The sequence below is a fragment of the Ruegeria faecimaris genome (genome assembly GCF_900182615.1).
In the GTDB taxonomy this organism is placed as follows: Bacteria; Pseudomonadota; Alphaproteobacteria; order Rhodobacterales; family Rhodobacteraceae; genus Ruegeria; species Ruegeria faecimaris.
On sequence record NZ_FXTE01000001.1, the window covers coordinates 56887 to 284334 of the forward strand.

A 227448-nucleotide genomic window follows, 5' to 3' on the forward strand; every position below is an offset into this window, starting at 1 on the left:
TCGTGCCATTCGTCCACTCCGCGTAAATAGCCATCATCGGCACGGCGTTTGGGAATGTCGAAATACGCGATTTGCGGAGGGGTATCCGCGACCTGAGCGATGATCTGCTCGCGCAGCCCTGCCAGATCGGCCTTGTTTTCGCCCTTGCGGGGGATCAGGATCAGGTCCGCCGAACGGATCGCCTGCGCCCCTTGAAATGTCACATGATCCGGGTTGCCGGTGCCAATACCGATCAGCGTCAGGTCAATCATTTTCGAACTCTGCCAGAGGTCCATACAGGATCAGGGCCGGGGCGGTACCGATCTCGGTTTCCAACTGCTGCGACAAGGCACCGATGGTCGAGCGTTGCAGCTTTTGTTCGGGGGTCGAGACGGATTCGGCCATTAATGCAGGCGTGTCCAGCGGCAGGCCGTGGGAATGCAGGGCGCCAACCAAAAGGGGAAAGGTGCGCTTGCCCATAAACACGACGGTCGTAGCCTGTGGATCAGCCAGTGCTGCCAGGTTCAGATCTTCGGGCAGTTTGCCACTGACATCGTGGCCGGTGACGAATTGCACGCGCCGCGCGGTCAGTCGCCGGGTCAGCGGAATGCCCGCCGCTGCCGCCGCCGCTACCGCCGAGGGGATGCCGGGGATGATTTCATAGTCGATCCCGGCCTCTTGCAGGGCAACCAGTTCTTCTTCAAGCCGGCCGAACATGCCGCCATCACCGGATTTCAACCGCACAACATGCTGACCGGTTTGTGCATATTCGACCAACAAGCGGCTGACGTGATCCTGCTTGGGCGAGGGGCGCCCGGCGCGTTTGCCGACACCAACCAGATCGGCATCCTCACGCGCGTGGCTCAGGATCGGGCCGCTGCTGAGGTCGTCAAACAGCACCGCATCAGCTTTCTGCATCCTGTCTACCGCCTTCAGCGTCAGCAATTCCGGGTCGCCGGGGCCTGAACCGATGAAGGACACAAAACCACTCATGCCGAGGCCTCGGCGATCAGATGAAAGAATGTTCCGGTGACATTGTCTCGCACCGATCCGGTTTGCGGGCCTTCCGCGCCTTCGGCGTCGAACACGCGCGCCAGCGGGGCGTCAGGCTGTTCGATGATCGAGGAATAGTGGAACTCATGCCCGCGTAGCGCTGTGCCTTCGGCAAATCCGGCCATTGGGGCCAGTAATTCCGCCTTGCGATAACCCAGGTTGAACTTGCGCTTTTCATAGGAGGTCACAAGGCCCAGAAGGCCCGCCATTTCGTGCCGGGCACCCTCTTTGTCGATCAACGCCTGACCCAGCGCCATGTAGCCCCCGCATTCGCCATGCACAGGTCTTGTCTCGGCATGTTTGCGCAGCCCAGTCTGGAAGGTGTTGGCGGCGGCCAATGTGCCTGCGTGCAACTCGGGATACCCACCCGGCAGCCAGACCAGATCGGCATCCGGGGCAGGGGCTTCATTCGCCAGTGGTGAAAACGGTAGGATTTCTGCACCCGCCGCGCGCCAGCCTTCCAGCAAATGCGGATAGGTGAACGAAAACGCAGCATCCCGGGCCAGTGCGATCCGCTGCGCCGGAGGGCGGGGCAGCACGGCTGACGATGGCCTATTTGGGCTTGAGGAAGCCGCCCGCTTGATCGCCTCCAGATCGACATGTTCACGCAGGAACGCAGCATAGCCGACAATAGCGCTTTCCAGATCGGGATGTTCCACTGCCTGGATCAAACCTAAGTGCCGCTCGGGAAGTGTCAGGTCTCCGCGTCGTGGCAGAACGCCCAGAACCGGCAGGCCTGCACGTTCCATACCCAACCGGGTCAGACGCTCGTGGCGCGGGCTGGCGCAGCGGTTCAAAATTACCCCGGCAAAGGGCAGGTCGGGGTTGTACATCCGAAACCCCAGCGCCGTGGCTGCAGCTGATTGCGCCTGACCGCCGACATCCAGAACCAACACCACAGGCCAGCCCATACGCTGCGCGGTTTCCGCGCTAGATCCATGGCCAATCTCACCGGGTTTGGCGACACCGTCGAACAGACCCATCGATCCTTCGGCTACGACGATATCCGCGCCGTCAGCCTGTGCCGATATTGCGTTCAGCAGAGGATCGCCCATCGCCCAGCTGTCCAGATTGAACGAGGCGCGCCCAGCCGCCGCCCGGTGAAAGGCCGGGTCGATATAGTCAGGGCCGCTTTTGAATGGTTGGACGGTCAGGCCATCCTCGGCCAGCGCACGCAGCAGGCCCAGCATCACGGTGGTCTTGCCAGTCCCCGAAGACGGTGCCGAAATCAGAATGCCCGGAGGGTTAGTCATCACCATGGCTCCAGCTTGACCAAGGGCTGTCCGCGCTTTGCGGGCGATACCGGCGGTCGTAATCCTTAGAATACAGGCAGCTTTCGTCAAACCCTTCACCAGCCAGTGCTGGACCCACCATGATCAGCGCTGTGCGTGAGATGCTCTCGTCCAGCGTGTCTTTCAGCGTCGCCAGCGTCGCACGGATGATCCGCTCATCGGGCCAGCTGGCACGGTAGACCACGGCCACCGGGCATTCGGCGCCATAGGCCGGGGTCAGATCGGCGATAACAGTGTCCAGATTGCCGATCGACAGGTGGATGGCCAGCGTCGCCCCGGTACGCGCAAAATTCGCCAACGTCTCGCCCTCGGGCATCGACGATGCGCGTCCCGGTGTCCGGGTCAGGACCACTGATTGCGCAAGTCCGGGCAGGGTCAGTTCCGTGCCCAATGATGCAGCCGCAGCGGCAAAAGACGGCACGCCGGGGGTCACGCTGACCGGGATGCCCAATTCCTTGAGGCGGCGGATTTGTTCGCCCATCGCCGACCAGACCGACAGGTCGCCGGAATGCAGTCGCGCAACATCCAGACCGGCCTGATGTGCGGTCTCGATCTCGGCCATGATTTGATCCAGATCCATCGCCGCCGTGTTCACGATCTTGGCGTCGTCGGGGCAATGGTTCAGAATTTCCTCTGGCACCAGCGAACCCGCATATAGGCAGACCGGGCAAGCGGCGATGATATCGCGCCCCCGTAAGGTCAGCAGGTCGGCGGCACCCGGTCCGGCGCCAATGAAATGAACGGTCATGTCTGTCCTCCGATGGCGATGGCGCAGGTGGCCAGCCGGTCGTCTGAAATCTGTCTGGGTGAGATCAGCCGCGCACCAGTTCCAGCGGCGGCAAGGGCGGATGCTTCGGCGACGCTGCCGGTGCCATAGGTGGCGCGGCTGCGGGTCGAGCAGGTGAGGGTGCGCTGCCCGGCCAGATCGGCGGGGGCAATGAAATGCAGCGGCAGGGCAATGGTCGAGGCAAAATCTGTCAGCGCGGCGTGACCTTCCTTGTCGGCAACTGTGGCCAGCGCGTCCACAGCGTGGCCGGCACTCGCCTGATCATAGGCGGCGCGCAGGCTGTCCAGCGTAGCGGTCGAGGAAAATCCGATGCCTGCGACGATCATAACGTGACGCTCCATTGCACCACCGGATAGGCCGATTTCCAACCGCGCCGTGGCCCCAGGGCCGAAGCCTGTGCCAATTCGATCCGCAGCAGCTCACCGCCCAGCATATCCTGCCATTGCGCCAGCAGCGCTTCGCTCTCCAGCGTCACCGCGTTGGCCACCAGCCGCGTGCCGGAGGGCAGGGTTGTATGCAGCCATTGCAACAGCTCACTGCTCAGCCCGCCGCCAATGAACACGACATCGGGTAGGGGCAGGCCGTTCAGCGCATCCGGGGCGGTGCCGTGCACCACCTGCAGCCGGTCTTGACCCAGCGCGTCGGCATTTCGGCGAATGCGCTCGGCGCGGTCTTCGCGGGGTTCGATCGTTGTGGCGCTGAGCGTTGGATCACACATCAGCCATTCGATGCTGATTGACCCGGTGCCGCCGCCAATGTCCCACAGATGCTCGTCCCGCTGCGGGGCCAGCGCCGAAAGGGTCAGCGCACGGATAGGGCGTTTGGTGATCTGGCCGTCGGTCTCAAAAATCTCATCCGGTTTGCCAGAGGCGCGCGGAAAGGCCTGCCCGCCGCCAGCAACCTCGAGCCCGACGCAGACCGGGTGATCGAACCCACCCAGCAGCGCCTCGGTCAGCGAGACACTGCGCGCCCGTTCGCGCGGGCCACCCAAGGCCTCCATCACGTGCAGATGTGTGTCGGCAAAACCAGTGTCGGTCAGATAGGTGGCCAGCTCGGTCACGGCCTTGCCATCGCGCAATAGCAGAATCGCGCGCAGGCCGGGGGCCAGATGGGGGCGCAGGCGGGTCAGCGGGGCTGCATGCAGACCAAATGTCTGCGTGCTTTCCAGCGGCCAACCCAACCGCGCAGCGGCCAGCGAAAAAGTGGATTGGCCGGGTAGGGCGGCCCATTCCCCGGCTTCGAAATTCCGCGCGATCACGGATCCGGCGCCGAACCAGAACGGATCACCCGAGGCCAGAACCACGGTTGATTGTCCGCGAAAACCGGTCAGGATCGGCAGACCATCGGCAAAGGGCACAGGCCATTCCACCTGCTGGGCTCCGAAATCGGGAACCAAGGACAGGTGTCGCGGTGGCCCCATGATGATTTCAGCGCGTTCCAGCACTTGACGGCTTGCGAGGGGCAAGCCATCCAGTCCATCTTCGCCCAAACCCAAAACGGTCAGCCACGGAGCTTCAGACATGTCCAACCTCCTGATATTGGGCGGCACGACCGAGGCCAACGCGCTGGCAAAAGCCATTGCCGACCGGGGTATTCCCGCGACCTACTCCTATGCAGGACGCGTGGACAACCCGCGCCCGCAAGCCCTGCCGGTGCGTGTTGGTGGGTTCGGTGGGGCCGAAGGGCTGGTGAAATATATCCATGACCACAGCATAAGCCACGTTATCGACGCGACCCACCCGTTTGCTGCCGGGATGAGCCGTAACGCGATTGAGGCCTGCCATGCGGCGCAGATTCCACTTGTTGCGCTGACACGGCCCGAATGGGCACCGCAGCCCGGTGACACCTGGCTGCGCGTCCCGGATATCGCCGCAGCGGTGGCCGCTTTGTCCGGTAATCCGCAGCGCGTGTTTCTTGCGGTCGGGCGCATGCATCTCGAAGATTTCGTCAGCCAGCCCCAGCACCATTACCTGTTGCGGCTGGTGGATGAACCCGATGTCCTGCCCTTGCCGAATTGCGAGGTTGTCGTGGCGCGCGGACCCTTTGCCGAGGCTGATGACCGGGCGTTGATGCAGCGCCACGGCACGCAGCTGGTGGTATCCAAGAACGCGGGCGGCGCCGGCGCGCGCGCCAAGCTGGACGCCGCGCGGGCTCTGGACATACCGGTGTTGATGATCGACCGTCCAGCCCTGCCGCAGCGGCTGGAACTGTCGAGCGTTCCGCAGGTTCTGGACTGGCTGGCTCATTCCGGGGTGAACCTCGGCGTATAGACGATCGGGTCACCGGCGCGTTCTATCACGCGGGTCAGCGATGAGCCGACGATGACAACGGTCTGCATATCGGCCATATCAGGCGTGGCCTCGACCAAGGTTGAAATCCGGATTGCCTCATCCGCCCGGCTGACAGCGCGGGCGAACAGGATCAGCCGCTCGGGTTCACATTCTTCGCGCAGGATTTCCAGCGTTTTGACAAAGCCTTCGGGGCGGGATTTCGAGCGGGGGTTGTAAAACGCCATCGCGAAATCCGCTTGCGCGGCCAGACGCAGGCGCTTCTCAATCAGAGGCCAAGGTTTGAGGTTGTCACTCAGGTTGATGGTGCAGAAATCATGCCCCAGCGGGGCACCAGCGCGGGCGGAGGCCGCAAGCATCGCAGTGATCCCGGGCAGCACCTCAACCGGTAGGTCGCGCCATTCACGGGGGCCGTTTTCCAGCGCTTCGAACACCGCTGCTGCCATGGCAAATACGCCCGGATCGCCCGAGGATACGACCACTACGCGCTTCCCTTCGGCCGCCATTTGCAACGCATGCTGAGAGCGGTCGATCTCAACCCGGTTGTCGCTGGCATGCAGAGTCAGGCCGGGGCGTTCGGCGATGCGCGCGACGTAAGGAATGTAGCCGACGACATCCGTCGCCTCAGCCAGCGCAGCGGTTACTTCGGGCGTCACCAAAGCCTCGTTTCCTGGCCCGAGTCCTGCTATCTTGACCCAACCGCTCATGGCCGCCGCCCTTGTCCGTGAACGATGATGATCGAGAAATACGGAGTGATCCCTTCGCAATTTTCCGACAATTTGCACACGCGTTGATTGGGCATCTGAGCGTATTCCACGATCCAAGCACGGTCATACAAACCGGCCGTCTTCAGGGCCCGCTTCACTTTGTCTATATTGCGCCCGATCTTCATCACTACCAGCGCGTCGGTTTGGGCCATTCGGTGGGCCAGATCGTCTTCGGGCAATGTGCCGACCAGCACGGTCAATACGTCGTCTCCCCAGGTGATGGGGTCGCCGGTTGCGGTCCACGCGCCGGACATACCGGTGATCGCAGGCACGACTTCAACTTCAGCTTCGCCGCGTAGTCGATTGTAAAGATGCATGAATGATCCGTAGAAGAACGGATCACCCTCGCACAGGACCACCACGTCTTCGCCCTGATCCGACAATGTCTTCAGATGCGCGGCACAATCTTCATAAAACGCCGAGAGCAGCTCATTGTACCGCGGATCACTCAATGGAATTTCTGTGGTCACGGGGTATTCCATCGGGAATTCCACCGCGCCTTCGGGGATCATGCCATTGACGATCTTGCGCGCCTGACCACTGCGACCCGGTTTGCGGAAAAAGGCCACGTGACGGGCAGTGCGCAGTAGGCGGTCAGCCCGGACGCTCATAAGGTCCGGATCGCCTGGGCCGAGGCCCACGCCGTATATCTTGCCCGCGTTCATTCGGCGCGGCTCGCGATGGCGTTGATGGCTGCGACTGTGATGGCACTGCCGCCGAGGCGGCCCTTGACGATGCAGGACGGCACAGGCTGCGCCTCCCACAGAGCGTCTTTAGATTCGACCGCACCGACAAAGCCCACCGGGCAGCCGATGATGGCCGCAGGGCGCGGGCAGTCGGGGTCTTCCAGCATGTTCAGCAGGTGGAACAGGGCGGTGGGCGCATTACCGATGGCCACCACGGCGCCTTGCAGATGCGGGCGCCACAACTCCAGCGCAGCGGCGGACCGGGTGTTGCTCATCTCTGCAGCCAGCAGACGCACACGTTCGTCGTGCAGGGTGCAGATCACCTCGTTATCGGCGGGCAGGCGGAACCGGGTCACACCCTCGCTGACCATGCGGGCGTCGCACAGGATCGGTGCTCCGTCTTCCAACGCGGCACGGGCCGAGGTCACAAAACCGGGTGAGAAATGCACGAACTCTTCCAGCCCCACCATACCTGCCGCGTGGATCATCCGGACGGCGACTTGTTCCTCATCGGCGTCGAACCGTGCCAGATCGGCCTCGGACCGGATGGTGGCAAAGCTTTGTTTGTAGATCGCCGCGCCGTCGGTTTCGTATTCATAGGGCATCAGGTGAAGTCCATGGTCATAAGTGTTTCGGGGCTTAACGCGCGCAGGTTTGGCTCATCTCCCGCGCGGCCTTGTTTGACAAGATCAATTCGACCATCGTGGCCGACCAGGGTGACATCAGCTGGTCCCATGCGTGCGCATCCTTTGGCACAGCCCGAGACATGCAAGTGGCCGGGAATACGCGAGGCAAGCGCGCGGGCGATATCGCGGGTCTCCACCTGCGCCTGCGGGCAGAGCGGGGCGCCGGGGCAGGCGTCAGTGGTCATCAGCGGGTCGGTGCCATCGGTGACGAACGCTGGGGCGGGTATCGCCGCCCCGCCTTCCATCAGGAACAGCCGCCAAGGGGTGACCCGCAGCGCAGAGGCACCGCAGGTCTCAATCAGCCCCGCAAGCCCGCGCGCTGGCAACTGACCGAACGCGGCTCCGTAAAACGCACCCAGTTCCACGATGCCCGGCTCAGGCAGAGCGCCAACATCACCCGGTGCGCTGCCTTGGCATTCTGACGGCAAATCCTGTGTCGCAACCACGCGGGCCATGCGCCGGGCCTCGGGCGTGTGGTGATCCGCGAACCATTCGGCCAGCGCGATCAGGTGGTCGATGGCGATTTTTTCGGTCACGCGACGCCCTGTTTCGGCCCCATCAGCGCGTAGGATCAGCCCCTCGGGGCCTGTCTCCAGCCGGATATCCGCGGAATCCCCGACCAACAGGCGATTTGGTCCGGTGTCGATGGCAAACCCAAACTTGGCTGGTAGCGACGGCAATTCGCCCAACCGGTCGATCAGTTCCTGCGTCAGTCGTGCGGTAAGATCGCCGGATTGGTAGAGCGGTGTCACCAGAATATTGCGCCGCACCTCGATACCCGGTTCCGCATCCAAAAGGTTCAGCGCAGCGAGTTCTTCCAGCAAAGGTTGGTGATCGGCCTCGGCCACACCGCGCAGTTGCAGATTGGCGCGGTTGGTCAGGTCAATGGTGCCATTGCCGAACCGGTCGGCAAGTTCGCACAGGCCTAACATCTGCGCTGCCTCAAGGCGCGCCAGCCGCGGCCGAACCCGCACGACCAACCCGTCCCCCGACATCATCGGGCGATGGGCGCCGGGGCACCAGCCCTGAACGATCGGTGCACTCATCCCAACCCCTCCAGATCGGCTCGGATCGAGTTTCGGCGCGTGTTCCACAGGCCAGCCTCGAGCAGAGCACGGAACCGGTCCTGCATGGCCTGATGCGCCTGTGGGTTCTTCTCTTGCAGAAAGGCATCAACCTCGGCGTTACCCAGTGTGGCATCGTGGTAGATGTCAAACAGATGCGGTGCAACGGTTCCCGACAGATGGGCAAAGCTTGCCATATGATCCAGCGTTGCCGCGATCTCGGCGGCGCCGCGAAATCCGTGCCGTTGCATTCCTGCGATCCAGTCAGGATTAGCCGCGCGCGCGTGGACAACGCGGCTGATTTCCTCAGAGAGGGTTCGGGCGCGGGGGGTGTCTGGGTTGGTATTGTCCAGATGGTACAGCTGCGCAGTACCGCCAGTGACTTTCTTGGCGGCGGCAAAACCGGCCTCATGCGTGGCATAGTCATTGGCCAACAGCAGATCGGTTTCGGTCAGGTCCTGAAGGTGAACAAAGCTATCGGCGTGGGCAACGCGTTGGGTAATACCATCGACATCCCGTGCAATTTGCTCGCCCTCAAGCGCAAAGGAACTGGCATCCAGCCAAGCCTGACCGGCCTGTGCGCGCGCTTCGTCCGTATAGATTTCGGATAGCTGCGTCATGTTCAGGCCATAGCTGCCGGGGGCGGGGCCATAGACACGGGCGGCCGGTGCCTGCCCGGCATATGGGTTCCAGTCTGCTGCCTCGTCCCGTTCACACAATGCTCGCACTGCCTGGCCATACAGCGCAGAAAGCGTCGGGAATACATCGCGGAACAGGCCCGAGACACGCAAGGTCACGTCTAGCCGTGGACGGCTGAGATCAGTGATTGGCAGCACCTCGATACCGGAAACCCGCTCCGACCCCTTGTCCCAAACCGGTTTCACACCCAGTAGGTGAAGCGCCATGGCGAATTCTTCACCCGCAGTGCGCATCGTGGCCGAGCCCCAGAGGTCGACAATCAGCCCCTTGGGGTAATCGCCTTCTTCCTGCAGATGCCGTCGCACTAGTTCCTCGGCCAGTTTGACACCTTGGGTATAGGCCGCGCGTGTTGGAACCGAACGCGGATCGGTGGTGTAAAGATTTCGCCCTGTCGGCAGCACGTCCGAGCGCCCGCGATAGGGTGAGCCAGACGGGCCAGCCTCGATCCGTTTCCCGGCCAGTGCGTCCAAAAGTGATTGACGTTCCGCATGCGCTGAAGGCGTGGCATCAAAATTGCCGGTCACTTCGGGGACGCGGCCAAAGACGTGCAAGCCGTCGCCGAACTGGCTTTCTTTGATGTCGCAGACAAATCGGTCGATACGGGTGATCGCTTCGGCGGTACAGGTTGCCTGATCCAGACCCAGATCGCTTTCCAGACCAATGGCCTGCGCCTCATCCCGTATGTCTTCTTGTAGTCGGTCGCGGCGTTTGGGGTCCAGCCCGTCGGCGTTCGAGAATTCGTCAAGCAGGGATTCCAGCCGCACCATACGGTCCGGCGTGTCACTTGTTCGCATCGGGGGCGGGATATGGCCCAGTGTAACCGCCCCGATCCGGCGCTTGGCCTGTGCGGCCTCGCCGGGGTCATTCACGATAAAGGGGTAGATCACCGGCAGATCTCGGACCAACGCCTCAGGCCAGCAGTTTTGGGACAGGGCGACCGATTTGCCTGGCAGCCATTCCAACGTGCCATGCGCGCCGATATGGATCAGCGCGTCCGCGCCATGCCCCTTACGCAGCCAGAGATAGAAGGCAACATAGCTGTGGCGCGGGGTGCGCGAAAGATCGTGATAGTCGTCATCGCGCAGCTCGGGCGTGCCGCGTTCCGGTTGCAGCGCGATCAGTGTCTTGCCCCGGTTCAAGGCGGTAAAGTGGAACGCACCATCGGCAAAAACCGGGTCGTCCTCAGGCTTGCCCCAAATGGATTGCAGATCCGTTTGCAATTGTTCCGGCAAGTCTGCCAGCGCGGTCTTATAGGCCGCGAGCGGCCAAGCAAGTCGCGCATCCAAAAGCGTCTCGGCTATCGGTTCGCCGGGTGCTGTGTCATAGCCTTCAGCCTGCAGATCGGACAGCATCGCCTCGGCCGAGGCCAATGCATCCAGGCCAACCGCATGGGCCATCTGCCAGTCCTTGCCGGGATAAGTCGACAGCACCAACGCTGGGACCTGATCTGGCTTGGGTTTGTCGCTTAGGCGCAGCCAGCCGTCCACCCGATCAATGATCGCCTCAACCCGTTCCGGCTCGGGGCGGTGGGCAAAACGGGAATATTCCAGATACGGGTCGCGCTTGCCCGGTTCCTTGAACGAAGCGATGCCCGCCGAAATGCGGCCATCCACCTCGGGCAGGACCACATGCATTGCGAGGTCGGCGGGGGACAGCCCGCGTTCCGCATCGACCCAAGCCTTGCGGCGTGCGGTGGACAAGGCGACCTGAAATACCGGCACATTGGCGGCGTCCAGCGGGGACGTTCCCGAGGCGCCTTTGCCCGAAAAGGAGGTGGCGTTGATGATTGCCGAGGGGGCCAGCGCTACGACCTGTTCGCGCAGCCAGTCAGCGGCGGTAGGGGCTTTGAGCGACGGCGCAAATAGGCCAACAGCCTGAAACCCACGCGCACGCAGACGGTGGATCAGGGCCGCGACCGGGGCAGTGTCTGCCGAGGTCAGATAGGCGCGATAGAAGGTCACGAGGATGCGCTTGGCATCACCGGCGAATGCGGTATCCGCCGGGATCACACCGCGATCCGGGCACCATACGCCACATTCCGGGATCGTCTTGGCCCCCATCACCGGGCCAGAATAAAGCCCCGCGGCCAGTGCCATTTGCGCCAGCGCAGCCTGCGCTGCGACCTCACCGCCTGTGTCGCAAAGATGCGCCAGCCGCCGCAGGGTTGAAACGGGCAGGGTAGAATAGTCATCCAGTCGCGTATCTTCACGTCCATCCGCAGGCAGCACAGCAACGGCCATGCCCTTGGCGTGGGCCAGTGCCAGAACCTGCTGCAACCCGTAGGACCAGTAGGGCACGCCACCGATCAGGCGGATCAGAATGCCTTTGGCGCCCTCCAGCGTCTGCTCGACATAGGTGTCGACAGAAAGCGGGTGCTTCAGCGCCGTCAGATTGGCCAGCCGCATGGTCGGCATCCGACCTTCGGGTCCACCACCACGATGCCAGCCTGCCGCGAAAGCGCCAAGGTCACTGTCGGAAAAGGACAGCACCACCAGATCCGCCGGGCTCTGGCCCAGATCGGTTGGGGTCTCCGTTTCCTCTAACCCGTGGCTTTCGCGGAAGACGACGTGCATGGCTTACTCGGCGGCCTCGGTTACACCCACGAGGATTTCGCGGATTTCAGCCTCTTTGATGTCGTCATGCTCGGCGATGACCACCAGACGCGAGCGACGCTCTTCACCTGGCTCCCACGGGCGGTCGTACTGATGACGCACACGGGCCCCGACGGCCTGCACCAAAAGGCGCATGGGTTTGCCGGTAACAGCGGCATAGCCTTTGACCCGCAGGATGTTCAGTTCATTCGCCAGACGTTCGATATTGGCGACCAGCTGGGCCGGATCGGTCTGTTCCGGCAGCTCGACAATGATGCTTTCGAAATCATCATGCTCGTGATCGTGGTGGCCATCGTGATGGCTGGGACGTGCCTCCATGTCATCTTCGGCAGCGGCCTCAAGCCCCAGCACAACACGTACATCCACAGCGCCTTCGGCCACTTCGACCACGGGCAGCGGGCGCGGAGCCTCTGCCGCGATGATTTCCTTGGCCTTGGCGACCCCCTCGGGGCCAGCAAGATCAGGCTTGGTCAGCAGAATGATGTCGGCGCAGGAGATCTGGTCCTCGAACACCTCGGATAGCGGCGTTTCGTGATCAATCGAGTCATCGGCCAGGCGCTGGGCATCCACCGCAGCGACATTCGGGGCAAAGCGACCGGCGGCCACAGCTTCGGCATCGGCCAGAGCAATTACGCCATCCACGGTGATTTTCGAGCGGATATCCGGCCAGTCGAACGCTTTCAGCAGCGGCTTGGGCAGGGCCAAGCCAGAGGTTTCGATCAGAATGTGATCGGGGCGCGGCTCTAGCGCCATCAGCGCCTCGATGGTCGGGATGAAATCATCTGCCACGGTGCAGCAGATGCATCCATTGGCCAATTCCATGATGTTTTCCGCCGGGCAATCGGGGATCGCGCAGGATTTGAGGATATCGCCATCGACGCCAACATCTCCAAACTCGTTGACCACAATGGCCAGGCGCTTGCCCTGCGGGTTCTGCATCAGATGACGCACCAGCGTGGTCTTTCCCGAGCCCAGAAAGCCGGTGATCACAGTGACGGGCAGTTTTTCGAGATTGCTCATATCTAAGCTCCAATCGGGGGAATGCGGGCCGCACAGTTTTTGCGGAAATGTTCAGGACGTTCGCGCCATTTAACGAGGCCATCTTGGGTCGCGAGATATTTGGTCGCGCCTTCAACAATGGTCTCGACATGATCGGTTTCATCGAGATGCTCATAGACAAAGGTCCAACGTTTGGGTCCGCCACGCAGCACAATCGAGCAGCCCTGATCGCAATTTGAAAGGCATTCTACTGCCTTCAAAGTGACGCCATCAGGAAGTTCTGCCTGCTCCAACGCCTTGTGCAGCAACGCCCCAGGACGATCTGCATCATTCTCGACGGGCAGGCCGCGGCGGCAGGTCGTGCACACCAGCAGTTCAACAGGTGTGGTCTCGGTCATGTCTCTCATCCCCCCAAATCCTCTTCGCGGGGGACGGGGTTTCATGCGGGCCACGTATTGCGACATGGGCCCGACACCGGATCACCCCGTCCGGTTTCAACTTCGGATGTTGGCAGGTCTCCCGGCTTGCGGATGTCAGAGGCTGGCCTCTGGCAGATGTCCCGCCTTCCCGGCCTGTCTGGCCAGTGGCTTTGGGCACCCTCTCCGGTCACGGTCGCGGGGGCGGCTGCGTTTGACGGATGACCGCTGACGCATTCCCTTTTCATCTGCATATGCAGACACCAACGGATGGGACATGCGGCACGGGCAGGGGGCTTGTCAAGCGCGGCAGACGCACGGAAATCATCGAGAAAGGAAAAGCGACCTGCCAATGCCTGTCAGCGGCATGTTTGGTCAGACACATGCAAAATGACAGCAGGCGAATTTGGGCTTTGCGCCTCGAAGATATCCAGACGAAAGGATTCGCGGGCCCGTTACTTCAAAGGGCATATCGCGTGGAATCGATAGAGCGGTCAAATTTACCGGCCGAGCCAGTGAGTTCACCGCCTTCTGATCAATCCGGTGTCAAGCTTCACTCAGCAGAGCACTGCAGTGGCGAGACGGCGTGTCGCAGGCTCGAAAAAACCGAATGCGAAGCAACTGTTTGAAAGTATTGGAGGCGAGTACCGGACCCGCTACCAGTTTTCTAAGCCATTGATTTGCCAGGGGTTATCGGGGTGAGGGTTGGCTTGTGTGTCTCACTTTGTGTCACACAAGGTGCAAGTCGGTCTGATTGTTGTCAATGGCCGACCCTAACTCCCGGCAATCCGGTAAACCTCACCACATAACGTCTATTACGCGGCCATCGCTGTGCTGACATACTCCCACGCCGCCCATAGACGTAAAGCCAGAACTGTCTGCGTAGTTCATGTCGCATCGCATAGTTGAGCCCTTGTCTCCAAACATCACTGCGACGAGGTTACCCGTGGTTGTTGACGTGAAGACGGGGACTGTTGTCCCATTGGCAAAGCCAACACCTGTACCGCTGCTTGCATTGGCGTAAACGGCCTGCCCTTTGAAGTGTTCACCATCAATGGTTGTTTCATAGTAGTCGCGATCCATGCCCTGCTCATATTGGAATTGAACACGGGTACCCTCGCCACGCACAACACCCTGCATCGTTCCCCCGCATGCTGCGAGCGTAGTGAGTGAGCAAATTCCTGCGATCTTAGATAAGTACTTCATAGTGCAGCCTGTTTTGATAGTTAATGCGTGTACTCTTACCCTTTAGGTCAAAGGTATCATAGTCGTACTTTGAATATTGCATCAATGTGTTCAAAGCAGGGCTGGCTACTCGAAACTGGTAGGTCTAAGAAGACACAGAATACCCGCCTAAAGTGTGAAGGGGTACGGGGAAAGTGCATCCGAAAACGACAATAGATAGGCTTGCGCAAAAATTTATTGGAATTTTCTAATGAACCAAAACCAACAGTTCTTAAAACACATACTGCAGGCAATTGAAGAGGCTGATATTCCCGACCAAGGCGCAGCACAGTCGTGGGCTTTCGAGCCGTATTTGAGACTTAACGATGAGCGGACACAGGTAAGGCTGGATGCCACGTTGCAGAGGCTTTGTTCCGAGTGGCAGTCCAGCTATGCGCGCAAACGCAATGCGCAAGAGCAACGCGAGTTCAGAGACTGCTCAGGCATAGTTCTCATCAATGTACTGAGAGCGCATGTGAAGCGGCGTGGTATGTCCGTTGGCATAGGAAGACAGAAGCAACGCCTTGATCGTGAGAGCAGGTATAGACCTGCATTTATGACCACTCATCGTTTCCGCATGGCACTTGATTGGTTGTTGAAGACAGACCTCATATGCATCACCGCTGGTGGGTACCAATACGGGGACAATGCGCAGCACACCCGCTTTGCAATGACACCAAAGGCGATAGCGGCACTGTACACCGAACAGTTGACCATGAAGGCCTTCGAGATAGTGGAACCAGATGAAGTGCTGATACTAAGAGATAGTGAAAAGCAGCCCATCAGATATCACGACACCGAACAGACCATCGCTATGAGAAATGCGTTGGTCTTGATTAATAATGTGAATGCGAACGCCGATGTCACCTTATCACGGCCATTGAGGTACGAAGACCTAGGCGAAGAGTATGTAGACACTGCGATTTCAGTAACTGCAAAACACCTACGTCGCATCTTTAACAACGGCACATTTGACCAAGGTGGTAGGTTCTATGGAGCATGGTGGCAGTGCGTGCGTAAGCACGTTAGGCGCATAATCAATATCAACGGCGAAGCAACAATAGAGGCCGACTACAGAGGTTTTAATCCTGCCGTATTGTTAGCAAAGGCAAAGTTCACGATACCTGCCGACCCTTATTCAGTGATCAAAGGTGTTGCCGCCAGTAGCGAACTTCGGGATCACGCCAAATCCACACTCGCTGCGTTTCTCAATGCGCAAACCAGATACATCGCAGAGCCCAGAGGGTTCGATGCAAGTAAGCACTGCATGACAGCAGCCGAATTTCGTCAAACCGTTCTTGATGCCTACCCAATGATTAACCAGATGATTGGGCAAGATGCAGGTCTTAAGCTGCAGCGAGAGGAGAGTAATTTGGCAGAGAAGATAATGCTGCACTTTGTCAGGCAAGGACACCCGATTTTGCCTGTTCATGATGCCTTTATTGTACAGGCACATCTTCGAGACGAACTGGTTTCAGTTATGAAAGATCAATTCAACGCCAAGTATGGTCAGGTTCCCGAAGTGGAAGTGAAGGATTCCTTGCCAACAACAGAATGAGTGCAGACTTCCCTTTCCATTGGTATCTCCCCATTACCGGGGCGAATAAGATGGATGAACTCCTACCTAGCATCCCCTATTTGGATACCCAGCAGTTTGTGCTCTGGCGCGTCGCCAAATAGTCTAACAATTACTGATTGTTCTGCCGTTTCTTTTTCGCTGTCGCCAAGCAATTTCAATGTCGAAGTGTAGTTTTCGGTATTGAGTGAGACAATGTACTGCTTTCCCGTACCTAGGAGAGCGTCCATAGTGAGGCTGAGCCACTTAGCTCGCTGCCTCGGGTCAATATGGTCAAAAAGACCGTTGTCATGCCACACGTGGCCCATTGTATGGTGTGACCCGTACATAAAGACTAACCAATCAAAACACATAATCCGAGCGGCATTGATGCCGTCGGAATCCTTGCCTTGCACATCTACCGAAAGGTCGTAACGGAGCTTATTTTCCTTTGTGTTGTTAAGCAAAACTATTCCAGCCGCTTCTTGTGGGTAAAGCTCCCCCACCAATGAGCGAAACTCTTCATCTGCCCACTCGATCGGGCGGGTTTTTAGATATTCTTCGGCTCTAGCGTCTTGCTCGGCCATCTCCTTGCGAACTTCGATCGTTTCATGTTGCAGTTCACTTTCACCTTGAATGAACGCTGAAAGCCGCTTCGAGTCCTGTTCCTTCGATGCCAGCTGGCGCACTACCACCTCGTAGTCTCCCAGAGCTTTCTTGCCTGAAAGATATCGCAGATTCTCATCCCTTTGGCTGGCAAGCTTTGAACGCTGAATGTCTGATACATTTTTCTTTGAAACGAGTGCTTCTCGATCACGGGTTAGGCGCTCCTGCCTTTTTTTCGCAAGCGAGTGATGGAAGGCCTCGACATCTTCAAAATGTTTCAAGGCTTCAGGTTTGAATACGTCGCTCATCCCTTCATAAAATGAAGATAACGCTGCACTGCTAATGTCGGGGCGTTGCTGTAGAGAAGCTTCGATTCCTCTAATTTGGTATTCTAGTACCGCTATTTCTGACTCTTTTTGGCGTAGTTCCAAAGTCAGGCGGTCTGCTTCTTCTTTTATTTTCTCATAATCGTCCGCAAGGTTCATTGTTTCAACGCTCGTGCGGAGACCATTTATCTCATTTTCAAGTCTCTTGAGGTGAGTCTCAGGTCGTACACCTCCCAAAAGAAGTTGCTGAAGCCTTTCGTCCCGTGACTTCAGTAGCTTTTTGACTTCCTGAATCTCGAGTTGCCGTGAACGCAATTCAACTTTTTTAGCTGACAAGCTGACATCGGTTCCGAGAAGATAGAGAGTGCGAGTTAGCGCTTGGTAGTCCTGTTCGCGAGCAAGCACGACAGGGTCGACACGATCTGCCCGATTGAGCCGCGCAAACCGTCCATACAACGATCGGAAGGATATCCCATCCGATCCATCTTCTACATCAAATGGTCCAATTTCATTAAGCCATCTGCGGACTTTCGCCAGAGAAGTTTTACTACCATTTAGTTTGATTTCACTGCCATCTCCTTGACGAGAAATAGTGTGTACTTTTCCATGCAACTCGAACTCCAAAGAGAAGACCCAGTCAGGTACACTTTTTTCTAAAACCCTATCTTTGTTAGCACCTAGGCAATGGTGCACGAGTTTCAGAGTTAGTGTTTTTCCTACACCATTGGAGCTCGCATCATCTTTTGACGCATCTCCCACGATCAGAGAAATTCCTTCTCTGTTGAAGTATAGCGGTTTGAAAGATGACCTGTCGCATGTGAGGGAAACAAGAATCATTGAGAAGCTACAATACGGTCATTTTCTGCAGGAACAGCAGCGCCGATGGCGTACAAAAGTGTGACGGCGAGAGTGATTTTCTCAAAATCCACCTGCCCGGGCCAGCCACTGTCACTACGATTCAAGAAGCTCTGCAACTCATCAATGGTTTTGGGTACTGTGATTAAGTCGCGAATTTTCCCAGCGAGTCCTACGACACTGTCGCAAAACCTCACATGATCATGCGGTGCGACTGCTAGTCTCAGGTTTGTCATAGACGTCACAAGCCTCAAAAAAGTGTGCTAGAATCACCTCTGCTGCGCCATGGAAAGCCTTAAACGAGTGCGGGTGTGCGTGAGCAGATTCGGGTATTACCTTTCCTACCATCCAGACATAGCGAAGGTCAGCAGCATCTTCTAGATCGATTATAGTGGATTTGCTTTCAGCATACAGATCGCGCAGTTCCTGAGCTATGCCTTCCGCTAACCATTGACCGCGGACGTTCAAGAAACCAGTAACATCAGCATCTTGGTAGCTGTTAGCTCGCAATCGGGCACCAACTGCATCAGACAGGCCATTGAATTCAATCTTTTCGTCGAAGTCCGGAGCCAACCCCTTGGAACTCAACCCATTCGGCGACACCTTGTTTGCCAAGTGTTCTAGGAGTTCACCGATTTTCCGCTTGTCAATGAAAGTAGGCTGATGGCCCGGTACTCCACCGACAATCTCCATCATCTCAAACTCTTTCAAATCGGTAAATCGGTCCGTTAACTGAGCGCAGGCAATCGAGTCCGCATCAACACCATACAATTTTTGAATATTCTGAAGCGATATTTCTACTGGACCGGGAACACCTTGGAAACGATCATTTAGAACAAAACTGTATCGATTCAGACCATTCCATTTATTCAATAGCTTTTGGAAGTCATCTTCCGATTTCTTCGCTGCTACGGCTGGCGACCAATTGGAACCAGCTTTTGGTCCATAAACTTGAAGATAATGCCCGGATGACCGTACGTACCCGTCATTTCCTCCATCGCCTGCACTACCCCAAGGAGCAATTGACTGAAAATCATCAGCTCCACCTTGAAACACTGCATTGACCAAGTTTTGGAAGGCCATGCTGTCTGCCTCATGAAGGCGCAGGCGAAAAAGAAGCCTGTACCAAAATAAACTGCTCATGATCTAGACGACTCCACAAAAAGAATATGGCAGCGGTAGGCGAGGCTAGGTATCACCAGAGCTGTTCTAATTTCATTGTTCACAACTTCTTAGGGTGAAGAGCCCTCGTCAAGAGGCTCTGTCGATTTGTCAGTGAATTTTCGGCCTCAAGTCCATCAGACAAGTAATATCAAACTTAAACAGATTGCGCCGTTAAATGTTAGACACGACTAAAGAGCCCTACGTTCTAAAACTCGTGAATTATGATCGAGAAAACGAGATCATTCGATTTTATGGTACACCCCATGCTTGCGGTTCTGTTGATGCTAAGTGTGAGTAGTATCACTTAAGGAATTTCAAAGAAGATAGATGTGGGAACTCCGATTGAATATCTCATAGGTCCGCACTGTGGGAAAAGGTACGTCAATGCGCTGCCACGCTGTGGCGGTCGTACACGCGGCACTTAAGGTGTTGGACATCTTCACTGTACGGAGAAGCTGTTTGTTCCAAATTTGTCTATTGCCTCTTTGAGTTGAGGTAGCGTGTAACCTTCTCTTAAATAGACTTCTTGAGTTACACCAGATCGAGCGTGACCGACAATACACTGGACAATGGGCTCAGCTACTCCGGCTTGGCTCAGTCGTGTCACGACTGTGTGCCGGAAGCTGTGGAAAACCAAGCCCGGCTCTTTAATGCGCAGCTTTTTTAAGAAACTCTCGTTGCACCAGCGTCCTAGGTTGCGGCCATAACCCCCGTTTGCGTTGTAGCTGTATTCAGGGAATAGGCGTGTCCCTGACCGTCTGCTCTCTACAAAGCTCAAGAAACCTAAGCGTATCAATTCGGCATGTACGGGTACTTTGCGTCTTCCGGCATCAGATTTAATCCGCTGGTCCTCGCCCTCATCTGTAATGTTTAGATACCATACGCCACCTTCTTGTTGAACGTCATCGACCTCCAGTTGGCATATCTCGTTCAGGCGCGCACCTGTGAACATTCCTAGTAGCATACCCCACTTGTGGCATTCCTTGCGCACCAGCTCAGACGGGTTTTCTGTTAGTTCTTTGTAAATCAAGCGGGCGTGGTCGGGCTTGAAGGGCTTGCGTTCGGTGACGCTGTTTTTGGCCTTTGCCACTTTCATGCCGTCGAAGAGGCTATGTGGTGAGTATCCGTGTCGTTCAGCCCAATCAAAAAAACCTTTGAACATTTGTATGTGGCTATTGATCGTTTTGGGGGCGATCTTCTTCTGACCCGGCAGCTTGATGACTTCCATCAAAGGCATGTTTTTTAGTGCGGGCTTGGTGTTCCGACTAGATGGTAGGGCTTGAAGAACCTTTTTGACTTCGTTGGCATCCTGCTTCGTAATCGTGCTCAGTAACCGGTCTGGCCCGAAGTATTCGATAAGTATGTTCAGGTACGCACGGTTCTGGCCGATTGTTTTTTCAGCCCACTGTCGCGAGTGTTCAGCGATGAAGTCATCAACCGCAGCTCCCAAAGCAGCGGACGTAGGCAGCGTCGGAGTTGGAGTAGTGCCAACGATGGCATGTGCGTCGTCGAAGGAATAGCGCTCAAGGCGCTCTGCGGCTTCTAAGACGCGCTGTAGTAGGTCCCTGCGGCCTTTCCTCAACTCAGTTGCGATCCTAGGCATACTGGCATCCCAGTCCGCGTCTGACACGCTCATCTTGCTCTTGAAGCGATCAATTGGAAGCCACAAAGGGAAGGCACTATTGATTTCCATGAAACTTTCATGGTCTGCCAGTTCTTCCCGGGCGTGTAGTAGAGCGTTCTGAGATAGTCCACGGCGATCCAGCCATGCAAGGTACTGATCCAGTTGTGCTTTGAAGAAAGATTGGACCTTCGTCCTTATTTCATCCTGCCTAAGTCCGGCCAATGTCCCGCTGTCCCTTATTAGCTGCCCATAAGACGCGAGATAGCGAGCCAGTGTGCCTGCTCGATCTGGGCAGCGTGTTTTGAGTGAAATCCGAATTGTTCGCCGCTTTCCCTTTGTAGAGGGAGGGATAGGCCAGCGGAAGTAATAAACGCCATGTCTTGAGAGGGTTAGATAGGATGACAATTTCATTGTAGGTGTGTCCCACTTTGTGTCACACCCGAGCACCACAGGGCTAAGTCAATGATTTAGAATAAAATGGAGGCGAGTACCGGAATCGAACCGGTGTACACGGATTTGCAATCCGCTGCGTCACCACTCCGCCAACTCGCCTTTTCAAGTAATATCAAATACTTGCCGTGGTGTGACAGGCGTTTTAGCAGCTTTAATCCGGGGCGTCCAGTGGGTTCGGTCTAAATTTGACGAACTGAAAATTGGATCACCCAATCGGATCACTCTAAAATCTTCACGACAGACGAAAGTTTCCGCTTGCGGGCCGTTGCTGGTTTGCCCGGGATGTGGCACAAGCCCAGCAACCTTGGGAAATGAATGAGCGATCCAATGACAGATTTCGCAGCCCGCCGCCGCACCATGGTCGATACGCAGGTCCGGCCTTCGGACGTTACCAAGTTCCCGATCATTGATGCCATGCTGTCCGTCAAGCGCGAGAATTTTGTGCCAGACGCGCAACGCGAAGCCGCCTATGTCGAGGGTTTGATAGAACTTGAGGCTGGACGCTGCATTCTGGAACCGAGAACACTGGCCAAGATGCTGGATGTGCTGAACATTACCAATGATGAGGTTGTTCTGGATATTGCTCCGGCGCTGGGATATTCGACGGCTGTTGCAGCCCGTATGGCGCAGTTGGTCGTAGCGGTGGAAGCGGATGAAGCGCTAGCTGCCGAAGCGCAAACGCTGCTGATGGAGGCTGACGCGGATAATGTGGTTGTTCACGTGGGGCCGCTGGATGAGGGCGCTGCCGAGCATGGGCCTTATGACGTGGTCATGATCCAGGGCGGTGTAGAAGAGGTTCCGTCTGCATTGATTGACCAGCTTAAGGATCATGGGCGTATCGCCTGCCTGTTCATGGAAGGTGATCTTGGGACCGTCCGTATAGGCCACAAATCAGGCGATCGCGTTACCTGGCGCCAGGCATTCAACGCAAGTGCACCAGTTCTGAAGGCTTTCTCGGCCGAGAGTGCATTTTCGCTATAGTCGGCGGGCAGATATATCTGCTGCCTTGATTAGTTCAACACAAAGACGCAAACTGGCCTGAGGGCTGCGTTATTTTGATTTGAGAGGATTTCGCCATGCGTTTTGCAGCAGGAGGAAAGCTGGTCAGGACTCTGGCAGTGACTGCAGGTATTGCTTTGGGCACGTTGCCTGGACGGGCGGTTTGGGCCGACAACCTGACCGACGCGTTCATCGGAGCATATAATACTAGTGGTTTGCTGGAACAGAACCGGGCGTTGCTGCGGGCTGCGGATGAGGATGTGGCGATCGCGCTATCGGCTTTGCGCCCTATTATCAACTGGACCGTCGCGGTTAGCCAAGACTATACGCGCAGCAGAAACAGTGGTGTTACGAACAGTGTTGATCCTTCGAACTTCTTCTCGGGCCTGACGCTGAGCCAGCTGTTGTATGATGGCGGAGCCTCGATTCTAGGCAAGCAATCAGCGCAGGAAACGGTGCTGTCGACCCGGCAGGCGCTGATCGATATCGAACAGCAGGTCCTGTTCCGCGCGGCGACCGCTTACCTGAGTGTTCTGCTGCAGGAAGAGACTGTATCGATTCGTCAAAACAACGTTGAACTGTCCGCAGAAGAGCTTCGCGCCTCGCAGGATCGTTTCGAAGTTGGGGAAGTTACCCGCACAGACGTCGCATTGTCTCAGGCTCAGCTTGCAAGCTCGCAGGCCGATCTGGCGAATGCGCGCGGCGATCTGAGCACTGCTCAGGCGGAATATGTGAACGCAGTTGGCAAACTGCCGGGCCGTACTGCTGGTCAGCCCAGCCTGCCAAACTTGCCCCGCTCCGAGGCCGAGGCTGTCAGCCTGGCCCAACGCAATCACCCATCCATTCTGTCCGCCCAGCATCAGGTGCGCGCCCTTGATCTGGTCGTGCAGCAGCAGCGCGCGGGCCTGGGTCCGAATGTCAGCCTGAACGCTGATGCGGGCGTCACCGAGAGCTATGATGACGACGATTATGTGAATGATGCGAGTATCTCGCTGAACTTCAGCCAGCCGATCTATGCGGGTGGTCGACTCGCGGCAAGCGTGCGCCGCGCAATGGCCTCGCGGGATGGGTCACGTGCCAATCTGCTGAATGTGCAAAAGAACATTACGCAGGGCGTGTCTGATGCCTATGTTCGGTTTCAAACTGCAAGCGCAAGCCTGAGGGCCTCTTCGGAACGTGTACGCGCCTCGGAAGTTGCGTTTGATGGTATCCGCGAAGAGGCAACTTTGGGTGCGCGGACCACTCTAGACGTGCTGGCTGCTCAGCAGGATTTGCTGGACGCGCAGCTTGCCGAAATTGCTTCCAGAACCGAGCGATCTCTGGCGGCTTATCAGTTGCTGCAGGCCCAAGGTTTGCTCACGGCCGAGCGTCTGGGCCTGGCGGTTCAGATTTACGATCCGACCCTTTACTATAATCTGGTGAAGAAAGCCCCCGCGCAGGTCAGCAAGCAGAGCAAAGATCTGGATCGGGTCCTGAAAGCACTGCGTCGGGACTAAACACCCAATACTGCCTGTTGTGAGGTCTGCATTGTTTGGCTACACTCGGACCTGAGGTTAGAGCGGTAGAAAACAATGACAGACAATGTCGTGAACTCCGGGATCGAAGACGTACTGTCATCGGTCAAGCGGCTGGTCAGCGAAGAAGGTCGAAAAGTTCCCGATCTGGTGCGTTCCAAGTCAGAGCGAAAGCCAGGGCGGCTTGTTCTGACTGATGCGCTCAGGGTTGGCGAGCAAACAGGTGTCGAGACGCAGCCTTTAAAGCTGGATGCTGAGTACAGCGCTGAAAAATCGGTGAAACCGATGCTTTTGCGCGCCTGCGATGTTGTTGCGGGTGATGAAGCGGAGTCGGCTACAGAGCATTCACCTGATCCAGTTGCAGAAGAGGGCATAGCCAAAAGTCTAAGTGCCAAAATTGAGGCGCTGGAAGCCGCGATCGCCAGGACCGAAGATCAGTGGGAGCCCGACGGTGACAGCGTAGATGCCTATTCAGGAACGCCAAATCAACCGTTGGAATGGCAACCCCAAGACGAAGCCCCAGATGCAGAGACTGAGACTGTTGAAAAGGCAGTGTTTGTACGGGACCCAGAGGTATCGGCTGCCGCGGATACAACAGGTTCAGAAGCAGATGCTGCCATGTCCCGGCTTGATGACGATGGCTTGCGCTCTTTGATTGCGCAGGTTGTTCGTGAAGAACTGCAGGGCGTACTGGGTGAACGCATTACGCGGAACGTTCGAAAAATGGTTCGCCGCGAAATCTACCGTGCGTTGGCCGAGCAAAAAGCCGAGTAAAAGTCAGCCTTTAATCGGCGTTTCAGCCAGTTCCAGCAAGCGGTCCAGATCCATATGTCGTTCCAGATGGTCGGCCAGACGATCAAGCGTATCTTCGACACCGTCCTCATAGTGCAGGGTGGAAGAGACTCCCAAAAGCTGTAGGTAGTCGGCCCGAAATTGATCGGATGAGAATATACCGTGTAGGTAGCTTCCGCGTATCCGGCCAGTCCGATCGGCTGCGCCCTCCGGGCGGCCCTCGACCTCCAGCCAAGCGCGGGTGCAATCGTTGCCTTCGGTGCGGCCCATATGGATCTCATATCCGGTTAGCGGTTGGTGCCCCGGCAGGGCGCGTGCAGTCCGCAGGGTCACCTTTTTCTCGCCGACCATAACGGTATCCACATCCAACAGCCCCAATCCATCGACTGTACCTGGCCGCCCGTCCACACCATCGGGATCAGCAATGGTGTTACCTAGCATTTGGTAGCCACCGCATAATCCCAACACGTGACCGCCACGTCGCACATGGGCATAAAGGTCGATATCCCAGCCCTGCGCACGAAAATAAGCCAAATCGCCAATGGTTGATTTGCTTCCGGGAAGCAGGACCAAATCCGCATCGCCGGGCAGCGCGCGGCCAGCGGGCACGATCTCGACCGTGATGCCGGGTTCTGCCGATAGCGGATCAAGATCATCAAAATTGGCCATCCGTTCCAACTGAGGTACTGCAACCTTGCAGGAACCGCCACTGTGGGACCGGATGTCCATCATATCTTCGGCTGGCAGTTTCCATGCATCGTCGAACCAGGGCACAACACCGATACAGGCCCAGCCTGTTCGAGCGGCGATGTCATCGCGACCTTCGTCGAATAGGGATACATCGCCCTTAAAGCGATTGATGGCAAAGCCTCGGATCATTGCCAGATCGCCAGCATCCAGCACGGCCTGAGTCCCGACGATCTGAGCAATTACCCCACCTCGGTGAATATCGCCGACAAGTACGACCGGAACACCCGCGGCGCAGGCGAAGCCCATATTGGCAATATCACTCTGACGCAGGTTGGTCTCGGCCGGGCTTCCGGCCCCTTCAACCAACACCAGATCAGCGTCGGTGCAGAGCCGGTCAAAACTCTGGCGCGCGGCTGTCATCAGCTTGGATTTATCCTTGCGGTAATCGCCAGCCTGCATCGTTCCGGCGCGTTTGCCCTGAATGATGATCTGCGCGCCTGTATCTGTTTCAGGCTTCAAAAGGATCGGGTTCATATCCGTATGTGTGGCGCGTCGTGCCGCCAACGCCTGTAGGGCTTGCGCGCGCCCGATCTCGCCACCATTTTCGGTTACTGCGGCGTTATTCGACATGTTCTGCGGTTTGAACGGGGCAACCCGTAGGCCTCGGCGCGTATAGGCGCGTGCCAATCCGGCCACTAGAACCGATTTTCCAACATTGCTGCCTGTGCCCTGAATCATGATGGCGCGAACCATGCCGAGTCTCCTGTAAGCTAACGCGCAGATGACCTGATTTAACGGTGAAGGGAAAGCCCCGGATGACGTGGCATTGTCATCATTTTTCAGTCATCGGGTGAGGGCGCAGTTTCGCACCGGAATTCATATTCGGGGTCTATGCAACAAAAAAACACGCCTCCATCAATAGGAGGCGCGTTTTTTCAAACAGACTCGTGTCTGTGATCAGGCGGCTTCGGCCTGTTGGGCGGCGTTGCGGCGCTCGCTTTCTTCGCGCGAAAGAGCGACCGAAGTACGCACACCGCGACCAACGAAATCCATCAATCCGCTGACAACCCGTTCATTTGGGTCGATACCCGCGCAAGACAGCACTTCGCGCCCATCGCGCGAGCGTGCCCAGCGGGCGATCTGTTCTGGGCCATTGCCATACTTTTTGTCGTCGGCAATAGCATCATCCAGCGCAGCCAAAACGACAGCTGCGAAAAGTTTACGAGCACGGTTGCCTTGCTCATTGTTAAAGGCGGTGCCGTCAACGAAATCTCTCATCTCGTCTTCCTTGTTGTTCTTGCTCTTGCATTTTCGGCGTGACGGTTCTTATGACCTATTAAGTGCGATTCGGATACACCTAATGTGCATAGTTGCGTTGCGTCACGCGCATAGCTTGCTGCGGCTGCAGCACAAGGTGTCGTTGTCTTGTCAGGTGCGGCCACGCCAGATATAGGGTGCGCGACTGACGCATCAACCGTTTGTGAAGGATTTATGTAATGCCCAAGATAAATGGGAACGAAATTCGCCCCGGCAATGTGCTTGAGCATAACGATGGGCTATGGGCCGCTGTCAAAGTTGATCATGTAAAGCCCGGTAAAGGCGGGGCTTTTGCACAGGTCGAGCTGCGCAATCTGCGCAATGGTTCCAAACTGAACGAACGTTTCCGCTCAGCTGACAAGGTCGAGCGTGTTCGCCTGGAACAGAAAGACCAGCAGTTTCTATACGAATCCGACGGCATGTTGGTGTTCATGGATTCCGAGACCTATGAGCAGATCGAACTGTCCGCTGATCTGTTGGGTGATCGCCGCCCGTTTCTGCAGGACGGCATGACTATCGTCGTAGAATTTTATGAAAGTGAGGCACTGAACGCCAAACTGCCACAGAAAGTGACGTGCAAGATCGTCGAGACCGAGCCTGTGGTCAAAGGTCAGACTGCTGCGAACTCGTTCAAACCGGCCGTCCTGGACAATGGTGTAAAAGTCATGGTGCCACCGTTTGTGGGCCAAGATGAAATGATCGTGGTGAATACTGAAACCATGGACTATTCGGAACGCGCCTAACTGCACTTCTGCTTCAAGACACCGAGAACCGCGACAGCCTGCGCTGCGCGGTTCTTTTGTTTTCACTCTTTGACGCGCCGGTATTTCTCGGGGTTCGGGCCAAATAGTTCGAGCATCAGTTCGAATTTGATCCGATTTGCGCTGACCTGGCGATAATAGGCGATCAGAAAGGCCGTGGGGCCTTGAATACGGCTGAGCCCACTGGTGGCGGCAACAACTGTGCCGACATCGGTTCTGCCCTGAAGGACAAGCCAGCCACCCAGCATCAGAACCCCAACCGTCCCGGCGCCGTTGATCACGCTTAGAAGAAATTTGGCCGAGAGCTTCCAGATGAACATCTTTCGGCGAGTTTCGTAGATTTTGTCGAATTCCGCTTCGATCTCGTGCGCGGCCGCGTCAATCTTTTCTGCTGTCAAACTGTCGGTGGCACGGCGCAGGATACGAACGCGTTCGGCGACAAAGACGTTCACTTTGCGTTGCGAAACCAGAACGATGATGATCTGCGGCGCGACCATCGAAAAAGCGATCAAACCCAGCCCCGGCTGTGTAGACGAGATATAGCCAATCACGCTGATCAGAGTGCCGATTTGGACCACCGGGTCGGAAAAGGCACCGCCTGCGAATTTACCCAGCTCTTCTGCTTCGGCAGAAATGGCGGTAGTCATGGTCCCCTTGCGCATGGTCTCGCCGGTTTCATCCAGATCGGCGGACCGGACCAGCAGCCTTTGCCGGATCAGGCGGATCATATCCTCGCCCAGTGTTCCCGCCCGATAGCCGAGCAGCCATTTCAGCCCCAGGCTCAGCAAGATAACCACCATCATGCCCGCACCAAGCAGGATCATCCGGTCCACAGATACATCGTCCGAGGTCAGGTGGTTGATGATATCGCGCTGAAACTCCAGCGGGACCGCTGCCAGAGCGGCAACCGCAATAGACAGGATGATAAGGATGATCTGCCGGGCGGAACTGGCACGCCAAATTGCTTTATACAGACGAAACATCAACTCACCCGGATCACTGAACCAAACCTAGTTTGGCAGCCTGTGCTGGGCGGATCAAATGGTTCCGGGGCTGGCGGGGCCATGGCCAGGCTGTATTCGAGAAATTTCATTCCGTCAGGCGCACGGTCGCGTCGCCCGCCTGCATATCGCTCTTGGCCCTGTCGAGCCTGAGATATGCGATCCCCTGGCCATCCGCTTGGGTAAACAGGCGCCCCACGGATTTCCCGTCAGCAGTTATTTCGGTTCCGACAGGCGTGGTGCCTGCGACAAGTACCGTGCGCAGCCCTTTACGCAGCTCGGTCTTGTGTTTCATGCGCGCGGTCACTTCCTGACCGACATAACACCCTTTTTTGAAATCAACGCCGTTCAGCAACTCGAACCCTGATTCCAGAATATAACTGTCTTCGGTCAGTTCGATTCCGGTTTCGGGAATGCAATGGAGCACGCGGATCGCGTTCCAATCGGTTCCGTCCTCGCTTTCGGCATCTTCGGTATATGCGCGCCAGCCCATATCTGAATGGCGCGGATCGGGCAGGGCCCCATCGGGTGCCAGGCCAGTGCCGCGTTGCAGATTCAGGCCGCTGGCTTCGATCGTCAGGTCGGCGCGCAGCTTGTACATGCTCAGACGTTTGATCAACCCGTCGGCAATAACCTCGGCGACGTCCAGCAAGATATCGTCGCCCTCGCGTTTCAGAAAGAAATCGGCCAGATACTTGCCTTGTGGGGTCAGCAGCGCCGTATAGACCAGACCCCGATCAAGCCCGGCAATGTCATTGGTCACCAGCCCCTGCAAGAAGCTGTCAACGTCGGCACCGGTTAGGCGCAGAATGCGGCGATTGGGCATGGCAGAGTCCTCGTCTTTTCCATGGTGCTCGTGATATATGAGAAGTCGCTCATAAGACCAGAGGATATCCGACGTGCCGGCACCGATCAGTATTGTAATTCCAACCCTGAACGCGGCCGAAACCTTGCCTGCGACACTTGGGGCGCTGATGGAGGGGCTGCGCGCAGGGTTGATCCACGAATTGATTGTGTCGGATGCAGGCTCTACCGACAAAACCCATGAATTCGCCGAGAATGCCGGGGCCAGGATCGTGACCGGAGAAGCCTCGCGCGGGGGGCAGCTGCGCCGTGGCTGTGCAGCCGCCAAAGCCGATTGGCTGTTGGTACTTCATGCGGATACGGTTTTGCAGGACGGGTGGAGCAATGTTGTGCGGGATCATCTGCCCTCCGGGCGACCTGCGGCGTTCAGACTGGCCTTTGTGGCCGCGGGCTTTGCGCCATCCTGGGTTGCCGGATGGGCCAATCTTCGTAGCCGGATCTTTGGGTTGCCCTATGGTGACCAGGGCTTGCTAGTCCGGCGTTCTGAATATCAAGATGCAGGCGGTTTCCCGGACCAGCCCTTGATGGAAGACGTGGCGCTTGCCAAAAAGTTGCGCCGCATCACGCTGTTGTCCGCCCGCGCCTTTACGAGCGCGGACCGGTATGAACGGGCGGGGTGGTTGCGTCGAGGTGGTCGGAATCTGTGGACTCTGACCCGCTATCTTCTGGGCGCTGATCCCGAGCGGTTGGCGCGGGCGTACCGGCAGTAAGCGTCGTTCTGAGTTCGACAATGGATTTGCCCAGCCGGAACGGGGCGGCGAAACTGACAAGGCACAGTGCAATGATCTGAAGCACCAGAATATGCCCGTTTTCTCGCAAATACTCCCATTCATCCTTAAGCTTGCCGACCTGAGTGACAAGGTCATCGTAACTTTGGGCCAAGATCAAATAGTCGCCTGCGATTGCGGGAACTTTCCTGCGCAGATTGTCGATAGCTTCCTGTGTCGGGTCATCCAGCGTTGTGAACACCAGAAACTGGTCGACGTCGAATGAGTGCACTTTCGATGTCATCGCGCGCATGTCATCGCGCTCTTCCTGGGCCTGCCGTCCAAACAGGAATTGTAGCCCCCTCAGAGGGGCGACTTCGTTTGTTACGGCAATAAACAAGGGCAGGTCAGCGTTGCTTGCGGTTGAGGCTGAAAGGAACTCAACTTTTTCGCACAGCGCTCCGATATCCTTGTCATAGGCCGGGTCGCAGAACCGCAAACGAAACCGCGCGGCGTCGCGGTCAAAGGCAAGCGTTGCGGCATAGGCAACGTCAATCTGCCGGTCCAGACGGGAACTGTCCGCTGTATAAAGCCCGGCCATCACCGCAACCAATGCGCCGACCCCGCCCAGAACCACCCAGACCAGATCAGCCAGTTTCCATGCGCGATGCCCGGCTGGTTTACGAAACAGGAATGCTGTGCCAACTGTGCCGATCAGAAAAAACAGAATCAGCAGCGGCAGCTGGTTTTCGGTAATAAATGTCATGGAAACAAAGTGACCAACCGCCGGTCAAGTGGCAACACTCCTCACGGGCAGTTGTAGTTTTGGAACAATCCGAAGCTATGAGCCCGAACTTTGGCCGAATTTCCTAAACAGCTTGGTGCGATCAAAGGCCTGTTCCAGTTCGACCGTGCGATCTTTGACCGAATCCCAAAGCCGTTCCTGAACTTCGGCTATGGCGCATTCCATCAGGGTCAGTATCGCAGCCATCGAATCCCAGGCAGAAGGCACCGAGATGCGCGCCGCGAATGTGTGTTTGGCCAGCCGGTGGATTGGCGAGCGCCACTGATCGGTCAACAGCACGATTTCGGCCCCGCGCTCGTGGCAGAGCTGACCAATCAGCAGGCTCGCATTCTCATAGCGCCGGACATCCAGCGCGATCAGCACATCCCCTTGACGCACGTCCAACAGATCATGGGTCCAGGATGCGGCGACCGGCAACAGGCGGACATCCGGTCGGATCATTTGCAGGTGCAGATACAGGTATTGCGCCAGTGTTCCGGTAATGCGGCCACCGGTGATGAAAATACGCCGGTTCTGATCGCTCAACAGGCTGCAGAAGCTATCGAATTCGTCGGGGTCGATCTCGTCGATTGTGCGCTTCTGGTTGGCCAGAGAACGCTGGGAATAGCGGTTGAGGATATGTTCTTCGGGCAGGTCATTCTGCCAGACATCACGTTTGGCTACTGGCCCCGAGATCATTTCTTTGACCTCACCACGCAGCGCGGCCTGAAATTGAGGATATCCGTCAAAACCGGTCTTTTGCAGCATCCGTGCAACCGTAGTGGTCGAGACTGAGGCGGTACTGGCCAATTCGGTGATACTGCCCAGCCCGGCCATCGGGTAATCATCCAGCAGAACGCTGACCAGTTGCCGTTCAGACGGGGTCATCTTGTCCCGATGGGCCAGAAGCCTGTCTGTCACCCGCACTGGCGTGTCCTCCTATTATGCGACCAGAACATAATGTGAATAATTTTTCAGCAAGATCAAGCTTGGAAAAATTTATACAGAAAAAATATTGACAGGATGATGTGGTCTGTGGAAATTTTTCCACAATGTCTCATTTTGGAATCGCAGGACGGTAGATTGGACTTCGGCAAAGTTGTTCATACGGATTTGGCGGGCAATGCGCCTGTGGTCGTACTGGTGTGCGAACATGCGTCTAATCGTATCCCGGCTTTTCTGGGTGATATGGGGTTAAGCGCTGAAGCACGCGAAAGTCATATTGCCTGGGATCCAGGCGCACTGGCCGTGGCGCAGGCTATGGCCAAGCGCATGTCAGCACCTTTGGTCCATGGCGGGGTGTCTCGGCTGGTCTATGACTGCAATCGCCCGCCCGAGGCGGCGGGTGCAATGCCGATCCGCAGCGAGGATTACGAAATCCCGGCGAACATCAACATGTCGCCCGAGCAGCGAGTGGCCAGAATCGAAAACGTGTATCAGCCGTTTTGCGCCGCTCTGTCGGATTTGATCGATCAGCACAGCGCTTCACTTAGGCTGATGGTGACAATCCACAGTTTCACGCCGATCTATCTGGGGCAGAAACGGCAGGTCGAACTGGGTATTCTGCACGGTGTGGACAACCAGTTTGCCACAGCGATGATGGCTGACGAAGCTATCGGCAGCCCCTTTATCATCAGGCTGAATGAGCCTTATTCTGCGGCGGATGGAGTAGCTCATACCCTGGATACCCAGGCGCTGCCTCACCGCTTGCTGAACGTGATGATCGAGATCCGCAATGACTTGATCCGCACGCCTAAGCAGCAGGCAGAGATGGCCGATTGCCTGGTGCCCTGGATTGCGCGTGTTCTGTCCGGTTTTCAAGAAGGGGCGTCAGCGTGATCAAAGCGATGAGCGCATATGTCCGTATCGTGGATGCGATCAACTATCGGATCGGGCGGGTCATGATGTGGGGCCTGTTTGTCATGATGGGCATCCTGCTGTGGTCTTCGATATCAAAGACCTTCTTCCTACCGTCGCTCTGGACACTTGAAATGGCACAGTTTGCGATGGTGACCTATTACATCATGGGTGGGCCATATTCGATCCAGCTAGGGTCGAATGTGCGCATGGACCTGTTTTATCACAACTGGAGCCCCCAACGAAAAGCGTGGTTCGATGCATTTACCGTGCTTTTGCTGATCCTCTATCTGGGTGTGCTTTTCTATGGCGGGTTGGGATCGACGGCGTATAGCCTTGGTTATTGGGGCGACGAACCCGTTTCCTACTTCACCGGACTGCTGACCGGCAGTGAAGAGATCGGTCGGCTTGAACGTTCGTCGACTGCGTGGCGACCGTATATCTGGCCGGTCAAATCCATCATGGTTTTCGGCTTCTTCCTGATGTTGCTGCAGGCAGTCTCGGAATTTTTCAAAGACATTGCGCGGATCAACGGGCAGGAAATCGGGGTACAGCGGGCATGAGCCAGGAATATATCGCCATCTTCATGTTCGCGTTGATGATGCTGATGCTGTTCACCGGTCAGCGCGTTTTTGGTGCGATCGGTGCGGTTGCGACGATCGCGGCGCTTTCATTGTGGGGAACCGGAGGGCAGGACATCACGTTTTCAGCCGCGATGAAGCTGATGAAGTGGTATCCGCTGCTGACCCTGCCAATGTTCATTTTCATGGGCTATGTGCTCAGCGAAAGCAGGCTGGCGGATGACCTGTATCGCATGTTCCATGTCTGGATGGGGCCGGTGAATGGCGGGCTTGCCATCGGGACGATTGGTTTGATGGTCTTGGTTTCTGCCATGAATGGCCTCAGCGTGGCCGGGATGGCCATTGGAGCCACGATTGCTTTGCCTGAACTGTTGAGACGCGGGTACGACAAAACCATGGTGACCGGTGTCATTCAGGCCGGGTCCAGTCTGGGTATCCTTGTACCGCCTTCGGTGGTTCTGGTGCTGTATGCGATGATCGCCCGTCAACCTGTGGGACAGTTATGGCTGGCGGGGATCGTGCCCGGCCTGATGATGGCTGGTATGTTCATCCTTTACATCTGGATCCGCTGCCGCATTCAGCCCGAGCTCGGCCCAGCGATGAAAGACGCGCATGAGGTCCCGCGGGCCGAGAAGATCCGTTTGCTCGCCGCTGGAGCGCTGCCGCTGATAATCTTTGCGTCGATGATGGTCCCATTCGTGAACGGGTGGACGTCACTGGTTGAAAGTTCGGCCATCGGAGCGCTGGCGGCATTGGTGGTTTCGGTGGCCAAACGTCGAATGACCTGGGCGATTTTTGAAACCTGTACCAAGCATACGCTGGCGATATCGTGCATGTTCATGTGGATCATCCTTGCAGCACTTGGTTTTGGCGCGGTTTTCGACGGGCTTGGTGCGGTGAAGGCAATCGACAACTTGTTCACCGACCAGTTGGGCCTGTCACCCTGGATGATCCTGATCTTGATGCAGCTCAGCTTTATTGTCATGGGCACGTTTCTGGACGACACCGCGATGCTGGTGATTGTGGCACCGCTTTATGTACCGCTGGTTGGTGCGCTGGGCTTTGACTTGATTTGGTACGGGGTTCTGTACACGATCACCACACAGATCGCCTATATGACACCGCCTTTCGGCTATAACCTATTTCTGATGCGCGCGATGGCACCGCCAGAAATCACGCTGAGGGATATCTATGGCTCGATCTTTCCGTTCGTCGCCGTGATGGTTCTGGCGCTTACGATTATCATGATCTTCCCGGAACTGGCTCTTTGGCTGCCCGGCTATGTCTATGGAAATTAACAAGAATGCCTTTCGAAGAGGCACGAAGAACTTCAACAGAGAGGAAATTGACATGACGACAAGACGTAAGTTTCTGAAAACCGCCGGGGTAGGGGTCGCAGCCGCACCTCTGGCCGCACCGGCGCTGGCTCAAAGCACGATCACGTGGCGCATGCAGACCTATGCCGGTCCTGCGCTGGCGGCGCATGTGATCGACCCGGCAATCGAGATGTTCAACAAGATTGCCGGTGACCGGATGCAGATCGAGCTGTTCTATGCTGACCAGCTTGTTCCGACAGGCGAACTGTTCCGTGCCATGCAGAAAGGTACCATTGATGCGGTACAGTCCGATGATGACTCGATGGCGTCGCCCACCGATGTCACAGTGTTCGGCGGCTATTTCCCGTTTGCCTCGCGCTATTCCCTGGATGTACCGGTTCTGTTCAATCAGTACGGTCTGAACGAAATCTGGGACGAAGAATACTCGAAAGTCGGGGTCAAGCACATCTCGGCGGGCGCCTGGGACCCGTGCCATTTCGCCACCAAGGATCCAATCAACAGCCTGGCGGACCTGCAAGGCAAACGTGTCTTCACTTTCCCTACAGCGGGTCGCTTCCTCAGCCAGTTCGGTGTGGTACCAGTTACACTGCCATGGGAAGATATCGAGGTCGCCGTACAGACCGGCGAGTTGGACGGCATCGCATGGTCGGGCATCACCGAGGATTACACTGTCGGCTGGGCGGATGTGACCAACTACTTCCTGACCAACAACATCTCAGGCGCCTGGGCCGGGTCTTTCTTTGCCAACATGGATCGCTGGAACGAGTTGCCGGAAGATCTGCAAACCCTGTTCCGTGTTTGCTGTGATCAGTCGCATTACTACCGCCAGTGGTGGTACTGGGGCGGCGAGGCCAGCTTGCGGGTCAATGGCGACAAGATGCAGCTGACCACGATCCCGGATGAGGAATGGGCACAGGTCGAAGGCGCGGCAATCGCATTCTGGGATGAGATTGCGGCAGAATCTGAGATCAAGGCGAGGGTTGTTGAGATATTCAAGCAATACAACGCCGACATGCTCAAGGCCGGACGGCCTTATCGTTACGGATAATAAGCAACTTCCCGACGCGGGTAACTCCTCTCGCGTCGGGATTGGACATCACCTGGCGACACCTCTTATGTTCATATCAATCCCAATAACAGAGATGCGAAACCGGATGCACAGTGCTGCTCACCGGTCGGACGGGGTATGAACACATGGCCATCGCTGGTTTTCTGATCGAGATTTTTGCCGCAACCATGTTGCTGCTTTTCGCCGTTCGCTTGGTTCGTACGGGGATTGAGCGGCGATTTGGCGCGCTATTTCAATCGCTTTTGACCCGACATTCAAACAGTTTTGTCGCCGGTGGCGCGGGTATGGTTCTGGCCACGATCCTGCAAAGTTCAGCCGCCGTGGCGGTTTTGCTGACAGGGTTTGCGGCGGCCGGAATGGTCAGTTTTGGCATTGCCCTGGCGGGGGTTTTGGGGGCAGATCTGGGATCGGCTCTGGTCATTCAGATACTGTCTTATGATTTGGGATGGTTGCAGCCGGTGTTGCTGGCGCTGGGCGGGTGGCTCTACCTCAAATCCGATCGGGCAAATGTTCGCCTGATGGGGCGGATTGTTCTGGGTGTGGCCTTCATTTTGGTATCACTGCAATTTTTGCGCGATGCTGTCGATCCGATCCGCGAAAGCGCCTTTTTGCCGGCCATCGCGGGCTATCTTGAAAGCGACTATTTCAGTGCCTTCATCGTTGGAGCTGTGCTTGCCTTTGTCATGCACAGCTCGGTTGCGACAATCCTGATGTGCGTGACGCTGGTACAGATCGGGGCAATCCCATTCGCGGCGGGTTTGTCGTTGGTATTGGGGGCAAATTTGGGCTCGGCCTTTATTCCGATCTGGCTGACGCGGGACCAGATCGTCTCGGCCCGCCGGATACCGATAGCTAACCTGTTGCTGCGCGGCAGCGCGGCGCTTGTGATGCTGTTTGCTGTCAACGTCACCGGGACCCATGCCGCATTGATGATCAGCGGACCGGGGCAATCGTTGATCTTTGCCCATATCGGTTTCAACCTAGTGGTGTTTCTGCTGGCAACCGGATTCGTCACCCGGATGGAAGCGCCGATGGCTTTGCTCATGCCCGAGACCGACCCTGAATCTGGTGTGGCAGATCAGTTCTCGGGTGCTCTTAATCCGCTAGGCGACCCCAGTGCCACAGGCCCTGATGTTGCGATGTCCTCGGTGCGCCACGAATTGTTGCAGATGGTCACGCAGGTCGAACGCATGTTCCGCCCGGTGCTGGATATCTATGAGCGTGACGACATTGATACCATTGCTGCCCTGTCGCAGCAGGATGAAATGGTAAACGCCCAGTTGACGGAAATCCGACGCTTTGTCGCGCGGTTGCCGCGGCAGAATATGAGCAAGTCTCAGATCAAAGCCGCCCGTGGTCTGGTGGAATACGCTATTCGGCTTGAGGCCGCTGGAGATGTCGTGTCGAACAGAATGACGCGTTCAGCAAAGATTAAACACATGGAAAGGGCCGAGTTTTCCGCCCAGGGGTGGAAAGAACTCAAGGATTTACACGCCACCATTCAGGAAAGTTTTTCGCTGGCGCGACACGTTTTGTTGGTGGATGACGTCGACTGTGCCCGCCGTCTTGTTCTGGACAAGGCCGAGATCAAAAGGATGTCCCGCGACAGCCGCAAGGCGCATCTAAAGCGGCTGGAGCGTGGTCAAACGGAAAGTTTCCAGTCCAGCGATCTGCATCTGGAGGCACTGCGCGCTATGCGCGATCTGCACGGCCATATCGCGGCCATCGCCTATCCGATCCTCTACAAAAGCGGACAGGTTCTGGAAACGCGGTTGGTTATGGAAATGGAGAAAGAAGCGGCCGAAGACTAACGGCCGTCGATGGGAACAGGGGCGCGGTGGGCCCGATTGTGATGAAGGATGAACATGATGGGTCATGAAGTTGTGTTGGCGGACCTCAAAACCAAGGTTGAAGCAGGTGAAGTAGACACCGTTCTTGTTTGCATGGTGGACATGCAGGGGCGGCTGATGGGCAAACGGTTTCATGCCGGTCACTTTGTGGCAGGCGCTTGGCAAGAGACCCATTGCTGCAATTATCTGTTGGCGACAGATCTGGAAATGGGCACGCCTGACGGATATGCCTCGACCAGCTGGGAGCGGGGCTATGGCGATTACGTCATGAAACCTGATCTCAGCACTTTGCGCCCGGTGCCGTGGCTTGAGGGCACGGTGATGGTGATGTGCGATGTTTTGGATCACCACACGCATGAAGAGGTCCCGCACGCGCCCCGGTCGATCCTGAAGAAACAGGTCAAACGCCTGAAAGCCATGGGTTACGACGCGATGTGCGCCACCGAGTTGGAGTTCTTTTTGTTTGAGAAGAGCTTTGACCAAATCCGCAAGGAAGGGTTTCGCGATCTGGCGCCGATCTCGGGCTATAATGAGGACTATCATATCCTGCAGACCACCAAGGAAGAGCATGTGATGCGTCCCATCCGCAATCACTTGTGGAACGCGGGCATCCCGGTCGAGAATACGAAGGGCGAGGCCGAGACTGGTCAAGAAGAGTTGAACATCAAATACGCCGCCGCCATGGAAACGGCCGAGTATCACTCGATCGCCAAGAATGCGGTGAAGGAAATCGCCTGGCAGCGCGGGCATGCGGCCACGTTCCTGCCGAAATGGCATCATGACAAGGTTGGTAGTTCATCCCATGTGCATCAGTCGCTGTGGTCTGAGGGAAGGCCAATCTTTTTCGACGAAAAAGATCCGCTCGGCATGTCGGCCGTAATGAAAAGCTATATGGCCGGGTTGTTGAAATACGCTGCCGATTATACGTGTTTCATGGCCCCCTACATCAACAGCTACAAGCGTTTCCAAAAAGGAAGTTTTGCGCCGACGCGGATCATCTGGTCGGTCGACAACCGCACCGCCGGTTTCCGACTGTGTGGTGATGGAACCAAATCGGTTCGCGTGGAATGCCGTATTCCGGGCTCGGATATGAACCCGTATCTGGCGATTGCTGGTATGTTGGCGGCGGGTATCGCGGGCATCAAGGAGGGGTTGGAGCTTGAGCCACCAACCAAAGGCGATGCGTATCAGAGCGAGTCCGGCATGATCCCCGGGAACCTGCCCGCTGCGCGGGATGCCCTGCTTGGCTCAACCATGTTGCGGGCCGCTATGGGGGACGAAGTTGTTGATCACTATGCGCGCGCCGCCGAGGTGGAAATCGAGGAATTCGAAAGCGTGGTTACTGATTGGGAAATTGCCCGCGGGTTCGAAAGGGCCTGAGGGTGGACGAAGCTGGGGGCCCTGCCTGCCGCTATTGGTGCTTGAGCCAATGGCGCATCAATGACGGCCCCCGAGGTTTGTGTTGGCCAGATAAAGCAGGAGATTCTGCTTTTTAGAGGATGGAGTGGAGATGGGGCAGATGTTGAAATGCATCTCGCCGATCGATGGATCGGTTTATGCTGAGCGCGAAACCTTATCGCGCGAAGCAGCGTTTGAGGTGGCCGCGCGGGCCAGGGAAGCGCAAACAGCCTGGGCAGCACGCCCATTACAAGAGCGAATTGATCTTGTGATGGCGGGTGTCGCCGCTGTTGGTGCGATGAATGACGAAATCGTGCCCGAGTTGGCCCATATGATGGGGCGCCCAGTGCGCTACGGCGGAGAGTTCGGCGGGTTCAACGAGCGCGCCGGCCATATGGCCGAGATCGCGCAGGGTGCACTGGCCGATATTTCGGTGGGCGAGGATGAGATCTTCAGGCGCTATATCAAACGCATTCCGCATGGGGTTGTCTTTGTCGTGGCGCCCTGGAACTACCCGTACATGACTGCGATCAATACGGTGGCCCCGGCGTTGATTGCGGGCAATACCGTGGTGCTGAAACACGCGACCCAGACATTGTTGGTGGGTGAGCGGATGGCGCAGGCTTTCCATTCGGCAGGTGTTCCTGAGGATGTGTTCCAGAATGAGTTCCTGAGTCATGATGTGACTAACGATTTGATCGCTGGAAATGCGTTTGATTTCGTGAACTTCACTGGCTCGGTCGGTGGTGGTCAGGCGATGGAACGTGCGGCGGCGGGCACATTCACCGGGGTCGGTACCGAGTTGGGCGGCAAGGATCCAGGCTATGTCATGGACGACGCCGATCTGGACGCAGCTGTTGATACGCTGATCGACGGTGCGATGTTCAACGCGGGCCAGTGCTGCTGCGGGATTGAGCGGATTTATGTGCACGAAAGCATGTATGATGCGTTCGTTGCCAAAGCGGTTGAGATTGTTCAGGGCTATAAGCTGGGCAATCCGCTGGATGCAGAGACGACGATTGGACCGATGGCCAATAAACGCTTTGCCGATGAGGTCCGCGCGCAGATTGCCGAGGCAGTTGCGGATGGCGCAGTTACCCATATCGACACTTTCCCCGAGGATGATGGGGGGGCATATCTGACCCCGCAAATCCTGACCAATGTCACACACGACATGCGGGTGATGCGGGATGAGAGTTTCGGCCCCGTAGTTGGTATCATGAAAGTGTCGTCGGATGACGAAGCCATCGCGCTGATGAATGACAGCGAATTTGGCCTGACCGCCAGCCTCTGGACCCGCGACGTGGACCGGGCCGCGCAGGTCGGTGACCAGATTGAAACTGGCACCGTCTTCATGAACCGCGCCGATTATCTGGATCCGGGCCTGTGTTGGACCGGTTGCAAGAATACCGGGCGTGGCGGTGGTCTTTCTGTCATCGGCTATCACAACCTTACCCGCCCCAAATCCTACCATCTGAAGAAGGTGACATCATGAGCCTGTCTGGAAACTGGTCCTATCCGACCGCGATCAAATTCGGCGCTGGCCGCATCAAGGAACTGCCCGAAGCCTGCGCTGCCGCCGGAATGAAACGCCCTCTGCTGGTCACGGACAAAGGGTTGGCTGATCTGCCGATCACCTCGGCGACGCTGGATATTCTTGAGGCTGCGGGTCTGGAGCGTGGCCTGTTTAGCGAAGTGGATCCGAACCCCAATGAGAAGAACCTTGAGGCCGGCGTTGCGGCGTATCGGGCAGGCGACCATGACGGGGTAATCGCATTTGGCGGTGGCTCGGGGCTGGATCTGGGTAAGATGGTGGCTTTCATGGCCGGGCAGACGCGCCCGGTCTGGGATTTCGAAGATATTGGCGACTGGTGGACCCGCGCTGATGCCGATGCCATTGCTCCGATCATTGCGGTTCCGACCACCGCTGGCACCGGGTCCGAGGTCGGGCGCGCCAGCGTCATCACCAATTCGGAAACCCACGCGAAAAAGATCATCTTTCACCCTAAGGTACTGCCAACTGTGGTGATCTGTGACCCGGAACTGACCGTGGGAATGCCGAAATTTATCACCGCCGGCACCGGTCTGGACGCATTTGCCCATTGTGTCGAGGCGTTCTCCAGCCCGCATTACCACCCTATGTCACACGGCATCGCGCTGGAGGGGATGCGGCTGGTCAAGGACTACCTGCCGCGCGCCTATGCCGACGGCACCGATATCGAAGCGCGGGCGCAAATGATGAGCGCGGCAGCGATGGGCGCGACCGCCTTCCAGAAGGGCCTCGGTGCGATCCACGCGATGAGCCACCCGATTGGCGCGGTATTCAACACCCATCACGGGACGACCAACGCGGTCTGTATGCCCGCGGTGCTAGAGTTCAACGCCCCCGCCATCGCCGACCGGTTCCAGCAGGCCGCGGCCTATCTGGGCATCGATGGAGGCTTTGACGGGTTCCGCGCCTTTGTGCAGGAGTTTAATGACTCGCTGGGTATCCCCCGCAAACTCTCGGATATGAAAGTGACCGATGCGGCAATCCCCGAACTGGTCAAGGGGGCGATCATCGATCCCTCTTGCGGCGGCAACCCGGTTGAACTGACCGAGGACAACCTGACGGCGCTGTTCAAAGCGGCGCTGTAAGCCTCTTGCCGATCCGCTCCCTCATCTCTCATAGTGATGGCAGGTGAGGGGGCGTTTCCATGACCAAAGAGATTGTTCTGATCCACGGAGCCTTTGCCGGACCGTGGTGTATGGCCGATTACGCGGGGTTCTTCCGCGACCGGGGCTGGACCGTGCACACGCCCGCTCTGCGGTACCATGACGGCGACCCCAAGGCCGAACCCGATCCGGGGCTGACCGACACCAGCGTCACCGACTATGCCAACGACATTGCAGAGTTCGTGCAGGGGCTGGACGGCAAGCCGGTGCTGCTGGGCCATGCCATCGCGGGGGTTGTGGCGCAGCAGGTGGCGGCGCGCGGGTTGGCCAGCGCCATTGTTCTGATCAACCCGAACGCGCCATGGGGCACGTTGCCCGAAACCGACGACGAACGCGCCGTGCCGCGCGCGCTGATGGAGGGCGGGGCGTTCTGGAAACAGCCCATGCGGGTTGAGTTCGATCTGATGGCCCCCTTTGCATTGAACAAGATGCCCGAGGCGCAGCAGCACGCGGTGTTCGACCAGCTGGGTGCCGAAAGCGGGCGGGTGATGTTCGAGATGTTCTTTTGGATGTTCGACGATCACCACGCGATGAAGGTGGATATCGACAAGGTCGACTGTCCGGTTCTGATCGTGTCCGGCACCGAGGACCGGGCCGTGAACCCCAACACCTGCCGTGCGTTGGCGAAGCTCTACGGAGACCGCGCGACGTTTCTGCCGGTCGAGAACCACGCGCATTTTCTGTTCATGGAGCCGGGGTGGGAGGGGCCAGCGGGGCAGATTGCGGAGTGGTTGGAGGGGAATTCTGGGTAGGATAGGTGTCTACACCCACCAGGCAGCCCAATAGAAGCGGGCGAGCATCTGCTCAATGCTCGCTAAACCCAGTTGATCTTTTTGGCGTGAAGAAAGCCGATGCCGCGCTTGAGCTCTTCTAAATCGGATTCATCGTTCTGTTTGTGGATCACGCGATGACAAGTCGGACAAAGTACTAAGAAATCGTCCGGAATTTTGTACCTACGGCTTTCACCTTCCGAGAGCTCCCTGATTGGCTTTGCGTGGTGAACATCGAGTGGAATGCTTTTTATCGGGCCTTCGTATCGATAGTGTTCGATCGGTGATAGACCGCATCCTTCGCATTTTAGTCCACGTCGCTCCAAAACACGTACCCGCACATTTTTTGCACGCTCGATTCTTCGTGAAAGCACATATTTCCTTGTTTCAATGATGTCAGTCGACTCTGCTTCCTCCATCATAGTGTCGACCGGAGTTCTGCCACCGCGATCGACAAGTGCTTTATAGGCTCCGAGCATCATTTCCAGATCTTCATTAAATAGGTCTGGGTCAAGCGAACCTGCGTGATAGACTCTACCGAAAGAGTGTCCCGCCACATACCCCGCTGGAAGTTTTTCGTTCGACCCGAGATCGATTGAACTCCTGTCAAATCTTTCGGAAAATTCGGGAACCCTTTCCGCTATGTCCACGGCTCGCCGAGCTAGGATTTCTCGCCCTTTTTCAGTCTCTCCGAACTCACGATAGACTTCGGTAGTACCCTGATTCATAGACAGAACGATTTCTTCTGTCTGGGCGTTAATTAAGTAGACTACATAGTACCCACGGGTGGCTGTATCTGTGACTAGTGGGTCGAAGAATGCTAACCATGGAACCGCTGCCCAACGAGATTGACCAACGCTCGCTTTGACTTCGAGTTCGTATGGTAGAAATACCAGGCGCTTTTTGGCTTCTAGTGCAACGTCGTGCCGAACAAAGTTACCGAAATTGCTTCCCGAGAAGTTTTTAGCTCGTTCATAGACGTAGTCGCGCGCAAGTCGTGACAAATACTCATGAAGCATCTCGATTACTCAAACATCCAACTCCTCCACAAACCGCGCGTTTTCCTGAATGTATTGGAACCGCAGTTCGGGTTTTTTGCCCATCAGGCGCTCGACAAGGTCGCCGGTTTCGCCGGGTTCGTCCTCATCAATCGTGACGCGGATCAGTTTGCGCGAGGCCGGGTCCATCGTGGTTTCTTTCAGGTCTTTGGCGTCCATTTCGCCCAGACCCTTAAAGCGGGACACGTCGATCTTGCCCTTGCCGCCCAGACCTTTCTCCATCCACTCGTCGCGCTCGGCCTCGTCCAGACAATAGACGCGTTTGGCGCCTTGCGTCAGGCGATACAGCGGCGGGCAGGCGAGGTAGAGGTGGCCCGCGTCGATCATGGGCCGCATCTGGGTAAAGAAGAACGTCATTAGCAGCGCTGCGATATGCGCGCCGTCGACATCCGCGTCGGTCATGATGATGATCTTGTCATAGCGCAGGTCGTCGACATTGAAACGGGTGCCAAGCCCGACACCCAGCGCCTGGGTCAGATCGTTGATCTCGGCATTGGTGCCCAGCTTGGAACTGGCCGCGCCCAACACGTTCAGGATTTTACCGCGCAGGGGCAGCAGCGCCTGTGTTTTGCGGTTGCGACCCATCTTGGCTGAGCCGCCCGCCGAGTCGCCCTCGACGATGAACAATTCGGTGCCGTCCCGTGTTGAACTGGAACAGTCCACCAGCTTGCCGGGAAGACGAAGTTTCTTAGTGGCGGACTTGCGCTGTGTTTCCTTCTCGGCTCGCCGGCGCAGGCGTTCCTCGGACCTTAGAATGAGGAAGTCGAGGATCGCTCCGGCGGATTTGTTATCCGCGGCCAGCCAGTTGTCGAAATGGTCACGGACCGAGTTTTCGACTAGCCGCTGTGCTTCGACCGTGGCGAGGCGGTCTTTGGTTTGGCCAACGAATTCAGGCTCGCTGATAAAGCAGGACACCAGGGCGCAGCCGCCGGTGACCAGGTCGTCGCGGGTGATCTGCGCGGCCTTTTTGTTGTTGATCAGCTCGCCGTAAGCTTTGATGCCCTTGAGGACAGCGGCCCAGAAGCCTGCCACATGGGTGCCGCCTTCGGGCGTGGGGACGGTGTTACAGTAGGATTGGATGAACCCGTCGCGCGAGGGCGTCCAGTTGATCGCCCATTCGACCTTGCCCGGCGCGTTGAACTTTTCGCGAAAGTCCACGGTTCCGGCAAAGGGCTGATCGGCATAGGTGGACGAGCCGTTCATCGTTTCCTTCAGGTAATCCGACAACCCGCCGGGAAAGTGGAACGTCGCCTCGGTCGGGGTTTCGCCGTCGTCGATGGCGGTTTTCCAGCGGATTTCGACGCCCGAGAACAGATAGGCCTTGGAGCGGATGGATTTGAACAGCCGCGCGGGTTTGAATTTGTGGTGGCCAAAGATGTCGGGATCGGCGTGGAAGGTCACCGTGGTGCCGCGCCGGTTGGGCGCTGCGCCAACCTTTTCAACTGGTCCCTGAGGTACTCCGCGCGAGAAGCGTTGTTCGAACAGCTGTTTGTCGCGGGCCACCTGAACAACCATGGAATCCGACAAAGCATTGACCACAGATGCACCAACCCCATGCAGACCGCCCGAGGTCTGATACGCCTTACCCGAGAACTTGCCGCCCGCGTGCAATGTGCACAGGATGACCTCAAGCGCGGATTTGTCGGGGAATTTCGGGTGCGGATCGATCGGAATGCCGCGCCCATTGTCGCGCACGGTCAGGGCGTAATCTGCGTGCAGTTCGACCTCGATCCGGTTGGCATGGCCTGCCACCGCTTCGTCCATCGAGTTGTCGAGGATTTCAGCGACCATATGGTGCAGTGCACGCTCATCCGTGCCGCCGATATACATGCCGGGGCGTTTGCGAACTGGTTCAAGACCTTCGAGCACCTCAATGGATGAGGCGTCATAGGTATTGGTCGCTTCGGGCGTCAACAGATCGTCGGGCATATGGGCTGCTCTTGTTTTTGAGTTTCCCCCATTATGGCAGGTGATGTGGTCCGGGGGAAGAGGGACGCGAGGTGTTGTGGATGGTTTGGGTCTTGGAAGCGCGAGGAGTAGGAGCGATGCTTTGGAATTGGACGTTCTGTGGTGTCTGTCTTTAGCTAAGTACAGACATACAAGCGAATACGTCAGGCAAAGCTACCCGCAAATTGGTGAGGTATCAAAGGGACAACCAAAGCATTCCGTCCTTGTAACCGCCGCGTATTGGTTTTCTGTCGTTTAGAACATCTTGGTAGTCATCAGCCCAATCGCGGAATCGGTCATTCGTAACGATGCTGGCTTGATAATCCCTGGCGGCTTGCAAGACTAATGGGTCTGCTGGTGTTCCTTTTGGAGCGACCATAACGCGATCTCTCGGTAGCCTAAGCTTGGACGCCAGATATTTGTCACTCATGTATCGATCAGAAATTTTGTATCCCACATTCGCATCAAAGACCACTCCGGGCGTTAGCCCTGCTTTGGTCAGTGCGATCGTGACCTCGCGAACGGTCTCGATACTTGGAACATCGTCCTTCCAGTGCATGACGTTTGATCCGTCAACGACGGCCCACTTTCTTGCTTTTTGAAAGCGCTTCAGCCAGTTTTTGAGTAGCAATACCACACTTGCCAATGAGCAGGGCCCAGCCAGCAATACCCAATCGGTGAGCCCGGGTTGCGTCAATGCGACGACGGTGCCTATCCCGGAGAGCACGAAGACAGTACAGAGTATGCGCAATTCCAAAATCTCTTTCGCAAAATTGATAGTCTATGTAACTGAAGCGAATAAAACACCGAAATGAAAATTGTGATATAGTGGGGCCCGGGGCGACGTGGTGTTGGGTTTGGCGCTATGTGCACCCCAAAACGTTGTATAATAATCCCGAACCTTGTGTATCTATCTGGTTCGATGCCCCGAGGTACTAAAAGCTCTGCTTTTTACCTCGCAACGCTCAGTTTTCGCTTCTAGTCTTTTCGCGAAGCTGAACAACAGTAACAAGGCATGCTAAATGAGCTGGATCAAAACCATTCCTTTCGAACAAGCTACGGGCAAGCTGCGCAAGCTGTATGAGCGGGTTACCGGCCCCGACAACAATGTCGACAACATCATGATGGCGCATTCCTTGCGGCCGCATTCGATGGAAGGACATATGGCGTTGTACAAGAATGTGCTGCACCATTCGGCCAATCAGATTCCCAAGTGGTTTCTCGAAACTCTGGGTGTCTGGGTCAGTTCCCTGAACCACTGCGGGTACTGTGTCGAGCATCATTTCAACGGGCTGCAAAGGCTGTTAGGCGACGAAGTGCGCGGTAATGCAATCCGTGCCGCGATCGAATCTGGGACACCTGAAAGCGCACCATTGGAGGCTGCTCAGGTTGCGGCCATGCTGTATGCGCGCAAGCTGACGCAGGCCCCTGCAGAATTGGTGGAAGGTGACATCGCCGCCCTACGCAAGGCGGGGTGGGATGATGGAGAAATCCTCGAGATCAATCAGGTCTGCGCCTATTTCGCCTATGCTAACCGCACCGTTCTGGGGCTGGGATGTTCTACCGATGGTGACATTCTGGGGCTGTCCCCCAATAACTCGGCTGATCCTGCCGATTGGGGGCATAAATAGGCCTCAGCCGTCTGTCCACTCAATGATTGCCTGTGCCATTGCTTCGGGCTTCTGGTGGTGTAACCAGTGATCCGTGCCCGGAATATCGACTCGTGTGAGGTCGGGCGCGAAATCTTCCAGACCGTCTGTCGCCTCGGGCAGCAGCGCTTTGTCATCGGAGCCCCATAGCAAAAGATGTGGGCAACGAACCATCAGCCGCTCGACCGGAAGCCGGGGCAGGTCTGTGCAGGGCTCGCCCGGTTTCGCCACAACCAGCGGAGAGGCCCGATACCAGTTCAGCATGGCATTCAGACGACCGGGACGGGCCCATTCAGTTCGATAGTCCTCCATTCGGGCATCGGACAGCCAGTCCAAGCCCATCCCGTGGCGAAAGAAACTTTCCAAGCGGGTAAAATTGTTCGCGGCAAAGTGTGTTGCGGCATCAGGGGCCCGTAGCGCGTTAATATATTGAGAGGCCGCGGATTGTGGGCCGCCCGATGCCATAGCCCGTTGGAAGGGCACCGGGTGAACGCCGTTTGCGATAATCAGACGACCGACGAGATCTGGGCGGAACATGGCCAGGCCATAGGCGACCGCGGCGCCCCAGTCATGGCCCAGAACGCTGATTGGCGTATCCAGACCTTCGACAAGTGCGATCATATCCGAGACTAGCTCGGACGTAGCATATTGGCCGACACCTTCTGGTGCCCAGCTTTGGCCGTAACCGCGTTGATCAGGGGCAATGCAATGGAAATGAGATGCCAGATGTGGCGCCAGATCGGCCCATGCCCCACCATATTCCGGAAAGCCGTGCAGCATCAGCAAGGGTGGCAGGTCGGATGACCCCCAACGGCGAATATGAAACCTCTGGCCATTCAGGATCTGAAATCGGGTTTCCATGTTTCTTGGCCTTTTCGCCGTATAAGTGAATTTGGTTTGACCCCAATCAAAGCGCGAAAGCTTCGGTTCTGCTAGCCGTTTTTTCGAACAGTGAAAAAAAGGAGAATATGTATGGATGCAGCTGCGCAACCCGAGCAAAATCTACCACGCGTGAATGACGAAACACCTGTTGCAGGTGCTGTTTCCGAGCCAAGCCCGGAAAAGATCCGCAAGGCATTCGAAAGCGGAAGATATCCCTATCATCGCAAGATGCCCCGGCGGGTCTATGAGGCCGAGAAGGCCAAACTGCAGGCTGAGTTGCTTAAGGTTCAGCTGTGGGCGCAGGAAACCGGTCAACGGTTCGTATTGCTGTTTGAAGGGCGCGATGCGGCTGGTAAAGGCGGTACAATCAAACGGTTTATGGAACACCTGAACCCCCGTCAGGCGCGCGTGGTCGCCCTTAACAAACCCACCTGGGAAGAAAAGGGCCAATGGTACTATCAGCGCTATGTGCACGAGCTTCCCACCGTTGGTGAAATGGTGTTCTACGACCGCTCTTGGTACAACCGCGCCGGGGTCGAGAGGGTGATGGGGTTTTGTTCTCCGAACGAGTACCTAGAGTTTATGCGCCAGACGCCAGAGCTTGAACGGATGTTGGTGAGGTCGGGAATTCAGCTTTACAAATACTGGTTTTCGGTCACGCAACCCGAACAACAGCGGCGGTTTCAAAGCCGTGAGACCGATCCGTTGAAGCAATGGAAACTATCTCCGATCGACAAGGCAAGCCTTGGCAAATGGGATGACTATACCGAGGCGAAAGAGGCGATGTTCTTTTATACAGACACCGCTGATGCACCCTGGACCATCGTGAAATCGAATGACAAAAAACGCGCTCGTCTGAACTGTATGCGCCACTTTCTGTCGACACTTGATTACCCGGACAAGGATCACGGCATTGTTGGCGAGCCCGATCCTTTGATCGTGGGTCAGGCGCATCATGTGATCCACCGATCCGAGCATATTCTGGGCAACGCGCTGCATCCTGACGCCCGCTGCTAGGCCTAAGGTTCGGGGCAGGGCACCTGTCCCGGATCCATGTCTCACTCTGAAATTTCTCTGTTCCGGTCTTGTCCCGGCCTTTCGCCGGGCCTATGGCTGGTGGAATGAATAAGGTGATGACATATCAAGGCCATTTCCGTGCCATTGCCGTCTTGGGCCTGCCATTGGTTGGCGGGCATCTGGCGCAGTTCGCAATCGGTCTGACGGACACGATCATGCTTGGCTGGTACGGGGTCGAAGCTCTGGCGGCGGTCACGTTGGCCAGCAGCTTTTACTTTGTCCTGTTCCTGTTCGGGGGCGGGTTCGGTCTGGCCGTTATGCCAATGGTGGCAACAGCCGCTGCCGAAGACGATGAAACCAGCATTCGCCGTTCGACCCGCATGGGGCTCTGGTTGTCGTTGCTATATGCAACAGTGGTCATGCCATTGCTGTGGTGGTCATACCCGATCTTGATCGCCACAGATCAGGATCCACAGGTGGCGGAAACTGCATCGGAATACCTGCGGGTTGCAGGCTGGGGTCTGTTCCCCGCTCTGGTGGTAATGGTCTTGAAGTCCTACCTTGCGGCGTTGGAGCGAACCCAGGTTGTTTTGTGGATCACTGTTGCTGCTGCGGTGGTGAACGGTCTGACCAACTATGCTTTGATCTTTGGCAACTGGGGTGCGCCTGAACTGGGCGTGATGGGCGCCGCTATCGCTTCGGTCGTGACGCAGACCGTGTCGTTGATTGCGGTTATCATCTATGCTGTAAAAGTTCTGCCCGAGCATAGCCTGTTCCAAAGGTTTTGGCGGCCCGACTGGGAGATGCTGCTGAGCGTTCTGAAGCTAGGCATACCCATCGGGCTGACCCTGCTGGCCGAAGTGTCTCTGTTCGCGATGTCGGCCTTTATGATGGGCTGGATCGGTCAGGTGCCGCTGGCGGCGCATGGGATCGCTCTGAACCTCGCCTCGGCGACATTCATGGTGCATCTGGGCCTGTCCAACGCTGCCACGATCCGGGCGGGCAATGCGCTTGGCCGCAAGGACCGCGCGCATCTGGAAAAAGGTGCCGTCGCCGTGACAGGGATGTCCCTTGTGGTGTCTATCCTGACAATCATCCTGTTCCTGACCTGCGCCGAGCCTCTGATTTCCGTATTTGTGGAACCGCAGGATCCGAAACGCCCCGAGATTCTGGCCATAGGTACCGGGTTGCTGGCCATGGCTGCGTTGTTCCAGCTGGTGGACGGTGCACAGGTGATCGCGCTGGGCCTATTGCGCGGATTGCAGGATGCCAAGGTGCCAATGGTCATGGCGGGGCTAAGCTATTGGGTCGTCGGAATTCCGGCGTCCTACTATTTTGGGTTCATCCGCGGCATGGAGGGCGTCGGTGTCTGGTTGGGCCTTGTGCTGGGTCTTGCCTGTGCCGCCGTACTGTTGATGGCGCGCTTCTGGTTGCGATCAGTGCGTATAATCGCTGAACCGGCAGCGTGAAGGCAAATTAGCCATTGTTCAGCCGGTCGGCTTTCTTCCGAACCAATACGCTGCGCAGATCATGCATCGCCAGTAGTAGCCGGTCCGTAACGTCCTCGAGCTGTTGGTCAGTCGCTTTGGACTGGGCCCACTGTGTGGTTAGGTTCAGATAGTCCACCGCGCGGTGAATATCGTCGATATCGCGCTGCGCCAGAAGATCTCTACGTTCTGCCATCCAGCGCTCGATTTCGGCCTGATCCGCCACAGTCAGAGCGCGCTGACCCTGCGGCTTCACCTCTCCATTGCGGATGTTGATGACCGCGATCTGGTTCATTTCAATCCGACGTTGGCGGTTTTCCGTGTCGATCCGGAAAACCGCGGCACCGTTTTCGCGTATGCGGAAATAGTACTCAGGCAATTCGGCAGTCATAAGGTCTCCGATCAGGTCAGCGAAGCACAAAACCTCTGAATGCGCGTGCAGGCTTCGGTCAGCGCTTCATCTGACGTAGCATAGCTGACGCGGAAGTTGGGGGACAACCCAAACGCAGCGCCGAAGACGACTGCAACGTCAGCCTCTTCCAAAAGCTCGGTTGCGAAGGCTTCGTCTGTGTCGATCAAAGTGCCTGCAGGCGTGGTCTTTCCGATTAACCCGGAAATGGAAGGGTAGACATAAAACGCACCTTCCGGAGTTGGGCAGGTCACTCCTTCGATCTGGTTCAGCATGCTGATGACCAGATCACGGCGGCGTTTGAACGTTTCATTGTTCGGGGCCAGAAAGGACTGTGTACCGTTCAGCGCCTCTACCGCCGCCCATTGGCTGATCGAGCAGGGGTTCGAGGTCGATTGCGACTGAACCTTGCGCATTGCCGCAATCAATTCGGCAGGCCCTGCTGCATAGCCAATCCGCCAGCCAGTCATCGCATAAGCTTTGGATACACCATTGCAGGTCAGGGTGCGGTCATAAAGCCTGGGCTCGACTTCGGCCGGTGTGCAGAATTCAAACCCGTCATAGGCCAGATGCTCGTACATATCATCTGTCATTACCCAAACATGCGGGTGCCTGATCAGGACATCGGTCAAAGCTCTCAATTCCGCCCGGCTATACCCTGCACCGGTTGGGTTGGACGGAGAGTTGAAGATGAACCATTTGGTCTTTGGGGTAATAGCTGCCTCAAGCTGTTCAGCGGTTAGTTTGAAACTGTTCTCCAAGGTCGTTTCAACTGTCACAGGCGTTCCCCCTGCCAGAAGAACCATATCGGGATAGCTGACCCAATAGGGCGCAGGTATGACCACCTCATCGCCCGTGTTCATGGTGGCCATCAGCGCGTTATACAACGTCTGCTTGCCACCGGTTCCGACCGAGATCTGAGCAGGCGAATAGTCCAGTCCATGATCACGTTTCATCTTGGCGCAAACCGCCTGCTTCAACTCTGGTATGCCATCGGGCGCGGTGTATTTGGTCTTTCCAGCGGCGATGGCCGCCACCGCAGCATCCTTGATGTTCTGGGGCGTGTCGAAATCTGGCTCCCCGGCGCTTAGGCCAATTACGTCTCGTCCGGCTGCCTTTAATTCGGCCGCCTTGGCTGTCATCGCGATTGTTGGAGATGGTTTTACGCGTGACAGTGTCGCAGACAGGAAACTCATGGTCGGCCTCAGTTTGTATGTTTAGCCTGACTGTCATAGGGTGCGCCCGAACGACGATCAAGCGATATAAAACAAGAGATTTGGAGACCCCGATGAACGACGAAAATGACTGGTACGGACCCGACGCGGCGACATTCGGAGACCGGCTGGCAGGGGCGCGTGAAGCAGCGGGGATGACGCAGGCACATCTGGCCCGCAGGCTGGGTGTCAAGAAGTCTACGATTGCCGCCTGGGAAAATGATCTGTCTGAGCCCCGGGCCAACCGACTGTCGATGATGGCAGGCATGATCAACGTTTCGATCATGTGGCTTCTCACCGGCGAGGGCGACGGGATGGACGCCCCTGTCGAGGCTGGAGAAAACGCACCTGACCTGGCCGGAATCGTATCCGAGCTTCGTTCAATCCGAGGCGAGATGCGCGCCAGCGCCGAGCGGGCTGCAAGGCTGGAGAAACGTGTGCGTATGATGCTGGAGGCGGAATAATGGCCGAACCGCGCAATGTCAGGATCAAACGGATGAAAATGCGGTCCATGCGACGCGGCATCAAAGAGATGGATCTGATTCTGGCTGCCTATGCAGACCGCAATCTGGACTCCATGGATGCAACAGGGCTGGATGTTTACGACGCCCTGTTGCACGAGAATGATCAGGACCTGTATCAATGGGTCACCGGTCAGGTCCTGCCACCTACCCAATTCTCGGATCTTGTTTCCGAAATCGCACAAACCTTTCAAAAATAAAGATTATCCGGCTTAACTGATTTTTCGGCTTTTCGCTTCATTCTGCCTGAAACTGCGCGAATGAATCGGAGGATCGTATGAGTTTGGAAATGCAGGTCTCCGCGCCGGGGGTCAAAGGCTTCATGACCAGCTATCTTGAGGCACTTGCTCTAGTTGAGCGGCTTCATCGTTTGTTGTTGGACGTTATCAAAGATGAGTTTGAACGGGTCGGTGTTCTTGAGATCAACGCGGTTCAAGCGTTGCTTTTGTTCAATATCGGAGATCATGAGGTTACCGCTGGTGAATTGAAAAGCCGCGGTTACTATCAAGGCAGCAATGTCAGCTACAACCTCAAAAAAATGGTCGAGATGGGGTATATGCACCACCAGCGTTGCGAAATAGACCGCCGTTCGGTGCGTGTCCGGTTGACGCCACAGGGCCGGGAAATCCGCGATATCGTCTCCGAGCTGTTTTCGAGACATGCCGAAGGTCTACAATCGCGCGGCGTGCTTGGACAGGAAGGGATCGAAGACATTACCGGAGCATTGCGGCGGGTAGAACGGTATTGGACGGACCAGATCCGCTATATCTATTGATGCTTGGTCGGCCTCTGTCCCGCATCCGATAGGGTCAGGCCTTCAAGTTCGCGGATCAGTTTACGGGTCATTGCTTCTTCGTAATCGTCAAAGCCCAGGGCAACCTCAACAAAGGCGCCGGGGCCAAGGATGACCCATGCTTTGAAATAGGCCAGCAGCTCTCCGACCTGAACATAGCGGGTGCTACCGATGTCAGGGTCGTCGGCACCGATGACCAGTCCATTGATCGTGATACCGTCGTCAGAGAGCGTCTGTTTCGCATTTCTTGGGTGCAGGCCGATATTGTGCTTTCCGTCCCCCGACAGATCCAATGTCCGCTTCCAGCAATCGGGTTTCTGGCCCAAAAGTTCGGCACCGAACAGCATGGCGGACCCGACGGCGGTTCCTTGCGGAGCGCCGCTGCGTTTCACATGGTCGAGCAGGGTGGCTATGCGCTCCAGATCGAGGTCCGATTGTACTGCGGTCCAGCCCAATAACAGGCGTTGGTGGCCGGGTTCGCTCCATTCATAAATCGCGATTTGTACCGGGTTTGCTGTGTTTGAAAGAAAGAGTTGCTTAATCTCGGGCCTGCGGAAAGCACCTGCCAAGCCGCCAAGCTGCAACCGGTATTCCGAGCTGTCGACTGATCCCGACACATCCAGGCCCAAAGCCAAAGCATGGCGGCATTCTGATGCCGCAGAGGTGGCCAATATGCTGACTATCGTTGCAAGCGCACGTATCATCGCTGGCCGGGGTCCGACAATGCGCCGATCTGCATACCTTTTAGTTCGCGTTCAAGTTTGCGCCGCATGGCGCGTTCGAAATCCTGGAACCCGTCGGCGATTTCCAGGAACGCGCCGGGGCCGTACAGGACATTGTTTTCAAAAAAGGGAATCAGATACAGCTCGCCTTCGAAGTCGGCGGCATTAATGACCAGGCCATTCACAATCGTATTCTCAAAGGGAAAATGCCGATAGGCGGAATCCGGGCCATATCCATCGTTGTTCGAACCGTCACCTGACAGATCAATGGTTTGAAAAAGACATGTCGGGGCCTGCTGCATCAGCGTCGCCCCAAAGGCCAGCGCATACCCCATCGCCGTGGCCGAGTCGCTGTCTGATCGGACCGATTGCTGTATCGTGGTCGCTGCCACCAGCAAATCGGTCTGCGTGTTGATCATCGTCCAGCCCAGTATGATATGCTGAACGTCCCGGCCGCTCCATTCATAAACAGCCAGCGCGACCGGCATCGGCGAGGAAAAGAAGGCCTCGGTCACCTCGGGGGCAACCAACGCTGCGGCAAGGCCCTGCCTTTGCAGCGCGTCCTCTTCTGCGCTTACCGATGTTGAAATGTCCATTGCCAGCGCAAGCGCAAGGCGACAGGGCTCGGCCCGCAGAGGGCTGGCTAAAAAGGCTAGGCCCAGTGTGATCAACCAGCGGATCACCAGTGCCCGGTGCTTTCCATGCTGGCCCAGGGTTCGGCCGGTTCCAGCGCATCACCGTTTTGTAGCAACTCTACCGAGATATTGTCGGGTGACCTGACAAACGCCATTCGGCCGTCGCGCGGTGGCCGGTTGATCACGACTCCATTGTCCTGCAGGTGCTGGCAGGTTTCATAAATATTGTCGACTCCATAGGCGAGATGGCCGAAATGGCGGCTGTCGTTGGGCAGATCGTCATCCCCATCCCAGTTATAGGTCAACTCGATTGGTCGATCCTCTTGCCCAGCAGGAGCCATGAAGATCAGGGAAAACCGCCCCTGTTCGCTGTCATAGCGGCGAGTTTCCTTAAGGCCCAGCAACTTGTAAAACGCCATGGATTTGTCCAGGTCCTTCACGCGAACCATGGTGTGGAGGTAAGTGAGCCCCATTGCGGGTTCCTTTCTGTTCCGGTGATGCCCTGCACCTTAGCGCGCGTACATCACGTGTCGAGAGGCCGCACGGACACAATTCTGAAAATGCAAATGTGGGCGCACATATCGCGGTTCCTGTCTTTTGATTGGCGATATATAGTGGCAGGCGACTCATTGCTGGAAAGGAAATTTCATGCCGCTGTCCTCTGACCAACTGGGCGAGATCGAAGCGCAACGGGCGCAATCGCATCCAACACGCCGTGTTGTAGCTGCGGGGATGGAGGAACACCTGTACACGGCGCATCAGGTTCTGGACCACGGTTTTGTGCGCGTGATCGACTATATGGGTGATGACGCTGCGATTTGTCAGGCCGCACGCGTGTCCTATGGCAAGGGCACCAAATCAGTGCAAAATGACGAAGGGTTGATCCGCTATCTGATGCGGCACTGGCACTCGACCCCGTTTGAGATGTGCGAGATAAAGTTGCACGTCAAGTTACCGGTTTTTGTCGCGCGACAGTGGATTCGGCACCGGACAGCGAATGTGAATGAATATTCGGCGCGCTATTCGATTTTGGACCGTGAATTCTATATCCCGGCACCCGAGCACGTGTCCGCGCAGTCCGAGATCAACAATCAGGGTCGCGGCGATACGTTGCAGGGCGAAGAAGCCGCGCGCGTCCTTGAGATTTTGAAAGCTGACAGCGCGCGTTGTTATGACAATTACGAGGCGATGATGGGTCAGGACGGGCAGCAAGGGCTTGCGCGTGAACTGGCGCGGATGAACCTTCCGGCGAATATCTACACGCAATGGTACTGGAAGGTTGACCTGCACAACCTGTTCCACTTCCTGCGTTTGCGCGCGGATCCTCATGCCCAATACGAAATTCGTGTTTACGCCGATGCCATGTGCAAGATCGTCGCTGATTGGGTGCCGGCCGCCTATAAGGCGTTTGAAGATTACCGCCTGGGTGCGGTCAATCTTTCCGCGCAGATGGTCGACAGCCTGCGTCGGATGTTGGCCGGAGAGACGGTCACTCAGGAAAACTCGGGCATGACCGGGCGGGAATGGCGTGAGTTCGAGGCGATCATCAAGGAAAGTTGAGTGCGCTTGCGGTCTGTCTATACGGGGCGTCATGAAATGGTTGCGATCGTTTCATGACACTTTCAGTTTTGATCAAAACCGGTTGTCTGACCCTGTTCCTGCCTCGCGTGGCACAGGCCGAGTCCCCCCATCGTCGATGGTGATTTGCGAACCCACGGCTACATGCACCAAAAACTTGCGCTCCAGTTCACCTCTGAGCGGGCAAGAGCCGGGATGTGCGATCCTGAACAACTGATGGAAGTGTGGACTAGATAATCCCGCAACTGGACGATGGTGGTCACCTGTGCGACCAGTACGTCCTGAATCGTGCCATGTGGAAAAATTGAACCACGCGCCCCGAAAGCAGCAGGGAGCAAGAATAGGCACATCACTTTCGATGGCCAACGGCCTGAAATTGGCCGTTGTCCTGATTTTCGTACCCGCAGTAACGGGATTTTACAGTGGCTTCAAATCTGAAGCCATTTGTCGGCCGTCACGTCCGTCTTCCAGTTCGTAAGCGACCTTCTGATTGTCAGCGAGTCCGGTAAGACCAGATCTTTCAACGGCCGAGATGTGAACAAATACGTCCTTGCCGCCTTCATCAGGGGCAATAAACCCATAGCCTTTGGTGGTATTGAACCATTTCACGGTGCCAGTTGGCATTTCCCGTGTCTCCTTCTACTTGCACGTTGTCCCACAAAATTGGTGGGGGTAGCGATTGACGTAACCGCAACACATCACCGTCTCGTCCACACGACACGGCCCGAATTACGTGTTTCGTCTTTTTCAACATTGCACGGTGAAGTAAAAAATCAAGAAATACCGGAATACACTGGCGAATTTGCCCATTATCAAGATCGAAACAGGAGCAGCCCGAAAATGCGCGTATATGGATTGAAGACTTGCGATACTTGCCGTAAGGCTCTGAAATCGCTTGAGGGTTCGGATTTTATCGATGTTCGCGCGCAAGGTGTGCCGGATGCGGTACTGGCGCAGGCCCTAAAACGTTTCGGCGAGGCTTTGCTCAATACCAGGTCGACAACGTGGCGCGGGTTGGATGCAGAGCAGCGCAAAAAAGAGCCGCTGGAACTCTTGCAGGAACACCCAACCTTAATGAAGCGACCGCTTGTTGAGAAAGACGGTGCACTTTATCTGGGCTGGACGGCTGAAACGCAGGCAGCCCTTGGCGTTGGCTGAGTGGGTACTTATGTGGTTGGTCGCAAGCTAGAGGGTTCTAAATGCGTAACGCAGCGATGATTTTAGGGGTAGTTGCCGGTCTGATCGGCATGTTGGTCGGGTTTGTTGGCTATGGATATGTCGAGTTGATCGACAGGTTTGGCGAAATCGACGGGATTGCCGAGCAGGTGGACAATGCGCAGTTGATCCGAACCGCGGCGATCCTTGCGCCTTTATTGGCTATTGCGGGCGGGGCGATGGCACATGCCCGCGCTCTGATTGGTGGCGTGTTGCTGCTGATTTCTGCGGCTGGGATGTATTATGCGTTCGGGTTCAATGTGTTCACCATGTTCCCGGTCGCCTTTGCCGCCGTGGCGGGTCTCCTTGGGCTGGCCGCGGGTAAACCGGACGAGCCCAAGGCACATTTCTGAGTTACTTCAGGCGCAGGATGCGATCGATCGAGATCGGGCCTGCGCCGTTTATCGCGATGATCAGAAACAGGAAAGTCCACATCACGCGCTGATCCATCAAAGTAAGTGCGTTGTCGAACAGGCCTCCCAATTTGACGCCATGACCGGTCACGTCGACAATGGTCTGTATCCAAACAAACCCAATCATCCCAAGGGCTGCCACCCGGGTCAGCAAGCCGACCAGCAACAAGGCTGGCAGGACAAATTCGGCGACTGTTCCCAGAAAGATTACGACGCGTTGGAAAAAAGTCATCTGGGTTACGTCATAAAGTACGGCCTCTGCCGCTTTGGGGAAAATCTGCCCAAACGCCCCCGCTGACGGAGAGAAAATCGACCCGTCGATTTTCAGGGTGGCTGAATTCCAGTAGTAGACAAGCAACACGGCAACAAAGACAAGACGCGCCAGGGTTGGTGTCAGCCAGTTGGCCGATCTGTCGATCCGTCCCAGGACGTTGTTATGAAGAGAGATCAGGGCAGTCATGTTGCCAGCCTTTCAATAGTCACAGAAGTGATGGCGCCGCCCTGTAACAGCAGCGCCAGAGTGGCCCCAAGATCAAAATCCGGGGTGGTTTCGGTAGTGTTTTCAAATGCCTGTCCGATTGTGTTTCCGGCCTTCATCGCGGCGATCCAACCCGCCCCGCCTTGCGGCAGGGCCTGAGGAACAGGATCATATTCGCGGCGCGTGATCAGGGTATCTTCAGCACCAGCTTGGGGTTTCGGTGCGCCGTCTTCGGTATTGAACCGCCATATCGAAAAGATGGGCCAGTCCGAGCGCAAGATTTGCATCGAAGGTGCGAATTCCAATCGGGCCCGGAACAGATCTTCGGGTGGCACGGCTAACGCGTCGTCCGACGCTGGCACGCTGTCCGCCGCGTGGTAAGATCGGCGAAGGGCCAGCTCCAGTTGCGCCACATCGGGCAGGTATCCGATATGCGACAGCTGATCCATCCCGGCCAGGAAATCCGGAAACGCTTCGCCATAGAACATCATCAACGGCGAGGTTGGTGGGTGGCTGCGCAGAAAAAGCCCGGCCAACCCGTCCATGTTTTGCGAACCCAGCAACTTGGCGATAACCGGGAAGGCTTGATGCATGGCTTCGGTCAGCGAAACGGCAACATTGTTGCGATAGACACTGAAACGCCGTCCCGCCGGCTGATCCGACGCGTCTACAAGGCCCTCAGGCACCGACATGGCTGGATCCAGCAAAGCCAGGTGAAACTCTTCTTGCGACACGCTCATGCTGGGATGCGGTCCAGTGCCGCTTGGGCGCGATCGGCTTCGGCACGCAAGACAGGCCAATCAGGGACGTCGGTATCCCATTCCACCAGAACAGGTTTTGGTCCCGATTGTTCAAGCACATAGTTCAGAAGCGCCCAAACCGGATCAACCACTTCTCGCCCGTGGCTATCGATCAACAAGGGAAGCCCGTGGTCGTCTTCATCCTCATCATGCCCGCCAAGGTGGATCTCCCCGACCTTGTCCAGCGGATAGGCGTCGATATAGCTCTGCGGTGAGAAGTCGAGATTTGTCGCCGATACGAAAACGTTGTTCACATCCAGCAAGAGCCCGCATCCGGTGCGGCCCGAAATTTCGCGCAGGAAGTCTGGTTCGGACCACGTACTTTCATCAAATGCTAGATAGCTTGACGGGTTTTCAAGCAGCATCTGTCGCCCAACGACATTCTGAACTTGGTCGATGTGATCGCAAATCCGTGCAAGGGCTGCGTCGGTATAGGGCAGGGGCAACAGATCATTCAGGAAGTGGCTGTCATGTGTCGACCAGGCCAGATGTTCGGAAAAGCTGGCGGGGTTGAGCCAGCCGACGAGGTGTTTCAAGCGGGCCAAGTGGTCTGTATCCAGCGGGCCTTCTCCGCCGATGGACAGGCCAACGCCGTGGACGGAAATCGGGAAGTGTTCCGACAAGTGCCGCAGCTGTGCCAGCGGTCGGCCACCATCGCCCATGTAGTTCTCGGCGTGGATTTCCAGCCATGCGACCGGTTGCGGGTGATCCAGAATCTGCTGGAAATGCTGAGGCTTATAGCCGACGCCTGGTGCCGCAGGCAGCCTGTTCGATCGGATTGTGCTGTCCAGCATCTGGTAACCTCGCGGTCTTGAAAAAAGAGGCGGGCGATTCTTGCCCGCCCCTCAGATTTGGCAAAAACTCAGGCTTATGCCGGCAGGTCACGCTCCAGCGGCTCGAGCGATCCCTTGCGGGCAGCGCCGTCAGCTGACTGAGGCAGGTCGATATCGGCGCAGGTGCCGGCATCTACCAGCGTCCAGGCATTGCCCTGATAATCAACAGTCGAGGTGCCCGCGCACGTGGTGCCGGGACCGGCGGCACAATCGTTCTGACCGGCCAGAGAAACGCCATAGCACTTTTCTTTGGCTTGTGCGGATGCGGTTGTGGCCATGCCTGAAACGGCTGCGGCTACGGCGCTTGCGATGACAAGGGATTTAGCGGTGTTCGACATCTCGGTTATCCTTTTGATGACTGCGTATGTCTGTGTTCGACAATGACAAAGGTAATGGGTTGCAGGTCACAGTTGAATTCACGAGCCTGTGTCTCACGAGCCCGTCAATGACTGTCATGACATCTTGCAAACTAATAGTTTGTTTTAGAAGAGATAAAACGCAAATGTTTCAATCCGGCCCCTCAGGGGGGGCCGGATTTTGTGCAATTTGCCGCTGATTGTTACAGCAGGTCGGGCGGCGTAGCGGCCCGCGACAGTTCATTTGTTACAGCCTCAAGCGGCTGCACTTGTGTCTGTTTCTCACCAAGACGACGGACACTGACCGTGCGGTCCTCAACCTCACGGTGACCGACGGCCAGAATGACCGGAACTTTGCCGACCGAGTGTTCTCGAACCTTATAGTTGATCTTTTCGTTGCGGATATCCGCCTCGGCTCGGACACCTGCGGCCTTGAGTGTCTCAACCACTTCCTGCACGTAACCGTCAGCCTCGGAGGTGATCGAAGCGACCACGACCTGACGCGGGGCCAGCCAGAAGGGCAATTTGCCCGCGTGTTCTTCGATCAGGATGCCGATGAACCGTTCGAACGAACCCAGCGTTGCACGATGCAGCATGAAGGGGCGGTGCTTCGATCCGTCCGCGCCAATGAAATTGGCGTCCAGCCGCTCGGGCAGGTTGGGGTCCACCTGAAGGGTGCCGCATTGCCAGGTACGGCCGATCGCGTCGGTCAGGGTGAATTCAAGCTTGGGTCCGTAGAAGGCGCCTTCGCCTTCGAGAAGCTCATAGTCGTATCCTGCGGCCTTGCAGGCGTCACCCAGGGCTTTTTCGACCAGATCCCAGCTTTCATCCGACCCGATGCGTTTTTCCGGGCGCGTCGAGAGCTTGATGGTCCAATCATGGAAACCGAGATCGGCATAGACCTTCGACAGAAACGCGATGAATTTTGCGGTTTCAGATTCGATCTGATCTTCGGCGCAGAAAATATGCCCATCGTCCTGGGTAAAGCCGCGCACCCGCATGATACCATGCAGCGCGCCAGAGGGTTCGTACCGCGCGCAAGACCCGAACTCGGCCATGCGCAGAGGCAGATCGCGATAGGATTTCAGACCCTGATTGAACACCTGCACGTGGCAGGGACAATTCATCGGCTTCAGGGCGTTCACGGCCTTTTCACGGGCATGTTCCTCGTCGACTTCGACGATGAACATGTTTTCCTGATACTTGTCCCAGTGGCCCGAGGCTTCCCACAATTTGCGGTCAACAACCTGCGGTGTGTTGACTTCGACATAGCCGTCACGTTCCTGCATGCGGCGCATATAGTCCTGCAGGGTGGTATAGATCTTCCAGCCATTCGGATGCCAGAAGATCTGGCCCGGAGCCTCTTCCTGCATGTGGAACAGGTTCATTTCGCGGCCCAGCTTGCGGTGGTCACGCTTGGCAGCCTCTTCCAGCATGTGCAGGTGCGCTTTCAGCTTTTCCTTGCCGGTAAAAGCCACGCCATAGATGCGTTGCAGCATCGCACGGTCGCTGTCACCGCGCCAATAGGCGCCGGCGATGGACATCAGCTTGAACGCATCGCCCGGAACCTGGCCGGTATGCTGAAGATGCGGGCCACGGCACAGGTCCTGCCAGTCGCCATGCCAGTACATGCGCAATGGCTCGTCGCCCGGTATGGCGTCGATCAGTTCGACCTTATAGGGCTCGTTGTTTTCGGTGTAGAAATCAATCGCGCGCTGACGGTCCCAGACCTCGGTGGTCACGGTGTCGCGTTTGTTGATGATTTCCTTCATCTTTTTCTCAATCGCGCCGAGGTCTTCGGGCGTAAATGGCTCGGCCCGGTCGAAATCGTAGTACCAGCCGTTTTCGATGACGGGGCCGATGGTGACTTTGGTATCGGGCCAGATCTCCTGCACGGCGCGGGCCATGATATGAGCCAGGTCGTGGCGGATCAGTTCGTTTGCCTGATCTTCATCTTTCATGGTGTGCAGGGCGATTTCGGCATCAGATTCAATGGGCCATTGCAGATCCCAATGCTGGCCATTCACCGTGGCTGAGATGGCCTTTTTGGCCAGTGAGGTCGAGATGTCGGCGGCCACCTGCGCAGGGGTTACACCCACGTCATAGGATCGTGCATTGCCGTCAGGAAAAGTGAGAGAGATTGACTGTGCGTCCAAGGCCATGGCTGGCTCTCCTCGTCGGTTTGGCGCCCACTGAACGCCCGGTTGCGGGTTATGTTGTGTTCGCTTCATTTGTCAGGTGGTGGTGGACCTGTCAAGGGCCGGCGCGAGGGGCCAGCCCCTCGCGCTCCCCGAGGTATTTCTGGCCAGATGAAGGGGGATCTGGGAATTGCACTTGGGGGTGGGGCGTGCATGATATCGGAAAAAGAAAAGAGGGTGTCATGGCAGCGACGAATTTTCTGGAAACGGCGCAGGGACGGCGGCTGGCCTATCATAAAAGCGAGGGCACCGGGCCGACCATCGTGTTTCTGGGCGGGCTCAAATCCGATATGGAGGGCACCAAGGCGGTGCATTTGGAGGCCTGGGCGAAGGGGCGTGGCCATTCATTTCTGCGGTTCGACTATTCAGGTCACGGTGAAAGCGGGGGCACGTTCGAAGAAGGATGCATTGGTGACTGGCATGAGGATACGCTGGCCGCGATCACGGAATTGACGGATGGACCGCTGATTGTTGTTGGCTCGTCCATGGGGGGGTGGCAGGCGCTGCTGTTGGCCAAAGCGCTGCCAGATCGGATTCAGGGAATGGTGACCATCGCTGCTGCGCCGGATTTTACCGAGGACGGGTATTGGGCTTCATTCTCGGAAAACCAGAAACAGGCACTGGAATCTGTTGGCCATGTAGAGCTGCCTTCGGACTATATGGAGCCTTACATCGTGACCAAACGGATGATCGAAGATGGTCGCCAACATTTGGTCCTGCGCAAGCCTCTGCATCTGCCTTTTCCTGTGCGGTTTTTGCAAGGTACCGAAGACACAGCGGTTTCAACCGGAACAGCAGTGCGCCTGATTGAACATGCGTTCGGGCCCGATATGCGCCTGTCATTGATCAAGCACGCCGATCATCGCTTTTCGGATGGCCCATGCCTGGGGTTGATCGAACAAGCCGTTCTCGATGTGATGGCAGCCCAATAATGCGGATATTGGGTCGCGTTTTTCTGACATTGATCGTTGCGTTTGGCCTGATCTATTGGTTTGGCCCGCGTGAGAAGGTTGATCTGGCCCCAACATTTGACGCGCGCAAATTCGGTGAAGGGGTGCAGGTCTATTTCGAAAGTGTGGAATCTGCATTCGCCGACATCATTCCGGGGGTCGAAAAGCGAGTTATTTGGCAAGAGGGCTATAAAGAGCAGCGAACACCTGTTTCGATTCTGTATCTGCACGGGTTTTCTGCATCATCCGAAGAGATCCGACCGGTTCCCGATCTGCTCGCCGAAACGTTGGGCGCCAATCTGGTCTACACGCGGTTGCAGGGTCATGGTCGCGGGGGGGATGCAATGGGTGAGGCGACGGCCTCGGGTTGGATGCAGGATCTTGCCGAAGGGCTGGCTGCCGCACGGGCGGTTGGGGATAAGGTCGTGGTGATTTCGACATCAACCGGCGGCACGTTGGCAGCTGCGGCCGCACTGAATGAAGAACTGAGCCAAAACGTTGCAGGGATCGTATTTGTTTCTCCGAATTTCGGCGTTAAAGCGGCCGGAGCATGGATACCCGGATTGCCTTGGGCGCGCATTTGGTTGCCCCTGATTATGGGTGAAACCCGGGGCGTCGCAGGGGTGAACCCGGAAATGAACAAATTCTGGTCGGCGGTCTACCCTTGGCAGGCTGTGGTGCCGATGACAGTGCTGGTGGATGTGGTCTATGCGCTGGATTTTTCAGACGCAAAGGTTCCCGCGTTGTTCTGGTTCTCGAATGAAGATCAGGTCGTGCGTGCCGACCTGACCCACGAGATTGCCAAGGTATGGGGCGCCCCTGCGTCGGTTGAGCTGGTAACAATGGGGCCCGGGGACGATCCTAATTCCCATGTGATCGCCGGGCGGTTGATGTCTCCGGGGCAGACCGACGATGTGGTGGCTGGTATTCTGAGATGGCTGAATACCTTGGGGATCGAGTGAGGAAGAAACAATGCGCAGACCAGGCAGTATGTGGAGCCTTGAAACCCTCGGTCGTGTGCGTCTGTCCCGCCATTTTTTCATGCGCGATTTTCTGTATTCGGAAATAGGAAATTTTCACGAAAAGCAGAATTTTCCTGACGATCCCGACCTTGCCATCGAAACCGGAAAGGCGCTTTGCGAAACCCTGCTGGACCCGCTTGAGGAGACCTTTGGCCGGATTGCCGTACGATCCGGCTATCGCTCGGCATCATTGAACCGTTTCGGCAATGAAAACCGGCTGAATTGCGCGCGAAATGATAACCCGCTGGAATGTCACATCTGGGATCGCGCGGTGGGTGATGATCGGATTGCCGGTGCATCGATCGTGATCCCATGGTTTGCGGATCAATATGAGGCGGGGCGGGATTGGCGGGATTTGGCGTGGTGGATGCACGACCATCTGGAATATTCCGAAATCTGGTTCTTTCCAAAACTCTGTGCTTTCAATCTGGTCTGGAGGCCTGTGCCTCATAAGCGCATCGACAGCTATATTGCGCCGCGGGGCTGCCTTCTGCACCCAGGAGGCGCGCCTGGCGAGGGTGACCTTGAGCGGCAAAGACGATATGCGGACTTCCCCGCTTTTCGCGGTATCCGCTACCCCTGAACTTTAACTTGCCGAACCATACAAAACCTCTCATCCTGAAACTAATGACGACGATTTGAGTGACTTTTCCAAAGGAGGCGTTGTTTGATCGAGCCGTTGGTTCTTTTACCCGGTTTGATGTGTGATGCGCGGGTATTTGAGCATCAGATGCGCGCCCTGTCACGTGATCGCGCCGTGACGGTCGCTTCGGTTTCGACTGCTGAACGGATTGAAGAGATCGCGCGGGGCCTATTGGTTCAGTTGCCACAACGCTTTGCATTGGCGGGCCTAAGCCTGGGCGCCGTAGTCGCTTTGGAAATTGTCCGATATGCACCCGAGAGGGTGTCGCGCTTGTGTCTGATGGCTTCGGATGCGCATTCGGAATCGCCCCAGACCGCAGCCGCGCGGGAGGAGCTGTTGGTCGCCGCCAAGATGGGTCGGTTAGAGGAAGTGATGCGTCGGCTGATTGGATCGGATTCGCTGGCCCCGGGGCCTCGACGTATTCCCATTCTTGCTGATGTCATCTCGATGGCGTTAGATTTGGGCCCGCAGGTGTTCGAGCGTCAGATTCGCGCGCTGCAGCGTCGCCCGGATCAGCAGGGCAACCTGCGCCGGATCACGGCCCCGACTTTGGTGCTATGTGGGGCGCATGACACGGTTGTTCCGGTGCGAAGGCATGCGTTCATGGCGGACCTGATCCCAAATGCAGAACTGCACGTCATCAAGGATGCAGGACATTTGCCTACGTTGGAATCGCCTGAAAATGTCACCGAGGCGCTGAAGACCTGGCTCAGCGTGAAGCCGGCGCTGGATTACGCGTAGAGCGCTTTACGCTGTTCTTTGCTTAGAATGACCGGGGTTGATATCGTCTGGCCCGTATGCTGATCAAAGAACGGGGTGTCCCTCCAGCTGCCAGAAAGCCGGGATTTTAGTACCCGCGTGACAATCCCGGCGACAGCGTAACCCAGTCGCTTGTGTTTGTGTTTTCCATCGGCCTGCGGAATGAACCCTTGGGTCGTAACCGGCCCTAAACAGTCCGGATCGGAAACTCGTTTCACATCAAAGCCCGCAAACGGAAATTTTGGAGTATTTGATGTCGTCGCCAGCGGCGCATTGCAGCAGCTGGCATACCAGCGCAGCATCCCCTTGGGGCCAAGGCGCATCGCGGCCAGGTGTTCTATGCCGCCGTCGATCCTTATTTCTTCAGGGGCCATTTGGAAAATGTCCACCGGTTCCGGCGCAGGGTTCGGTTGCCCGAAATATATCTGCGCGGCCCGGCAATCACGGCAAAAGCAGACTACATGCGTTCCGTACTGAACGCCTCTGGCTGTAATGCTGCCAAAGAGTTTTCCACAGTTGCAGGCGAAAGCCGTCTGTTTGGCGACTTTCTTTCCCATCGGCGTTAGGCCACTTTGTTGCGGTTGGCCGCTTTGCGCGAGGGTTTGCGGGCGTTGGCGTTCATAAATTCGATCACCAATGGGCGGATATTGTCGCGCCAGCTGCGGCCGGCGAAGATGCCATAATGACCTGCGCCAGGTTCGACATGGCTGGCTTTTTTCGAATCCGGCAGCCCTGTACACAGCTCGAGCGCAGCAATGCACTGGCCAGGGGCCGAGATGTCGTCATTCGCACCTTCGACTGTTTTGACAGCAACGTTTGTAATTTTGCCGATATCCACCTTGTGCCCTGCAACAACGAACTCGTTGCGCGCGATTTCGCGGTTTTTGAAGACGCGTTCGACGGTCGAAAGGTAGAACTCGGCGGTCATGTCCATGACGGCGAGGTATTCATCGTAGAATCTGTTATGGGCATCGTGATCCGAAGCCTCGTCCCGCATAACCCTCTGGATCTGCTCGGAAAACGCCTGAGAATGCCGGTCCGAATTCATCGACATGAACGAGGCCAACTGCAGCAGGCCGGGATACACCATGCGCCCGACGCCCTTATACTTGAAGCCGACGCGCTGAATCATGGTTTCTTCCAGCTGCCCCATTGTCACGCGGCGGCCAAAATCAGTCACGTCGGTAGGTGTGGCATCCGGGTCAACAGGTCCGCCGATCAATGTCAGCGTGCTGGGTTGGGCTTTGGGTTCGACCTCGGCCAGATAGGCTGTGGCGGCCAGAGTCAGCGGCGCCGGTTGGCAGACGGCTACAACGTGGGTGTCCGGTCCCAATTCTTTCATGAAATCGACAAGGTAAAGTGTATAATCCTCTACATCAAACTTACCTTCGGACACGGGGATATCGCGCGCATTATGCCAGTCTGTGATATAAACTTCGCAATTCACCAAGAGGCTTTTTACGGTGGACCGAAGCAAAGTGGCGTAATGTCCAGACATCGGGGCGACCAACAGCACCTTGCGGGGCTGTTCGGCGCGGCCATTGACACGTATATGTATCAAATCACCAAAAGGGCGTTCGATCACCGGGACAATATCGACCAGATGATCCTTGCCGTCTGCGCAAGTGAATGTACGGATTCCCCAGTCGGGTTTTACAACCATGCGCTGGAACGTCCGCTCAGTCACCTCGCCCCAGGCGGCCATCATGCTGAACGCAGGGTTGGGCACCATCGAAAACAGCGGATAAGAAGCCATGGCACTTGCCGTAGCACCCATCCACTGATTGGTGTTGCGCAGCGTTTCCATAAGATCGTAGGTCATCATGTAGCGCATGAAATGGGCCTCCTGAGTGTCAGCCTGATAATTCGGACCATTCGTCGCTTTGCCCCCCGACGCCCACGACGTTATTCTGCATAGCAGCGAGGTTAGGGTGGAATTGTTAAAATGACAACAAGTGAAGATAACGCGCCAGAGCTGTCCGAGGAACACCTTGAACGGATTAGAGAAAATATGACGAAAGTCGAAGAATTGTCGAAAAGGCTGATCGATGTGATGGCTGGCAAAGAGGCGCACACTCCCGCTTTGGACGGTCCGAATCAAGATCTTTTCGCAAGAGCAGCAACTTCGTATTTCGCTGAAGCGTGGCAGAATCCCGCCAAGCTTCTGGAACATCAGGTCGCCTTCTGGGGACAATCCGTTATGAACTTTGCTGAGGCTCAGCAGGCGCTGGCCGCCGGCGGGGTCGAGGACAGCGAACCCGGACCCAAGGATAAACGGTTCTCAAACCCTCTTTGGGACACCAATCCCTATTTCCGGTTTATTCGCCAGCAGTATCAGACAAACGCCGATGCAATCGCGCAGGCGGTTGCTTCGGTCGACGATCTGGACGGCAAGGACAAGCAGAGGCTGCATTTCTTTTCGCAACAGATCATTGACTTGATGTCTCCGACGAATTTTCTGGCCTCCAATCCCGACGCGCTGGAAAAGGCGGTCGAGACGGAAGGGCAATCGCTGATCAAAGGGCTAGAGAATCTAGTTGCGGACCTAGAAGCCAATAATGGTGAAATGGTTGTCAGACTGGCGGATGAATCCGCGTTCAAGCTTGGCGAGAATATCGCGACAACTCCGGGCGACGTGGTCTATCGCAACAGGCTTATGGAGTTGATCCAGTACAAACCCACGACCGAGACCGTACACGAGACCCCGATCGTTCTGTTTCCGCCCTGGATCAACAAATACTATATTCTGGACCTTAAGGCGCAGAACAGCCTCATCAAATGGGTGACCGAGCAAGGCTATACCCTGTTTGTTGTAAGTTGGGTTAATGCGGATGCTTCTCATGCCGAGGTCGGTATGGGCGACTATGTCGAAGAGGGATTTCTGACCGCCATCGAGACCGTCAAGTCGATCTGTAAGGTCAAGCAGGTCAATGCGGTGGGATATTGCATTGCCGGCACCACGTTGAGCTTGACGCTGTCCCTGATGAAACAGCGTGGCGACAAATCCATCAAATCGGCGACCTTCTTCACAACCTTGACCGATTTCGGTGAACAGGGAGAATTCACGCCGTTCCTACAGAATGACTTTGTCGATGGCATTCAAGAACAAGTGACAAAAGACGGTATCCTAAAAGCATGGGTCATAGGTCGTACCATGTCGTTCCTGCGATCGAATGACCTGATCTACGGCCCTGCCATTCGAAGCTATATGATGGGCGAGACCCCTCCGGCGTTTGATTTGCTCTACTGGAACGGGGATGGCGCAAATCTTCCGGGCAAAATGGCAATCGAGTATTTGCGGGGGCTTTGCCAGAGAAATCAATTTGTGACCGACGGTTTCGATTTGCTTGGGCACAAACTGCATATCCGCGACGTTGATGTTCCTTTGATGGCCATCAGCTGTGAAACCGACCATATCGCCGCCTGGAAAGATTGTTATCGGGGTGTGCAGCAGATGGGGTCACGTTCGAAGACGTTTGTCGTTTCGGAATCCGGTCACATAGCAGGCATCGTGAACCCGCCGAGCAAGAAGAAATACGGCCACTACACAAACCCTGATCTCAATGCGGATGCCGATGCGTGGATGAAAGAGGCCGATTTTCATAAAGGGTCCTGGTGGCCGCAGTGGGAAGCTTGGCTGAAGAAGAGATCCGGCAAGCAGATCCCCGCGCGCCAAGTGGGCGATTCGGGATACGCTTCCCTGGCCGAGGCACCAGGAACCTATGTTTTGGTGAAGGCAACAGATTGATTTTTAACAGTTTAGAAAAATATTGCTGCAGTGCAGCAAGAAAAAACTTGCAATGCTGCGATGCAGCAACGATATTGTCCTCAAGCTGATGAAGCCCGGGGTTGGCCCGGATCGGCAAGCAAAGGATTTGGACAATGGCAAAGACTCAAGACTTTACCGCGACCCTGAAAGACATGATGGGTGCATTCCCTGTTGACACCACCGCTCTGGAAGGTGCGTTCAACACCACCGCGACCCTGAACGAAAAGCTGTCGGGCGTTGCTCTGGAAGCGGCTGAGAAATCCGCTGAGATTTCGAACAAATGGACCAAGGAAACCCTGGCCAAACTGTCCGATATGTCGAAAGCGAAATCTGACCCTGCAGATTACGCAAAAGCTGCAACCGACTACGCAAGCGCGTCGGCTGAAGTTGCTGCTGAAAACCTGGCTGCTTTCGCTGAAATCGCGAAAAAAGTTCAGTCGGAAACCGTTGAGCTGCTGATGGCTGCTGGCAAAAACGCTGCAGAAGACGCAACTGCCGTTGTCAAAAAAGCAACCAACGACGTGTCCACTGCTGCGAAAAAAGCAGCTGGCGCCAAGTAAGGTAAGATAGCGAGGCGCACCCACTCCTCCCATTTGGTGCAATCGCGTTGGGCAGGTCGAAAGACCTGCCCTTTCTTTTTGTTCTGCACTCGCATAATCTCTGCTGCAATGCATCATTCCTTGGGGAGGGTAGACGGTGTCAGAACAAGAAAAACCGTTGCTAATCAAACGATATGCCAGCCGTCGGCTGTATAACACTGAAACCAGTGACTATGTCACGCTCGAAGATATTGCGGCATTCATACGTGACGGTCGCGAAGTTCAGATCATAGACCTGAAGACTGGGGATGATCTGACACGGCAATATCTGCTGCAAATCATTGCCGAGCATGAAAGCCGCGGTGAGAATGTCCTGCCGGTGAACGTGCTGAACGATCTTGTGCGTAGCTATATGTTGCCGGGCGGAGGAGTGATGCCGCAATTCCTGCAAAGCTCGTTCGAAATGCTGCGCGAAAGCCAAAGCAAAATGATGGAAAACATGTCTGCGATGAATCCGATGACCCAGATTCCGGGTTTCGAAGCACTGCAAGCGCAGCAAAAGGCATTTCTGAAGGCGATGACCAGCGGCATTTCCGGCAGTTGGTCCGGTCCGGAAACGGATAGCGAGGCCAAACCCCAGTCGAGTGAGGATCTGGACGACATCAAGAAGCAGTTGGCGGAGTTGCAGCAAAAGCTGTCTAAACTGAACTGAATTTGTCCACACAATGAAATAGGCCCGCCGCTGGCGGGCCTTTTCGTTTGAATTCAGCTTGTTCAGGTTCCAAATGCGATTTTCGGGGCGGTAATTTCCCCTACTGAAGCCAACAGAATATCAGCGATCACATCCAGTTCCGCGCCTGTCAGGCGTACAGGCAGGCGCACGTCGCAAGCTTTCATCAGCATGTTTCGCGTTTGTGGCAGCTCGGTCTGTTCCGGCAGGAATTGCCAGTTCCAAAAGGCACGGGCGTTGTCTTCACTCAGGCCGAATACCTGAACTTTCACCCCGCGTGCTTCGGATGCTGCGGCAAAGGCGCGGATATCATCATCGCTTAGGTCAACCAGATTGAACTGGATCGAGTCCGGCGCCCGGCGCTCTGGCACCAGCGGGGCAGGCACGTTGATATAGGGCGATGAGTTCAGGCGCTCTGCCACATAGTCGTGGTTTTGCAACCCATCGTGGACACGGCGTGCCAATTCAGGCATCTGGGGACGGATTACTGCAGCGCTCAGGTTGCTCATCCGCAGGTTATACAGCGGCAACTGGTTCTGCCAGCGGCCAAAGGCCTCTTTGAGTTCCGATGAGTTGTCGCCACGCGGACCTTTGTGTTTCTTCCAGTTATGTTCGTAGGCGCCGGACATGATCACGGCACGCGCCACCAGATCAGCGTCGTCGGTTATCAGAATGCCACCTTCGCCCGCATTGATCATCTTGTAGGACTGAAACGAGAAACAGCCGATCTTCCCAATCGTCCCAATATTGCGGCCATGCCAAGTTGTCCCCAGCGAATGGGCTGCGTCCTCGATCACCGGAATGTCGCGCGCGCTGCACAGAGTCATGATCGCGTCCATATCCGAAGTATGTCCGCGCATATGGCTAATGATCACGGCCTGCACGTTATCCAGTTTGGCGGCAAAGTCATCCATGTCGATGCGATAATTGTCACCCACCTCACACAATACGGGGATGCAATCCGCATGTATGACCGATGAGGGCACCGCCGCAAAGGTAAAGCCCGGTATCAGCACCCGCGCGTCCCGCGGCAAACCCAGCGCCTTGAGCGATAGGAACAGTGCCGCCGAGCAGGACGATACAGCCAGCGCGTATTTCGTGCCCAGCAGTTCCGCGAATTCCGACTCGAGCAGCGCAACCGGAGCGTCCTGCGGCGCAGTGTAGCGGAACAGGTCGCCTGACTGCATCAGGGCATCAATGGCGTCGCGGGCGGCCGCGGGGATGGGTTCGGCGTCATGGACGTTCGGAGGCAGCGTCATATTTGGCATTCCTGAATTCTATCTTTGGGAAAGATAAAGCTAATGAAGTGTCAATCCAAGCCCTTAATCTTCAGGGTGGCGAAATTTCACTATTCTGTCGTAGTCAGAGAGACACTGGTTGGCTTACCCCGCGTAGCGGGAAATTCTTTTGAACTTGCAACTTTGGGGGAAGTAAGGTGGCAATGGATCTTCTTTGACGTTGTTCTCGTATGATGGGTTGGATCACTGCATTGACTATCATTCGTTTGGCCCTTTGGGGCGCGCTTTCAACTTTCGCTTCGGCGGTTCACGCAGATTATCTTCTGTCGGATGGCACTGAAGTTGCGCCGCTTCAGATGTTTCAGGAATGCGATGTTTGCCCTGAGATGATTGCCTTGCCTATGGGTGAGTTCATGATGGGTGGACCACCGGGAGAATCGAAACGAAACTTTCATTGGGATGAAAAAGGGCGCCGACCCGCGACAGCGGAAGAGCCGTATATCGCGCATCGTGAAGGTCCGGTTCATAGCGTCAGAATAGATCTGTCCTTTGCCATGGGACGTAACGAGGTTACCCGTGATGAGTGGATGGCCTGCGTTGAAGATGGGGGATGTAGCAAATATGTGCCGGAAGATTTTGTAATCGGCGATAGTTTTGAGCGCATAGATCTTACGGGCAATCATCCAGTGAATGATGTGTCTTATTTGGATGCTTTGGCTTACACGGATTGGCTGAACAAAAAACTCGGGATAGATGCCTACCGCTTACCAACGGAAGCCGAATGGGAATATGCCGCCCGTGCCGGAACGCAGACTCCTTTTGCGCAAGGAGAGGAAGTTACGACGGATCAGGCCAATTTCCATGCCAAACCGACAGAAGAGATGATTGGTGAAAAGCGGCCGGATTTAGTGTGGCGCGGTTACCCAGTTCGCGTTGATGAACTTGATGCCTCCAATGCTTGGGGTCTTCAGCATATGTCGGGGAATGTCGGGGAAAGAACGATGTCCTGCTGGACAGCGACGCACCCGGGTTGGTCGACTTCCAGCCAGCACTTAGAGATGGCGAGATCAGTCGATTGTCACAGGCGGGTTGTAAAAGGCGGTTCTTATCCATTTGCTATGGATTTTTCGCGCGCTGCAAGTCGCGGTGGGGCGGGCATTGATTGGCGGTCAAAATTGACGGGCTTTCGTATCCTGAGAGAGTTTAAGTGAGTTTCTCTGACAATCTCGAAATCAGAATCCCAGCCGGTCCCGCAGGGAGAACCATGTCATCGCCAGCACCAGCAACGGGCTGCGTAGGGCTGCGCCGCCCGGAAAGGGCAGGGCGGGTACGCGGGACATGGTGTCGAACCCTTCGGCTTGGCCCTGAATGGCCATCGCCATCAACTGCCCGGCATGGGTCGCCGTGCCGACCCCATGGCCAGAATAGCCCGAGGCCGACAGGATATTGGGCGCAACCCGTGTCAGGTAGGGCATTCGCCGCATGGTGATGCCCAGAGTACCGCCCCAGGCATAGTCGATCTTTACATCGCGCAGATGCGGGAAAATCTCGGTCATCGGCTTGCGCACCTTGGAGGCGATATCTGTGGGGAAGCGGTAGCCATAGCTTTCCCCGCCGCCGAATAGCAGGCGGTTGTCGGCGCTGAGGCGAAAATAGTTCACCACAAACTTGGTATCAGCGACGGCGACATCCCGGGTCAGGACACGGGCGGCATCGGTGCCCAAAGGCTCGGTCGCGGCGATGAAATTGTTGATCGGCATGACGCGCGACGCCACTTTGCCGTTCAGATCGCCGAGATAGCCGTTGCAGGCCAGAATGACGTGGTTGGCCGTCACCTTTCCCTGCGGGGTTTGCACGATGGCCGGATCGACTTCGTCGATCCCGGTGACCTCGGTGCTTTCAAATATGCGCACGCCGGCCTTGGCTGCGGCATCAGCCAGCCCCAAGGCAAAGTTCAGCGGGTGCAGATGCGCCGCCCCCATGTCCAGATAACCTCCGCGATAGGTTGGGGATGGGCACAAGCCATGCGCCGCGCCTTCGTCCAGCAGCTCCATATGGTCATACCCATATCGCGCGGACAGATGCGCCGCGTGGTCGTGGAGGTCTTGCTGATCCCCGGTGCTGAGGCCCAGAACCGCCACGCCCGGTTTCAGATCACAGTCGATTTTGTGCTTTTCGATCAGCGATTTGACCAGATCCTTGGCATCTTCGGCCAGATCCCACAGCTTAGCGGCATCGTCATCGCCGACCAGGCGTTCAAGGTCTTCCTGATCCATCCGCTGGGCGCTGCCCAGCTGCCCGCCATTGCGGCCTGACGCTCCGAAACCAACGCGATGCGCCTCAAGCAGCACGACGTCGAACCCGGCCTCGGCCAGATGCAGCGCGGCGGACAGGCCAGTATAGCCGCCACCGACCACACAGACATCCGCTTTGGTATCCCCAGCAAGCGCGGGAAAACGGTCGAGTGTGTTGGCCGTCGCGGCATACCAGCTGGCCGGATACTCGGCCTTGCGGTCGTTGGAATAGAGGAGATTCATCGCGGCTTAAACGTTCATGAGCAGGTGCTCACGCTCCCACGGAGAGATGACCTGTAGAAATTCTTCATACTCGGCACGTTTGACAATGCCATAGACGCGGGCAAATTCCGGACCCAGCACCTCGTGCAGGGCGGTGGCCTGATCAAACAGGTCCAGCGCATTGCCCATGACCTGCGGGATATCACCGTCACCTTCGTAGGCGTCGCCATAAAACTGACGGCGCGGACGTTCTTGCTGGGTCAGGCCGAGATAGCCGCAGGCGAGCGACAAGGCGATGCCCAGATAAGGGTTGCAGTCCATGCCTGCGATACGATTTTCAACGCGCCGCGCCTCGGGGCCGGACAGGGGAACACGGATGCCGGTCGTGCGGTTGTCACGAGCCCATTCCAGATTGATCGGCGCGGCATGGTCTTTCACATAGCGGCGGTACGAGTTCACATAAGGTGCCATGACTGCCAGGCCTGCAGGCAAGTGGTTTTGCAGCCCTGCAATGAAGTTATAGAATGCATCCGTTTCGCCGCCCTGAGGTCCGGAAAAGATATTCTGTCCGGTTTCGATCTCGGTGATCGAGTGGTGGATGTGCATGGCCGATCCGGGCTCATCCGCAATCGGTTTCGCCATGAAGGTCGCAAAGCAGTTGTGTCGCAACGCGGCTTCGCGGATCAGGCGTTTGAAATAGAACACTTCATCTGCCAACTTGACCGGATCACCATGGCGCAGGTTGATTTCAAGCTGTCCGGCGCCGCCTTCCTGGGTGATGCCGTCAATCTCGAATCCCTGATGTTCGGCAAAGTCATAGATGTCGTCGATCACCGGGCCGAATTCATCCACCGCTGTCATCGAATAGGCCTGCCGCGCGGCCGCCGGACGACCCGAACGGCCCATCATCGGTTTGATCCCCTGCGCGGGGTCGACATTGGGGGCGACCAGAAAGAACTCCATCTCTGGCGCGACAATCGGTTTCCAGCCTTTGTCGTGATACATTTTTACGACGCGCTTCAACACGTTGCGTGGGCTGAACGGGATCGGCTCTCCGTCCCGGTCATAGGCGTCGTGGATCACCTGCAGTGTCCAGTCACCCGTCCAAGGAGCAGCGGAAGCAGTCGAAAAGTCAGGCTTAAGGATCATGTCCCGTTCAATGAAGCCGTCCTCTCCGGCGGCTTCGCCCCAGTCCCCGGTGATAGTCTGGTAAAAGATACTATCGGGTAGATGGAAGTAGGACTGGCGTGCAAATTTGGTGGCCGGAACCGCTTTCCCGCGCGCGATGCCGGGCAGGTCAGAGATGATGCACTCGACCTCATCCAATCGGTGACCTTCAAAATAGGTACGGGCTGCCTGTGGCAGTTGTTCTGTCCAATCGGCCATCAGGCCCTCTCTTTCTTCAAAAACTCTGCCATGAACTGTCCGATCTTCGGACTGTCGTCGCGGGTGGGCAGGCGGTCGGCGGCGGCCTGCATCAGATTGTCTGGAACGACACCTTTGCCGCGTGTGTCCATCAGCCCTTCGATGAAGCTGTCGCCATACTCCGGGTGGGCCTGAACGGTCCAGATCGTGTCGCCATAGGCCAGCATGGCATTCTGGCAAAAGGCGTTCGAACCGGTTACTTGTGCACCGGCGGGCAGCTCTACCACCTGGTCCTGATGCCAGGCATTCAAAGTGACGGTCTGTCCGTCCAAATCGTAGTCCGTCCGCCCCACGGCCCAGCCCTGTTTGAACTTTTCAACTTTCCCGCCAAGGGCTTGCGCAATGACTTGATGACCAAAGCATATGCCGATCAGGGGTTTGCCGCTTTGATGGATGTCGCGGATCAGCGCTTCGAGCTTGCGAATCCAGGCATGGTCCTCATAGGCGCCATAGCGCGAGCCGGTGATGATCCATCCATCAGCATCGTCAAAACTTTGCGGAAAGTGATCGTCGACAACCGCATAGGTCACAAACTCAAAGCCGTTGCCATCCAGCAGCGCGCGAAACATGCCGTCATATTCACCGAACTGATCGTGCAATTCGTCAGGGGGGTGGCCGGTTACAAGGATACCGATTTTCATGGGTCACCAAATTTGATCAAATTTATTCTAGCTGAGCAGAACGAAGCGGGCAAGGGGGCTCAAACCGCCTCGAGATAACTTAGCCAATGCTCCTCGGGTGGGCGTTCGTCAAAGCGCAGGATCTCTTGTCGCTTTGTCATGGCAAGATTGCTGATCAGCGGGGCGGGAAAGATGCGCGCAACTTGCGGATCGGTTTCAAGGGCGGTGATGGCTGAAGCCCAGTCGCCAGCGAGTTGCGGCAGGCCGTCGATCTCATAGGCGTTGCCCGTGATCGGAGCTGGCGGTTCAGTTCCGTCCTCGATGCCGTTCAGCGCCGCACCGAGTACGGCGCTCAGCATGAGGTAGGGATTGATGTCACCACCAGCAACACGATGTTCGATCCTGCGGGCAGAGGGCGCGCCGCCGGGAACGCGCAGCGCGGCAGTGCGATTTTCATAAGCCCAGCATGCCTCAGTTGGGGCATGGGCGCCGGGGACAAGCCGGGTGTAGGAGTTCCCGTGCGGTGCAAAAATCAGAGTTGAACCAGGCATTGCGGACAGACATCCGGCTATGGCCGAGCGCAAAAGATCAGTGCCTTCAGGCCCGCCATTGTCAAAGATATTTTGCCCATCCTGGTCGACGACCGAAAAATGGACATGCATCCCATTGCCCGCATCCTGGGCATAGGGTTTGGCCATGAAAGTTGCGGTAAACCCATGTTTGCGCGCAAGGCCACGAGTCAACACCTTGAAAAGCAACGTATCATCTGCGCAGCGCATGGCGTCCTGATGGTTCAGGTTGATTTCAAACTGGCCAATCCCGCTTTCGGAAATGGCGGTTTGAGCCGGGATGCTCATTGCCTCGCATCCGTCATAGAGGTCTGTGAAAAAGGCGTCGAACGCATCCATTTCCGCCATGGACAGGACTGCCTCGTCGACCAACCGTCGCCCCGTCAAAGGATTGATCGGAGGCACCGGCCGTGCACCTGATGAGTCCAATAGCGTGAATTCCAGCTCGGTCGCCGCAACAACAGACCAGCCACGCTCGGCATAGCGTTGCAGCACCGAGGTCAGAGCATGGCGAGGGTCGCCGGCAAAGGGCTTGCCCTGATCGTCATACAGGGACATCAACACCAGCGCTGTTTCGGTTTCAAGCCAGGGAACTGGGACGGGGCCACGCTCGGTTGGCAGTAATATGCCGTCCGCGTCGCCTGATTCAAACACAAGCGGGCTATCCTCGATATCCGCGCCCCACAGATCAACGTTCAATGCCGAAAAGGGCATCCGCACCACACCTTTACTCAGCTTGTCAGCATAAGAAGGAGGCACGCGTTTGCCGCGCAGCTGACCGTTAAGGTCGCAGGCCGCTACGCGAAAACTGTGTAGGGCGTTCAGGTCCATCGGCGTCTCCATCACTCTGGTACCCCGAGGTTTAATCGACACAAAGCGCCTTGTCACGAAATTTGATCAAATTATCCCCGCGCCGTTTTTTCGGCGCGGGGTCGGGACCTTATGCAAAGCTTATGCCGTTCTCGGCCATCGGCAGATCGGCAATCAAGGTCCCCGACATTGCCTTGATTGCGTTCGCGAGCGCGGGGGCCGAGGGCGGCGTGCCGGGTTCGCCCACGCCTGTGGGGGCCTCGGCCGAGGGCAGGATGTGGACGTCGATTGTAGCTATATCGCCGATCCGAAGGGGCTCGTAATCCGGGAAGTTGTATTGATCCACGGAACCGCCGGTCAGTGTGATCTGATCGCGCATCACATGCCCGATGCCATAGCCAATCCCACCTTCCATCTGGGCACGCACCACGTCGGGGTTCACCGCGATACCGCAATCGACAGCACAGGTGACCTTTTCGATCTTGATACCGTCATCCGGATCGCCCGAGATTTCGACCACCTCAGCCACATAAGAACCAAAGGATTTGTGCACCGCAATACCTTGCGCTCGACCGGCAGGGACGTTGCCCCAATCTGCTTTCTCGGCCGCAAGTTTCAGAACTGAGGCCTTGCGCTGTTGGTCTGCATTACCCGCATCTGCCAGATGTGCGAGACGGAACTCAACCGGGTCACGGCCCGCGGCGGTGGCGGCCAAATCCATCATTGTTTCCATCGTATAGGCAGTGTGGGTATGTCCTACCGACCGCCACCATAGGACCGATGTGGCCTTGGGTGTGTCGGTCAGTCCAAGCGCTATCCCCGGAATATCATAGGGGCTGTCTGCGATGCCTTCGATCGAGCTGTGGTCGACGCCGTCATGCACTGCAACCGCTTCGAACGGGGTGCCCTTCATGATCGATTGCCCAGCGACCTGATGCTGCCATCCGACGATATTCCCCTCCGCATTCAACCCGACACGAACTTTGTGGCCGAATGCCGGGCGGTAATACCCGCTGCGAATGTCGTCTTCCCGCGTCCAGACCAGTTTGACCGGGCGCGAGCGGTCAGTGACAACAAAGGCCAACGCGGCCTCAACCTGATAGTCCGCATCCGGTGTTGCGCGACGCCCGAAAGACCCGCCGGCCAGCATCGTTCTGATGTGGATTTTCTCGGGTGGCAGCTGAAAGATTTGCTGATACGCCATGTGCGGGCCGGTTGGCATCTGAGCGCCATCATGCAGAACGATGTCACCCTCTGCTGTCTGTTCGATTGTGCAGTTCAGTGGCTCCATCGGAGCATGGGCGAGAAGCGGGTAGTAAAAAGTTTTTTCTACGACCGTATCCGCCGCGTCGATCGCCGCCGAAACCGTGGCAACATCTGCCTTGTTCACGTTATAGGCGGGCTCGGCATTTAGCGCGTCCATGATCTCGGCCTTGATCTGATCCGAGTGGCGGGTTTCAGCGCCGGACATGTCCCATTCGACCTCAAGCGCGTCACGCGCCTGAATCGCGGCCCAGGTATCTTCGGCATAGACCGCAACGCCCGCCTGATTGGGCAATGCAGCGGCGCTGATATAGCCTTTGACCTCTTTCGATGCGTTGTCGTCAAAGCTGATGACAACGCCACCGCGCGACTCCGGCCGCTTGATCATCGCAACCATCTGATTGGGCAGGTGGACATCCATGGCGTACATCGCCTGTCCGTTGCCCTTGATTGCCGAGTCCTTGCGGCGCACCGTTTCGTTTCCGATCAGCCGGAATTCTGACGGGTCTTTCAGGCGCGGCTCGGTCGGAGCTTCCAACAGCGACGCGGCTGCCACGAAATCGGCAATCGGTGCAGATTTCTCGCCTGCTTTGACGATGCCTTCCTCAATGGTGATGCCTGATGCATCTACACCCCATCTTTGGGCGGCGGCGTTGATCAGCATCTCACGGGCAGCAGCGCCCGCCTGGCGATATTGCTGCCAGGAGTTCGCCATTGCGGTTGACCCGCCGGTGCCTTGGAAGGGGCCAAACAGCAGATTGTTATAGACTTGGGGGTTAGAGGGCGCGAATTCGTATTCGATCTGGTCCATGGATAAACCGATCTCCTCGGCGATCAGCGTCGGCAGGCCGGTCGCAGGGCCCTGACCCTTTTCGAAATGCTTGACGATGGCGGTCACGGTGCCGTCGGCGTCAATCTTAACAAATGGGTTGAGCTGCGTCGTCTCGGACGAGGCCGCAGCCAGAACGCCATCGGGGCGGGCGCCAACCAGCAAGACGGCACCGGTTGCAGCAGCGCCTTTCAGAAAACCACGGCGAGAGGTGTTGATGGTCATGGATCAGGCCTCCAGAATTTCGGATGCGCGCTGGATACCGGCGCGGATGCGTTGATAGGTGGCACAGCGACAGGCGTTGCCAGACATGTAGTCATCGATTTCTTCAACGCTGGGCTTTGGGTTTTCGGACAGCAATCCGACCGCCGACATCACCTGACCCGACTGGCAATAGCCGCATTGAACCACGTCCAGCTCGACCCAAGCCTGCTGGACAGCAGCGCCGATATCATTTTCGCCCACCGCTTCGATCGTGGTGATTTCGGCACCTTCGACATCCTCGATATATGTCTGGCACGAGCGCACCGGCTCTCCGTCCAGATGCACGGTGCAGGCCCCACAGGACGCGACACCGCAGCCGAACTTGGTTCCTGTCATCTTCAGTTCGTCCCGGATTACCCACAGCAGGGGCGTGCCGGGCTCGGCCTCGACCGTGTGGGTCTGGCCGTTCAGTTTCAATGTTAAAGCCATTGGGGGATCTCCTGTTGGGCTGGCTACCTGAATCGGTAAACTGGCGGGTTTACCTTAGGCAGGGGGGCAGGGCGTTGTAAACCCGAGAGTTTACCTAGCGTTTGACCGGTTCATGTCAAAGGGTCTATAGCTTTGGAGCATGAATGACCTCAGCGCACCGAAAGCATCAAAGCATGCCCAGATCATCGAGGCTGCCGTAGCTGAATTCCAGGAAAAGGGGTTCTCGGCAGCCAGCATGGATCGGATCTCGGCAAGGGCCGAGGTCTCCAAGCGCACGTTGTACAAGTATTTCGAAAGTAAGGAAAACCTGTTCCGCTCGATCGTGGTTGAGCTGTCGAACCGCTTCTCTGAGGTGTTGGATATCAGATACGAAAAGGGCCGGGAAATCCAAGAGCAACTGACCGATCTGGCCTGGGCCGAAGGGCGCATACTGATGTCACCCGAGGTGATGGCGATGTCGCGTATGGTGATCAGCGAAACCTTGCGCAATCCCGACCTTGCGGTCGCCGCGCAGGGCAAATTGGACAAAACTGCCATCTTCTCGGCCATGCTTAAAGATGCGGCAGAGGATGGTCAGCTACGCATCGATAACCCCGACATCGCGGGTCGTGAATTCATCGGTTTAATCAAAAGCCGCGCATTCTGGCCCATGGTATTTTGCGGGTCTGTACTTAGTCAGGACGAAATGTCTGATACCATTCAGCGTAGCGTCGAAATGATGATTTGCCGGTACGGTGTCGACAATCGGTAACGCGGTTGGCAGACACAAGGACGGCCCCTTTCGAATATGCTAAACCCCGGGCTGCCCGATTCGATGGGCAGGAATTTGCGGTTTCGATCCGTCTGATTGGATACCGGGTGCGACGAGGACTCAGCATTGAATGACAAGGTAAGACAAGCCGCACGCCTGAGCGTCGCCCCTATGATGGATTGGACGGACAGGCATTGTCGTTATCTGCATCGGTTGCTGAGCACCGAGTCGCTGCTGTACACTGAAATGGTAACAGCGCCTGCGTTAGTTCGGGGTGGTGCGCTGCATTTGCTGGACCACAACCCGCAGGAGCATCCCGTGGCCCTGCAACTGGGCGGGTCGAACCCTCAGGAATTGGCACAAGCGGCCCGGTTGGGGGCGGATGCTGGTTATGATGAGATCAATCTGAATTGTGGCTGCCCGTCTGATCGAGTGCAATCTGGCACTTTTGGTGCGGTGCTGATGAAATCCCCTGACCGCGTTGCGGATTGTGTTGCCGCAATGCGCGAAGCCGTGGACGTAGATGTCACGGTCAAATGCCGCATTGGAGTCGACGACCAACAGCCCGAAGACATTTTGCCTGAGTTTCTGAGCCAGATCAGGCAAGCGGGATGCTCTCGGGTCACAATTCACGCGCGCAAAGCCTGGCTGCAAGGGCTCAGCCCCAAGGAAAACCGGGATATACCGCCTTTGGATTATGATCTCGTGCATCGGATGAAGGCGGAATTCCCGGATATGCACATCTCTATAAATGGTGGCATTGCTGATCTGGAACAGGCGCGCGGGCATCTGGATGCAGGGCTGGATGGTGTGATGATCGGGCGGGCTGCGTATCATCAGCCGTCAGATGTTCTGTCCACAGCGGATCCTGTGATTTTTGGGGTCGGTCAGGCCGCCGACCCGTTTGCTGTTGTCCGGAAAATGGTGCCTTATATCGAATGCCATCTTGCTGGCGGAGGGCGCTTGCACCAGATTACGCGACATATGCTTGGCCTGTTCGCAGGACGGCCGGGTGCGCGGGCTTGGCGACGGACCCTGTCTGAAGGTGCAGTGCATGACGGGGCGGGCCCCGAGGTTATGTTGCAGGCACTGGATCATGTCGCGCCTCTGACCGAGGCCTGAATGGTGGCAATACGGCAAAAGGTCGGTTGGGGGGAATGATGCCCGAAGTAATGTTGCTTGCTCAGATGCTGGTTCTTCTGCTGGTGATCGGAGCGCTGGCAGGCGTTTTGGCGGGTCTGTTGGGTGTCGGCGGAGGCATCGTGCTGGTCCCTGCTTTTTTCTATGCGTTTCAGACCCTTGGGTATGGCGGCCCGCAGTTGATGCAGCTGTGCCTCGCCACCTCACTGGCAACGATTATCGTAACCTCACTACGGTCGGTTCTGGCACATAACAAAAAGGGTGCCGTTGATTGGGATATCCTGAGCAGTTGGGGTCCGGGCATCGCCATCGGTGCGGTGTTGGGCGTGATGGTGGCATCCGCTCTTCGGACCGAGGCATTGCAGGCCCTGTTCGGTGTATTGGGTATGGTGATTGGTGCCTATCTTGGTCTGGGTAAATCCGAATGGCGGCTTGGAGACGCCATGCCCAAGGGCCTGAAACGCGCTCTCCTGTCGCCCTCGGTCGGCTTCCTATCCGTTCTGATGGGTATCGGCGGCGGCAGCTTTGGCGTGCCGTTAATGAGCTTGTTCAACACGCCAATTCACCGGGCTGTCGCCACGGCGGCCGGGTTTGGCGTGATCATCGCTGTGCCCTCGGTCATGGGGTTCCTGTTTCTCGAAATTGCCCCTGAACACCGCCCGCCCTTTACCATCGGCGCCGTCAATCTGATTGCCTTTGGGATTGTGGTCGCCATGACCATGATCACTGCGCCCTGGGGCGTAAAGTTGGCCCATGCGATGGATCCAAAGCCGCTCAAGCGGATATTCGCGGTCTTCCTGACTCTGGTCGCCCTGAATATGTTGCGCAAGGCGTTGGGTTTTTGAGTTCTTTCGAGGAAAAGGGTTGGGTGAAATTTCCCCACGACCGGGCTATTCTGGACTGGGTATCTTATGCGCTGCCTGCAGCACGCGCTGCTGCGACGGATCCGGAATTCGCGCATTGGATGGACTGTGAAGGGACCTGGTTCATTGGGGTCGACGCGCTGAACAACGACACCGAGGGCAGGGTCCAGGGGTCCCCGGTTCTGACCGGGGCCGTCATGGATTTCATAGTGTCGCGTTATGGGTCGTTGCCGTTGCACAAAGCCCAGGTCTCGGTCATTTACCCCGGCTACCCGTTGCCCCGACGCGGAGAGGGCGAGGCTGCTGCCCAGTATCGAGCAAAGCGGGATGCGGCCCATGTGGATGGTTTACGCCCGTCCGGCCCGGACAGGCGCCGCAGGGTCGAGGAACCGCATGCGTGGATTCTGGGCATTCCATTGACCGATGCCAGCGCGAATGCGTCCCCGATGGTTCTTTGGGAAGGTAGCCACAAGATCATGCAGGCTGCATTTGCGGATGCACTTGAAGACAAGCGCCCGGACACTCTGGATCAGGTGGACATAACAGATGTTTATCAGGCTGCCCGTCGTGAGGTCTTTGATACTTGCCGTCGCATCGTACTGCCCGCACGTCCGGGCGAGGCCTATCTGCTGCACCGCCACTGCCTGCACGGGGTAGCGCCATGGGGCAGCGGGGCTGAGGCTGGGTCGGATGGCCGGATGATCGCCTATTTTCGGCCTGAATGCGCTGGCGGTGTGGCCGAATGGATCAAATCCTCCTAACGTTCTGTCATTATACAGATTTGGAGGATTTTTTGATGATTGCTGTCCACAAAAACTCTGACGGAGCATTGATTGAAATCGAGCTTTCCGGCGAAGTGACAGGTACCGACTATTCCACAACATTGATCCCGGCGATTGAGGCCGCACTGGCCGAACACGATACAGTGCGGTTGTTGGCGATCGTGCAGCCAGAGTTCAAAGGGTACGATCTGAATGCGGTTTGGTCGGATACAAAATTGGGCCTCAGCCACTGGCGCGGCTTTGACCGAATTGGAGTGGTGGCGGATCAGGGTTGGGTTCAGACCAGTATCCGGCTTGCGGCTCCGCTTTTCCCTTGCCCTGTGCAGGTATTCGATCACGCGAATATTGAAGAAGCGCGCCGATGGTTGCGCGAATCTCTGGGCTCTATTCACGTTATGGATCTGGGCGGCCCCTGCGTGCAGGTCAGCCTGATGGGAAAACTCGACCCTGACGAATTCAAAAAGGCCGAAACCGATCTGGACTACATTTTGCAGGAGAAACAGGGGTTTCGCCTGCTGATTGATCTGTCCAAGTTTGACGGATGGCAAGGCCTTACGGCGCTTGCCTCGCATTTTCGGCTGGCCCGGGGGCATATTGGTAATCTGGATCGGGCAGCGGTTGTTGGCGACAAAGCCTGGCAACATCTGGCCCAACGGGTGGCCAGCCACATCCTTGGCACACGCACTCAGTTCTTTCCCGCCGAGGAAATTCAGAACGCCAAAACATGGCTTGCGTCTGGGTAGAAACGCAGCGGCTTGAGCCTGCTGTGACATTTACGTCAGGGCACAGAAATATCAGCGAGGATTTTTCTTGATCGATTGGTCAAAAAAGACGTACACAGATCGAACTCCTCTGCCGAGCCACTGCAGAGGATCGATTGTTGAAACGCGCCGCTGTGGGTTGCCACTCACTCACCAGCTGTCAACGAACTTGACCCCCTCGTAGTTCAGACCAGCCCGCAGCGGTGCAGATTCAGCAATCACATCCTTTTGTGGAAATCTCAGGCCTTGTTGAGCCGCCCCGCCCGGCCGCCGCGCCGTTTGGCAAGCAGCGGTTTGCGAGACGGTAGGTCTGCCATGATATCGGCGCGCTCAGAGCTGTCCATTTTCGACCAGCGAGAGATTTCGTCGATCGTGCGGTAGCAACCGGTACAAATACGTTCGGTCGGGTGCACAACGCAGATCTGGATGCACGGGCTTTCGACCTCGTTCCTTTTCCAAACCATGTTCGACATCAGCGTTTTCCGATCCTTAAAGAAAGCGCATTCTGTCCAGCGCGCCTTGCAGAATATAGCCTGCCGCGACGTGGTCGATAACCTGTCCGCGACGCTTTCGTGTCGTATCCGCCTCAAGCAGTGCCTTTTCTGCCGCAACCGTGCTGAGCCGTTCGTCCCAGAACCCGATCGGAACTTCGGTCAAACGGGACAGGTTTCGGGCAAAGGCACGGGTGGACTGGCAGCGCGGCCCTTCGCTGCCATCCATGTTTTTCGGCAGACCCAGTAGGATGCCCCCGATCTCACGGTCGGCGATGATTTCCAGCAGACGGGCAGAATCCAGAGTGAATTTCTTGCGCCTTACGGTCTCCAGCGGGCTTGCAACACCGCGCATCCGGTCCGAGACTGCAACCCCGATAGTCTTTTCTCCCAGATCGAGACCGATCAACGCGCTCATAGGCGCAAGCGCGCCTGCAAATTCCTCAAAAATGTCATGGATCATTGGGTCACCCCAGCCTGAGCTGCTGCCGCACCAAGGATAGCCAGTGCGTTGTCATTGTCCGAGAATACGGATTGGGCTTCGGCGTAGATCGCGGTGGCCCGGTCGATGTCGCCAACCACCCCAAGGGCACCGATCAGTCGGGCCCATTCTTCGGGGGAGCCGCCTTCGGTTGCAAGCCTGTCTGACAGTTGCTCGACCATGCCAAGGATCATCTCTTGTCGCTCTTGTGCGGTCAGAGATGCAGCGGCCTCGATGTCATCCTCACCGGGGCCTGGGTTCCCTGCTGGTATAGGGGCGGCATTGAACACACCCGCACGAAAGGCCAGATCGTCCATCTGTGCGCGAATGGCCGTTGCCCAGGGGGCATTTGTCGGCGCGCTTCCAAGTGCATCCACCCAGATCCTGTAACCGATATCAGGTCGTCCGACCTGTACCATCATCTGTCCCAGGTAATACAAGGCCGGACCATGGCGTGGATCACGCTGCAATGACTGTTTCAATGCGTCTTCAGCTTCGGGCGAGATATATCCGTTGGTAGCAAGGATCATCATCTCGGCAAGATGCGAATAGGCATCTGCGGGTGCAGTATTCCCGGACAGTTCGATTACACGTTGCTGCGCTTTGTAGGCGGCATGGAAGTTACCTGCGTTCGCCTCGTGCTGGGCAAGAAGGATATGTCCTTGTAGGTCATCAGGACGACCGGAAACGGTTTCGCGTAGTTGCCCGAGAAGAGAGGCATAGCTTTCGTCAAGCTGTGGCAGTGGTGCGGGTGGCGTGGCGGCCTCTGCCTCGGCCTGACTGGGGCGCTCTGTGCGCAGGGCATCAGCCATTTCTAGCCGCAATGACAGGGGCTGATCGGGGAGCCCGGCTGCACCAAGCTTCAGATACATCCAGGATCCTCCGCCTACCAGGATGGCCGCGACAAATATGGATGCCGCAACCGAGATCCATTTGGACGGCCCTTGCGGTTCAGACAAAGATTGCATCTGCGCATCAGCCGCAAGAATGCGGCGTGAAATTTCCGTGCGAACTCGCTCGGCATCTGCGTCAGCGATGACACCACGGGCCAAGTCTCGATCTACGCTGGCCAACTGTTCACGATAGACCTGCAAGTCATACGCAGTGGATGGTTCGCGCGTATCTCGCCTACGCAGTATCGAAATCCCAAGAAAAACCGCTATCAGGACGGCGGTGGCTATGATGAGGGCCCAGAAGGTCATGATAACTCCAAGATGGCTGTCCTGACTTAGACCTGTGGCGGGGCGGAAAAAAGGGACAAATGGCCGCGAGGGGGCTTCATGTCGCAATAATAAGGGCGATGTCGCAATAGTGCGATATTATGGCGTTGCACGGCAGGGGCCAAAGGCGGTTACACGGCATACCTGCGCCAATCACCGAACCGGATGGATTCGCTTATGAAACACTATTCAGCCTTTGCTGTGGCGCGCGAAGCGCTGCGCTATCATACCGGATGGGAACGCGCCTGGCGTTCGCCCGAGCCCAAGAAACGCTATGACGCCGTCATTGTGGGGGCGGGTGGCCATGGTCTGGCAACCGCCTATTACCTGGGTAAGAACTATGGCATCCAGAATGTCGCTGTGATCGAAAAAGGCTGGTTGGGCGGTGGTAATACCGGTCGGAACACCACCATCATCCGCTCGAACTATCTGCAGGATCCGTCTGCCGCGATCTATGAAAAGGCGCGCAGCCTTTATGAGGATCTGAGCCAGGACCTGAACTATAACGTCATGTTCAGCCCGCGCGGCGTGATGATGCTGGCGCAGACCCAGCATGAAATCCGCGGCTATCAGCGCACGGCTCATGCGAATGCGCTGCAGGGTGTAAAGACTGAATGGATCACACCTGAACGGGTCAAAGAACTGGTGCCAATCATCAATCTCGAAGGCCCGCGCTATCCGGTTCTGGGTGCGCTGTGGCAGGAACGCGGTGGCACCGCCCGTCACGATGCGGTGGCTTGGGGCTATGCGCGCGCTTGTTCCGCCATGGGCATGGATATAATCCAGCAATGCGAAGTGACCGGGGTTCGGTCACAGGATGGTCGTGTTGTCGGTGTCGACACCACCAAAGGTGCGATCGACTGTGACAAGCTGGGCATCGTGGTTGCGGGCCATTCGGGTCAACTGGCCGAAATGGCGGGCTTCCGTCTGCCGCTTGAGGCGATTGCTCTGCAGGCGCTGGTGTCTGAGCCGATCAAACCCTGCATGGACGTGGTCGTGATGGCCAACACGGTGCATGGCTACATGTCGCAATCCGACAAGGGAGAGATGGTGATCGGTGGCGGCACCGACGGGTTCAACAACTACACCCAACGCGGCAGCTTCCACCATATCGAAGAAACTGTGCGCGCGCTGGTCGAGACCTTCCCGATGATCTCACGCCTAAAAATGCTGCGGCAATGGGGCGGGATCGTGGACATGACCGGTGACCGGTCTCCGATCCTGTCGAAAACACCGCTTGGGAACTGTTTCATCAACGGTGGCTGGGGCACCGGTGGCTTCAAGGCCATTCCGGGGTCCGGCTGGGGCATGGCACAGCTGATGGCCACGGGCCATTCACCGCTGACCGAGGCGTTCTCGTTGGATCGTTTCAAAGAAGGCCGCTTCATCGACGAAAGCGTCGCGGCCGGGGTGGCGCACTGATGCAGATTTTCCGGCGAAAAATCTCGCGCGCCCGTTACTCAGATTTCGCATGCAGCATGGTCTCGCCTGCTGCCGAGAGGATGAACATATGCTGATCCTGAATTGCCCCTATTGCGGCGTCGATGCCGAAGAAACCGAATTGGCCGCCGGTGGCGAGGCGCATCTGAAGCGTTTCGGTCCGGGCTCATCAGATGGTGATTTCCACGATTACCTGTTCATGCGTGAAAACCCTAAAGGCGTTCATTTCGAACGCTGGCGCCATGCGAATGGATGCGGCAAGTGGTTCCACGCGGCGCGCTGCACGCAAACGCTCGAAGTTTTCGGCACCTACTCTGCCCAGGTGTTTGAGCCGCCCAAAGAAATTCGCGAGGCGATCACCGCCAAGCGCCCTGGCTGGACGTGGAGAGAATACAAATGATCCGCGCCACCACCCGTAATTCCGCCTGCGAAAGGTCCGCATCATGAGCACCCGTCTCGCAAATCAAGGCCGGCTGATTGACCGGTCGAAACAGGTCACATTCTCCTTCAACGGCACTTCGATGCAGGGCTACGAAGGCGACACGCTTGCCTCGGCCTTGCTGGCTAATGATCAGATGATGATGGGCCGGTCGTTCAAGTATCACCGCCCGCGTGGTGTTGTCGCCAGTGGTGCGGAAGAACCCAACGCTCTGGTCGGTCTGGGGCAGGGCAATCGGTTCGAGCCGAACCAGCGCGCCACCACGACCGAGCTGTTCAACGGTCTGACCTCGATTTCTCAGAACCACTGGCCGAACCTGGAATTTGATATCGGTGCGATCAATACGCACCTGTCGCGGTTCCTGCCGGCTGGCTTCTATTACAAGATGTTCATTCATCCCAAGCCGTTCTGGAAACATGTCTACGAGCCGTTCATCCGCCAATCTGCCGGTCTGGGCAAAGCCCCCGACAAGGACAGCCGTGATGCGGATACCTATGAGCATTTCTACAACTTCGTCGATGTGTTGGTGATCGGTGGCGGCGTGGCCGGTTTGCAGGCTGCCAAAGTGGCCGCTCAGTCCGGTGCAAAGGTGATGTTGATTGAGCAGACCGCGCATTGGGGTGGCCGTGCCCCAGTTGATGGCGGCACAATCAATGATGAGCCTGTGGATAAGTTTGTGGAACAAATTGTTTCCGAACTTGAAACAATGGGCAACGTCATCTTGCGCAACCGCTGCATGGGTGCAGGGGTCTATGACCATGGCTATGTGCTGGGCTATGAACGCCTGACAGACCACAAGCCTGGTGCACAGGGCCCGCGCCATCGTCTCTGGCGTATTCGGGCGAAACAGGTCGTGACTGCTACCGGTGCGATTGAGCGTCCGTTGTCTTTTGCGGGTAATGATGTGCCGGGTGTCATGCTGGCCTCGGCCATGCGGGATTATGTCGTGAACTGGGGTGTGACACCCGGTGAAAAGGTGATTGTGGCCACCAATAATGACGACGCCTACCGGACTGCGATCACCTTGAAACAGGCCGGTGTCGATATCTTGCGTGTGGTTGACGCAAGGGCTACCTCCGGCCCTCTGGCTGAAGAGGCGCGCCAACTGGGTATCCGCGTCGATGTGGGCAAGGCCATTGCCAAAGTCAAAGGCGGCAAACGCGTCAAGAAAGTTGCCATCTGCAATCAGGACGGCATCGGTGGCGCCCGTGAAGAGGTGGAATGCGATGCGGTTGCGATGTCGGGCGGTTGGTCTCCGGTCGTGCATATGTGGTCGCACTGCGGCGGCAAGCTGATCTGGGACGATGCCAATGCGCATTTCCGGCCGGATCCTGCGCGACCCCCGCTTGGGGCCGATGGCGAAGGGTTCGTCGTAGCCGCCGGGGCATCGAATGGCCCGATGGCGCTGGGCGATGTGTTGGCCGATGCCGATGCAGCCGGTAAGGCCGCAGCCAAAGCGGCTGGATTCAAAACCAAACGCACCAAAGCGCCTGTCGGGGAAGCTACGTCCGAGGCACCTATGGCTGCGGTCTGGTTGATGCCTGCGAACGCGGATATTCAACTGCGGATGAAGTCCTGGCTGGACTTCCAAAACGACGTCAAAGTTTCGGACGTGCAACTTGCCGCGCGTGAGGGGTATGAGAGCGTTGAACATACCAAGCGTTACACCACTCTGGGCATGGCAACCGATCAGGGTAAACTGAGTAACATCAACGGATTGGCGATCCTAGCTGATGCGTTGAACTCCGAAATCCCGAAGGTTGGAACAACAACGTTCCGCCCGCCTTACACCCCAATTTCAATGGCATCTATCGGCGGTGAGGCACGTGGTGAGGTGTTCCAGCCAATCCGTCAAACCCCGATGCACAACTGGCACGACAAGAACGGCGCCGATTGGGAGCCGGTCGGCCACTGGCGCCGGACTTATGCCTATGTTCGTCCGGGTGAATCCGTGCATGACGCCGTGAACCGTGAGGTGAAAAATACCCGCGAGAACCTCGGCCTGCTCGATGCCTCGACCTTGGGCAAGCTGATCGTCAAAGGGCCGGACGCAGGGAAGTTCCTGGACATGATGTACACCAACATGATGTCTACTCTGAAGGTCGGCAAATGCCGCTATGGCCTGATGTGTTCCGAGAATGGCTTTCTGATCGACGACGGTGTTGTTGCCAGGATCGACGAAGACACATGGTTGTGCCACACCACCACCGGCGGGGCTGAACGTATCCACGGTCACATGGAAGAATGGCTGCAAACCGAATGGTGGGACTGGAAAGTCTATGTTGCCAACGTGACCGAGCAATATGCGCAGGTCGCCGTTGTTGGCCCCAACGCCCGCAAGGTGCTTGAAAAGCTCGGCGGCATGGATGTGTCGAAAGAGGCGCTGCCCTTCATGGAGTGGCGCGATGGCAAGATCGGCGACTTTGATTGCCGGGCTTATCGCATCTCGTTCTCGGGTGAGCTGTCGTACGAGATCGCCGTTCCTGCATCCCAAGGGCAGGCTTTCTGGGATGCGCTGACAGAGGCAGGCAAGGAATTCGGCGTGATGCCCTATGGCACTGAATGTCTGCACATCCTTCGGGCCGAGAAAGGCTTTATCATGATCGGCGACGAGACCGACGGCACCGTGATCCCGCAGGATCTGGGGCTGCATTGGGCGCTGTCGAAAAAGAAAGAGGATTACCTCGGCAAGCGCGCTCATTCCCGCAGCCATATGGCCGATCCCGAGCGTTGGAAACTGGTGGGTCTTGAGACTGTGGATGGTTCTGTCATCCCGGATGGGGCTTACGCAGTGGGCGAGGGTGTCAACGCCAACGGTCAGCGCAACATGATCGGTCGTGTGACCTCAACCTATTATTCGGCCAATCTGGGCAAAGGCATCGCCATGGGCTTGATCAAGCATGGTCCTGACCGCATGGGCGAGATTGTCGAGTTCCCCGGCACCGATGGCAAATCCTACAAAGCAAAGATCGTGGATCCGATCTTCTTCGACAAGGACGGGGAGAAGCAGAATGTCTGAACCCATCAGCGCACTGAACCACGCCAGCTATGAGGGCATCGCCAAGGTTGAAGAATGCGGCCTGCAGGGCATGATCACCCTGCGCGGCGACCTTTCCGACAAGGTTCTGGCCAAGGCCGTCAAAGACGCCACCGGCCAAAAAGTACCCGGCCAGCGCGAGGCATTTGTCGACGGAGACAGCGGTGTTTGCTGGATGTCCACCGACGAATTGCTTGTGCTTGTCCCATATGCCGAGATCGAGGCCAAACTGGCCGCGATGACCAACGCGCTGAGCGGTGTGCATGCCCTGGCGGTCAACGTCTCGGATGCCCGCGCGGTGTTCAGCATCTCGGGCGCGAACGCTCGCGAAGTTCTGGGCAAACTGGCCCCGGTAGATCTGTCGGCTGACGCCTTCCAACCCGGCCAAATCCGCCGCTCGCGCTTGGCACAGGTTGCAGGAGCGTTCTGGATGGATGACGCCGAAACTCTCCGCGTCGTCTGCTTCCGGTCAACCGCAGACTACGTGTTCAAACTGTTGAAGGTCGCAGCGCAGCCGGGCAGTGAGGTCGGGGTTTATTAGGTTTCGAAGCTAGGAAAAAAAGCCCCGGATTTTCCGGGGCTTTTGCGGTTTAACCGAAGCTTAACCATCGATCACTTTGCATTTGCCTTGCCCTGAAGGCTTGTTGACAAAGTTGGCATTCACCCAGTTGCCTCTCAGTTTCACGGTATTGTCAGAAGGGTCAATGCGGGCCGTGTAATTTACCCGGACTTTTTGGCCGCCAAACTCTGTCAACTCAACGCGCCAATCCAGCTTGTAACGCTTCTTTCTATCAATTTTCAGCTTAGCGGACTGCATTTCGTTGTGCCCGCTGGCTGTTTGCGCACTAACGCCGTCCTTATCAATAACAAAGATATAGCGGGGCGCGACCCACCCGGTTCCGTCGCGGTCGCGAACGGCACAATCGTAAGTAATTGTTTCAGCCGCCGCTGCCTGTGCAAAAACGGTAAAAATGGATGCTAAGAAAAGGTATTTCATGGTTCCTCGTTTACTCGGTCTATCCAGAAGGGAAGACACCAAACAACGCGAGAGTTTCAAGCGCATATGCAACTAATGCACGAAAAAAATTCTGCACATTCTATTCATGCAACACAACGGCGCGATACCGCTTCAACTCTTGAGGTTGCAGCAATTCTTCGACCTTTAGTGGGTGCCCGTTTTCGTCTTGAATTTCGGTGTAGAATGAAAGGCTTTCTAGGAGTTGAGATGTCCGCGTAAGCCTGTCTTCCTCGGCAAGAAGGGGCGAGTGGAGCGAAAGATACAGGGCCGGGCGATGCTTTTTCAGGAAGGGCAGAAGGCTCGGCAGAACCGCGAATTCTGCCCCCTCAATATCCATTTTGACCAGAGATACACCCGATAGGTCATTTACGGCCTCGAACTGATCCCACTCGATGGTCAATGCATCTGTCCCATGCACCCCGTCATGCAACAGTGAACTGGTGGAATCCCCGGGTTCACCGCGAACGGATGCCATACGGGCCACGCCGAATTGATCCGACAATGCGACGCCAAATGCCGAAACATTGCGAATGTCGTTCAGGTCCAGATTCCACGCCAGATGCCGAAACGCGGTAGGGTCCGGTTCGAAACACCATACGTGGCGGGCTTTGCGGGCACCGTACAGCACCGTTGGGCCGATCCATGCCCCGATGTCCAGAAAGTCGCTGTCCGGCGTTAGATATCTATCCAGCACGGCAAAAGTCTCGGGCTCCCACGCGCCGGCCGAGGCCTTGCGCCAGAACTTCGAGTGGTAGGGATCCAGCCGGAAAGGCTCGCCATTCAGGCTGCCCGCATAGTATCCGCGGGCGCGGTAAAACATCTTGCGCGCCTGAGTTAGCATCGCGGACCTCCGGGTTTTATGATCTCTGCCCTTGACCTGCGGCACTTGCCAAAGCATTTAACCTTTGGAAACCGCAACATTCATTTTCAACAGGGGGCCGAGATGGCTTTTGAACTTCCTGATCTTCCTTATGCACACGACGCGCTGGCAGCCAAGGGCATGTCCGCCGAAACATTGGAATTTCACCACGACCTGCACCACAAGGCCTATGTCGACAACGGCAACAAGCTGATCGCCGGTACCGAGTGGGACGGCAAGTCGCTGGAAGAGATCATCACCGGCACCTACGACGCAAATGCCGTCGCGCAAAACGGCATCTTCAACAACATCAGTCAGCTTTGGAACCACAACCAGTTCTGGGAGATGATGGGCCCCGGCGACAACGCCATGCCTGGCGAGCTGGAAAAGGCGCTGGTCGAATGCTTTGGCTCGGTTGACGAGTTCAAGTCGCAGTTCAGCGCAGCTGGTGCCGGTCAGTTCGGCTCGGGCTGGGCGTGGCTGGTCAAGAATGCGGACGGTTCGCTGGCCGTGACCAAGACCGAAAACGGCGTGAACCCGCTGTGCTTTGGTCAGACTGCTCTGTTGGGTTGCGACGTGTGGGAGCATTCCTATTACATCGACTTCCGCAACAAGCGTCCGGTGTACCTGTCGAACTTCCTCGACAATCTGGTGAACTGGGAAAACGTCGCTTCGCGGATGTGATCCAGTGACCCGTAGAGGGTTCATAAAGGGCCTGCTGGCAGTGATGCTGGCAGGCCTTTTTGCTGCCACGTATGGTTTCTTCATCGAACCCGCGCTGCGCCTGCGTGTTCGTAAGTGGCGGATCCGGCGCGCGGACTGGACCGCACCGCCGCTGCGGATCGCGGTGCTGGCTGATCTGCATGTTGGTGAGCCCTATGTGGGGTTGAAAAGAGTCCAGCAGATCGTTCGGCGCACAAACGCTCTGTCACCTGACCTTATCCTGCTGTTGGGTGACTATGCCGCCGGGCACAGGATAAATTTACAACCGGTTAAAATTGCCGATCTGGCGCCGGTGTTGTCCGGGTTGCAGGCAAAGCATGGTGTCTATGCGGTTCTGGGAAATCACGATTGGTGGGATGACCGGTCAGCCCAAAAGCGCAGGGGCGGGCCGAATCTGTACGGCGATGCGCTGAGACGGAATGGTATCCGGGTGCTTTCAAACGAGGCCTTCAAACTGGATGGTGCCGGGATTTGGCTTGCAGGCCTCGAAGATCAGTTGGCGATTTATACGGGCAATGGTCGATACCAAGGGCTGGATGATCTGCCTGCGACGCTTGGGCAGATCACGGATGATGCCCCGGTGGTGATGATGGCGCATGAACCGGATATCTTCCCCAAAGTTCCTGATCGCGTGGCCCTGACCCTGTCAGGTCATACTCATGGAGGGCAGGTACGGCTGTTTGGCTGGTCGCCGGTGGTGCCCTCGAAATTCGGCAATCGCTATGCCTATGGTCACGTGCGCGAAGGCAATCGTGATCTGGTCGTGTCCGGGGGTATCGGATGTTCGATCCTGCCCGTGCGTTTTGGTGTAACGCCCGAAATTACGGTCATCGAACTGTTCTCCTGACCGGTGAAAACCCGCCTATAGCGGCAGTTTCGGTGCCCGGCCGGATTGTAAGATGGCGCGCAGTGCCTACCTTAAAGGGAGCGGAGGAGAGAGCCGCAAATCACTTGCAAAAAACACAGGCGGCGCGGCGAAAAACAAAGCTGCGCAAATGGTTAGCCGTGCCTGAAAGATGAGGGATGGTCTCAGAAAAACCAAATCAGGAGATCACAATGGTCGCATTAACGCAGGGAACATGGATTGTCATCGCCGACGGGGAGAAGGCGCTGTTCATGGAGAATATCACGGATGCCGAAGACCCCAATCTGGTGGTTGTCTCGGTCGAAGAAAGCGATGTCCCAAACGCTAGGCCCTCTGATCGGGCGGGGCGGCGCTCGGACAATGGCCCAAATCAGAAATCAGCGGTCGAAGAACCCAAGTGGAAATCGCAGGCCAAGTCTTTGTTCGTGCAGGATGTGGCTAATCTGTTGAATCGCAAAGGTCTGAAGGGGGCATATAAACGCCTGGTTTTGGTCGCCAGCCCCCATGTTTTGGGCCTTCTGCGTCGCCGCCTGCACAGCGAAGTCTTAAGGAAAGTGGTGGCCGAGGTTGATAAGACCCTGACCAACCACCCGCTGAACAAAGTGGAACAGGTTCTGATCAGCCGTCTAAAACCAGCCAGTTGAGTATCCGGCGATCTGCGGACGGACCATACTGCCCGACTAGCCCTTATGCGGGACCAGCATCGCCCTCAGGGTCGACATCGCCGTTTCCGGGCTGTCGACCCACGTTATGAAATCGGCCAGAGATGTGTCCGCAAATCCCTGGCCGATGACCTGCTGCACAAGATCATGCAGGGCATCCCAATATCCATCAACATTCATGACCAGAATGGGCTTGTCGTGCAGACCCAACTGCCGCCATGTCAGGGCTTCGAACAATTCGTCCAGTGAACCCGGACCACCCGGCAGGACGACCACGGCATCGGCGTTCATGATCATGACCTTTTTCCGCTCGTGCATCGTTTCGGTAATCACGAAACGGGTCAAGTCGGTCTTGCCGACCTCGCGCTTTAACAGGTGAACGGGAATTACGCCGAACGTGTCCCCTCCGGCGGCTTGGGCCGCACGCGCGACCTCGCCCATCAGACCCACATCGCCCGCGCCATAGACCAGTCGCCAGCCCTCCTGCGCCAGAAGCTGACCAAAGGAGCGGGCTGCGTCGGAATAGCTGGTTTGGGCGCCATTGCGTGACCCGCAATACACACAGACGGATTTCTGAGACATCGAGAGGCTTCTCCGGGGTTGTATCTGGGGTTTTGACCCGTGATAGCGGTATTGATAGATTGGCTCAACCGTCAGGCAGAATGCGTTGTAGATAAGGCATTTGCGCTGCGGAGTGAAAGGAAGAGTATGGATTCCAATTCGGGAAGCGAGAGCCCCAGATCTTTCACCTGGGGGGTGATCGCCGGTTTGCTGGTTCTGTTGGGCGTCGGCGGTGCATATTTTTCCGGCGCGTTTAACGGCACGCCTCTCGACCCAACAGCGCAGGAAGATGTGGCTGAGGAGGCCTCCGAGAGCACCTCTGTTGCCTCTGACACCGAGGAAACCGCGCAGGCCGATGCTGCGACTGATACGGATACGGCAGCAGCCGAGGCGCCGACCGAAGAGGCTGACGAGACCGCTGAACCGGCTGAAAATGTTGCCGAAGTTACGCCTCCGGTCCTGGATCAGATCTTTGTTGAGCCTGACGGGAATGCTGTTCTGTCCGGAAATGCAGAACCCGGCGCCAAGGTGCGGGTATTGCTGGGCGGTGAGGCAGTTCACAGCTTTACCGTTGATGACAGCGGCCAGTTTGCAGAATTCGTGTCCATTCCGTTTTCCACCGCCGCACGCGGTCTGACGCTGGAAACCGATGGAGTCGATCAACCTGTACGCTCTGATGACTATCTGATTGCTGCATTGCCCGAACCTGAACCAGAGGTCGCATCGGTCGATACTGCAGAAACCACCGCAGCCGACGAATCCGCAGGCGGCAATGAAACCGAGGCGGGGCAGGTCGCTCAAACCGACGACACATCTTCCGAAGAAACGACAGATTCCACGCAAGGACAACAGGTTGCGATCCTGCGATCGGGGGAAGACGGGGTCGAGCTTGTCCAACCTGCGACGCCTCAGAGCACCGAACCTGATCAGGTTGCGTTGGATACGATCGGGTATTCAGACACGGGTGAGGTCGAGCTGACCGGCCGCGTGGCTGATGGTTCCGCGGTACGCGTGTACCTGGACAACCAACTGGTCGCCGATATGCAGCCCACGGATGATGGAAAATGGCGCAGCGAGATCGAAGGCATTGATCCCGGTGTGTATACGCTGCGTGTGGATGAGGTTGCCTCGGACGGCACGGTTAAAAGCCGTCTGGAAACCCCGTTCAAGCGTGAGCCTCTAGAAGTTCTGAGCGTGGCCGAAGTGGACGATGGGCCTGCACCCTCTCAGGAAACACCGGCCATCCGTTCGGTTACAGTACAAAAGGGTGATACGCTTTGGGCTATCTCTCGGGAACGATTTGGCGATGGTGTCTTGTATGTCAAACTGTTCGAGGCCAACCGAGGCGCGATCCGCGACCCGGATCTGATCTATCCGGGGCAGGTATTCACCATTCCGGAATAATCCTGTACCTCTGACCTTCCGGGGTCAGGGGCACTCTCTGACCGCAGTTCCGGTACGTGAAGAGACGAGTAGCCCCGATGAATTCCGACAATATCCCAAAATTGGACGCGCGCAGCTCTGGCTGGCGTACAATCCGGAAAGTTGCGCCTTATCTCTGGCCCGAGGATGAGCCCTGGGTTAAGCGCCGCGTTCTGATTGCTATGGGCATGTTGGTTCTGGCCAAGTTGATCGCGGTCTACACCCCGATTTTGTACAAAGGCGCGGTTGATAGCCTGGCGGGCGAGGGCGTTCCCCCCGTAGCGCTGGGTGCTGTTGGGTTGACGGTGGCATATGGTGTCGCGCGCATGATGACTGTTGGTTTGCAGCAGTTGCGGGATGCGGCCTTTGCTCCTGTCGGGCAGCGGGCATTGCGCGCACTGGCATTGGAAACTTTCCAGCATATCCACCAGTTGTCGATGCGCTATCACGTGACGCGGCGCACGGGCGGTCTGAGCCGTATTATCGAGCGCGGCGTAAAAGGGGTCGAGTTCCTCTTGCGTTTCCTGCTGTTTTCCATCGGGCCTTTGATCCTTGAACTGCTGCTTGTTGCGATCATTCTGATGTGGCTGTTTGATGTCTGGTATCTGGTGGTCGTCGCGGCAACGATCGCGCTGTATATCTGGTTCACATTTGCGGTGACCGAGTGGCGCGTGAAACTGCGCCGCGAGATGAATGATCAGGATACCGAGGCGAACCAGCGCGCCATCGACAGCCTGCTGAATTTTGAAACCGTCAAGTATTTCAATGCCGAAACGCGTGAAGCTGAACGGTATGATGTGTCAATGAAAGCCTATGCGGGGGCGGCTCTCAAGACGGCGTATTCTCTGGCGTTTCTAAATTTCGGGCAGTCCTTTCTGATCACCTGCGGATTGATCGGTGTAATGGTCTTGGCAGCCATTGGGGTGCAGGCCGGGACGCTGACCGTGGGCGATTTCGTTATGGTCAACGCCTATATGATCCAGATTACCGTACCGCTGAATTTTTTGGGTACGGTGTATCGGGAAATCCGCCAATCTCTGGTCGATATGGGCCAGATGTTTGACCTGTTGGAACAACCCGCCGAAGTGGTCGACAAGACCGATGCACCGGATCTGGATGTAACAGGGGGTGAGGTTACCTTGCATGATGTACAATTCGGATATGATGCTGAGCGGGAAATTCTCAAAGGTGTTTCCCTAACCATTCCTGCGGGCCAAACCGTAGCGATTGTGGGTGCGACGGGGTCGGGTAAATCCACCATCGGTCGGTTGCTGTTCCGGTTCTACGATGTCACCGGGGGTGCGCTGAAAATTGATGGGCAGGATGTGCGCGACGTCACGCAGACCAGCCTGCACGCGGCAATCGGAGTGGTGCCGCAGGATACCGTGCTGTTTAACGATACCATTCGCTATAACATTGCCTATGGACGCGACGGGGCCACGCAGGAAGATGTCGAAGCCGCCGCCCGGGCTGCCCAGATCCACGATTTCATAGTCACGTTGCCCGAAGGCTATGACACCACAGTCGGTGAGCGCGGGCTAAAGCTGTCGGGTGGGGAAAAGCAGCGGGTCGGTATTGCCAGAACGCTGCTGAAAAACCCGCCGATCCTTTTGCTGGACGAGGCAACATCGGCGCTGGACACAGATACCGAACAAGACATCAAGGATGCTTTGGCCCATGCGGGCGAGGGGCGTACGGTTCTGACGATTGCCCATCGCCTGAGCACAATCGCCGAGGCAGACAGTATTGTAGTGCTAGAGCGTGGCAAAATCCTGGAGCAAGGCACGCATGATGAATTGCTGAAACGTGAGGGGCGTTATGCCCAGCTTTGGAATCGCCAGCAATCGGATATGCAGGCGGCCTGATAGGCGGCCCAAACTATGTTACACTACAGATCACGCATCTGAGGTATTGTTATGCATAAATATTTCCGCAAGTTCATTGTGCCAGCCATAGCGGCAATTGCCACACTTACACCGGTCTATGCGCTTGGAGACCCCATCATCGGAATTTGGAAGACCGAGCCGGACCGGAAGAACCTCGTCTCTGACATCAAAATTACAGCCTGCGGTGACAAGTTCTGTGGTCAGATTTTATCTGCATATGACGCCAGCGGAAAAGCAGTACAGACGCCGAATATCGGAAAGAAACTGTTCTGGGATGTCGGCAGCCAAGGCGGTGGCAAATATGGCGGGGGTGAATTCTGGGTACCGTTAGTGGATGTTGATGCAGTTCCGCAAATGACGCTGAAGGGTGACACTCTGATGGTCAAAGGGTGTGAACATCACATTTGTGCGCATCAAACCTGGACGCGCGAGTAAAACAGGGCTGGATTGCCCAACCCTGTTGCTCTTTATTCGGCTGCTTTCAGCGGTGAACCGGTCGGTTCTTTCCCAGAACTGTCAGCGCTCGGATCGTCGGTACGCAGCTCATCATCCCAGACCATTTCGGTTGCCTGAGCATTCATCGCGGCTTTACCGATGGCCATATCCAGCGCCACCTGGCTGGATTTTCCCGCTGTAGCACGAGCCAAAATCTTACCCAACCAGATGGCATAGGTTGTCACCCAGACCCGCATAGCCAAAAGCGAAGGCGTCACGATCAGCGTCAGTACCGTCGCGATACCAAGGCCAAAGACAACTGCGGTTGCCAGCTGTTTCCACCACAGCGCTGTGGGGCTGTTGATCGAATACCCGCCGTTGATAAAGTCCAGCGACAGCCCGAACATCATCGGGGTAAGGCCAGCCATCGTGGTGAGTGTGGTCAACAGAACCGGACGAATGCGTGCCTCGGCGGTGCGTATGATCGCCTCGATCCTTGGCATGTACTGGCTATATTCCTGATAGGTGTCGATCAGAACAATGTTGTTGTTCACCACGATCCCTGCCAGAGCCACAATACCCGTTCCTGTCATGATGATCGAGAAGGGCTGTTGCATCACCATCATACCGATCAGAACACCTGTTGTGGACAGTACCACGGCCAGCAGAACTAGGATCGAATTGTAGAACGAGTTGAACTGCGCGAGCAGAATAACGAACATCAGCCCCAACGCGCCCATAAAGGCATTCACAAGAAACGCCCCGGATTCGGCCTGATCCTCCTGATCACCTGTCCATGTCCAGCTGACGGAACTGCCAAAAGGATCGGTTTCCAGCCATTCAGTCAACACAACAATCCGTTCGTTCGGGTTAATCAGACTGGTGCGCGCGTCACCGGATTCGATCAGCGTGCGCAAATCATCGGTGCTTTCTGCCTCGGTCAGCATGATCAGTTCGAACTGAGTCCCATCGGGAAATGCCAATGCGGTAGCTGTTGGGATTTCATCCTCTGCGAGTTCACGCACCACTGCCAATCTTTGATCGGCGCCATCCGGTCCTGTGACCACAACATTGCTCAGGCCGGGCTCAACATCCGCCTTCACGTCAAAATAACGTTCCTGATCGACACGGTTGATTTCGGCCAGTTTGGCGACTGGTTTGCGCGAGACAAAGTTGGACAGTGGCACCAATCCATCGACCGTGCGGACCTTGAGCGTGTCAAGCGTTGACAAGACACGATCCTGATCAGGCAGGCGAACACGGATTTCGATTTCATCATCCACGTTGTCCGGGCGCATTTCGCCCAGCAAAAGGCCACGCGTAACAAGCTGTACCATCGCACCGACGGTGGCTACGTCTGCGCCAAACCGGCCTGCTTTGGCGACATCAACGTCAATCTGCCAATCGATACCGGGCAGGGGCAGCGTGTCCTCGATCTTAATAAGGCCCGGGGTGGCGTCGAATGCCTCACGTGCGGCCAAAGTGGCTGATGTCAGCTCTTGCCAGCCATCGGCCTTGATACGCAGATGGACAGGTTTGGAAGAGCCTGGCCCTTGCTCAAGCGGCAAGGTCTCAACGATGATCCCCGGTAGCTGCGCAAGCTCCCTGTTCAACTCTTCCAGAACATAGTCGCCGTCATAGTCTGGCGCCACTGTGTGCCGGTCCAACAATCCTCCGAAAATCGGTTCCGAGACGTTCGGTCTGTCTTCCCAAGGGATGATTTCGAACTGAACCTGACCAACGGTATCCGCCGGGGATTGGCCACCAGGTCCACCGGTGTCCAAACCACCTTCACCAGCGAATGCAAAGACGTTGATAACAGCCGGGTGCGCACTGATAATCTCTTCTGCGGCGAGTACCATCTGGTCCTTTTCGGCCAAAGAGATATTGCCGCGCGCACGGACATAGGCCGTGGCCTGCTCTGGTTCGCTTTCAACGAAGAATTCAACACCGCGGTTGTTTTTCCCAAATGCGGTCATGACTGAAGCTACAGCAAGGCCAATCACCACAATTGATACAATCGGCATGATCGGGTTGCCCACAAGGAATTTCACCACATGCCCAAAGCGTGTGTGTTCGCGGCTGGTCTGCACATGCTCAACCGGGGCGCGTTCGATTTTTGCCGCGCTCAGGGTGACCGACCCGGCAAACGCACCAAGCATGAACAGGATCATACCAAGAACCGAATTACCTGAATCGACCAAGTAGTCCGGGTTCAGTGTCTGCATCGCCCCCAGGAAGATCAGGTATAACGACGGGGGAACCATCGCTGCCCGAATCCACCAGGCTGTTCGCGCCCTCAGCCAGTTCGACGACCGGTCAAACACGCGGCTCAGGCGGCCGGAAACGCCGCCCATCACGGGCAGGTAGATCAGTGCAACGATTAACGACGCCGACAGAACAAATATCAGCGTAACTGGTAGCATCCCCATGAATTCGCCCGGAACGCCGGGCCAAAAGAGCATAGGCAAGAAGGCGCATAATGTCGTAGCTGTCGAGGATACGATCGGCCAGAACATCCGTTGTGCGGCTTCGACATAGGCATGCATGGGACCCACGCCCTCGTTGATCCGCTTGTCGGCATATTCAACCACCACGATGGCCCCGTCGACCAGCATTCCGACCGCAAGAATCAAACCGAACATGACGATGTTCGAAATGCTGACCCCCATCACCGCAAGGAATGCAAAGCACAGCAGGAATGAGGTTGGAATCGCAAAACCCACCAGCAGGGCGGCACGGGTCCCAAGCGAGGCCAGAATGACAATCATAACCAGCGCAATAGCGGTAAGAACCGAACCCTCAAGCTGGCTGACCATCGACCCTACGATCCGGCTCTGGTCATTCGAGGTGCCCAGTTTGATCGCCGCCTGCATCTCGGCTGGCCATTTGGATTGGGCCGCTGCGATAGAGGCTTTGACCTCGTCGACCGTGTCGATCAGGTTATAGCCTTTGCGTTTGACGACCTGCAGTGCCACGGTGGCCTCGCCGTTGAAGCGGGCGGTGCCTTCGCGATCTTCGAAAGTATAGTTGATTTGCGCCAGCTCGCCCATGGTCACGACGCGGTCGCCATTGACCTTGACGGGTAGGTCATACACGTCCTGGGCGGTCTTGAAAGACGAAGGGATCTTGACCGAGAAGGTGCCTTGATCGGTTTCCACCTCACCAGCGGCGATCAGCTGGTTGTTGTTCTGAACAACATTGATCAGCTCGGCGGCGGTAACGTTATACGCTTCCAGCCGCAGCGGGTCGATGATCACCTCTAGCAATTCGTCTCGATTGCCGGCTATCCCTGCCTCAAGCACGGAATCCAATGCTTCCAGATCATCCTGCAAATCTTTGGCGACACGGGCCATTGTTCTTTCAGGAACAGCCCCGGTCAGATTGACAATCACAATCGGGAATTCAGAAAAGTTGATCTCGGTCAGGGTATATTGCTCAGCCCCTTCAGGAAAATCGGCCTGGGCGCTGTTCATGGCGTCGCGGACATCGGCCATGATCGCCGTCTTGTCCCATCCAAAATCGAATTCCAGCGCGACGCCGGCATAGCCTTCGGCAGCCGTCGACGTCATTTCTTTGAGACCGTCCAGATCAGCCAGCTCGGTTTCCATCGGCTTGACCAGCAGGTTTTCCGAGTCTTCAGCGGAAATGCCGGGGAACTGAACCGAGACGAAAAGCGCAGGGATTTCGATATCCGGCTCACCTTCTTTCGGCAGGCCAACATAGGCGTATCCACCTACGATCAAGGAAATCGCGATAAATGCCAGAACCATTCGGGCTCGGCCAGCGGCCCAGCTTACTATTCCGGTCATTGCGCTGCATCCCGATAAGTTGGCTCAACCATCACGCCGCGAGTCACGAATTCTTGCCCGACAATGATGATGTCCGCCGTTTCCGGCAACCCGTCGACCCAGACACCTTCGGAGGTGTCGCGCAACAAAGTGACCGGCAGGAAATCCACAATGTTCCCATTTCCAACGGTCCGTACACCAACTTTGCCATCGTTATTCAGCGTCAGTGCGGACTGAGGCAACAGATGTGCCTTGGTCCCTTCAGCCGAGATTCGGATGTCCGCAGTCTGACCGTCCCGAATTGTCAGGTCGGGGTTAGGAACGGTAATCTCGACCTCAAAGGTCCGGGTGGTCTCATCGGCCGACCGGCTAAGGAAGGTGACCCGCCCAGAGACCTGAAGCCCCGAGATCAGCTGGGCCGAAGCCTCGGACCCTACGATGATCCGGTTCACATCTGCCTCGGGAACAAACCCGACCAACTTGATTGGGTCCAACTGGATCACAGTTGCACACAGCGACCCTGGTTGCATAAGGCTTCCAAGCTCAGCTGTGTCACTTTCTAACAGACCCTTGAATGGAGCTTCGATCGTCTGGCGTTCGATTTCACGTTCGGCGGCCTCGACTTCGGCTGATGCCGCTTCGATACCGGCGCGTGTTGCTTCCAGCCCGGCTTCGGCGCTTTTGATACCAGCCTGGGCTGTACTCATTTCTGCCTCGCTGGAAATCCTGCGGGTTTCCGACCCAAAACCGGTCTCTGATAGCTTTCGTGCGGCTTTCAAGTTGATTTCGGCTTCGGCTACGCGCGCATGTGCCTCCAGCAGACGCGCTTCGGCTTCGGGCACCCGGCTTTTGGCTTCAAGCTTGGCGGCTGCTGCTTCGGCCAGGCTTGCCGGACGGGTGCCTGGATCCAGCTCACATAACAAATCACCGGCTTCGACAAAACTGCCCTTGCGCTTGGGTTCTGATACGACAGTTGACGTCGTTTCGGCCAGAACTTCGACCTCGCGGTTTGCTCTGGTTTGTCCACGCAGAGTCACTGCACTGTCTACTTCGCGGGCGACAGAGCGCTGTGCAACTACACGGATTACGTGCCGATCCTCTGCGGGAATTTCAGAAGATTCTGCCTCGGACGTAGTGCCCGGGTTTGAATCTTCGCGGCCGGCGAATGCTAATAATGCATCCCTTTCGAATACCAAATAGAATAAGGCAACAATCACCAAAAAGGCGTTTACGAATGAAATCAAACGCATACAGGGTCTCTCCCAGAATTCTTTGCCGACTGTCCCTCGGCGCGCATGCTTAGAAATGGGGGCGGGGCCTCATCTTTTCCACACTAAACTGAATAGTTCGGTTCACTTTTTTCTGCAAGGGTATCCGCAGGTGGGGGAATTGTATGAAATCGGACCCTTGGCTTGGCAATGGCAGCGGGGTATGACATTGCCCAATATCACAGAACACAAGCCCGGGGAGCAGGGATGAGCGACGTCGACAGTTTCATTGATGAGGTGACCGAAGAGGTGCGCCGCGACCGTCTGTTCTTGCTTTTGCGCCGTTGGGGTTGGGTTGGCGTAGTGGCGGTTGTTCTGATCGTTGGTGGTGCCGCGTTCAACGAACTACGCAAGGCGCGCGCAACCAGTCAGGCACAGGATCTGGGAGATGCGATTCTGGCCGCTATGGCACAGAATGAGTCCGCCGATCGTGCCGATGATCTTGCCTTGGTACCTGCACCAACACCCGGTGGAGATGCGATTGTAAAGATGCTGCTTTCTGCCTCGCAGACCGAAATCGAGTCCGGGCAGGGCGCTGTTGAGAGTCTGAACGCCATTGCGGTTCAGGGTGATCTGCCTGAAATTTACCGGGCCATCGCGACCTTCAAGGCTTTGCTGCTGCAAAGCGAGACAATGCCGGTAGCAGACCGGCGTCAGCAATTCGAAGCGCTGGCCGTGCCGGGAGCCCCATTGCGGTTGCTGGCAGAGGAGCAACTGGCACTGATCGAAGTGTCCGAAGGTCAAGTCGATGCCGCCATTTCCCGTTTGCAGGCAATGCGGCAGGACGCTGAAATCGGCGTAGATCTGCAGCAACGCGCAACACAGTTGATTGTTGCGTTGGGTGGTGAACCGGAACCGCTGGTCGCACGGCAAAGCTGAACCGGTAGAAAATAAATGACAGGCAAGTTCGGAGTATCATGGTGATTAGTCTCTTCCCCCGTATTGGGTTGCCGGTCGCGGTTGTTTCCCTGACATTGCTGGCGGCTTGTCAGGAACCCGAGGTCATCCTGCCCGGAGCTCGTGAGGACATCCGACCCACATCCGACAATGAAACGGTTGAGACTCAGGGGGCCAAGCCGATCAGCCTTCCTGCCCAGACGGCCAATGCCAACTGGTCACAAAGCCCGGGAACCGCGGCGTATCGGACGACAAATGCCTCTTTGCGTAATACTCCACAGAAACTGTGGTCAACGTCGATCGGTGATGGAGATTCGCGCAAGCAGCGCATCACGGCCGAGCCGGTCGTTGCAGGTGGTTTGGTCTACACGCTGGATTCCGGAGCGACCGTTTCAGCGGTCTCACCGCAGGGGCAGGTTGCCTGGAGTACAGATCTAATCCCTGGCACCGACGGGGATTCAGATGCAACTGGCGGTGGATTGGCCTATGCCAATGGCGTTCTTTATGTGTCTTCTGGTTTTGGTCGCCTGACCGCTCTGGATGGCAAAACCGGTGCCATTCGTTGGCAAAAGCGCCTGAATGCTACGGGCAGCGGCTCACCTCTGATCAATGATGGCCTGCTGTATCTTGTCGCCGGAGATGAAATCGGATGGACGATTGATACAAAAGATGGGCGCATCCTCTGGCAGGTTCAGGGTACCCCAAGCGTTGGCAATGTTTTGGGCGCGCCTGCGCCGGTGATTGCCTCGGATTTCTCGGTGTTTGCATTTGGCTCGGGCGATATAGCTGCAACCTTCCGCAGAGGTGGTATTCGCCGCTGGAACGCGTCGGTTGCTGGTGGGCGTCGCGGGCGCGCCGCAGCGCAGATCGTTGACGTAACAGGCGGCCCGATGGTGGTCGGCGATACCATCTATATCGGCAACCATTCGGGCCGCACCGTGGCATTCGATTCCACTTCGGGTGAGCGGAGATGGACCGCGGATGAAGGTGCCGTTGATACGGTTTGGCCGGCTGGAAACAGCATCTTCCTGATTAGTGATCGCAGTCAGTTGGTGCGTTTGGATGCCTCGGATGGCTCGATTGTGTGGGCGCAGGACTTGCCTGGTTTCGTCAAGGACAAGCCCGGTCGGCGTGGCGCAATCTATGCGCATTACGGGCCGATCATGGCTGGTGGGCGTATCGTTGTTGCATCGAACGATGGGTATCTAAGGTTCTATAACCCGCTCGACGGCACGCTGGTTCACCGCGTCGAGGTTCCCGGTGGTGCCACTACGGCGCCAGTTGTTGCCGGGCAAACCTTGTACGTCGTTTCGACCAAAGGTGAACTGCACGCTTTCCGTTGACGACAAGATGCGCTAAAGGGCGCGTCTGAGTCTTGAAAGTTGAGTAACATGTCCCTGACCCTCGCTATCGTGGGGCGCCCCAATGTGGGCAAATCCACTTTGTTCAACCGCCTCGTCGGCAAACGACTGGCATTGGTCGACGACCAGCCAGGTGTTACGCGCGATTTGCGCGAAGGCGAAGCGCGTCTGGGCGATCTGCGCTTTACCGTTATTGATACGGCGGGTCTTGAGGATGCGACAGACGACAGCCTTGAAGGCCGGATGCGACGCCTGACCGAGCGCGCCGTGGACATGGCTGATGTGTGCCTGTTCATGATCGACGCGCGTGTTGGGTTGACGCCCACAGATGAGATGTTTGCCGAGATTCTGCGCAAACGATCGAAACACGTGATCCTTGCGGCCAACAAAGCCGAAGGTTCGGCGGCTGATGCCGGTGTGCTCGAAGCTTATAATCTGGGTCTGGGCGAGCCGGTCCGCCTGTCGGGTGAACATGGCGAGGGGATGACCGATCTTTACGCACATCTGATGCCTCTGGCTGATGCTGCTGCGGAAAAAGCGATCGAAGAAGCGCCCGTAACTGATATCGAGCTTGATGAAGACGGCGAAGCCGTAACCCCGTTGATCACCGACGCCAAGCCGTTGCAAGTTGCAGTTGTTGGTCGCCCGAATGCCGGAAAATCCACCCTGATCAACAAGATCGTTGGCGAAGATCGCTTGTTGACCGGACCCGAGGCCGGGATCACACGCGATGCAATCAGCCTGCGGATCGACTGGGCCGACCCCGAGGGTGAAAGCACGCCGATGCGGATCTTCGATACGGCGGGGATGCGCAAAAAAGCCAAGGTACAGGAAAAACTTGAGAAGCTTTCTGTATCGGATGGTTTGCGTGCAGTAAAATTTGCCGAGGTTGTGGTGGTGTTACTGGATGCGGCGATTCCGTTTGAACAGCAGGATCTGCGCATCGCGGATCTGGCCGAACGCGAGGGCCGAGCCGTCGTTGTCGCCATTAACAAATGGGATATCGAAGAGGACAAGCAGGAAAAACTGCGCGATCTGAAAGAATCGTTCGAACGTCTTCTGCCGCAGTTGCGCGGCGCTCCACTGGTCACGGTTTCCGCCAAAACAGGGCGGGGGCTTGAGCGCCTGCGTGCTGCTATCCTACGCGCCCATGATATCTGGAACCGGCGTGTGCCGACTGCTGCTTTGAACCGTTGGTTGATCGCAATGCTGGAACAGCACCCGCCGCCAGCGCCGCAGGGTCGCCGGATCAAGCTGCGGTATATGACACAGGCCAAAACCCGCCCCCCTGGATTCGTGGTTATGTGTTCGCACCCCGACAAGATGCCTGAAAGCTATAACCGTTATCTGGTCAACGGCCTGCGTGAGAGTTTCGATATGCCCGGGACCCCCATCCGACTGACCTTGCGCGGACAGGGAGACAAGAACCCTTACAAGGGACGGCGTAAGAAAAACGCAGGTGCCTTGGCCAAACATTTGAAGGGACGCGCGTAACTGCGCCAATCTGTTGCATTTTTCATCTCGGGGCGTGACAGCCCTTTGATGGCGCGCTAGCATTCGCTGGCGCGCTTTTGTTTCCAAGCGTGTCGCTTGTTTGCGGGAAGACCGCACTCGTTTTTAGAATCACATTGCAACGGGCCATTGTGGGGAGCCGACGGAATGGATTTGAGAGAATACACACGTCAATACGCGGTTCAGGACAATGGATTGGCCGCGATCAGCTACTTTGGGACTTTCGCGGTTTATTTCTCATCGTTGGCATTAGCCATCATCTATGTGGACCGCTGGTATGTTATGATGCCTGCCGGGGTGGTTTTCGCGTTTTCCGCTGTTCGCCTTTACGTGCTGCAGCACGATTGCGGCCATCATTCGCTATTTGAAACGCGTGCACAGAATGAATGGGCAGGGCATGGGCTGTCCCCGTTCACTTTCGCTCCATTCGAAGTGATGAAGCAAAATCACAACCTGCATCACTCCGGCATCGGCAATCTGGAACATCGTGAGACCGGCGAAATTCATACCATGACCGTGAGGGAATGGAATGCGGCGAACTGGTGGTCGCGGCTGTATTATCGCCTATACCGCAACCCGTTTGTCCTAGTACCGGTCGGAGCACTGTTTACTTATTTCATTCGCTACCGCTGGCCCAAGAATACGGTGCGGTTCGGCGTCAAAGGCGTGCTGCTGCACAACCTGTCGATCCTGATTTTCCTGGGCCTGCTGTATCTGATCGCCGGTGCGACCGGTATATTGGTTTGGGTGGCCTTTTCCTTCCTTGGCGGGATGCTGGGAGTTTTCCTAGTCTATCTTCAGCATAATTTCGAAGACACATACTGGGACCGTCGCCCAGATCTGGATCCGAAATTGGCTGCGCTGCAGGGGTCGTCGGCGCTGGATTTCGGCTGGTGGTTTGATAATGCGGTGGCCTGCATCACATTGCACGATATACACCACTTCAACGCGCGCATCCCCTCTTACCGGCTGCGGGAATGCCACTATAACCTCCCGTCCGAGTATACGCCGCGCCGGATCAAATTCCCCGAGGCGGTAGCGGCTTTGAATCTGAAACTTTGGGATGAGGACACCAAACGGCTTGTACCTTTCCCTCCTAAGGATCAATCCCGGGTGCTGGCCCGTAGCAGCTAGCCGGTATTCCGGCCCGATGTGAGAAGGAAAGGAACTCTGATGACCGCAGTGACCGATGTAAAGGGTGTAGGCGAGGCGCTTGGGCAAGCGTTGATTGCCAATGGCTTCAAGACCGCAGAAGACCTTGCGAGCGCGAAACCCGCAGAGCTCGTCAAAGTTCCCCGCATTGGTGTGGCACGGGCACCGGTTCTTATTGCGGCGGCGAAAGCAGCCGTTTCAGCCAAAACCACGACTGCGCGCGCAGCAACCAAGCGCCCAGCTGCTCGGAAGGGCGTTACTGCTGCCTCCCGGAAGCGGGCTGAGGAAACCGCCCAGAAGGCTGCTGAAGAGAAAGCCGCTGCTGAAGCCAAAGCGCGAAAAAAGGCCAAGGCAAAAGCCAAGGCTGAGAAAGCTGCCAAAAAGCTGCTGGAAATGGAGGCCGCATTCTCAAAGGCAAAGGACAAGGTGAAAGCCAAAGCCAAAAAGGATAAAAAGTCCAAAAAGGACGACAAGAAAAAAGATCAAAAAAAACAGGACGCCAAAGAGATAGTGGGCAAGAAGAAGAGTAAGAAAAAAGATAAGAAAAAGACGAAGAAGTAGACCTCCTCCGCCTTTTGATTTTCTCAGGACCGGCGCAGTTGGTTAGCGCCGGTTTTCTTATGCCAGCGTGCCGTCCCGCTGTAAGGTCAGTTTACCGCCAAGATAGGGGGCCAGAACCTTGGGCAAGGTCACGGTACCATCGGCGTTCTGACCATTTTCCAGCACGGCGATCAAGCAACGACCGACAGCCAGGCCGGAGCCGTTCAGTGTATGGACGTATTCCGGTTTGCCACCCGCTTCGGGGCGGAACCGCGCGTTCATGCGGCGGGCCTGAAAATCACCACAAGTCGAGACCGAGCTGATCTCGCGATAGGTATCCTGTCCGGGCAACCATGCCTCGATGTCATAGGTACGGCGCGCGCCAAAGCCCATGTCGCCCGTACACAGGATCACGGTGCGATAGGGTATGCCCAATTTTTCTAGAATACCTTCGGCGCAGCGTAACATGCGCTTTTGTTCCTTATCCGATTTATCCGGATGGGTGATTGAGACCATCTCGACCTTTTCGAACTGGTGCTGGCGCAGCATCCCACGGGTGTCTCTGCCAGCGCTGCCAGCCTCGGACCGGAAGCACAGGGAATGCGCGGTATAGCGGCGAGGCAGATAGCTTTCGTCGATCAGCGTTTCATTGACGATATTGGTCAGCGACACTTCGGAGGTCGGGATCAGCCACCAGCCTTCACGGGTCTGATAGCTGTCCTCGCCAAACTTCGGCAGTTGCCCGGTGCCCTGCATCATTTCGGACAGAACCAGAACCGGGCCGTTGACCTCGGTTAGTTCGTTTTCGTTGATATGTGTGTCCAGCATGAACTGCGCCAATGCGCGGTGAATGCGGGCTACGCCACCGGACAGCAGCACAAAACGCGAGCCGGACAGTTTCGCGGCAGTCTCAAAATCCATACCGGTCTGGACGGCTTCGATCTCAAAATGCTCTTTGGGCGCAAAATCCAGCGTGGGCGGAGCGCCCCAGCGGTTGACTTCGACATTGTCGTTTTCATCCGCGCCTTCGGGCACATCTTCGGCGGGCAGGTTGGCGATGCGGATCAGTTGATCGGTCAGAAGGGCGTCCAGATCCTTGGCCTCGGTCTGCATCTGGGCGATCTCGGCCTTTTTCTCGGCGACCAGCGCGCGCAGGCGCTCGAACTCGACCTCATCGCCACGACCCTTGGCCGCACCAACCTCTTTGGAAGCCTTGTTTTGCTCCGCCTGAGCGGTTTCTGCGGCCAATATCTTGGCGCGGCGGCTTTCGTCCAGGCGCAACAGGTCCGACGACACCGGCGCGTCCCCACGGCGCGCAAGGGCGGCGTCGAAAGCGGCTGGGTTTTCGCGTATGGCGCGGATGTCGTGCATGGTTCAGGTCCTTAAATGCGTGAATCACTGAACCTGCTTATGCACCATATGAAAGGCAGGGTGTAGCACCGGTTACGACTTATCCGTTCCCTCGTGTGCTTCATGTGCCAGATGGCCATCCCAGCCTTCAGTGGGGATTTTCGGCTCGGGTGGATCGGCGATGTAAGACGGGGTCATAATCTGCACATTGTTCTCATTGAACACAGCCACAATATTGCGATGCAGGTCTGACCGAATTTTCGGGATGATGCTGCCCCGCGTAGTATAGCCGTTGATCTGATAATTGATCGCATAGTCGGCCAGAGCGGTCCACAAAACGAATGGTTCTGGCTTTGCCTTGATTGCCTTTGTTCGGCGCGCGGCTTCGATCAGCATCGCTTCGACCTTCTCCGTAGGCTCCTCATAGCCGATACCAACAGTCGTATGCAGCAACAGCCCGCTACCATCTGTTTTCTTTGAAAAGTTGATCACATCCGAATTCATCAACTGCGCATTTGGGATCGAGATCAACTCGTTCTTGATCGACTTCAGGTGGGTCTCCATCAGCTTGATCCGTACAACGTCGCCGATGTGGTCGCCGATCTGGATGCGATCGCCGATCGAGGTTGAGCGGCGGTAGATCACAAACAGCCCAGCCAGCATGTTGGAGACCACCGAATTCGCGCCAAGCGATAGCATCGCACCCACCAGAATAGTCAGCCCCTGAAACGCTGCGGAATCCGAGCCTGGGATATAGGGTACTGCAAACACCAATGCGATCAGGATGACCAAAACGCGGGCAATGTTGAATGTCGGGTTTACCCAATGGCTTTCAAAATCGCCCAGTTCGAATGTGCCGGCCTCGACCGCGTCAAAGAACACGCGCATCCCTTTGATGATATACATCGCCAACCAGGCGATCAGCGCCAGCATGATAAGGTTGGGGATATAGCTGACCACTCCTTTGAAGATCAGCAGAACCGGTTCGGTCAGATAGGTCAGCAACAGCTGAGCGAAATACCGGGTTTCGGCAAAGGAAAGCAGAACAAAAGACAGGTAGTAGTAAAAGCCCAGAAAGAAGACGACCAGCAATATGAAGTTCAGACCGTAACTGACGAGGGCTGCAATGGCTTCGGCTTGAACGCTTTTGGCTGTTGCCGTTTCCACGTCCTTCAGATGGCGCGATACGAATTTCAGGGTACGACGTCTGATGCGCCGGTGCAGCCACAGAATAATGGCGATGAATACGGCAAACCCCAGCGTCCAGCCCAAAGCCTCAAGCGCGCCGGATACACGCGCCTGTTCGGTTCGGTTTGCGCGGTAAGCGACAATCGCATCATGGATGGCCGAGCCATGGAGATAGGTGATGACGTCCAGCTCCATCTGGTCCATTTCGGCATCGGCGACGGTGACCGTCGATACCGGCACGCCATCAACCAGAATACGCGTGCCCAGTTCCGTATCCTCATAAGTGACAGTAACTTCGGGATTTTCCGAGGACAGGGCCACTTGGATAATGTTGTTCTGAACGGTCTCGGCCCGTTCGGGCGCGGGCAGGGCGCTGGATCCGCGCAGGAAAAACAGGCTTTCGCCGTCGATGATGACCGGCGCTTTGAAATTCTCTGATTGTTCAGAGGTTTCAGGCGTTTCGATTGGCGCATCCTGTGCTAGCGCCATCGCTGTGCTGAACATAATCCAGACAAGCGTGAACCAGATGCGCGAAAGCGTGCCAAGCGTTTGGATTAATTGAATCATCGGTCCTCCTGCCGGCCAACTATATCCCAGCCGAGCCCGGATCAAAGGACCGATCTGCGACCCCGGTGTATTTCTTTGATCATTATGAGACAATCATTGTAAAAACCTGTGCTGCCATTCCTTGCAAACAGGTGGTTCAGAGAATAGGTTCTCGCAAAATTTGCGGAGCATTTTCGCAGTACCAAACCAAAAGGAATATCCCATGGAAGGTGGCGCAATCGCCCAGTTTCTCCCGCTGATCCTGATTTTTGCGATCATGTATTTCCTGCTGATCCGTCCACAGCAGAAGAAAATGAAGGAACATCAAGCCATGGTCGAGGCCGTGCGCCGGGGCGATCAGGTCGTTACCCAGGGTGGGCTGATTGGTAAAGTGGCCAAGGTCAAAGAAGGCGACAACGAGATCGAAGTCGAAATCGCCGAGGGAGTCAAAGTCCGCGTGGTTAAATCGACCATTTCGCAGGTTCTGAACAAGACTGAGCCGGCGAAGTAACTTCGCGATATAATCCCTTGAAAAGGCAGGGTAATGCTGCAAATTGATACCTGGAAGCGGGTTCTGATCTGGCTGGTCTGCGTGACTGGCTTGCTGATGGCCCTGCCGAATGCGTTTTATACGCGCGTTGAACAATCCAATGACGCCAAGGCGGCGATTGAGCTTGGCGTCGACACTCCTGAAATGCAGGCCGAGGCGGCGCAATGGCCGAACTGGCTGCCGTCGTCGCTGGTCAATCTAGGGCTGGATCTGCGTGGTGGCGCGCATCTTTTGGCCGAAGTTCGGGTGGGTGACGTCTACGAATCCCGCATGGACGCCATGTGGCCCGAAATTCGGGATGCGCTGCGGGACGAACGTGCCACCGTGGGCACCATCCGTCGCCAGGACTCGGCGCCTGCTGAGATTCGCCTTCGCATCAGTCAGCCCGAGGGCATGTCCCGCGCGCTGGAGGTTGTCCGCGGTCTGGCCCGTCAGGTGCAGACCCTCAGCGGTGTAGGGGCCACGGATATCGAGGCTCGCGCCGAAGGTGATACGATCATTGTGCAACTTTCTGAGGCCGAGAAGCTGGCCTCAGACGACCGCACCGTGCGTCAATCGCTGGAAATCATTCGCCGCCGGATTGACGAGGTGGGCACCCGCGAGCCGACCATCCAAAGGCAAGGCACCGACCGTATCCTGATCCAGGTGCCAGGTATCGGCAGCGCAGGAGAGTTGAAAGAGATCATCGGCACGACCGCGCAACTGACCTTTAACCCCGTCGTTGGGCGCGGAACCGACCCCGATGCGGTAGCGGGCGTTGGCGAAGAGGTGGTGCCGTCGATTGACGAAAATGGCGTCTATTACACGTTGGATGCCGCGCCTGTTGTAACGGGCGAGGAACTGGTCGATGCGCAGCCCGCGTTTGACCAGAATGGCCGCCCGGCGGTGAGTTTCCGCTTTAACACCTCAGGCGCGCGCAAATTTGGTGATTACACGCTGGAAAACATCGGGGCACCCTTTGCCATCGTACTGGATGACGAAGTGATCTCAGCCCCGGTGATCCAAAGTCATATCCCCGGTGGGTCTGGTATCATCACCGGTAATTTCACCGTTGAGGAAAGTACAAATCTGGCTGTCCTGTTGCGCGCAGGGGCACTGCCCGCCGGGCTGGAGTTTCTGGAAGAAAGAACCATCGGTCCCGAGCTGGGCCAGGACAGTATCGACGCGGGTAAGGTGGCAACCATCGTGGCCTTTGTCGCGGTGCTGACATTCATGGCGCTCAGCTATGGCCTGTTTGGTATCTTCGCCAATATTGCGCTGATCATCAACGTTGGCCTGTTGTTCGGTCTGCTTTCCCTGATTGGGGCGACGTTGACCCTGCCTGGGATCGCGGGGATTGTTCTGACGGTAGGTATGGCGGTGGATGCCAACGTACTGATCTTCGAGCGTATCCGAGAGGAACTGAAATCTGCCAAAGGTCCTGCCCGCGCGATTGAGCTGGGTTATGAAAAAGCGCTGTCGGCCATTCTGGACGCCAACGTGACCACCTTCATTACCGCTGTAATCCTGTTTGCTATGGGCAGCGGGCCAGTGCGCGGGTTCGCAATCACTTTGGGTCTGGGTATTCTGACCTCGGTCTTCACCGCGATCTTCGTGACGCGCCTGATGATCGTGATTTGGTTCGAACGCCGCCGTCCGAAAACGATCGAGGTTTGACATGAGACTGAAACTCGTACCCCAGAATACCTCGTTCGATTTCTTCAGTCGCTGGAAGATTTGGCTGGGTATCTCGGCCTTGATGATGATTGTCGCGTTTACGTCATTCATGCTGCAGGGCCTGAATTTCGGCATTGATTTCCGTGGAGGGACCACCATTCGGACCCAAAGCGCGCAGGAAATCGATGTCGGCACATATCGTGACGCTATTGCGCCGCTTGGACTTGGCGACGTGACGATCACCGAGATTTTCGATCCGAGCTTCGGGCCAGATCAACATGTCGCGATGATCCGCATTCAGGCGCAGGATGATGCTGAGGCTGTCAATGCGGCCACGATTGAACAAATTGGCGAAGCTCTTGCCGCAGCGGACCCCGGGTTGAAACTGCCCTTCGAAAGCGTCGAATCTGTAGGACCCAAAGTCTCGGGAGAGCTTATCCAGACCGCCGTAATCGCGGTGGTGCTCGCCATTGGGGCGGTGCTTGTCTACATCTGGCTGCGGTTTGAATGGCAGTTTGCGCTGGGGGCTGTCGCTGCGCTGGTGCATGACGTCATCCTGACTATCGGCATCTTTTCCGAACTGCAGATCCGCTTTGATCTGGCGATCATCGCTGCGCTGCTGACCATCGTGGGCTATTCGTTGAATGATACGGTGGTCGTGTTCGACCGGGTGCGCGAGAACTTGCGGAAATACAAGAAAAAGGACCTAAAGGAGGTTCTGAACATTTCGATCAACGAAACGCTCAGCCGGACAGTCATGACCTCTGTCACCACCTTGCTGGCGTTGATTTCGCTCTATGTTCTGGGCGGGGATGTGATCCGCGGGTTTGTCTTTGCTATGATTTGGGGTGTGATCGTAGGTACCTATTCGTCCGTCTTTGTGGCCTCAACCATCCTGTTGTGGCTGGGCGTCAAGCGCGACTGGTCCAAGCCATCAAACACTTCTGGCAACCAGTTTGCCAACATCGATGCCTGAGTATTTTGGCCAGTCCCCCACAGGGCTGGCCATCATAGTTTTTGCTGCCTTTCTTGGCGGTGTAGTGCGCGGCTTTTCCGGATTTGGGACCGCCCTGATATTCCTGCCAATCGCAACCCCATTCCTTGATCCTTTCAAGGCGCTGACCTGCCTGACAATCATGGATATACTGGGCCCGCTGCCCAACCTTCGCCGGGCCTGGCGCGAGGTCGACAGGGGTGATCTGGTCCGTCTGGTGGGAGGGTGCGCACTCGCTCTGCCATTGGGGCTGTGGTTGCTGACCGCGGTCGATCCACATGTATTTCGCTATACCGTTAGCCTGTTGGCGTTTCTTATGCTGGCTATTCTGGTGTTCGGTCTGCGCTATCACGGTCATGTCAGTCGCAAAATGGTTTTGGGAATAGGAGGCGCTGGTGGGTTTTTGGGCGGTGTCGCGGGCCTGCCCGGACCGGCCGTTATCTTGTTCTATATGTCTCGACCTCTGCCCGTGGCCGTGATCCGTGCGACGATCCTGTTATACCTGTTCGCCTTTGATTTTCTGCTGCTCGGGTACCTGACTGGCATGGACCGTATCACGCTGCCTGCTGTGATATTGGGTCTGGTTCTGGCGGTCCCCAACCTGGCTGGTAATTGGCTGGGTGGTTGGATGTTCCGGCCCGAGCGGGAAAAGCTGTATCGTGCCGCTGCGTATCTGGCGATAGCGCTTGCAGCCTTGTCGGGCTTACCGCTTTGGGGCTAGATGCCTCCTATGCGTATGAATGAAATCTCTTATGACAATGCGGCCCCTGTTGACGGATATGGTCCTGGGTTTTTCCGCATCGGTGGTCAGGTCTATGACGGGTCGGTACTGACCGGCCCGGCAGGATCAGCGAAATGGGGCGGGTACGACGACAGGGATGGTCTGTTGAAATTGGCGGGTCAGGTCGATGTGCTGTTTATTGGAACCGGCGCTGAGCTGGCCCATATTCCTTCTGATCTGCGCGCCGCCTTGGAAGATTCGGGGATCGGGGTTGAGATCATGAACTCTCCGTCCGCGTGCCGCACATACAATATCCTGTTATCCGAAGGGCGCCGTATTGCGCTGGCGCTGCTACCGGTCTGATCGGATTCTTTTCCTCTGTCCTTGCGCTTAGATGCCACCCAAATACGTTGCTGTCGGTATGCTGCGGCAAATCCCGCCTTTTGCCTCTGACGGCAATAGGATAAGCGGGATTCATGACATTGACCGTGACCGACCTGTCGATCGCCCGAGGGGGCGTTCCTGTGCTGGAAAATCTCAGCTTTTCGCTGGAGCCCGGAAAGGCGCTTATCCTACGCGGGCCGAACGGGATCGGTAAAACAACGCTGCTGCGAACGCTGGCAGGCCTGCAGCCTCCGCTTGAGGGGCAGATCGACGGGGCTGAGGACCGGATCGCCTATGCCTCACATTCCGACGGACTCAAGCCGACTCTGACCGTGGTGGAAAACCTGTCGTTCTGGGCGCAGGTCTTCGGCAGTCACAGCATTCAACCGGCCTTGGACGCGTTTGCTTTGACTGAGCTGTCGGATCGCCATGCCGGCAATCTGTCGGCAGGCCAGAAACGTCGATTGGGGTTGGCGCGGATGTTGGTCACCGAACGACCCATCTGGATGTTGGATGAGCCCACTGTGTCGCTGGATAAGAATGCAGTGCAGATGTTTGCTGACGCGGTGCGCGCGCATCTGGGGCAGGGTGGGTCTGCCTTGATTGCCACCCATATCGACCTTGGTCTGGACGGAGAGGTCCTGGATGTGGGGCCCTACAAGGCTAAACCGAAACCTGTCGATGATCTCGACGGAGGTTTCCTGTGATCGCCCTGCTTTTACGTGATTTGAAACTGGCCTTCCGTGCGGGCGGAGGGTTTGGCCTTGGCCTGGCGTTTTTTCTTATCGTCACCGTGCTGGTGCCTTTTTCAGTTGGCCCGCAATCCGCGTTGTTGTCCACGATTGCACCTGGCGTGCTATGGCTGGGGGCACTTTTGGCCTGCCTTCTGTCACTTGACCGGCTGCTTGCGCTGGATTGGGAGGACGGCTCGCTCGACCTATTGGCGACCGCGCCCCTGCCGTTAGAAGCGGTCATAACGATCAAGTCTTTGGCGCATTGGCTGACCACGGGCTTGCCACTGGTTCTGGCTGCGCCCTTCCTGGGCGTTCTGCTTAATTTGCCTTTGCCCGGCTTTTTCTGGCTTGTCGTCTCACTTTTGATTGGCACGCCCGCGATGAGCGTCATCGGAACCTTTGGTGCCGCTCTTACGGTCGGCTTGAAACGCGGCGGATTGCTGCTGTCGCTTCTTGTGCTGCCTCTTTATGTACCGACATTGATCTTCGGGGCCGAAGTCGCGCGCCGCGGCGCAACCGGAATGGAAACGCAGACACCCTTGTTGATGCTGGCTGGGATCACTGCGGCGACGATTGCCCTGTTACCTTTTGCCAGCGCCGCCGTGTTGCGCATTAACCTACGGTGACACAGTGTAACTTTGACGGATGTCAATTGAGAATGAACCCGACTCGGACTAGATAAGGCCCATGTCTATCGCAGCCAAAGCCAATACCCTCTGGGAATATGCCAATCCGCGCAAGTTTCTTGCCACCAGTGAACGGGTGATGCCGTTCTTCTGGGGCGCGGCTTTGGTTTGCATCGTCATTGGTCTGGTGTGGGGATTTTTCTTCACACCCGATGATTACAAGCAGGGATCGACCGTCAAGATCATTTACCTGCATGTGCCCGCCGCACTGATGGCGATTAACTGCTGGCTTATGATGCTGGCGACCTCTCTGGTTTGGCTGGTTCGCCGTCATCATGTCAGTGCGCTGGCTGCGCGCGCGGCCGCACCTGTGGGCATCGTGATGACATTGATTGCGTTGGCAACCGGGGCGATTTGGGGGCAGCCCATGTGGGGCACCTGGTGGGCCTGGGATCCACGTCTGACCTCATTCCTGATCCTGTTCCTCTTCTATTTGGGCTATGTCGCCTTGTGGGAGGCGATCGAAGACCCTGATACGGCTGCCGATCTGACCTCGATCCTGTGTCTGGTGGGGTCGGTCTTTGCTATCCTCAGCCGTTATGCGGTGAATTTCTGGAATCAGGGGCTGCATCAGGGCGCTTCTGTCCTGCGGGCTGGTGCCGTGACTGGAGCGGATACCGAAGAGAAGGTCAGCAATATCTATTTCTATCCTCTGCTGCTGTGCATTGTCGGGTTCGTGTTGTTGTTCATCGCCTTGGTACTTTACCGCACGGGTACTGAAATTCGCACGCGTCGGACCAAGACTCTGCTGGCGCGGGAAAGGGCAAACGGATGATCCCTGATCTTGGAAAATATGCCGATACGGTGCTCTGGTCCTATGTGGTTTCCATCGGGCTTTTGCTGGCGCTGGTTCTGGTCAGCGTGATGAGGGGCCGCAAGAGCCAGGCTGAACTGGAAAAAGTTGAACAGAGGATAAAGCGCAATGGCTAAGATCTCGCCCCTGATGATTGCGCCTCCGTTGATATTTGGTGCCTTTGCTGTACTTGCTGGTATTGGCATGTTCCGTGATGACCCAAACGCTTTGCCCTCGGCCCGTGAGGGCCAAACCGCGCCACCGGTTGTATTAACAGATTTTGCAGGCAAGCCACAATTTGACGACGCAACGTTGCGCGATGGACAGATCAAGCTTGTGAATTATTGGGCCAGTTGGTGCGCGCCCTGCCGGGTGGAACACCCAAACCTGCAGGCCCTGTCGGATGAAGGCATTCCTGTCTACGGTATCAATTATAAGGACAAGCTGGAAAATGCCGAGGCATTCCTGAACGAACTTGGTGATCCCTATACGGGTATCGGCCGGGATGAACAGGGACGCATGGCGCTGGACTGGGGCGTTTACGGCGTACCGGAAACCTATGTGGTCGATGGCGACGGAACCATTATCCTGCGCTTTGCTGGGCCGATTACCCAGCGCGTCATCGAAGGAACTATTCGGCCCGCTTTGGAAAAGGCTAAGGCCGATTAACGCGGCAGGGTGAGGGAAGAAACACCAGTCTTCTGAATGATCTGGTCACAATCATCCATCTTGGTGCTGTCACCGTCGCCCCTCTGGTTGGGCAGAACCAAGTGGGAGGTCGGTGAAAAAGCCAGGCACAGTATCCTGGCGCAAATGGAACGTAAAAAGGGCGCCCGACCGGGCGCCCTTTTTAGATTGCTCAGAGATCTTAGTCGGTCTTGGCCAGGTTCCGCAGCACGTAATGCAGCACGCCACCGTTTTCGATATATTCGATTTCGGGCGCGGTATCGATGCGGCACTTAAGGGTTATGGTTTTCTCAGAACCGTCACCGTAGGTGATGGTGCAGGGCACCTCTTGCAGCGGCTGGATCGTATCCAGACCGTGGATCGAGACGGTTTCATCACCCTTCAAGCCCAGCGTCTTGCGCGAGTCGCCACCGGTGAATTCGAACGGTACAACGCCCATGCCAACCAGGTTCGAGCGGTGGATACGCTCAAAACTTTCGGCGATTACCGCTTTGACACCCAGCAGAGCCGTGCCTTTGGCCGCCCAGTCGCGCGACGATCCGGCGCCGTATTGCTCGCCACCGAATACAACCAGCGGCGTGCCCTGTTCCTGATAGGCCATCGACGCGTCATAGATTGAAGTCTGCTCTCCATCGGGGCCTTTTGTATAGCCGCCTTCAACCGCGTCCAGCATCTCGTTCTTGATGCGGATATTGGCAAAGGTGCCGCGCATCATGACCTCGTGGTTGCCACGGCGCGACCCGTAAGAGTTGAACTCGCGCGGTTGCACCTGACGGTCGGTCAGATACTTGCCAGCCGGTGTTGTCGTGGCAAACGAGCCTGCAGGCGAGATGTGGTCAGTGGTGACCATATCGCCCAGAATGGCCAGAACCTTGGCGTCTTCGATGTTCGAAATTGTGCCCGGCTCGGTCCCCATGCCCTGGAAGTAGGGCGGGTTCTGGATATAGGTCGAGGTCGGTGGCCAGTCATAGGTTTCGGCATCGGTGGTATCGACCGCTTGCCATTTCTCGTCGCCTTTGAAGACGTCTGCATATTTCGACAGGAACGCCTCACGGGTGACCGTCTGTTCGACCAATTCCGCCACTTCTTGCTGGGTTGGCCAGATGTCTTTCATGAAGACATCATTGCCGTCCTTGTCCTGACCGATCGGTTCTGAGGTCAGGTCGATATCCATCGTACCGGCCAGCGCATAGACCACGACCAGCGGCGGTGAGGCCAGGTAGTTGGCGCGAACATCCGGACTGATACGGCCTTCGAAGTTGCGGTTACCCGACAAGACCGACGTGGCTACCAAATCGCCCTCGGCAATCGCCTCAGAGAGCTCTTTCTGGATTGGACCCGAGTTGCCGATACAGGTGGTGCAGCCGTAGCCGACAAGGTTGAAGCCGATCTTGTCCAGATCTTCCTGCAGGCCAGCGGCCTCAAGATAAGCAGAAACAACCTGCGATCCCGGTGCGAGCGAAGTTTTGACCCAAGGCTGACGGTTCAGACCCAAGGCTGCGGCTTTGCGGGCCACAAGACCAGCGCCGATCATGACATACGGGTTCGAGGTGTTGGTGCAGGAGGTGATCGAGGCGATCACAACCTTGCCCGATTCCAGGGTATAGTCTTCGCCTTTGACGGCGACTTCCTTACCCATGGGTCGCTTGAACGTCTCGGCCATTTCCCTGGTGAACGCCGCCTTGGCACCGGTCAGAGCAACATAATCCTGGGGGCGCTTTGGGCCCGAGATCGCGGGAACGATGGTGCGCATGTCCAGCGACAGGGTGTCGGTGTAGATCGGTGCGTAATCTGCGTCGCGCCAGAAGCCGTTTTCCTTGGCATAGGCTTCGACCAGCGCGATGCGGTCTTCGTCACGGCCGGTATTGCGCAGATAGCGCAGCGTCTCGCCGTCAATCGGGAAGAAACCACATGTCGCGCCATATTCCGGGGCCATGTTGGCGATGGTTGCCCGGTCGGCCAGCGGCAGACGGTCCAGACCTTCGCCGAAAAATTCGACGAATTTGCCCACAACACCCTTTGCGCGCAGCATTTCGACGACCTTCAGAACCAGATCGGTTCCGGTCGTACCTTCAACCAGATCTCCGGTCAGCTCAAAGCCGACAACCTCGGGGATCAGCATCGAGATCGGCTGACCCAGCATAGCGGCTTCGGCCTCGATCCCGCCGACGCCCCAGCCCAGAACGGCCATGCCGTTGACCATGGTGGTGTGGCTGTCGGTGCCGACCAGCGTGTCGGGATAGGCAACCTCGTTGCCATCCTGATCCGTGTCGGTCCAAACGGTCTGCGCCAGATATTCCAGGTTCACCTGGTGACAGATCCCGGTTCCGGGGGGCACAACGCGGAAGTTGTTGAAGGCGCCCTGACCCCATTTCAGGAACTGATACCGTTCCATGTTGCGTTCGTATTCGCGGTCAACGTTCATCTGGAACGCGCGCGGGTTGCCGAATTCGTCAATCATGACCGAGTGGTCGATGACCAGATCAACGGGGTTCAACGGGTTGATCTTCTGCGCGTCACCGCCCAGAGCCTTGATACCATCGCGCATGGCGGCCAGATCGACCACCGCCGGAACGCCGGTGAAATCCTGCATCAACACGCGGGCAGGGCGATAGGCGATCTCGCGGGGGTTCTTGCCACCTTTGGCGCCCCATTCGGCAAACGCCTTGATGTCGTCGACCGAGACGGAAAATCCGTCATCTTCGAACCGCAACATGTTTTCCAACACCACCTTCAGGGCGGCGGGCAGTTTCGAGAAATCACCCAGGCCGGCCTCTTGCGCGGCGGGGATCGAGTAATACGAGATGGACTTGCCATTCACGCTCAGGCTGCGGCGTGTCTTGGCGGTATCCTGTCCGACTTTGATGGGCATCTGTGGCCTCCCTCTCAAATGACGTGGAATATGGGATTCGCTGAGGGCTATCTGCATCACCCAAGCGCGCGGTTCAAGGTCCAACAGACCAGGTGCGGCAATTTTTGTATACCATTGCACACATTTTTGCGAAAACCTTGTGTCACCGGTCTCAAGAAACCTTGATTGGTGCTTGATCAGCGTTCCGTCTAAACCAGTAATGCACCCCATGAAACCCGAGAGCAAACATGTTCAAATCTGCAACCGCAACCGCGTTGGCGTCCCTGTTTCTGGCTACTTCGGCCATTGCAGAAAGCGGACCCGTAGTGGTGGAGCTGTTCACCTCGCAGGGATGTTCGTCCTGCCCCCCGGCTGACCGGATCATGCACGATCTGGCCAATCGGGATGACGTCATCGGGTTGGCGCTGCATGTGGATTATTGGGACTATATCGGATGGGAGGATGAATATGCCGACCCCACCCATACTGAGCGTCAGCGCAGCTATGCCGGAAATTCCGGGCGTACGGTGATCTATACGCCTCAGATGGTAGTGAATGGTCAGCAGGATATTGTAGGGGCAGATACGGCAAAGCTGGATTACCTGATCGGCGACCATTCCAAGGCCGCTCCGCTGGCGTCGGTTTCGGCCTCACGTACAGGAGATAACGTAACTGTCGACGTTTCCTCGATCAGTTTGCCACCGGATCAGGTCTATGACATCCGGGTGGTGCAATACACGCCAATGCGCCATGCTTCGATCCGGCGCGGAGAGTTGGCCGGACAAGAACTGGATTATGCCAATGTGGTCGAGGCCTGGACAGTAGCCGGGCAATGGGACGGGACAGCGCCTAAGACCTATAAGGTATCTTTGACGTCAGATTTGCCGGCCGTTGTGTTGGTGCAAGGGGTTGGCCATGGGCCGATTATTGCGGCAGCACGCGTTCGCTGATCAGGGCATGTCTTTGGCTTGGACGCCTAGCCCGTTCCAGGTTTTCCAGCGACGATGAATCCAGAACCACTGACCCATATGCTGTCGGACAACCGCCTCGAGGTCATCATTGGTGAACTGGGTCATCGTCTTTGGATCCGTATGTGGGACCGGTTCGTGCAGGATGATTTCGAAATCAACCCCATTGGGCTGACGCACCGCATAGCACGGAATCAGGACGGCTTTGTATTTCATTGCCAGTTCAGCATTCAAAACCGACGTCACGGCCGGTTTGCCGAAAAAAGTCAGCTCTTCCCCGCCATGTGCGTGCAGGTCTGACACAATAGCGATGATCCCGCCTTTTTTGAGTGTCCGCACCATTTCGACCATCCCGCGACGGCCTTGTTCGAACATCGGGGCGCCGGTTTTGTAGAACGCATCGACATACATGTCGTTGAAGTAGGGGTTCGCCATTCGACGGTAGAGGCAGCCAATAGGCTGACCGCTGCGTTCTTGAAGGGCGATACGCGCGGCCAGGTAATGGCCGAAATGCGCAGTGATCATCATCACAGGTCGCCCCTCCGCCAAGGCGGAATCAAAGGCGGCAAGACCCGTACCCGTGACTTTGGCAAAGCGTTGGCGTTCTGTGAAATCCTCGGGCGAGAAGTGCTCCATGATCGCGCGCCCGGCGTTGTCAGGAACGGCCTTGCAGATGCGTTTCACTTCGGATTCAGTCAGGTCCGGGCAGGTGAGTTTCAGATTGCTGCGTACTCTTTTCGAGAACCCGACCAACGGTGCAAGGTTTCTCGCTATGGCGCCCATTGTGGCAATGCGTGTCTCATAGGGCAGCAACCGTAACGCTTTGATAACGCCTTTCAGGAACATGCCGGATACATAGTATTTGCCAAGCTCGGACCTGCTTAGTTCAGACTTTTCAACGGGCATCAGAAGGTCTCGGCGTCTGTTGTGAATTGCCGGGTCAGACATACAAGCCGATCGCGGTAACCACAAGCTTTCTGCTCGGCCAGAGATTTAGGCGCGCTTACTCTCTTTATTCGTCACCGTCATCATCCCGGAGCGTGATGGTTCCCTCATCGACAAGTGTCCGGATGGCGCCAATGATCTGGGTCATCGCCTCCTCGGCATCGGGTTGTTTGATTTTTCCGACCTCATCCATTTCTTCGCGCAGGTTTTCGGCCATACGCGACGACATGTTGGACAACAGGTAGTCAACCGATGCCCTGTCTCCTTCCGTTTCTGCACCGGCGAGCGCTGTAACCAGGACGGGTTGTTCCACACCGCGTAGAATGGTCGGTACATCGCGGGGCAGAATGCGAGACGGAATATGGGCGAAGGTAAAAATGGATTGGCGAACTATGGTGGCAAAATCGGCGTCTTCTTCTTCTAATGCGCTCAGCAGGCCGTCCCGGGTCGAGGCAGCGGACTGATTCAGTATCGCGCCAACGCGGGCACCCGGTCCGTCGGCAAACGCTGTGGCAGGGCGCTGATCCATCTGAGCCGCCAGCGACCATCCGATCCGCTCGACGGCCTCTGGGCTGACATTTGCTGTTTTCGAAACCGCATAGGTAATACGCCGAGCAACTGGGCCGGGAAGGTGCCCTAGCAGTTGCGCAGCTTTGGCGGTTTCAAGTTTCGATAGCATCACGGCCGCAATCTCAGTGCTTTCGGCCTGCGCCATTTCGGCCAGATCTTCTGTAGGGATCTCTCGCAATCGCTGCCAAGGATCGCCGATCTGGCGTATGCCGGCCACTTTACGCAAACGCGCCGCAGTTGCCGGGGCGATTTTGCCGTTCACCACATCCAAAGCGCCCGCCAGACCATGTGGAAAGGACAGGCCAACACTGTCCAGCGCATCTGCAAATTCACCGGCAACTGCGTCCAAGGTAACCCGGTCGACAAGGCCCATTTTGCCCAGTTGGTGGGTTAGCTTTTCCTGTAAATCGTCGGGAAGCTCTTCCAGCGGAATGTCCGCCCCATCATTCAGCAAGAGACGCACAACTACCGCCGCCTTTTGTCGGCTGCTGAGGTTGCGGGCCACCAAGCGAAGGTCGTCATCGTTTTCTTTGGCCAGCTGGGCAGAAGCCCCCGGGGCCACCTGTACCAATGTGTTTGTGTTCTGCATCTGCCTGCGGTGCCAAAGTTCCTGTTCCACAGGCAGATTACAGAGAGTCGGGTAAAGAAAGGCTGAAGCTTAGTAGTTGTAGGTCAGTCCGGTGCGGATCGCCTCGCGCAGGGAAACCTCTGCCCAGGTTCCTTCGCCGCCGCGCGCCTTGATTTCACGCCACTGAGCAATCGCCAGATCGGTTTTGCCCTCGGCAACAAAGCCTTGCGCCATATAGGAACGTGCCAGGATATTGTCGGGATTTGCGTTAATTGCACCTTCATAGAACAGGTTCGCCAGTTCCAGCTTGCCCATCTTCCGATAGGTAAAGCCCCAATAGGTCATGACGCGATCGTCATTTTGGTCCATCACGCGCAGCACGCCTTGGGCGTTTTTGAACTGCCCGTCATAGGCCAGTTCACGCACGGCGTGGTACAGCTGATCCTGAGTGAAATTGGTGTTGCTGGGCTTTACGCATTTGCCCGCGGCCTCATCATAGACCCGTCCGAACAGACATTTCTTGGTGGTGTTTGTTGTTTTTGGCGGCGTCGATCCCCCGCCGCCACCTGCGGCATGAACCATGGGGGCAAATGTAAGGGCCTGAATTGCAATAACCGAAGCTAGGATGAGGCGCATATTTGGTCTCCGTTCGTAGGGCTGCTCAGAATAAGCATAGCGCGTTCTATACAAAAGCTAACAACTGATCGCGCGAATTTATTCACAAGTTTGAAAGCTCGACCAATCTTGACGTAACCAGACAAAGAAAAACCCGCACAAGATCATTGTGCGGGTCTGTATTGCGTGAGCTTGACGAAAATTTACTCGCCAAACACTCGGGCAAAGATCGTATCGACATGTTTGGTGTGATAGCCGAGATCGAATTTCTCTTCGATCTCCTCCTTGCTCAACGCGGCGGTCACGTCAGTATCCGCCAGAAGTTCTTCTTTGAAGTCTGTGCGGTGTTCCCAGACCTTCAACGCGTTGCGTTGAACCATAGCATAAGCCTCTTCCCGGCTGACCCCTGCCTGCGTCAGCGCCAGCAGAACCCGCTGGCTCATCACTAGACCGGGGAACTTGTTCATGTTCTCCATCATGTTCTCGGGGAAGATCAGCATTTTGTCGATCACGCCCGTCAGTCGAGCCAGAGCAAAATCCAGTGTGATCGTGGCGTCCGGCCCAATCATGCGTTCCACCGAGGAGTGTGAGATGTCGCGTTCGTGCCAGAGCGCCACATTCTCCATCGCCGGGATCACCGCCGCGCGCACCATGCGCGCCAGCCCGGTCAGGTTCTCGGTCAGTACAGGGTTCTTCTTGTGCGGCATCGCCGACGACCCTTTCTGCCCCATCGAGAAGAACTCGGCCCCCTCAAGAACCTCGGTCCGCTGCATGTGACGGATTTCAATGGCAACGTTTTCGATGCTGCTGGCGATCACGCCCAACGTGGCAAAGAACGCGGCATGGCGGTCGCGGGGGATGACCTGCGTGCTGATCGGTTCGGGCACCAGTCCCAGCTTGTCGCAGACATGCTCTTCGACCTGAGGGTCGATATTGGCAAAGGTGCCGACCGCGCCGCTGATCGCACCTGTTGCAATCTCGGCCCGTGCGTCGCGCATGCGGGATAGGTTGCGATCCATCTCGGCATAAAAGCGCGCGAATGTCAGGCCCATTGTGGTGGGCTCGGCGTGGATGCCGTGGCTGCGGCCGATGCGGACAGTGTCCTTATGTTCGATCGCGCGGCGTTTCAGAGCGGCCAGCAAACCTTCGAGGTCGGCGATCAGGATGTCGGCAGCGCGGGTCAGCTGTACGTTGAAACAAGTGTCCAGCACGTCCGAGCTGGTCATGCCCTGATGCACAAACCGCGCCTCATCGCTGCCGACATGCTCTGCAAGGTGGGTAAGAAAGGCGATGACGTCGTGTTTGGTGACAGCCTCGATCTCATCGATACGAGCGACATCGAATTCCACATCCTTTGCCTTCCACACGGCATCGGCGTTTTCACGCGGGATCACGCCCAGATCGGCCATGGCGTCACAGGCATGGGCCTCGATCTCGTACCAGATGCGGAACTTCGTCTCAGGCGACCAGATGGCGACCATGTCGGGGCGGGAATAACGTGGAATCATTGGCAGCGGCACCTTTTTATGATTTGGCAGAGGTCGTTGCGGCGCGGTTTAAACCCAGCCGCCCTACGGAACAAGGCGCGAGTGCGGTGATGAGACGGTTTGCCCTGATTTTATCCCTTTGGCCTGGTGTTGCGGCAGCGACAGAGTTCTGGCCGCTGACGGGTGATGAAATTGCCGAAGCCTTTTCGGGCAAAAAACTAACTTATGGCGACGGCATCTGGCAAACATTCGACCAAAGCGGGGTGACCCATTATTTTTCGGGTCGTCCCAGCACCGGAAAGTGGGCCGTGCAGGGCGATCAGTATTGCTCGGTTTGGCCGCCTTCGGATATCTGGGCGTGTTATGATGTTCTGCAAAGCGGTGTCATCATTCGATTTATTGACGACGCAGGCGAGATCACAGACGGGTATTATCCCGAATGACCTTTCCAAACGAACTGACCGACTTCGAAGGAGGCTGGAGCCTGTCACGCACCATTCGGGATGCGCGGGCCGGGCAGGTGGTTTTGGCCGATGGCTCTGCGCGATTCACAAGGTCCAAAGACAGTCTGATCTATGACGAGACGGTAACTCTGCGCATTCCGGGCCAGCCCGAGATGATGGGAACGCGCCGATACCTGTGGCACGACAAGGGCGAAAGCGTTGCGGTGCATTTTGATGACGGGCGTTATTTCCACGCTCTCAAGCTGGGCCAGGCGCAGGCTGCGGATCACCATAATTGCCCGCCGGACAGCTATGACGCAGTCTATGATTTCTCGGGCTGGCCCTGCTGGAGGGTCCGTTGGACCGTGTCCGGCCCCCGGAAATCATACGAAATGAATACGGAATACATGCTGCGGTAGCGTAATCATCTTGCAGATGCGGCGCTGACAGGGCATTCCTGTTGCAGAATCTCGGTCCGTTTAGGGAGAAACAACATGAATGCGAACGTATTGGCCAATGCATTTGGCCCTCGTGAAGGGACGGCGCTGCGCGTCAAACAGGTGGTTTTGGTTGCTTTGGGCATCGTTGCTTTGGCAGTCGCCGCCAAGATTAAAGTGCCGATGTGGCCAGTTCCAATCACCATGGGTACATTTGCGGTTCTGACCATCGGCACCGCCTATGGCGCAAGGCTGGGTCTGGTAACTATGATGGGCTATCTGCTGATCGGCGCGCTGGGCTTTGACGTATTCGCGGGCTCTTCGGCTGAAAAATTCGGCCTGACTTACATGATGGGTGGCACTGGCGGCTATCTGGTCGGATATGTGCTGGCTACCCTGATGCTGGGTACGCTGGCCGCGCGCGGCTGGGACCGTTCGGTCGTGAAAATGGCGCTGGCGCTGGTACTGGCCAACGTTCTGATCTACGTCCCCGGCCTGCTGTGGCTGGGCCAGCTCTATGGCTGGGACCAGCCGATCCTGGCATGGGGCCTGACACCATTCTTGGTGGGTGATGCGATCAAGCTCGCGCTGGCCGCGCTGCTGATCCCTGGCCTGTGGAAGCTGGTGGGCGACGCCCGCACCTAAACCACAGTCAACCTGGTTGACATGAACCGCGCCCGGAGCGATCCCGGCGCGGTTTTTTGTTGCGCCAACAAGAGGCTGGACAAAACCGGCCGACACAGTTCAAGCTGTAGCAATAGAAACAACAGGTTATTCTGATATGCCTAATCTATTGAGGGCTGTAACCCTTTCCTGCGCGGTTGTTTGCGCCGGGGCAGGGAGTGCAAAAGCCGAAACACCGATCACCTATACTGATGAAGGGCGCGCCTTGTTCAGCTTTGCGGTACCAGATTTTTGGTCGGTTCGTACTGGCGGCCCGCGTGAGGTCGATGACACCGAGCTGAACGATCCCCGCGCGGTTGCCCGGGTCATGGGGATCAAACCGGTAACGGATGACAACGTATGGATTGGATTTGTCTCGCCATCTGGTGTGTCATCCATCGACGGTGGCCTGCGATACCTTCAGGATATCGACAAGTTTCTGGTCAAAGATCCGATCGTTTCGGAAACAGTCGCAACCCGGATCGGAGGTCTGCCAGCGCGGGTTATCCGCGGTACCGGCACCCGTGATCGGCGGGGGATAAATTTCACGGCCACAGTGATTGACTTGCCGCGTGATCGCGTGGCTGTCGCAGTGGCCGTATTAAGAGACGGCGCCGATCCTGGCTATGTGGACGACCTGAATGCCGTATTCGCGTCATTCCGGTCGCTTCAGTGAGGAGGTTTGGATGACTCGTAAGCTGATGAAACGGTCGATCGCCGCGCTGGTATTCTGTTTGACCAGTATCACCTTGTCTGCCTGCGACGGCGTGACGGTTGGTGTGGGATACGGATATGATCCGTTCTATGACTCGATGCTTTGGAACGACTATTATCACGACGTTGATGTGGACATTGATGTAAATCGTCCACCGCAGGGTAAGCCTCCGGTCAAACCCAAACCTCCGGTCGCCAAGCCCCCGGCGCGCCCACGCCCCCCGGTCGCCAAGCCCCCCGCACGTCCACCGGTTGCCCGGCCACCAGTTGCCCGGCCGCCTATTCACCGCCCGTCACCGCGGCGGCGCTGATGCGGATCAGGACAGCAATTCCGTCGTGATTTTCGCTGTTCCTTCAAGTGTCCTGTGAACAGGGCACTTGTCGGCGATTTCAAGCAGACGTGCGCGCTGATCCTGATCCAAGGGGCCCTCGAGCCGGATTTTGCGGCGGAACAGATCGACCTTGTTGTCAGTGATCAGACCCGCATCCTGTGCGTGGACCTTGTTATGGCAAACATCGACAGTGATGCCTGTTAGTGGCCAGCCCTTGCGCCGCGCATACATCCGGATTGTCATCGAAGTACAGGCTCCCAGACCCGATGACACAAAGCCATAGGGCGACATACCGCGGTCGGTGCCTCCATATGAGGCCGGTTCGTCCGCAACAGCATGATGCTTGGGGCCGGACTGAATGTCTTGCTGGAATCCGTTGGGATCGGCCTCAGTCACCCGCACTACGCCTTCGGGCGCACCCGGTGGTGGGGCAGGCGGGCGCAGCACCACATAGCGCGTAACCCAAGCCGCTATTACATCTGCAGCATATTCCGCATCCGCCGCGCGTGTAATCAGGTGATCAGCGTCGTCCAGCGTCACGAAGCTTTTGGGATGTTTGGCTGCCAGAAAGATCGCGCTTGCATTGTCGATACTAACCGTTTCGTCGCGTGGCGCATGAAGTATCAGCAGCGCGGCCTTCAAATCCGCAATCGCAGGGGTTAGCGCGGATTGGGCGATATCTTCGACGAACGCTTTGCCAATACGGAACGGGCGACCACCCAAAGTTACCTCGGCCGATCCCTCTTGTTGGATTTCCGACAGTGCGGCGTCGAAATGGTGCGAGACATGCCCTGGATCGGCAGGCGCGCCCAGCGTCACAACGGCCTTAACACTCGAAATACCAGCTCGGGCGCGCAGAACCGCTGCCCCTCCGAGAGAATGCCCGATCAGCAGAGACGGGGACATGTTCCGTCCAGCCAGATACCGTGAGGCGGCGATCAGATCCTCAACATTCGAGGTGAAGGTGGTGTTTGCAAATTCGCCGTCTGAATGACCCAAGCCTGTGAAATCAAACCGTAACACCGCGATACCCATCGCTGCCAGACGGGCTGCGATCCTGCGCGCGGCCGGGATATCTTTTGAACAGGTAAAGCAATGGGCAAACAATGCCGTAGCAAGGACAGGCCCGTCTGGCAGGTCGAGGCGCGCAGCCAGTTGGTGGCCGTCGTGACCGGCAAAGGTGATGCGTTCGGTGGGCATGGCAGTTCCTTACGTCATGAGGTGCCTCAATATTGTGGCCGCCAGCGAGGGGTCTCAACCCCTATGTAAGAAGCGTCACGGGAAGGTGAGACTGGGTCAGGGGCCGGCGGAGTTCTGGTGCGATAGATTGCATCAATTTTTGTGATGCATTCCCAATCAAACATTCACTTTAATAAAGCGAACGCCACCCTCATCTTGAGCCTGTCGAACACAACCAGCCACGGAGGCAACAATGGTACATCTCACTTCTCAGCCACATGGCACAAATCTTCGCGTAGATTTACTGATCGCTATCGCCGTAACTGCGGTCATCAGTTTTGCCGCGGGTCAGAACTGGACACAGCCGACATCTTTTGCCAGCACCGAAATCGAGGACTGGCATGGGAACGTCAAACGATCAAACTGGCCGAACTGACGGATCAGGCGAAACCCATAAGCCGTGGATCAAAGGGATAGGTGGACAGGTTTTCATACCCATCCTCAGTGATCAGAACCTGATCTTCGAGTTTGATTGAGAAATCTCCACCTACCTCGCCAACCGCAGCTTCGACGCATAGAACCATGCCCGGTTCCAGCGGATAATCATAAGCGCCGGCGACGGCCTTGTCCGGATAGGCGACCAGAGGCCACTCGTCACACAGGCCAACGCCGTGCATCAGGCAGCCGTATTTCTGGTCCTGAAACTTGCTATCCAACCTATGGCTGTTGGCGGTCAGTTCAGGGATCATAACGCCGGGTTTCAGCATCTCCATATTTGTCATGATATGCTCATGCGCGTGCTGCATGGCATAGACCATATCCGGGCGGGGTTTCTCGTCCCCGATCCACCAAGTGCGCGAGATATCGATGCAGATGCCGTAAGACCCGATCAAATCGGTATCGAAGGCGATGATTTCATTCTTTTGCGTGATCCGGGGACCACATTCCTGAAACCACGGGTTGGTGCGTTGGCCCGAGGCCAGCAGGCGGGTTTCGATCCATTCCCCGCCGCGCCGGATGTTTTCGGCATGCAGAATGGCCCAGATGTCGTCTTCCGAGGTTCTTCCGTTTCCCACATTGGCGCGGGCAAATGCCTCCATCTCGGCCACCGCGGTCTCGCAGGCGTGGTTGGCACATCGCATCGCCAGAATTTCGTCCGGGCCTTTCACGGCGCGGGACTTTTCAGTGACTTCCTCGCCTTCCATGATCTCGAACCCCTGGGCCTCAAGGGCGCGCAAACCGTGCAGCATGATCTTGTCCACAGCCAGCCGCTTGTTACCGCCGCCATGCGCATCAATCAGCGCCCGCACTTCGTTCGAGAGTACATCCGCGGCAACATCGACCTTGTCGCCGCGATCGAAATAGAACAGGTCGGCGCCCGACCGCTGTTCCTTCACTAATGGGTTGAATTGGCTTAGAAAAGGTGAGTTTTTATAGTCCCAGATCACCATATACCCGTCGGCACATAACAGCACTGCGCGGAAGGGGTTATGCGTGTTCCAGAGCTGCATGTTGGTGCTGTCTGTGGCGTATCGAATGTTCAGAGGATCAAACATCAACAAGCCACCATAGCCACGATCAACGATGGCCTTGGTCAGACGTTTCCACCTATACTCACGCATCCTCTCAAGGTTCGGCAAGGTCAGGCCGGCGGCTTCCCATTCGGCGAAGGCCAGCTGTGTGGGGCCGATCTCGATCCGGTCCAAATCATTGGGAGTGCCGTCCCCAAGCGCTGTGCCTTTGGTGGGGTCGATCTTGCGGATATCTCTATGGTGACGGTTCATAGTAGCCCTCCCTGCCTGTCTATCGAGCGTGAAGAAGCATTCTTTCAGCGTCTTGATAATTTGCGACCGCCATCCGTCGCTTTTTGACCGACAAGTCGAAGTGCCGATGTTAGGTCGGGCTCATGACGACCATTTTGCAGACCTCTACTCCCTATGATCCTTTGAAACCCCGCCCGCTGCCGGGTATTCAGCCCGCCAGTATGGAAACTTGGTTGCATCAGGACGAAGCGTTCGCGGCCCAGATGCAATATCGGGAAGCGTTGCTGAAAGAGCGTCACGCTGATGTTCTTGCGCTGGCGCCCGAAGCCGAACCAGCCGCACAAGAAGTCTTGGACCTGGTGTTGCAATATGCGTACCCCGGATGCTCAGACCTCGTCACGAGAGCCGATGGGCAGAAGGTCCAGATTGATCGGCAGGCCCCAATGGAAACCCTTTGCAGACTGGTGCAGGAGGATATCTGTATCTTGCAAAAGCAAGGGGACGAACATGTTTTGACCGGCGCAATTCTGTGTTTCCCCGCCAGTTGGCGACTGTCAGAAAAATTCATGCGTCCCCTGATCGACATCCATGTACCGGTCAACAGCTACGACGAAAGCATCGCGCGCCGTGTCCAGCGGTTGTTTGATGGAATTCAGCCCGATAAGCCGCTCTGGCGGTTTAATGCGCTGTGGTATGAGGATGCCGATCTGCATCAGCCTCGAAGCGCTACAGAACCGCGCGAGGTCAGTTCACCCGGAGCCGCGTGCTATTTGCGCAGCGAGCGGCAAACATTGTTGCGGCTGCCAAAAACGCGGGCTGTGGTTTTTTCGATCCACACCTATGTTCTTGAGGCTGGAAGCCTTCGCCAAAAAGAAAACCCCACCTGACGGCGGGGCTTCTTAGGAGGGTCTTATTGGAATTAGTCTACATGCCTAAAGCAGTTGCCACACCGGCAAAGGCACCGCTGGTGCTGAGCGCTGATATTGCAACCGAATAGGCAAGTACCTGAGTATTCAGGCGGAAATCTTCACCTCGGATCAGGTTGACGGCAGCCATCGAGGCCGCGATCGGGACCGACACGCTGGCCACGGCACCCGTAAGTCCCCAACTGGTAAGTCGCAGGATATCATTGGGTTTCTCGTGGTCGAGGGGGGGAGTGTCGGTCCGATCATCCGGTTTCTGCTCGATCGGTTCTGTCCGAAAAGCAATGCTAAGCAACTGCTCGTCTGACAGCTGGATTGGCCGCGCATGTGAGGTCTGCGTTTTGTTTCTTGGCTCATCCAGATCTTCTGTCTCCGTTAATTCAAGACCTGCAAACGGCCCGGAAACGGATTCGAAAATTTGTTTTCTGTCCCGCTGTTTAACGGGCGCCAGAGTGTCAAAAGCACTCATGAATTGTTCCATGGTCAGGACTGTATTCGGAGACAGCCATTCCACGCGCTGAGTCGCACAGATATCAACCATGCGATACAGGATCACAACAAGCATAAGCTCCGAGATCTCGCTGTCGTCCAGCAAGGCGGATACAGGGGTAATTGTGACCGTCAACCGGTTTTCGGGCAGGGTCACCCGGGGTTTCGAGACGGTTCTCAGACCGGCCGCACGGTCCCGCCGTTCAAACCGGTCTTCTGTTTCAGCCAGTTGGGTATCCAGCGTAAGGCGCACGAGGTACTGACTTGAGACGATGCTCGCCTCGGTCGTGTTCAGGATCGTTTTGCGCTCAACAAGATGGCCGTAATCTTCCAGGGTCGCCGCCACAATGGCACCAAACCGCTCGATCGCGCCATTGGTCTTGCCTGTGAACTGCAGGCCGCCGTGATAGCTGTGCTTCGGAGTCACTGCGCATTCCTTTGTGCATTCCGTCAGATGACTCAAATTATCAACAGATAAGGGAAAGAATTGGGCGGAAATGGAAAAAAATGAGAAATCGGCAAGATTGATTACGCATTGGAAACCTAGGCATTTTAAGGGCTATTTAGCGTCTGTGGCGACAATGTGTCTGAATTGCGGTCGCCCTACATGACAGACCGACACAATCATCCGTCGATTCGAGCAGCCATGATTGCGATGGATTCTTGGTACACCGTCGCGGCATTCCACTGTTGAATGACCGCAAAATTCGGTTGGCCCGGTTGATATCCGCGTCCGGGCTTCCAGCCCTTTTTACGCAGGAAATTAGCGGTCGAGGCCAGCGCATCGGTCATGTTGTAGAAATCGACCTGACCGTCACCGGTGGCATCAACACCGTATTCCAAGGCATTGCCCGGCAGAAACTGTGTATGTCCCAGTTCACCGTGTTTGGCACCAACGGTGTTGGTCGTAATGCTGCCTTGATCAACCAGTTTCAGTGCTCCAATGGCGTGAGGGACAAAGAACTCGGATCGGCGACAATCGTAAGCCAAAGTGGTTATTGCTGACACAACCTGGCTGTCACCCATGAAATTTCCAAATCCTGTTTCCATTCCGTGAATAGCGATCAGAACGCCCGCTGGCACCCCATACTGGCGCTCGAGCGTCGCATAGAACTGAGGGTTCCTGGCTTTGCGCTTACGGCCCTGCGCTACGATGGTATCCGCGCCGCGGATCTGCATGAATTTGTCCAGCGAGTATTTAAAACTCTTTTGGTTTCGGTCCGCGGCAATTGTTCGGGTGGCGTATTGGCTTTGGCTCAGCGCCTGCAATCCCTTCTTTTTTACTCCCGCGCGCTGGGCCTGCTTCGCGAAATCCCGCTTCCAGGTCTCAAATCCATTTCCGGTGTTGCCACAGGGGGCCGCTGCCGCAAAGCCAGGTAGAGAAATTGCCAAAATAAGAGCAAGCCGAAGCATCTTGTAATCCGATCCAATGAAATGACAGGGGCAGCCTAGGCAGGGAAGCCGCACACGAAAAGGGGTTAATAAAGGTCGAGTTCCCCGGTGCCCTTCAGGCTATCAAACCATTCATCCGGCGTTTTGTCGATTTTGGCGTGCTTGACCATCATGACGTTCATATTGGGAAGCCCTGATGAATCTGGCCAGTTTTCAGGTTGCCACAGATCCGACCGGATGACGCATTTAGGGCAATGTGCAAAAGCGGTCTCGATATGAATCATAAGGGCTAGCTTAGGCGCGCGATTATTCACTGCCATACTGTTCAGCAAGTCCGGGTCAATACATATGCGCGCGGTTCCTCGGATGCGCAAAGTCTCCAGCTTGCCAGGCACTAGGAAGATCACACTGACACGCGGGTCCTGTATTATATTGTGAAACGTGTCAGTCCGCTTGTTGCCTGGGCGGTCGGGAATGGCGATCAGAGTGTCTGAGATCACCCGAACAAACCCTTCGGGATCCCCACGAGGAGAGATATCCAGATAACCACCCGGATTGGCCGAAGCTATCAGGCAGAAGGTCGACTTGGCGATAAAGTCGCGGCACATGCCGTCCAGCGCGGCTTGTTCCTTGGCGATGATCTGGGGAAGGGGCGCGCCGGTGATGCGCTCCTGTCCCTCTTTCGAAGTGACGAAATCCGAGAACGGGGCGAATGCGGTTTCGGCTGACATGCGATCTCTCCTAACCGGGGTAATGGCAAGTGTGAAAGATCGGGCCAAACGAAACAAGGGGCGCCCGATGGACGCCCCTATAGAGTTATCGTCGAAAATGCTGGATTAGCAGCTGTAATACATGCCGTATTCAACCGGATGCGGCGTGTGTTCGTAGGTTTCGACTTCGTCCATCTTCAGTGCGATGTAGCCGTCGATCTGGTCTTTAGTGAACACGTCGCCCTGCAGCAGGAAGTCGTGATCCGATGCCAGGGCTTCCAGAGCTTCACGCAGTGAACCGCAAACCGTCGGGATGTCGGCCAGCTCTTCGGCCGGCAGATCGTACAGGTTCTTGTCCATGGCTTCGCCCGGATCGATCTTGTTCTTGATGCCGTCCAGACCAGCCATCAGCAGCGCGGCAAACGCCAGGTAGGGGTTTGCGGCCGGATCAGGGAAGCGGGCTTCGACGCGCTTGGCTTTCGGGCTTTCGGTCCATGGAATACGGACACAACCCGAACGGTTACGAGCCGAGTAAGCACGCAGGACGGGGGCTTCAAATCCGGGGATCAGACGCTTGTAGCTGTTGGTCGCCGGGTTGGTGAAGGCATTCAGTGTCTTGGCGTGCTTCAGGATACCACCGATGAAGAACAGTGCCTCGTCCGACAGATCAGCATACTTGTCGCCAGCAAACAGAGGCTTGCCGTCCTTCCAGATCGACATGTTCACATGCATGCCGGTACCGTTGTCGCCTGCGATTGGCTTCGGCATGAAGGTCGCCGATTTGCCGTATGCATGCGCCACGTTGTGGATGATGTATTTGAACTTCTGCAGCTCATCTGCCTGTTTGGTCAGGCTGTCAAAGATCAGGCCAAGCTCGTGCTGGCACGACGCAACCTCGTGGTGATGCTTGTCGACCTTCATGCCCAGACGCTTCATGGTCGACAGCATTTCCGAACGCAGATCCTGGGCTTCGTCGATCGGGTTGACCGGGAAGTAACCGCCCTTAACCCCCGGGCGGTGGCCCATGTTGCCCATTTCGTATTCGGTGTCGGTGTTCCAGGATGCATCAGTTGCATCAACTTCGTAAGATACTTTGTTGATGCTGTTCGAAAAACGCACATCGTCGAACAGGAAGAATTCTGCTTCGGGCCCCATATAGGCCACGTCGCCGATACCGGTTGCTTTCAAGTAGGCTTCGGCTTTCTGGGCGGTGCCGCGCGGGTCACGCTCATAAGCTTCACCGGTGTCGGGCTCGACAACTGAGCAATGCACGCAGATGGTTTTCTCTGCGTAGAACGGATCGACATAGGCGCTGTTGGTATCGACCATCAGTTTCATGTCCGAGGCTTCGATGGACTTCCAGCCAGCGATGGAAGAGCCATCGAACATGAAGCCTTCTTCGAGGAAGTCTTCATCTACCTGATCGGCCACCAGGGTGACGTGCTGCAGTTTGCCGCGCGGGTCAGTGAAGCGGACGTCGACATATTCGGCGCCTTCGTCCTTGATTAGCTGAAGAACTGCGTCCTTGCTCATTCTCTTGATTCCTCTGAATTGAAGATTTGGTCTTGTTACAGTGCGTCCGAACCGGTTTCGCCGGTACGGATGCGAATTGCTTGTTCGACGGGTGAGACAAAGATCTTGCCGTCGCCGATCTTGTCGGTTTTGGCGGCGGAAACGATGGCTTCGATGGCGGCATCGACCAGATCGTCGTCCAGCACAACCTCGACCTTCACCTTGGGCAGAAAGTCGACCACATATTCCGCGCCGCGGTAAAGTTCAGTGTGACCTTTCTGACGGCCAAACCCCTTGACCTCGATCACGCTGAGGCCCTGGACTCCGACGTCCTGCAGCGCCTCTTTCACTTCGTCCAGTTTGAACGGCTTGATGATCGCTTCGATCTTCTTCATACCGGGCTCCCTTTAACTCTTGTCAGGATGGCACTGACCACGTCTAAGATCGGGCGGCAATGTGAATGAGAAAATGGCGATGCCGGGTTGCATGGAAATTGGATGGCCGGTGAAATTTTGAACAGTTTGCACAAAAAATAGTCGAAATTGAATCGCGCGAGGGTTCAGCATGACAGACTTACTGACTGCAGCACAGATGCGGGCGATCGAACAAGCGGCCATTGAGTCCGGTGATGTGACCGGTCTTGAGCTGATGGAACGGGCTGGGCAGGGTGTTGTCGAGGCGATTTTCGAGGAGTGGCCAGAGTTGGACAAGCGAGGGGCCAGCCCCTCGCGTTCCCTGACGTATCCGCGGCCAGATGAAGAGGATCCGTTGCGGGCAGTTGTCTTGTGTGGGCCAGGAAACAACGGTGGGGACGGGTTCGTCGTGGCCAGGCTTTTGCGGGAGCAAGGGTGGGAGGTCGCGGTGTTTCTGTATGGCGACCTAGAGAAGCTGCCGCCGGATGCGCGGGTGAATTATGAGCGGTGGCTGGAGCTGGGTGAAGTTTCTAAGCTTACCCTGCCGACACCGACCAAACGTGAAGTTTCCAAGTTGGAGAAACACGCAGCCCGGCCGTCAAGTTCGCAAGGCCCTGATTTGATATTGGATGCTTTGTTTGGAACAGGGCTAATACGTCCGATTGGTGGATTGAAACCTGCTCTTGCCAAGCTTCAGATAGGTTCAGAGGCGGATGCCGATCCGTGGTGGCCGCGCGTCGTTTCGGTCGACATTCCGTCTGGTCTTTGCGCTGATAGCGGTAGGATTCTGGGGGACGAAGGTGTAATTGTTGGCGCCCACCTAACAGTGACGTTTCATAGCAAAAAGCGTGGACATCTTCTGGACGTAGGGGCCCAGTTCTGTGGAAAGACCGTCATAGTTGACATTGGGTTGTCTTCGCCAAGCGATCTCGGTTCGATCTCGCGCAAGTCTTTGGCTGATCTGCATAGCGAGCGACGTTTGAGGAGAGTGCTGTCTCAATTGGTAGATGAAAGTGGATTGCCACAGAATCTCAGCAAGGCTTCGTTTGGGCACAAATACTCGCACGGCCACGCCTTGATCATGACCGGAGGCCCCGGCAAAACCGGTGCTGCGCGGCTGGCAGCGCGGGGGGCGCTGCGGATTGGGGCGGGGCTGGTGACTCTGGGCGTGCCTCCTGCGGCTCAGATGGAGGTTTCGGTGCAAGTGACGGCGGTCATGTTGCAGCGGGTCGAGAGCGCGGATGGTCTGTCGAAAATCCTAGAGGATGAGCGGCTGAATGCTCTGTGTCTCGGCCCCGGTCTAGGGCTGGACCGTGCGCGCGATCTGGTGCCGGTTGCGTTGGCTGCGGAGCGCGCAACGGTTCTGGATGCTGACGCACTGACGGCTTTCGCGGATGATCCTGCAGCCCTGTTTGGGATGCTGCATGAAAACTGTGTTCTCACCCCGCATGGCGGCGAGTTTGCGCTGTTGTTCCCGGACATTGCGGAAAAACTGAAGGCGGTTCCCATCAAGGGTCCGGCCTATTCCAAAGTGGACGCCACCCGAGAGGCTGCCGGGCGGGCAGGGTGCGTGGTTCTGTTCAAGGGACCCGATACCGTGATTGCGGATCCGAACGGCCGATGCTCAGTGAATTCGGCCGTTTATGAACGTGCGGCGCCCTGGTTGGCGACAGCCGGGGCCGGGGACGTGTTGGCGGGGTTTATCACCGGGTTGCTGGCGCGGCGGTTCTCGCCCTTGCAGGCCGCGGAAACTGCGGCATGGCTGCATGTGGAATGTGCGCGATCTTTCGGGCCGGGGTTGATCGCTGAAGATTTGCCCGAACAGTTGCCACGGGTTTTGCGGGAAGTGGGTTCTTAATCGTCTCGGCGAAAATCCGCCGCTGCAGTATTCGATGTCCCAAAATGAGCGTATGATGAAATTCAGGTCAGGCGTCAGTATTGCGGCAAGCGGTCTGGGTGACTTGGATGACATATATTCTATCGTTTTGAAGTAGATCAAATTAACACCCTTCAGCTGCGGTTATATTCGCACAAGATGCGCGAGCTGAATGGGCCCGAGACAGGGGATCATAGAGAAATCGCGCACAAGCGAGCAGTGCCCGTAAATGGATCCATTATGGTGAATGACTATGACCCAGAAAGTATCAATAAGCACGATTGCGACCTGCCTGACCGCTGCATCGGCCATCCCAGCAGCGGCAGAGCTTAGATATAACAATAACAGCGGCGGTTATGTTGAGCTATATGGCCAGTTTAACCCCGTCATTGTCTCGGTTGACGACGGCGATGAAACGGAAACCCGTTTGCTGGACAATGATCTGTCAAACAGCCGGGTCGGGCTGTTCTTGATGCAACCCTATGGCAGCAATGAGTTTACCTTCCGGTTCGAATCCGGTCTGGGCCTGCCCAGCACGGGGAGCGCCAATCAGGATGGGACAAACACCGATGGCTGGAACCGCGAAGATATTCGGCATGTCGATTTTGCGCTGAAGGGGGGCTTTGGTAAGTTCTCTGCCGGGCAGGGCAGCATGGCCTCGGACGGGGCGGCAGAATCCGATCTGTCCTATGTTGGTACCGCGCTCTATTCCTTTACCAACGATGAGAACGGTGCATTTTTCTACCGTGAGGCTGATGGTATGCTCAGCGGCATTACCGTTGGTGACACCTCTGATAACTTCGATGGATCACGGCGCGGGCGCATTCGCTATGACACGCCGGATTTCAATGGGTTTTCAGCAGCCATAGCCTATGGTCAAAACATCCTGTCCAGCAGCGATGACGATGATTACTACGATGTGTCGGTGTCCTATGGAAATACCTTATCCAACGGGGTGGAGATTGCTGCATCCCTCGCCTACGCCGTGCGCGATTACGATAGCAGATCCGGGGAGAGAAAAGACACAATCGGGTCCGCCTCGGTTCTGCTGCCCAGTGGTTTCAGCGTAACCGCAGCTTTGGGTACAAGAGATGACACTTCCAGCGGTGCCAGTGACCCGAATTATTGGTATGCGAAGCTTGCGTATGAAGACGATTGGGTGTCATGGGGTAAGACTGGTATCGGCATCGACTATTTCGACGGATCTGATTTCTCGATCGACGGCTCGAGTACTAAGGCCTGGGGTATCGCTGTGGTACAGCGCATCGACAGTATCAATACCGATGCCTATTTGAAATACCGTAACCATGATTTCGATGACACCACGAGTTTCGATGACAACGAGGCCTGGGTGCTGGGTGCGCGCTGGAAGTTCTGATCCCGCGAACAATTCCTCAAGAACGCTCCGGCCAGGTCCGGGGCGTTTTTTTGGTCAAATCGGCGGCAAAACAAGGCTGATCCGGGCTTTGCCCCTTGCACGCGGGCGGCTGGGCAAATAGAAGGCCTCAAATTTGCCCGGCGCGCCGTTTTGCGCGCCCCGAATCCTATGGGGACTACCATAATGCAGGTTACCGAGACGCTGAACGAAGGTCTGAAACGCGGCTATAACATTGTCGTATCCGCAGCTGAGCTGGACGACAAAGTTAACGAGAAACTGGTCGAAGCACAGCCTGAAGTCGAGATGAAAGGCTTCCGCAAAGGCAAGGTACCGATGGCACTGTTGAAAAAGCAGTTTGGTCAGCGTCTGCTTGGCGAGGCGATGCAAGAAAGCATCGACGGTGCAATGAACCAGCATTTCGAAGACAGCGGTGAGCGTCCGGCACTTCAGCCTCAGGTGAAGATGACCAATGAGGATTGGAAAGAAGGCGACGACGTACATGTCGAGATGTCTTATGAGGCCCTGCCTGCAATCCCTGAGGTCGACCTGAAATCGGTTGAATTGGAAAAGCTGGTTGTCAAAGCCGATGACGCGGCCGTTGAAGAAGCGTTGGGCAACCTGGCTGAAACCGCGCAGGATTTCAAATCCCGCCGCAAAGGCTCGAAAGCCAAGGACGGCGACCAGATTGTGTTCGATTTTGTTGGCAAGGTTGATGGCGAAGAGTTCGAGGGCGGATCCGCTGAAGACTATCCGTTGGTTCTGGGTTCCAACAGCTTCATCCCCGGTTTCGAAGAGCAGCTGGTTGGCGTAAAGGCCGAGGAAGAAAAAGACGTAAACGTCACCTTCCCCGAAGAGTACGGTGCCGAGCATCTGGCCGGCAAAGACGCTGTGTTTACCTGCACCGTCAAGGATGTGAAAGAACCCGTCGCCGCCGAGATCAACGACGAGCTGGCCACCAAATTTGGTGCAGAAGACTTGGAAGCGCTGAAAGGCCAGATTTCAGAACGTCTGGAAGCGGAATATAGCGGTGCTTCGCGGGCGGTGATGAAGCGTGCTCTGCTGGACGCATTGGACGTGAAGGTTTCGTTTGATCTGCCACCGTCGCTGGTAGATGCCGAGGCCAAGCAGATCGCACACCAGCTGTGGCACGAAGAAAACCCGGAAGTGGAAGGCCACGACCACGAAGAGATCGAACCGACTGACGAGCACAACAAGCTGGCCGAACGCCGCGTGCGTCTTGGCCTGTTGCTGGCCGAGCTGGGCCAGAAGGCCGAAGTTGAAGTCACCGATGCCGAGATGACCCAAGCGATCATGAACCAGGCGCGCCAATACCCTGGTCAGGAACGCCAGTTCTTTGAGTTCGTGCAGCAGAACGCTCAGATGCAGCAGCAACTGCGCGCGCCGATCTTCGAAGACAAAGTCATCGACTATATCGTCGAGCTGGCCCAGGTTGCGGATAAAGAAGTCAGCAAAGACGACCTGCAGAAAGCCGTAGAGGCATTGGAAGAGGAGTAATCCTCTTCTGCCCATAGAATTCTTATGGGCACAAAAAACGGAGCCGTCTGAAAAAGACGGCTCCGTGTGGGTGGCTTTATGCTATGAGGTGAGGGGGTCAGGCCTCATGAGCAAAAGCACGGGGGGTCCTTAGCAGAGCAGTTTTCTGCTCTGGGGTGAACCGATCCGAAACTGCTTCGATCAGGTTCAATACAGCTTCGGCTTCGGCTTTTGTGGTTGCCGAATTCATCTGTTCGACAAAGTATTTTTCCATCTGGCTTAGTGGCTGGTGGTCGTAATTCGCCACACCTGTATCTGCCGGTGTTTTGTTTCTGGCATACAGATCTATTGCCTGCTCGTCCGTCAGGAATACATCGTGAGCGATGTTCGCATATTCCCGAATTCCGGAAATTCTCTCATCTGAGCAGTCCATCAAAGCGGCCATGGCTACGACTTTACCCATGGGCTTAGCACTGCCGAGGTAGTCATAAGGCGCGTTACCGGACCTTTGCAGAACGCGGTTCATAACTGGATCAATCACCGCGATCGAGTCAAGAACGCCAGCCGCTTTGGCATATTCGAAAGAGCCAATCATAACTTCGCTGGTCACATAGGATACAGAATTTTCACCGCGCCCTCGGCCCAGTTTTTTAGTATCGACACAGAACCGGGTGGCTTCCCAGACTTGCGCGCTCCGAATTGGAGGTTCTCCATCCAGGATCGAATGGAAAACATCGGACAGCATATGCGGTCCTTTGGTTTGCAGTAGTCTCATGCACCCGACAACGTCCCCCTCGTCGTCGATGCTGACTACATGTGCTGGATGCAGATCATCGAAGTGGTCGCGCTCGCGCCCATCCTCAATATTGACCTCCCAACCAAGGCGATCGCCGAAAACACGAGCGCGCAGTTTGAACATGTCATCCAAGACATCTTTGAACTTATGTTGATTAATACCATCAATAACGATGATCATTTCCATCCCCCTACAGTCTGGTTACCGTAGGGATTAGGTTAACCAAGAAATAAGCGCAGACTATTAGGGATTTCCCGTAGAAGTGCTTTTTTTTTGATTAACCAGGGGCAATTAGGCCCAGGCCGATCGCACGACCAATAGCCTGTGAGGTGGTCAGTGCGCCCAACTTTTCACGCCCGGACCGCATATGAACTTCGACGGTACGGTGTGAAATAGACAAAATATCACCGATATCTTGTTGCGACTTTCCGTCAGCTACCCATTGGAGGATTTCCTGTTCGCGTGTGGACAGCGTGGGCAGGTAAAGAGCTTTGGCCAGCAAGCCGGATTGCATAACAGTATCGTGGGCTTGAACGGCAGCAAGTTGCAGATCACCCATGACATGTTTCTTTAGCTTATCCCATTCGGAATCCGAACAGTCCCGGGTAACGTTTAACAGTCCGCATTCACCATAAGGTCCACGAACAGGAACTGTTAACCCTCTGGAACTAATGCCAAAATCATGGGCGTCACGGAACACCGCGTTGAACTTCTCGTCCTGATCAAAGCGTCCCCAATCAACGGGTGCAATGCTTAGGACAGATTGATAAAGCGTCGGATCGAAGTGATGAAAGCCCTGGCTGCCATAGTGGATTTTCCACTCATCAGGATAGTTTGCATAGCCCTGCACATCACCTTTCACAGGGTTAAAGGTGGCATAAGACGCATAGTCGAAGCCAAGCTCTTCGCAGACGGCGTTTATAACGTCAGCGGCCGACTTCTCTGTGTGGTCGACCGCGGCCAAATCTATAAGTTTCACCTGTCCAACCCTTGTGGCGGCATATCTCTCCCCCAAGACATGCCAGACTTGTCCTTAGGGGTATACGTTGCGTCAACCACAGGGCATTGTGCAAGCAAATTGTTCGCCTTGTGTAGTCATATTGCGATGTAATGGCAACAGAATGGTCCGAAACAGCATGTCTCAGATGATTCGTTTCGGGGTAAATCCGGTTATTCCGGACGTAGCCCTGTTTCGACCAGCATCCCACGTGCCTTGGCTTCGGGATAGAACCCTTTTGCGTAAAGGAATATGGCGCGTTGCTGGTCGCCGTCGGACAATAGCCAAGCGCCCCGCAGATATTTCCCGGCAAATTCGAGATTTGTGTCTGCATCCAAAAGGCCTTTGGCGTTTCCAGTATGTCCCATTGAACGAGCTGTGGCTGGCAGGATTTGCAGCAAGCCATAATAGGGCCGATTCACAGCCCAAGGTCGGTGGGTGCTTTCGCGAATTGCTAGCTTGTGCACCAGTTCGCGCGGCACTTCGTAGTGGTCGGCCCATTTGTTTATGGAGGCCCGCAGTTCCGGTGTTTCGTTGGGATAGAGCGGAGGATCAAACGTGTTCTGGGTTGGGGTATCGGGCCCTCCGCACGCCGCAAAGGGTGCAATTAACAATAATGCCAATACACTGCGGCGCAGAAGAAATGTCATTGATCGTCTCCGAATAGTTATTATGCGATGATAAGAAACCTATTGATGACCGCAAGCAAAGGCCGGGGCCCAAGCTGGATTTCGCCGGGCGGAGGCATAAAAAAGGCCGCACAGATCGTGCGGCCTTTCTTGTTCAATTCGAAACCCGAGGATCAGGCTTTGGCTTCGTCTTCTTCGGCCGAAGCATCCTGAGCAACCAGATCGTCGTCGTCGGAAGCGGCGGAACCGATATCGTCGAACAGCTCGGCGATTTCGAATTCTGCGGCGGCTTCTTCTTCGGCGGCCAGTTCCTGAATCGATTTGCCAGATGCCTGTAGTTCGGCTTCTTCTTGCGAACGAGCAACGTTCATTTCGATTTTCACTTCAACCTCGGGGTGCAGTTTAACTGCGACTGTGTGCAGACCCAGATCCTTGATCGGTGCAATCAAGGCAATCTGCTTCTTGTCGACAGTGAAACCTGCTTCGGTAGCGGCGTCTGCGGCGTCACGCGGGGTGACCGATCCGTACAGTGCGCCGGCATCCGAGGCCGATCGAATCACGATGAATTGCTGTCCGTCCAGCTTTTCAGCCAGCGCTTCAGATTCTTTCTTGGATTCCAGGTTGCGGGCTTCAAGCTGCGCTTTCTGGGCTTCGAACGACGCGATGTTGGCGTCCGATGCGCTCAGCGCTTTGCCCTGAGGCAACAGGAAGTTGCGGGCATAACCGGACTTGACGTCAACGACGTCGCCCATCTGACCCAGTTTCGCAACGCGTTCCAGCAGGATAACTTGCATGTCAGTATCTCCTTACTTAACGGCGTAGGGCAGCAGGGCGAGGAAGCGGGCGCGCTTGATAGCACGGGCCAGTTCACGCTGCTTTTTCGCCGAAACGGCGGTGATGCGCGAAGGTACAATCTTGCCACGCTCAGAGATGTAACGCTGCAGCAGACGAGTGTCTTTATAGTCGATCTTCGGCGCGTTCTCACCCGAGAACGGGCAGACCTTGCGGCGGCGGAAAAATGGTTTTGCGGCCATGGTTTAGTGTCCTTTCTTCAGGCGTTAATCAACGGCGCTCGCGGCGGCCTTCGCGCTCGTCGCGCTTCTGCATCTGGACCGAAGGGCCCTCGTTGTGCTCGTCGACCTTGATGGTCAGAACGCGCATAACGTCGTCATGCAGGCGCATCAGGCGTTCCATTTCCTGAACGGCGCCAGCGGGAGCGTCGGTCTTGAGGAAGGAATAGTGACCCTTGCGGTTCTTGTTGATCTTGTAGGCCATCGTCTTGACGCCCCAGTACTCGCTGTCGATGACGTTGCCGCCATTGTCAGCCAGAACGGTGCCGAAATGTTCGACGAGGCTTTCTGCCTGCGCGTTGGACAAATCCTGACGCGCGATCATTACATGCTCATATAGTGGCATGTGCACTCCTGTTTCTATCAAGGCGCATTTCATAGGCGGGGCCGTTTCGTCCTTCGCGACCCTGCCACGAGAGGCTGCGCGATTCATATCGTTTGCGAAGGATGGCCCGATATACACGTTTGTACGCTGGGGGCAAGGCCTGCCACAGATGCCTTTGTGAAGTCGCGCTATTTCCTCTGCGCTGCCCAATTCCTGACGCTTTTCGGCTCAAAGTTGTTTTGTATACCGGAAATTAACCGGACTGACAAAAGTTGGAACGGCAACCTGAGAAACAGGGTACTGAAAATGACCGCGATTAACACAAATACCTTCGAGAAATCCGCCACAGGCGTAAGTTTTGAAAAGTCAGTGCCGGTGCTCATTAGCTTTGCACCAAATTGGAAAGCTCGGATGGTTCTGGCCCGTGTGGCTGGTGCGCTACTGATAGTTTCTGCCTTTTCCATGTGGTTGATGCCCAGCACGGCAATGGCCGCTGAAGTCTGGCCGATCAAATTGGCGGCTTCTCTGATGTTCCTTCTGGTAGGTGTCAGCCTTCTGACGATCGAAGTTCTGGACGCGCGTCCTGATGCGTATTTTGACCCGATCCGCCGCGAGGTCCGGGTATTGCAAAAAAATGAAAATGGCCGCCCGCAGACAGTTTTGCGCCGGAGCTATGACAGCCTGGGTGGTGCCCGTTTCATTGAAGACCAGATCGAGTTGTTCGATGTGGACGGCAGCCTGTTGATGAAATTGCCGCTTGAATCGGCGGATGTCAGCCGAGCGCTTAAAGGTCAACTTAGCGGAAGTGTAACAATTTTCGCCTGAGTTTTATTCTGTTCAATTAAGAACAGATATTGTGAAATAATATTACTTGTGTGCTGCCCTAGGGCAGCACATTTTCGTTGTCGAGCAACCCAAGAGGTTTGCATCTACAAAATTGCGGAGATTATCATGAAATCCACCCTTCTTGCAGCAGCGCTCGCGGTTTCGGCCACAACGGCATTTGCCGGCGCCGAAAAATACGTTCTGGACTCAAGCCACAGCCAGGTTCTTTTCAGCTATAACCACCTTGGCTTCTCGACCACCCATGGCATGTTCTCGGGGTTTGAAGGCGAGATCATGTTCGATCAGGAAAACCCGGCTGCATCCAGTGTTACAGTTTCCATGCCAGTGGTTGAGATGATTACCGGTTGGAAGCCACGTCAAGACCACTTTATGTCCGAAGATTTCTTTGGTGTGACCGAAGGAGAAATGGTGACCTTTACTTCTACTGGTATCGAAGTCACGGGCGAAAACACTGCCAACATCACTGGCGATCTGACTATGAACGGTGTGACCAAATCGGTTGTTCTGGATGCCAAGCTGAACCAGGTGGGTGAACATCCTATGGCAGGAAAGCCCTGGGCCGGTTTCGACGCAACCACCACCTTGGTGCGTAGTGAGTTCGACCTTGGTCAGTTTGCGCCATTCGTAAGCGACGAAGTTGAACTTCAGATTTCAGTCGAAGCCCAGAAGGCCGACTAATACGATTACAACGAGTTGAAACGAGGCCGCCGGAGTAACCCTTCGGCGGCCCATTTTCTTAGTTGCCACGTTTTGCTGTAAGATCAACTGATACTGTAACAGCAAAACCCAGCGAATCCTCGGTCGACTGCGAAGTGCCGATGTCGAAATCCAGCCGGTTCAGTTCAAGCTGTCCTGAAATAGCTGCGCTGTCACCCTGAAGGTCGAGGGTAAATGGCAACACTACGTCCACACTCTTGTCGCGAATGGTCAACGCGCCGCGCGCTTCGTACCCGTCCTCAGTTTTGAAGAGATCAGCTTTGAATTGAGCGGTTGGAAATTGCGCACTGTCGAAGAAATCAGCACCCATTGCCTGATCTGTGACGGTCCCGAGTTTGAGCGACGTTATCGCGATTGTGACATCTGCTGATCCGGCTAAGCCCGGCGTGGGCGGAACTTCGAAAACGATTGCAGCGGTCCAATCGGAAAAGCTGCCGGTTACCGGGCTGCCCAACTGGGTGATGGTAATGCTTAGATTGCCTTCCTGGACGTTCCAGTCGGACTGTACCTGGGTCAGTTCTGCGACCTCTGTGCTAGCTGTAGATTGGTGGTCAAACGCGCCGATTGACCATCCTCCGACCAGAACGGCACCCCAAATGGCCAAAGAGGCCAATGCGGGGGTCATTGAATGGATTTGCTCTGGCGGTTCCGGTGCATCCGAGGCGCCCGGCATCATTCGGCGCAGCGTGCTGTCTTTATCGATAATGTGGTGTTTTAGCGCCCCGGCGACGTGCAGCGCGACTGAACCGGCCAGTGTCCAGACGAACAGCCAATGCAGGCTTCCGGTCAGCTCTGCCAGATACTCGGATTTTGGTACAAGGGGTAGGCCCTGTCCGAAGGGCCACAAAATCGGAGCGAAACCTTCGGCGGCAGCGTGATGGGTCCACCCGGTTAGTGGGGCCAGAACCAAAGATGCGTAAAGCAGCCAATGCACGGTTTCAGCTGCAAAGGCCTCGGGCTTGTTCTCGGCGTTCAATAGACCGGGTTTGGTCTGCGCTATCGCCCACATGATACGCGCGAGCGCGACAAAGAAAACAGTGACCCCGACGGTTTTATGGAGAGAAAAAAGGCTGGCGGCGCGTGCAATGTCATCTTCGGTTGTGGCTATGGCCGGATCATAAATCGCATGGGCCAATCCGTTGGCGACCCACCCCAGAGGGAATGCGGTGAAGATAAGTAACGCTGTCAGCCAGTGAAAAGTCTTGGTTACGCTTCCATAGCTTGAGAAGGTGTTTGACGAAGGCATCTGAGGCTCCGGAAGGTGGATCGTATGCAACAACCTACCGCTACAAGCCTAGGACACAATAGCAAGGGATGCACAGAGCCGGTGCCAAAGTGCAGAGATCAGGCAAAGCTTGTGCCGCGCGGTCTGTCGGTTTACACCCCGCGGCAACCTAACGTCATCCAAGAGGTTGCAATGACACGCGCATTTGTTTTCCCGGGGCAAGGTGCCCAGACTATCGGTATGGGCAAGGCTCTGGCCGAGGCCTATCCGGCTGCACAGGCTGTATTCGACGAGGTGGACGAGGCGCTTGGGGAAAAGCTAAGCGATCTGATCTGGGAAGGTGATATTGCGGACCTGACCCTGACACAGAACGCGCAGCCAGCGCTAATGGCGACCTCGATGGCTGCGATGCGGGCCCTGGAGGCCAATGGGATTTCGATTGCGGATGCTTGTTTTGTCGCTGGGCATTCGCTGGGGGAATACTCCGCGCTCGCTGCGGCAGGGGCATTGTCGGTCGCTGATACGGCGCGCCTTTTGCGCACCCGCGGGCAAGCGATGCAGAGTGCGGTTCCCGTTGGAGAGGGCGCAATGGCCGCTATTCTTGGATTGGATCTTGATGCTGTGCGCGCTGTTGCAGACCAAGCTGCGCAGGGTCAAGTTTGTCAGGCTGCCAATGACAATGATCCCACACAAGTCGTGGTATCAGGCGCAAAGGCTGCCGTGGAACGCGCCGCCGAAATCGCCAAAGAAAAAGGCGCCAAGCGCGCGGTCATGTTGCCCGTCAGCGCACCTTTTCACTGTGCATTGATGCAACCTGCCGCTGATGTCATGGCCGAAGCCCTGGCAAATGTCGAAATCAAAGCTCCTGCCGTGCCATTGATTGCCAATGTGCGGGCCGAGGCTGTCACAGATCCCGATCTGATCCGTGGGTTGCTGATCGAGCAGGTCACAGGTTCGGTTCGCTGGCGCGAAAGCGTATTGTACATGGTTGCGCAAGGCGTGAGTGAAACTTGGGAAATCGGGGCGGGCAAAGCTCTGTCCGGTATGATTCGCAAAATTGACCGTGCGATTGTTGGTAAAGCTGTCGGTACGCCTGATGACGTGCAGAATGTGACACAGGCCGAATCGTAAGACACCGAGCATCAAGAGGAAAACCGAATGTTTGATTTGACAGGTAAGAATGCACTGATCACCGGTGCATCGGGTGGGATCGGTGGAGAAATTGCGCGAAGTTTGCATGCAGCTGGTGCAACTGTGGCTTTGTCTGGTACGCGAGTTGAGCCGCTACAGGCTCTGGCCGACGAATTGGGTGAACGCGCCCATGTTCTGCCCTGCAACCTGAGTGATGCCGAGGCGGTGACAGCCCTTCCGAAGCAGGCTGCTGAGGCAATGGGATCGGTTGATATCCTGGTGAATAATGCCGGGATCACGCGAGACAATCTGTTCATGCGCATGTCCGATGAGGAATGGCAGAGCGTGATTGACGTCAACCTGACATCTACTGCTCGGCTGTGCAAAGGCGTTTTGAGGGGCATGATGAAAGCGCGCTGGGGCCGGATCATTAATATCTCATCGGTGGTGGGTGCGACTGGGAACCCGGGACAGGCCAACTATGCTGCATCCAAAGCAGGCATGGTGGGCATGACCAAATCGTTGGCCTATGAGGTTGCCAGCCGTGGAATCACCGCCAATGCGGTGGCACCTGGTTTCATTACGACTGCGATGACCGACAAACTGACCGAGGATCAGAAATCTGGGATTTTGACGCAGGTTCCTGCCGGTCGTATGGGTGACCCCTCGGAAATTGCTGCGGCTGTGCTGTATCTTGCAAGTGCCGAAGCCGGATATGTTACCGGAACCACCTTGCATGTGAACGGCGGTATGGCCATGTTGTGAGCGCGGATCGAGGTGGGCGCGAAAGCGTTTGCCTCGGGCGTTGTCTGTGTTATAGGCGGCGCACATATGCAGGGGCTGGCCGGATGGTCAACCTTCTACTTACCCGGTAATCGGGGACCTAAACCGCCCAGAACGGGCACATCAAGGCCAGCCTGAGCGGGCAAGGGCAGAACCGGGCACTATGCCCTGAAATGAAATGAGGAATAGACATGAGCGACGTCGCAGATCGCGTTAAAAAGATCGTTGTTGAGCACTTGGGTGTTGAAGAAGATAAAGTGACCGAAAACGCGTCCTTCATCGACGATCTGGGTGCAGACAGCCTGGACACTGTTGAGCTGGTTATGGCCTTCGAAGAAGAGTTCGGCATCGAGATTCCTGATGACGCAGCCGAAACCATCCAAACGTTTGGCGACGCCGTCAAATTCATCTCTGAAGCGTCTTAAGACCTTCTTTATCCGCTAAAACGGCGCTTCCGGGCAACGGAGGCGCCGTTTTTTTTGCCCAGCCGGAATTCGCGCTTGCCAGATAGCTATTGACCCGCAACCATTTACGCGAGGCAGGAAATTCTGAGCGGGCAGGGCATGCTACGATCCACCCCGATGATAAATACGGCACGTCTGATGCTTTGCGCCATGCGTCCCGACGACTTTAGTCGTTACGCTGAGATTTGGCGGAACCCTTGTGTTGTGCGCCATCTTGGCCGGGAACCGCTATCGCGGGGCGAAGCGTGGGAATCCTTTCTGAGGAATGCCGGCCACTGGCAGATGGCCGGTTTTGGCCAATGGGCCGTCTTTCGACAGTCGAATCGTCAGATGATAGGTCAAGCAGGCTTTTTCTATCGTAACCGAGGGTTAGGCGACGACTTCGACAGCTTTCCCGAGGCCGGATGGCTATTGGCACCAGAAGCCCAGGGGCAGGGATTTGGTCTTGAAGCGGCTCAGGCCGCACATGACTGGTTTGACAGAATAATGCCTGGGCCACTGGTTTCCCTGATTGATGCTGAAAACCACGCGTCGCAAAATCTGGCGGCAAAGCTTGGTTATGAGCTCATGGCCGAGCGCGACTATATGGGAAGTCAGGTGAACCTGCTGAAAAGAAACGGGCCGCCCAAACTGGCTTAACCTTTCTCTTTGATCGTGCCGCAAATTGCCTTTGGTTTGCCGAAACTGGAAATTCTCGCCGATAGGGTTGAGGGTATGGTATCCTCTATTGACGTTGCGATTGAGCGGAGGAGCAAGCTCATGAGGATTTACCCTACGATGGAACTGCAGAACGGCCGCTGTGTCACACTGGACAAGGGTCGTCTGGATGAGGCCATGATTTGGCACGTGAATCCCGCAGAAACGGCACGCAGTTGGGCCGATGCTGGAGCCGAGTGGATGCACTTGACCGATTTTGACGCGATTGAAGGGCGCGATAGCAATTCGGAGTTGGTTGAAGAGATCATCCGTTCTGCCGAAATCCCTGTGCAGTTGGCAGGTGGTATGAGATCGCGCGAGCAAGTCGAGCATTGGATCGACAAGGGCGCAGGCCGGATTGTTATCGGCACTATGGCTGCGTGGGATCCAAATCTGGTGAAAGAACTGGCCAAACTCTACCCGGACCAAATCGTTCTGGCCGTGGACGTATGGCAAGGCTCAGTGATGACCGACGGTTGGCGTAGTCAAAGTGCGTTTACACCAGAGGCCTTTATCGAAGCGTTTTCAGAAACGCCGTTTGCGGCAATTCTGGTCACTGATATCGATAGCGACATGGAAGACGTTGAGGCACAGCTGGGCCTGATCTCGGGGCTGGCAGAGACATCTCGCACACCGATCATCGCAAGCGGTGTGGTCCGCACGACAGATGATATCTCGCGGTTGGCTTATATCCCGAATATTTCGGGCGCCTTGGTTGGCCGCGCGCTGTTCAGAAAGACGCTCGAGCTTTCAGATGCGCTGAATGTTGCCAGCACAGCGCACGAACCGGTTGCGGCGTTTCAATAAGATTTCTTCCAAAACAACAGGTTCCGCCCTTTCATGTCCAGTGAAAGGGCGGGCTTTCATCTGGCCAGGAGCCGCATTGCAAGAGTGTATACTGTAGATGTTCCGCTCAATCTGCTTGTATGATGATTGCGCCTTGCTCTTGCCCCCGCACCCCGGCCCGGGGTATGAGCGTTTCTCAAACAGGAAGCAGGCAAGAGGCATTTTATGCGCAGAGTCGTTGTAACCGGTCTTGGGTTGGTCACTCCATTGGCCAGCGGGGTCGAGGAAACATGGTCGCGGTTGCTGGATGGGGAATCCGGTGCAGGCCCGATCACGCAATTTGATGCTGAGGCAAGTGGGGTCACCACAACGTATGCCTGCGAAGTTCCGCGAGGCGACGGCACCGACGGGACATTCAATCCTGACGACTGGATGCCGCCGAAAGAGCAGCGCAAGATCGAAGACTTCATTCTGTACTCGATTGCAGCTGCTGAAATGGCCTGCAAGGATTCCGACTGGCTGCCCGAGGATGAAGAGGCGCGTTTGCGCACTGGTGTTCTTATCGGTTCAGGTATCGGTGGGCTGGGCTCCATTGCAGCAACGGCTAACCTGATCCGTGACAAGGGCCCTCGACGGGTGTCGCCTTTCTTTATTCCAGGCGCGCTGATTAACCTGGCCTCGGGTCAGGTGTCGATCCGCCATGGATTCAAAGGCCCGAACCATTCGGTTGTGACTGCATGTTCGACCGGTGCTCACGCTATTGGTGACGCAAGCCGCATTATCCGTGCCGGTGACGCTGACGTAATGGTTGCCGGTGGTGGCGAAGGGTGCATTTGCGAAATCGGTATCGCTGGATTCAACGCTTGCAAGGCGCTGTCGACCAAATACGCGGATAACCCCAAAGCAGCCAGCCGCCCCTATGACGTCGACCGAGACGGTTTTGTCATGGGTGAAGGTTCGGGCATCGTTGTTCTGGAAGAGTACGAACACGCAAAAGCGCGTGGCGCGAAAATCTATGCCGAAGTTCTGGGCTATGGCATGTCCGGTGATGCCTATCATATCACCGCACCCAGTGAGGACGGCGATGGCGCAGAGCGTTCTATGAACGCAGCGCTACGCAGCGCGGGGCTGGAGCCGAAGGACCTAGACTATATTAACGCGCATGGCACATCGACCATGGCCGATACCATTGAATTGGGTGCGGTCGAGCGTCTCCTGGGCGAGCATTCGGCGAATGTAACCATGAGTTCGACCAAATCGGCCACGGGCCATCTGTTGGGCGCTGCAGGCGCGATCGAAGCCATTTTCTCGATCCTCGCAATCCGCGATCAGGTTGCGCCACCGACGATCAATTTGGACAACCCAGCGGTCGAGACACCGATTGATTTGGCTCCGAATGCCAAGCGTGAGCGCAAGATTGATGTGGCGTTGTCAAACTCGTTTGGATTTGGCGGCACCAATGCAAGTGTGATCTTCGGAAAGGTCAGCTAAATGTGGCGCGCGATGGCCTCCAACATGCTGACCATCCTGGTGGTCGGCCTGTTTCTTGCCGGTGGACTGATTTTATGGGGGCAGGCGCGATACAAGAATGCGGGCCCTCTGGAAACTGCGATGTGTTTGCAGGTCGAACGTGGCTCGAACATGACGCAGGTCAGCCGACAGCTGGAGGATCAGGGCGCGATCAGCAGCGCTACTATATTCCGTATGGCGGCGGATTATACCGACAAGGCACCTCAGCTGAAGGCAGGCAGCTTTCTGGTCCGCGAGGGTGCTTCGATGGAGCAGATCATTGATGAGATTACGCGCAGCGGTGCCAGCACCTGCGGATCCGAGATTGAGTACCGGATCGGTGTAACCCGCATACAAACCCGTGTACGCGAATTGAACCCCGCAACATTGGACTTCGATGAAATCGCATCGTTCGATGTGACGGAAGAAGAAGTGCCCGCGGCTTATACCCAAAAGCGCGAAGACTCAGACACACGGTACCGGGTCTCGATTGCTGAAGGTGTTACATCCTGGCAAGTGGTCGAGGGTCTTAAGCAGATCGACGCGTTGACGGGAGATATCCCTGAAATACCGGCCGAAGGGGCGCTGGCACCGGACAGCTATGACATTGTGCGAGGTGCCGATCGGGCGGCAATCCTGCAGTCGATGCAGGATAAGCAGCAACTGCGCATTAACGCCGCCTGGGAAGGGCGGCAGGATGATTTGCCAATCAAATCCCCCGAAGAGATGCTGATTTTGGCGTCAATCATCGAAAAGGAAACTGGTGTTCCGCATGAGCGTGGACAGGTTGCCAGCGTATTTGTAAACCGGCTTGAGCGAGGCATGAAGCTGCAGACGGACCCGACTGTAATCTATGGTGTCACCAAGGGGCAGGGCGCGTTGGGCCGAGGCCTGCGCCGCAGCGAACTGCGCCGTGCAACGCCTTGGAACACTTATGTGATTGATGGGCTCCCGCCAACACCTATCGCAAATCCTGGTCTTGCAAGTCTTGAAGCCGCAGTTTCGCCCGAAGCGACTGATTTTGTTTTCTTTGTTGCAGATGGCACCGGCGGACATGCCTTTGCCGAGACACTGGATGAGCATAATCGAAACGTCGCCAAATGGCGTGAGATTGAGGCCGAGCGCCAAAGCACCGGAAACTAAAAAAGGCGCCGCTAATAGCGGCGCCTTTTAGATTTAGGCGGCGGAGGATCGACGCGGTCGCCGACGTTTTGGGCCTCCGGGATTGCCCGACTTGTTAGCTGCTTGCGGCTTTGGACCACGGCGACGGAACCCTCCGCCTTTCCGCGATTTTGCGGGTTCGGCGAACTCGGGCATTGTGCCGCTGGCGACCGGAACCTCAATTTTCATCAGTTTCTGAATCTGCTTCAGTTGATCCAGTTCATCCGGTGCACAGAAAGCGATCGCCTCGCCTTCGCGACCGGCACGGGCGGTTCGGCCAATGCGGTGGACGTAGTTATCCGGCACTTCGGGTAGGTCGTAGTTGATGACATAGGCAACGCCCGGGATGTCGATGCCGCGAGCGGCCACGTCTGTTGCCACCAAGACATTTATTTCGCCTGCGCGGAAAGCTTTGATCGCCCTGTCACGCTGTCCCTGACTTTTGTTGCCATGGATCGAGGCGGCGTTGAAGCCGTCGGCCACGAGACCCTTCATCAGCTTCTCGGCGCCATGTTTTGTACGCGAAAACACCAGCGTCAGAGCTTCTTTGTCCGCAGATAAAATCTCCCGCAGTTTGCTCGGTTTTTCCGCGCGGCTCAGGAAATGAACCGATTGGGTGATCTTGTCGGCGGCTTTACCCGGAGGGGACACTTGAATGCGTTGCGGGTTTGTCAGGTAGGCCTGGCTGAGTTCTTCCATCTGCTTGGGCATAGTGGCAGAGAACAGCATCGTTTGGCGGGGCGTGCCCAACTGCGGTGCAATCCGGCGCAGAGCATGAATAAAGCCCATGTCCAGCATCTGATCGGCTTCGTCCAGTACCAGATGACGTACCGAGCCGAGGTCGACTGCTCTGCGTTCCATCAGGTCGATCAAACGACCAGGGGTGGCAACCAGAATGTCTGTGCCGCGTGCCAGAAACGAAATCTGCCTGCTGATGGACTGACCGCCAACAACTGTCGCCACGCGCAGCTTCGTATTCGTGGTCAAATTGCGCAGGCTATCTGCGATTTGGTTGACCAGTTCACGGGTCGGAGCAAGGATCAGAGCCTTGGCGGTTTTCGGCGCAGGCTTGCCGGTCTGAGCCAGCAGGTGATCGATCAGAGGTAGGCCAAAAGCCAGTGTCTTGCCGGTGCCGGTCTGGGCAAGGCCCAGAATATCGTGCCCCTGCAATGCCATGGGGATTGCCTGGTTCTGAATCGGAGTGGGTTGTGAAAAATTGGCGCGTTTCAATGCGTCATTCAGGGCCGGGGCCAGGCCCAGCATATCAAAGTCGAACAAATATCATTCCTTTTTTGCCCCTGGCGACTGGATCACCACGGGCGACATAAATCAGCAGCGCAATATGCGATGCCAACAGGGTTACGCTAAGACTCTGGATGCACAGGCGTTTCCTGCGGCATCCGGCCGTCGCATTCAGAACCCTGCGTGAAGGGGAACTATGGGGTGAATCGAGCGCTGTGGAGCAGGTCGGACCTGCCAATGCTCACGCGTCAGCGCTTTGTTAAGGCGCTCATGCAGGTTGCGGGGCGGAATGTCAAGCTGTGCGTTATAGATCACATCCGGCGAAAAGGATCGTTGTGGGCTGTCTGCAACCTTTAAGCAGTGAGATTGACCGCTTGGTTGATCGCAAAACCTGTTCTTACAGCTCGATATGTAGGGAAGGGCATCCGCGCGGCAGTTTCAATGTCCCGTCGGATCCAGTCGAGCGCCTCTAGCTGTTGAAGGGACGACGACAGCGCCCGATCCGTGATCGATACCAAATCCGATTTGATGGCGGAAAAGCGGTGCGGAGTGCCGGTGAGTGCCAGGATCGGGACGGTCCAGGATTTACGGACGAGCTTGAACTTGGTGTCATCCGGAACGGCGTTTACGATTGCGCTGGCCATACTGGCGGCTTCGATCCCCGGCAGGGTTAATCGGAATTCAGGGCGCAATGGGTGCCCGTGGCCCGGATTCCTTTCGATCAGGTCAAGGCGTATGAGATGGTCCAGGCTTGCCGCGAAGGCAGTTCTTCCTGCGCTGGTGGCAGCAAGCAGAGCGGCCTGCCTGCCAGGAGTGCCGGAATGCATGAGTGCCAGAATATTCAGCGACCAAGCTCGGGAGGTCAGCTTGACAAGCAAATTAATGTCCATAAAGTATAGTTAATATAATTTAGCTCAAAAGGAAAGATTGATGCCCCTTGTTTCTTTGAAAAACACGATCACCCTTGCGATTTCGGTTCGGGACCGCCATGCAAGCGCCGAATGGTTCAGCGACAAATTGGGGTTTGAACTTTCCCATCACATAGATGAGGCGGGTTGGAGTGAGATGCGCACCAATGTGGATGGCGTCACATTGGGTTTAGGAGAGCAGGCCGAGCCCTCACCGGGCAATTGTGTTCCAGTGTTTGAGGTCGCCGATATCACCACCGCGCGCAGTGCGTTAGAGGATGCAGGGGTGGCATTCGACGGTGCGACGGAAACGATCGAAGGAATGGTCAGCACGGCCACGTTTTATGATCCGGATATGAATGCGCTGATGCTGGCACAGGATTTGACTGGCAGCAGCTAAAGACGCGCGCGGGGAAGAAATTGTTAACCTGCACCGAACGTTCCCTGTTGCGTGGGTGTTGCGCAATTCATTGACTTTTCGAACTTAATTTGGTACGAACTGTGTCATGCTAGAAGAAGTGAGCAACGGCCTCGGGGTAACATCCGGCGGCCGTTTTTCGTTTCTCTCGTGCGGAGAAAACTCACGCATGAGGTCAATACGCAAACATGACATTGATTACCCCGGAAGAGCGGATTTCCCAAACGGCTGACTTGTTGCAGTCACTTGAGACATCCATTCGCGGTCTGCGCAAAGCAGCGGAAGAACTGTGCAGGCAGATCGGTGCCGGGGAGGATGCAGATATTGCTGGTGCAGGTAAGCAACTGGGACAGCTTGAGGGGCTGATCCGAAGTTGCCAAAAAGTGGAGACAAGCTTTGTCGAACAACATCACAGACAAGCCGGAATTGCCCAAGGGGGCTATGCGCTCGACCTTGATAGGGCACGATCTGAGATCGGGTGCAGGCTGGCTCGCCTCCGAGCCTGCTGTGGTGCAGGACAGATTTCTGAGTGAGATCGGGGAGGGGGGGCTGTGCGCCCTCCCTTTCCTGTTTGAGTTCTGGGCGCTGCCGCATCAATTGCCGCCAGAAGGTGACTGGCGGTCCTGGGTGATCATGGGCGGGCGCGGAGCCGGTAAGACCCGGGCCGGGGCTGAATGGGTGCGGTCTATGGTCGAGGGGTCTTTGCCGTTGGACACGGGTAAGGCGCGCCGGGTGGCTCTGCTTGGCGAGACGTTTGATCAGGTGCGCGACGTGATGATCTTTGGCGATAGTGGGATATTGCAATGCTCACCACCGGATCGTCGACCTATTTGGAAGGCGTCAGAGCGAAAACTAGTCTGGCCCAACGGGGCCGAGGCGCAGGCGTTCTCGGCCCATGATCCTGAGAGATTGCGCGGGCCGCAATTCGATGCGGCCTGGGTGGATGAGCTGGCTAAGTGGAAAAAGGCGGGCGAGACATGGGATATGCTGCAGTTTGCTTTGCGGTTGGGGGATCAGCCCCGGGTCTGTGTGACAACCACGCCGCGCAATGTGAAAGTTTTGAAGGATCTGCTGGCGTCGCCGTCCACGGTGCAGACCCATGCGCCGACCGAGGCGAACCGGGCCAATTTGGCGGGGTCGTTTCTAGCCGAGGTGCGCGCGCGCTATGCCGGTACACGGCTGGGGCGGCAGGAGCTGGATGGGGTGCTATTGTCGGATGTCGAGGGGGCGCTGTGGACAGGTTCGATGCTGGAGGCGGCGCGGGTTAGCCAAGTGCCAGAGTTGGACCGCATCGTGGTGGCGTTGGACCCGGCGGTGACGGCGGGGGCGGCTGCGGATGCTTGCGGGATCGTCGTCGTTGGAGCGTGTTTGCAAGGGCCGCCCGAGGAGTGGCGCGCCTATGTGCTGGCCGACCGGACGGTGCAGGGGGTTGGCCCGGCGGGCTGGGCGCACGCGGCGATTGACGCGATGGATGAGTTCGGGGCCGAGCGGCTGGTGGCCGAGGTCAATCAGGGCGGTCAACTGGTGGAAGAGGTCGTGCGGCAGGTGGATCCTCTGGTCCCGTTTCGGGCTGTGCGGGCCTCACGTGGCAAGGTGGCACGGGCCGAGCCTGTGGCAGCGTTGTATGAGCAGGGGCGGGTGTCGCATGTGGCCGGGCTGGACGCGCTGGAGGAGCAGATGTGTCAGATGACCGCGCGGGGGTATCAAGGGCAGGGCTCGCCCGACCGGGTCGACGCGCTGGTCTGGGCGCTGCATGAGTTGGTTGTAGGGCCTGCGGGGGCGTATCGGCGGCCTAGGGTGCGGAGTTTGTGAGGATAAAAAAAGGCGGAGAGCGGCGGTTGAAGGACTGATCGCGGTCCGAAGTGACGTAGCCAGCGATTTATGCTAGGAATACACCCTTTGCGACCACAGGGTCGGGGAGGGATTTCGTAGTGTCTACAAGTGACAAAAACTTCACCGGCTCAATTCCAGACATTTATGATGAATTTCTGGTTCCATTGATTTTCGAATCTTATGCTGCAGACTTGGCAAAGAGAGTCGCTGATACCAAACCCAAAGCTGTTTTGGAGACCGCCGCGGGTAGCGGAGTAGTAACACGTGCGTTGGCCCCGCTGCTGAGCGACGAAATTCGTTATGTGGTTACTGATTTAAATCAACCGATGTTGGACAGAGCGTCAACGCAGCAACCGAAAGCCAATCGAATAGAATGGAAGCAGGCGGATGCGTTGGCGTTGCCCTTTGAGACAAATACATTTGACGTTGTCTGTTGCCAGTTTGGGGTGATGTTTTTTCCTGACAAAGTAGCTGGTTACAAGGAAGCCCTTCGTGTTTTGAAGGATGGCGGGTGTTTTATCTTCAATGTTTGGGACAGTATCGAAGAGAACGAGTTTGCGCATTGCGTGACGAAGACGGCATCTCGGTTTTTCCCGGAAGATCCCCCAGTGTTTTTAGCAAGAACACCCCATGGGCACGGCAATATTGATTCAATTGTCGATGATCTTAAGGAAGCTGGTTTTTCGGATATCGAAACACTGACCATTTCCGAGCAAAGCCGAGCGAGCAATCCGCAAGCTCCGGCAGTGGCTTACTGCCAGGGGACACCGCTTAGAAATGAGTTGGAAGAACGTGCTGCGGGCTCATTGACTGAAATTACAGACGCCGCCGCCGCCGACATCGAAAAGCTGTTTGGTAAAGGGCCGGTGTCCGGCAAAATTCAGGGGCATGTTTTTCTTGCGAGACCGTAAACGCCAAATTGATTTTTCTACCCACTCTATTCGCTTCTGCGTTGTGAATTAGTAAGAATTCCAACCCGTTGCCCTACCCCCGTACGTTCTATTCCCGAGGCATAAACTTCTCTGCGTCATAACTCCTTTCAACAAGCCGGACACAGCGGCGACAGAAAGGAGCATCTGGACATGGTATTCGATTTCTTGCGTCGTGGAGCGGCAGAGGAAGCGCCCGAAGCAAAGGCAAGTGCAGCCGGACCCGTGGTTGCATGGCAAACCGGTGGGCGCGTGGCGTGGAGCCCTCGGGACACGGTATCGCTGACGCGGACGGGGTTTTCGGGGAACCCGGTGGGGTTTCGCTCGGTCAAGCTGATTGCCGAGGCGGCGGCGGCGTTACCTTTGGTGCTGCAGGATCAGGCGCAGCGGTATGAGACGCATCCGATCCTGTCCCTGATGCGGCGTCCTAATGCGGCGCAGGGACGGGCAGAGTTGATGGAGGCCTTGTTCGGGCAGTTGCTGCTGTCGGGCAATGCCTATGTTGAGGCTGTGCAGGCCGAGGAAGGACTGCCGGTTGAGCTGCATGTGCTGCGATCCGATCGGATGAGCGTGGTGCCGGGAGCGGATGGCTGGCCCAAGGCGTATGATTACGCTGTGGGCGGCAAGAAACACCGGTTTGCGGCGGAAAATATCTGTCATATCAAGTCGTTCCACCCGCAAGATGATCATTACGGGTTCTCGCCGATGCAGGCGGCGGCGATGGCGATTGATGTGCATAACAGCGCGTCGCGTTGGTCAAAATCGCTGCTGGACAATGCGGCGCGGCCTTCGGGGGCGCTGGTCTGGAAGGGCGGTGATGGCCATGGAGTTATGGCCGAGGACCAGTTCCGGCGTCTGTCCGATGAGATTGAGCAGAACTATCGCGGGGCGCGGAATGCTGGTCGTCCGATGGTTCTGGAAGGGGGGTTGGATTGGAAGCCGATGGGCTTTTCGCCCTCGGACATGGAGTTTCAGAAGACCAAGGAAGCCGCCGCCCGCGAGATCGCGCTGGCCTTTGGGGTCCCGCCGATGCTGCTGGGGATACAAGGCGACGCGACCTATTCGAACTATCAGGAGGCCAACCGGGCGTTCTATCGCCTGACCGTGCTGCCCCTGGTGACGCGGGTGGCGGCGGCGGTGTCGGAGTGGCTGGCGGGTTTTTCCGGTGAGGAATTGGTGCTGAAGCCCGATCTGGATCAGGTGCCTGCGCTGTCGGCGGAACGGGACGCGCAATGGGCGCGGGTCAATGGGGCCGAATTCCTGAGCGATGCCGAAAAGCGCGCCTTGCTGGGGCTGCCGGAGCGTGCGGATGGCTGAAGGATATCCGCCATTCGATTGCGCGCCAGGCTTGCGGCTGGCCGCGCATGAGCGGGTGGCCGAGATCCAGCATGAACATCTGTGCAGGCGGCTGGATCAGATCGAAGAGATGATGGAGCGGCTGGAGAGGCGGTTGTGGCTGACGGTGTATGGCGTGGCAGCGGTGATCCTGGCGCAGGCGTTTCAGTCATTCCTTTCAGTAACACCATGAATTCAGCAGGTTACATGGAGAAGATTATGGATTTGGAGCATAAGTTCGCACGGTTCGGAGAGGGCCTTTCGGTGACCGAGGACGCGGTGATCGAAGGTTATGCCAGCCTGTTTGGACAGGTGGATCAGGGCAGTGACGTGGTGCAGAAAGGTGCGTATCGCGGTTCCCTTGAGGGGCTGGCTACAGCGGGCCAAAGGGTCAAGATGCTGTGGCAGCACGATCCGGCGCAACCCATCGGGGTTTGGGACGAGGTGCGCGAGGACGACCGGGGCCTGTGGGTCAAGGGCCGTCTGCTGAAAAGCACGCAAAAGGGCCGCGAGGCGGCCGAGTTGATCCGGGCGGGCGCAATGGATGGCCTGTCGATTGGCTATCGTACCAAGCGCGCCGTGAAGAATGACAAGGGCCAGCGGGTCCTGACCGAACTGGAGCTGTGGGAGGTGTCGCTGGTGACGTTCCCGATGCTGCCCAGTGCGCGGGTGGCGGCAAAGGGGGTGGACCCCGAGGCCGAGAACACCTGGCGCAGTATTGCCGAGGTGTTTGATCACGCCCGGCAGGAACTGGCGCGAACCTAGCGCGCCGAAACCTCACCCCCAAAAAGGAAGTGCTGATGAGCAAGACCGAAACCCCGGCCTTGACCGGAGAGGGTGTGCCCCTGGTTCAGGAGGTGAAGCAGGCGATGACTGGCTTCGTGAACGAATTCAAGGGCCTCAAGGCTGAAGTTAAGACAAAATTGCAACAGACAGAAGAGCGACTGACCATGCTGGATCGTAAATCAACCATCGCGGCACGCCCGCATCTTGCGGCCTCAATCGAGGACGGCGCACCGCATCAGAAGGCCTTTGATGCCTATGTGCGTTCGGGTGAGGATGACGGCCTGCGTGGTCTTGAGATGGAGGTGAAATCCCTCTCGAGCGCTGTGAACAGTGACGGTGGGTACCTGATTGACCCGCAAACCGCCGAGATCATCAAATCGGTGCTGAAATCTACGGCCTCTATCCGCTCGATTGCTTCGATCGTAAATGTCGAGGCGAACTCGTTCGATGTTTTGATCGACCACACGGATGTCGGTGCGGGCTGGGCAGATGAAAATGCTGCGGCGAGCGAAACCAGCACCCCGTCGATTGACCGAATCTCGATCCCGCTGCACGAGTTGAGCGCACTGCCCAAAGCCTCGCAGCGACTGCTGGATGACAGCGCGTTCGATGTCGAGGGTTGGCTGGCCGGCCGTATCGCGGACAAGTTTGCACGCGCCGAGGCCTCGGCCTTTATCAACGGCGACGGTGCGGACAAACCCAAGGGTATTCTGAACCACGCCAAGGTCGACAACGATGTCTGGGATTGGGGTAACATTGGTTATATCCCCACCGGCATCGATGGCGGTGTCGAGGCGGATGCCATTGTGGACGTGGTTTATGCGCTGGGTGCGCAGTACCGGGTCAACGGGACCTTCGTGATGAACTCGAAAACTGCTGGTCTGATCCGCAAGCTGAAAGACAGCGATGGCCGCTTCTTGTGGTCGGACGGTCTGGCTGCGGGTGAGCCGGCACGTCTGATGGGGTATCCGGTGCTGATCGCCGAAGATATGCCGGATGCGGGAACCGACAGCTTTTCGATTGCTTTCGGTGACTTCCAGGCGGGCTATACCATCGCCGAGCGTCCGGACCTGCGCGTATTGCGCGATCCCTTCAGCGCCAAACCGCATGTTCTGTTCTATGCGACCAAGCGCGTCGGCGGCGATGTCAGCGACTTTGCTGCGATCAAACTCGTGAAATTCGGCACCGCCTAAAGCGGGCTGAATCCCGGGGGGCCTTCGCCCCTCGGGGCGGCGGGCACGGGTCGGGGTGAGACCCCTGCGTTGTCTAGCTGCTCCCCTCCGTCCGAGCAACGTGGGGCGGCGCGTGCCCGTCAATTCCTGAAGTTACGGCCCCGGAGGGGTCCGAGATTGCGGAGTGAATGGATGATGTTGATCGAAGAAACCGCCATCGCGGATGCGGCGCTGCCGGTGGATCAGTTCAAGGCGCATTTGAGGCTGGGAACAGGCTTTACTGGTGCCGGCGTGCAGGATGAAGTGCTCAAGGGCTTCTTAAGGGCGGCGATTGCTGCGATTGAGGCGCTTACCGGGAAGGTACTTATCACGCGTGAGTTTTCCTGGAGCCTTAACAGTTGGCGTGACCCTGCGGGCGAAGTGCTGCCTGTGGCGCCGGTCTCGACCATCAATACGGTCAGTTTGACGGATGCAGCGGGTACTGAAACCGCCGTTTCGTCTGACAGATACAGATTGGATCTCGATAGCCAGCGCCCGCGGATACGCCCTGCCGGGGCTGTCTTGCCCGCTATTTCGACCGGCGGATCCGTGAAGATCGCGTTTATCGCCGGTATTGTCGGGGAATGGTCAAGCTTGCCGGCAGATCTTGGGCAGGCGGTTCTGCTGTTGGCCGCGCATTACTATGAATACCGGGATGAGACCACGTTGGGTGCCGGCTGTATGCCCTTTGGCGTGACCAGCCTGATCCAACGCTATCGTGTGGTTCGTTTTGGTGCAGGGGTGGCCCAATGAAGGCGCCCCGGCTGAATAGAAAACTGTTGCTTGAATCCTCCGTGCGCACCGCTGATGGCGCCGGTGGGTATCTGGAAACATGGGTCGCCTTGGGCTCGGTTTGGGCCGAAGTCACTGCGCGCAGCGGGTCAGAGCGAAATGTTGCAGGGTTGCCGGTTTCGCGTGTCGGCTACCGGATTGTGGTTCGTGGCGCACCCGAAGGATCGACCATGCGCCCCTCGCCGGATCAGCGGTTTGCGGAAGGCACACGCCGTTTCGTTATCCGCGCCGTCGCCGAGCGGGACCTGCGCGGCCAGTACTTGATCTGCTTTGCGGATGAGGAGGTGGCGGTATGAGCTATGGTGTTTCAGCCGCGTTGCAGGCGGCAATTTACCAGAAATTGTCGGAAGACACACAGATCAGCACTCTTTCAGGTGGAGCGATCTATGACGCCGTTCCAGCGGGTTCAGTTCCGCAAACCTATGTGACGCTGGGCCCGGAAGAGGTGCGCGATGCCTCGGACCGGTCGGGGACCGGTGCGGTGCATCGGTTCACGGTGTCCGTCGTGTCCGAAGCTGCCGGGTTCGGTGCAGCAAAAACGTTGGCGGGGGCGGTTTGTGACGCCCTGGACAGTGCGGGGCTGACCCTGGATCGAGGCCGATTGGTCGGGCTGTGGTTCGAACGTGCCTCGGCCCGTCGGACCGGAACGGGCGGCGCGATCCGCCAGATCGACCTGAAATTCCGCGCCCGCGTGGAAGACGATTAAGCAATCAACGGAGAGAGCAAATGGCTGCCCAGAACGGAAAAGACCTGTTGGTCAAAGTGGATATGAACGGCTCAGGCCTGTTCGAGACCATTGCGGGGCTGCGTGCCACGCGGGTCAGTTTCAACGCGGAAAGTGTCGATGTGACCAGCCTGGAAAGCCAGGGTGGCTGGCGCGAGCTTTTGTCTGGCGCGGGGGTCAAGTCGGCCTCGATTTCGGGCTCGGGCGTATTCAAGGACGCGGGAACGGATGAACGCGCGCGACAGCTGTTCTTTGACGGTGAGACACCGGGTTTCCAGATCATCATCCCGGATTTCGGGATTGTTGAGGGTGCGTTCCAGGTGACCGGCATCGAATATGCGGGCTCTCACAATGGCGAAGCGACCTATGAAATGAGCATGGCAAGCGCCGGTGCTCTGACCTTTACGGCGCTGTAACGATGGCCAATCCGTGGACAGGAGAGGTGGCACTGACCATCGATGGAGAGCAACGGGTTCTGAAGCTGACCTTGGGCGCTTTGGCGGAACTGGAACGGGAATTGGGCACAGGGACACTGGTTGAACTGGTGCAAAGGTTCGAAGGCGGCGCCTATTCCAGCGGTGATGTTCTGGCGCTTATCGTCGCCGGGCTGCGGGGGGGCGGGGCCAATGTCACCCGCGCCGATCTGCTGAGTGCCGAGATTGAGGGCGGGCCAATGCACGGCGCGTGTGCTGCGGCCGAGTTGTTGGCAAGGGCCTTCATGGTGCCGGGGCAGGCATGAGCGGGTTCGACTGGCCCGCATTGATGCGGGCCGGATACCTCAGCCTACGCCTGACACCGGATCAATTCTGGAGCCTTACCCCGGCCGAGTTGCGGCTGATGCTGGGGCATGGCGCGGGCATGCCTTCGATGAACAGAATGGGTTTGGATGCGTTGCTGACGGCCTATCCGGACAAGACAATAGGAGAGCGTGATGACGGATCGTAACGGGTTGGAAGACCTGCAGGAGCGGGGCGAGGCGCTTGGCGACTCGTTGGGTGATGCGGCGTCGATGGCCGCGGCATTTGATGGGCAGATGAAGCGCATCAAAGCAGCCTTTGAGGAAACGGGCAAGGATGTTGCAACGCTGGAGCGTGGCATGTCCGGTGGCCTGCGACGGGCGTTCGATGGAGTCGTGATGGACGGAATGAACCTGTCCGATGCGCTGGACGTTTTGAAGAACTCGATGATCCGCACCGCTTATTCTGCTGCGATCAAACCGGTCACGGATCATTTCGGCGGCCTTCTAGCCAATGGGATCGGAGGTTTTGTGAAGGGCATTCTTCCTTTTGCTGACGGCGGCAGCTTCAGCCAAGGACGGGTGATGCCCTTTGCCAACGGTGGAGTGATCAGCGGTCCAACCACGTTTCCAATGCGTGGCGGCACCGGGCTGATGGGCGAGGCTGGCCCCGAGGCCATCATGCCGCTGGCCCGCGGTACCGATGGGAAGTTGGGCGTGCGCATGTCTGGCGGCGGCTCTGCGGTGAACGTGGTGATGAACATCACGACCCCGGACGTGCAAGGTTTCCGTCGAAGCCAAAGCCAGATCGCGGCCCAGATGAGCCGCGCGCTGGGCCGTGGCAATCGCAATAAGTAGATCAGGGAGCAGACCATGAATTTCCACGAGGTGAGATTTCCGGCCAGCCTGAGTTTTGGTTCGGTCGGTGGGCCCGAGAGGCGCACGGATATTGTGACGCTGGCGAACGGGTTCGAAGAGCGCAATACCCCCTGGGCGCATTCGCGGCGTCGCTATGATGCCGGTCTGGGTATGCGATCCTTGGATGACATCGAAACGTTGATCTCGTTCTTCGAGGCGAGGCAGGGACAGATGTTTGGATTTCGCTGGAAAGACTGGTCCGATTTTAAATCTGGTGCGGCTACGGGCGAAGTTGCCCAAGGCGACCAGATCATTGCGCAAGGTGATGGCGTAGCGACAGAATTCCAGTTGGTAAAGACCTATTCCTCGGGTGGATTCAGTTATGTAAGGCCGGTCGTCAAACCCGTATTGGGAACCGTCCGCGTGGGCGTCGAGCAGGATGAGATGCGTGAAGGTGTCGACTTCGAGGTGGATCTGAACTCGGGGTTGGTCACGTTCTATTCGCCTCCGCCTGAACGGGTTGATATCACCGCCGGCTTTGAATTCGATGTGCCAGTGAGGTTTGACACCGACAAGATCCAGACAAGTGTCGCGAGTTTTCAGGCAGGGGACGTTCCGAACGTGCCAGTGGTCGAGGTGCGTGTCTGATGGCTGGTGACAAACAGGCACTGCAGGCCCATCTGCAGAGCGGTCTGACAACGACCTGTCGGTGTTGGGCGATTACGCGCACAGACGGTGTTCAGTTTGGCTTTACCGACCATGACCTGAAGCTGAGCTTTGAAGGCCTGGACTTCAATGCAAGTTCGGGTCTGACGGCGGCCGCGATCGAGCAGGCAACGGGGCTGTCCATTGATAACTCGGAAGCAATGGGTGCGTTATCGGATGTCGCAGTAACCGAAGAGGATATCGAATCCGGTCGCTTCGACGGGGCCGAGGTGCGGGCATGGCTTGTGAACTGGGCCGATCCATCGCAGCGAATGTTGCAGTTCCGCGGATCAATCGGTGAATTGCGACGGGCAGGTGGGGCTTTTCATGCCGAACTGCGGGGCCTGACAGATAAGTTGAACCGACCTTTGGGCCGGATTTACCAAAAGCCCTGCACAGCCGTGTTGGGCGACAAGGCGTGCGGGTTCAACACCGATGCCCCGGGATACTCGGCCGAAGCTGAGATCGTCGGTTTGACGGGTGGCAGTATTTTGCAGCTGCGAGGGGCGGAAACTCACCTTGAGGCATGGTTCGAACGTGGGCGGCTCGATGTGCTGACAGGCCGCGCGGCTGGGCTGTGGGGGGCGGTCAAGAAGGACCAAAAGACTGACGATGGCCGTTCGATCGTTCTGTGGTCTGCAATCAGCGGAGGATTGGCCGAGGGCGACAAGGTAAGGCTGACCGCGGGTTGTGACAAGCGCATGACGACCTGTCGTGTGAAGTTCAATAATATCAATAATTTCCAAGGCTTTCCTGACCTGCCTTCCGAAGATTGGGTGATGGCCGTTCCCAAGAACAACGGGGCGAACCGCGGAGGCAGCAGACGATGACCCCGATAAAGCAAAGCATTGTTGATGAGGCCCGAAGCTGGCTTGGTACCCCCTATGTTCATCAAGCTTCTGTCAAAGGGGTCGGAACAGACTGTCTGGGCCTGCTGCGCGGCGTATGGCGGGCGGTGCTTGGGCACGAACCTGAGGCCGTCCCGATCTATAGCATGGATTGGTCTGAACCACAGGGCGAAGAGCGTATGTGGGCCGCAGCACGCCGCCATCTTATCGAGAAAGACCCGGCATGGTTTTCTGTCGGAGACGTGTTGCTGTTTCGTATGCGGGAAAGTGGCGTTGCCAAGCATTTGGGGATTGTCAGCACCTGTCGAGACATCCCTCGGTTCATTCACGCTTATTCCGGACATGGCGTTGTTGAAAGCGCCCTGAGCGACCCGTGGCGACGGCGGGTTGTTTCTTGTTTTGAGTTCCCCACGGAGGATATCTAGATGGCGACGATATTACTGTCTGCGGCGGGTGCCGCTGTTGGCGGGGCCATTGGCGGGACGGTTGCGGGGCTGTCCACGGCAGTTATCGGCCGTGCCATTGGTGCCACTCTTGGGCGTGTCATCGACCAGCGTTTGATGAGCCAGTCGGTCATGGGCAGCGGCAGCGAAGTTGTAGAAACGGGCCGATTGGACCGTTTTCGCCTTACTCAGACGGGCGAGGGCGCCGCTGTCGCCAACATCTTTGGTCGGATGCGTGTCGGGGGGCAGGTTATCTGGGCTTCGGATTTTCTGGAAGCCCGCAGCACCAGCTCTACCACGCAATCGGTTGGGGGTGGCAAGGGATCCCCCAAGCAGCCCGAGGTTACAACGACCACCAACAGCTACAGCTATTCAGTTTCATTAGCGGTCGCGTTGGGCGCGGGGCAAATATCTGACGTGCCGCGTGTCTGGGCAGATGGCGAAGAGATTGAGCGCAGCAGTTTGAATATGCGCGTCTATCCTGGCACCGACGATCAGCTGCCCGATCCGTTGATCGAAGCAATCGAAGGTAGTGGAAATGTCCCGGCCTATCGTGGCACCGCCTATATTGTGATCGAAGATTTGAAGCTGGGCGCTTTTGGAAACCGCGTCCCGCAGTTCTCGTTCGAGGTCGTGCGGCAAGAGCAGCCTGGTTTGCCTGATACCGAAAATTCCTTGTCACGTATTGTACGAGGCGTGGCGCTAATGCCTGGGACCGGTGAATATGCACTGGCGTCCCAGCAGGTGAATTACACAAAAGGCCGCGGCCGCAGTTGGGCGGCCAATGTGAATTCAACCTCTGGTTTGCCTGATCTCGTGACGTCCACACAAGCCTTGAAAAGTGAACTTCCGGGCTGTGAAGCCGCCTCTTTGGTTGTGTCCTGGTTCGGAAGTGATCTGCGATGCGGTCAATGCAAGATACAACCAAAGGTTCTGCAAAATGGTATCGAAGGCAAAAATATGTCCTGGGGTGTCGCGGGGCTGACAAGGGCAACCGCCCAGATCGTTCGTCAGGAAAATAACGAGCCCGTCTATGGCGCGACACCAGCGGACGCATCGGTCATTCAAGCGATCCAACACCTTAAGCAAGAGGGGAAGCGGGTCATGTTCTACCCGTTTATCCTGATGGATCAGATCGGTGGAAACGGATTGCCCGATCCGTGGTCAGACGCCAGCGATCAGCCCCACCTTCCCTGGCGCGGTCGCATCACCCTGAGCGTTGCGCCTGGGCGGGACGGGTCTCCGGACCAGATGGCTGAGGCCGATGTTCAGGTGTCCGATTTCTTTGGTCAGGCGCGAGCGGATGATTTTGTTATCGGAAACGGCACGGTTTCCTATTCTGGCCCGCAGGAATGGGGGTTGTGCCGATTTATTCTTCACTACGCTGCCTTGTGTAAGGCGGCAGGTGGGGTGGACTCCTTCTGTATCAGTTCGGAAATGCGTGGTCTTACCCAGATTCGTGGCCTAAACGGATTTCCGGCCGTTGAGCAGCTGCGCGTTTTGGCAGGGCAAGTGCGTAGTATTCTGGGGCCAGACACAAAGATCGGTTATGCGGCGGACTGGAGCGAGTATTTCGGCTACCAGCCAAATGATGGCAGTGGGGATCGCTACTTCCACCTCGATCCGCTTTGGGCGGATGACAACATAGATTTCGTCGGTATCGACAACTACATGCCTCTGTCCGACTGGCGGGACGGTGAAGATCACGTGGATGCGGATGCCGGCGCAAAATCCATCTACGATCTTTCCTATCTGCTTGGGAACATCGAAGGTGGCGAAGGCTATGACTGGTATTATGCCTCGCCCGAAGAAGAGGCGGCACAAATCCGCACACCGATCGAAGACGGCACCCATAACGAGCCGTGGATCTGGCGTTATAAGGACGTTCGCAACTGGTGGTCACAACCGCATCACGAGCGAATCAATGGTGTGCGCAGCGATAACCCGACTCTTTGGTTGCCAGAGTCCAAGCCAATCTGGTTCACTGAGCTCGGTTGTGCGGCAGTAGACAAAGGCACCAATCAGCCCAACAAGTTTCTGGATCCTAAATCTTCAGAATCCGGGTTGCCGAAATATTCAAACGGGTTTCGGGACGACTTTCTGCAGGCGCAATACCTCAGGGCGGTCCTTGGCTATTGGTCGGACGCAGATATCAATCCAGTTTCATCCAGCTATGGTGGCCCGATGGTGGACGTGTCCAATGCCTATGTCTGGGCGTGGGATGCGCGGCCCTATCCGACCTTTCCAAACCTGCGCAGCCAATGGAGCGATGGGGCAAACTATGCCCGCGGCCATTGGCTTAATGGGCGTTCCGGCTCACGAACGCTGGCCTCTGTTGTGACCGAACTTTGCCATGCAGCCGGCGTTACCGAGATTGATGTCTCGGGTCTTTACGGTACCGTTCAGGGCTATGCGGTTGAACAGGTTTCGGATGCCCGTTCGGCATTGCAACCGCTCATGCTGCGGTATGGTTTCGATGCGCTTGAACGCGAAGGAAAGCTGATCTTTCAGATGCGGGATGGCGCACGTGCCCTGACCCTGAATGAAGAGCAGTTGGCCATCACTTCGGACATTGACGGACACGTGGAATATCGTCGCGAGGCTGAGGCGGAAATATCTGGCCGTGTCAGGCTGCGCTTTGTTCAGTCTGATGCTGACCATGAAATATCCTCGGAAGAGGCTGTGTTGCCTGATGATGAAACCCATTCGGTATCGGTAAATGAGATGCCGTTGTCCATGACGCGGGCCGAGGGGCGTCAAACGGTGGAACGCTGGCTGAGTGAGGCGCGTGTCTCGCGTGAAACGGCCAGGTTTGCATTACCGCCTTCGCATTTGAATGTCGGGGCAGGGGATGTTGTGCGGCTGGTCAGTGGTGGGCAGGACGCGCGCTATCGCATTGACAGGCTTGAACAGGCCGAAATGCAACTGGCCGAGGCTGTCAGGATCGAACCCGGCGTTTACACACCGCCAGATGCCCCCGCTGATGAAGTTACAGCGAAGCCATTTGTCGCTCCGGTGCCGGTGCTGCCGGTATTCTTGGACCTGCCTCAGATCCCCGGTTCCGAAGTGCCGCATGCGCCATATCTTGCGGTTGCAGCAGACCCTTGGCCAGGAAGCGTTGCGGTGTATGCCGCATCAAGCGATGAGGATTACGCGTTGCATCAGGTGATTACAGGGCAGGCCATAATAGGCTTCACCGAAAGCCCGATGCGAAGGGCCAGTGCCGGACTTTGGGACGAGGGCGATGCCTTGCAGGTCAATCTGGTAGATGGCGTCCTGGAGTCCCGTCCACGGTCTGCCTTGTTAAACGGCGCAAATCTTGCAGCGATTGGCGACGGAACGCCCGGCAATTGGGAGGTGTTCCAGTTCGCGGATGCTGCTCTGCAAGAGGAAGGTGTCTATACCCTATCCGGGCGGCTGCGCGGTCAGCTGGGGACAGATGCAATCATGCCCGATCTCTGGCCCGAAGGATCAATGTTCGTGTTGTTGGACGAACGTGTCTTCCAGACAGGGTTGTTGCGGTCGGAACGTGGCCTGACCAAACATTATCGCATTGGCCCTGCAACCAGAGGGTATGAAGATCCCTCTTACGAGCATCTGGTCGAGGCCTTTGAAGGCAATGGTTTGCGGCCCTATGCCCCCTCTCATCTTCGCGTGCAGCAATCCAGCTCGAGGGACGTGTTCTCATGGGTGCGGCGGACACGTCTGGATGGCGATGACTGGTCCGGGCTGGATGTGCCGTTGAATGAAGAAACCGAAGCCTACCTTGTTCAGGTCCGGCAGAATGGTAGCCTGATCCGCGAAGAGGTCGTTGCCCAGCCGGATTGGCACTATACGTCATCCATGAAGGCCACGGATACTGTTACAGGGTCTTATGAGGTGTCGGTTTCGCAGATATCTGCGGCTTACGGACCCGGATTGCCTGTCAGGCTGCAGGTCGGATAGGCGCGGTGCGGCCCGTATTGCACGGAGATGTCAGCGCGGCGGCGCGTGTTTTGTTGAACGCGCCGCCCGATCAGCGTGACCGTTTATGCCGACGTATGATTGCCGAAGCTGAAACGGCTGACGGCCATGTAAGTAAAACAGGGCGGCTACACCCGTTGTTCGGCAACGGTTCGTTAATGGCTGCGGCGCGAAACCGGCGCCTTGCCGCCGAACCCTCATTCGATGATCTGCAGTATTGCCGGTGTTTTGAGACGGTGCTGCGTCATTTGATCCGGTTCCGCATTAACCAGAAGCACAGCTGACACATCTGGTTGCGGCGAGGTCCAATTCAAGTCGGCCATTTGGAATCGGCTCGCCGCAATCTTCGCAGAAACCGTATTCTTGACTTTCAATCCGCTTCAGCGCGGCCAAAAGGCGTCGGTATTTCAGGTCCCGATTGACTTGGTGCGCCTTGGCCATGGCCTGGTTCTGTAGCGCATCCATCCGGCTCAGACGACCGATAGATTGTTGATCCAGTTCAACAACAGATTGCGCATCTTTCCCGGCCTGCGACTGGCGCTCCAATTCGTCCATCCTGGCACGGATTTTCTCGTTGATTTGCTTCAGGTCAGCCTCATTCATTTTCGTTGCTTTGCCGATCACGGGTTTGCGTTTGGCCTTTTAGCCACTAAATGGCATTCTAGGCGCAGCAAAGGATCAAAAGCCATGTTGGAAAAGCGCAGTCATGTCACACCTGTAGATCCCGTTTGGGATCGCATCACGACCGAGGCTCAGGCAGCGGTCGAGAATGAACCACTGATGGGTGGATTGGTGCACGCCTGTATTCTGCATCATCGCAGCCTGACCAGAGCATTGTCCTATCGCGTTTCCGCTAAACTATGCTCGAACGAAATGTCGATGATGGTTCTGCGCGAGATCGTGGACGAAGCTTATGCTGACGATCCCCATTTGATTGAGGCCGCCCGCGCAGACCTGATGGCGGTCTACGAGAGGGACCCGGCCTGCCACCGTCTTCTGCAACCGATTCTGTATTTCAAGGGTTATCAAGCGATGCAGGCCTACCGCGTCGCCCATTGGCTATGGCTCAAGGGGCGATATGATCTGGCCTATTTCTTCCAGATGCGGTCCTCCGAAATCTTCGGCATCGACATTCACCCGGCTGCCAAAATCGGTAAGGGGATCATGATCGACCATGCTCATTCCATCGTGATCGGTGAAACGGCCATCGTTGGCGACAATGTTTCGATGTTGCATTCGGTCACGCTGGGCGGGACCGGAAAAGAAGAGGAGCAACGTCACCCCAAGATTGGTGATGGCGTTTTGATCGGCGCCGGCGCCAAAGTCTTGGGCAATATCAAAGTGGGCCATTGTAGCCGGATTGCCGCCGGTTCGGTGGTGCTGCAAGAGGTGCCACCATGCAAAACTGTTGCCGGTATTCCGGCCAAGATCGTCGGTGAAGCAGGATGTGACCAGCCCTCGATCTCGATGGATCATATGCTGGGCAAAGATCACTAGATCTGAAGGTTCTTAAAGAAAAAGGCCGCCCAGTAGAGGGCGGCCTTTTTTTAGCCAGATATCAGGCTAGCATGACCATCGGGTTTTCCAGATTGTCGACGATCGCCTGCAGCAGCTGCGCACCGAGGGCACCGTCGATGACCCGGTGATCGACCGACATCGTAACCGACATGACTGTTGCAACCGTCAGTTCGCCATCGTCACCAACAACTGGTTTCTTTGCGCCAGTGCCGACGGCCAGAATGCCCGCATGCGGTGGGTTCACGATAGCGTCGAAATTGTCGATGCCGAACATGCCCAGGTTCGAGACCGCAAATGTGCCGCCCTGATACTCATGCGGGGCCAGCTTGCGTTCGCGGGCACGGGCAGCCAGGTCCTTCATCTCGGTTGAAAGCGCTGACAGCGACTTGGTGTCGGCGTTTTGCAGGACCGGCGTGAACAGGCCACCTTCGATCGCGACGGCAACGGCCACGTCCGAGGGTTTCAGCTGCAGAACCCGATCTCCCGCCCAGACGGCGTTGCATTCGGGCACCTGTTGCAGCGCATTGGCCAGGGCCTTGATGATGAAGTCATTGACGCTGAGTTTGACGCCGCGGGCCTCAAGTTGCTTATTCAACTGACCGCGGAATTTCAGCAGTGCATCCAGCTTGATATCCCGGCGTAGATAGAAATGCGGGATTGTTTGTTTGGCCTCGGTCAAGCGCGCGGCGATGGTTTTGCGCATCCCGTCCAGCTTAACCTCTTCGTAATCGCGGGATTCGTACATCCGCATGACCATATCCGTCGAGGGGCCGGTTGGCGCGGCTGTGGAGGCTGGTGCTAATGCGGCCTGTACAGGGGCAGCCGCCACAGCAGGGGCTGCGGTTGCGCTTTCGACATCCGCCTTGACGATACGCCCATGTGGGCCGGATCCACTGATTTGCGCTAGGTCGAGACCTTTTTGCGCAGCGATGCGACGAGCCAGGGGCGAGGCGAAGATACGACCGCCATCTGCCTTGACCGGCGCTGCCGGGGCGGGGACGGGCGCTTCGGACGCCGCTGGAGCGGAGGCCTCGTTGCCCGTGGCGGCTGGCGCCGCCGCCGGAGCCGCTGCAGGCGTTGCACTGATATCATCAGCGCTTTCGCCTTCTTCCAGCAAAACCGCGATGGCGGTGTTGACCTTGACCCCTTCGGTTCCTTCAGGGATCAGGATTTTGCCGATTGTGCCTTCGTCAACGGCCTCGAACTCCATCGTGGCCTTGTCGGTTTCGATTTCGGCGAGCAGATCTCCGGAGGAGACTGTGTCGCCCTCTTTGACCAGCCATTTGGCAAGCGTGCCTTCCTCCATGGTCGGCGACAGGGCGGGCATCAGAATTTCGGTGGGCATCTGTCTGTTGCTCCCTTACCGGTAGGTCACTTGTTTGACGGCTGCGATCACCTCGTCGGTGGTCACCAGCGCCAGTTTTTCGAGGTTCGCTGCGTAGGGCATCGGAACATCCTTGCCGGTGCAGTTGATGACAGGCGCGTCGAGGTAATCAAACGCTTCCTGCATCACCACCGATGAAATGTAGCTGCCGACCGAGCCTTGCGGCCAGCCTTCTTCGACGGTCACAAGACGGTTGGTTTTCATCACCGAATTGATGATTGCGCCTGTGTCCATCGGGCGGATGGTGCGCAGGTCGATCACTTCGGCGCTGATGCCGTCCTCGGCCAGTTTATCGGCGGCTTCCAGTGCGAACTGCATGCCGATCCCAAAGCTGACGATGGTCACGTCTGTGCCCTCGCGCCAGATGCGGGCCTTGCCCAACGGAATGCTCAGGTCATCCACCTGCGGTACTTCGAATGAACGACCATAGAGGATTTCGTTTTCAAGGAAGATCACCGGGTTCGGGTCACGGATCGCGGATTTCAGCAAGCCTTTGGCGTCGGCCGCTGAATAGGGCATGACGACCTTGAGGCCGGGGATCTGCATATACCAGGCTGCATAGTCCTGGCTGTGCTGGGCTGCCACGCGGGCGGCGGCACCGTTCGGACCCCGGAACACGATGGGACAGCCCATCTGACCGCCGGACATATAGAGCGTTTTCGCGGCCGAGTTGATGATCTGGTCAATCGCCTGCATGGCGAAGTTGAAGGTCATGAACTCGACAATCGGTTTCAACCCGCCAAAGGCCGAACCAACTGCGATCCCGGCAAAACCATGTTCGGTGATCGGGGTGTCGATTACGCGCTTGGCGCCAAACTCATCCAGCAAACCTTGCGAGATTTTATAAGCGCCCTGATATTCGGCGACTTCTTCACCCATCAGGTAGACGTCACCGTCATTGCGCATTTCTTCGGCCATGGCGTCGCGCAGGGCTTCACGCACGGTTTCAGATTTCATCTCGGCATCAGCTGGCCAATCTGGGGACAGATCTACCTTAGGTGCGGCTGGGGCAGAGACAGGAGCAGGGGCCTCAACCGCAGCAGGGGCGGCTTCGGTCGTCGCTGCGGCTGTGGGTGCAGCCGCAGGCAGGGCGGAGGCGTCTTCGCCTTCTTCGACGAGGATGGCGATAGGGGTATTTACTTTGACCCCTTCGGTGCCTTCAGCGATCAGGATCTTGCCCATGATCCCTTCATCAACGGCTTCAAACTCCATCGTGGCCTTATCTGTTTCGATTTCGGCCATGATATCGCCGCTTGATACGGTGTCGCCTTCCTTGACCAGCCATTTGGCCAGGGTGCCCTCTTCCATCGTGGGGGAAAGGGCGGGCATGAGAATTTCGGTTGCCATGTCTTAATCGTCCTCTCAGGCGTAGATATCTGTCCAAAGCTCGTCCAGCGACGGCTCGGGGCTTTCTTTCGAGAATTCAGCGGCTTGATTGACGATCTCCTTGATCTCTTTGTCGATCGCCTTCAGGTCATCCTCGGTCGCGTGTTTGCCGGAAAGCAGCAGCTCGCGGACATGTTCGATCGGGTCGCTTTGTTCGCGCACCTTCTGAACCTCTTCGCGGGTGCGGTACTTGGCCGGGTCGGACATCGAGTGTCCGCGATAGCGATAGGTTTTGATTTCCAGAATGTACGGACCTTTGCCTGCGCGGCAATGGGCGACGGCCTTTTCGCTGGCCTCTTTGACCGCTAGCACATCCATGCCGTTGACGATCTCGCCGGGGATGCCGAACGCCTCGCCTCGATGGTAGATGTCTTTGGTCGAGGTCGAACGTGCCTGGGACGTCCCCATGGCGTATTGGTTGTTCTCGATCACAAAGATCACCGGCAGCTCCCAGATCGCGGCCATATTGAAGGTCTCATAGACCTGCCCCTGGTTTGCGGCGCCGTCCCCGAAATAGGTGAAGGTGACGCGGCCGTTTTCCTGATACTTGTCGGCAAAGGCCAGACCGGCACCCAGAGGAACCTGCGCCCCGACGATGCCGTGACCGCCATAGAAATGCTTCTCTTTCGAGAACATATGCATCGAACCGCCTTTGCCCTTGGACAATCCGCCCTCGCGCCCGGTCAGTTCTGCCATTACGCCGCCCGGATCCATGCCGCAGGCCAGCATATGCCCATGATCGCGATAAGAGGTGATCCGCTTGTCACCTTCTTCGGCGGCTGCTTCCAGTCCCACAACAACTGCCTCTTGACCGATATACAGGTGGCAGAAACCACCGATCAGACCCATGCCGTATAGCTGGCCAGCCTTTTCTTCGAATCGGCGGATCAGCAACATTTCACGGTAATAGGTCTTGAGTTCTTCCGCAGAAACGTTTGGTTTCTTTGTGGTTTTTCGCGCAGCCATTGTGGCGATCTCCCCCTCTCGGCAAGATAGTTTAGCGTTAAACTATCTAATAGAACATTTGAGGCTTTCTGGCGAGTGGAAATATTGCGCTGTGGCTTGACACGCGGAAAACCGTTCAGGTAGGGACGTATACGTTACCACAGCAGGGATTTCCGACGAAGAATTTTGGTCCCGCTCAGCGGATGACAATCTCATCCGAGCGGATCATACCAAGGATCGAGCGCGCCTGCTGATCCAGTAAATCGAGGTCAAGATAGGTGTCTGAAAGCCTGCGGGTCAGATTTTCCATTTCGGCGATTTCGGTGCTCAACGCTGCAAGGTCGCGCGACAGAGCATCCCGTTCCGCTGCAATCTCGACCCGTCGAAACAGGCCATAGTCACCTTGGACGGCAGCAAAGGTGAAATACACACCCAGCATGAAAGCCACCGAGAAAAAAGCAACTGAGCCCAAACCGGGCCGATGGGAACGGGACACTCTGTTTACCGCCGTATGAAGTCTGCCTCAATGTCGTGCCATTATGCTTGGCATCTGACTGCACTATGTCACAGGTGATTCGGCTTGTGAATCCCCCGATTCGCAAAATTACCCGTGCAGCTGAATTTATTGTTCCAGCGCGGCGACGCCGGGCAGGGTTTTTCCTTCCATCCATTCCAGGAATGCGCCGCCTGCTGTCGAGATATAGGTGAAATCCCGCGCCGCGCCGGACGCGTTCAGAGCGGCTACGGTATCACCACCGCCCGCGACCGAGACCAACTGGCCCGAACGGCTGAGCGCGGCAGCCTTCAGTGCGGCCGCATTCGTTGCAGCATCGAACGGTTCCAGTTCAAAGGCGCCCAAAGGGCCGTTCCAGATCAGGGTTCGGCTTTGGCTGATGACTTCAGTGATAGCGGCGACACTCTCGGGGCCTGCATCCAGGATCATGCCGTCTTCGGGGCATTGGTCTGCGGGCAAAACTTGATGCGGCGCATTGGCCTGGAAGGCTTTTGCAACGACCACGTCACACGGCAGAACGATCTGACAACCAGAGTTTTCCGCCTTGGCAAGAATCTCTGCGGCAGTGTCTTTCATCGCGGTTTCGGCCAGCGATTTGCCGACACTGATACCTTGTGCCACCAGAAAGGTGTTGGCCATGCCACCGCCGATGATCAGGTGATCCACCTTGTCGATCAGGTTGCCCAGCAGCTCTAGCTTGGTTGACACTTTTGCCCCACCGACCACCGCTGTCACCGGACGCTCGGGCGCGCCAAGGGCGCTTTCAAGTGCTTGCAGCTCGGCCTGCATCAGCCGACCAGCGCAGGCAGGCAGCAGGCGAGCGATAGCTTCGGTTGAGCTGTGGGCGCGGTGCGCAGCGGAAAAGGCGTCGTTGCAATAGACCTCGCCCAGTTTGGCCATGCCAGCAGCCAGATCAGGATCATTCTTGGTTTCAGCAGCATGAAAACGGGTGTTTTCCAACAGCAATACTTGTCCGGCTTGCAGAGTGTCTGCGACAAGCTCGGCCTCGATTCCGACGCAATCGGCTGCGAACAGAACCTGCGCGCCAAAGGCGCTTTCCAGTGTGGGAATAAGTTGTTTCAGCGACAGGCTTTCGCGCCGCTCTCCGCCCGGGCGTCCGAAATGGGCCAAAAGGATAGGCTTGCCGCCTGAGGCGAGAATATCGCGTACTGTGGGAACGATGCGCTGAATCCGGGTAGCGTCGGTCACGACCCCATCCACCACGGGCACATTGATATCCACGCGCACCAGCACGCGTTTACCGTTCAGGTCCATATCGTCCAGTGTTTTCCAGCCCATCGCGCGATCCTCGTGTTTGGCAACCGATCTAGGCGGTTCTTTTCCTGCATTTTGCCCTCAGGTCAATGCGTCACTTGGCTTTCGCGTGTGTGGCGCATAGGTATTTGCGCAAGATAAACGACAGGAGGGCCACATGGCCGAGATCAAGGATCCCGAAAACACAATCATCATCGAGCTGAAGGGCGGCAATGTCGTCATCGAGCTGCTGCCAGATTTGGCCCCGCAGCATAGCGCTCGGATGAAGGAACTGGCGCGCAGCGGTGAATATGACAACGTGGCATTTCACCGTGTGATCGACGGTTTCATGGCGCAAACCGGTGACGTGCAGCACGGCGATATGGAAGACGGATTCAATCTGCGCAGTGCAGGCACAGGCGGGTCATCGCTGCCGAATGTTCCGGCAGAGTTTTCGAAACTGCCGCATGATCGCGGTACGTTGGGCGCGGCTCGGTCGCAGAATCCGGACTCGGCCAATTCGCAGTTTTTCATCAACTTTAGCGACAACCATTTCCTGAACGGCCAATACACGGTCTATGGCCGTGTCATCGACGGGATGGAGCATGTGGACGCCATCGTTCGGGGCGAGCCACCCGCAAGCCCGGATCGTATGATCAGCGTCAAGGTGGCTGCCGATGTATAAGCTGGCCGCCGCATTTGTCCTGCTGGCCGGTCCTGCACTGGCCACGGGCCTTGAGATCGAGATTGAGGGAGAGGGGGCCAATGGCACCGTAACCGTTGATCTGTTTGACGATATTGCCCCCAAGCATGTTGAACAAATTAGCGCCCTTGCCGCTGCTGGTCAGTATGATGGCGTGGTGTTTCACCGCGTGATCGACGGCTTCATGGCTCAGACCGGTGACGTTGAACACGGTCGGGTCGGTGGCGATATGCGTCGTGCCGGTACTGGTGGTTCGGATCGGCCGGATCTGCCAGCTGAGTTCTCGGACTATAACTTTGATCGTGGTGTTATTGGCATGGCGCGGGCGCAGGATCCCGACAGTGCCAACTCGCAATTCTTCATAATGTTTGAACCTGGGCCGTTCCTGAACGGTCAGTATACGGTTGTCGGTCAGGTCACTGACGGTATGGACGTTGTTGATGCGATCAAGCGGGGCGAAGGCCCGAACGGAGCCGTAATCGGCCAGCCGGATGCGATGAAAAAGGTCACCGTGACCGAATAGATAAAAGGACCCCGGTGCCTGGTCAGGTGCCGGGGTCTTTTTGTAAGCGTGCGCTTGGATCAGTCGTCAGACATGGCCTTCCAGATCAGCGCACCAATCGCGCCACCAATCAGCGGGGCAACCCAGAACAACCATAGCTGAGCCAGCGCCGGCCCATCGGCAAACAGGGCAACACCGGTTGACCGTGCCGGGTTGACAGATGTGTTGGTCACCGGGATCGAGATCAGGTGGATCAGCGTCAGCGCCAGACCGATGGCAATCGGCGCGAACCCTGCCGGAGCACCGCTTGAGGTCGCGCCCAGAATGATCAGGATGAAAAACGCCGTCAGCACGATCTCGATCGCCAAGGCGGACATCATCGAATAGCCCATGGGTGAAGCCTCGCCATAGCCATTGGACGCAAAGCCTCCGACCCCGGCGAAATCTGGTGCGCCGCTGACGATCAGATACAGAACAGCCGCTGCTGCAATGGCTCCGATAACCTGAGCAATCCAATAGGGCAGCAGATCCTTAGCCGGGAACCGTCCGCCGATCATTAAACCCAGACTGACTGCCGGATTGAAATGCCCGCCTGAAATGTGGCCAACGGCAAATGCCATAGTCAGCACTGTTAGGCCAAAGGCGAAAGATACGCCCAACCAGCCGATACCGACATCCGCGACGCCAGCCGCTAAAACAGCGCTGCCGCAACCGCCAAGCACCAACCAGAATGTACCGAAAAATTCAGCCATGAGTTTTGTTGACATGAAAAGTCCTCCGAAAACCAACGGGCTGTAGTGTAATCCAAAACACAGAAATATCGAAGCTACTCATCACACATAGAAATTCGGCGGAGAATGAAGGGGTATTTGAGCGCGCTTGCCACGTCAAAAGTGGGCAGATAGACCTATGGGTGTGGCATGGAAATATGGGTTCAGCCTACGATGACGTCAAAGACGAATAAGCCGGTTAAGGCCAAGTTATTGCCGGATGATCCGTTCTTCCCGCTCATTCAGGATGCTTATCGCGTTTTTAAACGTCCAAAGCCAAGCAATATCGAGGTCTGCGAAGGGTGCTGCATGGAACCGGATATCGAGGCTGATTTCTTTCACCCGCCCATTCAGGAACTGCCGTTGCACTATCTTCAGGACTGGTTTTTTGCAGCGAGTGATCCGGGAGGGATTGCCAAGAATACCTGGGCCTATCTTTTGCCGCGTGTGCTAGAGGTCTTGGCCTGTGGCGAAGAGGTAAGCTCTGTCGGGATCGAAGTCAGCCTGAGCCGGTATCCGACGGGACAGGCCCGGAACTGGTCGTCGGAGGAGTGGCGTGTCCTGGACGATTTCCAGAAACGTTTTCTTCTGAAGGCGATCGAAGGGGGCTCAGAAGAATGTCTGGACGATACGCTATGCATGTTTCGCCTCGGGGGTTGGCCAATGGATGGCCTTTTGGCGCAAGTAGCCGCAGTTAAAACGGCGACTTTGGCAGAACGGTTCTGGCAGGACTGGTGTTACGGGTATGCACCCTCGGTTTGGATCACGGCCTTCTGGGAAAGCCCGGACGGCACGGCTGCATTTGATTTTTACACGTCTGAAGTCATGTATCGAAGAATGCAGCAGCTTGCCTTTGATGATGGCACGCCACCAGAATTGTCCGAAAAGGCGCTGATGGTCGCAGAAGTGATCGAGGCCAATGCGACCTGGAACCAACCTGATCAGTGAAAGCCTTTCGGTCAGAATTGCAAAAGAAAACGCCGCAGGCTGTCCCGCGGCGTTTGTTTCCTGTCAGTCTGTCAGGATTACTGTTTGACGTCAGCAGCCGGGTTAGCGCCCGGTTTTCCGCTGCGGCCAGGGTTCAGAGGATCGTCCTGACGCTGAACGGAGCCTTCGAAATGCGCGCCGCTTTCGATGGCGATTGTCTTGTGAATGATGTCGCCTTCGACCCGTGCGGTCGAGGTCAGGCGCACTTTCAGGCCACGCACGCGGCCAACGATACGGCCGTTGATGACAACGTCATCTGCAGTGACTTCGCCCTTGATGGTCGCCGTTTCACCGATGGTCAGCAGATGCGCACGAATGTCACCTTCCACCGTACCTTCGACCTGAATGTCACCCGAGGTTTTCAGGTTTCCGGTGATGTGCAGATCCGAAGACAGGACCGATGCGGGTGGCTTGGGTTTGGGCGCGGTGCTGGCCTTGGCTTCCGTCGGTGCAGGGGTTGCCGGAGTGGCCGGAGCGGCAGGCTTGGCGGCCTCTGGGGCATTGGTTCCGGGCTCGTTGATTTTGCTCTTAGAAAACATTTCTTGCAGCCTTGATGTAAGTCATTGGGTTAACAGGTTTTCCGTTTACGCGGACCTCATAGTGCAGGTGCGTTCCGGTCGACCGTCCGGTGTTACCCATATCAGCAATATGATCCCCGCGCGAGACCCTTTGGCCAACCTTAACCCGTAACTTGGTGTTATGAGCGTAAAGTGTCTCAATTCCAAAGGCGTGCCGGATTTTGACCAGACGCCCGAAACCCGATTGCCAGCCCGCATGGGTGACAACGCCGTCGGCGGTCGCAAAGATATCAGTTCCATGTGCACCTGCAAAATCGGAACCGTTATGCATGCGACGACCGCCCGTTTTAGGGTCACGGCGCGTGCCGAAGCCACTGGTAAAGCGGACAGCCGCTTTCACCGGGCTGGCAAACGGGGCCTTTTCTGCTGCGATACGATAGAGGTTCAGCTGGTCCATCTGTTGCAACAGAGTGTTCGCGCGGATCTCGTCGGGGGTCAGGTCCTCACCGCGCGTGCTGAAGGAAATTGGGGTGAGGGGGCCACCCATGCCGCTATAGCCACGCCGTACTTCTTCAATGATACGGTCAGTTGGCATACCTGCCTGTCGGAACATCTTGTCGAGCGGTTCAACCGAGATGATCATTGCTTCTTCTAGCTGACGGAAAATCTCGTCGCTGCGTTCCTGCATCAGCCGGATCTCAAGCTCGAGATCGTCCCGCTGATCCAGTGCGTTCCGGGCGTCGGCTGCGATCTGATCACGCTCCTGCGCGGTGCGGGTCAGAGCAACGGCCATAAATTCCATCTGTTCGGGGCTGGCAGTGTTTGCCAACGTGAGCCCATCATCGGAATCTGATTGTTGCAGCGCCGCAAGCTCCTGACGGGCAGATTCCCGTTGTTTCATGGTGGTGCGCAGGGTGGACTGGATTACCTCGATCCCCGTTTCCAACTCACGGCGGCTGTTTTCGGACGCCAGCAGCTCGGATTGCATCGCAGAGATCTGTTCAAGCGCGGCGTTGAACCGGTCCTGAGCCATCAGAGCCTCATGAGCGCGCACGTCACGCTCTGCTGACAGAATATTCAGCCGCTCCTGATATGTCGCCTGATCGCGCTTGGCCTGTTCTCGGAAGTTGCCTGATCCGATGCTGTCCATCAACAGGATTGCCGTAGTGACCGCAGTCCAGCCAACAAACAGGGCAACACCAGCAACTGCAAAGATCTGTGTCTCTGAGCTGAGCCGGATGAACCGTGTGTCATTGTCAGATTTCAGAAAGACCCGGCGTTCCGGGAAGTGCTGCTCAAGCAGCGAATGTAGTTTGATTGCCAGACGTGCTCGCACGCGCCTTACCTCTCGATCCCCAAATTCGGGATCGGTTGTGAGTGGTCTCCGTCCCTTGGGGCAACTGAATAGAGGGGACGTCCGATTTGGGCAAGTTTGTTAACTAGTTCACACAACAAACAGGGTTAATCCCGCCAATTCTCGGCGAGAAATTGCCGATTACATCAACTGGAGGATGATTCAAAGACCGCTATGAACGTGCATGCCGACCTAGCGGGCAGAGCCGGGCGGCGGCAGGCCTTCGGACAGCGGCCAATAGAAATCCGGCGGTAACCCGGCTTCGGCCCGCTTTTCTTCGTTGAAGGGCGGTTTAAGAACGCCATGAAAATAGCGCCGGACCAGATCGTGAAAGATACCCTTTGGGTCAGCGTTCTCGCGTCCGCAAAGGAAATGGAACCACTTGGACCCGTAAGCAACATGCCCGACTTCTTCGGCGTAGATCACCTCGAGCGCGGCAATGGCCTGTTCAGCCTTGGCCTTGCGGAAGATGTCAATCATGCCGGGGGTCACATCCAGACCCCGCGCCTCAAGCACCATCGGCACTACGGCCAAACGGCCCATCAAATCTTCTGCTGTATCTTCGGCAGCGCGCCACATACCCGCATGGGCGGGCAGGGCGCCGTAATGACTGCCCATCTGTTCCAGGCAATCACAGACCATTTCGAAGTGGCGCGATTCCTCTTCGGCGCATTTGACCCAGTCGTCGTAGAAACCGATAGGCATAGGGACATGGCCAAATCGGGCGATTAAATCCCAATGCAGATCAACCGCGTTCAGTTCGATATGGGCGACCGCGTGTAGCAGGGCGATGCGCCCAGCCTCGGAGCCGGGGCGGCGCTTCGGCACATCCCGGGGGGACAGCAAATCTGGTTTGTCCGGTCGGGCCGGATTTAACGGCGGTGTTGCGGTGCCCACTTCAATCGCAGGAGCTTCTCCCGACCGCGCAGCAAACCAGGCGGCGGCGTGGCGCCTGGACAGGGCGGTCTTTTCGCGCCCGTCTGCTGTGGTCAGAACTTCGGTCGCCATTTGGGTCAGTGTTTTCGACACCGGGATAACTCCGCTTTCAAGATTTGTTCGGGTCATAATCCGGATGACGACCGCGGTGAAGAGGACTACATCGCGCGCACGGCTTCCAGTACCTCTTCCACATGGCCAGGCACTTTGACCTTTCGCCAGATGCGAGCGATCTTACCGTCGGCGTCAATCAGAAAGGTCGAACGCTCGATCCCCATCGACTTGCGTCCGTACATGTTCTTCTCGACCCACACACCGTAATCCTCGCAAACGGTCGAGCCTTCGTCGGACAAAAGTGGCGTCGTAAGACCGTGTTTGGCGACGAATTTGTCATGCTTAGCCACCGTGTCGCGCGAGATGCCGAAAACCTGGGCGCCGGCATCAGCAAAGGCTTGAAGTTGTTCCGAGAAACCGATGGATTCCTTGGTGCAGCCCGGCGTATCATCACGGGGATAGAAAAACAAAACGACGGCGCTGCCTTGCAGGTCTGACAGCGTAACCTCACCACCGCCGTCGCGGGGCAAAGTGAAACCGGGGGCGATGTCTGTAACGTCGGGCATTGGAAACTCCGCTAAAGGTTTTTAAGTGCTGCCTGACATCATGGTGCGGTGCAAGCAGGTAATAGGGCGTGGGTCGGAATTTGGCGCGGCAAGAAGATACACAAGAAGGCCCGGACGGGAAACCCCGCCTCCGTCGGTCACGCCGCCGCATCGCTGCGTGGGGGATCGTCGGAACCTTCCTGTTGCTTTGCCTGCTGGCCTTTGGCGGCTGGTTCTTTCTGATTGGCAAACAACTGCACGCGCCCGACTGGATGCGGGCGCAGGCCGAAAAACGGCTGGATGAAAGCCTTGGAGGGATCAAGATCCGCTTTGGCGACGCCAGCTTTATCGTCAACGAAAACTGGCTGCCACGTTTGCGGCTGACGGATGTGACGATCAGCGACGCGGCGGGACAACAGATCGCGCAAGTGGCGGATATGCGCACACGGTTGTCGATGCGGTGGCTGCTACGGGGGAAAATCCGGCCGCGCACGATTACCCTGCGCGATGCCCAAATCGCATTGACCCGCGGATTTGACGGGGCGCTTTCGTTGACAGTCGGTTCTGGCAGTGCACCGGTTCAGCGGGCGCGGACATTGATCGAGTTGATCGAGGAATCTGACGATGTCTTTTTGTCACCGCTGCTGTCGGGGCTGAGGTCGGTCGAGCTTGAGTCGTTGACGCTGGACTATCAGGATTTGCGCCTGTCGCGCGCCTGGGTTTTCGACGGCGGACATATTTCGATCATCCGTACCGGTGACGAAATGCGCATGTCCACCGGGTTCTCTGTTCTGACAGGGCGCGATTATGCCAGTTCGATTGAGGTAAACTATACCAGCGTACTTGGAACGCCCCAGGCAAGCTTTGGCTTTGCGATAACCGACCTGCCTGCCGAGGATATTGCAAGTCAAAGCCTAGCCTTGTCATGGTTGCAGGTCCTTGACGCTCCGATCTCGGGCGCGGTGCGCGGCAGTGTTGATGGCAACGCGGCGCTGGGGCCGTTATTTGCGACCCTGAACCTTGCGGCAGGCGCGGTGCAAGCCAACCAAGAGACAAAACCGATTCCGTTTGAATCCGCCAGGGCTTATTTCAGCTATGACCCAAGTCGGCAGGAGCTGGATTTCGACGAGGTTTCTGTAGTCTCCGCCTGGGGGTCCGTTCAGGCCGAGGGAAGGGCCTTTTTGAGAGGTATCGAGAATGGACTGCTGGAAAGCCTGACCTCTCAACTCCGTCTCAGCAGCATCGACATCAACCCGGCTGGTCTGTTTCCGGAACCCCTCAAGTTGGCGCGTGCCGACCTTGATCTGAAGATGAAGCTGGCCCCGTTCGAGTTGCGCCTCGGACAGATGACGGTTGAAGACGAAAACCTAACGCTGCGTGCTAGGGGTAATCTGAATGGTGAAGCCGAAGGTTGGTCAGGTTACCTCGAGGCTCATCTGGACGAGTTGGAGTCAGGCCAGTTGCTGAGATACTGGCCCCAATTACTTGCCGAAAAGCCGCGTAAATGGGTGTCCGAAAATTTATTTGAAGGCCGGCTCTCGGATGTCGATTTTGCATTACGGTTGAAGCCGGACACCAAGCCGGACATTTACTTGGACTTCGGGTTCGACGACGCCAAAGTCCGCTTTGCCAAAACTTTACCTCCGGTCCAGGACGCTCAGGGGCAGGCCAGCCTGATCAACCAACGGTTTACCGTGACAGCCGAGAAAGCGGTTGTCATTGCCGATCAGGGCGGCCCGATAGACGGGTCAGGAACATCCTTCATTATTCCGGATACGTCGATCAAAAAGCTTTCGCCGGCGATTGTGCGCGTCAAGGCCAAGGGCTCGGCAACGGCCGCCTTGTCTTTGATGGATCGTCCCCCTCTGCAGCTGATGACAAAGGCAAATTTGCCCGTGGATGTGGCCTCTGGCGATGTGGAACTGTCAGGCACCTTATCTCTGCCGATGAAGAAGGGGCTGAAGTTCGATGAAACCCAGTTTCACTTTACTGGTAAGATTGGTGATGTGCACAGTGCTCGCTTGGTCAAAGGTTTTGTCGTCAGCGCGCCTCAGTTGACTATTTCAGGTGACCAATCCGCTGTCGAAGTCGGCGGCGACGGATATTTCGGCGACGTGCCCCTGCAGGCAACCTGGCGCCAGCCTATTGGGGGTCGAGAACCGAAACCCAGTGAACTGAAAGGGCAGATCGAGATTTCGCCCCGGTTGGTGACCGAGCTGCGTGCCGGGTTACCAAAGGGTATGCTGACCGGAAAAGGCGTGGCCGACATAACCTTGGGCATCGGTGCTGGCCGCCCCCCGAAACTGACGGCGACATCGAATCTGGAAGGCGTTGTGCTGTCCATCCCCGAGCTCGGGTGGCGCAAAGGCGCTGGTACCAAGGGGTCGATGGATGTCGAGGCAACGCTGGGCGATCAGATGCGCGTGGATACACTTCGGCTGGATGCGGGGGGGTTGCGAAGCCTGGCCTCCATTAATTTCAAAAATGGTGCTTTCGATCGTGTTGAGTTCAGCTCATTCGAACTGGGGAACTGGCTTGCGGTTCCGGCGGAGCTGATATCACGGGGGTCAGCCTTGCCCGATATCAGGGTTCTGGGGGGCGTGATGAATCTGGGGGGCGCGACCTTTGGATCCTCCGAAGGTGGTGGCGGTGGTTCCGGGCAGGGGCCCGAGCTGGATGTAGTGTTGGATCGCCTCCAGATTACAGAGACGATCGCCCTGACCGGGTTCAAAGGAAAATTTGCGACAACTAGCGGTGTCAGCGGCGCGTTCACGGCGAATGTAAACGGCGGTGCTGCTGTGCGCGGACAGGTGACCCCGCGCGGAGGGCGCAGTGCAGTCAATCTAATCTCTGGTGATGCAGGCGACGTTCTGAGATCGGCCAAAATGATAACCCAGGCGCGCGGTGGCAAACTGGACCTGCAACTGGAACCGGTCGGCGGGGCCGGGAACTTCGATGTCATCATGAAGATCGTGAACACCCGAATTCATGACGCCCCGGCCATGGCTGCCTTGCTGAACGCAATCAGCCTTGTTGGACTTGTGGATGAAATGGCTGGGCAAGGCATCTTTTTCTCGAGCATCGAAAGCCGAATGCGGATTACTCCGACCGAAATCAAGGTTCTCAGCGGCAGCGCCGTCGGTCCTTCGATGGGATTGTCCTTCGACGGGACAATCGACACGGTTAGCGAAATGCTGAACTTGCGTGGCGCGATTTCCCCAATCTATCTGGTGAATGCGATTGGAAGTGTCTTCACCAAAAAAGGTGAGGGTGTGATCGCGTTCAATTATACTCTGACCGGCCCTTTGAAATCACCCTCTGTCTCGGTCAACCCTCTGTCAGGGCTTGCGCCATTGTTCTTGCGCAACCTTCTAAGGGAGCCCGCGCCGAAGGTTCAGGATGGGCCAAATGCACAGAAAGCCAAGCCGGATGAGCCCAAGCGCACCTTTGGATCGCCGCCAAAAGACAACTGAACAGGGATATAGCCGAATCTGATACGACCCTGTAAGGCGCGCCCATGAAACTCAGCGATTTCGATTTCCACTTGCCCGAAAATTTGATTGCCACTCGGCCTGCCAACCCGCGGTCCTCGGCGCGTTTGCTTGTGGCCGAGGGCGATGCAATCTCGGATGCGCACGTCTTTGACCTGCCAGACTGGCTGCGACCCGGTGACCGGCTGGTGTTGAATGATACGCGGGTCATCCCAGCACGCCTCACCGGGCGGCGTCATCGCGACAGTGCGCAAGGGCCGGTTTCTGCGTCGATCGAAGCGACGTTGCTTGATCCGCAGGCAGACGGCACCTGGGCCGCGTTGATCAAACCGCTCAAGAAGGTCAAGACAGGTGAGGTTATCCGGTTTTCGGATCAACTGAGCGCTGAGTTGGATAGGGTGGCGGACGGGCAGGCCTTTCTGCGGTTTAACCTTACGGGGCAGGATTTCGATGCTGCGCTGGAACAGGCCGGCGCCATGCCGCTGCCGCCCTATATTGCCGCCAAGCGCCCTGCCGATGCGCAGGACAAGACGGATTACCAGACGATCTGGGCGCGCAACTCCGGGGCCGTGGCCGCGCCCACCGCGTCGCTGCATTTTGACGAAGCGCTGATGCAGGCGCTTACCGCGAGCGGCGTTTCTGTTTCCTACGTTACGCTTCATGTCGGTGCCGGAACGTTTCTGCCAGTCAAGGTCGAGGATGTGACGACCCATAAGATGCATGCAGAATGGGGCAGGGTCAGTGCGGAAGCCGTCAGTGAAATTCGTGAAACCAAAGCCATAGGTGGCCGTGTCATTCCGGTGGGCACAACCGCGCTGCGATTGATCGAAAGCGCCGCCCGCAGTGGGCAGATCGTACCCTGGGAGGGCGATACCGACATCTTCATCTATCCGGGCTTTCAGTTTTACGTCACGGATGCGCTGATCACCAATTTCCATCTGCCGAAATCCACGCTGCTGATGTTGGTTTCAGCTTTGATGGGGCAGGATCGGATGCAAGAGGTTTATGAGCACGCGATTGCGCAGAACTATCGGTTCTTTTCATATGGGGATGGGTCGCTTTTGATCCCTTGAGCGGCGTGTTGTCGGGATCGTTGCGTTTCGATGTCGTAGACAAGCTGGTTCAAAGCCGTTTTTGATATAAAAACGAATCTCTAGTTCAGGTTAGCAATCTCGGAGGCCTCTATGCTTCAGGTCATTACCAGCGCGTGGTCACTTCTTCTTGGCATGGGCCTGCTTATGATTGGCAATGGCCTACAGGGCACAATCCTGGGCGTTCGAGGCGAGATCGAAGGGTTTTCGACCCTTCAGATGTCTGTTGTGATGTCAGCTTATTTCGTAGGTTTCCTCGGAGGTTCTCGCCTTGCACCGGAGATGATCCGGCGGGTGGGGCATGTGCGGGTCTTTGCTGCGCTCGCTTCTTTTATTTCGGCCGTGATGATCATGTATCCGATGTTGACCGAGCCAGTCGCGTGGGCTTTGGGGCGTGTCGTGATCGGGTTTTGTTTCTCGGGAGTGTATGTCACCGCCGAAAGCTGGCTGAACAACGCGGCCAATAACGAGAACCGGGGCCAGGCGCTTTCGCTTTATATGATCGTACAGATGACTGGGATCATCACCGCTCAGGGGCTTATGCTGGTTGGCGATCCTGCTGGTTACGAAACCTTTGTGATCGCATCCATTCTGGTTTCGGTTTCCTTTGCTCCGATTCTGCTGTCGATTTCACCGACACCGGCATTTGACACGACCAAGCCCATGACATTGCGTGAACTGATGGGGAAGTCGCCGTTGGGCTGCGTGGGCATGTTCCTGCTGGGCGGAGTGTTCTCGGCCCAGTTTGGTATGTCGGCGGTCTATGGCGCGCGCGCTGGGCTGACACTGGTTGAGATTTCGACCTTCGTGGCGGCTTTCTATGTCGGGGCAATACTGCTGCAATATCCGCTGGGTTGGTTCTCGGACCGGATGGATCGCCGGTTCCTGATCATGCTGGCGGGCATCATTGGTGCTTGCGGGGCGGCCACTGCGATGATGTTCGGGTCGACTTCATTTCCGTTCCTTCTGGCCTCGGCCTTTGTGATTGGCGGCATGTCTAACCCGCTGTATTCGCTGCTGATTGCGCATACGAATGACTTTCTGGAGCATGAAGATATGGCGGCGGCCTCTGGCGGTCTGGTCTTCATCAATGGACTGGGCGCCATTGCTGGCCCGCTGATTACCGGTTGGTTGATGGGCGATGACGTGTTCGGACCGTCGGGCTTTTTCCTGATCATCTTGGCACTGCTTGCAGCCACTGCTGTCTATGCGATGTATCGCATGACACAGCGTGCGGCGATTCCTGTGGACGAGACGGGCAAGATGTCTCCGCTTTACCCAACGGCCTCGCCGGTGGCGTTCGAATTGGCGCAAGAGGTGGCCATCGAAGCCGCCGAAGCCGATCAGGAAACGCAAGATGTAGCCTAGGACACGAAATTATGTCGCAAGTGTTGCAAATTTTTACTGTCACAAATCTGTAAATCAGCCTTAAATGACGTTACGTCCCTGGGGAGGGCAAAACGACGGAGCAAGGCAATGGTAGGGCCTGAAGAAGTATTGAGTTTTTGGCTGGATCAAGTGGGTCCAGATGGTTGGTATATTGAGGATGAAGCGCTAGACGCAGAGATCCGCGAAAAATTTCTTTCCACATGGGAAATTGCTAATGAGGGAAAGTTCTCTCTCTGGCTGACATACCCCAGCGGGGCACTGGCCTATATCATTCTGATGGACCAGTTTCCTAGAAATATGTTCCGCGGCAGTGGTAAGGCGTTCGCCACTGATAAGGCGGCCTTGTCGGCAGCGAAATGCGCCATCGACAAGGGCTGGGATCTGAAGATTGACGAACCCGCGCGGCAGTTCTTTTATCTTCCACTGATGCACTCGGAAAATCTGTGTGACCAAGAGCGTTGTGTACGCCTGATGTGCCAGAATATCGACGAATCCAAGTCAACCAACCTGCTGCATGCAAGGGCGCATAGGGAGGTGATCCGAAAGTTCGGCCGTTTCCCCTATCGTAACGAAGCATTGTCGCGCCCCATGACCGAACATGAGGCCGCCTATGTAAACATGGGCGGGTACGGATCCACCGTCCGAGAGCTTCAGGCCGCAGGTTAGCCTTCGACCGAACAACCTTTGATTGTGATAATACGGTCGGCCACAGTGTCGGCCGTTTTTTCTATTGCGGTGCTGATAAAGGCGTCAGGCGTTTCGGCAACCGCAACGATACGAGACTGCGCCGCCTGCAGCGTATCTTCGATTTGGCTCAGGCGGTCGAGCGTTTGCGAGACCCGTTGGGCGGTGGCGGTGTCGGCAAGCCCGCCATTGACTTGTATAGTTGCGAGTTCAGTGCGAAGTGCTGCCAATTCACTGCGCACGCCTTGAACCTCTTCGCGCAAAGGGGCGACGATCTGAACCTTCTGTGAAAAATCAGACATCAGGGACTGCGCTGTTGTGGTCAGCTTCCAGCCCAAAAACAAACACAAGGCCACCAGGATAAGCGTGGCGTTGATTAGGGCGAGGACCAGATCTTTCAGCGTTTTAGCCATGTTATGCCTTTCGCGTAAATGGATTTAGAATGGAGCAACTGGGATACTTAGCTATCTTCTAGCGTTTTGAACGGGTGCGGTATAGGCTCGAACCTCTGCAATCCGTATGGGTTTACCCTGCGTAGCTTTTGTCGCGGGGACTAAGTGTTGAAGGGTGGCTGATATTAGTTTAATGGTAAACTAATTTGGAAATGACCTGCTCCGAGAGGGAAACATGGCAGCACAATCTTTTGATCTGATCGTAATCGGCGCTGGTCCTGGCGGGTATGTCGCAGCCATTCGCGCAGCACAGCTTGGTTTGAAAACCGCCGTGGTCGAGCGCGAACATCTCGGGGGGATATGTCTTAACTGGGGCTGCATCCCAACAAAGGCGCTGCTGCGGTCTTCAGAAGTGTTTCACCTGATGGAGCGCGCAAAGGATTTTGGGCTGAAGGCCGAGAAGATCGGATATGATCTGGATGCTGTGGTCAAGCGATCGCGCGGTGTCGCCGGGCAACTTTCGGGCGGTATCGGTCACCTGCTGAAAAAGAACAAAGTGACGGTTGTCATGGGCGAGGCGACGATCCCGGCCAAGGGCAAGGTCTCCGTCAAGACCGACAAGGGCAGCGAAGAGTTGACAGCCAAGAACATCGTTCTGGCAACCGGCGCGCGCGCCCGCGAGCTTCCCGGGCTGGAAGCGGATGGTGATCTGGTTTGGACTTACAAACACGCCCTGCAGCCGCCGCGGATGCCAAAGAAATTGCTGGTCATCGGGTCGGGTGCAATCGGGATCGAGTTCGCTAGCTTCTACAATACGCTCGGTGCAGATACGACGGTGGTTGAAGTCATGGACCGGGTTCTGCCCGTCGAGGATGCCGAGATCAGCGCCTTCGCCAAGAAAGCCTTTATCAAACAGGGCATGAAGATCATGGAAAAGGCGATGGTCAAGCAGTTGGACCGCGCTAAGGGTAAAGTCACCGCGCATATCGAGGTGAAGGGAAAGGTTGAAAAGCACGACTTTGACACTGTGATTTCTGCCGTGGGCATCGTCGGCAATATCGAAAATCTGGGGCTTGAGGCTTTGGGTGTCAAAATCGACCGGACCCATGTTGTGACTGACGAATTCTGTCGCACCGGTGTCGATGGCCTATACGCCATCGGTGACATTGCCGGAGCGCCATGGCTGGCGCATAAAGCAAGCCATGAGGGTGTCATGGTGGCCGATCTGATCGCCGGGAAACATGCCCATCCGGTCAAACCCGAAAGCATCGCGGGCTGCACCTATTGCCATCCGCAAGTTGCGTCTGTCGGCTATTCCGAGGCAAAGGCGAAGGAGCTGGGCTATGACGTCAAAGTCGGCCGCTTTCCATTTATCGGCAACGGCAAGGCAATCGCACTAGGAGAGCCCGAAGGTCTGGTTAAAACCGTCTTTGATGCCAAAACCGGAGAGCTGTTGGGCGCCCATATGATCGGTGCGGAAGTCACTGAATTGATTCAGGGATATGTGGTCGGGCGTCAGCTTGAAACCACCGAAGAGGATCTGATGAACACCGTGTTCCCGCATCCGACTTTGTCCGAGATGATGCATGAAAGCGTTTTGGACGCTTACGGGCGCGTGATCCATATGTAACTCAGGGCAGGGGGCTCTGCCCCCGCCGCCCTTCGGGCGACTCCCCCGAGGTATTTTTGGCCAGATGAAGCAGGGGATCCAATCTTCATCTGGCTCTAAATACCTCGGAGCGCGAGGCAGAGCCTCGCCAAATGTTACTGGGTCAGCGCTTCGAGAATGCGCGCCCAGGACCGGATGCCTTTGTGAAAGCTTTTGACATCATATTTCTCATTCGGTGAGTGAATTGCGTCATCATCATTGGCAAAGCCCACAAGCATGGAATCCATGCCAAGTTCCGTGTCGAAGTAGCCAACGACAGGGATTGACCCGCCCATTCCGGTAAAGACAGCCTCGCGCCCCCATTCATCGGACAATGCGCCTCGGGCGGCTTCGAATTCGGGGCGGTTGATATTCATGACGGATGCGGGCGAGCCTTCAAGATCGTTGTCCCACTGTACTTTCGCGTCGGGTGACAGGCTGTCTTCTACATGCTTGCGAATCTGGTCGCGCAAGGCGTCAGGGTTCATGTCACCCACCAGACGGCAGGTGATCTTGCAATGCGCCTGTGAGGGAATGACCGTCTTCGAACCGGCGCCGTTATAACCGCCCCAAAGCCCGTTTACCTCAAGCGTCGGGCGCGCCCATTGTTGTTGCAATGTCGAATACCCTTTTTCGCCATGTGGCTGAGAATACCCCACCGAGTTCAGATAATCCGCCTCATCGAACCCGCAGTTTTCCCATTGGCGCAACTGTTCGGGCGGGACCTCATGAACCCCGTCATAAAAGCCTTCGACAGCGACGCGACCAGTTTCGTCGTCATAGAACGAGGCAACGATCTTGGACAGCTCTCGCAGCGGGTTTAGCCCCGGTCCGCCGTAATGGCCCGAGTGCAGGTCGATCCGCGGACCGATGATGGTGAATTCGTCCTTGAGCATCCCGCGCAGCTGGGACGCGATTGATGGCACCCCACGCGACACCATCGAAGTGTCGCATACCAATGCCAGATCCGCTTTCAACTCGGCCACGTTTTCACGCAGGAACGGGACCAACGACGGCGAACCGGATTCTTCTTCGCCTTCGAAGAAGAAGGTGATGCGGCAGGGCAGGGTGCCATGGACGGCCTTCCATGCGCGGCACGCTTCGACGAAGGTCATCAACTGTCCCTTATCGTCCGAAGAGCCCCGACCCCGGATAACTGGCCCATTTTCGGTTTCTTCAATGGCCGGATCGAACGGATCCCGGTTCCACTGGTTCAGCGGGTCAACGGGTTGAACGTCATAATGGCCGTAGAACAGAACATGGGGCGCGCTGTTGTCCTCGCCTATGTGGCCCACCACCATGGGGTGTCCGGTGGTCTCACGTTTTTCAGCCTGAATTCCTATGCTCTGCAGATCAGATACCAGCCAGTCAGCTGCCTGGTTGACCTGTTGGTCAAAGGCCGGATCGGTTGAAATTGACGGAATGCGGAGCAGTTCCATCAGGCGGTCGATTGAGGTTGGCAGATCGGCGTCGATGCGGTTCAGAACAGCGTCCAGCGACATGAGAGGGCTCCTGCTTGATTTGGATTTTCCGGAACCCTATCAGCGCCACTTTTGCCGTCTAGCCCGCAAGGACAAGAATCTGGTATAATATCGGAAACCCGGATGAGATAATGTGCTGTGCCTGCGTCGTTTCCTCGCGTCCAGGGGGCGTAACTTTACTTGTCGGTCAGGGTCAGAGCGGATATTTGATGCAAATCAAATAAGCTTTCACTGTGCTTGCGGTATCAAGCAGGCAGTGGGAAATGCTCTGGTGCAGATTCGTATCCTGCGCAGAAGAAGACGTTCGGTCGCCGTAATATCGGTCGGGCAACTAAGGAGAAACCGGTGGATTATACTGCTCAGCTTGATTCAGCGATCGCAAGGCTGCATGACGAAGGACGGTACCGGACCTTCATTGATATCGAACGTCGCAATGGTCATTTCCCGCATGCGGTGCGCACGCGCCTCGATGGATCGCAGCAAGATATCACCGTCTGGTGCGGCAACGACTATCTTGGCATGGGGCAACACCCTGTGGTGCTGGAGGCGATGCACGAGGCCGTGGATGCCGCAGGCGCCGGATCAGGTGGAACCCGCAACATTTCGGGCACCACGGTTTACCACAAACGGCTTGAGGCCGAGCTGGCCGATCTGCACGGCAAAGAAGCTGCGTTGCTGTTCACCAGCGCCTATATCGCAAATGACGCGACACTCAGCACTTTGCCGAAACTGTTTCCTGGTCTGATCATTTATTCTGACGCATTGAACCATGCTTCGATGATCGAAGGGGTGCGCCGCAACGGCGGGTCCAAGCGCATCTTCCGCCACAATGACGTCGCCCATCTGCGCGAACTGCTTGAAGCGGATGATCCCGCAACGCCCAAACTGATCGCTTTTGAGTCGGTGTATTCGATGGACGGCGATTTTGGCCCGATTGAAGAGATATGTGATCTGGCCGATGAATTTGGTGCGCTGACCTATATTGATGAGGTCCACGCCGTTGGCATGTACGGACCGCGCGGCGGTGGCGTGACCGAGCGTGATCGTCTTGCCCATCGGATCGACATCATCAACGGCACATTGGCCAAAGCCTATGGCGTCATGGGGGGCTATATCGCGGCCAGCACTAAAATGTGTGACGCTGTGCGGTCTTATGCTCCGGGCTTCATCTTTACGACGTCCCTGCCACCTGCCGTTGCTGCGGGTGCCGCAGCTTCGGTTGCCTACCTCAAAACTGCGTCCGAATTGCGAGAGCAGCATCAGACGCAAGCAAAGATCCTCAAGCTTCGGCTCAAGGGGATGGGCCTGCCACTGATTGATCACGGCAGCCACATTGTGCCCGTGATTGTCGGCAACCCCGTGCACACGAAGAAACTCAGCGATATGCTGCTGGATGACTATGGAATCTACGTCCAGCCCATCAATTTCCCCACTGTTCCGCGTGGAACAGAACGCCTGCGTTTCACACCGTCCCCGGTTCATGGACCTGACGAAATGAACCGTTTGATCCAGGCGATGGACGAACTTTGGTCACATTGTGCGCTAAATCGCGCCGAACTTGCCGGTTAACCTAACGCTAAAGTGTGCAATTCGTATGCCGCGTGCTAAAATTACGCTAACAAAACTACGGCGCGAATCATTCTTTTAATGATTCGACCACGGCGTGAAACACGCACAGGCAGAATGGGGCAGCAGGGATGATTGGGCGCAGATCACAGCGCGGATCCGAAGGCGACACTGACGTCAGGCCCAAGGGCTTTGACGACTACGAGGTGCGGCTGGGCGACATGATGCGTGGTGAACGCGCAACAATGGGCAAATCCTTACTGGATGTGCAGCGCGAACTGCGGATCAAAGCCAACTACATTGCAGCCATAGAAGATGCCGACCCGGACGCCTTCGATACGCCCGGATTTATCGCTGGGTATGTGCGCTCTTACGCCCGCTATCTGGGGATGAACCCTGACGAAACTTTCTTTGCGTTTTGTAAGGAAAGTGGGTTTGAGGTCGCGCATGGCATGTCGGCCGAGGCGTCGGTGGTTCGAAAGACCTCGGGCAGCTTGCCGGCTCGCGGTCCGATGGGGCGCGATCCGTTTATCTCGCCAAACACTCCCTATATTCCCGGACGGGAATCGTTGGTCAGCCAGATAGAGCCGCGTGCCATCGGGTCGTCTCTGGTTCTGTTGGCTGTGATCGGCGGTATTGGATATGGCGGATGGTCCGTCCTGAACCGGATTCAGCAAGTGCAGGTAAGCCCGGTTGAACAGGCTCCGGTTGTCTTGTCTGATTTGGACCCGCTTGAGGCGGCGCGTGGCACCACCGAAGATCAAGTCGCGCTGATCGACACCCCCTCGGCTGAGGCTCTGGATAGGCTGTATCGCCCACAGGCCCTGGATTTGCCGGTGCTCGTTGCCCGTGATGCACCAATTTCTACACTGGACCCGCGTACCGTTGGCACCTTCCAGCCGCCTGAGCCGCCCAAGGTTGAGGTTGCCGAAGTCCATACGGTTCTTCGCCCGGCATTGCCGCAGGTGGTTGAACAGATTGATACGACCCTGAAAATCGTCGCCGTTGATCCGGCGTGGATGCGGGTCACCGCTGCGGATGGAAGTATCATCTTCGAGGGTACGCTTGGAACCGTCGAACAGGGCAGTACATTCGAGGTACCGCTGACAGAAGAACCGCCTAACCTACGTGCAGGTGCCGCCGGATCTGTCTATTTCTCGATGAATGGTGACCATTTCGGCCCGGTCGGAGCACCAGGAACTGTCGCCAAAGGTGTCGTTCTGTCCAAGGATGCGGTTTCCGAACGCTATACGGTAGCTGATCTTGAGGCCGAGCAAAACGTCGCCCTCAAGCAACTGGTGGCGGAACTTCAGGCGCAAAGCTCTGCCGCACCGACAGAATGATCTGACCATTGCAGTGGCCAGTTAGGCTGACTATTTAAAGATCAACTCAGACAGTCTTGGACCCGTCCACATGTCCCTTAATCACGTGCGCCCATGGCGCAATATCTACCGCCGCAAATCTCGTCAGATCATGGTTGGAAACGTCCCCGTCGGAGGTGACGCTCCGATTGCGGTGCAGACTATGACCAATACGCTGACGACGGATGTTGCGGCGACTGTGGCTCAGGTACAGGCCGCCGCAGAGGCGGGTGCGGATATCGTGCGCGTTTCGGTCCCGGATGAGGCCTCGTCCAAGGCGCTGAAAGAGATCGTGCGCGAAAGTCCGGTACCTATCGTGGCGGATATCCACTTTCACTATCGCCGTGGGATCGAGGCCGCCGAGGCAGGCGCAGCATGCTTGCGGATCAACCCTGGCAACATTGGCAATGAAAGTCGGGTGAAAGAGGTCATTCAGGCTGCGCGTGACCATAATTGCTCGATCCGGATCGGGGTGAATGCGGGAAGCTTGGAAAAGCATCTGCTCGAGAAATACGGCGAGCCTTGCCCCGAAGCGATGGTTGAAAGCGGGCTAGAGCATATCCGTATTCTTCAGGACAACGATTTCCACGAATTCAAGATCAGCGTGAAAGCCAGCGATGTCTTCCTGTCGGCAGCTGCCTATCAGGGCATCGCCGAGGCCACGGACGCCCCCATCCATCTGGGTATTACCGAGGCCGGAGGACTGGTTTCGGGCACCATTAAATCGGCGATTGGTCTGGGCAATCTGCTGTGGATGGGCATTGGCGACACGATCCGCGTCAGCCTGTCCGCGGATCCTGTCGAAGAGGTCAAGGTAGGGTTCGAGATCCTGAAATCTCTGGGCCTGCGCCATCGCGGGGTTAATATCATCTCATGCCCCTCTTGTGCGCGGCAGGGGTTCGATGTGATCAAAACGGTCGAGGCGTTGGAACAGCGTCTTGAACATATCAAAACACCAATGAGCCTTTCGATCATCGGCTGTGTCGTGAACGGCCCGGGCGAAGCGCTGATGACCGATGTCGGCTTTACCGGCGGCGGTGCCGGATCGGGTATGGTGTATCTGGCGGGCAAGGCCAGCCACAAGATGTCCAACGATCAGATGGTCGACCACATTGTTGAAGAGGTCGAGAAGAAGGCCGCTGAATTGGACGCTGCGCAAGAAGCCGCTGAGTAATTTTCCAGCTTGATTGGCCGTTGAATGACCAGATCGGCGGGCATGCAGGGTCAATTCATAGGGCCTGCATGTTATTGGCCGCGTGTATCTGGTGGACCCCAATCCCAGACACCTCATTGAAAACGCGACGATGTTGGTCCACATTATTGTGAGGAATGAGATTTTCATTCCCGCTTAGATTTGTTGTTTTTGTTTCATGGGTTTCTTAGTCGTATGCCAGTAAGCGATCGTTTGAAGATTAGATTGTCTCCTGCCTCTTCGGCCCTCGGTCTTTGCGGTCCGGACTCTAACAGGGGGCTTATGCAATGCGCCGTAACTTGAAAGCCTTCGGCCTGGGTGCAGTGATCGCCGGGTGTTCGGGTTTCATGGTGGCAGATAGCGTAGTGGCCGATCAGCCCGCATTTCCCGGTGCGGTGGGATATGGGCAGAACGCTACGGGTTGGCGTGGCGGCGAAGTGTTTCATATCACAACCCTGGACGATACCGGCCCGGGCAGCCTGCGTGAGTGCGTCGAAAATGACGGCTCCGGACGGGTTTGCGTTTTCGATATTTCAGGGACGATAACTGTAGACACCCAGATGAAAGTGGCTTCGAACACCTATATCTCCGGACAGACCGCGCCGGGACAGGGGGTGCAGATCAAACTTGGCAAGGTTCTGGATTCACCCCTGATGATTTTTGAGGCGCAGGACGTTTTGCTGCGGAACCTCAAGTTTCGGCCCGGACCCAGTTACAAGCCCTCGTCGAACGTGGACGGGCTTTCCATAGAGAGCAGTTCGAATATCTACGTTGACCGTGTCTCGATCCAATTTGCCACGGATGAGAATCTGGGCGTTGGAACGGAAAACCTGCCAAGCGAAGATATCACGATTGCCCGCAGCATCTCAGCCCTGGCTCTGGATAAGTCCACCCATACAAAGGGAAAGCATTCAAAAGGAGCTCTGCTGTGTTCCGATGATGGAACGGCAAGGCAATGTGGGCGGGTCACCCTGTATCAAAACCTGTTTGCCCATAACCGCGACAGAAATCCAGACATCCAGTCGTCACCATCTGGGCAAGTCGACATTATTAACAACGTGTTCTACGACGCGACCTCGCAATTCGGTGAGTTCTGGAACCATTACGGCGACACATGGATCGCCTATGTGGGAAACGTGGTCCTGCCGGGCCCCAGTACACGGAACAGGCCGCCCCCCGCCGCATTTGAGGTGTTCCCTTATGGCGCGGACAAAGGGTTCAGCATCTCGGTTTTCGAACAAGATAACCTGCATCTGGACAGCCGTATTGAGCTGCTATGCGACAGATCAGTGAAGGGCAAGATTGCGGATGATGCGGCGGTCGAATTCCTTGTGGCTGAACCTCACCAGCCGCTGTCGGTTGAACCTGCCGAGGTGAGCACGACATACGAAACCGTTCTTGGAACCGTGGGGGCCCGGCACGGGGATGACCAAGCTTTGGACAGTCTGGATGCGATGGTGATCGAAAACGTCCGCGGCTGTGATGGACATCGGATAAACGATCCGGGCGAGGTGGGCGGTTGGCCGGATTTGCCCATTGTTCACGCGGCAGTTGATACTGACCGGGACGGAATGTCTGATACTTGGGAAACAGGGCGGACTGGCCTGGACCCGAATGATCCCTCTGATGTCTGGGCGGACCGGGACGGCGATGGCTGGTCTAATCTAGAGGAATATCTAAGCCACCTTGCTGGCGACCCGATGCCCTGACGGAAAGGCCGGCTCCTGTTGTGGAACCGGCCTGCCAAATCAGCCTTGCTCGGCGCGAACGGCGTTCGCAATTTGCTGCATCTGATCTGCTTTCAGGTACCCGCGCAGCATTTCGCTGCCCAGCACAAACGAAGGCGTGCCCGAAATCTGCATCCGCTGCGCCAATTCACGGGTCTTTTGGATTTCCTCGGTGACCTGTTCGCTGTCCATTGCCGCCAGAATCGCGTCACTGTCCAAGCCCAGCCCGTCCGAGATACGGCGCAAAGTAACCGGCGATGGTTCCCCGGTGAATTCGAGCAGGGCATCGTGAACCTGCTTATAGGCATCGTCCCCGGCAACATGTTTGGCGGCAACGGCAAAGCGGGATGAGATCATCGACGCGTCTCCGAGGATCGGAAACTCTTTGATCACAAGCCGAATATTGCCATCCTCGGCCAGCAGGCTGGCCACTTCGGGAACCGCACGGCGGCAATATCCGCAGCGATAGTCCATAAACTCAACCAACGTGATATCCCCGTCCGGATTGCCGCCCACCCAGCTGTACCCGTCGTTGAAAAGCTCATCAGCATTGCTGGCGACAAGCTCTTTATCCGCCTGCGCTTCTTCAACGGCGTTGCGTTGTTCCAGAATATTGATCGCTTCGATGATGACTTCGGGGTTTTCCAGAAGGTATTCGCGTACCTGCTCTCCGAATTGTTGTTTTTCGGCGTCGGTCAGCTGGCTCAGGTCCAAGGCCTGCGCCGATCCTGCGATCAGGGAAAGCCCCAGAAGGGCTGGTGCAGCGTGTCTGAGGATCATTTCCGTTTCCTTTTCGAATTACTCTTGTTTGCTTGTTCAAACGCAATCAACACATCTTGGGCCCGTTGCCAACCCGGTGATCCGACCGGCAACTGCGCAACCGCGCGTTTCGCGTGAATACCGGCGTCATCCAAACGGCCCTGCAGGGCATATCTTTCGGCTGTAACCGCCGATGCCATGCCAGTATTGCCTGTTTTGGCATAAGCTGCACCCAGGTCTTGCATCAATCTTGCGTTACGAAAATCTCTGGCCCGCGCTTTTTCAAGAATGGCCAAGGCTTCCACTGTCTTACCTTGAACCAACAGGGACCGCCCGTATCCGGCCAGGATAAGTGGGTTATTCGGCGCCAATTCAACGGCTTTGCCATATGCTGCTACCGCATCGGCCACTTGACGGTTTTCAAGCATGATCTGGCCTTTGAGGTCATAGTAATAGGGGTCATTGGGCCGGATTGCCAATGCACCATCAATCGCAGCGCGCGCTTTGGTCAGATCACGGTTTTGATGGTGGGCTGCTGCCTTGCGCATCAGTCGTATGTCCTGGGCGGTTTCTTCTTTGGCGCGCCGCATCGTCCATGTGGGCGAGCGGATGAAGGCCGATAGTTTACCTTTCGCCCTTGCGAACCAGTAATCGGCATTCTGGCTGGGTTTGGCTTTATCGCCGAACTCTTCCAGAAACGCCTCGGCGGCACGCAACCTCTCGCGGCTGGTGGGGTGTGATCGCATGTATGGGTCCTGGTTGACCGTGTTTAACAGCTCTTGCCCCGCGAATTTACGGTGCAGAGACACCATGCCACTGGGCGAGATACCGGCCCAACGTAAATAGCTTGCTGCGCTGCGATCCGCCGAGGACTCTTCAGCGCGGGTGTGGCCAAGAAAGCTGCGCAGAGCTGCCGAATTAGTACCGGCCGCAATTCCGAATGCAGCCTCGCCGCCGCCAGCAGCTGCAGCAATCAGAGCCAAAGCCGTCCCAAGCCCGGCTTTTTGCCGTGCTGCATTCAGGTTTTCGTAACGGCGCGATAGATGCCCGTTGGCGATATGGGCCGCCTCATGTGCGATAACCGCCTGCAACATCTCGGGGCTTTCGACTGAAAGGATTAACCCATAGTTCAGATAGATCGCATTGTAATCCAGAACGAAGGCGTTGAACGTGCTGTCATTGACCACCAGTATCTGGACCCGGTTGGTATTTAGACCGGCGGCGCGCAGAACGGGAAAGGCCAGCTCTCGCAGACCGTGTTCAACATCTGGATCACGGATCAGGCTTTGGGCCTGAACAGCGCCTACGAGCCAAGTCACTGCAAACAGCAACAGGGCCGGGATTGACGCCAGCCTGGATACGCGTTCAAAAGCCATGATTGCAACATGGGAGATGGCCATGCGAAACTCAACCCGGTCCGGGGTCGATCCGTTCATCGTGATGGACGTGATGGAGGCTGCCCGCAAAGCCGAAGAAGCTGGCCGCCACATCATCCACATGGAGGTCGGCCAGCCTGGAACCGGCGCACCCAAAGGGGCGACCGAGGCATTGGCTAAGGCAATGGAGCAAGGCCCGCTGGGATATACCGTTGCATTGGGTCTGCCAGCACTGCGCCGCCGGATCGCGCAGATGTATGGCGAGTGGTATAATGTCGATCTCAATCCCGAACGGGTGGTGATAACCCCCGGTTCGTCAGGCGGATTTCTGTTGGCGTTCACCGCGCTGTTCGACAGCGGGGATCGCGTGGGTATTGGGGCCCCCGGCTATCCGTCATATCGTCAGATATTGCGGGCCCTGGGGCTGGTCGCGGTTGATCTGCCCACCGCTCCGGAACACCGCTTGCAGCCGGTGCCAGCCGATTTCGCCGGGCTAAATTTGCAGGGGCTGATGGTGGCCTCGCCCGCCAACCCGACAGGAACCATGCTGAACCATGCCGCGATGGGTGCGCTGATCGACGCCGCACACAGCCAGGGCGCGTCTTTCATCAGTGACGAGATTTATCATGGTCTGGAATACGAAGCCAAAGCCGTCACCGCGCTGGAGCTGACAGATGAGTGCTATGTGATCAACTCATTCTCCAAGTATTTCTCTATGACAGGTTGGCGCGTTGGCTGGATGGTCGTGCCTGAGGATCAGGTGCGCGTCGTCGAGCGAATTGCGCAGAACATGTTTATCTGCGCGCCCCATGCCAGCCAGGTGGCGGCGTTGGCTGCGATGGATTGTGATGAAGAATTGCAGGCCAATCTTAATGTCTATCGGCGGAACCGGGCGCTGATGCTGGACGGTCTGCCCAAAGCCGGTTTCACCAATATCGCGCCACCTGATGGGGCATTCTATGTCTACGCCGATGTGTCTGACCTGACCGACGACAGCCGTGCCTTTGCGGCTGAGATTTTGGATAAGGTCGGCGTGGCGGTCACTCCGGGGCTGGATTTCGATCCTCAGCGCGGGCACGGCACCATCCGTTTTTCCTATGCACGTTCGACTGGGGATATCGAAGAGGGGCTGCGGCGGCTTCAGCGTTTCATGGCTGATCGGGGCTTGATTTCTGCCCAAGCCTAAAGCGTTCACATCCAAGTGCGGGTCGGGTAGGCTGCGCTTCAATCGATCTCGGGAAAACTTGAGGCCATGAGCAGAATTATCTACGCCATCGCGCTGATCTGGGCGCTAGGCAGTACCGCCGTTGCGCAGGATTTCAGCGCACTCGCCCGTGTTTTGCCAGACCAAAGTTCGATTGTTGATGACGGGCGGTCCGGTGTAAGCATCCAGCTTGGGCTTAGCCAGGGGGTGCCTTATCGCGTTTTTACCCTGCGCGACCCGTATCGGATGATCCTGGATTTCCAGGAGGTAGACTGGACCGGTCTTGATCGTGACCGCTTTCTACAGACTGGTCGTATCAGTGGTGTGCAGTTCGGCTCTTACGTACCGGGCTGGTCCCGCATGGTGCTAGAGTTGGGCGCGCCTCTGATGGTCGAGACGGCGGATATGCGAGTGGACTCTGCGACTGGGGCCGCGCATTTGACGCTTGGGCTGCAAGGGACAGATTTCGACAGTTTCGCAGCCAGCGCTGGCACGCCCCGGCAAACCGGCTGGGATTTGCCGGAACCGGCGGTAACATCTGTCACGCCAAGGGGGCAGGGCAACGGAACTTTGCGTGTCATGTTGGATCCCGGGCATGGAGGAATTGATCCCGGCGCCGAAGTTGACGGTGATGATGAGAAAACGCTGATGCTGACCTTTGCCCGAGAGCTGCGCGAGATGCTATTGCGCACGGGCGGATACGAGGTTGAGATGACGCGGACCGATGATCAGTTCGTTTCTCTTGAACGTCGTATTGCATTGGCACACCGTGCAGGTGCAGATGTGTTCATCTCTATACATGCCGACATTCTGACAGAAGGGCGGGCTCATGGCGCGGCCGTTTATACGCTGTCTCAAGATGCCTCGGATGTGGCAAGCCACAAACTGGCCGAGCGGCACGACCGCAGTGATTTGATTTCGGGCGTCGATCTGAGCGGTGCGGATGATCAGGTTGCAGATGTTCTGCTGGACCTTGCGCGTCAGGAAACCAGGCCGCGTACGGATGCGTTGGCACAAATGCTGGCGAATGGAATGACGCAACAGGGTGGTCCGATGAACAACAAGCCAATTCGCACAGCCTCATTTTCGGTTCTGAAGGCAGCGGATATTCCTTCCGTTCTGATTGAGCTTGGCTTCCTTTCCAGCCCTAGAGATTTGAAAAACATACGAAATCAGGAATGGCGCATGGGAATGGCGCGCGGTATTCGGGATGGGCTAGAGAAATGGCGCCAGGACGATATGGTAAAACGATCCCTGATTGGACAGTGACCCCGTGGCGCAAACCGGCTATTATTGGCCATGGTGTTTTGACCCTGCACAGGTGCGACACTATATAGGCGGCACCGCGAGCAAAAGGCAGTAACGTGATCCGTTTCATTCTTTCGATTTTCGGGGCGATATTCAGCCTCGTGACCCTGGGTATTTTTATGGCTGCGCTGGTTATCGGCGCGGTGTTCTGGATGTATGGGCGCGACCTGCCCAGTCACGAATCCCTGGCGCAGTACAAACCGCCCACGATCAGCCGGATTTATTCTGGCGAGGGTCAGCTGATCGACGAATTTGCGCAGGAACGCCGTCTGTTCACCCCGTCAGAAGAAATCCCCGAACTGGTTAAGCAGGCCTTTATTTCGGCCGAAGACAAGAATTTCTATAACCATAAGGGCTATGATCCGCGCGGGATTATTGCCGCTGGTGTCGAGGCAGTGAAATCCAAAGGCGAGAATGTACGGGGTGCATCGACGATCACACAGCAGGTAATGAAGAACTTCCTGTTGTCGGGGGACCGTCGGGCCGAGCGCAAGATCAAAGAGATCATCCTGGCCACACGGCTTGAGAATACGCTGGATAAGGAACAGATCCTAGAACTGTACATGAACGAGATTTTTCTGGGCCAGAACTCGTATGGTGTAACCGCAGCAGCGCAAACCTATTTCAACAAGACCCTTCAGGAATTGGCTCCGCATGAGGCCGCCACTTTGGCGGCTATGCCCAAGGCGCCGTCGGATTATCACCCGGTTCGGCAGAAAGAACGCCTTGTGAACCGGCGCAATTACGTGCTGCGCGAGATGAACCAAAACGGTTATATCAATACGGCGACCTATGAGGCCGAGGTCGAGATGCCTTTGCGGTCTGTCCAGAATGGTGATTTCGAAAGTTTCCGCACCGCCTTGCCGCCGCGGGATTACTTCACCGACGAAATCCGCCGCCAGCTGAGCGAAGATTTCGGCGAGGGCGAGTTCTTCACAGGTGGTTTTACTGTCCGCGCCTCTGTGGACGAGGAAATGCAAGTCAAAGCCGCGCACGCCCTGCGCGAGGCGCTGCAGAAATACGACCGGTCTCGTGGAAAATGGCACGGGACCGACGAAGTGATCGCCGAAGAAATACTGGCGGATGAGGTGCAGTGGCGTGAGGCCTTGGCGATTTTGGAAATCCCCCGTGATGTGGTTCTGCCTACGCAGTGGTATCCCGCCGTAGTACTGGATGTCGGTGAGCAGGCCCTGACCGTCGGCATTGAAAATGGTCCGGCTGACGGCATCATCCCGCGCTCGGACATCAAGTGGATGCAGGGCAGCTTCTTCGACAACTTCAAACGCGGTGACGTCATTCTGGTGATGGCCGGGGAAGAAGGCCAATGGTCGGCCCGTCAGGTCCCCGAGGTTCAGGGCGGCTTTGTTGCGATGGACGTGAACTCGGGCCGGGTTTTGGCGATGCAGGGCGGATTCTCGTATCAGGATTCTGTGTTCAACCGTGCCACGCAGGCGCAGCGTCAACCCGGGTCAAGCTTTAAGCCTTTCGTCTATGCCGCTGCGTTGGACAGCGGGTATAGCCCTGCGACCATTGTGGTCGACGCTCCGATCGAAGTGAACACACCGCAGGGCCTGTGGCGACCCAAGAATTCGACCAACAAATTCTACGGGCCGACGCCATTGCGTACCGGGATTGAACAATCGCGGAACCTGATGACCATCCGTCTGGCGCAAGAAGTCACGATGCCCGTGGTTGCCGGATACGCGGAACGCTTTGGCGTTTATGACCGGATGGGTGCTTTCCTGGCCAACTCGCTGGGGTCCGAAGAGACGACGCTATACAAGATGGTTGCGGCCTATGCGATGTTCGCAAATGGCGGCGAGCGGGTTGAACCCACTCTGGTTGACCGTATTCAGGATCGGTTCGGCAAGACAATCTATCGCCACGATGACCGCCAGTGCCTGGATTGTAATTCGGCCTGGCTGGAACCTGATGAATCCCCCACGATCGAGACAAACCGCAGTCAGGTCATGGATGCGATTACCGCCTATCAGCTGACGTCGATGATGAAAGGTGTCGTAGATCGCGGCACGGCATCCAGCGTTATCAATCTGCCTGTGCCCACCGCTGGGAAGACCGGAACAACCAATGAATCCAAAGACGCCTGGTTCATCGGCTTTACCTCGAACATTGTTGCAGGCTGCTATATCGGCTATGACCGCCCCCGCCCGATGGGCCGGGGCGCGTATGGCGGCACTTTGTGTGGACCTGTGTTCCAAAGCTTCATGGAAACCGCAGTCGAGAAATACGGTGGAGGCCCGTTCGAGGTGCCCCCAGGTGGTCACTTTATCAAAATCGACCGGTTCAGCGGCGCGCGCTTGCCATCTGATGCGTCCGGAGACTTTGTCGTGGCCGAGTATTTCCGCGATGGCGCCGACGGCTTTATCGACCGCATCTATGACGGTGGTTTTGCGATGGGTTCCGACCTGCCGCTGTTTGAAGAGGTCAACAGCTCGGGTCGTCAGGTGACCACGTCGACCGGCGACACCATCACCGTTGGCCCAAATGCCAGCCAGGGCGATTTGCAGGGCGGCGGGCTTTACTGATCCGCCGCGCGCAACAATAGGTTCAAGAGCGTTGCCTCGGGCGCAGCTGAAACTGTCCCGTGGCCGCGCCACATGATGGATAGCGCACCTTTTGCAGCGGCCCATTGGGCAAGACGTTTCCGCGACACACCTAACGCTCCGGAGTAAAGCTGGAGGCAGCGTTCGATCTGGTCGCGGCTGCGAACCAGATCGGGCATACCGTTGGGATGCCGCAATGCGTTTGCAAGTTCAAAAGCAGGATCGCCCAGATACCCCTTTGCATCAATTACCCGTGCCCCTGAAGGCGTTTGAATTACGTTATCGGTGTGAAGGTCACCATGCAGCGGCACCACCTGCGGTTGGCTCGTCAGAAGGTTTGATGCCAGTTCCGTTGCGCGGATCACATCGCGTTGTAGTGCATCAGGGCAATCGCGGGCAAACGTGCAATCAAACAGTGGATTGAATACCTCGTGCAATGGTCGCAGCTCGTCGAACGCAACCGTGGGCTTTTGGTGAAGGCGGTGGGCCATCTCCGAGAAAACCTGCAGCGCGCTTTCAGCGTTTCCGTCACGCGCGATGTCACCCAGTGTCGGACCCTCCAACCACTCCATCAATACGGCTTTGCCCGCTTCGGCATAAATGGCAACCGCGCCACGATCCTGCCAAAGCGACAAAAGCCTGGTCGAAGCAGCTTCGTTCCCGCGATCTGCGCGGTGGTATAACTTTAGCGCGGCCGACCCATAATCCCGCGCGTGAACTTTCCAGACTAACGCATGCTGGGCTTCGGCGATCAGAGTGGCACGGCATAATCCCCAGCAATCCATGATATCACCCGGAACAATATGCATTCAGGTCTCCGCTGTCTTGTGGTGGCCCCACGCTCTTGCTATCACGCAGGCCTGATTGAGCAAGTTGGGACGTAACCATGCGCGCCGAAACCCAGAATACCGTGGCGGAAATTGAAAAGTCGCTAGAGCTGCTGGCGCAGCGCATGGACTATGAAACCGCACCCCATCGCCTTGAGGAATTCAATGCCCGGGTAGAGGATCCCAACCTGTGGGACAACCCCGAGAATGCGCAGAAACTGATGCGCGAGCGGCAGATGCTGGTCGATGCTATTGAAATCTATGAATCCATCAAAACCGACCTCAGCGACAATATGGAATTGATCGAACTGGGCGAGATGGAAGAGGACGAAGAGGTCGTCACCGACGCTGAAGAGGCGATCAGAAAGCTAAAAGCCAAAGCCGCCAAGAAAGAGCTTGAGGCGCTGCTGGACGGAGAGGCCGACGGCAACGACACTTTCCTTGAGATCAATTCGGGCGCAGGCGGCACCGAAAGCTGCGACTGGGCTTCGATGCTGGCGCGGATGTATGTCCGCTGGGCCGAGAAAAAGGGCTATACGGTCGAGTTGCAATCCGAGACCTCGGGCGAAGAGGCGGGCATTAAATCCGCAGCGTACAAAATTTCTGGCCACAACGCCTATGGCTGGCTGAAATCGGAAAGCGGTGTGCATCGGCTGGTGCGAATTTCACCTTATGACTCGGCGGCCAAACGGCATACCTCGTTCAGTTCGGTCTGGGTTTACCCGGTGGTGGACGACAATATCGAGATCGAGGTCAACCCGTCCGAGATTCGCATCGACACCTACCGGTCCTCGGGGGCAGGAGGCCAGCACGTGAACACCACGGACTCGGCAGTGCGGATCACGCATATCCCGACCGGGATCGTTGTTACATCATCCGTGAAATCCCAGCACCAGAACCGTGATATTGCGATGAAAGCACTGAAATCCCGCCTGTACCAGCAAGAGCTGGACCGCCGCAATGCTGACATCAACGCAGCCCACGAGGCCAAGGGCGATGCGGGTTGGGGCAACCAGATCCGGTCGTATGTTCTGCAGCCCTACCAGATGGTCAAGGACCTGAGGACCAACCATGAAACCTCGGATACCAAGGGGGTTTTGGATGGGGATCTTGACGGGTTCATGGCCGCCACACTGGCCTTGAACGTGGCCGGAAAAAGCCGCTCCGAAGCACAGGGCGAGGGCTGATAGCAGCGCGTTCGATGCCCATGATGAAGCTGATCAAAGGACATTGGCAACTGATTGCGCTTGTCGCTTTGGTGTTTGTGTTCTGGTCTACGCCGGTTGTGGTGCCTCTGAAGATACTCATCGTTTTCCTGCACGAGCTGTCGCACGCGATAACCGTCGTCCTAACCGGTGGTTCGGTCGAGAGCTTCTCGATCTCACCGCAGCAGGGTGGTCTTGTCACAGCGCGTGGTGGGCAAAGGTTCTTCAGCCTGTCCGCCGGTTATCTCGGGTCGCTGGCGCTAGGGATGGGGTTGTTGCTGATTGCATTGCGCACGCATTGGGACCGGGCGGTGCTGGGTGGATTTGGCGGAGTGATGCTGTTGGTAACAGCGCTTTATGTCCGCGATCCCTTTGCCATGGCGTTTTGTGCAGGTGTTGGGGCGGTAATGATCGGCATGGCGTTCTATCTAAGTCGGCCGATCTGTGATCTGGCTTTACGCATGATCGGGCTGACCAGCGTGATCTATGTGCCTTATGATATCTTTGATGACACGATCCGGCGCTCGGGTGTCCGCTCGGATGCCTACATGCTGGCCCAAGAATTCGGCGGCACAACCATGATGTGGGGCGGGATCTGGCTTGTGTTAAGCGTCCTTTCCATCCTATTGTGCGTAAAACACTTTCTTGGGCACGACAGCAATTTGCATTTTGAGTCTCGATCCAAGTGACCTCGGGTAGTCTTTGCTAAAAAGATGCATTCAAACTGAGGGTTTAAATGAGGATACGCTCCGGCTAGGCTGACCAAAAAGGTGGAGCCCAGGGATGGATCTAGGCCAAATAACAGCAGCCGAATTGTTGAGTGCATTGTCCTCTGGGCGTTTATCGGCGGCTGAGCTGATGCAACTGACGCTAGAGCGGATCGGCGCAGTGAACGAGCGCCTGAATGCAATCGTGGCGATGCGTGATCCTGATGATTTGATGGCCGAGGCCCGTGCTGTTGATTCCGGACCAAACCGTGGTCCGCTGCATGGTCTGCCGATTGCCGTCAAAGACTTGGTGAATGTTGCGGGCGTCGTTTCGTCCCAAGGATCACCAATCCTGAATGGGTTTATTCCGGAAACAGACGATCTGTTAGCCCAGCGGATGAAAGAGGCCGGGGCAATCCTGATCGGTAAAACCAATACCCCGGAATTCGGGTTGGGCTCACATACGTTCAACCCTGTATATGGCGTCACATGCAACCCATATGACCCCGAGCGTACCTGCGGCGGTTCATCCGGTGGGGCAGCAGTTGCGCTGGCGTCTGGCATGGTGGCGCTGGCCGATGGGTCTGACATGATGGGCAGCCTGCGCAACCCTGCGGCATGGAACAACGTCTATGGCTTCAGGCCCAGTTGGGGGCGGGTGCCAAACGAACCCGACGGTGACGGGTACTTGCACCAGCTTTCTACATTGGGCCCGATGGCGCGGAGCCCCGAAGATATTGGTCTATTGCTTGATGTGATCAGCGGCACTCATCCGTCTCAACCTTTGGGTCATCCGGGGGAAACCGTGTCTCCGGTCCAACCCGCAGATCTGACCGGAATGCGTATCGGGTGGTTGGATGACTGGGGCGGAGCCTTTCCATTCGAACCTGGTATCCGCGAGATTTGCCGTGACGCGCTCGAGGTGTTCACTCAACTCGGGGCCAAGGTCGAACCCCTCACACCGCCCTTTGACGCAGACCAGATGTGGAATAGCTGGATTACATTGCGTTCGTGGAGCGTGGCCGCCGGTCTTGCGTCTCTGACAGAACACCGCGCGTCACTGAAGGATACTGCGCAATGGGAACTGGACCGTGGTCTGGCGCTGACAGCGATGCAGGTCCATCGTGCCAGTGTTGTGCGAACCGAGTGGTTCCGACGTGCGACCGAAGTTTTCCAGGACTATGATGCGCTTATCCTGCCGTCGGCCCAGGTCTGGCCCTTCGACTTGCAGCTTGCATTTCCCACCGAAATCAACGGCACCCGGATGGATACCTATCACCGTTGGATGCAGGTCGTGGTGCCGGTCAGCCTGATCGGACTGCCTTGCCTCTCGGTTCCTGTTGGATTTGGATCCGAAGGCTTGCCGATGGGAATGCAGATCTTTGGTCCGCGCGGAGCGGATTCTCGCATTTTGTCCATCGGATCTGCATATCATTCTGCCACCAGTTGGCCGCAAAAACGACCCGCCTGAAAATCGACCGGATACGAAGGATAAAAGCCATGGACAAACAGTTTGGTGTTCCGAACATGGGGCGGGTAGATGTCGAAATGCTGCACGAGGCCCTAAGGCGAGGCTGGAGCGATTTTCGCCGCGCTCCGCTCTTTGGGCTGCTCTTTTCCGGGTTCTATGTTTTGATGGGTTGGCTGATGGTTTGGGTCACTCTCACGACCGGAACGACCTATTGGCTGATTTTGGCCGCAATCGGTTTCCCGATGCTGGGCCCCTTTGCCATGGTGGGGCTGTATGAGGTATCGCGGCGCATTCAAGAGGGTGAAGGTTTGGATTCTCGGGCCATATTTGGCGTAATCCTGGGTCAAAGCCGCCGTCAGTTACCTTCGATCTGCGCCATCATCGTTGTGATGTTTCTGTTCTGGTTCTTTCTTGGCCACATGATCTTTGCCCTTTTTATGGGGCTATCGACCATGACCAATGTGTCTTCGTCCCTTGAGGTGTTCCTTACATCAAACGGGTTGACGATGTTGGCGGTTGGAACAGCTGTTGGCGCGATTTTTGTGACCATCCTCTACATGATCACGGTGCTTTCAATTCCGATGCTTTTGGACCGAGAGCTGGATTTTGTGACCGCAATGATTGCCAGCTATAGCTATGTGGCCGCAAACCTCAGATTGATGCTGGGGTGGGGCGCGCTGATTGCGGTTCTGACGTTTGCCGCAATGATTCCCTGGTTTTTCGGCTTGTTGATCGTACTGCCGCTATTGGGGCACGCCAGTTGGCACCTATACTGGCTGATCTCTCAGGGCGGGGAAATCGCGCGTTAACACGCCAGGATCGTTGTCAAGCGCGGGCCATGACTTCTGGTCGGCGTGCAATGCGCGCGGCGGCCAGGACTGTCGAGGTGTCGTCCCCTAAATGTCTGAGCAATATCCGCCGTGTCGTCGTTGCGGTAGCTGTAGTTTTTGACAGGCAAATTGCGACACCGCGCCAACAGTTTGTTTGATTTTCAATTCCACGTGTCACCAGATAGATCCTGCTTTTCTGAGACGCACGACAGGACATGAGCATATAAATCTGCCGCCCGGCACAGGCCACGATACCTTGTACTTCGCGCTCAGCGACTGATGCTCCGGGTGTCTCGGAAATTGGTTCAAACCCTCTGACCAAAGTACATTGCGGTAACCTTCTGGCGTGAAAAAGCCTGTGTCTCAGGGGTTTTGTGCCATCAAGTTCTGTCTCGGTCGCATAATAGAACCCGCCGGGAAACAGAATTTCAGTCAGGGTGGCTGGGGTGGATCCTAGAAACTCAGTCAGGGCGACGGCAGCCGGGTGCTTGGACGGTTGGTCAATCTGATCCAAGGGATGGAGCAAAATCCGAGCATCAACATCAAAAAAGCGGCATATTCGGTCAAGGACATCGGGTCGGGGAAAGCTTTCGCCGCCAAGATAGCGATTGAACTGAGTTCGGTTCACTCCAAGCTGGCGGCACAGCTCGGAAACTGAATTATATTGTCCAGCAAGAGTTCTCAGATTGGCGCCGAACATCCTGCGTAGGTCGTCGGGGCTGCGGCTGTCGTTCGTCATTTTCGTCCCGGTACTTGTGTGTATTCCGAATAACCGCGACACAACTGGCCAACAAACCAGGCGCTGTCTGAAATCGTACAGATGACCCAGCGGACGCATCCCAACGCCGCGCTACCCTTGAAGGCTAACGCGATGATGCACAGACGCAATAGGTTAATTCTGATTTAGCTTAAACTTTTTAGGCAAATGTGACGTTGATGTTCACGTTTGGCGTATTGTGATCTTGCAAATTGGGTATTGCCGATACCCCGCCGCCAACTGGATGCGCCGGCGGGGCAGTTTTGGTCAATCGCCGCGCAACAGGGCTGCAACGCCGGTCCGGGCGATTTCGATCAGACCCAGCGGGCGCATCAGATCGGCAAAGGCGTCGATCTTGTCAGGTGCGCCGGTGATCTCAAAAATGAACGAATTCAACGTGCTGTCCACGACATTGGCACGGAAAATATCGGCCAGACGCAGCGCCTCGACCCGCTTGTCGCCGTCGCCGACCACCTTGATGATGGCCAATTCCCGCTCGACCGACGCGCCTTCGACCGTCAGGTCATGCACGTCGCGTACCGATACGATCCGGCCCAGCTGCGCCTTGATCTGTTCGATCACCTGCGGGGTGCCGGTGGTGACGATGGTGATGCGGCTGAGGTGGCCGGTATGGTCCACCTCGGCGACGGTCAGGCTTTCGATGTTATAACCACGGCCCGAGAACAGGCCGATGACGCGGGCTAGAACCCCCGGTTCATTCTCGACCAGAACTGCGATGGTATGGCGTTCCTGTACGTCGGAAAACGTGGGTCGTAGGTTATAGGCCGAATGGCGGGTGGAGCCTTTTTTGATATGTAGGGCAGACATGCTGAGCTAGTCCTCTTCGTAGCGAAGGTTCGATACACCTTCGGCATTCTCCAGAATTTTCCAAATTGCGCCACGCAATGCATCCACCTTGGGGGCTGCGTGGTATTTCTTGAACATCTTTCTCACATGCTCGGTCTTTGGTGAGAACTGAACCAGATGGCCATCACCATAGTTTGAGCAGCCGAAAACCAGGGCAAACGGCTCGTCGTGATCAATTTCGTGATACCATCCCCAGTCCTCGGCACAGGCGAAGGAAACCTCAAACCCGGATGCGGCAAGCTCTTCACTCAGAAAGATGCTGAGTTCCTTGCCAAACACATCCGGATTGATGAAATCATCAGCTTCTTCGTTCAACTCGTCCGGCGTAGGCTGGAAGCGCGTTGCGTCAAAACTGATCATCTGCGCTGTCATACCAGAACCGAACCTTTGCTATCGATCACGCCCTGCGTCTCGGCCTCGCCCAGCAGCATCTCGTTATGGGCCTTGCCCGACGGGATCATGGGGAAGCAGTTCTCGTGCTTTTCGACCAGACAGTCGAAGATCACGGGGCCGTCATAGTTGATCATCTCCATGATCGCATCGTCCAGATCGGCGGGGTCAGAACACAAGATACCCTTGGCGCCAAACGCCTCGGCGAGCTTGACGAAATCAGGCAGCGCTTCGGACCAGGAATGCGAATACCGTTCGCCATGCAGCAGTTCCTGCCACTGGCGCACCATGCCCAAGCGTTCGTTGTTCAGGATGAACTGTTTCACCGGCAGGCGATACTGCGTAGCAGTGCCCATTTCCTGCATGTTCATCAGCCACGAGGCCTCACCAGCCACGTTGATCACCAGCGCGTCGGGATGTGCCATCTGAACACCGATCGAGGCCGGGAATCCGTAACCCATCGTGCCCAGACCACCTGAGGTCATCCAGCGGTTGGGATCTTCGAAGCCAAGGTATTGAGCGGCCCACATCTGGTGTTGGCCAACCTCGGTCGTGATGTAACGGTCATGTTTTTTGGTCAGTTCTTCAAGGCGTTGCAGCGCGTATTGCGGTTTGATGGTCTTTTCGCTGTTGGTATAGGCAAGGCAGTTCACCTTGCGCCATTCGCCGATCTGTTCCTGCCATTTCGCAATAGCTGCGGTGTTGGACTTGCGACCGCGCGATTTCCAGACCTTGAGGATGTCCTCAAGCACGTGGGCCACATCGCCAACAATCGGGATATCAACGCGGATCACCTTGTTGATAGAAGACGGGTCGATGTCGATATGCGCTTTTTTGGAATCGGGCGAGAACGCGTCGATCCGTCCAGTGATGCGGTCATCAAAACGAGCGCCGATATTGATCATCAGATCGCAATCATGCATCGCCAGATTGGCCTCATACAACCCGTGCATGCCCAGCATACCAAGCCAGTTTTTGCCCGACGCCGGATAGGCGCCCAGACCCATCAGGGTCGAAGTGATCGGGAAATCTGTTGCGTCTACCAGTTCCCGCAGCAACTGGCTGGCTGCCGGGCCCGAATTGATGACGCCGCCGCCGGTGTAAAAGACGGGTTTCTTGGCGGTCTCAATCGCAGCAACCAACTCGGTGATCTCTTCCAGATCGCCCTTCACTATCGGTTGGTAGTGCGAGGTCGAGGGCTTTGGGGCGCTATAGTCACCGGTTGCGAACTGAACGTCTTTGGGGATATCGACCAGAACCGGACCAGGGCGGCCCGAGGTGGCGACATGGAACGCCTCGTGCAGGGTATCGGACAGCGAATTCGTGTCCTTTACCAGCCAGTTATGTTTGGTGCAGGGGCGGGTGATGCCAATAGTATCAGCCTCCTGAAAGGCGTCCGAGCCGATCATGAAGGTTGGAACCTGTCCGGTCAGAACAACAATCGGGATCGAGTCCAGAAGCGCATCTGTCAGCCCGGTCACCGCATTGGTAGCGCCGGGGCCCGAGGTCACAAGTGCAACGCCGGGCTTGCCGGTCGAGCGGGCATAGCCTTCGGCGGCGTGAACCGCACCCTGTTCGTGACGCACCAGAATGTGGCGAATGTCGTTTTGCAGAAAGATCTCATCATAGATCGGTAGCACGGCGCCACCGGGGTATCCGAATACCGTGTCCACGCCCTGATCCTTGAGGGCCTGAACTACCATCTTTGCGCCGGTCATCTCACGTGTCATCTGCTTTGCTCCGTTCGCGACATGTGTCTTGCGTTTCGCATAAAAAAAGCCCCCGAGATTTTCGGAGGCGCATGGGTTCGATTATGGTTTACCGTTACCGGCCCATGCGCGTGGTTCCTACGATTACGACTAGCGTTCTCATCGCCAGAGGCTCCTTTTTGCGTGGGTTGGACATTATGGGCGGTGGAAAGGGGCGTCAACAGGCAATTGCACCAATTTTCTAACTTCTGGGTGGTATTTTGCGACATTTTATTGCGCATTTTGACGCATGTTCGGAACTTTCGGGATTTTCGCCCCTTTGCAATGCTTGGCGAGTGGCACGGAAGTGTCGAAATGCGTCATGCCGATGTCCGAAACGGGCATGATCGTGATTTTAGGCTGAGTCACGCTGGACTTAATTGCAGTGGCGAGGGAGGCCGAACATGTTGCAGGATCTGGTTGATCTCGGGCGATACCCGATAGACCGCCCCGGTTCATGGGCATATGAGCAGCTGATAGGTGATCTGAGGCGCGAGCTGGATCGGGACGGCTGTGCTGTTCTTCCAGGTTTCGTACACGAGGATGGCGTGGCGCGTTTGCTGAAAGAAGCCGATAAGACTGCCGTTGGTGCACATAGGTCATTTAGCCGAACGAATCCGTATTTCACCAAAGACGACCCGGCATTGGCGCCAAGCCATCCGGTGCGTCGATTTTATGATCGGTCGAATGCCTTTGTGCCAGCGGACAGTTTTTCCAAATCCGGACCGCTGCGACGTATTTATGAGTTCGCTGGTTTTTTACCTTTCATTCGAACGGCATTGAACGAGTCCGAAGACCGGTTCTTTCGCTACGATGATCCTTTGGCTGATGTCATCATCAACGTGGTCGAAGAAGGGCAGGGGTTTCCCTGGCATTTTGACACCAACAACTACACCGTGACGCTGGCCATTCAGAATGGAGAATTCGGTGGTGAATTCGAATATGCCCCCAACCTGCGAAGCGCCGAGGATGAGAATTTCGCGGCTGTTTCTGCGGTTCTGGGCGGTGATCGGACACGGGTGCACCAGTTGGTGTTGAACCCAGGGGATCTGCAGATTTTCAAAGGGCGCTATTCCTTGCACCGGGTCGCTCCCGTGAAAGGAGAGCGCAGACGATATGTCGGGATCTTTTCTTTTGTCGAAACCGAAGGCATGTGCGGTGGGGTGGAACGGACCCGTCAGTTATATGGGCGTGTTCTTCAGCATCACCATGACAAGGAAGGAGTCCGGCGCGACGCCCTTCTGGATTGACGGTAACTAAGAGTGCTCTCGCCCGTTGCCCGCCTGCCTGCGGCGGCTAGGCCGAGCAGCGCGTGCCGCGCTACGGGATCAGAACCCTGGGCTGGTGCCCTGTAGAACGCCGTGCTCCAGCGCATAGCGGGTCAGGCCGGCAGTTGAGGATATGCCCAATTTTCGTTTGATGTTCTTGCGATGGGTTTCGACCGTTCGCACTGAGATATCAAGTGTTTGGGCGACTTCCTTGTTCGATTTCCCTTGTGCCAGCTCCAGCAAGATCGTCTGCTCGCGCCCGGTCAAAGCCTCGCGCGTTGTGTCGCCTTTGGGTTTGAGGGAACCGCTTGCGCCCGTGCACAAGTATTGTTCACCCCGCATGACGGCATCGATGGCCTTTTTGATTTCATCCGTTGGGACGTCCTTGAGCACGTACCCTTTTGCACCATGGCTGAGAGCAGTCGAAATATATTCGGGGCTGTCATGCATGGACAGGATCAGAATGCAGGTGTCCGGTATGCGTTCAAGGATGATCTCGGTTGCGCTCAGACCGCTTAGCCCGGGCATGTTCAGGTCCATCAGGATGACGTCAGGCTTCAGATCCGCAACCTGATCAACCGCTTTCTTTCCGCTGCTGAGTGTCCCGACCACGGTGATGTCGTCATAGCTTTCGAGGATCGACTGGATCCCCTCGGCCACCATTGGATGATCGTCGACAATCAGGACCCGGATCGTCTGGTCGCTCATGTACCGGCCTTTCGGTTCGGAGTTGCGTCTTCCTGCGGCGGCAACAGGTGGCTGAGTGGCAGGCTGACCTCGATCACTGTGCCGCTGCGGTGGCCGCGTGATGACAGAATACGCAGCGATCCGTCAAGTTGCTCGATCCGTTCCTGCATGTTGCGCAACCCAATCCCGGTACTGCCCCGACCCGGAGAGTTGCGCAAACCGCGGCCATTGTCGGTTATTCGCATGGTTGCGCCTTTCTTGTGCCCGCGCAGATCGATGGTGACATGGGTGGCTCCGGAATGGCGTTCGATATTGGTCAGGGCCTCTTGGGCAATGCGATAGAGGGCGATCTTGCTATCCTGATCCAGCCGGTTGCGGAAAACAACGGTCGAGAAATCGGTCTCGATCCCGGTTCTCTCGCGGAAATCATCTGTCAGAGCCTCAAGCGCGGGGCCGAGGCCCAAATCGTCCAGCACGCCGGGGCGCAAGTCGCGACTGATGCGGCGGACCTCGCTGATGGCGGTTCCCAGATGCTCGATCCCCTTGTCCAGTGGATCATGCGCGCCCACATCATCGCCGCGCGACAGGCGACGGCGGGCGTTGTCCAACGCAAAGCGCACGCCCACAAGGATCTGACTGATCCCGTCATGAAGCTCGCGTGCCACACGGCCGCGCTCTTCCTCTTGTGCGTCGAACACCCGTTGGGTCAGCTGTTTCAGCTTGGCATCGGCCAGACGTCTTTCGCGGATGTTGAGCAACATGCCTGAGGCAAAGACAATCAGAACAGCGGCCAGAACAATGGCACCGATATACATGAAGGTACGCTGCACGCGCGCTTCAACCTCGGCCCGTGCGCTGGCAACTGCGGCAACAATGTCATCGATGAATACCCCGGTGCCCACGACCCAGCGCCAATCCTGAAGGCCGACGACATAGGCGATCATCTGCGCTTCTTCCCCGGTCGAGGGCTTTTGCCACATAAAGCTGTGCCAACCCGCACCCTGACGAGCAAGGCGAATGAACTCATTCACCACCGGCGTGCCGTCGCTGTCGGTCAGACCCTCCCAATTTCGGTTGATGAACTCAGTCTGACGGGGGCTGACCAGATTGGTGCCGTCATAGTCATAGACGAAAAAGAACCCGTCCTGCCCATAGATCATGGCCGACAGGATTTGCGCGACCTGAGTTTTGGCGGCGGTGTCATCCGGAGCCGCGCGCCCGTAGATATAGGCAAACCCATTGCGCGCCTGAGTCACATAGTTGCGCAGCTCTTCCTTCTTGGCCTGAATCAAAGAGCGTTCCAGTGCTTCAATTTCGCGCTCGGCAGTGGCGCGCGCCTCATAGGCAACCATCACCGCAATCGCGGCCACCGCCACGACCAGCGGGATCGCCGCCACCAGCGACAGCTTTTGAGCATAGGTCAACGAGACCAGTTGTCGAAGTCTTTGCATGGACGAATCGATACGCAAGCCACAGCAAAATTGCAAAAAGATTGGGCGTCTGGCGGGAAAACGGCACCAAAAATCCCTGTTTTGCTATGATTGGACCGTTATTGCCTGTGCAATTCGCGCAGAAAGCCGCGTTTCTACGCAGTAGTAGGTATTCCCTTTCACTTCCTTGTGACTAGTCTTGCCGCTGTTGAATACGACAGGCCCGGACAATCCGGGTCATGATTATGAAGGGGAGGATCACTCATATGGACCGTCGTTCATTTCTGAAAACATCCGCACTGGGCGGCTCGGCTGCTGCAGCGACCACGCTGGCGGCACCGGCCTATGCACAGGGCAAGCGCACGCTGACCATGGTCACATCCTGGGGCCGTGGCCTTGCAGGTGTGTTCGACAGCGCGCAGCGTTGCGCCGACAGCATCACCACCATGTCGGACGGCAACCTGAACGTTGAGATCAAAGCAGCCGGTGAGCTGGTTGGCGCGTTCGAAGTGTTTGACGCGGTATCATCCGGTCAGGCCGACATGTACCACGCGGCAGACTACTATTTTGTGGGTCAGCATCCGGGCTATGCATTCTTTACCGCTGTTCCGTTTGGTATGACCGCCCAGGAACTGGTGAACTGGTACTACCATGCCGGTGGTATGGAACTGCATGACGAGCTGGGCGAAATCTTTGGCCTTAAATCCTTCCTGGCTGGTAACACCGGTGCGCAGGCGGGTGGCTGGTACTCGAAAGAGATCAACAGCCCCGAAGATTTCAACGGCCTGAAGTTCCGCATGCCGGGGCTGGGCGGTAAAGCTCTGGGTAAACTGGGCGCATCCGTACAGAACATTCCGGGCTCCGAAGTGTATCAGGCGCTGTCATCCGGCGCGATCGACGGAACCGAGTGGATCGGTCCGTGGGCTGACGAAAAAGCCGGTTTCCAGGAAATCACCAAGACATACTACACCGCGGGCTTCCATGAGCCGGGTGCGGGTCTTTCGCTGGCAACCAACCGCGAGGTCTATGACAGCCTGTCTGCCTCGCAGCAGAAGATCATCGAGATCGCCGCAGGTGAATGCCATCAGTGGAACCTGGCGCAATTCCTGGCCAACAACGGCGCGGCGCTGCAGCGTCTGCAGGCTGGTGGCGTCAAGGTCATGGAGTTCCCGGACAGCGTTTGGGACGCGTTTGGTGCCGCAAGCCAGGAAGTCCTGGACGAGAACATGGGCGACGAGCTGTTCAAGCGCATCCACGACAGCGCGATGGAATCCATGGCCGCGTCTTCGGCCTGGAACAATCTGTCGTCGGGTGTCTACACCTCGCAGCGCGACCGCGTTCGCGGCTAAGTCACTTCGATCTTTGAAATCGGTTCCCCCGGATGTCGGGGGAGCCTTTCCCGTTGCGCATCTGACGGTCAGACAAACTGTAACTCTCAAATGTGCAACTGACGCGACCTGGGGACAACATGCAGGACGAAAACGGTATCTCGTTCTTCGGCGCCCTGTGGAATGGACTGATATGGTTCATTCAGAGCATTGCCGAAGCCTTCATTAATTTCGGATACGCCATCACGCATCCGCAACTCTGGCTGGACTGGTCGGACAAAGAAGCAGTCATGCGCTTTGTCTATTACGGCGGGTCGGTCGAGTTCTTCTTTGTGGTTTTCACGCTGTTTCTGGTGTTGACGGCCATTGGTCTTTACTACCGCAATTTCATGTGGGCGATGGTGCGCGGGCTTGAAGGCTTTGCCAACACGACGGGGCGTTTCTTCGCCTGGGCAGGCCTTTTGATGGTGGTTCAGCAGATCATCATCGTGTTCATGCAGCGGGTCTTTACGCGCCCGGATATGTCCTTTGGGCTGGGTATCCCGTTTCAGATGGATATCAGCTGGTTCGCGGAAGAGCTGAAACTGTATAACGCCATGGTCGTGTGCCTGTGCTGCACCTACACCTTTGTACAGGGCGGCCATGTCCGCGTTGACCTGATCTATGCCGGCATCAGCCACCGCGCCAAACGTGTGGTCGACATGTGTGGTGCCATACTGTTCATGATGCCGATGGCGGTGCTGACCTGGATGTATGGCTGGTACTTCATGTGGCGGCATCTGATCGTGCCGAAGCCCTCGGCCAGTGATACTTTGGACCGGCTGGTGGCCAAGTCCCGCGCGCTGCGCTGGAACGTGGAAACCATCGGGTTCAGCCCCAACGGATTCAACGGCTATTTCCTGTTCAAGATCCTACTGATCGCCTTCGCAGCGATGGTGTTCCTGCATGCGATTGCATTCCTGTACCGCTCGTATCTGGAATATGTGGAAGGCCCGGAAAGTGTTGGAAAATACCTCGACAAGGACAGCCTTGGCGAGGGTGAAGAAGCCTACGAAGGCGCGCATTAGGGACGGAGAACCAGACAATGCTATTCGGACTTGATGGCGTCGAGATAGGCCTCATTATCGTATTTTTCTGCCTCTTCGGAGGTATTCTATCCGGTTTTCCGGTGGCCTTCGCCATCGGCGGGGCAGGAGTGATCTCATTCGGCATCATCGCCGCATTGGACAGCGCAGGTTTGCTGATTCACCAGGCGATCGACACCGGCTCTGCGGCGTATCGGGATCTGGTCAGCACCGGGGTTAAACCCGATACCATATCAGTGTTCCGCTTCCCGGACTTACCAAGGATTGCCGAGCCTGTTTTTGTCTCGGGC

226 protein-coding genes, 1 tRNA gene and 1 riboswitch (2 of these 228 cut by a window edge) are annotated in these 227448 nt (G+C 56.7%); of the genes, 126 read left to right on the top strand and 101 right to left on the bottom strand.

Annotated elements, in window-relative coordinates:
* The 6 genes in view from cobF to cbiE are tightly spaced (each overlapping or abutting the next) and all read right to left on the bottom strand, a layout consistent with a single transcriptional unit that may run on beyond the window.
* On the bottom strand, positions 1-251 hold the 5' end (the start) of the coding sequence (gene cobF / locus FN806_RS00275) for a precorrin-6A synthase (deacetylating) (RefSeq protein WP_142632878.1). The gene continues 493 nt to the left of window position 1, outside the view; the window shows 251 of its 744 coding nt (coding positions 1-251); its start codon is at positions 249-251; its stop codon lies off the left edge, out of view.
* Positions 244-972, bottom strand: coding sequence for a uroporphyrinogen-III C-methyltransferase (cobA, locus tag FN806_RS00280; protein ID WP_142632880.1), 729 nt, complete (start codon positions 970-972; stop codon positions 244-246). Before cobA ends, cobF begins: the two co-directional genes overlap by 8 nt.
* Positions 969-2291, bottom strand: a complete 1323-nt coding sequence (locus FN806_RS00285) for a cobyrinic acid a,c-diamide synthase CobB (RefSeq protein ID WP_142632882.1) — start codon at positions 2289-2291, stop codon at positions 969-971. The genes cobA and FN806_RS00285 overlap by 4 nt, the downstream gene beginning before the upstream one ends.
* Complete coding sequence (gene cobM, locus FN806_RS00290) at positions 2278-3072, bottom strand: precorrin-4 C(11)-methyltransferase (protein WP_142632884.1); 795 nt, start codon at positions 3070-3072, stop codon at positions 2278-2280. Before cobM ends, FN806_RS00285 begins: the two co-directional genes overlap by 14 nt.
* Complete coding sequence (locus FN806_RS00295) at positions 3069-3437, bottom strand: cobalamin biosynthesis protein (protein WP_142635069.1); 369 nt, start codon at positions 3435-3437, stop codon at positions 3069-3071. Before FN806_RS00295 ends, cobM begins: the two co-directional genes overlap by 4 nt.
* Positions 3434-4633: a precorrin-6y C5,15-methyltransferase (decarboxylating) subunit CbiE gene (cbiE, locus tag FN806_RS00300; protein WP_142632886.1), complete on the bottom strand. Its 1200-nt coding sequence runs from the start codon at positions 4631-4633 to the stop codon at positions 3434-3436. Before cbiE ends, FN806_RS00295 begins: the two co-directional genes overlap by 4 nt.
* Here cbiE and FN806_RS00305 point away from each other — a divergent pair.
* Positions 4632-5381 (top strand): cobalt-precorrin-6A reductase, encoded by a 750-nt coding sequence (locus FN806_RS00305; protein ID WP_142632888.1) that lies wholly within the window; start codon positions 4632-4634, stop codon positions 5379-5381. The genes cbiE and FN806_RS00305 overlap by 2 nt on opposite strands.
* Here FN806_RS00305 and cobJ read toward each other — a convergent pair.
* The 8 genes from cobJ to FN806_RS00345 all read right to left on the bottom strand — a co-directional run bounded on the left by cobJ (position 5354) and on the right by FN806_RS00345 (position 14468).
* Positions 5354-6106 carry a precorrin-3B C(17)-methyltransferase gene (cobJ, locus tag FN806_RS00310; RefSeq protein ID WP_142632890.1) on the bottom strand — a complete coding sequence of 251 codons (753 nt, stop codon included), beginning with the start codon at positions 6104-6106 and terminating at the stop codon, positions 5354-5356. The two genes, FN806_RS00305 and cobJ, sit on opposite strands and share 28 nt — an antisense overlap.
* Positions 6103-6831 carry a precorrin-2 C(20)-methyltransferase gene (locus tag FN806_RS00315; RefSeq protein ID WP_142632892.1) on the bottom strand — a complete coding sequence of 243 codons (729 nt, stop codon included), beginning with the start codon at positions 6829-6831 and terminating at the stop codon, positions 6103-6105. Before FN806_RS00315 ends, cobJ begins: the two co-directional genes overlap by 4 nt.
* Positions 6828-7457: a precorrin-8X methylmutase gene (locus FN806_RS00320; protein WP_142632894.1), complete on the bottom strand. Its 630-nt coding sequence runs from the start codon at positions 7455-7457 to the stop codon at positions 6828-6830. Before FN806_RS00320 ends, FN806_RS00315 begins: the two co-directional genes overlap by 4 nt.
* Positions 7457-8584 (bottom strand): precorrin-3B synthase, encoded by a 1128-nt coding sequence (cobG, locus tag FN806_RS00325; protein ID WP_142632896.1) that lies wholly within the window; start codon positions 8582-8584, stop codon positions 7457-7459. Before cobG ends, FN806_RS00320 begins: the two co-directional genes overlap by 1 nt.
* Complete coding sequence (cobN, locus tag FN806_RS00330; protein ID WP_142632898.1) at positions 8581-11874, bottom strand: cobaltochelatase subunit CobN; 3294 nt, start codon at positions 11872-11874, stop codon at positions 8581-8583. Before cobN ends, cobG begins: the two co-directional genes overlap by 4 nt.
* Positions 11875-11877: 3 nt before the next feature.
* Positions 11878-12933, bottom strand: a complete 1056-nt coding sequence (gene cobW, locus FN806_RS00335; RefSeq protein ID WP_142632900.1) for a cobalamin biosynthesis protein CobW — start codon at positions 12931-12933, stop codon at positions 11878-11880.
* A gap of 2 nt (positions 12934-12935) precedes the next feature.
* A complete protein-coding gene (locus tag FN806_RS00340; protein WP_142632902.1) occupies positions 12936-13310 on the bottom strand; it encodes a DUF1636 family protein in 375 nt (124 codons plus the stop codon).
* 94 nt (positions 13311-13404) lie between these two features.
* Positions 13405-13611, bottom strand: a riboswitch (cobalamin riboswitch).
* Positions 13612-14126: 515 nt separating this feature from the next.
* The gene (locus FN806_RS00345; protein WP_142632904.1) at positions 14127-14468 is read right to left on the bottom strand and encodes a hypothetical protein; all 342 of its coding nucleotides are present in this window, start codon (positions 14466-14468) and stop codon (positions 14127-14129) included.
* Positions 14469-14763: 295 nt separating this feature from the next.
* Here FN806_RS00345 and FN806_RS00350 point away from each other — a divergent pair, with 295 nt between their 5' ends.
* The gene (locus FN806_RS00350; protein ID WP_142632906.1) at positions 14764-16110 is read left to right on the top strand and encodes a hypothetical protein; all 1347 of its coding nucleotides are present in this window, start codon (positions 14764-14766) and stop codon (positions 16108-16110) included.
* A gap of 62 nt (positions 16111-16172) precedes the next feature.
* On the opposite strand, the gene FN806_RS00355 is transcribed toward FN806_RS00350, so the two are convergent.
* The 5 genes from FN806_RS00355 to FN806_RS00375 form a co-directional block, all read right to left on the bottom strand.
* Positions 16173-17876, bottom strand: coding sequence for a DUF2326 domain-containing protein (locus FN806_RS00355; RefSeq protein WP_142632908.1), 1704 nt, complete (start codon positions 17874-17876; stop codon positions 16173-16175).
* Positions 17873-18130, bottom strand: coding sequence for an ABC-three component system middle component 6 (locus FN806_RS20820; protein WP_142632910.1), 258 nt, complete (start codon positions 18128-18130; stop codon positions 17873-17875). The genes FN806_RS00355 and FN806_RS20820 overlap by 4 nt, the downstream gene beginning before the upstream one ends.
* Positions 18096-19037: an ABC-three component system protein gene (locus FN806_RS00365; RefSeq protein WP_142632912.1), complete on the bottom strand. Its 942-nt coding sequence runs from the start codon at positions 19035-19037 to the stop codon at positions 18096-18098. The genes FN806_RS20820 and FN806_RS00365 overlap by 35 nt, the downstream gene beginning before the upstream one ends.
* 460 nt (positions 19038-19497) lie before the next feature.
* The gene (locus FN806_RS00370) at positions 19498-21093 is read right to left on the bottom strand and encodes a site-specific integrase (RefSeq protein ID WP_142632914.1); all 1596 of its coding nucleotides are present in this window, start codon (positions 21091-21093) and stop codon (positions 19498-19500) included.
* A 67-nt stretch (positions 21094-21160) separates the two neighbouring features.
* Positions 21161-21234: transfer RNA gene (locus FN806_RS00375), tRNA-Cys, on the bottom strand.
* A gap of 228 nt (positions 21235-21462) precedes the next feature.
* Between FN806_RS00375 and FN806_RS00380 the strand changes: the two genes are divergently transcribed.
* From FN806_RS00380 to FN806_RS00390, 3 genes are all read left to right on the top strand, one after another.
* Positions 21463-22116: a protein-L-isoaspartate O-methyltransferase family protein gene (locus FN806_RS00380; protein WP_142635071.1), complete on the top strand. Its 654-nt coding sequence runs from the start codon at positions 21463-21465 to the stop codon at positions 22114-22116.
* Between the two features lie 95 nt (positions 22117-22211).
* Complete coding sequence (locus FN806_RS00385; RefSeq protein WP_142632916.1) at positions 22212-23630, top strand: TolC family outer membrane protein; 1419 nt, start codon at positions 22212-22214, stop codon at positions 23628-23630.
* 75 nt (positions 23631-23705) lie between these two features.
* Positions 23706-24422 carry a hypothetical protein gene (locus FN806_RS00390; RefSeq protein WP_142632918.1) on the top strand — a complete coding sequence of 239 codons (717 nt, stop codon included), beginning with the start codon at positions 23706-23708 and terminating at the stop codon, positions 24420-24422.
* 3 nt (positions 24423-24425) lie between these two features.
* Here FN806_RS00390 and FN806_RS00395 read toward each other — a convergent pair whose 3' ends face one another.
* Entirely contained in the window at positions 24426-25883 is a 1458-nt protein-coding gene (locus FN806_RS00395; protein WP_142632920.1) for a cobyric acid synthase, read from the bottom strand.
* 204 nt (positions 25884-26087) lie between these two features.
* Positions 26088-26408: a DUF6280 family protein gene (locus tag FN806_RS00400; RefSeq protein WP_108785849.1), complete on the bottom strand. Its 321-nt coding sequence runs from the start codon at positions 26406-26408 to the stop codon at positions 26088-26090.
* Positions 26409-26626: 218 nt separating this feature from the next.
* Between FN806_RS00400 and efp the strand changes: the two genes are divergently transcribed.
* Positions 26627-27190, top strand: coding sequence for an elongation factor P (gene efp / locus FN806_RS00405; protein ID WP_142632922.1), 564 nt, complete (start codon positions 26627-26629; stop codon positions 27188-27190).
* 62 nt (positions 27191-27252) lie between these two features.
* On the opposite strand, the gene FN806_RS00410 is transcribed toward efp, so the two are convergent.
* Together FN806_RS00410 and ygfZ are read right to left on the bottom strand one after the other, a co-directional pair.
* On the bottom strand, positions 27253-28191 hold the full coding sequence (locus tag FN806_RS00410; RefSeq protein ID WP_142632924.1) for an ABC transporter transmembrane domain-containing protein: 939 nt from the start codon (positions 28189-28191) through the stop codon (positions 27253-27255).
* A gap of 106 nt (positions 28192-28297) precedes the next feature.
* Positions 28298-29035 carry a CAF17-like 4Fe-4S cluster assembly/insertion protein YgfZ gene (gene ygfZ / locus FN806_RS00415; protein WP_142632926.1) on the bottom strand — a complete coding sequence of 246 codons (738 nt, stop codon included), beginning with the start codon at positions 29033-29035 and terminating at the stop codon, positions 28298-28300.
* A 73-nt stretch (positions 29036-29108) separates the two neighbouring features.
* On the opposite strand from ygfZ, the gene FN806_RS00420 reads away from it, so the two are divergent.
* Positions 29109-29783, top strand: a complete 675-nt coding sequence (locus FN806_RS00420; protein WP_142632928.1) for a TIGR04283 family arsenosugar biosynthesis glycosyltransferase — start codon at positions 29109-29111, stop codon at positions 29781-29783.
* Positions 29784-30621: 838 nt separating this feature from the next.
* On the opposite strand, the gene FN806_RS00430 is transcribed toward FN806_RS00420, so the two are convergent.
* Positions 30622-31485 carry a MurR/RpiR family transcriptional regulator gene (locus tag FN806_RS00430; RefSeq protein ID WP_246097116.1) on the bottom strand — a complete coding sequence of 288 codons (864 nt, stop codon included), beginning with the start codon at positions 31483-31485 and terminating at the stop codon, positions 30622-30624.
* Positions 31486-31647: 162 nt separating this feature from the next.
* Here FN806_RS00430 and FN806_RS00435 point away from each other — a divergent pair, with 162 nt between their 5' ends.
* From FN806_RS00435 to FN806_RS00475, 9 genes are all read left to right on the top strand, one after another.
* Positions 31648-32403 (top strand): N-formylglutamate amidohydrolase, encoded by a 756-nt coding sequence (locus FN806_RS00435; protein WP_246097117.1) that lies wholly within the window; start codon positions 31648-31650, stop codon positions 32401-32403.
* 8 nt (positions 32404-32411) lie between these two features.
* Positions 32412-32984, top strand: coding sequence for a TRAP transporter small permease subunit (locus FN806_RS00440; RefSeq protein ID WP_185956598.1), 573 nt, complete (start codon positions 32412-32414; stop codon positions 32982-32984).
* Entirely contained in the window at positions 32981-34300 is a 1320-nt protein-coding gene (locus FN806_RS00445; RefSeq protein ID WP_142632936.1) for a TRAP transporter large permease, read from the top strand. The genes FN806_RS00440 and FN806_RS00445 overlap by 4 nt, the downstream gene beginning before the upstream one ends.
* 52 nt (positions 34301-34352) lie before the next feature.
* A complete protein-coding gene (locus tag FN806_RS00450) occupies positions 34353-35387 on the top strand; it encodes a TRAP transporter substrate-binding protein (RefSeq protein ID WP_142632938.1) in 1035 nt (344 codons plus the stop codon).
* Positions 35388-35533: 146 nt separating this feature from the next.
* Positions 35534-37219, top strand: a complete 1686-nt coding sequence (locus FN806_RS00455) for a Na/Pi cotransporter family protein (protein ID WP_142632940.1) — start codon at positions 35534-35536, stop codon at positions 37217-37219.
* Between the two features lie 57 nt (positions 37220-37276).
* On the top strand, positions 37277-38638 hold the full coding sequence (locus tag FN806_RS00460) for a glutamine synthetase family protein (protein ID WP_142632942.1): 1362 nt from the start codon (positions 37277-37279) through the stop codon (positions 38636-38638).
* A gap of 130 nt (positions 38639-38768) precedes the next feature.
* Entirely contained in the window at positions 38769-40151 is a 1383-nt protein-coding gene (locus FN806_RS00465; protein ID WP_142632944.1) for an aldehyde dehydrogenase family protein, read from the top strand.
* Complete coding sequence (locus tag FN806_RS00470) at positions 40148-41293, top strand: iron-containing alcohol dehydrogenase (RefSeq protein ID WP_142632946.1); 1146 nt, start codon at positions 40148-40150, stop codon at positions 41291-41293. The genes FN806_RS00465 and FN806_RS00470 overlap by 4 nt, the downstream gene beginning before the upstream one ends.
* Before the next feature lie 59 nt (positions 41294-41352).
* Entirely contained in the window at positions 41353-42123 is a 771-nt protein-coding gene (locus FN806_RS00475) for an alpha/beta hydrolase (RefSeq protein WP_142632948.1), read from the top strand.
* 62 nt (positions 42124-42185) lie between these two features.
* Here FN806_RS00475 and FN806_RS00480 read toward each other — a convergent pair whose 3' ends face one another.
* The 3 genes from FN806_RS00480 to FN806_RS00490 all read right to left on the bottom strand — a co-directional run bounded on the left by FN806_RS00480 (position 42186) and on the right by FN806_RS00490 (position 45903).
* Complete coding sequence (locus tag FN806_RS00480; RefSeq protein WP_142632950.1) at positions 42186-43160, bottom strand: MrcB family domain-containing protein; 975 nt, start codon at positions 43158-43160, stop codon at positions 42186-42188.
* 9 nt (positions 43161-43169) lie between these two features.
* Complete coding sequence (parE, locus tag FN806_RS00485) at positions 43170-45128, bottom strand: DNA topoisomerase IV subunit B (RefSeq protein ID WP_142632952.1); 1959 nt, start codon at positions 45126-45128, stop codon at positions 43170-43172.
* A gap of 214 nt (positions 45129-45342) precedes the next feature.
* Entirely contained in the window at positions 45343-45903 is a 561-nt protein-coding gene (locus FN806_RS00490) for an NYN domain-containing protein (RefSeq protein ID WP_246097118.1), read from the bottom strand.
* Between the two features lie 265 nt (positions 45904-46168).
* Here FN806_RS00490 and FN806_RS00495 point away from each other — a divergent pair, with 265 nt between their 5' ends.
* The gene (locus FN806_RS00495; RefSeq protein WP_142632955.1) at positions 46169-46777 is read left to right on the top strand and encodes a carboxymuconolactone decarboxylase family protein; all 609 of its coding nucleotides are present in this window, start codon (positions 46169-46171) and stop codon (positions 46775-46777) included.
* 3 nt (positions 46778-46780) lie between these two features.
* On the opposite strand, the gene FN806_RS00500 is transcribed toward FN806_RS00495, so the two are convergent.
* Entirely contained in the window at positions 46781-47656 is an 876-nt protein-coding gene (locus FN806_RS00500; RefSeq protein WP_142632957.1) for an alpha/beta fold hydrolase, read from the bottom strand.
* 111 nt (positions 47657-47767) lie between these two features.
* Here FN806_RS00500 and ppk2 point away from each other — a divergent pair, with 111 nt between their 5' ends.
* Positions 47768-48694, top strand: coding sequence for a polyphosphate kinase 2 (gene ppk2, locus FN806_RS00505; protein ID WP_142632960.1), 927 nt, complete (start codon positions 47768-47770; stop codon positions 48692-48694).
* A 104-nt stretch (positions 48695-48798) separates the two neighbouring features.
* A complete protein-coding gene (locus FN806_RS00510) occupies positions 48799-50163 on the top strand; it encodes an MATE family efflux transporter (RefSeq protein WP_142632962.1) in 1365 nt (454 codons plus the stop codon).
* A gap of 7 nt (positions 50164-50170) precedes the next feature.
* On the opposite strand, the gene FN806_RS00515 is transcribed toward FN806_RS00510, so the two are convergent.
* Together FN806_RS00515 and FN806_RS00520 are read right to left on the bottom strand one after the other, a co-directional pair.
* Entirely contained in the window at positions 50171-50572 is a 402-nt protein-coding gene (locus FN806_RS00515) for a hypothetical protein (protein ID WP_142632964.1), read from the bottom strand.
* Positions 50573-50583: 11 nt separating this feature from the next.
* Positions 50584-51786: a pyridoxal phosphate-dependent aminotransferase gene (locus tag FN806_RS00520; RefSeq protein ID WP_142632966.1), complete on the bottom strand. Its 1203-nt coding sequence runs from the start codon at positions 51784-51786 to the stop codon at positions 50584-50586.
* Positions 51787-51878: 92 nt separating this feature from the next.
* Between FN806_RS00520 and FN806_RS00525 the strand changes: the two genes are divergently transcribed.
* From FN806_RS00525 to FN806_RS00535, 3 genes are all read left to right on the top strand, one after another.
* On the top strand, positions 51879-52268 hold the full coding sequence (locus FN806_RS00525; RefSeq protein WP_142632968.1) for a helix-turn-helix domain-containing protein: 390 nt from the start codon (positions 51879-51881) through the stop codon (positions 52266-52268).
* Positions 52268-52525, top strand: a complete 258-nt coding sequence (locus FN806_RS00530; protein ID WP_142632970.1) for a succinate dehydrogenase assembly factor 2 — start codon at positions 52268-52270, stop codon at positions 52523-52525. The genes FN806_RS00525 and FN806_RS00530 overlap by 1 nt, the downstream gene beginning before the upstream one ends.
* A 77-nt stretch (positions 52526-52602) precedes the next feature.
* Complete coding sequence (locus FN806_RS00535; protein ID WP_142632971.1) at positions 52603-53100, top strand: MarR family winged helix-turn-helix transcriptional regulator; 498 nt, start codon at positions 52603-52605, stop codon at positions 53098-53100.
* Here FN806_RS00535 and FN806_RS00540 read toward each other — a convergent pair.
* Genes FN806_RS00540 through FN806_RS00550 form a run of 3 tightly spaced genes read right to left on the bottom strand, consistent with a single transcriptional unit; the run spans position 53094 to position 54948 of the window.
* The gene (locus FN806_RS00540) at positions 53094-53822 is read right to left on the bottom strand and encodes a DUF1194 domain-containing protein (RefSeq protein WP_142632973.1); all 729 of its coding nucleotides are present in this window, start codon (positions 53820-53822) and stop codon (positions 53094-53096) included. The two genes, FN806_RS00535 and FN806_RS00540, sit on opposite strands and share 7 nt — an antisense overlap.
* Positions 53819-54523, bottom strand: coding sequence for a DUF1194 domain-containing protein (locus FN806_RS00545; protein ID WP_142632974.1), 705 nt, complete (start codon positions 54521-54523; stop codon positions 53819-53821). Before FN806_RS00545 ends, FN806_RS00540 begins: the two co-directional genes overlap by 4 nt.
* Positions 54520-54948, bottom strand: coding sequence for a VOC family protein (locus FN806_RS00550; protein WP_142632976.1), 429 nt, complete (start codon positions 54946-54948; stop codon positions 54520-54522). Before FN806_RS00550 ends, FN806_RS00545 begins: the two co-directional genes overlap by 4 nt.
* A gap of 175 nt (positions 54949-55123) precedes the next feature.
* Between FN806_RS00550 and thyX the strand changes: the two genes are divergently transcribed.
* A complete protein-coding gene (gene thyX, locus FN806_RS00555) occupies positions 55124-56035 on the top strand; it encodes an FAD-dependent thymidylate synthase (RefSeq protein WP_142632978.1) in 912 nt (303 codons plus the stop codon).
* 435 nt (positions 56036-56470) lie between these two features.
* Here thyX and FN806_RS00560 read toward each other — a convergent pair whose 3' ends face one another.
* Entirely contained in the window at positions 56471-56677 is a 207-nt protein-coding gene (locus FN806_RS00560) for a cold-shock protein (RefSeq protein WP_142632979.1), read from the bottom strand.
* Between the two features lie 216 nt (positions 56678-56893).
* Here FN806_RS00560 and FN806_RS00565 point away from each other — a divergent pair, with 216 nt between their 5' ends.
* Complete coding sequence (locus tag FN806_RS00565) at positions 56894-57211, top strand: ArsC/Spx/MgsR family protein (protein WP_142635075.1); 318 nt, start codon at positions 56894-56896, stop codon at positions 57209-57211.
* Between the two features lie 41 nt (positions 57212-57252).
* Positions 57253-57621: a hypothetical protein gene (locus FN806_RS00570; protein ID WP_142632981.1), complete on the top strand. Its 369-nt coding sequence runs from the start codon at positions 57253-57255 to the stop codon at positions 57619-57621.
* A gap of 1 nt (position 57622) precedes the next feature.
* On the opposite strand, the gene FN806_RS00575 is transcribed toward FN806_RS00570, so the two are convergent.
* The 5 genes from FN806_RS00575 to thrS form a co-directional block, all read right to left on the bottom strand.
* Positions 57623-58141 (bottom strand): DoxX family membrane protein, encoded by a 519-nt coding sequence (locus FN806_RS00575; RefSeq protein ID WP_142632982.1) that lies wholly within the window; start codon positions 58139-58141, stop codon positions 57623-57625.
* A complete protein-coding gene (locus FN806_RS00580) occupies positions 58138-58899 on the bottom strand; it encodes an HvfC/BufC N-terminal domain-containing protein (RefSeq protein WP_142632984.1) in 762 nt (253 codons plus the stop codon). Before FN806_RS00580 ends, FN806_RS00575 begins: the two co-directional genes overlap by 4 nt.
* A complete protein-coding gene (gene bufB / locus FN806_RS00585) occupies positions 58896-59753 on the bottom strand; it encodes an MNIO family bufferin maturase (protein ID WP_142632986.1) in 858 nt (285 codons plus the stop codon). The genes FN806_RS00580 and bufB overlap by 4 nt, the downstream gene beginning before the upstream one ends.
* 74 nt (positions 59754-59827) lie before the next feature.
* On the bottom strand, positions 59828-60130 hold the full coding sequence (locus FN806_RS00590; RefSeq protein ID WP_142632987.1) for a BufA1 family periplasmic bufferin-type metallophore: 303 nt from the start codon (positions 60128-60130) through the stop codon (positions 59828-59830).
* A 221-nt stretch (positions 60131-60351) separates the two neighbouring features.
* A complete protein-coding gene (thrS, locus tag FN806_RS00595; RefSeq protein WP_142632989.1) occupies positions 60352-62310 on the bottom strand; it encodes a threonine--tRNA ligase in 1959 nt (652 codons plus the stop codon).
* Positions 62311-62528: 218 nt separating this feature from the next.
* Here thrS and FN806_RS00600 point away from each other — a divergent pair, with 218 nt between their 5' ends.
* The 4 genes from FN806_RS00600 to FN806_RS00615 all read left to right on the top strand — a co-directional run bounded on the left by FN806_RS00600 (position 62529) and on the right by FN806_RS00615 (position 65702).
* Positions 62529-63278: an alpha/beta fold hydrolase gene (locus FN806_RS00600; RefSeq protein WP_142632991.1), complete on the top strand. Its 750-nt coding sequence runs from the start codon at positions 62529-62531 to the stop codon at positions 63276-63278.
* Complete coding sequence (locus tag FN806_RS00605; protein WP_142632992.1) at positions 63278-64258, top strand: alpha/beta hydrolase; 981 nt, start codon at positions 63278-63280, stop codon at positions 64256-64258. The genes FN806_RS00600 and FN806_RS00605 overlap by 1 nt, the downstream gene beginning before the upstream one ends.
* A gap of 28 nt (positions 64259-64286) precedes the next feature.
* Positions 64287-64901, top strand: coding sequence for a hypothetical protein (locus FN806_RS00610; RefSeq protein WP_142635076.1), 615 nt, complete (start codon positions 64287-64289; stop codon positions 64899-64901).
* Between the two features lie 84 nt (positions 64902-64985).
* Positions 64986-65702, top strand: a complete 717-nt coding sequence (locus FN806_RS00615) for an alpha/beta fold hydrolase (RefSeq protein WP_142632994.1) — start codon at positions 64986-64988, stop codon at positions 65700-65702.
* Here the strand turns inward: FN806_RS00615 and FN806_RS00620 are convergent.
* A complete protein-coding gene (locus tag FN806_RS00620; protein ID WP_142632996.1) occupies positions 65693-66277 on the bottom strand; it encodes a DUF6151 family protein in 585 nt (194 codons plus the stop codon). The genes FN806_RS00615 and FN806_RS00620 overlap by 10 nt on opposite strands.
* Positions 66278-66282: 5 nt before the next feature.
* Positions 66283-67554, bottom strand: coding sequence for a polyhydroxyalkanoate depolymerase (phaZ, locus tag FN806_RS00625; RefSeq protein ID WP_142632998.1), 1272 nt, complete (start codon positions 67552-67554; stop codon positions 66283-66285).
* 111 nt (positions 67555-67665) lie between these two features.
* Here phaZ and FN806_RS00630 point away from each other — a divergent pair, with 111 nt between their 5' ends.
* The 3 genes from FN806_RS00630 to phaR all read left to right on the top strand — a co-directional run bounded on the left by FN806_RS00630 (position 67666) and on the right by phaR (position 70740).
* Positions 67666-69468, top strand: a complete 1803-nt coding sequence (locus FN806_RS00630) for a PHA/PHB synthase family protein (protein ID WP_142633000.1) — start codon at positions 67666-67668, stop codon at positions 69466-69468.
* 134 nt (positions 69469-69602) lie between these two features.
* On the top strand, positions 69603-70049 hold the full coding sequence (locus FN806_RS00635; protein ID WP_142633002.1) for a phasin family protein: 447 nt from the start codon (positions 69603-69605) through the stop codon (positions 70047-70049).
* Between the two features lie 136 nt (positions 70050-70185).
* Positions 70186-70740 (top strand): polyhydroxyalkanoate synthesis repressor PhaR, encoded by a 555-nt coding sequence (gene phaR, locus FN806_RS00640; protein WP_142633004.1) that lies wholly within the window; start codon positions 70186-70188, stop codon positions 70738-70740.
* A 62-nt stretch (positions 70741-70802) separates the two neighbouring features.
* On the opposite strand, the gene FN806_RS00645 is transcribed toward phaR, so the two are convergent.
* Entirely contained in the window at positions 70803-72017 is a 1215-nt protein-coding gene (locus tag FN806_RS00645; protein WP_142633006.1) for a DegT/DnrJ/EryC1/StrS family aminotransferase, read from the bottom strand.
* A 209-nt stretch (positions 72018-72226) separates the two neighbouring features.
* Here FN806_RS00645 and FN806_RS00650 point away from each other — a divergent pair, with 209 nt between their 5' ends.
* Positions 72227-73207 (top strand): formylglycine-generating enzyme family protein, encoded by a 981-nt coding sequence (locus FN806_RS00650; RefSeq protein WP_142633008.1) that lies wholly within the window; start codon positions 72227-72229, stop codon positions 73205-73207.
* Between the two features lie 21 nt (positions 73208-73228).
* On the opposite strand, the gene FN806_RS00655 is transcribed toward FN806_RS00650, so the two are convergent.
* The 6 genes from FN806_RS00655 to FN806_RS00680 all read right to left on the bottom strand — a co-directional run bounded on the left by FN806_RS00655 (position 73229) and on the right by FN806_RS00680 (position 80721).
* Entirely contained in the window at positions 73229-74533 is a 1305-nt protein-coding gene (locus FN806_RS00655) for an NAD(P)/FAD-dependent oxidoreductase (protein WP_142633010.1), read from the bottom strand.
* Between the two features lie 6 nt (positions 74534-74539).
* Positions 74540-75898, bottom strand: coding sequence for a glutamine synthetase family protein (locus FN806_RS00660; protein WP_142633012.1), 1359 nt, complete (start codon positions 75896-75898; stop codon positions 74540-74542).
* Complete coding sequence (locus tag FN806_RS00665) at positions 75898-76578, bottom strand: type 1 glutamine amidotransferase (RefSeq protein ID WP_142633014.1); 681 nt, start codon at positions 76576-76578, stop codon at positions 75898-75900. The genes FN806_RS00660 and FN806_RS00665 overlap by 1 nt, the downstream gene beginning before the upstream one ends.
* A 59-nt stretch (positions 76579-76637) precedes the next feature.
* On the bottom strand, positions 76638-77957 hold the full coding sequence (locus tag FN806_RS00670; protein ID WP_142633016.1) for a glutamine synthetase family protein: 1320 nt from the start codon (positions 77955-77957) through the stop codon (positions 76638-76640).
* Between the two features lie 109 nt (positions 77958-78066).
* Positions 78067-80253, bottom strand: a complete 2187-nt coding sequence (locus tag FN806_RS00675; protein WP_142633018.1) for a xanthine dehydrogenase family protein molybdopterin-binding subunit — start codon at positions 80251-80253, stop codon at positions 78067-78069.
* Positions 80254-80256: 3 nt separating this feature from the next.
* The gene (locus FN806_RS00680) at positions 80257-80721 is read right to left on the bottom strand and encodes a (2Fe-2S)-binding protein (protein WP_142633020.1); all 465 of its coding nucleotides are present in this window, start codon (positions 80719-80721) and stop codon (positions 80257-80259) included.
* A 139-nt stretch (positions 80722-80860) separates the two neighbouring features.
* Here FN806_RS00680 and FN806_RS00685 point away from each other — a divergent pair, with 139 nt between their 5' ends.
* The 5 genes from FN806_RS00685 to FN806_RS00705 all read left to right on the top strand — a co-directional run bounded on the left by FN806_RS00685 (position 80861) and on the right by FN806_RS00705 (position 85000).
* Positions 80861-81472, top strand: coding sequence for a TetR/AcrR family transcriptional regulator (locus FN806_RS00685; RefSeq protein WP_142633022.1), 612 nt, complete (start codon positions 80861-80863; stop codon positions 81470-81472).
* A 126-nt stretch (positions 81473-81598) separates the two neighbouring features.
* Positions 81599-82594 (top strand): tRNA dihydrouridine(20/20a) synthase DusA, encoded by a 996-nt coding sequence (dusA, locus tag FN806_RS00690; protein ID WP_281286214.1) that lies wholly within the window; start codon positions 81599-81601, stop codon positions 82592-82594.
* Positions 82595-82632: 38 nt separating this feature from the next.
* A complete protein-coding gene (locus tag FN806_RS00695) occupies positions 82633-83457 on the top strand; it encodes a sulfite exporter TauE/SafE family protein (protein ID WP_142633025.1) in 825 nt (274 codons plus the stop codon).
* Positions 83458-83480: 23 nt separating this feature from the next.
* Positions 83481-84236 carry a phytanoyl-CoA dioxygenase family protein gene (locus tag FN806_RS00700; RefSeq protein WP_246097119.1) on the top strand — a complete coding sequence of 252 codons (756 nt, stop codon included), beginning with the start codon at positions 83481-83483 and terminating at the stop codon, positions 84234-84236.
* Positions 84237-84271: 35 nt separating this feature from the next.
* Positions 84272-85000 carry a SpoIIAA family protein gene (locus FN806_RS00705; protein WP_142633029.1) on the top strand — a complete coding sequence of 243 codons (729 nt, stop codon included), beginning with the start codon at positions 84272-84274 and terminating at the stop codon, positions 84998-85000.
* 257 nt (positions 85001-85257) lie between these two features.
* Here FN806_RS00705 and FN806_RS00710 read toward each other — a convergent pair whose 3' ends face one another.
* From FN806_RS00710 to ccmI, 3 genes are read right to left on the bottom strand one after another with little or no spacing between them, the layout of a single operon-like run.
* Positions 85258-85491, bottom strand: coding sequence for a DUF1289 domain-containing protein (locus tag FN806_RS00710; RefSeq protein WP_142633031.1), 234 nt, complete (start codon positions 85489-85491; stop codon positions 85258-85260).
* A 16-nt stretch (positions 85492-85507) separates the two neighbouring features.
* The gene (gene ruvX, locus FN806_RS00715) at positions 85508-85972 is read right to left on the bottom strand and encodes a Holliday junction resolvase RuvX (protein WP_142633033.1); all 465 of its coding nucleotides are present in this window, start codon (positions 85970-85972) and stop codon (positions 85508-85510) included.
* On the bottom strand, positions 85969-87192 hold the full coding sequence (ccmI, locus tag FN806_RS00720) for a c-type cytochrome biogenesis protein CcmI (protein ID WP_142633035.1): 1224 nt from the start codon (positions 87190-87192) through the stop codon (positions 85969-85971). The genes ruvX and ccmI overlap by 4 nt, the downstream gene beginning before the upstream one ends.
* Before the next feature lie 195 nt (positions 87193-87387).
* On the opposite strand from ccmI, the gene FN806_RS00725 reads away from it, so the two are divergent.
* The 4 genes from FN806_RS00725 to FN806_RS00740 all read left to right on the top strand — a co-directional run bounded on the left by FN806_RS00725 (position 87388) and on the right by FN806_RS00740 (position 92667).
* Positions 87388-88632 (top strand): sarcosine oxidase subunit beta family protein, encoded by a 1245-nt coding sequence (locus FN806_RS00725; protein WP_142633037.1) that lies wholly within the window; start codon positions 87388-87390, stop codon positions 88630-88632.
* An 88-nt stretch (positions 88633-88720) separates the two neighbouring features.
* Positions 88721-89050, top strand: coding sequence for a sarcosine oxidase subunit delta (locus FN806_RS00730; protein WP_142633040.1), 330 nt, complete (start codon positions 88721-88723; stop codon positions 89048-89050).
* Between the two features lie 43 nt (positions 89051-89093).
* Positions 89094-92108, top strand: a complete 3015-nt coding sequence (locus tag FN806_RS00735) for a sarcosine oxidase subunit alpha family protein (RefSeq protein WP_142633042.1) — start codon at positions 89094-89096, stop codon at positions 92106-92108.
* Positions 92101-92667, top strand: coding sequence for a sarcosine oxidase subunit gamma (locus tag FN806_RS00740; RefSeq protein WP_142633044.1), 567 nt, complete (start codon positions 92101-92103; stop codon positions 92665-92667). Before FN806_RS00735 ends, FN806_RS00740 begins: the two co-directional genes overlap by 8 nt.
* Before the next feature lie 60 nt (positions 92668-92727).
* Here the strand turns inward: FN806_RS00740 and FN806_RS00745 are convergent, their stop codons facing one another.
* Both FN806_RS00745 and FN806_RS00750 read right to left on the bottom strand, forming a co-directional pair.
* A complete protein-coding gene (locus FN806_RS00745; protein ID WP_142633046.1) occupies positions 92728-93123 on the bottom strand; it encodes a hypothetical protein in 396 nt (131 codons plus the stop codon).
* A 100-nt stretch (positions 93124-93223) separates the two neighbouring features.
* Entirely contained in the window at positions 93224-93985 is a 762-nt protein-coding gene (locus FN806_RS00750; protein ID WP_142633048.1) for an FkbM family methyltransferase, read from the bottom strand.
* 102 nt (positions 93986-94087) lie between these two features.
* Between FN806_RS00750 and FN806_RS00755 the strand changes: the two genes are divergently transcribed.
* From FN806_RS00755 to FN806_RS00765, 3 genes are all read left to right on the top strand, one after another.
* Positions 94088-94687, top strand: a complete 600-nt coding sequence (locus tag FN806_RS00755) for a superoxide dismutase (RefSeq protein WP_142633050.1) — start codon at positions 94088-94090, stop codon at positions 94685-94687.
* A gap of 4 nt (positions 94688-94691) precedes the next feature.
* Entirely contained in the window at positions 94692-95573 is an 882-nt protein-coding gene (locus tag FN806_RS00760) for a metallophosphoesterase (protein ID WP_246097120.1), read from the top strand.
* A 209-nt stretch (positions 95574-95782) separates the two neighbouring features.
* The gene (locus FN806_RS00765) at positions 95783-96235 is read left to right on the top strand and encodes a host attachment family protein (protein ID WP_142633052.1); all 453 of its coding nucleotides are present in this window, start codon (positions 95783-95785) and stop codon (positions 96233-96235) included.
* A gap of 36 nt (positions 96236-96271) precedes the next feature.
* Here the strand turns inward: FN806_RS00765 and FN806_RS00770 are convergent, their stop codons facing one another.
* Complete coding sequence (locus FN806_RS00770; protein ID WP_142633054.1) at positions 96272-96835, bottom strand: LOG family protein; 564 nt, start codon at positions 96833-96835, stop codon at positions 96272-96274.
* A 126-nt stretch (positions 96836-96961) separates the two neighbouring features.
* Here FN806_RS00770 and FN806_RS00775 point away from each other — a divergent pair, with 126 nt between their 5' ends.
* The 3 genes from FN806_RS00775 (at position 96962) to FN806_RS00785 (ending at position 100557) form a co-directional block, all read left to right on the top strand.
* Positions 96962-98218 carry a LysM peptidoglycan-binding domain-containing protein gene (locus tag FN806_RS00775; RefSeq protein WP_142633056.1) on the top strand — a complete coding sequence of 419 codons (1257 nt, stop codon included), beginning with the start codon at positions 96962-96964 and terminating at the stop codon, positions 98216-98218.
* A gap of 77 nt (positions 98219-98295) precedes the next feature.
* The gene (locus tag FN806_RS00780) at positions 98296-100101 is read left to right on the top strand and encodes an ABCB family ABC transporter ATP-binding protein/permease (RefSeq protein WP_142633058.1); all 1806 of its coding nucleotides are present in this window, start codon (positions 98296-98298) and stop codon (positions 100099-100101) included.
* A 51-nt stretch (positions 100102-100152) separates the two neighbouring features.
* Positions 100153-100557 (top strand): DUF2147 domain-containing protein, encoded by a 405-nt coding sequence (locus FN806_RS00785; protein ID WP_142633060.1) that lies wholly within the window; start codon positions 100153-100155, stop codon positions 100555-100557.
* 32 nt (positions 100558-100589) lie between these two features.
* Here the strand turns inward: FN806_RS00785 and FN806_RS00790 are convergent, their stop codons facing one another.
* Both FN806_RS00790 and FN806_RS00795 read right to left on the bottom strand, forming a co-directional pair.
* On the bottom strand, positions 100590-104369 hold the full coding sequence (locus FN806_RS00790; RefSeq protein ID WP_142633062.1) for an efflux RND transporter permease subunit: 3780 nt from the start codon (positions 104367-104369) through the stop codon (positions 100590-100592).
* Entirely contained in the window at positions 104366-105598 is a 1233-nt protein-coding gene (locus tag FN806_RS00795) for an efflux RND transporter periplasmic adaptor subunit (RefSeq protein WP_142633064.1), read from the bottom strand. The genes FN806_RS00790 and FN806_RS00795 overlap by 4 nt, the downstream gene beginning before the upstream one ends.
* Before the next feature lie 225 nt (positions 105599-105823).
* On the opposite strand from FN806_RS00795, the gene FN806_RS00800 reads away from it, so the two are divergent.
* The 5 genes from FN806_RS00800 (at position 105824) to FN806_RS00820 (ending at position 111099) form a co-directional block, all read left to right on the top strand.
* Positions 105824-106495 carry a hypothetical protein gene (locus FN806_RS00800; RefSeq protein WP_142633066.1) on the top strand — a complete coding sequence of 224 codons (672 nt, stop codon included), beginning with the start codon at positions 105824-105826 and terminating at the stop codon, positions 106493-106495.
* A gap of 38 nt (positions 106496-106533) precedes the next feature.
* The gene (locus FN806_RS00805; protein ID WP_142633068.1) at positions 106534-107856 is read left to right on the top strand and encodes a PQQ-like beta-propeller repeat protein; all 1323 of its coding nucleotides are present in this window, start codon (positions 106534-106536) and stop codon (positions 107854-107856) included.
* Between the two features lie 48 nt (positions 107857-107904).
* Positions 107905-109368: a ribosome biogenesis GTPase Der gene (gene der / locus FN806_RS00810; protein ID WP_142633070.1), complete on the top strand. Its 1464-nt coding sequence runs from the start codon at positions 107905-107907 to the stop codon at positions 109366-109368.
* 165 nt (positions 109369-109533) lie between these two features.
* Positions 109534-110520: a fatty acid desaturase gene (locus tag FN806_RS00815; protein ID WP_142633072.1), complete on the top strand. Its 987-nt coding sequence runs from the start codon at positions 109534-109536 to the stop codon at positions 110518-110520.
* Positions 110521-110559: 39 nt separating this feature from the next.
* On the top strand, positions 110560-111099 hold the full coding sequence (locus FN806_RS00820; protein ID WP_142633074.1) for a helix-hairpin-helix domain-containing protein: 540 nt from the start codon (positions 110560-110562) through the stop codon (positions 111097-111099).
* Positions 111100-111156: 57 nt separating this feature from the next.
* Here FN806_RS00820 and serS read toward each other — a convergent pair whose 3' ends face one another.
* Together serS and FN806_RS00830 are read right to left on the bottom strand one after the other, a co-directional pair.
* Positions 111157-112449: a serine--tRNA ligase gene (serS, locus tag FN806_RS00825; RefSeq protein WP_142633076.1), complete on the bottom strand. Its 1293-nt coding sequence runs from the start codon at positions 112447-112449 to the stop codon at positions 111157-111159.
* Between the two features lie 72 nt (positions 112450-112521).
* Positions 112522-114183 carry a mechanosensitive ion channel family protein gene (locus FN806_RS00830; RefSeq protein WP_142633078.1) on the bottom strand — a complete coding sequence of 554 codons (1662 nt, stop codon included), beginning with the start codon at positions 114181-114183 and terminating at the stop codon, positions 112522-112524.
* Positions 114184-114385: 202 nt separating this feature from the next.
* Between FN806_RS00830 and yajC the strand changes: the two genes are divergently transcribed.
* From yajC to FN806_RS00880, 10 genes are all read left to right on the top strand, one after another.
* A complete protein-coding gene (gene yajC, locus FN806_RS00835) occupies positions 114386-114673 on the top strand; it encodes a preprotein translocase subunit YajC (protein WP_142633080.1) in 288 nt (95 codons plus the stop codon).
* A 33-nt stretch (positions 114674-114706) separates the two neighbouring features.
* On the top strand, positions 114707-116368 hold the full coding sequence (gene secD, locus FN806_RS00840; protein WP_142633082.1) for a protein translocase subunit SecD: 1662 nt from the start codon (positions 114707-114709) through the stop codon (positions 116366-116368).
* A gap of 1 nt (position 116369) precedes the next feature.
* The gene (gene secF / locus FN806_RS00845; protein WP_142633084.1) at positions 116370-117344 is read left to right on the top strand and encodes a protein translocase subunit SecF; all 975 of its coding nucleotides are present in this window, start codon (positions 116370-116372) and stop codon (positions 117342-117344) included.
* Entirely contained in the window at positions 117337-118083 is a 747-nt protein-coding gene (locus tag FN806_RS00850) for a sulfite exporter TauE/SafE family protein (protein ID WP_142633086.1), read from the top strand. Before secF ends, FN806_RS00850 begins: the two co-directional genes overlap by 8 nt.
* A gap of 9 nt (positions 118084-118092) precedes the next feature.
* Entirely contained in the window at positions 118093-118446 is a 354-nt protein-coding gene (locus tag FN806_RS00855) for an Mth938-like domain-containing protein (protein ID WP_142635082.1), read from the top strand.
* A 113-nt stretch (positions 118447-118559) separates the two neighbouring features.
* The gene (gene ccmA, locus FN806_RS00860) at positions 118560-119174 is read left to right on the top strand and encodes a heme ABC exporter ATP-binding protein CcmA (protein WP_142633088.1); all 615 of its coding nucleotides are present in this window, start codon (positions 118560-118562) and stop codon (positions 119172-119174) included.
* Positions 119171-119827, top strand: coding sequence for a heme exporter protein CcmB (gene ccmB / locus FN806_RS00865; protein ID WP_142633090.1), 657 nt, complete (start codon positions 119171-119173; stop codon positions 119825-119827). Before ccmA ends, ccmB begins: the two co-directional genes overlap by 4 nt.
* Positions 119828-119888: 61 nt before the next feature.
* Positions 119889-120662 (top strand): heme ABC transporter permease, encoded by a 774-nt coding sequence (locus tag FN806_RS00870; protein WP_142633092.1) that lies wholly within the window; start codon positions 119889-119891, stop codon positions 120660-120662.
* The gene (gene ccmD / locus FN806_RS00875) at positions 120659-120817 is read left to right on the top strand and encodes a heme exporter protein CcmD (protein ID WP_185956600.1); all 159 of its coding nucleotides are present in this window, start codon (positions 120659-120661) and stop codon (positions 120815-120817) included. Before FN806_RS00870 ends, ccmD begins: the two co-directional genes overlap by 4 nt.
* On the top strand, positions 120810-121349 hold the full coding sequence (locus FN806_RS00880) for a DsbE family thiol:disulfide interchange protein (RefSeq protein ID WP_142633094.1): 540 nt from the start codon (positions 120810-120812) through the stop codon (positions 121347-121349). The genes ccmD and FN806_RS00880 overlap by 8 nt, the downstream gene beginning before the upstream one ends.
* Positions 121350-121548: 199 nt before the next feature.
* On the opposite strand, the gene acnA is transcribed toward FN806_RS00880, so the two are convergent.
* Positions 121549-124239 (bottom strand): aconitate hydratase AcnA, encoded by a 2691-nt coding sequence (acnA, locus tag FN806_RS00885; protein ID WP_142633096.1) that lies wholly within the window; start codon positions 124237-124239, stop codon positions 121549-121551.
* A gap of 227 nt (positions 124240-124466) precedes the next feature.
* Between acnA and FN806_RS00890 the strand changes: the two genes are divergently transcribed.
* Positions 124467-125168, top strand: a complete 702-nt coding sequence (locus FN806_RS00890; RefSeq protein WP_142633098.1) for a DUF1223 domain-containing protein — start codon at positions 124467-124469, stop codon at positions 125166-125168.
* Here the strand turns inward: FN806_RS00890 and FN806_RS00895 are convergent, their stop codons facing one another.
* From FN806_RS00895 to purB, 4 genes are all read right to left on the bottom strand, one after another.
* Positions 125169-126092, bottom strand: coding sequence for a lysophospholipid acyltransferase family protein (locus FN806_RS00895; protein WP_142633100.1), 924 nt, complete (start codon positions 126090-126092; stop codon positions 125169-125171).
* Positions 126093-126198: 106 nt separating this feature from the next.
* Entirely contained in the window at positions 126199-127290 is a 1092-nt protein-coding gene (locus FN806_RS00900; RefSeq protein ID WP_142633102.1) for a flagellar motor switch protein FliG, read from the bottom strand.
* A gap of 69 nt (positions 127291-127359) precedes the next feature.
* Positions 127360-127905, bottom strand: a complete 546-nt coding sequence (locus tag FN806_RS00905) for a tetratricopeptide repeat protein (protein ID WP_142633104.1) — start codon at positions 127903-127905, stop codon at positions 127360-127362.
* 182 nt (positions 127906-128087) lie between these two features.
* The gene (gene purB / locus FN806_RS00910; RefSeq protein ID WP_142633106.1) at positions 128088-129392 is read right to left on the bottom strand and encodes an adenylosuccinate lyase; all 1305 of its coding nucleotides are present in this window, start codon (positions 129390-129392) and stop codon (positions 128088-128090) included.
* On the opposite strand from purB, the gene FN806_RS00915 reads away from it, so the two are divergent.
* The 5 genes from FN806_RS00915 (at position 129383) to FN806_RS00935 (ending at position 131939) form a co-directional block, all read left to right on the top strand.
* Complete coding sequence (locus tag FN806_RS00915) at positions 129383-129814, top strand: hypothetical protein (RefSeq protein WP_246097121.1); 432 nt, start codon at positions 129383-129385, stop codon at positions 129812-129814. The two genes, purB and FN806_RS00915, sit on opposite strands and share 10 nt — an antisense overlap.
* On the top strand, positions 129811-130233 hold the full coding sequence (locus FN806_RS00920) for a DUF6314 family protein (protein WP_142633108.1): 423 nt from the start codon (positions 129811-129813) through the stop codon (positions 130231-130233). Before FN806_RS00915 ends, FN806_RS00920 begins: the two co-directional genes overlap by 4 nt.
* A 75-nt stretch (positions 130234-130308) precedes the next feature.
* Entirely contained in the window at positions 130309-130896 is a 588-nt protein-coding gene (locus tag FN806_RS00925; protein WP_142633110.1) for a biotin transporter BioY, read from the top strand.
* 136 nt (positions 130897-131032) lie between these two features.
* The gene (locus FN806_RS00930; RefSeq protein WP_246097122.1) at positions 131033-131590 is read left to right on the top strand and encodes a hypothetical protein; all 558 of its coding nucleotides are present in this window, start codon (positions 131033-131035) and stop codon (positions 131588-131590) included.
* 10 nt (positions 131591-131600) lie between these two features.
* Entirely contained in the window at positions 131601-131939 is a 339-nt protein-coding gene (locus FN806_RS00935) for a hypothetical protein (protein WP_142633112.1), read from the top strand.
* 6 nt (positions 131940-131945) lie between these two features.
* Here the strand turns inward: FN806_RS00935 and FN806_RS00940 are convergent, their stop codons facing one another.
* A complete protein-coding gene (locus FN806_RS00940; RefSeq protein ID WP_142633114.1) occupies positions 131946-133160 on the bottom strand; it encodes a bifunctional alpha/beta hydrolase/OsmC family protein in 1215 nt (404 codons plus the stop codon).
* 232 nt (positions 133161-133392) lie between these two features.
* Here FN806_RS00940 and FN806_RS00945 point away from each other — a divergent pair, with 232 nt between their 5' ends.
* A complete protein-coding gene (locus tag FN806_RS00945; protein ID WP_142633116.1) occupies positions 133393-133575 on the top strand; it encodes a hypothetical protein in 183 nt (60 codons plus the stop codon).
* Between the two features lie 4 nt (positions 133576-133579).
* On the opposite strand, the gene dddP is transcribed toward FN806_RS00945, so the two are convergent.
* Positions 133580-134923: a dimethylsulfonioproprionate lyase DddP gene (dddP, locus tag FN806_RS00950; protein ID WP_142633118.1), complete on the bottom strand. Its 1344-nt coding sequence runs from the start codon at positions 134921-134923 to the stop codon at positions 133580-133582.
* A 122-nt stretch (positions 134924-135045) separates the two neighbouring features.
* On the opposite strand from dddP, the gene FN806_RS00955 reads away from it, so the two are divergent.
* The gene (locus FN806_RS00955) at positions 135046-135789 is read left to right on the top strand and encodes a heme-dependent oxidative N-demethylase family protein (protein ID WP_142633120.1); all 744 of its coding nucleotides are present in this window, start codon (positions 135046-135048) and stop codon (positions 135787-135789) included.
* A 37-nt stretch (positions 135790-135826) separates the two neighbouring features.
* Here FN806_RS00955 and FN806_RS00960 read toward each other — a convergent pair whose 3' ends face one another.
* From FN806_RS00960 to FN806_RS00980, 5 genes are all read right to left on the bottom strand, one after another.
* Entirely contained in the window at positions 135827-136741 is a 915-nt protein-coding gene (locus tag FN806_RS00960) for a hypothetical protein (RefSeq protein WP_246097123.1), read from the bottom strand.
* Positions 136742-136938: 197 nt separating this feature from the next.
* On the bottom strand, positions 136939-137727 hold the full coding sequence (locus tag FN806_RS00965) for a lytic murein transglycosylase (RefSeq protein ID WP_142633122.1): 789 nt from the start codon (positions 137725-137727) through the stop codon (positions 136939-136941).
* A gap of 65 nt (positions 137728-137792) precedes the next feature.
* Complete coding sequence (locus FN806_RS00970) at positions 137793-138437, bottom strand: MSMEG_1061 family FMN-dependent PPOX-type flavoprotein (RefSeq protein ID WP_142633125.1); 645 nt, start codon at positions 138435-138437, stop codon at positions 137793-137795.
* Between the two features lie 105 nt (positions 138438-138542).
* On the bottom strand, positions 138543-139949 hold the full coding sequence (gene glnA / locus FN806_RS00975) for a type I glutamate--ammonia ligase (protein ID WP_142633127.1): 1407 nt from the start codon (positions 139947-139949) through the stop codon (positions 138543-138545).
* A gap of 35 nt (positions 139950-139984) precedes the next feature.
* Complete coding sequence (locus FN806_RS00980) at positions 139985-140323, bottom strand: P-II family nitrogen regulator (protein ID WP_142633129.1); 339 nt, start codon at positions 140321-140323, stop codon at positions 139985-139987.
* A gap of 169 nt (positions 140324-140492) precedes the next feature.
* Here FN806_RS00980 and FN806_RS00985 point away from each other — a divergent pair, with 169 nt between their 5' ends.
* From FN806_RS00985 to tig, 3 genes are all read left to right on the top strand, one after another.
* Positions 140493-142199 carry an NAD(P)H-hydrate dehydratase gene (locus FN806_RS00985; protein ID WP_142633131.1) on the top strand — a complete coding sequence of 569 codons (1707 nt, stop codon included), beginning with the start codon at positions 140493-140495 and terminating at the stop codon, positions 142197-142199.
* Between the two features lie 271 nt (positions 142200-142470).
* Positions 142471-143595 carry a porin gene (locus FN806_RS00990; RefSeq protein ID WP_246097124.1) on the top strand — a complete coding sequence of 375 codons (1125 nt, stop codon included), beginning with the start codon at positions 142471-142473 and terminating at the stop codon, positions 143593-143595.
* Positions 143596-143778: 183 nt separating this feature from the next.
* A complete protein-coding gene (gene tig / locus FN806_RS00995) occupies positions 143779-145110 on the top strand; it encodes a trigger factor (RefSeq protein ID WP_142635092.1) in 1332 nt (443 codons plus the stop codon).
* Positions 145111-145207: 97 nt separating this feature from the next.
* Here tig and FN806_RS01000 read toward each other — a convergent pair whose 3' ends face one another.
* From FN806_RS01000 to rpsF, 6 genes are all read right to left on the bottom strand, one after another.
* Entirely contained in the window at positions 145208-146065 is an 858-nt protein-coding gene (locus FN806_RS01000; protein WP_142633135.1) for an acyl-homoserine-lactone synthase, read from the bottom strand.
* A 97-nt stretch (positions 146066-146162) separates the two neighbouring features.
* Positions 146163-146864 (bottom strand): helix-turn-helix transcriptional regulator, encoded by a 702-nt coding sequence (locus tag FN806_RS01005; RefSeq protein ID WP_185956601.1) that lies wholly within the window; start codon positions 146862-146864, stop codon positions 146163-146165.
* Positions 146865-147055: 191 nt separating this feature from the next.
* Positions 147056-147532, bottom strand: a complete 477-nt coding sequence (locus FN806_RS01010) for a transglycosylase SLT domain-containing protein (protein WP_142633137.1) — start codon at positions 147530-147532, stop codon at positions 147056-147058.
* Between the two features lie 152 nt (positions 147533-147684).
* On the bottom strand, positions 147685-148305 hold the full coding sequence (rplI, locus tag FN806_RS01015) for a 50S ribosomal protein L9 (RefSeq protein WP_142633139.1): 621 nt from the start codon (positions 148303-148305) through the stop codon (positions 147685-147687).
* A 12-nt stretch (positions 148306-148317) separates the two neighbouring features.
* Complete coding sequence (gene rpsR / locus FN806_RS01020) at positions 148318-148545, bottom strand: 30S ribosomal protein S18 (protein WP_005608650.1); 228 nt, start codon at positions 148543-148545, stop codon at positions 148318-148320.
* Between the two features lie 28 nt (positions 148546-148573).
* Positions 148574-148927, bottom strand: coding sequence for a 30S ribosomal protein S6 (gene rpsF / locus FN806_RS01025; RefSeq protein ID WP_142633142.1), 354 nt, complete (start codon positions 148925-148927; stop codon positions 148574-148576).
* Positions 148928-149212: 285 nt separating this feature from the next.
* On the opposite strand from rpsF, the gene FN806_RS01030 reads away from it, so the two are divergent.
* Together FN806_RS01030 and FN806_RS01035 are read left to right on the top strand one after the other, a co-directional pair.
* Positions 149213-149731 carry a hypothetical protein gene (locus FN806_RS01030; protein WP_142633144.1) on the top strand — a complete coding sequence of 173 codons (519 nt, stop codon included), beginning with the start codon at positions 149213-149215 and terminating at the stop codon, positions 149729-149731.
* Between the two features lie 126 nt (positions 149732-149857).
* Complete coding sequence (locus FN806_RS01035; protein ID WP_142633146.1) at positions 149858-150430, top strand: YceI family protein; 573 nt, start codon at positions 149858-149860, stop codon at positions 150428-150430.
* A gap of 58 nt (positions 150431-150488) precedes the next feature.
* Here the strand turns inward: FN806_RS01035 and FN806_RS01040 are convergent, their stop codons facing one another.
* Positions 150489-151715, bottom strand: coding sequence for a cytochrome b/b6 domain-containing protein (locus tag FN806_RS01040; RefSeq protein WP_142633148.1), 1227 nt, complete (start codon positions 151713-151715; stop codon positions 150489-150491).
* Between the two features lie 171 nt (positions 151716-151886).
* Between FN806_RS01040 and fabD the strand changes: the two genes are divergently transcribed.
* The 7 genes from fabD to mltG all read left to right on the top strand — a co-directional run bounded on the left by fabD (position 151887) and on the right by mltG (position 158206).
* Entirely contained in the window at positions 151887-152825 is a 939-nt protein-coding gene (fabD, locus tag FN806_RS01045) for an ACP S-malonyltransferase (protein ID WP_142633150.1), read from the top strand.
* Positions 152826-152852: 27 nt separating this feature from the next.
* On the top strand, positions 152853-153590 hold the full coding sequence (gene fabG / locus FN806_RS01050) for a 3-oxoacyl-[acyl-carrier-protein] reductase (protein ID WP_142633152.1): 738 nt from the start codon (positions 152853-152855) through the stop codon (positions 153588-153590).
* Positions 153591-153799: 209 nt separating this feature from the next.
* Positions 153800-154033: an acyl carrier protein gene (locus tag FN806_RS01055; protein ID WP_005982462.1), complete on the top strand. Its 234-nt coding sequence runs from the start codon at positions 153800-153802 to the stop codon at positions 154031-154033.
* Positions 154034-154210: 177 nt separating this feature from the next.
* Positions 154211-154711, top strand: a complete 501-nt coding sequence (locus FN806_RS01060; protein ID WP_342781993.1) for a GNAT family N-acetyltransferase — start codon at positions 154211-154213, stop codon at positions 154709-154711.
* 120 nt (positions 154712-154831) lie between these two features.
* On the top strand, positions 154832-155575 hold the full coding sequence (locus tag FN806_RS01065; RefSeq protein ID WP_142633156.1) for a 1-(5-phosphoribosyl)-5-[(5-phosphoribosylamino)methylideneamino]imidazole-4-carboxamide isomerase: 744 nt from the start codon (positions 154832-154834) through the stop codon (positions 155573-155575).
* A gap of 204 nt (positions 155576-155779) precedes the next feature.
* The gene (gene fabF / locus FN806_RS01070) at positions 155780-157045 is read left to right on the top strand and encodes a beta-ketoacyl-ACP synthase II (RefSeq protein ID WP_142633158.1); all 1266 of its coding nucleotides are present in this window, start codon (positions 155780-155782) and stop codon (positions 157043-157045) included.
* Positions 157046-158206, top strand: coding sequence for an endolytic transglycosylase MltG (gene mltG / locus FN806_RS01075; protein ID WP_142633160.1), 1161 nt, complete (start codon positions 157046-157048; stop codon positions 158204-158206).
* Positions 158207-158239: 33 nt separating this feature from the next.
* On the opposite strand, the gene FN806_RS01080 is transcribed toward mltG, so the two are convergent.
* Both FN806_RS01080 and FN806_RS01085 read right to left on the bottom strand, forming a co-directional pair.
* Entirely contained in the window at positions 158240-159502 is a 1263-nt protein-coding gene (locus FN806_RS01080; RefSeq protein WP_142633162.1) for a DEAD/DEAH box helicase, read from the bottom strand.
* Positions 159503-159819: 317 nt separating this feature from the next.
* Entirely contained in the window at positions 159820-160356 is a 537-nt protein-coding gene (locus tag FN806_RS01085; protein WP_142633164.1) for a winged helix-turn-helix transcriptional regulator, read from the bottom strand.
* A gap of 40 nt (positions 160357-160396) precedes the next feature.
* Here FN806_RS01085 and FN806_RS01090 point away from each other — a divergent pair, with 40 nt between their 5' ends.
* The 19 genes from FN806_RS01090 to FN806_RS01185 all read left to right on the top strand — a co-directional run bounded on the left by FN806_RS01090 (position 160397) and on the right by FN806_RS01185 (position 176239).
* Positions 160397-160774 carry a VOC family protein gene (locus FN806_RS01090; protein ID WP_142633166.1) on the top strand — a complete coding sequence of 126 codons (378 nt, stop codon included), beginning with the start codon at positions 160397-160399 and terminating at the stop codon, positions 160772-160774.
* A 459-nt stretch (positions 160775-161233) separates the two neighbouring features.
* Positions 161234-162604 (top strand): DNA-packaging protein, encoded by a 1371-nt coding sequence (locus FN806_RS01100; protein ID WP_246097159.1) that lies wholly within the window; start codon positions 161234-161236, stop codon positions 162602-162604.
* Positions 162605-162723: 119 nt separating this feature from the next.
* Positions 162724-163536: a class I SAM-dependent methyltransferase gene (locus FN806_RS01105; RefSeq protein WP_142633171.1), complete on the top strand. Its 813-nt coding sequence runs from the start codon at positions 162724-162726 to the stop codon at positions 163534-163536.
* A gap of 171 nt (positions 163537-163707) precedes the next feature.
* Entirely contained in the window at positions 163708-164871 is a 1164-nt protein-coding gene (locus FN806_RS01110; RefSeq protein ID WP_142633173.1) for a phage portal protein, read from the top strand.
* Positions 164864-165082: a GTA head formation protein, RCAP_rcc01685 family gene (locus FN806_RS01115; protein ID WP_142633175.1), complete on the top strand. Its 219-nt coding sequence runs from the start codon at positions 164864-164866 to the stop codon at positions 165080-165082. Before FN806_RS01110 ends, FN806_RS01115 begins: the two co-directional genes overlap by 8 nt.
* 14 nt (positions 165083-165096) lie before the next feature.
* Positions 165097-165654: an HK97 family phage prohead protease gene (locus FN806_RS01120; protein ID WP_142633177.1), complete on the top strand. Its 558-nt coding sequence runs from the start codon at positions 165097-165099 to the stop codon at positions 165652-165654.
* 35 nt (positions 165655-165689) lie between these two features.
* Positions 165690-166868 (top strand): phage major capsid protein, encoded by a 1179-nt coding sequence (locus FN806_RS01125; protein ID WP_142633179.1) that lies wholly within the window; start codon positions 165690-165692, stop codon positions 166866-166868.
* Positions 166869-167039: 171 nt separating this feature from the next.
* The gene (locus tag FN806_RS01130) at positions 167040-167639 is read left to right on the top strand and encodes a head-tail connector protein (protein ID WP_142633182.1); all 600 of its coding nucleotides are present in this window, start codon (positions 167040-167042) and stop codon (positions 167637-167639) included.
* On the top strand, positions 167636-167974 hold the full coding sequence (locus tag FN806_RS01135; protein WP_142633184.1) for a phage head closure protein: 339 nt from the start codon (positions 167636-167638) through the stop codon (positions 167972-167974). The genes FN806_RS01130 and FN806_RS01135 overlap by 4 nt, the downstream gene beginning before the upstream one ends.
* Positions 167971-168384 carry a DUF3168 domain-containing protein gene (locus tag FN806_RS01140; RefSeq protein WP_142633186.1) on the top strand — a complete coding sequence of 138 codons (414 nt, stop codon included), beginning with the start codon at positions 167971-167973 and terminating at the stop codon, positions 168382-168384. Before FN806_RS01135 ends, FN806_RS01140 begins: the two co-directional genes overlap by 4 nt.
* Positions 168385-168404: 20 nt before the next feature.
* Complete coding sequence (locus tag FN806_RS01145; protein WP_142633188.1) at positions 168405-168818, top strand: phage major tail protein, TP901-1 family; 414 nt, start codon at positions 168405-168407, stop codon at positions 168816-168818.
* A 2-nt stretch (positions 168819-168820) separates the two neighbouring features.
* Positions 168821-169141 carry a gene transfer agent family protein gene (locus tag FN806_RS01150; RefSeq protein ID WP_142633190.1) on the top strand — a complete coding sequence of 107 codons (321 nt, stop codon included), beginning with the start codon at positions 168821-168823 and terminating at the stop codon, positions 169139-169141.
* On the top strand, positions 169138-169347 hold the full coding sequence (locus FN806_RS01155; protein ID WP_142633192.1) for a rcc01693 family protein: 210 nt from the start codon (positions 169138-169140) through the stop codon (positions 169345-169347). Before FN806_RS01150 ends, FN806_RS01155 begins: the two co-directional genes overlap by 4 nt.
* The gene (locus FN806_RS01160; RefSeq protein WP_142633194.1) at positions 169334-169996 is read left to right on the top strand and encodes a phage tail tape measure protein; all 663 of its coding nucleotides are present in this window, start codon (positions 169334-169336) and stop codon (positions 169994-169996) included. The genes FN806_RS01155 and FN806_RS01160 overlap by 14 nt, the downstream gene beginning before the upstream one ends.
* Positions 169997-170011: 15 nt before the next feature.
* Entirely contained in the window at positions 170012-170644 is a 633-nt protein-coding gene (locus FN806_RS01165) for a DUF2460 domain-containing protein (protein WP_142633196.1), read from the top strand.
* Positions 170644-171531, top strand: a complete 888-nt coding sequence (locus FN806_RS01170) for a DUF2163 domain-containing protein (RefSeq protein WP_142633198.1) — start codon at positions 170644-170646, stop codon at positions 171529-171531. Before FN806_RS01165 ends, FN806_RS01170 begins: the two co-directional genes overlap by 1 nt.
* Positions 171528-171974 carry a C40 family peptidase gene (locus FN806_RS01175; protein WP_142633200.1) on the top strand — a complete coding sequence of 149 codons (447 nt, stop codon included), beginning with the start codon at positions 171528-171530 and terminating at the stop codon, positions 171972-171974. Before FN806_RS01170 ends, FN806_RS01175 begins: the two co-directional genes overlap by 4 nt.
* Positions 171975-175937, top strand: coding sequence for a baseplate multidomain protein megatron (locus tag FN806_RS01180; RefSeq protein WP_142633202.1), 3963 nt, complete (start codon positions 171975-171977; stop codon positions 175935-175937).
* A 5-nt stretch (positions 175938-175942) separates the two neighbouring features.
* Positions 175943-176239, top strand: a complete 297-nt coding sequence (locus FN806_RS01185; protein WP_142633204.1) for a DUF7742 family protein — start codon at positions 175943-175945, stop codon at positions 176237-176239.
* Here FN806_RS01185 and FN806_RS01190 read toward each other — a convergent pair.
* Entirely contained in the window at positions 176220-176579 is a 360-nt protein-coding gene (locus tag FN806_RS01190) for a TraR/DksA family transcriptional regulator (protein ID WP_342781988.1), read from the bottom strand. The two genes, FN806_RS01185 and FN806_RS01190, sit on opposite strands and share 20 nt — an antisense overlap.
* 63 nt (positions 176580-176642) lie before the next feature.
* Between FN806_RS01190 and cysE the strand changes: the two genes are divergently transcribed.
* Positions 176643-177452, top strand: coding sequence for a serine O-acetyltransferase (gene cysE / locus FN806_RS01195; RefSeq protein WP_142633207.1), 810 nt, complete (start codon positions 176643-176645; stop codon positions 177450-177452).
* Positions 177453-177513: 61 nt separating this feature from the next.
* Here the strand turns inward: cysE and FN806_RS01200 are convergent, their stop codons facing one another.
* The 5 genes from FN806_RS01200 to FN806_RS01220 form a co-directional block, all read right to left on the bottom strand.
* Entirely contained in the window at positions 177514-178818 is a 1305-nt protein-coding gene (locus FN806_RS01200; protein WP_142633209.1) for a pyruvate dehydrogenase complex dihydrolipoamide acetyltransferase, read from the bottom strand.
* 15 nt (positions 178819-178833) lie between these two features.
* Positions 178834-180204, bottom strand: coding sequence for a pyruvate dehydrogenase complex E1 component subunit beta (locus FN806_RS01205; RefSeq protein WP_142633211.1), 1371 nt, complete (start codon positions 180202-180204; stop codon positions 178834-178836).
* A gap of 15 nt (positions 180205-180219) precedes the next feature.
* Positions 180220-181209: a pyruvate dehydrogenase (acetyl-transferring) E1 component subunit alpha gene (gene pdhA / locus FN806_RS01210; RefSeq protein ID WP_142633213.1), complete on the bottom strand. Its 990-nt coding sequence runs from the start codon at positions 181207-181209 to the stop codon at positions 180220-180222.
* A 175-nt stretch (positions 181210-181384) separates the two neighbouring features.
* Positions 181385-181684: an FtsB family cell division protein gene (locus FN806_RS01215; protein WP_185956602.1), complete on the bottom strand. Its 300-nt coding sequence runs from the start codon at positions 181682-181684 to the stop codon at positions 181385-181387.
* Positions 181685-181810: 126 nt separating this feature from the next.
* On the bottom strand, positions 181811-183001 hold the full coding sequence (locus FN806_RS01220) for a phosphoglycerate kinase (RefSeq protein ID WP_142633215.1): 1191 nt from the start codon (positions 182999-183001) through the stop codon (positions 181811-181813).
* A gap of 133 nt (positions 183002-183134) precedes the next feature.
* On the opposite strand from FN806_RS01220, the gene FN806_RS01225 reads away from it, so the two are divergent.
* Both FN806_RS01225 and FN806_RS01230 read left to right on the top strand, forming a co-directional pair.
* A complete protein-coding gene (locus FN806_RS01225; RefSeq protein ID WP_142633217.1) occupies positions 183135-183641 on the top strand; it encodes a peptidylprolyl isomerase in 507 nt (168 codons plus the stop codon).
* Complete coding sequence (locus tag FN806_RS01230) at positions 183634-184182, top strand: peptidylprolyl isomerase (RefSeq protein WP_142633219.1); 549 nt, start codon at positions 183634-183636, stop codon at positions 184180-184182. Before FN806_RS01225 ends, FN806_RS01230 begins: the two co-directional genes overlap by 8 nt.
* 59 nt (positions 184183-184241) lie before the next feature.
* Here FN806_RS01230 and aqpZ read toward each other — a convergent pair whose 3' ends face one another.
* Positions 184242-184928 carry an aquaporin Z gene (aqpZ, locus tag FN806_RS01235; protein WP_142633221.1) on the bottom strand — a complete coding sequence of 229 codons (687 nt, stop codon included), beginning with the start codon at positions 184926-184928 and terminating at the stop codon, positions 184242-184244.
* 153 nt (positions 184929-185081) lie between these two features.
* Between aqpZ and FN806_RS01240 the strand changes: the two genes are divergently transcribed.
* Positions 185082-185879, top strand: a complete 798-nt coding sequence (locus FN806_RS01240; protein WP_142633223.1) for a hypothetical protein — start codon at positions 185082-185084, stop codon at positions 185877-185879.
* A gap of 77 nt (positions 185880-185956) precedes the next feature.
* Here FN806_RS01240 and FN806_RS01245 read toward each other — a convergent pair whose 3' ends face one another.
* The 4 genes from FN806_RS01245 to FN806_RS01260 form a co-directional block, all read right to left on the bottom strand.
* On the bottom strand, positions 185957-186457 hold the full coding sequence (locus FN806_RS01245) for a bactofilin family protein (protein WP_142633225.1): 501 nt from the start codon (positions 186455-186457) through the stop codon (positions 185957-185959).
* Complete coding sequence (locus FN806_RS01250; protein WP_142633227.1) at positions 186447-187772, bottom strand: M23 family metallopeptidase; 1326 nt, start codon at positions 187770-187772, stop codon at positions 186447-186449. The genes FN806_RS01245 and FN806_RS01250 overlap by 11 nt, the downstream gene beginning before the upstream one ends.
* A 210-nt stretch (positions 187773-187982) precedes the next feature.
* Positions 187983-188855, bottom strand: a complete 873-nt coding sequence (locus FN806_RS01255; protein ID WP_142633229.1) for a ferritin-like domain-containing protein — start codon at positions 188853-188855, stop codon at positions 187983-187985.
* 29 nt (positions 188856-188884) lie between these two features.
* Positions 188885-189346, bottom strand: a complete 462-nt coding sequence (locus tag FN806_RS01260; protein WP_142633231.1) for a peroxiredoxin — start codon at positions 189344-189346, stop codon at positions 188885-188887.
* Between the two features lie 68 nt (positions 189347-189414).
* Here FN806_RS01260 and FN806_RS01265 point away from each other — a divergent pair, with 68 nt between their 5' ends.
* The 4 genes from FN806_RS01265 (at position 189415) to FN806_RS01280 (ending at position 195962) form a co-directional block, all read left to right on the top strand.
* A complete protein-coding gene (locus tag FN806_RS01265) occupies positions 189415-192798 on the top strand; it encodes a YhdP family protein (protein WP_142633233.1) in 3384 nt (1127 codons plus the stop codon).
* Between the two features lie 44 nt (positions 192799-192842).
* Complete coding sequence (gene queA, locus FN806_RS01270) at positions 192843-193889, top strand: tRNA preQ1(34) S-adenosylmethionine ribosyltransferase-isomerase QueA (protein ID WP_142633235.1); 1047 nt, start codon at positions 192843-192845, stop codon at positions 193887-193889.
* Between the two features lie 111 nt (positions 193890-194000).
* Entirely contained in the window at positions 194001-195275 is a 1275-nt protein-coding gene (locus FN806_RS01275) for an MFS transporter (protein ID WP_142633239.1), read from the top strand.
* A 108-nt stretch (positions 195276-195383) separates the two neighbouring features.
* The gene (locus FN806_RS01280; RefSeq protein ID WP_142633241.1) at positions 195384-195962 is read left to right on the top strand and encodes a DUF924 family protein; all 579 of its coding nucleotides are present in this window, start codon (positions 195384-195386) and stop codon (positions 195960-195962) included.
* On the opposite strand, the gene FN806_RS01285 is transcribed toward FN806_RS01280, so the two are convergent.
* Positions 195959-196393, bottom strand: a complete 435-nt coding sequence (locus FN806_RS01285) for a hypothetical protein (RefSeq protein WP_142633244.1) — start codon at positions 196391-196393, stop codon at positions 195959-195961. The two genes, FN806_RS01280 and FN806_RS01285, sit on opposite strands and share 4 nt — an antisense overlap.
* Before the next feature lie 214 nt (positions 196394-196607).
* Here FN806_RS01285 and lpdA point away from each other — a divergent pair, with 214 nt between their 5' ends.
* Positions 196608-198002 carry a dihydrolipoyl dehydrogenase gene (gene lpdA / locus FN806_RS01290; protein WP_142633246.1) on the top strand — a complete coding sequence of 465 codons (1395 nt, stop codon included), beginning with the start codon at positions 196608-196610 and terminating at the stop codon, positions 198000-198002.
* 134 nt (positions 198003-198136) lie between these two features.
* Here lpdA and FN806_RS01295 read toward each other — a convergent pair whose 3' ends face one another.
* On the bottom strand, positions 198137-199522 hold the full coding sequence (locus tag FN806_RS01295; protein WP_142633248.1) for a M20/M25/M40 family metallo-hydrolase: 1386 nt from the start codon (positions 199520-199522) through the stop codon (positions 198137-198139).
* Between the two features lie 324 nt (positions 199523-199846).
* Between FN806_RS01295 and hemA the strand changes: the two genes are divergently transcribed.
* The 4 genes from hemA to FN806_RS01315 all read left to right on the top strand — a co-directional run bounded on the left by hemA (position 199847) and on the right by FN806_RS01315 (position 205329).
* Positions 199847-201070, top strand: a complete 1224-nt coding sequence (gene hemA / locus FN806_RS01300; RefSeq protein ID WP_142633250.1) for a 5-aminolevulinate synthase — start codon at positions 199847-199849, stop codon at positions 201068-201070.
* 128 nt (positions 201071-201198) lie between these two features.
* Complete coding sequence (locus FN806_RS01305; RefSeq protein WP_142633252.1) at positions 201199-202410, top strand: helix-turn-helix domain-containing protein; 1212 nt, start codon at positions 201199-201201, stop codon at positions 202408-202410.
* A gap of 70 nt (positions 202411-202480) precedes the next feature.
* Positions 202481-203602, top strand: a complete 1122-nt coding sequence (gene ispG, locus FN806_RS01310) for a flavodoxin-dependent (E)-4-hydroxy-3-methylbut-2-enyl-diphosphate synthase (RefSeq protein ID WP_142633254.1) — start codon at positions 202481-202483, stop codon at positions 203600-203602.
* Between the two features lie 305 nt (positions 203603-203907).
* Positions 203908-205329 carry a pectate lyase family protein gene (locus FN806_RS01315; protein ID WP_142633256.1) on the top strand — a complete coding sequence of 474 codons (1422 nt, stop codon included), beginning with the start codon at positions 203908-203910 and terminating at the stop codon, positions 205327-205329.
* A 39-nt stretch (positions 205330-205368) separates the two neighbouring features.
* On the opposite strand, the gene FN806_RS01320 is transcribed toward FN806_RS01315, so the two are convergent.
* Both FN806_RS01320 and FN806_RS01325 read right to left on the bottom strand, forming a co-directional pair.
* Positions 205369-206127, bottom strand: coding sequence for a DsbA family protein (locus tag FN806_RS01320; RefSeq protein ID WP_142633258.1), 759 nt, complete (start codon positions 206125-206127; stop codon positions 205369-205371).
* Entirely contained in the window at positions 206124-207506 is a 1383-nt protein-coding gene (locus tag FN806_RS01325; RefSeq protein WP_142633260.1) for a M48 family metalloprotease, read from the bottom strand. The genes FN806_RS01320 and FN806_RS01325 overlap by 4 nt, the downstream gene beginning before the upstream one ends.
* Here FN806_RS01325 and FN806_RS01330 point away from each other — a divergent pair.
* The 3 genes from FN806_RS01330 to FN806_RS01340 all read left to right on the top strand — a co-directional run bounded on the left by FN806_RS01330 (position 207505) and on the right by FN806_RS01340 (position 212540).
* Positions 207505-208668 (top strand): pyridoxal phosphate-dependent aminotransferase, encoded by a 1164-nt coding sequence (locus FN806_RS01330; RefSeq protein WP_142633262.1) that lies wholly within the window; start codon positions 207505-207507, stop codon positions 208666-208668. The two genes, FN806_RS01325 and FN806_RS01330, sit on opposite strands and share 2 nt — an antisense overlap.
* A 66-nt stretch (positions 208669-208734) precedes the next feature.
* Positions 208735-209955 carry an N-acetylmuramoyl-L-alanine amidase gene (locus tag FN806_RS01335; RefSeq protein ID WP_142633265.1) on the top strand — a complete coding sequence of 407 codons (1221 nt, stop codon included), beginning with the start codon at positions 208735-208737 and terminating at the stop codon, positions 209953-209955.
* A gap of 95 nt (positions 209956-210050) precedes the next feature.
* The gene (locus FN806_RS01340) at positions 210051-212540 is read left to right on the top strand and encodes a penicillin-binding protein 1A (RefSeq protein WP_142633267.1); all 2490 of its coding nucleotides are present in this window, start codon (positions 210051-210053) and stop codon (positions 212538-212540) included.
* Here FN806_RS01340 and FN806_RS01345 read toward each other — a convergent pair.
* A complete protein-coding gene (locus FN806_RS01345) occupies positions 212534-213367 on the bottom strand; it encodes an aminoglycoside phosphotransferase family protein (RefSeq protein WP_142633269.1) in 834 nt (277 codons plus the stop codon). The genes FN806_RS01340 and FN806_RS01345 overlap by 7 nt on opposite strands.
* A gap of 77 nt (positions 213368-213444) precedes the next feature.
* Between FN806_RS01345 and prfB the strand changes: the two genes are divergently transcribed.
* The 4 genes from prfB (at position 213445) to FN806_RS01365 (ending at position 217577) form a co-directional block, all read left to right on the top strand.
* Complete coding sequence (gene prfB, locus FN806_RS01350) at positions 213445-214572, top strand: peptide chain release factor 2 (protein WP_142633271.1); 1128 nt, start codon at positions 213445-213447, stop codon at positions 214570-214572.
* A 14-nt stretch (positions 214573-214586) separates the two neighbouring features.
* Positions 214587-215279 (top strand): M50 family metallopeptidase, encoded by a 693-nt coding sequence (locus FN806_RS01355; RefSeq protein ID WP_142633273.1) that lies wholly within the window; start codon positions 214587-214589, stop codon positions 215277-215279.
* A gap of 94 nt (positions 215280-215373) precedes the next feature.
* Positions 215374-216768 (top strand): amidase, encoded by a 1395-nt coding sequence (locus FN806_RS01360; RefSeq protein WP_142633275.1) that lies wholly within the window; start codon positions 215374-215376, stop codon positions 216766-216768.
* A 29-nt stretch (positions 216769-216797) separates the two neighbouring features.
* Positions 216798-217577 (top strand): DUF2189 domain-containing protein, encoded by a 780-nt coding sequence (locus tag FN806_RS01365; protein WP_142633278.1) that lies wholly within the window; start codon positions 216798-216800, stop codon positions 217575-217577.
* 16 nt (positions 217578-217593) lie between these two features.
* Here FN806_RS01365 and FN806_RS01370 read toward each other — a convergent pair whose 3' ends face one another.
* The 4 genes from FN806_RS01370 to FN806_RS01385 form a co-directional block, all read right to left on the bottom strand.
* Complete coding sequence (locus FN806_RS01370) at positions 217594-218436, bottom strand: helix-turn-helix domain-containing protein (protein WP_342781989.1); 843 nt, start codon at positions 218434-218436, stop codon at positions 217594-217596.
* A 186-nt stretch (positions 218437-218622) separates the two neighbouring features.
* Positions 218623-219183, bottom strand: coding sequence for an acetolactate synthase small subunit (gene ilvN / locus FN806_RS01375; RefSeq protein WP_142633282.1), 561 nt, complete (start codon positions 219181-219183; stop codon positions 218623-218625).
* A 6-nt stretch (positions 219184-219189) separates the two neighbouring features.
* Entirely contained in the window at positions 219190-219582 is a 393-nt protein-coding gene (locus tag FN806_RS01380; protein WP_142633284.1) for a hypothetical protein, read from the bottom strand.
* Positions 219583-219590: 8 nt separating this feature from the next.
* Positions 219591-221342 carry an acetolactate synthase 3 large subunit gene (locus FN806_RS01385; protein WP_142633286.1) on the bottom strand — a complete coding sequence of 584 codons (1752 nt, stop codon included), beginning with the start codon at positions 221340-221342 and terminating at the stop codon, positions 219591-219593.
* A gap of 422 nt (positions 221343-221764) precedes the next feature.
* On the opposite strand from FN806_RS01385, the gene FN806_RS01390 reads away from it, so the two are divergent.
* Positions 221765-222610, top strand: coding sequence for a HalD/BesD family halogenase (locus FN806_RS01390; RefSeq protein WP_142633288.1), 846 nt, complete (start codon positions 221765-221767; stop codon positions 222608-222610).
* A gap of 78 nt (positions 222611-222688) precedes the next feature.
* Here the strand turns inward: FN806_RS01390 and FN806_RS01395 are convergent, their stop codons facing one another.
* Both FN806_RS01395 and FN806_RS01400 read right to left on the bottom strand, forming a co-directional pair.
* On the bottom strand, positions 222689-223336 hold the full coding sequence (locus FN806_RS01395) for a response regulator transcription factor (protein ID WP_142633290.1): 648 nt from the start codon (positions 223334-223336) through the stop codon (positions 222689-222691).
* On the bottom strand, positions 223333-224766 hold the full coding sequence (locus FN806_RS01400; protein ID WP_142633292.1) for a cache domain-containing protein: 1434 nt from the start codon (positions 224764-224766) through the stop codon (positions 223333-223335). Before FN806_RS01400 ends, FN806_RS01395 begins: the two co-directional genes overlap by 4 nt.
* 245 nt (positions 224767-225011) lie before the next feature.
* Between FN806_RS01400 and FN806_RS01405 the strand changes: the two genes are divergently transcribed.
* From FN806_RS01405 to FN806_RS01415, 3 genes are all read left to right on the top strand, one after another.
* Positions 225012-226094: a TRAP transporter substrate-binding protein gene (locus FN806_RS01405; RefSeq protein WP_142633295.1), complete on the top strand. Its 1083-nt coding sequence runs from the start codon at positions 225012-225014 to the stop codon at positions 226092-226094.
* A 119-nt stretch (positions 226095-226213) separates the two neighbouring features.
* Positions 226214-227140: a TRAP transporter small permease subunit gene (locus FN806_RS01410; RefSeq protein ID WP_142633297.1), complete on the top strand. Its 927-nt coding sequence runs from the start codon at positions 226214-226216 to the stop codon at positions 227138-227140.
* A 17-nt stretch (positions 227141-227157) separates the two neighbouring features.
* On the top strand, positions 227158-227448 hold the 5' end (the start) of the coding sequence (locus FN806_RS01415; RefSeq protein WP_142633299.1) for a TRAP transporter large permease. Its footprint extends 2064 nt past the window's final position; only the first 291 of its 2355 coding nucleotides appear in the window; its start codon is at positions 227158-227160; the stop codon falls past the right edge of the window.

Bases quoted from the DNA above. Each gene is read 5' to 3' on its own strand.
- cobA (WP_142632880.1), bottom strand. From the start codon at position 972: ATGAGTGGTTTTGTGTCCTTCATCGGTTCAGGCCCCGGCGACCCGGAA.
- FN806_RS00285 (WP_142632882.1), bottom strand. From the start codon at position 2,291: ATGGTGATGACTAACCCTCCGGGCATTCTGATTTCGGCACCGTCTTCG.
- cobM (WP_142632884.1), bottom strand. From the start codon at position 3,072: ATGACCGTTCATTTCATTGGCGCCGGACCGGGTGCCGCCGACCTGCTG.
- FN806_RS00295 (WP_142635069.1), bottom strand. From the start codon at position 3,437: ATGATCGTCGCAGGCATCGGATTTTCCTCGACCGCTACGCTGGACAGC.
- FN806_RS00305 (WP_142632888.1), top strand. From the start codon at position 4,632: ATGTCCAACCTCCTGATATTGGGCGGCACGACCGAGGCCAACGCGCTG.
- cbiE (WP_142632886.1), bottom strand. From the start codon at position 4,633: ATGTCTGAAGCTCCGTGGCTGACCGTTTTGGGTTTGGGCGAAGATGGA.
- cobJ (WP_142632890.1), bottom strand. From the start codon at position 6,106: ATGAGCGGTTGGGTCAAGATAGCAGGACTCGGGCCAGGAAACGAGGCT.
- FN806_RS00315 (WP_142632892.1), bottom strand. From the start codon at position 6,831: ATGAACGCGGGCAAGATATACGGCGTGGGCCTCGGCCCAGGCGATCCG.
- FN806_RS00320 (WP_142632894.1), bottom strand. From the start codon at position 7,457: ATGCCCTATGAATACGAAACCGACGGCGCGGCGATCTACAAACAAAGC.
- cobG (WP_142632896.1), bottom strand. From the start codon at position 8,584: ATGAGTGCACCGATCGTTCAGGGCTGGTGCCCCGGCGCCCATCGCCCG.
- cobN (WP_142632898.1), bottom strand. From the start codon at position 11,874: ATGCACGTCGTCTTCCGCGAAAGCCACGGGTTAGAGGAAACGGAGACC.
- cobW (WP_142632900.1), bottom strand. From the start codon at position 12,933: ATGAGCAATCTCGAAAAACTGCCCGTCACTGTGATCACCGGCTTTCTG.
- FN806_RS00340 (WP_142632902.1), bottom strand. From the start codon at position 13,310: ATGACCGAGACCACACCTGTTGAACTGCTGGTGTGCACGACCTGCCGC.
- FN806_RS00345 (WP_142632904.1), bottom strand. From the start codon at position 14,468: ATGCAGGGTGTTGTGCGTGGCGAGGGTACCCGTGTTCAATTCCAATAT.
- FN806_RS00350 (WP_142632906.1), top strand. From the start codon at position 14,764: ATGAACCAAAACCAACAGTTCTTAAAACACATACTGCAGGCAATTGAA.
- FN806_RS00355 (WP_142632908.1), bottom strand. From the start codon at position 17,876: ATGATTCTTGTTTCCCTCACATGCGACAGGTCATCTTTCAAACCGCTA.
- FN806_RS20820 (WP_142632910.1), bottom strand. From the start codon at position 18,130: ATGACAAACCTGAGACTAGCAGTCGCACCGCATGATCATGTGAGGTTT.
- FN806_RS00365 (WP_142632912.1), bottom strand. From the start codon at position 19,037: ATGAGCAGTTTATTTTGGTACAGGCTTCTTTTTCGCCTGCGCCTTCAT.
- FN806_RS00370 (WP_142632914.1), bottom strand. From the start codon at position 21,093: ATGAAATTGTCATCCTATCTAACCCTCTCAAGACATGGCGTTTATTAC.
- FN806_RS00380 (WP_142635071.1), top strand. From the start codon at position 21,463: ATGACAGATTTCGCAGCCCGCCGCCGCACCATGGTCGATACGCAGGTC.
- FN806_RS00385 (WP_142632916.1), top strand. From the start codon at position 22,212: ATGCGTTTTGCAGCAGGAGGAAAGCTGGTCAGGACTCTGGCAGTGACT.
- FN806_RS00390 (WP_142632918.1), top strand. From the start codon at position 23,706: ATGACAGACAATGTCGTGAACTCCGGGATCGAAGACGTACTGTCATCG.
- FN806_RS00395 (WP_142632920.1), bottom strand. From the start codon at position 25,883: ATGGTTCGCGCCATCATGATTCAGGGCACAGGCAGCAATGTTGGAAAA.
- FN806_RS00400 (WP_108785849.1), bottom strand. From the start codon at position 26,408: ATGAGAGATTTCGTTGACGGCACCGCCTTTAACAATGAGCAAGGCAAC.
- efp (WP_142632922.1), top strand. From the start codon at position 26,627: ATGCCCAAGATAAATGGGAACGAAATTCGCCCCGGCAATGTGCTTGAG.
- FN806_RS00410 (WP_142632924.1), bottom strand. From the start codon at position 28,191: ATGTTTCGTCTGTATAAAGCAATTTGGCGTGCCAGTTCCGCCCGGCAG.
- ygfZ (WP_142632926.1), bottom strand. From the start codon at position 29,035: ATGCCCAATCGCCGCATTCTGCGCCTAACCGGTGCCGACGTTGACAGC.
- FN806_RS00440 (WP_185956598.1), top strand. From the start codon at position 32,412: ATGAGCGCATATGTCCGTATCGTGGATGCGATCAACTATCGGATCGGG.
- FN806_RS00445 (WP_142632936.1), top strand. From the start codon at position 32,981: ATGAGCCAGGAATATATCGCCATCTTCATGTTCGCGTTGATGATGCTG.
- FN806_RS00450 (WP_142632938.1), top strand. From the start codon at position 34,353: ATGACGACAAGACGTAAGTTTCTGAAAACCGCCGGGGTAGGGGTCGCA.
- FN806_RS00455 (WP_142632940.1), top strand. From the start codon at position 35,534: ATGGCCATCGCTGGTTTTCTGATCGAGATTTTTGCCGCAACCATGTTG.
- FN806_RS00460 (WP_142632942.1), top strand. From the start codon at position 37,277: ATGGGTCATGAAGTTGTGTTGGCGGACCTCAAAACCAAGGTTGAAGCA.
- FN806_RS00465 (WP_142632944.1), top strand. From the start codon at position 38,769: ATGGGGCAGATGTTGAAATGCATCTCGCCGATCGATGGATCGGTTTAT.
- FN806_RS00470 (WP_142632946.1), top strand. From the start codon at position 40,148: ATGAGCCTGTCTGGAAACTGGTCCTATCCGACCGCGATCAAATTCGGC.
- FN806_RS00475 (WP_142632948.1), top strand. From the start codon at position 41,353: ATGACCAAAGAGATTGTTCTGATCCACGGAGCCTTTGCCGGACCGTGG.
- FN806_RS00480 (WP_142632950.1), bottom strand. From the start codon at position 43,160: ATGCTTCATGAGTATTTGTCACGACTTGCGCGCGACTACGTCTATGAA.
- parE (WP_142632952.1), bottom strand. From the start codon at position 45,128: ATGCCCGACGATCTGTTGACGCCCGAAGCGACCAATACCTATGACGCC.
- FN806_RS00495 (WP_142632955.1), top strand. From the start codon at position 46,169: ATGAGCTGGATCAAAACCATTCCTTTCGAACAAGCTACGGGCAAGCTG.
- FN806_RS00500 (WP_142632957.1), bottom strand. From the start codon at position 47,656: ATGGAAACCCGATTTCAGATCCTGAATGGCCAGAGGTTTCATATTCGC.
- ppk2 (WP_142632960.1), top strand. From the start codon at position 47,768: ATGGATGCAGCTGCGCAACCCGAGCAAAATCTACCACGCGTGAATGAC.
- FN806_RS00510 (WP_142632962.1), top strand. From the start codon at position 48,799: ATGAATAAGGTGATGACATATCAAGGCCATTTCCGTGCCATTGCCGTC.
- FN806_RS00515 (WP_142632964.1), bottom strand. From the start codon at position 50,572: ATGACTGCCGAATTGCCTGAGTACTATTTCCGCATACGCGAAAACGGT.
- FN806_RS00520 (WP_142632966.1), bottom strand. From the start codon at position 51,786: ATGAGTTTCCTGTCTGCGACACTGTCACGCGTAAAACCATCTCCAACA.
- FN806_RS00525 (WP_142632968.1), top strand. From the start codon at position 51,879: ATGAACGACGAAAATGACTGGTACGGACCCGACGCGGCGACATTCGGA.
- FN806_RS00530 (WP_142632970.1), top strand. From the start codon at position 52,268: ATGGCCGAACCGCGCAATGTCAGGATCAAACGGATGAAAATGCGGTCC.
- FN806_RS00535 (WP_142632971.1), top strand. From the start codon at position 52,603: ATGAGTTTGGAAATGCAGGTCTCCGCGCCGGGGGTCAAAGGCTTCATG.
- FN806_RS00540 (WP_142632973.1), bottom strand. From the start codon at position 53,822: ATGATACGTGCGCTTGCAACGATAGTCAGCATATTGGCCACCTCTGCG.
- FN806_RS00550 (WP_142632976.1), bottom strand. From the start codon at position 54,948: ATGGGGCTCACTTACCTCCACACCATGGTTCGCGTGAAGGACCTGGAC.
- thyX (WP_142632978.1), top strand. From the start codon at position 55,124: ATGCCGCTGTCCTCTGACCAACTGGGCGAGATCGAAGCGCAACGGGCG.
- FN806_RS00560 (WP_142632979.1), bottom strand. From the start codon at position 56,677: ATGCCAACTGGCACCGTGAAATGGTTCAATACCACCAAAGGCTATGGG.
- FN806_RS00565 (WP_142635075.1), top strand. From the start codon at position 56,894: ATGCGCGTATATGGATTGAAGACTTGCGATACTTGCCGTAAGGCTCTG.
- FN806_RS00570 (WP_142632981.1), top strand. From the start codon at position 57,253: ATGCGTAACGCAGCGATGATTTTAGGGGTAGTTGCCGGTCTGATCGGC.
- FN806_RS00575 (WP_142632982.1), bottom strand. From the start codon at position 58,141: ATGACTGCCCTGATCTCTCTTCATAACAACGTCCTGGGACGGATCGAC.
- FN806_RS00580 (WP_142632984.1), bottom strand. From the start codon at position 58,899: ATGAGCGTGTCGCAAGAAGAGTTTCACCTGGCTTTGCTGGATCCAGCC.
- bufB (WP_142632986.1), bottom strand. From the start codon at position 59,753: ATGCTGGACAGCACAATCCGATCGAACAGGCTGCCTGCGGCACCAGGC.
- FN806_RS00590 (WP_142632987.1), bottom strand. From the start codon at position 60,130: ATGTCGAACACCGCTAAATCCCTTGTCATCGCAAGCGCCGTAGCCGCA.
- thrS (WP_142632989.1), bottom strand. From the start codon at position 62,310: ATGGCCTTGGACGCACAGTCAATCTCTCTCACTTTTCCTGACGGCAAT.
- FN806_RS00600 (WP_142632991.1), top strand. From the start codon at position 62,529: ATGGCAGCGACGAATTTTCTGGAAACGGCGCAGGGACGGCGGCTGGCC.
- FN806_RS00605 (WP_142632992.1), top strand. From the start codon at position 63,278: ATGCGGATATTGGGTCGCGTTTTTCTGACATTGATCGTTGCGTTTGGC.
- FN806_RS00610 (WP_142635076.1), top strand. From the start codon at position 64,287: ATGTGGAGCCTTGAAACCCTCGGTCGTGTGCGTCTGTCCCGCCATTTT.
- FN806_RS00620 (WP_142632996.1), bottom strand. From the start codon at position 66,277: ATGGGAAAGAAAGTCGCCAAACAGACGGCTTTCGCCTGCAACTGTGGA.
- phaZ (WP_142632998.1), bottom strand. From the start codon at position 67,554: ATGCGCTACATGATGACCTACGATCTTATGGAAACGCTGCGCAACACC.
- FN806_RS00630 (WP_142633000.1), top strand. From the start codon at position 67,666: ATGACAACAAGTGAAGATAACGCGCCAGAGCTGTCCGAGGAACACCTT.
- FN806_RS00635 (WP_142633002.1), top strand. From the start codon at position 69,603: ATGGCAAAGACTCAAGACTTTACCGCGACCCTGAAAGACATGATGGGT.
- FN806_RS00645 (WP_142633006.1), bottom strand. From the start codon at position 72,017: ATGACGCTGCCTCCGAACGTCCATGACGCCGAACCCATCCCCGCGGCC.
- FN806_RS00650 (WP_142633008.1), top strand. From the start codon at position 72,227: ATGATGGGTTGGATCACTGCATTGACTATCATTCGTTTGGCCCTTTGG.
- FN806_RS00655 (WP_142633010.1), bottom strand. From the start codon at position 74,533: ATGAATCTCCTCTATTCCAACGACCGCAAGGCCGAGTATCCGGCCAGC.
- FN806_RS00660 (WP_142633012.1), bottom strand. From the start codon at position 75,898: ATGGCCGATTGGACAGAACAACTGCCACAGGCAGCCCGTACCTATTTT.
- FN806_RS00665 (WP_142633014.1), bottom strand. From the start codon at position 76,578: ATGAAAATCGGTATCCTTGTAACCGGCCACCCCCCTGACGAATTGCAC.
- FN806_RS00670 (WP_142633016.1), bottom strand. From the start codon at position 77,957: ATGGACCTGAACGCCCTACACAGTTTTCGCGTAGCGGCCTGCGACCTT.
- FN806_RS00675 (WP_142633018.1), bottom strand. From the start codon at position 80,253: ATGACCATCAACACCTCTCGCCGTGGTTTTCTGAAAGGCGCTGCTGCA.
- FN806_RS00680 (WP_142633020.1), bottom strand. From the start codon at position 80,721: ATGGCTTTAACATTGAAACTGAACGGCCAGACCCACACGGTCGAGGCC.
- FN806_RS00685 (WP_142633022.1), top strand. From the start codon at position 80,861: ATGAATGACCTCAGCGCACCGAAAGCATCAAAGCATGCCCAGATCATC.
- FN806_RS00695 (WP_142633025.1), top strand. From the start codon at position 82,633: ATGCCCGAAGTAATGTTGCTTGCTCAGATGCTGGTTCTTCTGCTGGTG.
- FN806_RS00705 (WP_142633029.1), top strand. From the start codon at position 84,272: ATGATTGCTGTCCACAAAAACTCTGACGGAGCATTGATTGAAATCGAG.
- FN806_RS00710 (WP_142633031.1), bottom strand. From the start codon at position 85,491: ATGTCGAACATGGTTTGGAAAAGGAACGAGGTCGAAAGCCCGTGCATC.
- ruvX (WP_142633033.1), bottom strand. From the start codon at position 85,972: ATGATCCATGACATTTTTGAGGAATTTGCAGGCGCGCTTGCGCCTATG.
- ccmI (WP_142633035.1), bottom strand. From the start codon at position 87,192: ATGACCTTCTGGGCCCTCATCATAGCCACCGCCGTCCTGATAGCGGTT.
- FN806_RS00725 (WP_142633037.1), top strand. From the start codon at position 87,388: ATGAAACACTATTCAGCCTTTGCTGTGGCGCGCGAAGCGCTGCGCTAT.
- FN806_RS00730 (WP_142633040.1), top strand. From the start codon at position 88,721: ATGCTGATCCTGAATTGCCCCTATTGCGGCGTCGATGCCGAAGAAACC.
- FN806_RS00735 (WP_142633042.1), top strand. From the start codon at position 89,094: ATGAGCACCCGTCTCGCAAATCAAGGCCGGCTGATTGACCGGTCGAAA.
- FN806_RS00740 (WP_142633044.1), top strand. From the start codon at position 92,101: ATGTCTGAACCCATCAGCGCACTGAACCACGCCAGCTATGAGGGCATC.
- FN806_RS00745 (WP_142633046.1), bottom strand. From the start codon at position 93,123: ATGAAATACCTTTTCTTAGCATCCATTTTTACCGTTTTTGCACAGGCA.
- FN806_RS00750 (WP_142633048.1), bottom strand. From the start codon at position 93,985: ATGCTAACTCAGGCGCGCAAGATGTTTTACCGCGCCCGCGGATACTAT.
- FN806_RS00755 (WP_142633050.1), top strand. From the start codon at position 94,088: ATGGCTTTTGAACTTCCTGATCTTCCTTATGCACACGACGCGCTGGCA.
- FN806_RS00765 (WP_142633052.1), top strand. From the start codon at position 95,783: ATGGTCGCATTAACGCAGGGAACATGGATTGTCATCGCCGACGGGGAG.
- FN806_RS00770 (WP_142633054.1), bottom strand. From the start codon at position 96,835: ATGTCTCAGAAATCCGTCTGTGTGTATTGCGGGTCACGCAATGGCGCC.
- FN806_RS00775 (WP_142633056.1), top strand. From the start codon at position 96,962: ATGGATTCCAATTCGGGAAGCGAGAGCCCCAGATCTTTCACCTGGGGG.
- FN806_RS00780 (WP_142633058.1), top strand. From the start codon at position 98,296: ATGAATTCCGACAATATCCCAAAATTGGACGCGCGCAGCTCTGGCTGG.
- FN806_RS00785 (WP_142633060.1), top strand. From the start codon at position 100,153: ATGCATAAATATTTCCGCAAGTTCATTGTGCCAGCCATAGCGGCAATT.
- FN806_RS00790 (WP_142633062.1), bottom strand. From the start codon at position 104,369: ATGACCGGAATAGTAAGCTGGGCCGCTGGCCGAGCCCGAATGGTTCTG.
- FN806_RS00795 (WP_142633064.1), bottom strand. From the start codon at position 105,598: ATGCGTTTGATTTCATTCGTAAACGCCTTTTTGGTGATTGTTGCCTTA.
- FN806_RS00800 (WP_142633066.1), top strand. From the start codon at position 105,824: ATGAGCGACGTCGACAGTTTCATTGATGAGGTGACCGAAGAGGTGCGC.
- FN806_RS00805 (WP_142633068.1), top strand. From the start codon at position 106,534: ATGGTGATTAGTCTCTTCCCCCGTATTGGGTTGCCGGTCGCGGTTGTT.
- der (WP_142633070.1), top strand. From the start codon at position 107,905: ATGTCCCTGACCCTCGCTATCGTGGGGCGCCCCAATGTGGGCAAATCC.
- FN806_RS00815 (WP_142633072.1), top strand. From the start codon at position 109,534: ATGGATTTGAGAGAATACACACGTCAATACGCGGTTCAGGACAATGGA.
- FN806_RS00820 (WP_142633074.1), top strand. From the start codon at position 110,560: ATGACCGCAGTGACCGATGTAAAGGGTGTAGGCGAGGCGCTTGGGCAA.
- serS (WP_142633076.1), bottom strand. From the start codon at position 112,449: ATGCACGACATCCGCGCCATACGCGAAAACCCAGCCGCTTTCGACGCC.
- FN806_RS00830 (WP_142633078.1), bottom strand. From the start codon at position 114,183: ATGATTCAATTAATCCAAACGCTTGGCACGCTTTCGCGCATCTGGTTC.
- yajC (WP_142633080.1), top strand. From the start codon at position 114,386: ATGGAAGGTGGCGCAATCGCCCAGTTTCTCCCGCTGATCCTGATTTTT.
- secD (WP_142633082.1), top strand. From the start codon at position 114,707: ATGCTGCAAATTGATACCTGGAAGCGGGTTCTGATCTGGCTGGTCTGC.
- secF (WP_142633084.1), top strand. From the start codon at position 116,370: ATGAGACTGAAACTCGTACCCCAGAATACCTCGTTCGATTTCTTCAGT.
- FN806_RS00850 (WP_142633086.1), top strand. From the start codon at position 117,337: ATGCCTGAGTATTTTGGCCAGTCCCCCACAGGGCTGGCCATCATAGTT.
- FN806_RS00855 (WP_142635082.1), top strand. From the start codon at position 118,093: ATGCGTATGAATGAAATCTCTTATGACAATGCGGCCCCTGTTGACGGA.
- ccmA (WP_142633088.1), top strand. From the start codon at position 118,560: ATGACATTGACCGTGACCGACCTGTCGATCGCCCGAGGGGGCGTTCCT.
- FN806_RS00870 (WP_142633092.1), top strand. From the start codon at position 119,889: ATGTCTATCGCAGCCAAAGCCAATACCCTCTGGGAATATGCCAATCCG.
- ccmD (WP_185956600.1), top strand. From the start codon at position 120,659: ATGATCCCTGATCTTGGAAAATATGCCGATACGGTGCTCTGGTCCTAT.
- FN806_RS00880 (WP_142633094.1), top strand. From the start codon at position 120,810: ATGGCTAAGATCTCGCCCCTGATGATTGCGCCTCCGTTGATATTTGGT.
- acnA (WP_142633096.1), bottom strand. From the start codon at position 124,239: ATGCCCATCAAAGTCGGACAGGATACCGCCAAGACACGCCGCAGCCTG.
- FN806_RS00890 (WP_142633098.1), top strand. From the start codon at position 124,467: ATGTTCAAATCTGCAACCGCAACCGCGTTGGCGTCCCTGTTTCTGGCT.
- FN806_RS00895 (WP_142633100.1), bottom strand. From the start codon at position 126,092: ATGCCCGTTGAAAAGTCTGAACTAAGCAGGTCCGAGCTTGGCAAATAC.
- FN806_RS00900 (WP_142633102.1), bottom strand. From the start codon at position 127,290: ATGCAGAACACAAACACATTGGTACAGGTGGCCCCGGGGGCTTCTGCC.
- FN806_RS00905 (WP_142633104.1), bottom strand. From the start codon at position 127,905: ATGCGCCTCATCCTAGCTTCGGTTATTGCAATTCAGGCCCTTACATTT.
- purB (WP_142633106.1), bottom strand. From the start codon at position 129,392: ATGATTCCACGTTATTCCCGCCCCGACATGGTCGCCATCTGGTCGCCT.
- FN806_RS00920 (WP_142633108.1), top strand. From the start codon at position 129,811: ATGACCTTTCCAAACGAACTGACCGACTTCGAAGGAGGCTGGAGCCTG.
- FN806_RS00925 (WP_142633110.1), top strand. From the start codon at position 130,309: ATGAATGCGAACGTATTGGCCAATGCATTTGGCCCTCGTGAAGGGACG.
- FN806_RS00930 (WP_246097122.1), top strand. From the start codon at position 131,033: ATGCCTAATCTATTGAGGGCTGTAACCCTTTCCTGCGCGGTTGTTTGC.
- FN806_RS00935 (WP_142633112.1), top strand. From the start codon at position 131,601: ATGACTCGTAAGCTGATGAAACGGTCGATCGCCGCGCTGGTATTCTGT.
- FN806_RS00940 (WP_142633114.1), bottom strand. From the start codon at position 133,160: ATGCCCACCGAACGCATCACCTTTGCCGGTCACGACGGCCACCAACTG.
- FN806_RS00945 (WP_142633116.1), top strand. From the start codon at position 133,393: ATGGTACATCTCACTTCTCAGCCACATGGCACAAATCTTCGCGTAGAT.
- dddP (WP_142633118.1), bottom strand. From the start codon at position 134,923: ATGAACCGTCACCATAGAGATATCCGCAAGATCGACCCCACCAAAGGC.
- FN806_RS00955 (WP_142633120.1), top strand. From the start codon at position 135,046: ATGACGACCATTTTGCAGACCTCTACTCCCTATGATCCTTTGAAACCC.
- FN806_RS00965 (WP_142633122.1), bottom strand. From the start codon at position 137,727: ATGCTTCGGCTTGCTCTTATTTTGGCAATTTCTCTACCTGGCTTTGCG.
- FN806_RS00970 (WP_142633125.1), bottom strand. From the start codon at position 138,437: ATGTCAGCCGAAACCGCATTCGCCCCGTTCTCGGATTTCGTCACTTCG.
- glnA (WP_142633127.1), bottom strand. From the start codon at position 139,949: ATGAGCAAGGACGCAGTTCTTCAGCTAATCAAGGACGAAGGCGCCGAA.
- FN806_RS00980 (WP_142633129.1), bottom strand. From the start codon at position 140,323: ATGAAGAAGATCGAAGCGATCATCAAGCCGTTCAAACTGGACGAAGTG.
- FN806_RS00985 (WP_142633131.1), top strand. From the start codon at position 140,493: ATGACAGACTTACTGACTGCAGCACAGATGCGGGCGATCGAACAAGCG.
- FN806_RS00990 (WP_246097124.1), top strand. From the start codon at position 142,471: ATGACCCAGAAAGTATCAATAAGCACGATTGCGACCTGCCTGACCGCT.
- tig (WP_142635092.1), top strand. From the start codon at position 143,779: ATGCAGGTTACCGAGACGCTGAACGAAGGTCTGAAACGCGGCTATAAC.
- FN806_RS01000 (WP_142633135.1), bottom strand. From the start codon at position 146,065: ATGATCATCGTTATTGATGGTATTAATCAACATAAGTTCAAAGATGTC.
- FN806_RS01010 (WP_142633137.1), bottom strand. From the start codon at position 147,532: ATGACATTTCTTCTGCGCCGCAGTGTATTGGCATTATTGTTAATTGCA.
- rplI (WP_142633139.1), bottom strand. From the start codon at position 148,305: ATGCAAGTTATCCTGCTGGAACGCGTTGCGAAACTGGGTCAGATGGGC.
- rpsR (WP_005608650.1), bottom strand. From the start codon at position 148,545: ATGGCCGCAAAACCATTTTTCCGCCGCCGCAAGGTCTGCCCGTTCTCG.
- rpsF (WP_142633142.1), bottom strand. From the start codon at position 148,927: ATGCCACTATATGAGCATGTAATGATCGCGCGTCAGGATTTGTCCAAC.
- FN806_RS01030 (WP_142633144.1), top strand. From the start codon at position 149,213: ATGACCGCGATTAACACAAATACCTTCGAGAAATCCGCCACAGGCGTA.
- FN806_RS01035 (WP_142633146.1), top strand. From the start codon at position 149,858: ATGAAATCCACCCTTCTTGCAGCAGCGCTCGCGGTTTCGGCCACAACG.
- FN806_RS01040 (WP_142633148.1), bottom strand. From the start codon at position 151,715: ATGCCTTCGTCAAACACCTTCTCAAGCTATGGAAGCGTAACCAAGACT.
- fabD (WP_142633150.1), top strand. From the start codon at position 151,887: ATGACACGCGCATTTGTTTTCCCGGGGCAAGGTGCCCAGACTATCGGT.
- fabG (WP_142633152.1), top strand. From the start codon at position 152,853: ATGTTTGATTTGACAGGTAAGAATGCACTGATCACCGGTGCATCGGGT.
- FN806_RS01055 (WP_005982462.1), top strand. From the start codon at position 153,800: ATGAGCGACGTCGCAGATCGCGTTAAAAAGATCGTTGTTGAGCACTTG.
- FN806_RS01060 (WP_342781993.1), top strand. From the start codon at position 154,211: ATGCTTTGCGCCATGCGTCCCGACGACTTTAGTCGTTACGCTGAGATT.
- FN806_RS01065 (WP_142633156.1), top strand. From the start codon at position 154,832: ATGAGGATTTACCCTACGATGGAACTGCAGAACGGCCGCTGTGTCACA.
- fabF (WP_142633158.1), top strand. From the start codon at position 155,780: ATGCGCAGAGTCGTTGTAACCGGTCTTGGGTTGGTCACTCCATTGGCC.
- mltG (WP_142633160.1), top strand. From the start codon at position 157,046: ATGTGGCGCGCGATGGCCTCCAACATGCTGACCATCCTGGTGGTCGGC.
- FN806_RS01085 (WP_142633164.1), bottom strand. From the start codon at position 160,356: ATGGACATTAATTTGCTTGTCAAGCTGACCTCCCGAGCTTGGTCGCTG.
- FN806_RS01090 (WP_142633166.1), top strand. From the start codon at position 160,397: ATGCCCCTTGTTTCTTTGAAAAACACGATCACCCTTGCGATTTCGGTT.
- FN806_RS01100 (WP_246097159.1), top strand. From the start codon at position 161,234: ATGCGCTCGACCTTGATAGGGCACGATCTGAGATCGGGTGCAGGCTGG.
- FN806_RS01110 (WP_142633173.1), top strand. From the start codon at position 163,708: ATGGTATTCGATTTCTTGCGTCGTGGAGCGGCAGAGGAAGCGCCCGAA.
- FN806_RS01115 (WP_142633175.1), top strand. From the start codon at position 164,864: ATGGCTGAAGGATATCCGCCATTCGATTGCGCGCCAGGCTTGCGGCTG.
- FN806_RS01120 (WP_142633177.1), top strand. From the start codon at position 165,097: ATGGAGAAGATTATGGATTTGGAGCATAAGTTCGCACGGTTCGGAGAG.
- FN806_RS01125 (WP_142633179.1), top strand. From the start codon at position 165,690: ATGAGCAAGACCGAAACCCCGGCCTTGACCGGAGAGGGTGTGCCCCTG.
- FN806_RS01130 (WP_142633182.1), top strand. From the start codon at position 167,040: ATGATGTTGATCGAAGAAACCGCCATCGCGGATGCGGCGCTGCCGGTG.
- FN806_RS01135 (WP_142633184.1), top strand. From the start codon at position 167,636: ATGAAGGCGCCCCGGCTGAATAGAAAACTGTTGCTTGAATCCTCCGTG.
- FN806_RS01140 (WP_142633186.1), top strand. From the start codon at position 167,971: ATGAGCTATGGTGTTTCAGCCGCGTTGCAGGCGGCAATTTACCAGAAA.
- FN806_RS01145 (WP_142633188.1), top strand. From the start codon at position 168,405: ATGGCTGCCCAGAACGGAAAAGACCTGTTGGTCAAAGTGGATATGAAC.
- FN806_RS01150 (WP_142633190.1), top strand. From the start codon at position 168,821: ATGGCCAATCCGTGGACAGGAGAGGTGGCACTGACCATCGATGGAGAG.
- FN806_RS01155 (WP_142633192.1), top strand. From the start codon at position 169,138: ATGAGCGGGTTCGACTGGCCCGCATTGATGCGGGCCGGATACCTCAGC.
- FN806_RS01160 (WP_142633194.1), top strand. From the start codon at position 169,334: ATGACGGATCGTAACGGGTTGGAAGACCTGCAGGAGCGGGGCGAGGCG.
- FN806_RS01165 (WP_142633196.1), top strand. From the start codon at position 170,012: ATGAATTTCCACGAGGTGAGATTTCCGGCCAGCCTGAGTTTTGGTTCG.
- FN806_RS01170 (WP_142633198.1), top strand. From the start codon at position 170,644: ATGGCTGGTGACAAACAGGCACTGCAGGCCCATCTGCAGAGCGGTCTG.
- FN806_RS01175 (WP_142633200.1), top strand. From the start codon at position 171,528: ATGACCCCGATAAAGCAAAGCATTGTTGATGAGGCCCGAAGCTGGCTT.
- FN806_RS01180 (WP_142633202.1), top strand. From the start codon at position 171,975: ATGGCGACGATATTACTGTCTGCGGCGGGTGCCGCTGTTGGCGGGGCC.
- cysE (WP_142633207.1), top strand. From the start codon at position 176,643: ATGTTGGAAAAGCGCAGTCATGTCACACCTGTAGATCCCGTTTGGGAT.
- FN806_RS01200 (WP_142633209.1), bottom strand. From the start codon at position 178,818: ATGCCCACCGAAATTCTGATGCCCGCCCTGTCGCCGACCATGGAGGAA.
- FN806_RS01205 (WP_142633211.1), bottom strand. From the start codon at position 180,204: ATGGCAACCGAAATTCTCATGCCCGCCCTTTCCCCCACGATGGAAGAG.
- pdhA (WP_142633213.1), bottom strand. From the start codon at position 181,209: ATGGCTGCGCGAAAAACCACAAAGAAACCAAACGTTTCTGCGGAAGAA.
- FN806_RS01220 (WP_142633215.1), bottom strand. From the start codon at position 183,001: ATGGGCTGGAAAACACTGGACGATATGGACCTGAACGGTAAACGCGTG.
- FN806_RS01225 (WP_142633217.1), top strand. From the start codon at position 183,135: ATGGCCGAGATCAAGGATCCCGAAAACACAATCATCATCGAGCTGAAG.
- FN806_RS01230 (WP_142633219.1), top strand. From the start codon at position 183,634: ATGTATAAGCTGGCCGCCGCATTTGTCCTGCTGGCCGGTCCTGCACTG.
- aqpZ (WP_142633221.1), bottom strand. From the start codon at position 184,928: ATGTCAACAAAACTCATGGCTGAATTTTTCGGTACATTCTGGTTGGTG.
- FN806_RS01240 (WP_142633223.1), top strand. From the start codon at position 185,082: ATGGAAATATGGGTTCAGCCTACGATGACGTCAAAGACGAATAAGCCG.
- FN806_RS01245 (WP_142633225.1), bottom strand. From the start codon at position 186,457: ATGTTTTCTAAGAGCAAAATCAACGAGCCCGGAACCAATGCCCCAGAG.
- FN806_RS01255 (WP_142633229.1), bottom strand. From the start codon at position 188,855: ATGACCCGAACAAATCTTGAAAGCGGAGTTATCCCGGTGTCGAAAACA.
- FN806_RS01260 (WP_142633231.1), bottom strand. From the start codon at position 189,346: ATGCCCGACGTTACAGACATCGCCCCCGGTTTCACTTTGCCCCGCGAC.
- queA (WP_142633235.1), top strand. From the start codon at position 192,843: ATGAAACTCAGCGATTTCGATTTCCACTTGCCCGAAAATTTGATTGCC.
- FN806_RS01275 (WP_142633239.1), top strand. From the start codon at position 194,001: ATGCTTCAGGTCATTACCAGCGCGTGGTCACTTCTTCTTGGCATGGGC.
- FN806_RS01280 (WP_142633241.1), top strand. From the start codon at position 195,384: ATGGTAGGGCCTGAAGAAGTATTGAGTTTTTGGCTGGATCAAGTGGGT.
- FN806_RS01285 (WP_142633244.1), bottom strand. From the start codon at position 196,393: ATGGCTAAAACGCTGAAAGATCTGGTCCTCGCCCTAATCAACGCCACG.
- lpdA (WP_142633246.1), top strand. From the start codon at position 196,608: ATGGCAGCACAATCTTTTGATCTGATCGTAATCGGCGCTGGTCCTGGC.
- FN806_RS01295 (WP_142633248.1), bottom strand. From the start codon at position 199,522: ATGTCGCTGGACGCTGTTCTGAACCGCATCGACGCCGATCTGCCAACC.
- FN806_RS01305 (WP_142633252.1), top strand. From the start codon at position 201,199: ATGATTGGGCGCAGATCACAGCGCGGATCCGAAGGCGACACTGACGTC.
- ispG (WP_142633254.1), top strand. From the start codon at position 202,481: ATGTCCCTTAATCACGTGCGCCCATGGCGCAATATCTACCGCCGCAAA.
- FN806_RS01315 (WP_142633256.1), top strand. From the start codon at position 203,908: ATGCGCCGTAACTTGAAAGCCTTCGGCCTGGGTGCAGTGATCGCCGGG.
- FN806_RS01320 (WP_142633258.1), bottom strand. From the start codon at position 206,127: ATGATCCTCAGACACGCTGCACCAGCCCTTCTGGGGCTTTCCCTGATC.
- FN806_RS01330 (WP_142633262.1), top strand. From the start codon at position 207,505: ATGCGAAACTCAACCCGGTCCGGGGTCGATCCGTTCATCGTGATGGAC.
- FN806_RS01325 (WP_142633260.1), bottom strand. From the start codon at position 207,506: ATGGCCATCTCCCATGTTGCAATCATGGCTTTTGAACGCGTATCCAGG.
- FN806_RS01335 (WP_142633265.1), top strand. From the start codon at position 208,735: ATGAGCAGAATTATCTACGCCATCGCGCTGATCTGGGCGCTAGGCAGT.
- FN806_RS01345 (WP_142633269.1), bottom strand. From the start codon at position 213,367: ATGCATATTGTTCCGGGTGATATCATGGATTGCTGGGGATTATGCCGT.
- prfB (WP_142633271.1), top strand. From the start codon at position 213,445: ATGCGCGCCGAAACCCAGAATACCGTGGCGGAAATTGAAAAGTCGCTA.
- FN806_RS01355 (WP_142633273.1), top strand. From the start codon at position 214,587: ATGCCCATGATGAAGCTGATCAAAGGACATTGGCAACTGATTGCGCTT.
- FN806_RS01360 (WP_142633275.1), top strand. From the start codon at position 215,374: ATGGATCTAGGCCAAATAACAGCAGCCGAATTGTTGAGTGCATTGTCC.
- FN806_RS01365 (WP_142633278.1), top strand. From the start codon at position 216,798: ATGGACAAACAGTTTGGTGTTCCGAACATGGGGCGGGTAGATGTCGAA.
- FN806_RS01370 (WP_342781989.1), bottom strand. From the start codon at position 218,436: ATGCGTCCGCTGGGTCATCTGTACGATTTCAGACAGCGCCTGGTTTGT.
- ilvN (WP_142633282.1), bottom strand. From the start codon at position 219,183: ATGTCTGCCCTACATATCAAAAAAGGCTCCACCCGCCATTCGGCCTAT.
- FN806_RS01380 (WP_142633284.1), bottom strand. From the start codon at position 219,582: ATGATCAGTTTTGACGCAACGCGCTTCCAGCCTACGCCGGACGAGTTG.
- FN806_RS01385 (WP_142633286.1), bottom strand. From the start codon at position 221,342: ATGACACGTGAGATGACCGGCGCAAAGATGGTAGTTCAGGCCCTCAAG.
- FN806_RS01390 (WP_142633288.1), top strand. From the start codon at position 221,765: ATGTTGCAGGATCTGGTTGATCTCGGGCGATACCCGATAGACCGCCCC.
- FN806_RS01395 (WP_142633290.1), bottom strand. From the start codon at position 223,336: ATGAGCGACCAGACGATCCGGGTCCTGATTGTCGACGATCATCCAATG.
- FN806_RS01400 (WP_142633292.1), bottom strand. From the start codon at position 224,766: ATGCAAAGACTTCGACAACTGGTCTCGTTGACCTATGCTCAAAAGCTG.
- FN806_RS01405 (WP_142633295.1), top strand. From the start codon at position 225,012: ATGGACCGTCGTTCATTTCTGAAAACATCCGCACTGGGCGGCTCGGCT.
- FN806_RS01410 (WP_142633297.1), top strand. From the start codon at position 226,214: ATGCAGGACGAAAACGGTATCTCGTTCTTCGGCGCCCTGTGGAATGGA.